Below are 230,686 nucleotides of genomic sequence, written 5' to 3'. Positions count from 1 at the left end.
ATTATATTTTCAATAGCAAACTAAAATCATAAATTTTTACGTTTATTTTGTAATAAAATATTAGGAACTTTTAGTTCTTAATATTTTATATATATATTCATAATGAAAGTCAAATTGCTCTAACTAACAATTTTGCTGTTGATGGGTTTGTAGCCAATGGAACATTGTGAACATCACATAAGCGCATAAGCATTGAAATATCTGGTTCGTGAGGGTGTTTTTCATGGGGATCTCTAAAAAAAAGTACCATTTGGCATATTCCTTCTGCTACCCTACCTGCAATTTGCGCATCGCCTCCATAAGGACCTGATAAAAATTTCCTGACATTAAAACCAGATTTTTCAGCTATTGCACCTGTTGTTCCCGTAGCTATTAAATCAACTTTTTTATTAAGTAAAATGCTTCTATTTTCATCTAAAAATTTTAACATCTCTTCTTTTTTACCATTATGTGCTATTATTGCAATTTCCATGTAATATAAAAAATCCCGCATTAAAACGGGAAAATTAATGTTTTAGTTTATAAACTTGCCGAATATAACAACAAATCGACTATTTTAGTTGCGTAACCGAATTCATTGTCATACCAAGAAATTACTTTAAAAAAATTATCATTTAGCTCTAAAGAAGCGTCTGCATCAATTACTGATGTCCTAGGTTCAGAGACGAAATCCTGAGAAACGACTTCGTCAGTCGTGTATCCTATTATTCCTTTATAATCTCCAATAGAAGCTCTTTTAAAAGCAGCTAATATTTCTTTTAAAGATGTTTTCTTTTCTGTTCTAAAAGTTAAGTCAATTAAAGACACATCTGGAACAGGTACTCTAACAGCCATACCTGTTAATTTTCCTTTTAACTCAGGTATAACTTTCGTAACAGCTTTTGCTGCTCCTGTACTTGTTGGTATAATATTATTTACTACTGTACGACCTCTTCTCCATTTTTTATTCGGTCCATCAACTACATTCTGAGTAGATGTAGCCGCATGAACAGTGGTCATAAGCCCTTCCTTGAAACCAAATTCATCATTAATTATTTTGGTTACAGGTGCCAAACAGTTTGTAGTACAAGATGCGTTTGAAAAAACTATTTCATCGGCTGTCAATTTTTGATGATTGACACCCATTACATACATATTCGCATCCTTGGATGGTGCTGAAATAATAACTTTTTTAGCTCCTGCTTTAATGTGAAGTGCTGCCTTGTCTTTATCAGTAAAAAAGCCTGTAGATTCGATCACATAATCAACATTAACTTCATTCCACCTTAAATTTTCAGGTTTTTTTTCAGCAGTAACTCGAATTTCTTGTCCGTTTACAACTAAATTTCCTTCTTTCACGCTTATTGTGCCAGGAAATCGACCGTGTACTGAATCATACTTCAACAAGTAAGCTAAATAATCTACATCAAGTAAATCATTTATTGCTACAATTTGGATATTTTCTCTCATCACAGCAGAACGAAAAGCAATTCTTCCGATTCTACCAAAACCATTGATCCCTACTTTTATCATGTCCCTTTTTAATTTATCATATTAAAACTTTCAAATAATCCGGTAAACAAGATTTAAAAATTATTAAACCTTACCTACTAAGGAGTACAAATATAAGCCATATTAGTACAAAAAAACTGGTTACAATAGAATTCCTAAAAGTTTTGAACAGATTTATAATATTCGTTTATAATGAAGAAGAAAATTCTATTTTTTCTACATTTGATAATGATGCCGAGTACTCTGCTAAGTCTACTAGTTTAGTTGCATACCCCACTTCGTTATCATACCATGAAACAACCTTAATAAAATTCTCAGATAGTGCAATTCCTGCATTGGCATCAAAAATGGAAGTGCGGGTATCACCAACGAAGTCTTGAGAAACAACGAGTTCCTCTGTGTAACCTAAAACTCCATTCATTTCTCCTTGTGAAGCTTCTTTCATCGCTAGTTTTATATCCTCGTAAGACGCTTTATTTTTTAATCTAACAGTTAAGTCTACTACTGAAACATCCATAGTAGGAACTCTAAAAGCCATTCCTGTAAGTTTTCCGTCCAATTCAGGTATTACTTTACCTACTGCTTTTGCAGCCCCTGTGGAAGATGGTATTATGTTATGTAAGGAAGCTCTTCCTCCTCTCCAATCCTTTAAGGAAGGCCCATCGACAGTTTTTTGTGTTGCTGTAGTCGCATGCACTGTAGTCATTAACCCTTCTTCAATACCAAATTTATCGTTGAGGACTTTTGCTATTGGTGATAAGCAATTTGTGGTACAGGATGCATTAGAAAAAATAACATCACTATCTTTTAACTTATGATTATTCACCCCCATTACGAACATTGGTGCATCTGGTGATGGAGCAGAAATAATTACTTTTTTAGCTCCACCAGTGATATGTAATTGTGCCTTTTCAATAGTTTTAAAAAAACCTGTACATTCTAAAACGTATTCCACACCTACATCATTCCATTTCAATTTTTCTGGATTACGTTCTGCTGTGACTCTAATTTCTTTTCCATTAACAAAAAGTTTATTATCAACAACCTCAACAACTCCATCAAATTCACCATGTACTGAGTCATATTTTAACATATAAGCTAAATAATTTACATCGTCTAGTAAATCATTAATAGCTATTATTTGAACATTTGAACGCTTTATGGCAGATCTAAAAGCCAATCTACCTATTCTTCCAAATCCATTTATTCCTATTTTTATCATAATATATCTTTTTTATGTGGTCATTATGTCTGAAACTCTCAAAAGTTCCATATTAATTTCCTGTATACCTTTAATTGCTTTTTCTAAACTTGTTGATACCACCTGATTGTCTTTCAACCCAACCATTATATTTGTTTTACCATCAATGAGTAATTCAACAGCTTTAACACCTAAACGACTTGCTAATACCCTATCAAAACAAGACGGTGAACCTCCACGTTGCATATGCCCTAAAACCGAAACTCGCACCTCGTACTCTGGGAGGTTTTCTTCTACATAATCTGCTAATTCAAAAACAGTTTTACCTGACTTGTCTCCCTCCGCTACAACAACAATACTTGAGGATTTACCTGAGCTTTTACTCTTTTTAAGTGATTCCAACATTCGATCTAATCCTAAATTTTCTTCTGGAATTAAAATTTCTTCCGCTCCTGCTCCAACCCCAGCATTTAAAGCAATAAATCCTGCATCTCTTCCCATTACCTCTACAATAAACAACCTATTATGTGAAGAGGCCGTGTCTCGAATTTTATCTATTGCTTCCATTGCTGTATTTAAAGCTGTATCATAACCTAACGTATGAGAAGTACCATAAATATCATTATCAATTGTACCTGGAATACCAACAACAGGAAATTTAAATTCTTTATTAAAAACAACTCCTCCTGTAAAAGTACCATCTCCTCCAATTACAACCAAAGCATTAATATCATGTTTTATTAAGTTCTTATAGGCTTTTTGTCTTCCTTTTTTGGTCATAAATTCTTTTGATCGAGCAGACTTTAATATCGTTCCTCCTTTGTGTATTATATGATTTACACTTCTAGCTGTCATATTAATGAAATCTCCCTCAATCATCCCTTGATAGCCTCGATATATGCCAATACATTCTATTTTATAATAAGCACACGTTCTTACCACAGACCTTATTGCGGCATTCATACCAGGAGAATCACCTCCCGATGTCATTACTGCTATTCTTTTTAATTTTTCTCTCATAATTTGTTTATCAAAATTAACTGTTTTTTCGTTTCGTCTTATTTAAAAAAACGAAATCGTTTTCGATTATCCCCCTCATTGAGACCTATAAAACAGCCATATAAATCTTAGTTCAATAAAATTAATTAAATTCACTTTTTATCAAAATCTAGTATAGATTATGCATCATAATAACAGTTTTGAGTGTTAATTAAATATTCTCGTAACATTTCAAATACAAATAAAATATCCTTTATCTTATGTATAGCAAAGGTATTTTCTTACGATTTTATACAATTAAGTAACTCCTTACAATAAAACGCTAAAAACCAACATTACATCCATTTTATTAGGGGTTATTTATTGATTTCTTGTAATTCAATTAATAAAATTTGACACCTATTGTGACACCTATATATAATTAATATATTTTGTTACCTAATTTGCTTTTTTTATTTCTCCCAAAATCTGTCAAAAGAATTGGTTTTCATTATATCAATTTTAAACTCAGATTTGTCGTTTTTAGTTATAATCACACTATCAAAACCTAATTTGTCTAGTTTTTCAATTGTTGCTAATTCTCCCTCTTTTAATTGTAAAATCTTTCTTAAAAGCCAATCAGATAATGCTTTATTTGGATTTGTCATTAATGCTTTAGAGTTTTCTTGACAAACTTTTGCTTCAAATATTTCTCCTGTAGGAATTTGCAAACTAAAATTAGTATCTCTTTCTGGGAAAAAATTAGGATAATATTTATGAATATTTATCGGAATTGGAATATATATTTCGCCAAAATCTCTTTTTCTACCTCCTGCATTCCATTGATTTAATCCGCTTTTTTCATAAACAAATCTCTCTTTTTGTTTAATTCCATAAAGAGGTAAAACTATATAGTTATTTCCTTTTATCAATTTATCTGTTGCTGATTTAAAATCGTTACTTGAAAACAAATCAAGAAGTAAACTATAGGGGTCATCGATTATGTCGACTGGTAAACGAAAAACATTTTGAGGTATTATAAACTTTCTAAATAAAGTATTTTTTGAGTAATTAAAAGAATAAAAATTATACCCATCTTCAAATTGTAAACTTGCTTTATTACTTTTTACGGAATGTATATTTGTAATATCAATTTGATTATAATCGGTTTCAAAAAGTAATAATTCTTTTTTTCGTCTTGCAACAATATGATAAAGAGAAGAATCAATGTTATAAACTCTATTTGCTAAATTAATCCGTTCATTTCTATATTCTCCCAATTTTAAAGCAAGTTCTTTGCCTTTATAATTTTTTAAATCTCGTGAAAGACTATTAAATTCTGCAACTTTTTCAGTACTGCTGTCATTTTTTGAAATAAACGTCTTTAAACCAATTCCAATAGAATTATAATCTGCATCAAATGCAGTATCTGAACGAGATAGATTATTGGCTTGAAAACTTCTACAAAATATGTTTTCAGCAACTCTATAATTAATCAATGGAATTGCACTATCACTAAAAAGTCCTGATAATTTAGAAACCGCTGAAAGTAAATTTAAATAGTCACCATTGCTTTCAATGTCAATTTCTGCGAATGATTTCATAAAACTGACATTATCTCATTCGCAATTCGTTCTATTAAAGTTGTAGTTACAGAATTTCCTGCCTGCATATATAGTTTGCTGTTCGCAAGGTTTGGTAAAATATAATTTTTTGGGTAACCTTGAAAAGAAAAACATTCTCTTGGTGTTAACTTTCTAATTCCATAATTGTCTTTTATTAAAGGAACATTATGTCCGCCAGTTCCCATATTTGCAGTTAGAGTAGGACAAACGTTACTTTTATTTTCTCTAACATAAACTCTTCTCCACTGATAAACAGTGTCTTTTGAAGTCATTGTTTTTTCTAATTCAGGATAGTATTTGTGATTTTTAGGATAGTAATATTTTTCTTCTTGCTTTCCTTTTTCTAAAATATCGTGAATGTTTTTAGTTAATTCTATTTTTTTAGGAAACTTAAAATTAGAATGATTTTTAACTTGATTTGGATCAAAAGCAACAATAAAAATTCGTTCTCTATTTTGAGGTATATTTGCGTGAGTCATAGAATTTAAAACAGAGCTATAAGTTTTATACTTTAATTTTTCTTCTAAAACTTCAATAATTGTTTTAAATGTATTTCCTTTATCGTGTGAAACTAAGTTTTTTACATTTTCAAGGAAAACAACTTTTGGTTTGTGTTTCTCTATAATTTTTTCTACATCAAAAAATAAAGTTCCTCTTGTGTCCGCAAAACCTTTTCTTTTTCCGGCAATTGAAAATGCTTGACAAGGAAAGCCCGCGCATAAAATATCAAACTCGTTAGGAATATAATTTTTTGTACTTTCTTTTGTTATATCTCCAAACGGAATTTCTCCATAATTTTCTCTGTAAGTTATTTTAGCAGCTTTTTCCCATTCGCTTGTATAAACACATTTTCCACCAGTGTTTTGTAGAGCCATTCTAAAACCGCCAATCCCTGCAAATAGGTCAATAAACTTAAAAGAATAATTTTCGGGTGTAGGAAATGGAACATTTTCTACCTCAAAAAGTAATTGTTGTAAAACTTCTTCTTCTGCAATTGAATAATTTTCACCTTGTTTGTATTTTACGAAATTTTTCAGAATTTTTAGAGCATCATCTTTGTAATGTTTAGAAATTCCATTGTGAACATTGCGCAAATAATGAGTTATAACAGCTTTATCTTCTGGCTCAACAAATTTTATTTGATAGTTTTTACCATCAAATTCTTCAATACTCACACTATTTTTTGTTTTTATCAAAGGTCAAGTTATTTATATTTACAAAAATATCATTTTATTTCTAAATCAGTTTGTGGATAGAATTTTTACTGCTTTGTAGGTAACTAACGGATATACACAATTGTGTATATTCACAACCAATATAACATTGATTTAAACCACTTAAAAAAAACCTTAAAACCAACAACTTAAATAAATTAAGGACACTTTTTATCCGAATACAATTGTTTGCAAATTACTATACGTTTATTTCACTTAGCACAATTATGTCAAAAAACTTTTTCCGTTTTTAAGGTGTCGGAAAATCTTCTGTTTATAATTCGTTTGTTAAATCTTGAACATAAAAAAACACCTAAATAAAGGTGCTTTTCGGTACGTTTGTTTTTAAACCTTTCTCAAAACTTTAAGCTGTCTGTTTCGCATAATCAGGTAAACACTCAAACCAACAGCCACTCCAGGAGCAAAACCTAAAAGGATACATAGCCATCCACGTTTTATAGAGTGGACTTTTGCTTCGTACCAAATCCAAAGCGCCAAAATAGCCCAACAGACTAATAGGTCAGCCGAATAAACGGAAGAGTATGGATTCACAAAACCAGATGTTAGAGCAAAAATCATATCTGGATTTGAAATTTGTGCTGGAACAAAAAGCCATAAAAACAATCCCGTATAGAACACGGAAAAAATAGCTAATAAACTATAAAAGATTTTATTGTACATAATTTAATTTTTTAATAAATAATTTGAAATATTTTCTTCTCATCTTTTACCTTAAAACATACAGTAGGAGTAAAGGTAAAGATTTAGAAGACCTTTTCGCTACAAACTCATTTTTCTGGAGTTTTCGATTTAGGAGTCGATTTTAAAACACATATTATGTTTATAAATAAGTATAAAATATTTCAGCTTTATTTCAATTTAGAGTAGTTATTTTTAGTTTCAAAAATCAACTATTCATTGCTTTCAGCGCTGTTATTTCGGTTTGGTTTTATATGGCGCACAACGATTTTGTGCAAAGCTTGTTGCCTACAAGTTAGTGATTATTTTTTGGTTGAGTCACAAGCCAAATTTTCAAACACTTCTTAACTCCATGTTAAATAACTCAATAACAACAACTTAAACACATTACTTCTACTCATTTTTATTTTATAATTAATTTTTTAAAACCTTTTGTAATATAGACTCTTGTTTCCCCTAAAGAGTCCGAATAAACTAAATAAGCATCTATTTCTTTTAATTCGGAAAGAAGTTTTTTTGATTTTTCAATTCCCATAGCCATAAATGCAGTTGCATAACCATCTGCCTCTGCACAAGTGTTAGCAATTACATATGAACTCAAAACATTCCCTTGTTCCGCATTTCCATTTAATGGGTTAATTGTATGAACATATTTTTTATTTGTAATAGGGTCAACTCTATTTTTTCTGAAATTTCCAGAGCCAGCTATTGATTTGTTAATCAATTCTATTCTTGCTCTTGATTTTCTATTATCCACTTTGGAATCGATTCTTTCAATACCAATAGTCCAATTCATATCATAAGCCAAATTTTTGCCGATAGTTTTTATTTCTCCACCAACTTCTATTCTAAAATTGTCAATCGAATTACTTTGAATATATTCTGCCATTTTATCTATAGCGTAACCTTTTGCAATCGAATTAAAGTCAAGATAGATATTCTTTTTCTCTTTAATGACTTGGCCAGTTTTTAAAAGTTCTACTTTATCGAACCCAACATAATTCATCATAGAATCCAGTTTAAATTTAGAAATAGACTTTATCGGTTTTGTATCTCCAAATCCATAAGCATTTCTTAAAACTCCAACAGTTGGGTCAAAATAACCTTTGGATTTTAGGTGTATTTCTTTTGAAAGCATAAAAACATCCTGAAAAAGGATGTCCGTCTTTATAGCTGTATTTCCTTTGTTTATTTTGGATATATCACTTTCAGGCAGGTAAGTGCTTAAAGATTTATTAATTGCAATAACAACAGAATCAATTCCCTTTTTAATGTTATTGTCTGTGTTAAAATTATAATACTCAATTTTGTATGTAGTTCCAAAAGCAAGTCCGTTCAGCGTTATTAATTTTTCCTTTTTATTTGCACATCCCAATAGCAAAAGAGTCAACAAGAATAAGCTTAAATGTTTCATTTTTTTTGTGTTTAAATGTGTTTATCAAATATCTGGTAACGTTTTAGCTAAGCTGAATTTTAATGCAGTTTAGGTGGTGTTGTAAGCAGTAGTTCTATTTCTATTTGTTATTCTTAATTTCCAATGATTTTTGTTTTATCCAATTAACAGAAATTTTTATTGGTTCTGTCTTATTAGTATTATGTCCTAATGATGGAAATAAAACATACTCAAATGGTTTGTTCACTAATTTTAAATCGTTGAGATGCTCAATACACATTTTTACAGGAATTTGAATATCTTTTTCTCCAAATACCCAAAGACCCGGAATTGATAATTTTCTTAAAACTTCTTTTGGATCAGTAGCCTCAAATTGAAATCTATCGGGGTCGTTTTTAATATGTTTACGTGCTTCTTTTTCTGTATGATTATCCCAAAAATCGGTTCTCCCATTTGTATAGAATTGAAATCTCAATTGTTCAAGAGTAGTTATTGTAGGGCTACTCATTAAAACCATAAATTCTACTAATGGATTTTCATTTGCTACAATGGGAATTATCCAACCTGCTTGACTCGCACCAATAAGTCCAATGGGTAAATCTTTTTCTTTACTATGAATTAAATTAACAGCGGAACTTGCATCTTTTGCTAATAGAATTATATTTTCAACACTAATATTATTCGTTCCTACCTCTGGTCCTGCATAAACTCCACCAGATTCTCCAACCCCACGTTTATCATAAGTAAATACTAAAATATCGTTCTTGGCTAAAAATTCGGCAAACTTTGTCATTCGAGGTACTTGGTCAGAACCGTGAACAATGACGACTGCTGAATGTGGATGATTAGGAGTATAAATTGTACCCGCCAATTTAACCCCTTCACTTTCAAAAGTTACATTTTCTGTTTTTATAGAATCAATCGATTGAATTTTTTCTTGAGTAGATGTTATTTTTTTTTGTTTGACTGATTTATTGCAACTGTTCATAGTTACAATTAGGATTAATAATAAGAGTCGATTTGTTAATTTCATTATATAATTTTCTTCATAATCCTGTCGTATTGCCTACAACGTTTTGTGTATGGTTAGTTGCGTCTTTAAATGTACATTTTTTTCAGCTAAACACTAACTTTATAAAAAATCACTTACCTTTAGTTTGACAAGGAGTCGCAATTAACTATATACTTTATTACCATACGTTATTTTTTAATTTCATATAATACACACTCTTCTAATTTCGTGAATTCAGAAAGTAGAGGATGATTAAAATTTTTAATCTTTTTCATTCCTATTTTTTTCATAACTTTTTCCGACTTGTCATTTACCTTAGGACAGATTGATTTAATGTTTTTCAGTCCTAATTCATCAAATGCATATTCAAGACATTTCTTTGCGCCTTCTGTAGCAAAACCTTTTCCCCACTCTGCTTCAGCTAATCTCCAACCAATATCTACGCAAGGGGTGAAATCAGATTCAAATGTCTGTTTGGCAATTCCAATAAAGCCTATAAATTCATTATTTTCAAGTTTGTCAACCGCAAAATAACAGAATCCATTTTCAGAAAATTGACTTTTCATTCGGTCAATGAATTCATCAGTCTGTTTTTGTGTTGGAATAGTTGGGAAATGCTCCATTACTTTTGGGGCAGAGTTAATTAGTCCCATTTTAAATTTATCTTGCTCTGTCCAATTTCTAAATCCTAATCTTTCAGATTTAAATGTGTAATTCTCCATTTAGTTTTTTAATGTGTGATGACGGTTTAAATAAGCTGCGTTTTAATGCAGTTTGGGTGGTGTTATAAACAGGTTCATTCTTGAATTTCATACTCTATAAAATCAGTAGATATGAGAGTATTATCTACATTATATCTCTGAACTTTTATTGGATAGCCATCTTCATTATATTCGTAAATATATTTATTCGTTTCTTCAGCTCTTTTATTTTTAATTACATTATTAATATTCACGGAATTATTATTTATTAATAAATACAATTTAAAATCGTCATCAAAATTTAGAAATGGATGTTTCATTACATCAAACGAAAGATTATTCAATTCCCAATTAATCTCGTAGTTATTTGAATTACCAGAAAGAGATTTCCATTTAGTTATATTTCCCAATAAATTATATTCAAATTCATACTTTTCACATAGATCTGAAGAAATATTACATTCTTCTATTTTTTTTACTCTATTATATTGATCGTAGGTATAAGAAGTATTTTTAAAATGAGAATTATTCTCGTAAGACTTTATATTTGTAAGTTTATTATTCTCATACTCAAAAATACTAAAATAACTATTATCATAGCTACTTATTATTTTATCTACTCTTGCATTTGAATATATTATTTTAAAGTAACTAGAGTTATTTTTAAAAAATTCAATTGGTCTAAAATTTAAATCAAACCTGTACTCAAACACCTGAATATCACCCCCTATTTCTGTTGTATTTTTTTTTACATAGTATTTTTTTTCTGTAGAAGGCTCAATCGAATCTTCAATCGATGAACATCCTAGTATTAAGAATAAAAATGTGCTTATTAAAAAATGCTTTTTCATATTATTAATTTTGCTTTCAAATTGTTTGTAACGTTTTGGGTATGGTTTGTTGCGATTTTTTACCAAATGTAAATAAAAATTATCTGTTTTTGGTTTCAACGAATACTATCTAAAATCTCCTCCTCCAAATCACATTTTAATATTTTTGATTTCCTCTTTATTACCTTTCCATACTTTTTCAACTTTGAATTTATAAATGTATCCGTCATTTACTTCTTTAAACTCCAATACTGTACCTTTAAATATTTCAGAAGAATTTTCTATTTCTATTTTCAGTGAATTAGATACACATTTACAGGCATATAAAGTTTGTTAGCTTACAAGAATTAAAACTGATAATATTATTCGTTTCACTTTCTATTTTTATTGAAGTAGAACTAGCGGATATACACAATTATATATTTCAGTTGCAAATATAAACGTTTACAAATATTTAAATCTAACAATAAAAATTTTCAATTTTTGATCACCAGTTTCACTAAAATCTAGGCATAAAAAAACATCCTAAAAGGTGCTTTTCGACACGTGTGTTTTTGGCGTTTTGTATAAGAATAGTATAGGCTAAAACGTACTTACTTGTTGGATTTAGAACTTAACTCTTATTTTTTTATACTTTGTTAGATACAGTTAACGTTTCACAAAGGAAACTCCATATTTATTTGCTATGGAATCAATTTTATTTTTTGTCAGTTTATTCTCTTTTGATTCTTTTGAGATTTCATTAAAAAAATTTTCAAATCCACCCGGAGTAATAGTATTCATAGTAATACCTACAACGCTATCCATATTTACAAAAGTATGGGGTATGCCTCTCGGCAATTTAATAAAATCACCTTCCTTTGCTTCAATTTTTTCACTACCACAATTAAACACGTAATTACCTTTCAAAATATAAAAAAGTTCGTCTTCATTTTTATGAACATGGAGAGGGGGGCCTTGATTAGGCGGTGTTTCGGAAATAATAACTGAGTACTCATCATTTGTTTGACTACTTAAAATTTTTCCAACAATCTTTACTCCCAAAACATTCCATTCTTCACCTTGCTCAGATTTTACATGTATTAGGTTGTTAGAATTTTCATTATTTCTTGGGAGGGATTTTTTATTATTCATTTTGCAACTATAACTAAATATACTCAAGAGTATAAGTATTGAAATTTTTTGAATACGAAGTGTAATATGCATAATTCTGACTAATATTTTTATATCATTTTAAAGACCAACTGTTAATATCTTTGATTTTTAGTCTTAATTTTTTGTTACAGCTACTTAAAAATTAGCTTGAAGAAATTATTTCCTTTTCCGAAAAACAGGAATTGTATCAAACTAGCATTTATATACAACTGTTATATTTCTTTTTAAAAAGACGAATCTATTAATAAACAAATAAAAACTCAAATCAAAAAAGGATTTATTTGTAGAGTTTATGAGCTTTGTAATGATATTTTCATGTAACATAAATATTTACAAACATTTACATCTAGCAATAAAAATTTTAGATTTTTGATCGCCAGTTTTACAAAATTTAGGCATAAAAAACACCGTAAAAGGTACTTTTTAGCGCGTGTGCTTTAAAAATTTCGCACAAAATTGTTTTAAGTCAGTTTTGGTGTTGTTGTGAACAGTGCTTTTCTAATATTACTTATTAAATTCAATTATTTCATTGTTTATAGACCTCCAAAGGAATTCCATTTGGATCTCTAAAATAAAAAGCATAATAAGAGCCTGTATATTCTGGATATTTTCTTGGTTCACGAGATATAGTTACATTCAGCTTTTTAATAAGTTCATAAACTTTATCGACTTCATTATCAGTTTTTAACTCAAAGGCCAAGTGGTCGAGCCCCACATCTCGAACAAATGGTTCACTCGCTTTATGATTATCAAATCTTATCCAAAGATTATGCTGGGCTTGTTTGTATGATTTCATTTTACCAAAATCACCTTGGTCAATATGATCAATTTTAAATCCCAATTCCATCATGAGTTTGTCATAGAACAATTCAGAATCATTAAAATCTTTTACGTTTAATATTATATGTCCTATTATCGCTTTCAAAATTCAGTATTTGTACTTATTTATTCACATTACGTAAAACGATAACGGTTTGTATAAACCACATTCAATGGGTTTTATGCGCTGTTATAAGTCATTACGCTTAGTTTTTATTCTTTAATAATTTCTGAACTAAAATTTCTAAATCCTTAATCCTAAAATTTTGCTTTTTCAATTGTTCAATCTCCTTTTTCTGAGAGTTACTCTCTTTTTGTTAATCAATGGTATACAAAATCAACTCCTCAATTTTTGGAGTAATTTAGCGTACATAATTAATTGAAGAAATATTTATAAATTTACTTTTTTTGATAACTTGCCTAATGAATTTGAAAATATCGAAAAAACAAAAATTAACACCTCTGATACCCCCCCAAAAAAACACCTGTATAAACCAAACACTTAACAACAAATATTTACTATTATGTAGAGAAAGAATATTGAAGAAATAGCTTGGTACTATGTTGATTTATTTTATAACCTTTTTAAACTGTAAAATTATTTCCTGTATCTTTTTATGGTAAAATTCACTTGGAAAAAGATCTTTTAATATGAAATGGTATTCATAATCTAAACTTAAAGCATTTTTTAAATGAGTTAAACTATAATCTTCCTTTCCTAAAACCATAAATAATCCACATAATCTATATTCTATCTCTGCAAACTCTTTATATACCTTTTTTGCCTTTACCATTACAGTGAGAGCTTCATCATATTCACCAAGAAACAACAATACATCTGATAGCGCAACATAAATCTCAATCGCATTATCCTCCAATTCAATACATTTATAAAAAGCTTTTACTGCTTCTTCAAAAAAGTTAAGTTTTAAATTGATGTCTCCATATTTTCTCCAAAACAACGAATTATATTCATCAATACTTATTGCTTTATTGATGTAATAAAGTGACTTAGGATAATTTTTATTTGTGTAGTAAGCCGCAGCAAGTGCCATCCACCCTCTATCCAAAAGAGGATCTTCATGAACAGACTTTTTGTAAAAATGTATTGCAGTAGATAAATTATCAAGTTTTTGATAACATTCTCCTATTCTAATATAGGCATAAGCAGTAGGATCATCAAGCTCCAATGTAATTAAATAATTATCAATTGCCTCTTGATATCTTTTAAGTTTTTCAAGTGTTTTAGCCTTTTCTAAGTAACCTCCTATAAATGCATCATCTATAATAACAGCAAAATCAAAAGATTGCAGTGCTTCATCAAACATCCCAATTTCAAAATACTGACGACCTATTTGATGCCATGCTACTTCACTAAAAGGGTTCTTTTCAAGATATCTATTTAGATATCTAATTGCTCCATTGTTGTTCTGTTGCATATCATAGCAATACACAATATTATAAAGAGACGAATAATCTTCTATATCTGCATCTATACATTTTTTGAAATTTGAAAGCGCATTTTCATAATCATCTAAGTATAAATATTCCATACCTATCATTGACCATATATCCTCCGGGTCTTTTACAAACTCAAGAGATGTTTTCAAAATTGATATCGCTTCTTTATGCTTTCGGTTCTTAGATAAAATTGTTGCTCTTTGAATAAAAACCTCATCATTATAAGGCTCTACTGCTTCAACATCTGCTAGTAATTTAGTTGCGAGTGAAAGCTTTTCATCAAATATCAACAATTCGATATGCATTAATTTCAACTGTATTGACGTCGGATGCTGTTCTAACCCCAATTTAACAGCTTTTTTTGCTAACGAATGCTTTCCTACATTTAAATAATGTTCTATAATTTCTTCGAACTCTGTGGCATCAAAAAAATAAATATCGTTTGTCTTTAGCATTGATTCAAATTTCGATACTGGCATATTCTTTTCCTTTGATAAACATCTAAAATTACAACAACATAGCTAGCTTCCTACCTTTCTTCACATTTATTGTTAACAAAGTAATTAACAATTTTAATAACCTGCTCTCTTACTTACACATAGAATTATTTTTTTTAAGCCCTGATTCAATTAAATGCCTCAGAAAAAAATATCATTGGTTTTTTAATGATTTCTGGTTCCTTATCAAAATGAAAGGATAAAATCAATTTATGCTCCTTTGCAAATATTCGCATATCGCTTTAATTGAAACTTAAATGTTATTTTTATTACTTATCCAATAAAAACTTAAGTTACACACCTTAATATAAGGAATTTTATTTACATAAACAAGTATAACTTACTCATATAGAAATTATTTAATTTAGTGTAGTTAAGTTATTTTTTTAATAACATTCATTTTTTTTAATATTATTTTTCTTTCTATTAACTTGTTTTAAAGTTTTATGTATTCACTCCTTTTTTTGGTTAAAATATATTAGAAAAAGTCTGTTTTTTAAAGAAGAAGCTTCATAGATGAAATTTGAATGATTCAATTATTTTTCTATATTTGAGAGAATTAATATTCAAATGAATAAATATAATATCTAAACAAAAAATCATGAGTAAGTTTGACGAAAAAGTAGAATTGTACAAAAAGTTTATGGATAATAAAAGTATCTCTGTCAATTCTGATTTATTGAACGCAGTAACTAAAGGTCTAGGACCATCTATTTATAAAAAAGATGCTGAAACGGTATCCGGATCAGATAAAAAAGAGCTTGAAACAGTAAAGAAAAACTTTTTAATTAAGAAGTTGGGACTATCAGATGGGCCACAGTTAGATGAAGCCATCGCTGAGGTTATTGAAAAAATTGGAAAATCTGAAAGAAATAAGTATAGAGCCGTAGTTTATTACATGTTAGCTGAAAAATTTGATAAGCAATCAATTTATGGTTTTTAAAACATTTTAGTAAATAAAAATTAAATCCTGTATTAAAAATTAATACAGGATTTTTTTATTTTAGCCATCAACAAACAACCATATTTTTATGTCTCAATTTATTAGTGTTTTTGACATGCTAAAAATCGGAGTGGGACCCTCCAGCTCTCATACTCTAGGACCATGGAGAGCTGCTCAACAATGGATAAGCAAGTTAAAATTAAGTAACCAAATTAAAAGTGTTAAAAGCATTAAAGTTGACCTTTACGGATCTTTATCTTTAACTGGAAAAGGACATGCCACCGACATAGCAGTTGTTTTAGGTTTATGTGGTACTGATCCTGAATACATACCTATTGTAGACATTAAACGTATTATTGCCGATATAAGAAATACTAATAAGCTTAATTTTAACAATGAAAATATTATAAACTTTTCTTTTGATCAAATAATATTCAATAAAGAGTTCCTTCCTTTTCATTCAAATGGAATAACATTTACAGCAATCTCTAAAATTAATACCATCGTTTCAAACGAAACCTTTTATTCTATTGGAGGGGGCTTTGTTATTCAAGAAAGCACGGATATTTCAGAATGCAACTTAATTAATAAAAAGAACTTTCCTTTTCCAATAAATAGAGCAAGTGAATTAGAAAGCTATTGCTACAATAATAAAAAAAACATATCCGAAATAGTTTTAGCGAATGAATTAGTTTTAAAACCTGAAAAAGAAATTGATGCAGAACTAAAAAAAATTTGGAATACCATGCTAGAATGTATGTATATTGGCTGTCATACTGAAGGCACACTTCCTGGAGGACTGAATGTCAAACGTCGCGCCTTTGAAACGCACAAAAAACTCATTAAATCATCTATATATAGTAATCAAGAAGAGTGGATAAAGGCTATTAGAGGTACCGAAGTAAAATTTAGAGAAATTTTAAAGTGGGTAAGTTGCTTTGCCTTAGCTGTTAATGAAGTTAATGCATCTTTAGGACGTGTAGTCACAGCCCCAACTAATGGGAGTGCTGGTGTTATTCCTTCAGTGTTGATGTACTACCTTGTAATTGAAAATCACAATGCAAGTTTTGAGGAAATTAAAAAGTTTTTGCTAGTCGCTGGAGAAATTGGAAGTATATTTAAAAAAAATGCCACAATCTCTGCTGCAATGGGAGGATGTCAAGCTGAAATTGGTGTTTCATCAGCAATGGCAGCTGGTGCTTTAACAGAATTATTAGGTGGTACTCCTTCGCAATGTTTGGTAGCTGCTGAAATAGCAATGGAACATCACTTAGGATTAACGTGTGATCCTATAGGCGGACTTGTCCAAGTTCCATGCATTGAACGAAATGCTATGGGAGCTATTAAAGCAATAAATGCTGCTGAATTAGCACTTGAAACAGACCCAAAATCATCTTTAGTTCCATTAGATAAGGTTATTGACACTATGTGGGAAACAGCAAAAGACATGAATAGAAATTATAAGGAAACCTCTGAAGGGGGGCTAGCAGTAACCGTAGGGTTAGCAGATTGTTAGATATCCGTTTAAAAACCATTAATAGCCACTATTTTTTATAGATTGCGCATGGGATAAGTTTATCCCATGCGTATTAATTTTATTCACTTTGCTTCTGAACAGCTAAATTATAAATAACCAACCCAAAGCCTATTTTATTTATGGCATCACCAACATTATATATAACATCCATACTTAAACCGTTTAATCCATCGTACCAACCTGGCGTACCCGCCATATAACCAAGTGGATAAATTGCCCAACCTACCAAAACGAACCAACATAAAGCTTTATGAGCGGTCAAAATAGAATCTCCAGCAGTTAATGCTAACTTTTTAGCATTTCCAAACCAAATATCATAAGCTATTGCAAAATAAGCTATTCCAGAAATTAATCCCCATATCTGAGCATTATCTCTGTTAACGGCTTCTCCAATATATCCAGTAACAAGCATCACGATTGATAAAGAAATCATTCGCCACATCAATGATTTTTTAGCCCCTGCTGCCTTAAGTATTAAATAAAATTCGACACACATTAAAGGAACAGTTAAAATCCAATCAACGTATCTAAAAAATGTTGGAGACTCTCCATACGTACTCCAATAATCTCTCATATACCAGTAATGAACTGCTGCTATAAAAGTAATTAATCCCGAAACTAAAATAGAAGTTCTCCATTTTTTATCAAAAGTATTCATTGAAAAGAAGAAAAATACAGAAGCTGCCATCATTGCCATGCATCCGACAAAAAATGTAAAACCGACATAATCGTTTGTTGCCATTTTACCAATGGCTAAAAAGTTTGGTATAGTATTCATAAATAATATTTTTGTTTAACAATAAATAAATAACTCTAAACTAATTTAACAAAAAATTATTAATTTCACTAATAAAAAAAGAAGCAAAAATGACACAAAACCAACACTTTAAAATCTTTGTTAGTTTATTTTTATTTTGGTTTATGACACTAGTTCCAGAACAAATAATCAATTTTTTTTGTTACTTTTTTATACTTACCTTAGGGATAATTCATGGCAGTAATGATCTACAAATAATAGACTCATTTGAAAAAGAAAGTGATTTAAAAAAAAATGGAATAAAAAGCTACGTTAGTATTATAATTATAGCAATTCTTTTTTTTATTTTTTTAAAAAAAATTACATTTTATGTATTTATTTTTTTGAGCTCTTATCATTTTGGTGAGCAACATTTCAACCACAAAAATTTCGAAGGAAAATACATAAAAAACATGCTTCAAATACTACATGGAATATTTTTGTTTTCAATTTTATTTTTAAATCAAAAAAATGAAGTAACTACAATATCAGAATCTCTTTTCTCAATTATAGTTAGTTCTAATTTTATAACAGTTCTCTCAATACTTTCAGGTCTTTGCTATGCGATGATACTAATTTATAATTGGTTTCTTTATAACGATTATAAAACTTTATTGGAAGAAATACTCAATTTCACTTTTTTTTATATTTTGTTTAAAGCTACCTCTCTTATTGTTAGTTTTAGTATTTATTTTATAATTTGGCATAGCATCCCTTCTATTTTTGATCAAATAGAATTTTTGTATAAAAAAAAATCAAAATCATTAGTAATACTCTACCTCAAAAAATCTTCTTTGTTATGGCTAATTAGCCTCTTTCTTGTAACACTTTCTTTTATCTATTTAAAAGAAAGCATTTTATTCAATAGCTTTATTTTTGCGATTCTTTTTATTATATCAATACCTCATATTTTCATAATAAATATAATGAACTCCTACTTCAAAAATAGAAGTAGGAAATCGTAGATTCTCATAAGCTAGTTATAATTACATTTTTAATTAAATGATTATTTATTTAAATACAAGGTTTTAAAATTATGGATATTAACATCGTAACAGGTATGAGCCATTTTTTAGATTTTCAATTACCTATTAAAGCAAATTTATTTAAAAGAGCTTATGATCTTTATATTTAAACACCTCTACTTTTATTCAAGAAAACAAAAACGCAAAATAAAGTTAATATTTATTGATTTAAATTGATGAATAACGCTTTATCTTGTAAAAATTAGTTCATCATTTGTTGACATTGGCTCGGAAAACGCATATCCCTCGACATTAAACCCCTTAAGTTCTTCCAAAGTTTCGATATTATTATCAATTATATATCTTACCATTAAGCCACGTGCTTTTTTTGCATAGGTCATAATCACCTTATAATCACCATTTTTAAAATCTTTAAAAATAGGAGTAATCATAGGTACTTTTAATGCTTTTTTGGGTACTGCTTTAAAATATTCTAAACTTGCTAGGTTTAACAATAAATCACCTTTTTCCATTTCATTATTTAGTGACTCTGCAAGTAAGTCTCCCCAAAACTTATATAAATTATCGGTATTATCAACTTTAATTTTGGTACCCATTTCTAGTCTGTATGGCTGAATGAGATCTAAAGGTCTTAATATCCCATATAATCCTGATAATATTCTTACTTTTTTGTTCAGCATAGAAACTCCTTCATCTGTTAATGAATTAACATCTATTGATCTAAAAACCTCTCCAGTAAAAGAATAAACAGCTTGTTTTGCATTATCAACAGTAAACTCTGGATTCCATCTTTGATTCCTTTCATAATTCAATGCTCCCAAATTATCAGATATTTTCATTAATTCCGATAACTGACTTTTCGAATATGTTTTTAACTTTTTATTTAATTTTTTAGAATATTCAAGAAAGCGAGGTTGTGAAAAAACTTCTGTTTGCGCCTTTGTATCAAAGTCAAGCGATTTTGTTGGTGAGATTATAATTTTCATATTTGATATTTATCTGTAAAATTATGTTAATCTTTAGCTTAAGATCCATCAAAAAAAGATTAAAACTAAAATAATAACAAGTAAAAATAATTTTAATATTCTATATAAATTTTAAGAAAAGCAAATTATATTTTATAGTATTATTTAATAAAGCTATTTAGGCCATGTCATTAAGTACTCATAAAATGAAGACCATCATAAGCCAAATGAACATTATCTGGCAACTCTTTTTGTATCTCGTCATGAAACCCTAATAACTCACTAATATGAGTAAGAAAAGCTTGTTTAGGTTTTAATTCTTGAATAAAATTTAGTGCTTCTTCCAAATTAAAATGAGTATCATGTAATTCTTTCCTTAATCCTGTGACAACTAAAGAGTCTAATTGGCTTAATTTTTTCTTCTCTTCATCTGTAATGTACTTTATATCTGTCAGGTATGCAAAGTTATTAAACCTAAAACCTAAAATAGGTAATTTCCCATGCATTACTTCTACTGGTAACACCTTAACTCCGTGGAGGTGAAAAAAGTCATTTTTTGAAATAATAATAGGTTTAACCTTAGCTGCGCTTGGATACCTGTTTTTTACTGCAAAAATATAATCATAACGTTTTTCTAACGCTTTAAACACCCTTTCCGTTAGATATATTGGAACTTCACCACCCCTAAAACTAAAAGGCCTTACATCTTCAAATCCAGCAACATGATCAGAATGTTCGTGTGTAAATAAAACTCCATCAATTGACATAACATTCTCCCGAATCATTTGCTGTCTAAAATCAGGACCACTATCCACTACGTAGATATATTCATCCCATGAAATCATGATAGACGATCTTAACCTTTTATCTTTTGGATTATTCGAATGAGCCACCGGGTGCTGGCTACCAATCATAGGAACTCCTGTAGATGTTCCTGTACCGAGAAAAGTAATTTTTAACTGTTTTGTAATACTCATTTGTTTTAACAAAAATACAATAAAAATTGACTGATAGCACCTATTTTCAGTACATTTGTTCCGCGTAACAAAAAAAAACATAATGGCAATTACGTTAAAAGGAGATCAGAAAATCAACTCAGTACCAACAGTTAAGGCAAAAGCTTTAAAAATAAATTTGAATCAACACATTTACGGTACTTTTGCTGAAATAGGTGCTGGTCAAGAAACTGTTAGAAACTTCTTTAGAGCTGGTGGTGCCTCTGGTACTATTGCAAAAGCCATGAGTGCTTACGATAAAGATTTTTCAGATGCTATTTATGGCATAGAAAACGACGGAAGATATGTTACCGAAGAAAGGTTGAAAAAAATGCTTAAACACGAGATGATTCTTATTGAGGATCGTTTAGACCGTCAAAAGCACCCAGACAAACTCTTTTTTAGTTACGCAAATACAGTAGCAACGATAAATTTCTCAAAAAAATTCAAAGGTCATGGTTGGGTAGGAATCAGATTTCAGTTAGACCCTTTAGAAGATTACAATGAAATTATTCTTCACTTACGGTTTAAAGAAACGGATGCTAGGTTACAACAAGAGACCTTAGGTATCTTGGGGGTAAACCTAATCTATGGTGCCTTTTATTTAAATGACAATCCAAAGGAATTATTAAAATCTTTTTACGATAATATTGATAAAGATCGTTTAGAAATAGATATGATTAATTTTTCTGGACCTCGTTTCATGTATGTCGATAATCGTCTAATGAGCTTACAGCTAGTTAAAAATGGAATGACAAATGCGGTTATGTTTGGACCTGATGGAAATAATTTACTTCCTGCTCAAGTATTATATAAACGAAATATTCTTGCTTTAAGAGGTAGCTTCAGACCCGTTACAAAGGTAAACATGGATATGTTTGAGAAATCAAAGGAACTATTTCTTAATGAGAAAAAAGTAGACCCAGAAAAAACTCAAATAATTTTTGAAATTACCTTGAGTAATTTAAAAGCTGAAGGAGGAGAAATTAATGAACGTGACTTTCTTGACAGAGCAGAATTACTATGTTCCTTAGGACAAAACGTTATGATAACAGATTATCAAGAATACTTTAAGCTTGTTGAATATTTCAGTGAGTTTACTCGTGAACGCATGGCATTAGCTATAGGTGTTAATAACCTAATACAAATATTTGATGAAAAATACTATAGAGGGTTAAGCGGTGGAATTCTTGAAGCTTTTGGGAAATTATTTTATAGAGATCTGAAAATTTATTTATACCCTTATAAGGTGCAAGACACAGGTGAATACCTTACTAGTGAAAACTTAAAAGTGCATCCAAGAATTAAAGAACTTTATAAATTCTTTAAGATAAATGGTCGTCTTGTAGATTTAAAGAATTTTGACCCTGAAGTATTACATATTTTCTCAAGAACAGTATTATCTAAGATTCAAAATAACGAAGAAGGTTGGGAAGAAATGTTACCTGAGGGGGTTGCTGAAACAATAAAGGAAAAACGTTTGTTTGGATGCTCTAAAAAAAGAGTGCGTTAACTTTTGTTTGTACAAATTAAACCTTTTTAATAAATTATAGTCTAAAAACTAAATTAATATTAGTTGATAGACGAGAAACTTTTAATCAAACAACTACAAGACCGATCTTTAAAAGAAATTGCTTTTAAAACCTGTGTTGATGAATACAAGCGATGTCTTTATTGGCATATACGAAAAATAGTCTATTTACACGAGGATGCAAATGATGTTGTTCAAAACACTTTCATAAAGGTGTACAAAAATATTGACTCTTTTAAAGGGAATAGTAAACTTTACTCATGGCTATATCGTATCGCCACGAATGAAGCTATTAGCTTTATAAATAAAAAAGCAAAGGAGCAAAATCTTGATATTACTGATTATCAACAACAAATTACATCTAATTTAAGTAGTGATTATTGGTTTGATGGAGATGAGATTCAGCTCATTTTACAAAAAGCTATAGCTACACTTCCTCAACAACAACAACTAGTTTTTAACATGAAGTATTTTGACGAAATGAAATATAACGACATTTCTGAAATACTTAGTGTCAGTGTTGGTAGTTTAAAAGCTTCCTACCATCATGCAGTAAAAAAAATAGAACGATACATTAAAAGCATAAATTAAACCTTTTGGTAAACAAATAGTCTTATAGGTATGAGTAACGGTTTAAGAAACAGTATCGATTTCCTTAACAAGAGCACTAAAAAGAAAAGTGGCTTTGTTGTTCCAAAAAATTATTTAAATAATTTTAATGTAAAAATATTAAATCAAGAAGACGTTAGTTTACCCAAACAAACACCTTTTAAAACACCTGACTCATATTTTGAATCCTTAGAAGAAACGCTGTTTAAAAAAATCAAAGACGATCAGAATTCTGAGAAAAAAGTTATTCCTTTATACAAAAAATTAGTTCAACTTTTATCCACAACTGCAGCTGCTGCTTTATTGATTATAGCTGGATACATGCATATAAAAACTAAAAGTTCTATAGATTTTGGTACCATATCAACTTTAGAAATTGAAAATTGGTATGAGGATGGTTATATTGACACTTCTGAGAATGAATTAATTGTTGCATTTGACGAAACTGATATTAATTTTGAAAATGAAGCTTTTAATTCTATCATACTCGATTATGAAGATATAGAAGGTTATTTAGACAACATAGAAGAAAGTACCATAATAAATGAAATTTAATAAAATGAAAAATCACATACTACTTTTCACCTTAATTTTTTTGAGCTCACTCTTAAGCGCCCAGGATCATAATAAGCAAAGACGTCATGAAAAAATTCGTGCATATAAAGTTGCTCATATAACTGATAAGCTCAATTTCTCCTCTAAAGAAGCCGAAAAATTCTGGCCCATATATAATGATTATAATAATCAGATAATGGAGCTTCACAAAGAAGAACGTTTTAAAATAAAAAAACAAATAGATAAACTTGGCGGCATTAATAAATTAAATGAGAATCAAGCTAAAAAAATTCTTGAGCACATAAAGTCTATTGAAAAAAGAAGAAATGAACTTAAATTCTCGTTCTTCAACAAAATATCTACATTCCTATCCTATCGAAAAATACTTAAATTGAAAGTTACTGAACATGAATTCAATAGAAAGCTTTTGAGAAAGTTAAGGCAATCAAAAAAAGAATAATTAAAAAAATTATTCTTTTTTTATGAAATGTAAACTTCTAATAATTCTGATTTTTGAGTTGATCTAATATTAAATTCCTTAACATTTGCTGGTAATAATAATGTTTCCCCATATTCTAATACTTCATTGTATTCTTCATTAGAAAAAGTAACTTTTCCTTTTGTACACATATATATTTTAAAACTATCTACCTTATTTTTATTGTCTAACTCACCATTAATACATAAAATATTTGTTGTAAAATACGGACAAGATATAATTTCAGAAGACTCATTAACTTTTTTTTGGTAATCGATGTGATATTTATCTTCTGCTAAGTAATCAATAGCTTCGAGTGCCTCCTCTGTATGTAATCTCCTATAATTCCCCTTAGCATCTTGACGATCCCAATCATAAACTCTGTAAGTTATATCAGAAGTTTGTTGAATTTCTGCCAGCATGACCCCTGCTCCAATGGCATGAATTCTTCCTGCTGGAATAAAATAAGCATCTCCTTTTGCCACCTCATCTACATTTAAAATATCAAGCAAAGAATTATTTTTTAAATTTTTTAAATACTCTTTTTTATTTGAATCTTTTTTAAACCCAACAATTAAATTGGCTTTATCATCTGCTTGAATTACATACCACATTTCTGTTTTTCCAAAAGAATTATGTCGCTCTTTTGCCAAATTGTCATCAGGATGTAATTGAATACTAAGTACTTCTTTAGCATCAATAAATTTTATCAACAAAGGAAACTTTTTTCCAAATTTTTCATAAACACTTTCTCCTAATAAATCACCTTTATACTTTTCTATTAACTCTTTCAGAGAGCACCCCTTTAATAGTCCATTTATTACAACTGAAACATCTCCCTCAATATCAGAAATTTCCCAACTTTCGCCAATATTATCAATCTCTGATTTTTTATTTAGTTGAGAAATTAATTTTCGTCCTCCCCAAATTTTTTCTTTTAGAATAGGACTGAATTTTATAAAACTTTGTTTAATTGGCATGTATAATAATGTATTTCTAACTATTCTCCCTCATAAGTCACAAAATTTCTTGGGGTTTCGTATAATGTTATTTTCAATTTAAATTTTTCTTCTATACGTTTTCGAAGCTTATCATAAATAACAACGGCCATGTATTCAGTTGAAACTGGTAAAGTCTTAAACTCTTCAACTTCGATGTTTATATTCTTATGATCAAAAGTGTCTTCAATTTCAGTTTTTATTAAACTTTTTAGTTTCCCTAAATCGTATACATAACCTGTTTCGGGATCAATTTCACCTGTTAATGAAACTATTAGCTCATAATTATGACCATGATAATATTGATTATTACATTTACCAAAAACTTCCAAGTTGCGCTCATCAGACCAGTTTGGGTTATGCAAACGGTGGGCGGCGTTAAAGTGTGCTTTTCTATGAACTGTTACTCTCGGCATGCTCTCTAAATATGTTTTGAAATTTTTTCATATGACTCCTTAAATATAATTTTAAACCATTCAGTATAAAGTTCAGGTTCATTCCCTATATCTTTCTTAACATCCTTTAAAGACATCCATTTAAACGCTTCTACTTCTTCTTTATTTATTTTTGGGTCTTCTTCATACTTTCCGACCATAACATGATCTAATTCATGTTCTGTTAACCCATTATCGAAAGGAGCTTTGTATATAAAACTAAAAACTTCTTCTAAATCGCAAGAAAAACCCATTTCTTCCTGAAGCCGCCTCTTTCCAGCTTCTAAATTAGTTTCTCCTGCTTTTTGATGAGAACAACAAGTATTTGTCCAAAGCAATGGGGAATGATATTTCTTCTTTGCTCTTTGTTGCAACATTAATTCTCCTCTATTATTGAATATAAAAACTGAAAAAGCTCTGTGCAACAAAGCCTTTTGATGAGCTTCTATTTTCTCCATAGAACCTATGGGGTTATCTTGTTCATCAACTAAAATTACCTGTTCCTTCATTATTTACAATATTCCTAAATAAACATACAAAAATAGAATTTATCGCTATTTTCAACAAATCATGCTCTATTTTTTTGAAATAATAATGATCATTATCACACTTATTAATTACAAAACGGTATTGTCAAAACTCTTTTAAAAGACTAACTTTGCTCCCTTAAATTTTATAGATGAGTTTTTTAGAAGAAATACAAAAAAGACGGACATTTGGTATTATATCCCACCCGGATGCTGGTAAAACCACCTTAACAGAGAAATTACTTCTTTTTGGTGGAGCTATTCAAGAGGCTGGTGCTGTAAAAAACAATAAAATAAAAAAAGGCGCAACCTCAGATTTCATGGAAATTGAACGCCAAAGAGGAATATCCGTTGCAACCTCTGTATTAGCTTTCTTATACAAAGACAAAAAAATTAATATCCTAGATACACCTGGACACAAGGATTTTGCTGAAGATACTTTTAGAACCTTAACTGCTGTAGATAGTGTTATTGTTGTAATTGATGTTGCAAAAGGTGTTGAAGCACAAACTGAAAAACTAGTAGAAGTTTGTCGAATGCGTAAAATTCCTATGATTGTTTTTATCAACAAATTAGATCGTGAAGGGAAAGATGCCTTTGACTTACTGGATGAAGTAGAGCAAAAACTTGGATTAAAAGTTACTCCTTTAAGTTTCCCTATTGGAATGGGGTATGATTTTAAGGGTATCTATAATATTTGGGATAAAAAATTAAATATATTTTCTGGAGATAACAAACAAAACATTTCGGAAGGTGTTGAATTTGACAATATAAATTCTCCAGAATTAGAAAAAATTATTGGTAAAAAAGCAGCTGATACTTTACGTGAGGAATTAGAGTTAGTATATGAAGTATACCCTCCATTTAAAATGGAAGACTATATTACGGGTGATCAACAACCTGTTTTCTTTGGCTCTGCATTGAATAACTTCGGAGTAAAAGAATTACTAGATTGCTTTATTGATATTGCTCCTAATCCTCAGCCTAAACAATCTGATTCTCGTTTGGTTGATTCGAAAGAAGAAAAATTGAGTGGGTTTGTTTTTAAAATTCATGCAAATATGGATCCTAAGCATAGAGATCGTTTAGCTTTTGTAAAAATTGTATCCGGAACATTTAAAAGAAATACCCCTTACTTGCATGTTAGATTAGGTAAAAAAGTAAAGTTCTCAAGTCCCAATGCATTCTTTGCAGAAAAAAAAGAAATAGTCGATGAATCTTTTCCTGGAGATATTGTTGGACTCCATGATACTGGAAACTTTAAAATTGGAGATACTTTAACCGAGGGCGAAAAGATGAGCTTTAAAGGAATTCCAAGCTTTTCCCCAGAACATTTTCGTTATGTAAACAACGCAGACCCACTAAAAGCCAAACAATTATACAAAGGCTTAGATCAATTAATGGATGAAGGAGTGGCTCAGCTTTTTACATTAGAAATGAATGGTAGAAAAATCATCGGAACCGTTGGTGCCCTACAATATGAAGTTATTCAATATAGGTTAGAACATGAATATGGGGCAAAATGCACCTATGAAAACATATCCGTTCACAAAGCTTGCTGGGTTCAAGCTGAAGATGAAAAAAACGAAGAATTTAAAGAATTTAAAAGGGTTAAACAACGCTATTTGGCAAAAGATAAACAAGGACAATTAGTATTCTTAGCCGATTCAGCGTTTACAATTCAAATGACTCAAAGTAAATATCCAACTGTAAAGCTTCACTTTACTAGTGAATTCAAGTAATCAAAACCAATTTTGAAAACTTACAGCTGTAAAATAATCATGAAAAAATATTTAAATTCACACCTAATAGGGATTGTCGGAGTAATTTTATGCGTTCAGACTTCATTAAATGCTCAAAATGATCTAAACAATCTTTCAGGAAAAGAATTGCATAATAAAGTTCGTTTAAACTTTATCCCTGTTACCATGCCTAATGACAAGTTTCTTAACTTGAAACCTACTATGGGAATGATGGGATTACAATACAATATTCCATTAAACGATTGGTTGTACACAGGTGCTGGAATGTATGCTGCCGTAACTGGTGATCAAGGTGGGTTATTTACTTTAGGAATAGAACTTGGTGTAAACAAGCAACTCTATAAAAACCTATATTTTGATGCTAATTTCCACTTTGGAGGTGGTGGTGGGTATCGTTATTTAGTAAATGACGGTGGCTTTATTAATCCGAACATTGGATTACAGTACAAGAAAAAAGGGTATTCTTTCGGAATTCAATATAGTCATGTAAATTTCTATTCTGGAGAAATTAAAAGTAATTCAGTTTCATTCTTCCTTGAAATACCTAGTATTTTGAGATTTTCTGATTACGATACCGCTCATAAAGAATTCATCAATAAAAATTTACAAAACGATAGTTTTTGGAAACGCCCTACTGTACAAAATGTGCAACAACTACGCTTTGATTTCTTCAATCCGATTGGCAATTCAAGAAAAGACAATGGAAGTCCACTTACAGAAACGTTATATGTTTTAGGCTTTGAATATCAGAAATATTTAAACGAAAACACTTTTATATTTGCGCATACTGATGCTATCTATAAAGGATTAAGAGCTGGTTTCATGGATTTATTTTTCGGAGCAGGATATCACCCCTACAAATCTAATTCTGTAAACCTGTTTACTAAACTAAGCGTAGGAGCCGCAGGAGGACGCGTTGCTCCTGAGGGTGGTTTAATGATTTATCCCTCAGCGGGAATCGACTTAAGACTTTCAAATCATATTGCTTTAAGTGGTCATGCTGGATACTATAGAGCGATTTCTGGGGACCTAGAAGCTTATACATATGGATTTGGTATTAAATACCTAGGTAAAAACGGAGGTACTGAAAATACCGATAATAATTCAATATTTAAAACAAAAGGAATTGTTTTCAGTATAGAAAATCAATCATGCTTAGATGTTGCCAAGACAGATGATAGAGATGAAATCTTAAGTGTGGACTTGCAACTTTTAGGACTTCAAATCAATTATGATCTAACGAAGAACTTATATATACTTGGTGAAGCTGGTTTTGCTTACAACGGTAGATCAGGAGGCTATGCTCATGGGATGGTAGGGCTTGGAACTAGAACAAATAACTTTTTAAAAAATAAAATAAATTTATTTGCTGAAGTTTCAGGTGGTGCCGCTGGTGGTGCAGGAGTAGATACAGGAGAAGGAATTGTTATTAGAGCCACCGCTGGAATTAATTATAATTTAAGCAGTAACATATCGTTAACTACATCAGCGGGCAAGTTTTATGCTCCGTTTGGTAACGTTAACTCAACAAGTATAAACATAGGAATAAACTTTAATTTTGCTAGTTTATTCTCTTTAAATTAAATAATAAATAAAAAACCGAACAAATGAATAACGGAATTTATGCAAAATTTTCTACTCCTAAAGGAGAAATTTTAGTTAACTTAGAATATGAGAAAACTCCAGGTACAGTAGGTAATTTCGTCGCTTTGGCAGAAGGAAACTTAGAGAATTCAGCAAAACCTCAAGGAACTCCGTATTACAATGGGTTAAAATTCCATAGAGTAATTCCTGATTTTATGATTCAAGGAGGATGTCCTTTAGGAACAGGAACTGGGAATCCTGGATATAAATTCGATGATGAAATTCATCCTGAATTAAAACATGATACTCCTGGGAAATTGTCAATGGCTAATGCGGGACCAGGAACCAACGGTTCTCAATTCTTTATTACCCATGTTGCAACTCCTTGGTTGGATGGAAAGCACACAGTTTTTGGAAATGTTATTGAAGGGCAAGATGTTGTTGATGCTGTTGCACAAGATGATGAAATGCAATTAGAAATAATTCGTATTGGTGAAAATGCGGAAAAATGGAATGCTGTAGAAGCATTTAGAACTTTTGAAGGAGCTCGTGAAAAAAGAGAAGCTGAAGAAAAAGAACGTGAAAGAAAGTTAATGGATGAGGTAGCTTCAGGCTATAAAGAAACCGAAAGCGGTTTACGTTATCAAATACTCCAAAACGCAGAAGGCAAAAAACCTTCAAATGGAGAAATGGTTTCGGTACATTACAAAGGACAATTATTAGATGGAACGGTGTTTGATTCTTCATACAAAAGAAAACAACCAATAGAATTTGCAATTGGAACAGGCCAGGTTATACCTGGTTGGGATGAAGGCATTAAATTGTTAAGTGTTGGAGAAAAAGCTAGACTTGTAATACCTTCAAAACTAGCGTATGGTGCAAATGGTGCGGGAGGAGTTATTCCTCCAAATGCAACATTAATTTTCGATGTTGAATTAGTTAAAGTAAAATAATCATAAAAAGCCCTTAAGTAGGGCTTTTTTTAAATGCTACTTTTCATAAAACTAATTGTTATTTTATAAAACTTTCTCAAATAAAAACCTATTAAAAAAAATCGAAACCCAACCAAACTAATTGTTTAACAAATCAAAAAGCTGAAATAATCAAATTAAAGAGGTAAGGAAGTAAAAGATAATTTTAAAAAGATTTTCTTTAATTAAAAGGTTAATTATTATAAGGCTAAAATCCTTTTTAATGTTTATAGAGAATATAGTGTAATTTCAGGTTTTAAAAAGTTTGAGCTAACAAAAAAAACACATAAACACTTAAAAATCAGCAATAAAATTATGTAAACTGTAACTTTTTACATATTTTTGCGTCTAAATAGATAGAAGAAGTAAATTATATTATTCTTTTTAAAGTAAACGAAGAACGTTATTTTATAAAAAATATTACACATTTTTTTGTTTTTAAGTATAGTTTTATTACGTTTACATAATGAATTTAAGTATTAACCCCTAAATTAAGCAAGATTATGATGAGATTCCCCTTGTTAATTTTAGCTATATTGTTGTCGACAATAACAATAGCTCAAGAGCACTGTGATAGCCCTGATGAGGATATCGCTGATCCGAACAGTATAACAAAATGTGCTGTTGAAGAGGTTAAAGATGCCGAAGGTAATGCCAGCAAACAAGTTTCGATTGAAGTTTCTACAAGAAGACGAGTTGTAAGAAAAAACAAAGCTGCCGCAGTTGCTTTAGGTGTAGATAGTGGTACACGTCAAATTGCCAACGTTAAGAAAACTACATTATTAGTAGGTAAATTGGAATTGGAAGACTCTGGTGTAAAACTAGAAAAAATTCCTTTTAATTTAGTGGAAGAAATACCTCTATTCAAAAAATGTGAAAACGAACCATTGATTAAACAATCTAAGTGTTTTGAACAACAAATGGCTAAACACATACTTTCAAACTTTAATTACCCACAAGAAGCACTTAGTAAAGGTATAGAAGGTAGAGTTTTAACACATTTCACTATTAACCAGCTAGGTTATGTTGAAGATATTAGATTAAGAGGTCCTAAAGGCGGAGATTTATTAGAAGGTGAAGCCAAAAGATTGATAGAAAAACTCCCTAAGTTTATTCCTGGTAAACATAATGGAAAATTAGTAAAGGTAAAATATGGAATACCTATAACGTTTAGAACACCCGGTAGCGCTAACAAAAGTGCTAGAAAGGCTAAACCTGTGGTGGCTAAAAAACGTAAAGTAAAGAAAGTAAAACCAACCGTTGTTGAAGAAGAAATTACGGACTTTGTACAATTTAATAAAGCTCATTCTATTCCTCAATTCAAAGCTTGTGCAAAAGCTTCTGACTTTGACAAACTAAACTGTTTTAATGAAAGAATGATTAGTCATATTCAAAGAAACTTTCATTATCCTGCCGCAGCTGCGAGGGAAAATATCGAAGGTAAAGTTTGGGTTACTTTCATCATAAGTTCTGAAGGTAAAGTAAGAAATATAAAAATGAGAGGTCCTAAGAATGGCGAATTATTAGAAGAAGAAGCTAGAAGAATGGTTTCAAAATTACCAGATTTTATTCCAGGTAAACATGAAGGTAAATTTACCAATGTCAAATATACAATACCTATTAATTTTAGATTAAACTAAATAAGTAATAAAATAAATTTTAAAAGGAGTAGATATTAGTCTACTCCTTTTTTTATGACTTTAATTTATTAAACATATAATGTTATATTTGTTTAAAAACATAGAACATGCGAATAATTGCAATGATTCCTGCAAGATACAATGCAACTAGATTTCCTGGAAAATTAATGAAAGATTTAGGCGGTGAACCAGTAATTGTAAGAACTTATAAAAGCGCCTTAGCCTCAAAGCTATTTGATAATGTATATATCGTCACAGACTCTGAAATAATAAAAGACACAATAAATGCTGTTGGTGGCAAAGTTATAATGAGTAAAAAAGATCATAATTGCGGATCCGATAGAATTGCAGAAGCTGTTAAAGAATTAGATATTGATATTGTTGTCAATGTTCAAGGTGACGAACCTTTTATCGATAAAAACTCTTTGAAAATGCTCCTAGAAGCATTTACAGATGATAGAAATAAACAAATAGACCTAGCCTCTTTAAAGGTACAAATTACTGAGAGAAAACAAATTGAAAACCCAAATAATGTAAAAGTTATTACCGATAATAATGATTTTGCACTATACTTTTCAAGGAGTGTTATTCCTTATTTAAGAGACAATGATGCAAAGGTAAGTTACTATAAACATAAGGGAGTATACGCTTTTAGAAAAGATGCTTTGATTGAATTTTACAAAACTCCTGTAACTCCTTTAGAATTATCAGAAAAAATTGAATGTTTGCGTTATTTAGAAATAGGCAAAAAAATTAAAATGATTGAAACTACGCATGAAAGTATAGGTATTGATACCCCAGAAGATCTAGATAAAGCCATAGAATTTTTTAATAATACCAATGAATAAAAATAATATTAAAGTTATTGCATTTGATGCAGATGACACTCTGTGGGTAAATGAAACATATTTTAGAGAAGCTGAAAATAATTTTGCTTCTTTATTATCAGCTTACGAAACCAAAAACAAGATTAAGCAAGAATTAATGAAAAAAGAAATTGCTAACTTGCCATTATACGGTTACGGTATAAAAGGATTTGTTCTATCTATGGTTGAATGCGCTATGGAGTTATCTAATAATCGACTTAATGGTAAAAGCATCAATGAAATTCTTCAAATAGGAAAAAAAATGCTTGAAAAACCTGTAGTTCTTCTTAATGATGTTGAATTAGTACTTAACAATCTTAACAAAAAATATAAGTTAATTGTTGCTACAAAGGGAGATCTTCTTGATCAAGAAAAAAAACTTGAAAAATCAGGTCTTTTAAAATACTTCCATCACATTGAAGTTATGAGTGAAAAAAAAGAAAATGATTATATAAAATTACTTAAACATATTGATATTCAACCTGAAAATTTTTTAATGATTGGAAACTCTCTTAAATCAGACATTCTTCCAATACTAAATATTGGAGGATCTGCTATTCATATTCCTTTTCATATAACTTGGGAATATGAACAAGTTAATTCGGATAATTTGAATGAAAATTACATAACATTGGACACAATAAAAGATTTACTTAAATTGCTCTAGTCACAAATTATAATAAATTCGCTTATTATATATCTATTAATAATAAAACCTGTAAATTTGCCGTAAAATATAATTATGGCAAGTATTAAAAACTTAAAAAAAGATATCAATTATACTTTAGGAGCAATTGCAACCATTTGTGACGAGTGGCAAAAATTAAACGCTACTAGTGATATGTCTTTATCCAACGCTATACTTGATGATGCATATAATACATATGACGATCTATTAAACAGAATAAATCAAAAGCGTGATATCACAAATGTAAAGAATCACTTTAAAGAAATCAGTCAAGAGCTTGAGAGCAAAGCAATAGCTTTACTTGAAAGAGCTAACAGCTTATAAATTAAGAAATCTGGTAAATACCAGATTTTTTTGCTCTATTTTAACATATTACTTCTTATTTTTTTGTAATTTAGATTACATTAAATTAACTAAATCCCCTGAATATGGCTAGAGCTATGTACGAGTACACAAAAACTATACTTAAAAAAGTTAGTTTTAACTCTGAGTTGTTTCGTAAAGAACTTAAAAAAGCTTTGACTAGGCTTTTACCACACGAGATAACAGAGTTAAAAATTTGGCTTAAAGAATATACCGCTAACAAACCGGATCTTTTACCAAATGTACTCCTTGTTAAGAAATAATAATTCTGTTATAAATAAAAAACTTCTAAATTTTAGAAGTTTTTTATTTTATTAATTAGCTTATCATTTTTAAATAAATAATATTTATCACAAAATCGTTATCAGTCATAAGGTTAATCAAATAAAAAAAGCTACACCCCCCCTTTCTCACACCCATTATAACCCATAAATTTAACATAACTTTATATTTTAACCTTTGTAGAAAACATCTTGTTGACAGAAATAAATTATCTAATATTTAAAAAAATCTTGGAGACCTAAAATTTAGCAAGTCTAAGAGTTCATATCTAAGCATTACCTCATGTGTACCTGAATTTGCAATATTATAATTTGATGTTGTTAAATCGTAAGCATATCCTAAAAGAAACGATTCGGTAATCTGAAATGCGAAAAGAGTACTTATTGAATCTCCCCACCTCCAAGCAATACCGGCTCTATACTTATTATCTAGTAAAAAATTAGCAGAAACATCCAAAGATAAAGGAGTTCCGGAAACAAGTTTTAATAAAGCTGATGGTTTGAATTTAACACTTTCATTTAAATCAAATACATAGCCTGATATTAAAAAAAAGTGGATTTTTTCAACAGCTGTAATTGCTTCTCTTTCTAATACTGCATCATAATGCTCTGATTTCAATATATTTGGAACAGAAAGCCCTATATACCAACTCTCATTATAATAATACAACCCGGTACCTACAGTTGGTAAGAACTTACCACTAATATTATTTTCAAATAAACTTTCATCGTCAATAACACTCCCCAAGCTCCAATCAATATTTAAAATCCTTCCTCCTAGTCTTAAACCTAACGATAGTTTTCCTAAATCGCTTGTTTTTATTACATATGATAAATTAAAATCAAAATATATCTCATTTGAGGGACCTATTTTATCATTCATCAAATTACCCCCCACACCAAGCCCTGAGGAACCAAGAGGAGAATCATAGCTAAGATTTTGAGTATTTGGCCCTCCTTTAAACCCTACCAACTGTTTACGTGCTAATGCAGTAATTACAGGCTGACCTCGCGAACCAGCATATGCAGGGTTAATACTCATTGTATTAAACATATATTGCGTAAAATGAGGGTCTTGTTGTCCAAAAGTTTTCTTTGAAAAAAATGTACAAAAAATACAAATTAACGTTAAAAGTAGTTTCATTTTTAGTTTCTTTAGTCTGATTGTATAGTTTTATTTTAATATATTGTAAACACGCGTCACCATTATATTAAAAGATCTAAAATATAAAATATGACATGACAAAAACTCTAATATTTGTTATAAATAACAGACTATAAATTTAATTTTATCAACATCCTTTAAATTTTGACTTTAAATAATTAGTATCAAAGTTTAAAAGCATTAATTTTGAGTATTATTTTATTATAAGAAACGTTTTCTTAAGGTTATTCATAAAGGTCAAAGTCATAGATAAATTATTATTCTTTTGGAATAAAAGAAGTTTAAAAACTAATCAATAATAACTTTATCTTATACAACAAGAAATTAAAATAACTTCAACTAATACTTATCGAGATTTTAACATTCTCAAAAAGGGTATTAAAAAATATTGCTTTAGTTTGATACTAATGAATTATTTAAATTTCTTCAATAAATTTATAGTAAAATCTAACTCTTTAAAAGTGTTTAATTTACTGAAAGAAAAACGCACGGATGACCTATTCTGATCTTTTGGTTTTAATAGTAATTCACTTAATACATGAGACCCTATGTTACTACCGCTTTGACAAGCACTCCCTCCAGACACTGAAACACCGCTTAAGTCTAATGAGAATAATAGCATGTCGTGGCTAAAAGGCAATCTAACATTTAAAATAGTATCACTACTTTTATTTAAATTCTCTGATTCTCCATTAAATTCTACTCCTTCAAACTCTTTCTTAAGCTTATTAATAAAATATTCTTTTAATCTTTTTATATAAGCCATATCATTATCTAAGTTTATATAAGATAAACTTAACGCCTTTTCCATACCCAAAATCGAATGTAAATTCTCGGTACTAGACCTAACTCCTCTTTCCTGGTTCCCTCCATGTAACATCGGTTTTAAATCAATACCTTTTTTAACAAATGTAAAACCTACACCTTTGGGGCCATGAAATTTGTGTGCACTCGCTACCATAAAATCAAGTGAAACCTCTTGTAAGTCTAACTTATAATGCCCTATAGCTTGTACTGTATCTGAATGAAATAAAACTCCATTCGCTTTACAAATAGTAGCTACCTCTTTAATTGGCAATAAATTTCCAACTTCATTATTCACCCACATTAAACTGACTAATATTTTACCTTCTAAATTTGAAAGTATATTTGATAGGTTATTAAGATTGATATTACCTTTAAAATCAATATCTAAATAAATTACTTTTATATTATATGTTTCTTTAAGAAAGTCGATTACATGGAGAACAGCGTGATGCTCTATTTTAGTTGTTACAATGGTATCTACCCCTAGGTTGATTACGGCATTTTTTAAAATCATATTATCAGCCTCTGTACCTCCACTAGTAAAAATAATTTCACTGCTTGAAACGTTAAAATAACTAGAAATATTTTTTCTGGCCTCCTCTAAAGCTGCTTTAGCTTTTCTACCAAACCCATGTGTAGATGATGGATTTCCAAAGTTCTCTAACATTGATTTGCTCATTACATCTACAACCTCAGGTAAAATAGGAGTGGTAGCTGCATTATCTAAATATATCTTATCCATAAAACAAAAGTACTAATTTGGATTTTGATATATATAAACTTCAGTTGCTCCCAATCCATATTTTTGATATGATGCATCATAATACTCTACCGGATAACAATCAAGTAGAAAATATAACTCTGACTTCAAAATACCTTCACCAATACCATGTATAAAAACAATTTTATTAATCCTTTTTTTAATACAATATTCTATTTTTTCTCGAGCTATTTTAATTTGATAATCTAATATATCAATCTTTTTTATCTCTTTATTAGAATGAATTAATTTCTCAATATGTAAATCAATTTCCAAAACAACCTCATTCTTTGACTTAACAAAAAGTTTTCTTTTTTTCCTATTTTGACGATCTTTCTCTTTCCAACTCAAACCGCTTAAATTGAATTTACTGTCTAAATCCGTTGTCTTATCATCTATTTTTATTAAATCGCTCTTATAATATCGATATTTCAAACCATCTGAATCTTTGATACAAACCTCTTCTTCAACTATATCAATCACTACTCCCTCTATTTTATCATCAATTACAGCTACTTTGTTTCCAATTTCAAAACACATAATTAACTATTATTTAATTAACTAAAATAAATTAGCATTTACATTTGTAAATAATATTATGTGCAAAAGAACACTAAATAAATGACTAGCTCAAAAAACATCAATACAAAAGTTTTATTTGAAAACGCGAAAAACAATTTATTTCTATCAAAAAAAAGAGAAAGTTTATTGATTGAAATAGCAGATACCATTGCTGAAGCATATTTGGATAGGCAAAAAATAAATATAAATTTTATTTGTACTCATAATTCAAGAAGAAGTCAACTTGCACAAGTATGGGCTTTTTTTGCTATTAATTACTTTCAACTTCCTAATATTTTTTCTTTGTCTGGTGGAACTGAAGTTACTAAATTTCATCGAAATGCAGTAAAAGTTTTACAATACGCTGGGTTTGAATTTGACCTAGACAATTTTTCTCATCAAAATCCTAAATATCTAGTATCATTTAAAGGGTGTAAAACTCCTTTGAGAGCTTTTTCAAAAATATTTGAAGATCCTATTAATGAATTCCCATACATAGCGATAACCACATGTAATAATGCTCATGAAAGCTGTCCTTTTATTCCAGATGCAATTCATAGGCTTCATTTACCTTATTCTGATCCTAAAATTTTTGACAATACCCATAAAACTCGTGAAGAGTATCTAGAAACAAGTAATCTTATTGCAGGTGAAATATACTTTATTTTCGAAGAAATAAATCGTCAGATACTTAAAATATAAGCTATACTTGTGTATTTTTATCGTACGGTATACTCTTTAAGATATAATTAATAACATTAATTCTTGCAATTGTTTTTCTATTAGCTCTGATAACTTTCCATGGAGAGATCTCTGTATTCGTTTTCGAAAACATAGTACGTTTATATTCTGTGTATTCATCCCAAAGCTCTTGAGCACGTTCGTCAACGGGAGTCATTTTCCACTGCTTTAGCGGATCATTTTTGATCTCATTAAATCGCTTTGCTTGCTCCTTTTTATTAATAGACATATATATCTTTACTAGTCGAATACCCGATTCGAGTATCATTCTCTCAAAATCATTGACCTGATTCATAAAAATATTGTATTCTTCGATTGTACAAAAGTTATTAACAGGCTCAACAACAGCTCTGTTATACCAACTCCTATCAAAAAAGACCATTTCTCCTGCCTTTGGGAACTGTTCTACATATCTTTGAAAATACCATTGCGTTCTTTCATCCTCATTAGGTTTTGGTAAAGCTACAATTCTCATATGTCTAGGATTAATTCGTTCAGTTATTCTTCTTATGGCACCTCCTTTTCCTGCAGCATCTCTTCCTTCGAATAGAACAATTACTCTTTCCTCATTTTGAATTGCCCATGTTTGTAATCGAATTAATTCTACCTGGAGTTTTTTTAACTTTCGCTCATAATTCACATAACGAATCGCTCTTTCAAGGTTATATGGCTCTTTTGATAAAATAGCTTTTAAGCCTCTCACGGAATTTAATTTATTAACATCTTTCTTGCTTAGATTTTCCATAAATTTAGTCTAAATGGTTTACAGAACGATAATAACGTGTTACTATATTAGGGTCTGGATTCAAGATTGTTTGTGCTTTTTTTTTCCCTTCATAATCAAACTGAGATAAAACATGTCGCATTGACTCAACTCTTGCCTTTTTCTTATCATTTGTTTTAACTACAATCCAAGGGCTATAGGCTGTATGAGTTTTACTAAACATCTCATCTTTATAGAAGGTATACTTATCCCATAGCTCTTGTCCTTTTTTATCTACTGGACTAAACTTCCAGCGCTTCAATGGGTTATTATTTCTTGCATTAAATCTTCTTAATTGTTCTGATTTTGATATAGAAAGCCAAAACTTTATAATAACCACACCATCCTCGTACAACATATGTTCAAATTCGGGAACTTGAACTAAAAACTTCTTATACTGTCCATCATCACAAAATCCCATTACGGGTTCTACTACAGCTCTGTTATACCAGCTTCTATCAAAGAATACAATTTCTCCTGGATTTGGAAGTTCTTTTATATATCGTTGAAAATACCATTGTCCCTTTTCAACTTCAGTTGGTTTATTGAGTGCTACCAAGCGCATTGCTCTCGGATTTAAATGTTCAGTAAATCTTCTTATGCTTCCTCCTTTACCTGCAGCATCTCTTCCTTCAAAAATTACTGCCACTCTTTTATTATTTTTAGCTATCCACTGCTGTAATTTAACTAACTCTATTTGAAGTAATTTTAATTCATTCTCATAATTAATTTTTGTTTTAACTTTCTCGATAGAGATTCCCTTCTTCTTAATCAATTCTAACAGCTCAGTATTAGAACCAATATTTTGAAAATCAAAACTGGTTAGCTTAATTTTTTCTTTCATAAAAGATGATAAATATTTTTGATTTTTTAACACATGATAGGCTAAAATAAAATGATATTTGCAGTATGAAAAATTTTAAAGCATTTTTATTTATTATTATTCCTTTTTATTGTTATTCACAAAAGCAATATAGTAAAGAATTCAGCTTTATCAATGATAATGATCTTTACATTTCTTATTACCAAGATAGATATTATACAAATGGGATATTTCTAACATATCGATTTATCGATACAAATAATAAATCTAAAGCTGTAAAAAAAATATACAACATCCAACTCGGTCATAAAATGTACACACCGTTTAAAGCGGTTGTTCAATCCCCAGAACTCCATGACAGGCCTTTTGCTGGATATTTATATGGTGGATTTGGTATCGACCAATTTTATGAAGACGATTCATTTATAAAAAATTCTATTGAGATTGGTGCAATTGGTCCAATTTCGATAGCAAAAGAACTACAAAATTTTATACACGATATTTATGGTTTTAAAAGAGCTGTCGGATGGCAATATCAAATAAAAGATGCTTTCGCTTTCAATTTTAAAACAACTTTTGGTACCAAACTGTTTGAAACAAACTCAAAATATTTTGATCTAAACTGGCTTAGTGAAGCCAGTTTAGGAACTGTTTTAGGTAATGTTAACACAGGATTGTTAGGTAGGTTTAGTCTAATACAACTTCAAGAAGTAACAAACTCTATCGCCTTCGGCAGTAACTTAAATGCATCAGGAAGTAACTCTTTTAATGAAAAAGAATTTTTTTTATTCATTAAACCAAAAATTGAATATATATTTTACGATGCTACTATTCAAGGTAGCTTCTTAAACAACGATAGTCCTATAACTTATCCTGTAATGCCTTTTGTTTTTACAAATCAAATAGGAATTTGCTTCACCTCTGGTAAGTTTCATTTTGGATATACTGTAAACTACCACTCAAAAAAACTAAAAAGCACTCAAGTTCCGAGAGGAAACTTTTTTGGTACTATTCAAATTAATTATCAATTTAAATAGTTCATAAAAATAAATTTTAAAAATCATCAAATTAAAATATATTTGTAATTCGAATCATTAGAAAAATAATTCATGAAATTTATCGTATCTAGCTCTCAATTATTAAAACAACTACAAGTTTTAGGAGGGGTTATAAATAGCAACAATACATTACCGATTCTAGACAATTTCTTACTCGAGCTATCAGAAAATCAACTCAAAATATCATCTTCTGATCTTGAAACTACAATGAGTTCCGTAATTATAGTAGAAAGTACAGACTCAGGTTCTATAGCTATTAACGCAAAATTACTTTTAGATACCTTAAAAACGTTTCCTGATCAGCCTTTAACATTTAAGACCGAAGGAGAAAACACCATAGAGATTATTTCTGAACAAGGAAAATATGATATGGCTTATTTTAATGGAGATGAATTTCCTAAGGCTGTTGAACTTCCTTCGCCTAGCAGTAGTGAAATTCCATCTCGTATTTTGGCAGCTGCCATAAACAAAACTATTTTCGCAACAGGAAATGATGATTTAAGACCTGTTATGAGTGGTGTTTTTTTTCAGTTTAATTCAAAAGAATTAACCTTTGTAGCTACTGATGCTCACAAGCTAGTTAAATACACTAGAACAGATATTACTGCCGACAAGTCAGCAGAATTTATAATGCCCAAAAAGCCTCTTAACCTTTTAAAGGGAATACTAGGATCGACAGAAGAAAATGTTTTAATTGAATATAACGATACAAATGCTAAATTTTCATTTGAAAACATTATTCTAATATGCCGTTTAATTGATGGCAAATACCCCAATTATGAAGCGGTAATACCAAAAGAAAACCCGAATAAGTTAACTGTTGACAGAGCTACATTTTTGAATTCTGTTCGCCGTGTTTCTATTTTCTCTAGTAAAACTACGCATCAAATTCGTTTGAAAATGGCAGGTACAGAATTAAATATTTCTGCAGAAGACTTAGATTACGCAAATAAAGCTGATGAAAGATTAATATGCGATTATCAGGGAGATGATATGCAAATTGGATTTAACTCGCGATTTCTAAGTGAGATGTTAAATAACCTGAACTCAAATGATGTTTTAATAGAAATGAGTTTACCGAATAGAGCAGGAATTTTGACACCTATTGATGGGACAGAAGAAGGAGAATTAATTACAATGTTAGTTATGCCAGTAATGTTGAACACCTAAATAACCACAAAATATTAATAAATAATAAAAAGTATAATTACAGCAGAATTAATTATACTTTTTTTATTTAAAAATAAATATTTATTGTTTTAAGAACAGTTCTCGAGCTATTTATTTTAATAAAAGATAAAAAAAGTAAAAAATATTTTTAATAATTTTTGGGAAATATTTTAAACGAAAAATAAATTAACATCTCTTTAATTATTGTTAAAACATTTCCCTTTTAAAAACCATAAATAATTGTAAATTTACGTTTTTCAAATTAGAGGAATTTACAATGGGTAAAATTATTGCAATAGCAAATCAAAAAGGTGGAGTTGGTAAAACAACAACTACCGTAAATTTAGCAGCTGCTTTAGGCGTTTTAGAGAAGAAGGTACTATTAATAGACGCTGACCCTCAAGCAAACGCAACTTCAGGACTAGGTATAGACGTTGAGTCTGTTGAAGCCGGTACCTATCAAGTTTTAGAACATACAGTTGATCCTAAAGACATCATTGTTACTACCGATTCTCCTAATGTTGATATAATTCCCGCACACATAGATTTAGTTGCTATTGAGATTGAATTAGTAGATAAAGCACAGCGTGAATTTATGCTTAAAACTGCCTTAGAAAGTGTTAAAGAAATATACGACTATATCCTAATTGATTGCGCTCCTTCACTTGGTTTAATTACATTAAACTCGTTAGTGGCAGCTCAATCGGTAATTATTCCTATACAGTGCGAATATTTTGCACTTGAAGGTCTCGGTAAATTACTCAACACAATCAAAAGTGTTCAAAAAATACACAATCAAAATTTAGCTATTGAAGGTCTGCTATTAACCATGTATGATCCTCGCTTGCGATTATCTAATCAGGTCGTTGAAGAGGTCAGAAAACATTTTAGTTCTATGGTTTTTGAAACAGTAGTTCATCGAAATATTCGCTTAAGTGAAGCCCCTAGTTACGGTGAGAGCATTATTTCTTATGATGCAACCAGTAAAGGTGCTGTAAATTACTTAAATTTGGCAAATGAAATTTTAAATAAAAAAGTTTAAAAACAAATAATGGCAAAAGCAACTAAAAAACAAGCTCTAGGTAGAGGTTTATCCGCTTTACTAAAAGAAACAGCTGAAGTTAATTCGGCTTCTGATAAAAATGCTGATAAATTAGTGGGAAACATCATTGAAATAGACATTAATTCAATAGAGGTTAACCCTTTCCAACCCAGAACTTATTTTGATGAAGAAGCTTTAAGGGAGCTAGCTAGTTCAATAAAAGAATTAGGTGTAATTCAGCCAATTACAGTACGTAAACTTACCAGTGATAAATTTCAATTAGTCTCTGGAGAGCGTCGTTATAGAGCTTCTAAACTAATAGGAAATGCAAGAATTCCTGCTTATATAAGATTAGCTAATGATCAAGAAATGCTAGAAATGGCATTAGTTGAAAATATTCAACGAAAAAATCTTGATCCAATCGAAGTTGCTCTATCTTATCAACGTCTTATAGATGAAATTAAATTAACGCAAGAAGAACTTAGTACTCGCGTTGGAAAAAAACGCTCAACTGTAACAAATTACCTTCGTCTTTTAAAATTAGACCCGATCATTCAAACAGGAATGAGAGATGGTTTTATTTCTATGGGCCATGGCAGAGCTTTAATAAATATTGATAGTAACTCAGATCAACTGAATATTTATGAAAAAATTGTTCGAGATAAATTGTCTGTTAGACAGACTGAAGAGTTAGTAAAAAACTTAAAAGAAGGAAAAATAGCTAAAACCTCTAAGAAAAAAGCTCTACCCAAATATATTACTGACGGTGTTAAAGAAATGACAAACTATTTTGGCAACAAAATTGATGTTACTGTCAACGATAAAGGGAAAGGAAAAATAGCTATCAACTTTAATTCAGAGGAAGATTTTAATCGAATAAAAAAATTATTACAATAATTGTTCATAAAAAAACTCATATTCATTTTTGTTTACTTATGTTTCGTTACATTCTCTTTTGCTCAGAAAGATTCGTTAAACATTAAAGTAAAAAAAACACTTGTAGTAGAAGATTTATATAATCCATTGTCTCCTTCTAAAGCAGCTTTTTATTCAGCTATCTTCCCTGGAGGAGGGCAGATATATAATAAAAAATACTGGAAAGCACCCATTGTATGGGGAGCTATAGGCTCTAGTGTTTATTATTACGTTATTAATAGTAATGATTACGATAGATTTAGAACTGCCTTTAAATTAAGATCACAAGGGTTAAAAGATGAATTTACAGATGAAAACGGTAATCAACTAATTTCAACTTCAGGACTAGAAAATGCTCAAAGAGTTCTTAGAAGAAATAGAGATTTATCGTTATTAACGGGGATACTTCTGTATGTATTACAAATAGTTGAAGCTAGTGTTAATGCTCATTTGCTTCAATTTGAAACAAATGACAATCTAACAATAAAACCATCTCTAAAGATAAATTCGATTTTACAAGAAACTCCGCAGGTTGGTTTAACTTTTAAATATTCTTTCTAAAAAATGAAAATAGCCTTATTAGGATACGGTAGAATGGGTAAAGAGATTGAAAAAATAGCTTTACAAAGAAAACATGAAATTGTTATAAAATATTCTGGAAAAGAAAAATATGATATAACATCTGCAGATATTGCAATAGACTTCAGCCTTCCAGATGTTGCCTATGATAATATTTTAAACTGCCTTGATCATAATATCCCAGTAGTATCCGGAACAACAGGCTGGTTAGCAAAATATGATCAAGTAATCCAAAAATGTAATGATAAAAAGGGCGCTTTCATCTATGCCTCGAATTTTAGCTTAGGAGTTAACTTATTCTTCGAATTAAGCAAGCAATTAGCGCGAATAATGAATAATTTGGAACAATATAGTACATCAATCGAAGAAATTCATCATACAAGTAAATTAGATGCTCCTAGTGGAACGGCTATAACTTTAGCTGAAAACATTATTGGAAGTTCATCAATGAATTCTTGGACTCTAGAAGGTGATAATGATAATAATAATATTCCTATTACGGCTATTAGAACACCTAATGTTCCAGGTACACACACCGTTTCTTATAATTCAATTGTAGATTCAATTGACATAAAACACACAGCTCATAACCGAGAAGGTTTTGCACTTGGAGCTGTAATTGCTGCTGAATGGCTACTTGGTAAAACTGGGGTTTTTAATATGAGAGATGTATTAAGTCTAACTTAAAAGGTAATTTTCGCAACAAAACACCCGTATTAATAATAAATAGAGTTTAAAATATAAAATTATGACATTTACTGAATGGTTTATCTTTTTTTTAATAATTCAAGTTATTCATTTTATTGGTACCTGGAAGCTCTATGTAAGAGCTGGAAGAAAATCATGGGAAGCTTCGATTCCTATTTATAACGCTATTATTTTAATGGGTATCATTAACCGACCAAAATGGTGGGTAATTTTATTATTTATTCCAATTATAAATCTTTTAATGTTCCCTATAATTTGGATAGAGACTTGTAGAAGTTTTGGATATAATAAGAGCAAAGACACAACACTTTCCATACTAACCTTAGGTTTTTATATTTATTATATCAATTATTTCACAAATGATCCTTATAAAGAAAATAGAAGTACCAAAGCTCCTACTCCTTTTGATGAATGGTTGGGCTCTATTTCTTTTGCTATCATTGCTGCTACAATAGTACATACTTATTTTATGCAACCTTATACAATTCCCACGTCTTCTTTAGAAAAAACACTTCTAGTCGGGGATTATCTATTTGTTAGTAAGTTTCACTACGGAGCACGCCCCCCAATGACCGCTTTATCTTTTCCTATGGTACACGATACAATTCCTGGAATAGGTATTAAATCATTCGTATCAGAAGATGATTCTAAGAAACAAAACAACTGGAAAAATAAATTATCATTACCCTATCTAAGGCTTCCTGGCATTCAGAAAATAAAAAGAAATGATATTGTAGTCTTTAATTGGCCTGCAGATACAACAAAAACAATGTGGGGAGATGTTTCTGGAAAGCAAACTTATAAACCTATCGACAAGAGAACTAACTATGTTAAAAGATGTGTGGGTATTCCTGGAGATAGTTTAGAAGTTAGAAATGGGTATGTTTATATAAATAACAAAAGAACCATTCTACCAGATAGAGCAAAACCGCAATGGTATTTTGAAGTGAATACTGGTGGAAAAGAATTTAGTCGTAATGATATTGTAAAATATAAGTTACAAAAAGAATCACGCATATTAGGAAACGGTCTTTATCTATTAAATTTGACTGATGAAGAGGCAGCCTCCTTAGAGAAAAATAAAATTGTTAAAAGTATAAAAAAACATATAGAACCCAAGGGGCAATATCAAAAATCGGTGTTCCCACATAACCCAAAATACCCTTGGTCCTCTGATAATTTTGGACCAATTTACATTCCTAAAAAAGGGGTAACAGTTTCTTTAAATGAAAACACCATTCCCTTTTATGAACAAATTATTAGAAGGTATGAAAATAATAATTTAACAATATTTGAAAATGACATATATATAAATGGCAAAAAAGCCTCTTCTTACACTTTTAAACAAGATTACTTTTGGATGATGGGTGATAACCGCCATAATTCATTAGATGCTAGAAACTGGGGATATGTTCCTTTCGATCATGTAGTTGGAAAACCTGTTATGATTTGGTTTAGCTTTGATAGTGATCTTAATAAAATTAGATGGGAACGATTATTTACAACAGTAGGCGGTAATGGAAAGCCTGTTTCTTATCTATGGCTTGTTGTTGCTCTAGTATTGTTATATGCTTTATATAGTTTTAGAAAAAGAAAAAAGAAAAGAGTTTAATGTCTTTATTTATCCCAGCATATTTTGCTCCTATTTCTCAATATGCAGCAATTTATAAATCAAAAAATATTGTATTTGAAGTAAATGATAATTTTCAAAAACAAACCTACAGAAACCGATGTTATATATATGGTTCAAACGGTAAGTTATCTTTAAACGTTCCTGTAAAACATAATTTAAATAAAGATAGAAAAAAAACAAAGGATACCCTAGTAGAAAGAAATTTTCCCTGGCAAAAACAACATTTAAAATCGCTTCAAACGGCTTATCGTTCTTCTCCTTTTTTTGAGTTTTTTGAAGATGATCTACATAAAATCTTTAATAAAAATTATAAATATTTGCACGATCTTTTGTTTGATACACATTTTTTTATAATGGACTCATTGGGACTGGATCCTGTATTTATTAAAACTAGTGAATACGTGCTAACATCAGAAGACGATTTTCGTACTCTAGCGATTGCTAAAAAAGGAACATCTATTAACATGGATACTTATGTTCAAATGTTTGATGACAAACATGGGTTTATTCCTAATCTTTCCATATTAGACCTTTTATTTATGGAAGGAAGAAATTCTCTTAGCTTTTTAAATAAAATTTCAGTAAATTTATAAAAATTTAACTATCCCTTAAAAAATAACGAATCTATTTCGTTAAACAACCCTTGTATCAATATAGCTAAATAATGCCACATCATTTAGAACCCTTTGCTAGACACTTTATGCCTGAAATTTCTGGCCATTCTCTTAAAATATTAGGCTCAATTATTAAAAGGGAATCCTTTCCAAAAGGTAAAGCCATAATTAAACAAGGGCAGGTTCCTACTAATTTTTATATATTAGTTGATGGTGTTGCTAGAAGTTTTGTTAATCTTAAAAATAAAGAACATACAAGAACTATTTATACAGGAATAACAACATTTGGTCCGCTTTCATCATTAAGTGTTAAGTCGAGTTCAAATGCTACCTATGAATGCTTAACAAACTGTGAATTTTTCATAGGTGACTTTAATGAACTAATTAAAATAATTAAAAATCATCACGAAATTTCTCTTTTATATTCAAAAGTTTTAGAAAAAGTTTTTATTCGTACAGAACAACGATTAGATGAACTTGCTTTGCTAAACGCTACAGAACGCTATTTAAAACTTAAAAAAGATGTACCTGATATTGATAATCTTATACCACAATACCATATAGCTTCTTTTTTAAATATTACTCCTGTACAGCTCAGTCGTATTAGGAAAAAAATATACTCTATTTAAAATATAAACATATGTTAATCTTTTTGTTTGATATTAAACATATATTTGCACCATAAAATATTATATCTGATTTGTTATCAGATATTTGGTTTCCCCTTACAGAAAAAAGGTTTGTTATTACAAACCTTTTCTCTTTTCTAATTCTTTCTAAAAAGAATTCCTCCTTATATTTATTTTAAAACTTTATTTATATGAATCTCTTTTGTAAATCATTAAGCTGATCAGATATTTTCAATCTTAAAACTATAAAAGTATATAATATAATAATTAAGATGCTTTTGCCAATTATATTCAGTACTGGTGCTATATTAAAATTATAAACATAAAATTCAGCAAGATTAAAATTTATATTTTTAAATAAAATATAAAAACAAATTATCACTAAAAAAGCAGTAAGTGTTTTCATTGTAAAAGGAAACATTTTTAATTTAGCATTAACAAACCATAACTTTAAAAAACCAAAAAAAGAAACCACTAAAAATGTTGCTAATGCCAAACCATTGGTTCCAAAGTTCAAATCATAATAAAAATAATTATTCAAATAAAATACTGTAAAGGCCATGCCAAAACTAACAGGTAATGCAATTTTATAAAATTTTGAATTATTAATTATGGCAGTATTATTTCCTAAAGACATATTCAATAATTTTGCAAGTGAAATCATTAATACTACTAACTCACCCCCTGCGTACCCTTTTTCTGGCATTACTTTAAATAAATCTGTTACATTAGTATTTACTAACACAAAAAACAATCCTCCAATCACCAATAAGTTAATAGAGCTTTTTTTATACAAAGACAATAACTCTTTTCCATTGTTATCATTTATTGATTTTGAAGTAAGGGGTTGAATTATTTGAGTCATTGCACGACTTGGCGCCTCAATAAAACTACCAATGAAAACTGCTACGCTATAATACGCTGCCTTTGCAAATCCTTCTTTTCCTGGAATCATAACTTTGTCTATATCAAGAACTATAGCACTTGCACTACCTGCCAACAAAATATATGCTGAATACTTTAATACTTCTATATAATTATGAGGTAAGCTTAGTGTAATCTTAGGTCTATATAACTTAAATGCATATAACATCATCAGTATTACACGAAATATATAAGCATAAGATAAGTATACAATAAAATTCTCTTTGCTAAGTAGATCAAAATAAACTGCAAATAGCAGAACCATTACTGCTACTCTATTGTATAATTCTTTTAATAAATTTCCAAAAACAGACTGTAGTTGCACTTTTGCCCAAGAGTAAAACATTTCAAAATAAGCACAACTTACTGCAACTATATAAATATAAATTGTATAATTTTCAATAATGCGATTGTCTTTAATTGTAGCGCTTAAAATACCATGGTGAAAAATATCCCAAAAATACCCAATTAATAAAGCTATAATTAACGGCAAAAACATAATAGAGCTTAAAAACTTATCCTTTTCGTCTTTGGTGCTATAACTTGTAAAATATTTAATGATCGTATTATGCATACCTAAAACAATCAGAGGCATAATTAAATTTGAAGAAGATAGAACAAAAGTTACCAATCCATAATAATCCTCTTTTAAAAAACGAGCATAAAGAAAGATCGTATTAATACCTCCAATTAAAAAACCCAGATATATAATGACTGTGTTTTTTAGCGATTGTTTGAAAATAATTCCCAATGTAAAATGCGTTTTTTAGTTTTTGATAGTTTTGTGGATAAAAGTTACTAGTTTTTCCGTCAACTTCTTTCTGTGAAATTGAGATATATCCTCTGTTAACATATCAATGCCTTCATTTTTGTAACATTTATAAAGCTTTAATATATAACTCCTAAGTTTTCTCTTATTTGCATGATAAGAAAAGACTTCACCTGATTTAGTTTCTCTGATTATATCCGCCAAGTCTCCTTCAGTTGGCGCTATGCCTAATATCGGTCTTCTTGCTTGTAAATACTCAAATGTTTTTCCTGGGATCATCTCTTTCGCACTAGGATAATCATTTACTACTATAAGTAAGACCTGCGATTTTCTTTGAAATCTTTTAGCATCGTTATGAGGAACATAACCAATTTTCTCAATATTTTTTATGTTACTTTCTTTTAAACTCTTACTTACCGTATCATCAATTTTACCAATGAATCGTAGAACAAAATCATCCCTAAAATTACTGTCGTTCTCTGAAATTTCAGATAGAACTTCCCATAATACTTTAGGATTTCTTTCTGAGCTCATCATTCCAATATAAGTTAATGTAAATTTCGAGTCTATAACTGTATCCTCCTTAACGAAATCATTATCTTCATCATAGCCATTAGTGATAACATCAATTAAACTAGCCTTATCTTTGTATTTTTGTTTCGCATGATTACTAACCATAAGGACACTATCCGCATCTCTAACAACCAAATTTTCAAGATAATGATGCTTTTTAATTGCCTTTTGGCTTAACGGTAATAAATGAAAATAATCTACACTGGTCCAAGGGTCACGAAAATCGGCTATCCACTTAATAGCTAATCTCTTTTTTAAATGCCATCCTATAAGATGCACGCTATAAGGTGGTCCAGTTGTTATTAGAGCATCCACTTTATTTTCTTCTAAATACCTTTCTAATTTCCTTACTGATGGTTTTACCCAAAACATTCGTGCATCAGGTATAAAAAAATTTGCTCTGATATAAAGTAATAATTTTTCAAATAAACTTGGATTAGGGTTCAAGAACCCCATACTGTTTTGTACGTTTGATTTTTTGAACTTTGAAAGAATTGCATTTGGCTCTGTAATACGACATTTTATAATTTCAGTACCTTCAGGAATATCTTTTTCAAGTGTTACATCTGTTAAAGGGTAAACAGGATTCTTCGCTGTAAATACAACAGGTTCTACGCCATAGTATCTTAAATATTTCACAAACTTTAACCAACGTTGTACACCTGGACCACCAGCAGGAGGCCAATAATAAGTTACAATTAGTACTTTCAATATAATTTATAATAATAAGTTAACATTACTTTAAAGTTTTTAAACGCATGCTTCAAATTTAATTTCATCAAATTTCTATTCAATATCTGTCTATTTAGGGCTCTTTAGGTTATAGATTTCATTCTTTTTTTAATTATAAACCCTCCTAGAGGAATTAGAAACATAAAAACATATGATACTAAACTAATCACTCTTCCTTCAGTTATAACTTTAGGCTCAAATTTAAATTCTACTACATGGTTACCTTTTGGAATCGACATTCCCCTTAATACGTAATTTACCCTGCTATGAGGAACTAATTTTCCATCCAAATAGGCATTCCATCCTTTTTGGTAATAAATTTCTGAAAAAACAGCAAATTGAATTGATTTCGCAGATGTTTTGTACCTCAAACTTGCTGCATTATGATCAACTAACTTGATAAAGTCAGTCGAATCTCTTTCAAATTTCACTAATTTATCTATGCTAAGTCTTTCGAAATCCTTTTTTCTGATAATCGCTCCCTCTTTTGTTTTTAAACTATCTAATCCTAAAATTTCATTATTCGCAGATTCTACAACTTTCAATTCTTTAATAAACCACTGACTACCATTAGCTTCTGTATTTTTCTGAACTTTACCTTCCCCTAACACAAAATATTTGGTATTTAGCATATTTAACACTTCTAAGTTATTCTTTGCGATTTGATACTCAAATAGCTCTTGATAACGCTTCATTTTTGCTGCATGATATCCACCAATTGAATTATGAAAATATGATGTTCTTGCTTCGTTCAATACATTCCCTGAAAAGTTTGCCACACGATAATACCCTTTATCCTTTAAAATTTCTTTATCTACATTGTTAGCTACAAAAGGTTTATCAACATTTCTTGCATTAGTAAAATCTTCTTTATTAACATAATTTAAGTCGATTAAAACCAAATCTAAAACAATCAGACAGGTAATAATAATTATAGTTACATTATATTTTATTTTTTTATTGATAAATGCCCATAAAACTCCCCCCGTAAACAAAATTAGTATAAATGACCTAAAACTATCACCTCTCAACATAGATTTTCTATCTGTGATTAAAGCATCCACCAATTCAGGAAGTTGTTGTTGGTATTGAGCATCTCTTAAACCCTGAAAATCAAATAAATTAAAACCTAAAACAGCAAAAAACAATGTAATACTACCGGTAAGATATAATGCTTTTTTTAGAGCCTCTTTTTTGTTTTCTTTTGATACTTCATCTGAGAAAAACTGTTTTAATGCCAAAACACCTAATAAAGGGACACAAAGTTCTGCTATCACTTGAATTGACGATACAGCCCGAAACTTGTCATATAAAGGAAAATAATCAATAAATAGGTCTGTTATAAATGAAAAATTCTTTCCCCAACTCATAATTATTGAAAATACAGTAGCACTTACTAACCAATATTTCACTTTTCCTTGAAGTAGAAAAACACCTAGGAAAAACAAAAAGAAAACTACTGCTCCAATATAGGCAGGAGCTTCAACAATTGGTTGTTTTCCCCAATAAGTTAATACTTCGCTCGAGAACTGTTTTGCTACTTGATCACCCGCTCTTAGTTTTACTGTTTCATAAAATGCAGATTTTTCGTCAAGCCTTTCTACTGTCCCACCACCCATAAATCTTGGTATTAAAAGATTTAGAGTTTCCGATATTCCATAACTGTACTCTGTAATATAAGCTTTATCTAGCCCTGAAGATTTCTCCCTAGGGCTTCCGTCTGGATTTATTGTTAACTCAGATTTACTTCTCGTACTTTGGTTTGCATATTCTTTTGTAGATAATAAGCGCGTAGCGTTTACACTTAGTCCTAAAAAACATGCTGTAAAAACGATTACAATATGTTTAAAAAACAGTTTTAATTCATTATTCTTATATGCATCAACAAACTCGAATATGAGAAACATTAACAAGCAGAAGCCAAGATAATACGTCATCTGAGGGTGATTAGAAACAACCTCTAAAGCCATGGCTACTGAAGTTAAAATAAACCCAAAAAGATACCTTCTTTGATACACATATATAAAACCAGCAAGAACCATTGGCATATACCCTATGGCGTGTGCTTTTGCATTATGTCCAGCTCCGAAAATAATTATTAGATAGGTTGAAAAACCAAAGGATAAACTTCCCAACACTGCTAGTTTCCAATCTACTTTTAAAGCTGTTAATAAAATGAAGAAGCTCAAAAAATATAAGAATAAATAATCTGCAGGTCTTGGCAAAAAGCGTATTACTTTGTCAATATATTTTATAAAATCATTAGGAAACTGAGCTCCTACTTGATAGGTAGGCATACCACTGAATGCATTCCTTAACCAATAGGAATCTTTGCCATGATCTACCCTATAATTTGTAGATTCACGAGCCATTCCTTTATACTGCATAATATCGCCTTGTTTTATTTTTTTTCCACTTAAAACAGGATTAAAATAAAGCAAAGAGGCAATTACAAATATAATACCGACAGAAACGTACGGTAAAAACTTTTTTTTGTCCATGATTTAATCTATCTCTTCAAAATCAATATATTCACCAATATTCTTATCATTTCTATTGGGTTTTGTATCTTTCTTATCAATTACCGTTTTACCTTCCTCCACTATCGTTTCTTCTTTGTAACCGTATTGGCTTTGAGCTTTTTTGTGGACTTTATCTACAGCCTTTTTTAGTAAATAAGGTCCCAATAATTTTATAATAAACTTTACTAAATAGTATATAAAGAGAATTGTGAGAAATGTTCTTATGAAATTTATAAGACCTGCTTGATGTATCGTCATCTTAAAAGAATATTCAAAAAATTATCCAAAAATAACAATTTGATAGAAAAGGCAACGTTAAATACATTACAAATCTTGTAACTATATAGTATTTCATATTTTTATGGTATTTTTGTGCTACTCATAAATTGATTTTATAACATGATTAACAGGCTTTTTATTCTTTTTACGTTTTTCACGTCAGTGTTTGTTCAAGCTCAGTACACTACAGTTATAAATTCAAATAGACCTGGTATTTCTGAAAGTCCATATAGTGTTGGATCTGGTGTATATCAGTTGGAATCTTCGTTATTCTATAGAAACATGCCTCTTATTGAAACTTTTAGCAATCCAGAATCTTTTGGTTTAAATTTGCTTTTCAGAACTAGTTTCTTTCTTGAGCAATTAGAATTTAACTTAAACACCTCACTATCTCATGATAAAATAGGTTTTAAAAATCTTTTTAGCTCCTCTTACAATACAACCGGTTTAAGTAACTTTACACTAGGAGCAAAATACATGATTTATGCCCCCACTTATTCGGATAAATCTAAAGAAATAAGAAGCTGGCGAGCGAGACATTCTTTCGATTGGAAAAGATGGATTCCACATATTGGTATTTTTGCAGGAATTAATTTCGATAATTTTCTAACAGACTATTACAAAAAAGGAGGCTTTTCTACAAGAGTTGGTCTTCTCTTACAAAACGAATTTTCAAATAAACTTAACGTTATTTCTAATGTATTCTTAGATAAAATTGGCACCGATTATTCTGAGTACTCATTTATTGTAACCAGTACATATAACATTAACGACTACTGGTCAAGCTTTATTGAATTACAAGGAGTTTTTGAACAATATCAAAAGAAAAGTAGTATTGGTGGTGGAGCAGCTTATTTATTAAACCCTAATCTGCAACTTAACGCATCAGTTAGAGGTAATCTGGAAGGAAACCTTTTTGGTATAACCTCTACTCTAGGTGTTTCTTATAGATTAGATAAACATGAAGATGCATTTGTAGAACTCGATGACACTGGAAATAAAATAGAAGAGGACAAACCAATAAAGTATGATGAGAATAGAAACTTTTTTGGTAGATTAATTAGTAAAATAAAGAAGCTTTTTACAAAAAACAAAAATAATCAAAAAGTAGACTTAGATATCTCTCCAAATAGCAAAGACGAGAATGGTGAAGATAAAAAATTAGAAAAACCAAGAAGAGAAAGACAAAAATCATTAGTTGATGTTATCACGAAAGAAGATGAGAAACAGAAGAAAAAAACAGCTAAAGAAATAAAAAAGGCAGCAAAAAAAGCTAAGAAGGAAAAAGAAAAGATGGCGAGAAAAGCACAAAAAGAAAAAGAAAAAGCAGAAAAAGAAATAAAAAAAGCACAAGAAAAGGAAGCTAAAGAAGCACAAAAAGAAAAAGAAAAAGCAGAAAAAGAAATAAAAAGAGCACAAGAAAAGGAAGCTAAAGAAGCACAAAAAGAAAAGGAGAAAATTGAAAAAGAAGCTAGAAAAGCGAAAGAAAAAGAAGCTAAAGAGGCTGAAAAGGAAGCAAAAAGGAAAGAAAAAGAAAAAGAAAAGTTAGAGAAAGAAATAAAAGAATTAGAGGAAGAAATAAAAGAAGAGGAAGAAAAAAAAGAGAAAGAAAAAAAAGAGAATGATAATTAAAAGAAAAATCATTAATTGTAAATGATATCTATTAAAGAAGTAAAAGATAAAAAGGGAATGAAACAGTTTGTTATGTTCCCTTTCTCGCTATATAAAAATAATACTTATTGGGTACCTCCGATCATTAATGACGAGTTAGCTAATTTCAATGCAAATAGTAATCCAATATTTGAACATGCAAATGCTAATTTCTTTCTTGCATACAAGAACAATGAAGTAGTAGGGCGAATTATAGCTATAGTTAACACATATGAAGTAAAAAAACAGAACATTAAAAAAATGCGTTTTGGATGGTTTGACTTTATTGATGATCTTGACGTAAGTAAAGCTTTATTAGATAAAGTAAAAGCAATTGGTAAAAACAATAACTTAAATTTTGTGGAAGGCCCTGTTGGATTTAATAATTTAGATAAAACAGGAGTTCTTGTTGATGGATTTGACCATATAGGAACAATGATTACCTGGTATAACCATCCCTATTATAAAGATCATTTAGAAAAATTAGGATTTAAAAAAGAAAAAGAATATGTCGAAAGTAAGTTTCCTTTTAAAAATGTTAATCTCGAAAAATACACTAAAGCTGGTAATTTAATTCAAAAAAGATATGATTTAAAAGAAGTTAACTTTAAATCAACGAAAGATATTATTCCTTATGTAGATGAAATGTTTGATTTATTTAGTCAAACGTATTCGAAACTATCAACCTACGTTCCTATATCACAAGAACAGATAGAATATTTTAAAAAGAAATATATTTCTTTTATAAACCCTGAATATATTAAATTTGTAATGGATAGGGATGAAAATATGGTTGCTTTCGCAATTGTTATGCCTTCGTTTTCGAAATCTTTACAAAAAAATAAAGGTAAATTATTTCCTTTTGGTTTGTTACGATTACTAAATGCACGAAAAAAATCAAAAGATGTTATTTTTTATTTAATAGGAGTACATCCTGATTATCAAAATAAAGGAGTTACCGCTGTGATCTTCCGAGAATTCGCTAAAACATTTAGAAATAAAGGAATTGAGAATTGTATAAGAACACCAGAGTTAGAAGATAACATAGCTATTCATAAAATCTGGAAAGACTTTTCTCCCACTATCCACAAAAGAAGAAGAACATACAGAATTGATCTATAATGCAACTATTCTATAACTCAGAAATTTCAAGCGAAGAAAAAAAGTTTACTTTTAGTAAAGAAGAAAGTAAACATATTATAAAAGTCTTAAGAAAAAAAGAAGGAGATACTTTACATATAACAAACGGAAATGATTATCTGTTTAATGTACAAATAATAGTTCCAAATGATAAAAAATGTGTTGTTGAAATTAAAGATTTTCAGAAAACATTAAATAACAGAAATTATCACTTGCATGTAGCCATTGCACCTACAAAAAATATAGATCGTTTTGAATGGTTTCTTGAAAAAGCTACAGAAATAGGTATAGATGAAATAACACCATTACTATGTAAGAACTCTGAAAGAAAACACCTAAAAATAGATAGATTAAATAAAATTTTACAATCTGCACTAAAACAATCTCTTCAATATAAATTACCAAAATTAAACGGCTTAACTGACTTTAAAGACTTTATTAACAATAAGTTTACCGGAGAAGGCTTTATTGCTCATTGTGAAAATGATGATAAAAAATACTATTTAAAAAATATAGTAAAGCTTCGTTCAAGATATACAATTCTAATTGGTCCTGAAGGGGATTTTTCTTTAGATGAAATTGAAAATTCTAAAAAAAATGGCTTTATTCCTATCAATTTAGGAAAAACTAGATTACGAACGGAAACAGCAGGCATAACTTGCTGTCAAAATATTAATTTTTTACATCAATAATTCTTTTTTGTATCTTTAGACCAAAGATTAACCTATTTTTTTGAGTACGTCGGACTTTTTCAATATTTTTCTTTTGGTTAGCTCCTTACACGGATTTGCTTTTAGCCTTATTCTATTCAACTCTAAAAATGACAGTGGAAAGAGTATGTTATATTTGAATCTTTTAATACTTTCCATTTCTTTGAATAATTTTCAATCTTGGGCTTTAGCAAACAAACTTTTCCAGCACAAATTTGTACTTGACTATATTCAAATTCCTTGGCATTTTTTAGCCATGCCTTTTTTATATATGTTTTTAATTAACTACATTAATTTAAAATCAAAAACATATAATCTTTTAAAAATTATACTTCCTGTATTCTTTTTTGCTATTGTAGCACAAATATCATTTGTACTATTCTATTGTGATAAGGATAGTCAAAAAAATCTAGATTTTATTTATGAAAGATATACATCAATTGAGGAGATAATTAGTTTTATTATTTCAATTAGTCTATTTCTTTATTCATATTATCTATTTTATAAAAAAGAAAATATTCTGGAAAAAACTTTATCTTATGATAACTTTAAATGGATCGATACATTTTTTAAATTATCATCTATAGGTTATACACTTTGGATAATTGCATTGATCGTAAAAGTTTGCTTGAATTTTAAAGGGTTTATTTTTTCCTATTACCCCTTAAGAATTTATACAACTGTTTTAATATATTGGTTAGGCTATCAAGGGTTAAAACAGGCTCGAATTCGAAAAGAACGTAAGCAAATAAGAAATAAAATTATAAACAACCAAAAGAACAGTAAAAGACTAAAAAAAAATAATAAAAAAGACAACGAAAAAAATATTTTATCATCACATAGTAATATCTCAGTTACGGAAGAGCAGTATAAAAAATATCAAAAGTATTTTTTAAAAATAGATCTATTGATTAAGTCTGAAAAAAAATTTTTACTTCCTCGTTATACCCTCCAAAATCTTGCTTCAGAAACTGAATTTAGCCAAAGCACGCTCTCACTTATAATTAATAATATTTCAAAAAAGACATTTATTGAATATTTAAACGAAATGCGTGTTGAACAAGCTAAAGAATTGTTAACGGATGAACATTATGAAAATTACACCATAACTGCAATAGGTTTGGAGTCTGGATTCAATTCAAAATCTACATTTTATACCGTTTTCAAAAAACATACAGGCTTGACGCCTTTCTCTTTTAGAGAAAAATCCTTGAAATCAACTTTAAGTTAATTAAAAGTTAGTTCGAAATCATCCAAAACAGGTGTTTCTGAACTGCCATATCATCAAGTTTATATAAGTTTGTATACATGTGAGCTTTGAAACAAAATAGCTTTAATATAAAATACATTTAACTAAAATTTACATCAAATAATATTATTAAGTGACCATCGCTTAATCATGAAAAAGAAAGAAATCCATGTAAAAACATCAGCAATATTTTGTTGATGTTTTTTTTATTCAAACTAACCTAAAACAAGTCCAAAATCACTTATTCTGGATGAATTCGAACTCCTATTTTTTCTTTATAGTTTAACTTTGGAGTGAAATCGTTATTTAATGATATTGATTTCTTAAGGGGAAAAATCACCAACCTTTTAGGTTGGTGTTTTTATTTGAAGTTTACTATATTGTAACCAAATTTAATACTTGTGAAAAATTTTTGTACCCTTTTACTTCTGATCTGCGTATGCCAAATGCAATCTCAAGAAGTCGCTATTTTAAAATATCAAGGCGGTGGTGATTGGTATGCAAACCCGACAGCGTTACCCAATCTTATAAGCTTTGTTAATACTTCTACGAAATGCGCTATTTCAAAAGAGCCCCAAGTAGTCACTCTAAGAGATAATGCAATTTATACATATCCTATAGTTTTTATGACAGGACATGGAAACGTTTATTTCGACGACCAAGATGTACAAAAACTAAGAGATTATTTAATTTCAGGTGGGTTTCTGCATATTTCCGATAATTATGGCCTTGATAATTATATTAGAAAAGAACTTAAAAAAGTTTTCCCTTCCGATAATTTTACTGAGATTCCCAGCACTCATCCTATTTATAACCAGACCTATAAATTTCCTAAAGGACTTCCTAAAATACATGAGCATGATAATAATACCCCAAAAGGACTTGGAATTTTCCATAAAGGAAGACTTGTAGTGTTTTATGATTACGAATGTGATTTGAGTGATGGTTGGGAGGATCAATCAATTCATAATGATCCGAAAAATATAAGGTTAAAGGCACTCAAGATGGGGTCTAATATCATTGAATATGCTTTTACAAATTAATAGAATTTGCTATTAGGATAAGTTAGTTATTTTAATGTTTTATAGCTTTGTCTCTTTTCTACAATAGAATATTTCTTGTGATTTTCTAACCGATTTTAACGAAAAAACAACTTATATGGATATAGACTTCTTTATAATAGCATTTTGAAGGTCTGCTTGAATTTTTGTTCTCATATTGCTTTTAACAAGTCTGCGATTTCTTGCAGTTGGGTATACTCGATTTGACAAAAATACATATAGAATACCACTCTGAGGATCAGCCCAAGCATAAGTTCCCGTAAAGCCACTATGACCAAAACTTTCTTCAGACACACAACCACAAGTTGGTTTTTCTTCTAATTTTATTTGAGGCTTATCAAAACCTAAACCTCGGCGCACCTTTTTTTCTGCATAATATCTTTTATTAAATTTATCGATGGTCTCTTCTTTAAAATACCTAACTCCTCCATATTCTCCTTTTTGCAAATACATTTGCATAATTTTTGCGACATCATTTGCATTTGAAAATAATCCTGCATGTCCTCCTACTCCTCCTAACATTGCCGCCCCCATATCATGAACGAAACCATGCAATAACTGCTTACGAAAATAATGATCTATCTCGGTCGGAACGATTTCGGACTCCTTAAACTTTTTCAAAGGCAAATATGATGTCCTATAAGCTCCTAATGAATTGTAAAGCAGTTCATCTACAATAATATCAAGTGGCTTATTATATTTTTTTTCAATAATTTCTCTTATCATATAATACCCCAAATCACTATACTTATAGCCTAAATTACTTCTTTGATCTGACTCTTTTATTTTTTTACTTATAGAGTCCTTATAGCTATTTACTAGATACAAATTATCGGCAACCTTTATACTAAACTCTTCAGACCACCTATCTCTGTAAAACTTTTTTAAATTCTCTCCTGTTTTCTCGTGCTGCGTTTCTAAATAAAACGGTATCCAAGACTTTAAACGACCATAATGTGATAGTATTTCTTTTAAAATAAGTGTATCTTTATTTGAATTACGGTACTCAGGTAACAAATCTCCTATACTAGAAAAAAGACTTAATCTTTTTTCCTCTTCTGCCTTCATTACAGCAGGTAACGAGGCTAAGATTTTGGTTAATGATGCTAAATCATAAATATCGGAATTTTTCACCTTTTTTTTCTTCATAGATGTGTGGTATCCAAATGACTTATAATAAAACACTTTACCATTTCTAGCCGCTAAAATTTGGCCCCCAGGTGTCATTTTTTTTTTTAAAAGCGTATCAATTCTTTGATCTATTTTCTTTAATTTTTCCGAAGAAACTCCTGCTTCTTCAGGAATTGTATACTGTAATCTATTTAGTCTAGATTTTTCAATCCCAGTACCCACTTTGTAAGAATTAATGCTAACAGGAAGCCTTCCTTTAAGTTCGAAAGCTCCAAATAAAGCCTGTGCTGTCAATTCTTGTGCTATTTTACTGTTCTGGTACGCTAAAACAATAGTTTCTATATCTTCTTCAGCAATACTTAAAAGGCTATATGGGCTTGCAAAATTACATAAAATCACATTACATTCACTTGCTATTGCACGGAGCCATTTCATATCTTTTTCAGAATACTTATAACTCTTCCATGGGTTTTTATTAGACTTATGAAAGCCTACAATTACTGTATTAAATCCTTTTAACTTTTTAAGAAGTGTTTTCAAATACTTACTTGATACGTTTTCAACTTTGGTATAATTCTTTAACATAGATAAAAAATCATCACCTTTATCATCTCCCAAAGACACGTAAGCTATTTTCTTTTTTTCTAAATGTTTAAAAGGAATATTGTTGACTACATCTTTAATCACAGTAATTGAATTTCTTACTAATTTTCTGTGAAGCATCTGATCTTCTACACTATTGATGTCTTTATGAAGGTTCTCAAGTTTTGAAGGACTATACTTATTCAACCCAACCAGGTATTTTGCTTTTAAAATTTTTCTTACTGACTCATCTATCCTTTCTTCTGTTATCTTTCCATTTTTTATTGATGCTTTTAATAATTTCAATGTACCCTTGATATCAGATGGTATTAGCAATATATCATTTCCTGCTTCAATTGCAGCTATATTAATTTCAGCAGAGGTATTATAATTAGCTGCCCCTTTCATATTTAATCCATCGGTTATAATCAACCCTTGATAACCTAGTTCATTTTTCAACATATCTGTTACGACTACTTTTGATAATGAAGATGGTAAATTAACATCCTTCTCAATTTGTGGTAAACTTAAATGCGCTACCATTATGCTAGCTACACCACTATTGATAACTTTTTTATATGGATATAATTCAACTGAATCAAGTCGATCTTTAGAAAAATCAACTATTGGTAGTTCAATATGTGAATCTGATGCTGTGTCTCCATGACCAGGAAAGTGTTTTGCACTTCCAAGTACACCAACTCCTTGCATACCCTCTATAAATTGAACTGCTTTTTTTGCAACATTTTCTTTGTTTTCTCCAAAAGATCTATTTCCTATAATTGGATTATCTGGATTTGTATTAATATCTACTACAGGTGCAAAATTTATATGAACACCTATTCTTTTACAATGTTCACCTATCCTTTTACCTGTTTCTTTAATTAATTCGTCATCTTGAATAGCTCCTAAAGTCATATTCCAAGGAAAACGAAATGCTTTTTTAAGACGCATATCAAGCCCCCATTCACCATCAAAACCGATTAACAAAGGTATTTTCGCTCTCTCTTGGTAAAAGTTAGTTAAAATAGTTTGCTTACGAGGAGTTCCTTGCATAAATATTAAATTTCCAATATGATATTCAGTAATCATTTTTTCAATATGAGCTTTGTGCTTATCATCTCTATTAGAATAAGCCTGAATCATAAACATTTGACCTAGCTTCTCATCAATTGTCATGGATTTCATTATGCTATCTACCCATTTATCTTGAAGCGTAAAATTGTTAGACTTTAAAGGATCATTCCCTTGACCAACAACAAACATAGATAGCATTATAGCTAACAATAAAAATATTTTTACTTTCATGGATTTATCTTTTTCTGTTAAAAATCAATGATCATACCAAAAACCTTTTGTGCCAACTTTCATTAACAGCTACTTCCCATTGATTTTCAAAATCATTTTTTGTGTTAACCATATTATTAAATACAGTTGTTTTTCCCGTTATTTTTTGTTTTTTGATGTAATCTTGAAATTCAGATAACTTAACAACGTTTATATGCCCTCCATCTTTAAATGAAATATTCATCTTATCCATTAAATCTACTTGTAGTTCAGATTCTAATTCCTTAATAAATCTTACAGAAGCATCTATCGAACAACCAGAGACATTATTAAAACTTTCGTCAACACACAAAATTAAAAAGTAACCATACTTAACTATATATGAACCTTTTAAATCATCTCCATGTCTAGTCCAATTGTTTATAAACATCTCTGCTTTTTTACTGATATGCATTACCTCTTCAGCTGTAAGCTCTCTATCAGACTGGTAAACCCAAACTCTCGAGTCATTGGGTAACTCATTATAATTTACATACATTGTTTTTAATTTAACACCTAAAAAATTATTACCTTACATTAAACTTTGCTTGCAAAGCTTTTAATTTTTCTTCATCTGACATCACTTTTCTTGGTTTTGTCATTCTCTCTTTTATTTGTCTTAAAACCTTTTTAGTATACAAAGGAAACTCTGCATTTTGAATCCATGAGTTATAACCTGGATTTTCTTTTAGTACTTCTTCTACTGTCCTTCCTTTATACTTTCCAAATGAAAAAATTTCTTGCCCTCCATCATCAAAAAGAATAAACCCAGCAAAATCAGCTCTCTCTCTATGAGATGAAAACTCACTTAAAGCTTCAACTGAGTTTTCAATATCTGAATATTTCTCAAGCTGTGCTTTTAAAATCTCATAAGTTGCTAAAGTATCCGCCTCAGCAGAATGTGCATCATCTAAATCTTTACCACAATAAAATTTATAACCCGCGCTCAATGTTCTTTGTTCCTTTTTGTGGAATATTACTTGAACATCTACTGCTTTTCTATTTTCCATATCAAAATCTATTCCTGCCCTCAAAAGCTCTTCTGCCAATAAAGGAATATCAAATCTATTAGAATTAAAACCAGCTAAATCAGCTCCTGCAATCATTTCGTTAACTTTTAATGCTAACTCTTTAAAAGTTGGCTCTGACACAACTTTTTCATTTGTAATCCCATGAACAGCTGTAGCCTCCTCTGATATTTGTATTTCCGGATTTACAAGCCACGTTTTACTTTCTTTATTACCATTAGGAAATACTTTTAGAATAGAAATTTCGACTATTCTATCTGTTGCTATATTAATTCCTGTTGTTTCTAAGTCGAAAAATACGATTGGTTTTTTTAAGTTTAATTCCATTATTTAATCTCATGAGATCTTTATTCTTAATCCCTTTTCTTTTATTTGTTATTTAATTGTTTTTTAAAAAATTCTAATTTATCAATAATATCTTTAGGTAATCTAGGCTCTTGAAAATTACACTTTTCCATTTCAGTGCATAAAATTTTTGCCACTAAATATCTCGCAGTCGGTTTATCATCAGCTGGAATAATAAACCAAGGAGCATAAAATGTAGATGTTTTTTTAATAGTATCTTCGTAATATTCTTGATATTTATCCCATAATTTTCTCTCTTCTAAATCTCCTTCAGAAAATTTCCAATTTTTTTCAGGGGTATTCAGCCTCCTTAACAATCTACTTTTTTGTTCCTCTTTAGAAAGGTGTAGAAAAAATTTTAGAATTGTAGTACCACTTTTTTTTACATGATTTTCAAATTGATTTATTCTGTCTATTCTTTCATTATAAAAATCATCATTAATATCATCAATATTTTTAATTGATGGAATATTTTCTGATAAAATATATTCAGGGTGAACTCTTGTTACCAAAACATTTTCGTAATGAGTTCTATTAAAAACCCCTATTTTTCCTCTTTCAGGGAGTGCGATATAATGCCTCCACAAAAAATCATGTTTTAATTCTTTCTCTGTTGGAACTTTAAAGCTATGAACAATAACTCCCCTTGCATTAACATCTTTAAATACTTCGCGAATTAAACTATCTTTACCCGCTGTATCCATTCCTTGTATGCAAATTAAAAAACTTCTTTTACCCTCTGCATACATCGTATCCTGGAGTTTGCTAATTTTTTTTCTTAGTACTTTTAATCCCTTCTTTGCGTCTATTATTAGCTCTTTGGTTGAAATTTTATTCAAAGAAGATGTATCAGAAGCTCTATAATTATTTACGTCCATGACCTGTTTTAATGATAGGATAAAAATACTAAAATTAAAGTGTTTTATCGTTTATTTACAGTTGCTATTTAAACAGTATTTTAAAAACTATTTTGACAAATTTCTAATTATTCAGTACTTTTATATTACAAACATCAAATACAGGAATAAAACAAATATTAAAATAAAAATAGTATTCGAAAAGTCAAAGAATTTGTCAATTTCTATTCACATATAAAAAACCCGCTTTCAGTTGCTTAAATTTAAAATTATGAAATCTTTTGGAGCCTATAAAACAGCCCCCCTCCTATAAAATATAAAAAAACATCAACAAAATCTGATGTATACCTGTTTGAAATCTTAGGTAAATAGTATTCAAAAAAAATAGAGTACCCAAAGCAAACATATAATATATATATTGTGGGGATTATAAAAACATAGTCACGCCTTAACCTTCTTATTAAAAATAAACAAACTAAAAGAACTATAGGGACTATCAACAAATCATTTAAATAAAACTGAATAATTGTTGGTAAAGGAATTTCTAATTTTTGTAAACAGTAAACTAATAGCCCACTGATACAAGAGAACAAAAAGTACCCAAAAATATACGTTTCTCTTTTCAAAATTTAATTTTATCCTGCTGCAACCATAGCTATGAACCAAGCCAAAAAAGCCCCTACTGCACTAATAATTAAGAAAACAGAATGTAGAATCCACCCAGCAATTTGATATATAAAAAATGGATGTCGAATTAACCGAATTGCTAATCCTGGATTTTCAAGCTCTATTTTAGCTAATTCTATTTGTTGTTTTTTAAAACTCTCTTCTTTAAGTTTTTTTTCTTTTTTAAAAGATATCAGGGCACCACAATTTTTACAATTCTCTGAATTTGCAGAAAAAAAACCACAATACTTACACTTTATTAGTGAATTAATTTTAGACATTTTGCTTATCAAAAGAATACTTATTTTTTCTTTTAAAAGGCCTTATGATAAGCCTAGTTTCCCGATCGAACCGTATATAATTATATACCCAATTCATAAACACAATTACTTTATTACGAAACCCTATTAATGAAAATAAATGTACAAACATCCATACAAACCAAGCAAAAACCCCTTGAAACTTTAATTTTGGCAGATCTACTACTGCTTTATTTCTTCCAATAGTAGCCATTGAGCCTTTATCAATGTAAACAAATGATTTTTGCAACTCACCTCTTAAATCCGATATAATATTATTAGCCAGCAATTTACCCTGTTGAATAGCAGGTTGTGCCATCATAGGGTGCCCTTTTTTAAACTTATCATTTTTCATGCATGCCACATCTCCAACTGCATAAATATTTTCATGCCCCAACACTTTACTAAACTCATCTACGCCAATTCTATTTGATTTAACATCGATAGAATCAACTGAAATACCCTCTATGCATGCTCCCTTTACACCTGCGGCCCAGATAACTGTCTCGGCTCGAAAATTATCCTCTCCATTAGTAATCACCGTACCGCCATCATAATCTAAAACTCTTAAATCTTTCCATACATCTACCCCTAATTTTTTTAAAAAATCTTCTGCTTTTTTAGAAGCTTTCTTACTCATTCCTGCAAGTAAATTATTACCACTTTGAATAAGATTAATTTTCATTTGTCTTATGTCTAAATCAGGATAATCCTTTGGTAAAATACCTTTTTTCATTTCAGCCAATGCACCTGCCAATTCAACTCCAGTTGGACCTCCTCCTACAATAACAAAATTCATAAGAGCTCTTCGTTTTTCTAAGTCAGATTCAAGTAACGCTTCTTCAAAATTTTCTAAAATTAAACTCCTTATGTTCAGCGCTTGTGGAACTGATTTCATTTCCATTGAATACTTTTCAATATTTTGGATACCGAAAAAATTAGTTTTTGACCCTGTTGCCATTACTAGAATATCATAATTTAGAGATCCTATAGTGGTTTCAACATTGCATGTTTCTGGATCAACCTTTAGAACTTCAGCTAATCTGAAGTAAAAGTTTTCTACATCATTAAACCTTTTTCTCAGTGGAAACGCTATACTATCGGGTTCCAACCCACCCGTAGCTACTTGATACAATAAAGGCTGAAAAGTGTGGTAATTGTGTTTATCAATAAGTACAACTTGTAGTTCTTGATTTTCTAATCCTCTAGCAACAGCCAATCCAGCAAAACCGCCTCCAATAATAAGAACTCTTGGATAACTGGTTTGGGGTATATTCATAAATTATTTATTTATTAACAAAGTTAATAAAAACAATGATTCTATTGATATTAATAAAATAATTTAAATCACAATACCAAAAAATACATAACACACTGTATTACAACAAATAATCTTTCGTGACAAAATTTAAAACTTTCAAGCATCAAAACTTTACCTTCATGACATAATCGAGTTAATACGCCTTTTTTTTATTGAAATTTGAAGATATCATAAACGATTAAAAACCAATAAACATGGAAACACTTATCTCATACGCTACGCACGAGCCCGTGGTAGCTGCGTTGCAAGAGATTTTATCTGAAGATCCAAAAATGTCATTAGCACTTGAATCTTCATTAAATATTGCTGATAGAACAGCAAAGAAAAAACTTAATAAAGAATTATACAAAGCCATAGATCATGTTTTCCAAGGAAACGGATGGCCTACTACTGTTACTCACTATTTAGATTATCTTGATCTTTATGTACGTTTAATACCTAACGAAAATATCGATCCAGAATATCCCAATGCCTGGAAAAGCACTAATCAAAAAAATGGATACAATCAAAAGGTATATGATCTTTTGTGTCAATTTCATTGGCTTATAGATCAAAAAATACCTGGTACAAATTTATCGATGTCTAGTTTTGAAAAATTTGCTAATTGGTTAGTAGATTTTTCTAAAACTTGGGGAAGCTTTCTTGATACAGAAGAGTCATTAACAAAAGAAAGTTTATTGTCGTTTAAGCACGATCCAATGTATAACTTTCCTCTATACGCTAATGATGAAAAAAACTGGAAAACATTCAACCAATTTTTCTACAGAGAGTTTAATGACGTAGATCCTGAAACTGGAATAAGTCCTTTAAGACCTATCGCTGAACCTATGAACAATAAAACAATTGTGTCTCCAGCTGATTGTACTTACAAGCAACACTATCCAATTGATGGTCAAGGAAATGTTCTTGACAAAGAAGGAATCAATACTCGTATTTCATTAAAGGGTACTCACAAGATTGGAACAATCAATGAACTTTTAAAAGACAGTGAATTCGCTTCTGAATTTTATAATGGTACTTTTGTTCATTATTTTTTAAGTCCTTTCGATTACCACAGATTCCATACTCCTGTAAGCGGAAAGATACTTGAAATTAAACCAATTGAAGGAAAAACCTACTTAGGTGTTGAATTGATGGAAGACGGTCAATGGGATGCTCCTGATAATGCTAAAGATGGCTATGAATTTAATCAATCGAGAGGTTTAGTAATTATGGATGCTGGACCTGAAGTTGGTTTAGTTGCTATTTTACCTATTGGAATGAGTCATGTGTCAGGTGTTGATATGTACACTGACTTACAAGATAAAAATGTTGTAAAAGGACAAGAATTTGGTAAATTTAAATTTGGAGGATCAGATGTTATTATGTTATTCCAAAAACAACCAAAAGACTTATACTTATTTAAAAACGATCCTGAGCAAAACCCTATTCATTTTCAGTACGGTCAAACTGCTGTTTACTGCAAATAAAAAGACCCCCATAAATATGTCTTAAAGCATGTAGGCCTGGTACTATTTTAGTATCTGGCCTACTTTATTTTAATTAAAATCAAATTATTACAAACCCGTTGCGCATTTTGAAAAAGCCACACAAATAATTAAATATCAGTAATTTGAAATTTAAATACTTTAGTTTACATGGTCAACTTTCAAGTAAATTACGATAAAATACTTAGGGTTTTAAAAGAATTAGACTCTAACATGAATTATTTATATCAAATTCGCAAACCTAAACTTAGAATAAAGAAATAATAGCTATTGATTTAACTTCATAATATGTAAGTATGATAGTGAATGTCAACTTTTCAGAATACTTCCATGTAATTTATTAACAAAAATAGAGCATAGCATCTATAATAAACGAAAACGTAAATTGTTTTATTTCAAGAAATCACTTCGTAAATCTATGGTTCTTAAACTGAGTCAATCTGCATAATGTTATATTGTTGATAGCATACCTTTAGAGGTATGTAAGCTATCGAAAAGTTCTAGAAGTAAGATTTGTAAAGAGCAAGACTATAGGTTGCCTGAGAAAGACTATTGCGCTAGTCAAGCGAAGATACAAACTTCACGTCTATTCTGTACAAAGCCTTATAGAAAATACGGATATTAGTCCAGCTTCGGCACATAATATCAATTATTTAAAAAATATTAAATATCAATTCAAAGATTGTACCTTGTTAGAAGTTAGAGGATATTTATCTGCCGACTATCAACTAAATTTATTTGAAAATTATAATATCAGAATACAAACTCCTGTGAGAATTAACCAATATAACTATAAAAGCAACATTATATATTTAAAAAATCTAAAAACGAATAGAAACATTGTTTTCCAACTTTATGATCAATTTATGATTAGAAAAAATTATACTTAATCTTTTGAAGTATTTAAAAATAGAATATTATCTAGAATTACAGTAATGACAGTAATTCAATTCGTTAACAGGCTTGAACATGAATAGGTTTTAATTCAATAGAAATATTAATAAACTGAAAATTAACACCACCTTAATGCACAGCGGGTTAGTATAAACACTCTTAAATAGTAAAAGTTCTTTTTTAAAAAGTAACGTATTCTATGAAATCCCATCAAAGTCATTTTAGATTAAGATATAAAATGCTCCAAACAAAAACAACGTAACCCAAATTAGTAACATTATACTCTTACAATATATTTTACGAATAAACCATAACTGAGATTCTAGAGTCTAGAATAACCATAAAAAGGCGGTCAATGGTTAAAAAAGTATACTTTTTTGAATTAATATTAACTCATTGAATAATAAATTACCTGTCTTTAAACAAAAAACCCTCATAATTATATGAGGATTTTTTAATTAATCAGGATTATTGTTTTGATTAATTTATCTTATTTTTATAGCACTATATCTAATACTTGTATTACTTACAGGAACAAACGTAAAGACTAAATTCACAAAATTATCCAATTTTGCAGGTTGATCTACATACAACCCGCTAGGATCAAAAACAACATCTAACAATGGTTGTATAAAAGGTAAAATACCCGGAGCATTTGAGCCCGTTTGAGTCAATATCATTTTTTTATCCACAATTTGCTTTGTAAAGCCAACTTGAATAACTCCAATGTCAGTTTCAACTTCAAAAATTCCACTGTCCGAAATTAAATTAATAAAATTAATTTGTCTTATTTCAAAAGGATTAGCACTATTCAACCCTTGTAAAAGATTAATAAATGCCGGTGAAGAATAATCTGGACTAAAGTTAGGACTATTGTATGCTGGTTGATGAAACCACAATACTGAGGGTAATTCCAGATAACCATCAGGTAAAATAGCAGGTGCATTAACGTATTTAAGTGTTATTTTCACTCCATTTGACTCCGCTATAAACTCATCAGTAACTGCATCATATACAAAATCAGATAAAACACCACCACCGTACTCAATTGCAGGTTTAATACTAAATCCATTTTGAGTAGGACTTAAACCAAAATCAAATTTTTCTTCACCACCATTTTCGGTTATGTGCACTGCTTGTACATATCTTCTATTTTCATTAAAATTAAATGAAAATATTTTTGTTTCTCCTTCAGACTCCAGTATCATATCCCTGTATATTGATTTGAGTGGATTTTGTATGATATTATCAGCTAACATGTCTCTATTTGCCGTCAATACAGTAGTCCAATCTATCCCTGAATCAACTTTCTCAAAAATCAACTCTTTAAAATTCTTCACATCTCTAAATACTAACTTATCTTCTTCAATACTATATATTGAAAATTCAAAAGCACCCAAATAACCTTGACCACGCAATCCAGCATCCGGAAAATTGGTAGCATCAGATAATTCATGAATTCTTCCTTTAGTCGAAAAACTTAATTGCACTGTTGCCCCTTCTGAAATATTATATTGGCTAATTGTAGATGTTAAGTCACTTGTAAAATCAGAGGCCATCTCAACCATTTTCTCATCCGTAAACTTAAAGAAAAAAGTAAACCCTCCTAATACTTCCTCATCAGTAAAATATCTAGCTATCCATCCATTTTCCGAAGACATCAGTATATTTCTTAATTCTTCAGTTTTTTTTGTTTTTCTAACAGTGGCAGATTGATCAAAAAGAGCCCCGCTATCATCATCTTGACATGCGTTAAACAATAGCAGTGTCAATGCGATAAAAATAATTTTCTGTATATATAACTTCATAATTTTCATTTTTTTTAAGGAACAATCACTTTGTCTACATTAGCGGCTACTACTGCTTGTAATTCGTATAAATCTATATTAAACTCTTTTTTGTAATAATCTACCACAAAAGCCTCCTTAATCCTTAAATTTTGCTTTGCTTCATCACTTGTTATACCCTCAATAATAGCATCATAACTTGACTTATCATTAGAAAGCATAATATTTACCATCTCAGCAAAGTCTTCAAAAGGATTTGATCTTGCATAGGCAGTAATATACCCCAACTCTCTTGATCCCGGAATTGTTTCATTATACCATTGTGCTGTATAATTACCTGGTGTTATTTGAGAATACGTAGGCTCGTCAAAAGGAATTGTTTGATTTAAAATATGTACATATTCATGCTGAATGGTTGATAAAAATTGCATAATACTTCCAAGATTATTGGAATCTCTATCAGAGTAATCAATCGTATCAACATTAAAAAAAACAATTTTTTTACCCCCTTCCGCGAACCCTAGAGTAATGGTCCCTGAAGGATTTAAATTGAACCCACCAACTAAAACAATACTTCTAGGAGCAATAATTTTCACAAAATCTTCTCCTCCTACTTGACTATAAGAATCAAGCCATATCGTTTTAACAGCCTCCATTGCTTGCTTTACACGTTCAACTTTAGGTGGAAATAGAAACCTATTAAAGTCAACTTCATCATCATCCCATTCATATTGAACATCAATATTATAAGGAACAACAAAATTATCCCTCAACCACACATCCAACTCTGTTAATACTGGAGTTGAAGTATCTAAATCACTAATAGTAACCTTTTCTTCTGTATTACAAGAAACACTTAAAGTTACAACAAATATTAATAAAATTATTTTTTTCATACTACTACTTTTTTAACGAGGATTATCTTCTAAACCTGCATTTATGGCGGTAACAGGTACTTTTAACACTTTTCTTAGATCCATTTTATCGAGAACTAGAGGTGCTCCAAATTGTGTTATTTTATGCTCTACTTGTAAATTAAACCTTCTGACATCAAACCATCTTAAGCCTTCATGAACAAACTCTCTTCTTCTTAACTCTGCTATAAACTTCACGAAAGAAGTTTGCTTAGCATTCATTGTATAAAATGGCGTATATTCATTAGGCACAACGGGATACTGGCTTTCAACCATAATTTCTGTTAATACGTCAGTAGCAGGATCATGATTCATTGTCTTTTTTGAAAGATAAACATTCAGATCATTTAAAGCACTGCCGTAATCTTCTTTCATAACATATGCCTCTGCCCTATTTAATAAAACCTCATCTCTATCAAATAAAACCACACCAACAAATGGCAAACCGATATTTGCAGTAGGATTGGTTACTCTAAAATATTCCTCATACTTAGGAAGTCTAAAAAACTGATCAGTTCCATAAACAGCATAAGCCCAAGGCTTTACAAAAGGATTACCATTAATAAATAATTCTTCCAATTTACTTACTGACAATCCATAACTTGTACGTGTAAAACGTCTTGCCCAAACACTTAAAGTTGAAGCCATTAACAAATTAGACTCCTCGTCTTTACTTGCATACAATAGACTGTTCTGATCATACGTTAGCGGACGATAAGCGACCATATCTCTTAATTGCACTTGTGGATTTGATACTGCATCAGAAGCATACTTTATAACCTTATCCCAATCTCCTTTGTATAAGAAGAATCTAGCTGCAAAAGCAGCACCTGCTTCTTTTGTAAAATGAAACTTAGGTGAATCATATCTATTTTCGACTTTATTTAACCCTTCAAGCAAATCTGACTCAATATAGTCATAAGTTTCCTGTAAAGTACCTCGTTTGTATTCTTTGATAAATTCTTCTTCTGATTCTAACACATAAGGAATACCTAAATCTGCAGAAGCTGTGTTTGGATCATAAGGTTTTGACCAAAAATTAGCAATCATAAAATGATTGTAAGCTCTTGCTAGTAATGCCTCTCCTTTTTGCGCATCCAAATCAAACTTTCCTTGTAATTCTGTAATAGCATCCAACGCAGCGTTGGCCTGAGCAATTGCTTCATAAGAACGATTCCAAAAATAATTTGGAGAATCTAAATCTGTCGTAAAATCAGTAAGTTCATCCCAATTATACAAATCTGTTTCAAAACGATTGTCATCATTGAGTGCTGTTTTTCTATCTGAATTATCCGACATAATTTCAGCCATTCTTTGATAATTACCCTCAGAATAAGCACCTGTAATTAATTGAGAGATTTTATCAGGACTATCAATTGTTGTTCTATTATCTGGAAGCTCAGATAAATACTCGTCACAGCCTAATGACATAAAGATCAAGGCAAGTAACATTAATTTTATATGTGTATTATAATTTAATTTCATGATATTAATTGTTAATTATAATCCTAGGTTAATTGAAAAGGTGTATTGTCTCCTTATAGGTAATGCCACACCACCTGTTTGATAAAATTCAGGATCTTGACCATTTAAAGCGTCATCTGAGTATATTAAAAACAAGTTAGTCCCCTGAAACCTAAGCCTTAAATAATCCAACCCTAAGTTATCCGTTAATTCTTTATTAAAAGAATATCCTAATGCAATATTTTTCATTCTAATAAAAGAACCGTCTGCCACTCGTGCTGTAGAGTAATTGTAAGCATTGTAAGCACGTTCTAAATTTGTATTATTACGAATATCCCTTAGAGAAGCTATTGTCGGAATATTGGTCACATTTTCATCTCCTGGTAACACCCATCTGTTTTGAAAATCTTTAGAGAAAACATCTAAGTCATCATATTCATCTTCAAATAATGGATTTAACCTTATTTTATTACCGCCAGCGCCAGAAATCAAAACACTTAAATCCCAATTCTTATACTTGAAGTTATTGGTAAAACCACCTTGAACATTTGGAACTACTGATCCCTCATAGTGCAATAAATCGGCCAGCCCTTCTGTTTCCTGAAAATAAATATCGTTAACTGGGTCTTTACCTTCACCTAAATCAAATGTTGGATACCCTCGTTCGTTAAGACCATCAAATTTGAAGGAAAACAAAGATTGAATTGGATATCCTTCTAAATTTCCACCTGTTTGATCGATTAAATCTAATGCAATAGGTTGATTTTTCAATTCCGTAATTTCTTGGTTTATGTAAGAAACATTAAAGTTCGTTGTCCAACTAAAATCATCGGTACGAATATTTTTAGTGTTTAAGTTAAGTTCATACCCAGTTACATCAACGGTAGCATTGTTTCCTTGTTTTATAAATTCACCTCCAATACCAGAACTTCTTACAAAATCGATGTTATCAAAAATATCTCTTTTAAAAAAATCAGCACTTAATTGAATGGAATTATCAAACATGCCCAAATCAACCCCTAGATTCAATTCATATTGTTTTTCCCATGTCAAATTATTATTAGCTAGATCCTCTATATTTAAAAAATTCTCCCTATCAGAAACATTTAATCGATCAGTAATTTGACTTCGATATATAGCTAGAGAATTCGTTGCATTCCCTGGGGTGGCTGTTAAACCATAAGACGCTCGAACACCTAAATTATTAATAGAACGTGAATTAATCACAAAATCTTCTTCCGTAGCATTCCATTTAGCACTAACAGAGCCAGTAGGTAACCAACGAGAACTTGAACTTCTCCCTTGTCTATTTGACCCATCATACCTTCCTGTTAAAGTAAAAATATATTTGTCTTTAAAAGAATAAGTTGCTTTTCCGAAAAAAGCGACAGTTCGCTCTCTTTCTTCCTCTACCTCAAAGTAGTTTTCCCCATCGGCAATAAGTTTTTCGAGTAAACGTGCATCTGTAAACGGCGTATATCCATTATTATACTGTAAACCATACCCAGTAAAATTATCTTTTACCCTATCCACATACCTCATTTCTTGTCCCATAAATAAATCTAACCCATGGTTTTCATTGAAAAGATTACTATATGACAATGTATTACGCAAATAATACGAAGTCATATAATTATTTGTTTTGATAAATAAACCTCCTCTTGGAAAAACAGGTATAGGATCAGATAATGGATTATCTGGATCTCTGTAAAGAAAAATGTTAGCATCTCTTACAATGGTAGTCTCATTGGCATTATAAGCCCCTACTACATTTGAATTTCTTCTAACCTGGTGTTCTGTAGCACTATTTACGTATCTAGCAGCAGAATTAAATGTATAAGTCCAATTATCATTAACCTTATAATTAGCATCTAACTGAAAACGTATATCATTAACATTTAAGTCAATAAAATTATTATCAAGCTCTTCTAAAATATTGAACGGTGCCCAATTATTTCTGTAATACTCCAAATTATTGGCATTATCTCTAGGTCGTATGGTTCTTGAGGTATTTAAAGCATATGAGAACGGATTTATATCAAAATCACGTCCAACAGTTCCATTAACAACATCGCTCTCTCTACTAAAAGTCCCTGGGGCCTTTTGATCTCTAATAGAAGCAACTGTTGCTACCGTAACATTAAATTTATCTGAGAAAAAATAAGTATTCCTTAAATTAGAAGTCAATCTTTTTACTTCTTCCGAAATTGACCACCCTGGGTCCGAAAAAAAGCTCAATGAGGCGTAAGTAGCATTTTTTTCACTTCCGCCTGTAACACTAATTGAATGGTTTTGAGTCATCGACCTCCTAAATAAAGTTTTAAACCAATTCGTATTAGCCAATTCATACTGTTGTAAAAAACGACTCCTTGCTTCAGGAGTGTTTGGTAACAAAAACTGTCCTGTTGAGGGGTTATACGTATTAATCTGCTGTTGCATAATGGAATAAACTCCTCCAAACCTTGCCTGAGCTACGGCAGACGGATTTAAAAAACCTTTACTCTCTAGTTCTTTTAAAATACTCATGTTTTCTTTGGAGTCAAGGATATCAAAATTACTATAAGAAGGAATATCCCTCAGCGCCTGCTCCAGATTATAAGTAACTTTTAAAGGTGCTTCTTTCTTACCTGCTTTAGTAGTTATAACAACAACCCCATTTCTAGCACGTGCTCCATACAATGCAGTAGCTGAAGCGTCTTTTAAAATTTGGACGTCTTTAATATCATTTGCATTGATCCCTGCAATTGAAGAACTCAATAATGTTTGTGAATCACCATTAGTAATAGCTTCTAAACCAGTTGAATCTATTATATCCTCTTGAACGATTCCATCAATAACGTATAATGGCGAATTATTTCCAAAAACAGAAGATGCCCCTCTAATGGTTATGTTCGGTGCTGCACCAAAAGTTCCAGAAATATTTTGAATGTTAACACCTGCTGTTCGTCCTTCCAACATTCTAGTGACATCTACAACACCATCAATTTTTAAATCTGCTCCCTTTACGATACTTGATGCTCCTGTAAACTTCTTACGTTTTATCGTCTCATAACCCGTTGTCACAACAACCTCGTTTAACTGTTCAGAAGAATCTTCCAACTTAACGTTGATAACATTTGAATCAGCCACCTTAATTTCTTTGGTTTCTTTACCCAAAAACATAAACATCAAAGTAGCTCCCTTATTAACCTTGATAGAATACTTACCGTCGAAATCTGTTTCAGTTCCCTTTACTGTACCTTTAATTATTACAGATACTCCTGTCGCAGGACCAAAATCGTCTGTGACGATTCCGGAAACTACCATTTCCTGTGCAAAACTAATTTGCGTTATCACCAGCAGGATGCAGGTGATAATTAATTGTAATTTTTTTTTCATTCATTAATTGTAATTAAGTTTTATTTTCCCAAAACTATGTTAAATTAATACAAATAACAAAAAAATAACAATAAAACATTAAATCATACATATTTTTAAAGCCAAAAAAAACAATAAAAACTATTATTTTAGCATAAAAATTAACCAATTGATTAACAGAGCTATCTGTTTTTTTTTAAAAAAAACCTCTCTATAAATAGGCAAAATCATAAAATATAATTTCAACAATTAACTTCAAAAAAAATTGATAAAACAAGCTGAAGAAACAATAAAAAAGCTATCTATAATTTTACATCTCGTGAAAAAACTATTTTTTACTGGAATTTAGTTTAGCTAGCTCTTTTTCTAAAAAGATCAACTTCTCTTCAAAAGTATCTTTAAGCTTAGGAAGGTTCATTAAAAAAACATGCTTAACCAACCATAATTCTTTTATATTTTGGATAAGAATATTTTTAGCACTTATATTTTTGTGAGCCGCTTCTAAAATCAATAAATCATCTTTTTTTTCGGCATACCTGAGTACAAGTTCATCTTCAACAATCGCTACTACTAAATCAGTTTTTTTGATAAGATGGACAAGGTCGATTGGGTATTTTTCTGCAATGACAATATCGCCAGGGTAAATTCCAGTCTCCCCTGAAGTCATCTCTAGATTATGCACTGTAAAAGCCCTCAAATCTGAATTAGACTCGACAGGCAAACAAATTACAGGTAAATCTTTAACAAACTTTGGCTTATCACAATATTTTAGATAGTCTGTTTGATTTTTACCAGTGACAATAGGTATATTCAATATACTTTCTTTTTCTAACTTTTCAATTTCAAGAGTTAAATCCTCTTTGAATTGTAATAATTGATTTACTGTCAATTCGGACCTTAGCAAATCATCAATTAAAATACTAAAATAATTAGCAACTTTAATAACTGTATCAATTTTAGGCTCACTTCTTCCCTCCTCGTAAGCACCTAAAGTAGCTCTCTTCAAACCAAATAACTCTGCAAAAGCGTGCTGATTCAATCCCTTAACTTTCCTTATTTTTTTAATATTTTTTCCAAAAAAAGACATAAAATGCTAATATAATTTGCAATTTTAAAAATAAAATGTATCTTTACACTAATAATATTAGCTAATATATGAAAAACTAAAAAAAATAGCAACTTAACAATTTTAAAAGCATGAGTATTATAACACTCTACATTTTCAGCGTATTATTAAGAACTTTTTTGTAATATTACATCGCTAAAAGAAACTATAAACAAACTAATTCAATTGCTAGATGGACAACCATTTTACAAAAACAAAAAACTTTTTACAAAAGTTAAATTTCAATATCTATAAAGAAGATATTGAGAACGGAATTTTAGTTATTAACAAAGAAAACTCTGGAATTAAAAACCTAATTATTGGCATAGCATATCCAATAATAATTATTGAACAATTTATTTTTAAAGTAAATGAACCTAACGAAGATATTTTCAAAAATTTACTTATAAAAAACAGAGATATTGTTCATGGTGCTTTTGTTCTTGATGATACAGGTGAACGAGTAATATTTAGAGATACATTACAACTAGAGAACTTAGATCTAAATGAACTTGAAGGAAGTTTGAATTCTTTAAGCCTATTATTAAGCGAGTACTCCGAACAAATTATTACATTTTCAAAATATTAAAAAATAGATAATGAATATATTCAAAAGACTATTTAGAATAGGACAAGCAGAAGCACATTCAGCGATCAACAAGATGGAAGATCCTATCAAAATGACAGAACAAGGAATCCGAGACCTAAAAGATGATTTAGAAAAAAGCATTGAATCTTTAGCACAAATTAAAGCCTTAGCAATACGTTCAAGAAACGAACTCGAAAATTACAAACTAAAAGCTGAAGATTATCAACAAAAAGCAATGTTAATTCTTCAAAAAGCCAAAAAAGGTGAAATAGAAGCTAGTGAAGCTGATAGACTGGCAAAACAAGCTCTTGTAAAAAAAGAGGAAAACATTCAAGAAGTAAATAGAACGAAATTAGAATCTGATAAGCTAGATGCTTCAGTTACAAAACTCGAAAAAAGTGTACAAGAGATTAAAAATAACATACAAAAATGGGAAAATGAACTCAAAACTCTTAAAGCACGCGTAAAAGTTTCGAAAGCTACTAAAAATTTAAACCAACAAATGGCTGAATTAGATAGTAGTAGTACTGTATCAATGCTTGAACAAATGAAAGACAAAGTCGCTCAAGAAGAAGCGTTAGCAGATGCTTATGGCGACTTAGCGAATTCAACAAAAACGATTGACGACGAATTGAATGATGCCGTAGTTGAGACAAATAATAACGCCGAAGACGATTTAGCTAAGCTGAAAAAGCAATTAGGGCTTAACGATAAAAACGAAGGGTAAATTTGAACTCACTAACCGATATACTGTTTTCTAATGTCAATATAACTCTAACAATTCTAGTTATAATCCTTATTGTTTATTGGCTTGTAACAATGATATCTGGTATTGACTTCGATCTTGATGTAGATATTGACGTCGATGTTGACATAGACACTGACGTCGATATCGATACAGGAATTGAGGGTGTTAATATTGATTTCCACGACATTTCAAATACAGAAATCAATAAAGAAGATATTATTCAGAAGAAGAGAAAACCTTTAAAATGGTGGCAAGTTCTTTTGATATACTTCAACTTTGTTGGATTACCTTTCATGTTCACATTTACCTCTTGGATTTTTATCTGGTGGATAATGACGATACTAAGTACAACAATTACCTATAGCATAAATAGTAATCTTGGCTTTATTCTGATGCTTGGCGGAATTATCCCTTCATTAATATTAACAAAAATTTTTACTACTCCTTTTAAAAACTTTTTTAAGAATTTAAATCAAAACGGAGACCACCCCATTGACTTCATTGGCCTTACTGGAATCTCATTATCAACTTTAAGAGAAAATAAACTAGGAACAGCAGAGGTTAAAACTGAAAATAAGAACCTTACCATAAATATAAAATCTCTTAATAACGAAATTATTAATTATCAAGACACAATTCTTATAATTAAACAAAGCGATGATAAAACATTTTATTACGCTCAGAAATACGACAACTAATTATCAAATTAACTAATACAATTACTATGGATATTATTTATCAAATTCTTGGTATAGGAATAGGCTTGCTACTATTTCTATTAATTATATACTTCGCCATTGTTGCGATGTTCTACAAAAAAGTACCACAAGGGAAAGCTCTTGTTAGAACTGGATTTAAGGGAGCCAGAATTGCAACGGATAAAGGACTTTACGTTGTACCTGTTTTCCACAGAGTAGAAACAATGGATATTTCTGTAAAAAAAATTGAAATAGAAAGATTAGGATCTGATGGCTTAGTATGTAAAGATAACGTTAGAGCCGATATTAAAGTTGCTTTTTTTATAAGAATCAATGAGGATGTTAAGGATATCAAAAAGGTAGCTGAAACGATTGGTTGTGAAAGAGCATCTCATATTGAAACTTTAAAAGATCTATTTGAAGCAAAGTTGTCTGAAGCACTTAAAACTGTAGGAAAAAAATTCCAATTCATTGAATTATATGAAGCTCGAAGAGAATTTAGAGATGAAATTAAAGATATTATCTCAGTTGACTTAAATGGATATGTCCTTGATGACTGTGCCATCGATTATTTAGAGCAAACTCCAGTAAAATTCTTAAAACCAGATAACATTTTAGATGCTGAAGGTATTAAAAAAATTACCGAGTTAACTGCCGATCAAAACATTAAAGCGAACTTAATTAAGCGTGACGAAGAAAAAGTTATTCGTAAGCAGGATGTTGAAGCTCGCGAAGCTATTTTAGAATTAGACAAACAATTAGCAGAAAAAGAGGAACAACAAAAAAGAGAAATAGCGAACATCAAAGCTCGTGAAGAAGCTGAAATATTAAAAGTTGCAGAAGAAGAACGTTTAAAATCAGAGTCGGCAAGAATTTCTACCGAAGAAAAAGTTCAAGTTGCTGAAGAAAATATGCAACGTCAAATTATTGTTGCAGAAAAAAACAAACAACGTACGGAAGCTGTTGAAGCGGAACGTGTTGAAAAAGATAGAGCGCTAGAAGCTACCGAACGTGAAAGAATTGTAACACTTGCTCAAATTGAAAAGGAAAAAGTAGTTGAAATTGAAAACAAGAATATCCAAGATGTTATTCGCGATCGTGTAATGCTGGAAAAAGGTGTTGTTGAGGAAAAAGAGAATATGAAAGACATTGAGGCTTTTAAAACAGCGGATCGTGACAAGCAAGTTAAAATAACCATTGCTGAAGCTCAAGCTCAAGAAGCATTAATTAAAACTGTGAAGCAAGCAGAAGCTCAAAAAGAAGCTGCCAAACAGAAGGCAGAAGAAATTAATATCGAAGCACAAGCTCAAAAAGAAGCAAGTGAAAAAGAAGCAGAAGCTAGAAAAACATTAGCGGAAGCACAAGCGAAAGAAGAAGCTACTGTAGGGTTATCTGAAGCGCAAGTAATGCATGCCAAAGCTGATGCTTATGAAAGGGAAGGATTTGTTGAGGCTACCATTATTGAAAAGAAAGCAAAAGCCGAAGCTGAGGGTATTTTAGCAAAAGCAACAGCATTGAAAGAGGAAGGTATTGCAGAGGCCGAAGTTATCAAAGAAAAAGCACTTGCAAAAGCTACTGGTGATAAAGAAATAGCATTGGCAGAGGCTGCCGGTATTGAGGAAAAAGCCGAAGCAATGAAGAAACTTGATGGTGTTGGTAAAGAGCACGAAGAGTTTAAACTGCGTTTAGAAAAAGAATTAAAAGTAGATTTAGCGCATATTAATATTCAAAAAGATATTGCTGACGCTCAAGCGCAAGTTATTGGTGACGCATTAAAAGCTGCAAATATTGATATTGTTGGAGGTGAAACGATGTTCTTCGAGCAAATCATTGGACAAATTACGAAAGCAAAGGGTGTTGATAGACTTGTTCAACACAGTTCAAATATTCAGGATGTAAAAGATGCTATTTTAGGTAGTGACGATGTAAAAGGAAACTTACTTGAAAAAGTAAAAGACTTTGCTACTAAATACGGCATCTCTTCTGAAGACATAAAGAACTTAAGCATTGCTAATTTATTAGTAGACTTAAAATCTAAAGCTTCTACTGCTGATGAGGAAAATTTATTTAGTAACCTCTTCAATTTAGCTAAAGGCTTAGGTTTATCTGATAAGAAATTATAATAATATAAAGCATAAACAAAAGAAGTTGTAACGACTTCTTTTGTTTTATTTTGACACTCCCCTACTTTAATTTTCTACCACTAATAGTGTTCAATTTGAAAATGGACGTAAGAAACCTAGGAAATACAGCTATTGATGAAATAATAGAATCGCTTCTGCTGGCTTTTGACAATTACTTTGTTAAAATGTCTACAGAAAGAGACTACTATATTAACAGATGGAAAGTTACAAAAGTAGATTTCAATTTATCCTATGGGATGTTTCATAACGAAAAGCTAGTAGGTTTTATTATACATGCCATTGATACCAGAAATGGGAAATTAACAGCATTTAATACTGGCACAGGAGTAATACCTAAATACAGAGGAAAAAGTATCATACGGACGATATACGATCATGCTCTTTCTGATTTAAAAAAATATGGTATAAAAGAAACAACACTTGAGGTTATTACCAAGAATAAAATTGCTATTCAACTATATAAAAAAATCGGATTTAACATTTGCAAAGAATACCATTGCTATCAAGGGGATATTCAAAACAACACATCAGAACATGCTATTCTTTTGAAAGAAATTTCTTTAGATACAATTGAATGGAACGCCTTACCAAATCAGGATACCTATTCATGGGACAATCAGAAAGAATCTATAAAAAATAGTAACTATAACTATTTTGAAGTTATCGTAGATGGAAAAGTTGAATCGTATTTTATCATTAATAAAGACCTCAACTATATCGCCCAGTTTGATGTGTTTAATACTAAAAATGGTAACTGGGACAGACTATTTTCTGGAATTAAACAAGTTTCAGAAAAAATAAAGATCAATAATGTTGATAAAACATTGAATGAAAAAAACTCCATTTTGAACAAAGTAAAATTAACCAATACTGTTGATCAGTTTGAGATGGAATTAAAAATATAACAACTACCTATGACGAGCGCCTTTGAAATTAAAGAAGATAGTAGTTGTAACCAATAATTAATTAAAGAATAAGATAAAAAACTTCGAAAAACAGAAGTTTTAACACCTATAATCACCTATGGAAAACCAACATACCGAACAACAACTAGATGGTGGAACGTATGAAATCATTCAAAGTAGATTACAAAAACAAAAGCAACATCTACAAGAACGACTTCATAACTTAAATGATGCCAGAAAACATGTATTTGGCACCATAGAAACTAAACTAATTGCAAATAACAGAATCAATACAGAAAATAACTGTATTGCTAGAGATATTATTTCATTAGGGAATATATCTATTTTCGGTTATAACGTTCATTTTGGATTGAGAACAGATATCAAACTATCAGATGTTTTTAGCATCTATGAGTTTAAAGACCGACAATTCCATGTACAATCATTAGAGTTATTAAATGATCCTCTTTTCCTTGATGACTTTACCAATTTATATAAATATTACCGAAATACTATTTTCTCAAAATTCGCTGTTATTGGAAACTATTTGTATATGATTTTCCAATTAAGTGAAAATAAAAGTGATATTAAAGCTTTCAAATGGTTAATCAATGATAATTCACTACGATATATTGATAACCGTAGTGAGCATGAATACAAATTCCCAACTCAGCACGAATTTAAGTGGCAAGAAGTAACTCGTGATATGCATCGTTACGGTACTCATTCACATGTATCAATTCTCGATAAAATATTTGTTGAAACTATTGGAGGTGATTTAACCATCAAAGTTGAAAACAATACAAATGATGGAAAAGGAATACTTTCAGAGCCTGTTGAACATATCGATCAAACCTTAGATGATGGTCAGTTTCGCTTTGGCGATTTAGGAAATTTAATAGCCCTTGAAATTAAGCCATTTCAAGAACCTCCAAGACACTTTGTATACAACCATAAACTTCAGGAAGTTCAGAAGATAGATAGCATTAAGGATACTGCTGTTCAGCTTCCCGATGATCAAGGAATTATTTTTCCAAATGGATATTATCTTCAAACTGGAGAGCACAAGATATTCGAGAGTGATATTAAAGAGGTTAAATTCCAAGAAAAGATTATTTCACCAAATGGTGAAGACTTTTTATACGTTTTTTATGCAACCATAAGAGGGTTATATATCCTTATGTCATATAATATCATTGAGCAAAGTGTTAAAACACCTATAATTTGTAATGGTTTTACCATTTTAGAAAATGGAGAACTCTGTTATTTTAAAACAGAAAATGAGCAAACTAAACATCATGTTGTTCAAATATGGCAAACCCCCTATTTAAAAGGCGATTATATGCCTTCACAACATGAAGATAGCTTACTATATAAAATTGGTAATAAAGACATTGTACGTGCCATGGCTGAATGTCACGAATTGATTACTTTATTAAACAAAGAAGATAACTATACTGGTCTATATTCTGATATTGCCAAAACTTCTAAAGACATTAACGACACCTATTATTGGTTACACGAAAAAGAAACTTTTGAGCTTAACAAACCAGTTTCCGAGATCAATAAGTCGGCCAATGCTGCCATCGAAGAATTCGAGAAAGTTGTCCAGTTAAAAAAACAAGCGGAAAAAGAAACCAACGAGATCAACAAAAAATCTGATAAACTGTTTGGTAAAATTAAAAGCACCTCGTTTAAATCTATTGACGATTTCGTTGTGCTCTTAAGTCAATTACGCTCATTGCGTGGTGAAGTGATAAGTCTTCATGACATTCGCTATATCAATATAAATCTGCTTAAGGAACTAGAAGAACAAGTTACAGAACAAAACAACGTAATCTCGAAACGATGTGTTCAATTTCTTCTTGATGACAAAGCACTTCAACCATACCATGTGCGGGTTATTGAAAAGCAAGAAGCTTTACCAACCATTAAAAAAGTGGTAGGAGCAAAAGCCTTAGAAAAAGAGGTCAATCAAATTACTACTGATTTAGAAATGCTTATCGATATTGTATCGAACCTAGAAATCGAAGATACTTCTCAATCTACAAAAATCATTGACAATATTTCTTTAATATTTGCCACACTTAATCAGTTAAAATCAGGTATAAAAAACAGCATTAAAAGCTTAGGAAGTAAAGAAGCGATAGCTGACTTTAATGCCCAACTTAAATTAATTGATCAAAGTATTATCAATTATATTGATATTGCGAATACTCCTGAAAAATGTGATGAATTTTTAACGAAAATCACGATTCAGCTAGAAGAATTAGAAGGCAAATTTGCTGATTACGATGAATTCACCACTCAGATTATTGAAAAGCGTGAAGAAGTTCACACCGCATTTGACAATCGTAAGAATAGCCTTATTGAAAAGCGGAATAAAAAAACGATCGCATTACAAACTGCTGCTGAACGTATTTTAAAAGGAATTACCAAGAAAGCCACTTCTTTTGATTCTATTGAAGATATCAATGGTTATTTCGCCGCCGATCTCATAATCAACAAGGTGCGTGATATTGTAAAACAATTAAAAGAACTTGATGATATTGGAAAAGCAGAAACTGTTGAGACAAAATTAAAAGTTGCTAAAGAAGACACCTTGCGTAAGCTCAAAGATAAAAAGGAGTTATATGAAGACGGTGAAAACATCATTAAATTAGGTAGCCATAAATTTGGAGTAAATAAACAAGTTTTAGATTTAACCATTGTTTATAAAAACGAACAATTGTGTTATCACTTAACTGGTACAGATTTTTACGAAGAAATAACGAATGATATATTACTTACCTCTAAAAAATACTGGAATCAAGAATTAGTGTCAGAAAATGATACTATTTACAGATCAGCATACTTAGCCTACAAATTATTTAAAAATTTTAGCGAATCAGCACTCATTAACCTTACTAAAGAAGAAGTTTTACAACTTGTTCAAAAGGAAAGTAGTAATTTGTATGCTGAAGGTTATGTAAAAGGAGTTCACGATATAGATGCATCCAAGATATTGTATACACTGATGCACAAACACCATGAACTTGGACTACTTACTTTTACACCAGATGTTAGAGCTTTTGCTCGCTATTTTTGGAAACATCTTTCCGAAGCTGATCAAAATTCATACAATACGAACATCAAAGCTTCAGGAGAAGTATTAAAAGTATTTCCGAAAAGTGTAACACATAATTATATCATTGATGACCTGACAAGCTCTTTAAATTCATTTGCTGAAAAATCTCAATTATTCGCTACAGAATATTCTGAAAGAATCGCTTTGTATTTGTTTAAGGAACTTCAAAGTGATACTATTTTTCACACGAGTAATATTGCTTTGAATCTTAAGGAAAACTTCCTTAAGACATTAGACAAGCAAAACGCATTACATAAATTTAAAACGGGGATTCAAAAGCAAGAAAGCCATATCGAAAGTATTCAATTAGCAATACAATGGGTAAGTTCTTTCGTTTTAGAAACAGGAATTGAAACGGATGAATATATCCATGAAACCGTGGCGTTACTATTATTTGAAGACCTCTCAGCGGCAGACACCATTAACGTACATCCGGTTACCATCATTGAAGATTTAAAAGGAAATCACGCTACTATTAATGAAGGAAAATGGGAGTTCAATTATCATCAATTCATAAAAGACCTTGAACACTTTACTCAAGTAGAGGTTCCTAACTTTATTCAATACAAAGAAGCGAAACACCAAGTAACAGAAGACCTGAAAGAAGAGTTGAAACTGGAAGAGTTTAAACCAAGAGTATTGTCTTCATTTGTAAGAAACAAACTGATTGATCAGGTATACTTCCCTTTAATTGGAGACAACTTATCAAAACAACTTGGTACCGTTGGAGACAACAAGCGTACTGATAGGATGGGAATGCTTTTACTAATTTCTCCTCCAGGATATGGTAAAACAACCTTAATGGAATATATTTCTAATAGATTAGGGTTGGTATTTATGAAAATCAATGGACCTGCTATTGGACATGAAGTTACTTCGGTGGATCCAATGGCTGCTAGTAACTCCGCTTCAAGAGAAGAACTTAAAAAATTGAATTTAGCTTTTGAAATGGGAGATAATGTGATGTTATACCTTGATGATATTCAACATTGTAACCCTGAGTTTTTGCAAAAGTTCATTTCACTTTCTGATGGAACCAGAAAAATAGAAGGTGTCTATAATAACAAGCCTAAAACTTACGACTTACGTGGAAAGAAATTCTGTGTAATCATGGCCGGAAATCCATATACCGAAAGTGGTGATAAATTTCAAATTCCAGACATGTTAGCCAACAGAGCTGATATTTATAATTTGGGAGATATTATTGGCGATACAGCACAGCTATTCAAACTTAGTTTAATAGAAAACTCTTTAACTTCTAATCCTGTATTACATCAATTAAGTAGTAAATATTTTGAAGATGTGTATACTTTAATTGATAAGGTTGAAAACAATACCAAAGATGTTAATCTAAAAGGAAACCATACCAATCAAGAAGTGCAAGATTATACAGCTATTCTTGAAAAAGTAATTACGATTCGTGATACCATTTTAAAGGTGAATCAGGCATATATTCAATCCGCAGCAATGGAAGACGATTATAGAACAGAACCTTCTTTTAAACTCCAAGGTTCTTATCGTGACATGAATAAGCTTGTTGCTAAAATTGTTCCTATTATGAATCAAGAAGAATTACAGCGATTATTATTATCGCATTACGAAAGTGAATCTCAAACACTAACTTCTTCAGCAGAAGCAAACCTTTTAAAATATAAAGAATTGATTGATAATTTATCCGAAGAAGAAATAGAACGTTGGTCTATTATAAAGGATATTTTCGCCAAAAACAATAAACTTAAAGGTTTAGGTAATAATAACGAGATGGCACAAATATTAAATCAAATGATGGCTTTTACTGAGAGTTTAGAGGGTATCAAATCAGTTTTAGAAAAGGGACTAAAGAAATAATATGTTAAATTATTAAAAAAATTTATTTTACATTTAAACTATTAAAAACATGGGATTTTTTGATCTATTTAAAAATAACAAGGATAAAGAAGAAACACATTACGATCCTACCAATATAAAAATAACGGATCTTGAAAAGGGGTATTTACTTGATTACGATTTAAAAACCTGGAGCATTATAAAAATGTCCGAATACGATTGGGGAAATAATTATTTTACACGTGAGTTTACTATTGAATCTCAGCGAGAAAAACTATTTTTGCATATCGAAGAAGATGATGATCTTACAATTACTATGTCAAAAGAATTAAAATATCGAAAGCTAGCCCCGGAGGTCATTACTCATATTGAAAACCACGGAAAGCCTCCAAAACAGATTACACACGAAAATGTAATCTACTATTTATCGGAAGAATCTCCAGGTTATTACAGAAATGTAGAAGCTTCTGATTGGGAAGAACTTATTTCCTTCAGCTATTTAGATGAAGATGAAGAAAAATGTTTAACAATAGAACAATGGGACGATAATGATTTTGAGGTTAGTTATGGAAAAAAAATCAAAAACTTTGAAATTAGCAACATTCTTCCTTACTCAAAATAAAAGAAATTAACGATGCTTTTTTATAAATACTTAATATTATTAATCGCCACCAGTATTGTTACATATTCATGTAGTACAGAGCAAAAACCAAAGTTTATCAAATCTCCTCTAGACCATATCATTACTCAATATATTGATAAGAGTAATTATAGTGTTATTTTATCTGATATGGACTATAAGGAAGATATGGATAAATATTTTCATAAATACCGTATTCTAATTGAGGAATCCCAACCCACATTAACTCGAGAACAATTAAACGACACCATTTCTAGTCCAACAGATATAAAAATCATCAATACTGACTGGCAAGAAGTATCACCAATCATTTTTGAAGAATATCAAAACGATTTAGGTATGACAGTTTTGAGTAAAAAAAACGGTCAGTTAGATAAAAACTCATCCCCAGCAGGAGTCAATAACTATGTTGGAAATTCCAAATATGGAGAATGGAAAACAGATAGTAACGGAGGCTCTTTTTGGGCTTTTTATGGTCGTTATCGACTTTTTTCTGATTTATTCTTTGGCCCTTCCTATGGTTATGGATACAGATATGGCTATCCAAGAACTGATTGGAATGATTACAATCGTAACTATCGAAATAAGAAACCATACTACGGTAAAACAAATGAATATGGAACAAGATCTAATAGCAATAGAAACACCTCTTGGGCTAATAAACCGCAATCTTTCAAAAGTAAAGTTCAATCAAAAGTTTCTAGAAGTTCTTCCGAATTAAAATCAAGAGGATACACCTCAAGAAAGAGCTATAGTAAAACTAGCAGAAGTCAATCGAGATATAGAAGTTCTTCTTTTCGATCGCGAAGCGGTGGTTTCGGTAAATAACAACTAAATAAAAAAACAAATGGAAAATTTGAATGAATATATTGATCTTACTGGTTTTGGTCATTCGCTAGGTTATATGCTAGTCTCGTTAACTATTTTTTATATTGGTAAGATCGTGTTTAAATTGTCAAATGCCAAAACAGACATTACAGCGGAGCTAGTTCATAAAGACAACTTCGCTTTTATCCTTTCTTATGTTGGTTATTTCGTAGCATTAGTTATTGTTGTTGGCGGTACAATTTTAGGTGAAAGTTTAGGCTTTTATACTGATCTTGCTCATATAGGTCTTTACGGTATATTAGGAATTGTATTGTTACAAATTTCTACTCGAATAAGCAATCGACTTATTTTACCCAACTTTGATATTAAAAAAGAAATTCTTTTAGATAAAAACAACGGAACAGGTGTTATTGAAGCAAGTATCTATGTTTCAAACGCTCTGTTACTTCATGGTGCTCTTATCGGAGAATCAACAAGTTTACAAGAAGGGATTATCACCTTTATTACTTATTGGTTTATTGGGAATATTATGCTAATTGCAGCTTCAAAAATTTATACAGTATGGATTCGTTTTGATGTTCACAAAGAAATTGAAGCTGATAATGTAGCCGTTGGTGTTAGTTTTAGTGGGGCCATTTTAGCCATTGGAATTGTTATTATGAATGCTTTAATCGATCCTTTTATTGATTGGACAACTACTATAATTGATGTACTTTTACAAACCGTTTTAGGCATCATTTTACTGCCTATTATGCGATTTATCACAGATAAAGTTCTAATCCCTGAACGCAACTTAACCGATGAAATTATAAATCAGGAAAAGCCAAACATAGGGGCTGGTTTAATTGAAGCATTTGCCTATGTTGGGTCAGCTATTTTAATTACATGGAGTATATAAAACGTAATTCATTTATTCTCAAACTAGCGATATTCGCTACTGGTTTTGCCGGAATTGTAGCCGAATATGTTTTATCTACACTAGCTACTTATTTCATAGGAAACTCTGTTTTTCAATGGACAATGATTGTTTCATTGATGCTTTTCTGTATGGGATTAGGAAGTCGTCTTAGTAAGCTTTTTAAAACTAACCTGATTCGAAACTTTTTACTTTTAGAACTCTCGTTATCTCTTATTGTGGCATTTTCTTCGGTCCTCGTATATACCTTAGCGGCTGTTTCTTCTTATTACGACATTGTTATTTATTTTTTGAGCATGCTCGTTGGCTTGTTAATTGGGTTAGAAATTCCATTAGTAGTTCGAATCAACGAGGAGTACGAAGATTTAAAAACAAATATCTCCTCGATTCTTGAAAAAGATTATTACGGAAGTTTGCTAGGAGGTGTATTTTTTGCTTTTATAGGCCTTCCTATTCTTGGACTTACTTATACTCCATTTCTCCTAGGACTTATTAACTTTTTTGTTGCTTGCATGGTATTTTACCGATTCAAAGGTAAAATGGTTAAAAACCAATTAAAAACTATGTTAACGATGATGACCGTTGTATGTATCATATTAGTAGCAGGAATAAGTTTTACTGATTCAATCATTACATGGGGAGAACAAAAAAAATACAAAGACAAGGTTATCTATGCCAATCAGAGTAAATACCAAAAAATTGTACTCACGGAATGGAAAAATGAGCATTGGCTTTATTTAAATGGAAATTTACAATTCTGCTCTATCGATGAAAAAATGTACCATGAACCATTGGTTCATCCTATTATGCAAACGCATCCACATCCACAAAAAGTTTTGATACTCGGAGGTGGTGACGGATGTGCTGTTAGAGAAATATTGAAATATCCTTCAGTTGATAAAATTGATATGGTTGATTTGGATCCTAACATGACAGATCTAGGTAAGAATCATTCAGTCCTAATCAATATTAATGAAGGTTCGATGAGTAGTGATAAGTTGACGATCTATAACAAAGATGCGTATGTTCATTTAGAGCAGGACAATCAATCTTTCTATGATATCATCATTATCGATTTACCTGACCCAAGAAGCGTGGAACTGGGAAGACTGTATTCACACGAATTTTATTCGTTATGCTATCGTAAATTAAGACCAAATGGACTTATCGTTACGCAGTCTGGGAGTCCATATTATGCAAGCAAAGCTTTTCAATGTATTAACCTAACATTGCAATCAGCAGGCTTCATCACTGTTCCTATGCACAATCAAATTTTATCCATGGGAGAATGGGGATGGATCATTGGAACAAAAGATAAAACGATATCTCAAGAAAAGTTTAAAGAAAAACTACATAGTTTAAATTTTTCGTCAATAAAAACAAAATGGATACACAAAGAAGCTATGCTTTTATTAACATCATTTGGAAAGAATGATTTTTTCAATGCCAATGTCAATGAAGTAGAAATTAATAAAATTCAGAGCCCTGTATTGTATCAATATTACCTCGATGGCAACTGGGATTTATACTAAAAAAAGCGAATGAATACTGAATATAAAAAAATAGAAGCTAAAATATTTAATCTTCAAGAATGGATTATCCCTACGAATCCTGAATATTTAAAAGAAAAATTCGAAGCTTTGCTTATTCAATGCAATTTCACTATCCTTAATTTTAGTGAACATTATTTCGATAAGGAAGGCTACACCTGTTTTTGGTTGTTAGGAGAAAGTCATTTAGCTATTCATACGTTCCCTGAAAGTAACAAGACTTATTTAGAGCTAAGTAGTTGCAATGAAGAAAAACGAAATCAATTCCAAAAATTAATGGCAAATGAAAAGTAAGCATAAATTCATACCACTAATTATAATCGTAAGTATTTATAATTTATTGGTATATGGTTTATATTATTTTGAATCGAACTTCGAAAATACGAATATTCGAAATTTGGCAGACTCCTACTGGTACTCATTAGTTACCCTAACAACCGTTGGGTATGGAGATTTTTATCCGATAACATTTTGGGGAAGATTGATAGGAATTTTATTTGTTATAGGAAGTCTTGGGTTCTTAGGGTACCTAATTACGGAATTAAGTGTAAAAATATCAGAATATTTAAAAAAAAGAGAAATGGGATTTTTTGGAACTAAAATGAAAAATCACTGTATAATTATTGGCTGGAATTCTTTTTCAAAACGCGTAGCTGAACAAATCGTTAAAGCGAATGAACCCTTGGCCATTGTGATTGATAGAGAAACTGATTTAAAAGAAATCAGACAACTCTATACAGATAATCAATGCTTTGTTCTACAAACAAATCTGAAAGACTATGAGGCTATCGAAAAAGTAAACATAATAGATTCAAGAAGAGTATACATCAGCTTTGAAAGTGACACAGATACTTTAGTCTACACCATCAGTTTAAAAAAGCGATTCGAAAACATTAATTGTGTTGTTGCGATTGAAAATGTAGAACTTAAGTCTTCTTTCAACTATCTGGGAGTGCAATTTATAATTCCTAAAAAAGAAATTGTTTCAAAATTCATTGCTAGCTATATTTTTGAACCTAATGTAGCTTTGCTAACGGAAGATTTAATTTCAACTTCAGCAGAAAAAAGCAATTTAGATATTTGTGAAACTCAATTATCAGAAAGCAGTGAACATGTAAACACAAACTTTATTGATACATTTATTAAACTTAAAAAAGATTTAGGTATCACTTTAGTCGCTATCAGCAGAAATGGTGAACTCATAAAAAATCCAGAAAATAATTTCAAACTAATTAAAGGCGATATTTTAGTTTATATTGCAAATGGGGAAAACAAACAATATTTAACTTAGTCTATGAAAAAACAATTAAATGATATTGTAATTTATATTCCATTACTCAAGAAAAAAATTGAAAAAATAGCTATCAAACATGATATTAATGGGGAAATTTTGATTCTTGAAATGCTTAGATTTCTTAATCTTATTCACCTAACAAATGAAAAATTATCACCATCATTAATAGTTGATCTCGCATGGCATGAATTCATATTATTCACTAGGCATTATCACGAGTTTTGTAAAACGCATTTTGGACGATTTATTCACCATATACCAAGTGAAGGCAGTGATCATACCATTTACGAAAAAACAATAGAACTTTATATAAAACATTATGGTAAGCCTTCAGAAATCATCTGGGGATCGCATGCCACTAACATATGGGCTGCAAGTGATTGCGGCGCCTGTCATAACTAAAAATCAACTATGTATTTAGAAGGAATTCTTACAATCGACCCATCTCAGTTAACTGAAATAAAAAAAGTAAAGCCCTCCAAAGCTTTCAAAAAGTTTTTCCATCATTTAACTCTCGGTACAATCTCTGACAAACAAGAAAGAGAAACTTTTACAGCTGTAGCCATACTTCAGCAATTTAACGCGACTTTCCGAGGATTGAATATTACTAATATCATTAAAATTGCTCATGATGATATTGATTTTTATCATGATAGAGATGGAAAGAAAGATGATTTAAAGGAAGCTTTAGACACGTATGAAATTGAGATAAATGAAGCAATGTCAATCCATTTTCAGCAACTAAAACTAGTTTTAGAGCATGAAGACAATGATTTCAAATACCTCATCGAGGTTGAAATAAACAGAGATCATGAAGTTGGAGTTTATCCAATAGTTATTAAAGTATCTGGGTTATTTAAAGAGTTTTCACATGGAAACCTCAAAAATAAGATAAACAACGCGGTAAGCAGTCAGAAAGTGTTTGACGAATTTAGAGATACCAAAGTAAAAGCCTTCGATTACTTTTTGAATAGAATTAAACTTAAGCTAAAAAAAGAAATTGAAACCGATGATATTAAATCTTTCATAAAAAATAAACTCATATTACCGAAACGTAAAATTCAAGATAAAAAAGAGATCCCTCATAACACACAAAGAGGTGGCGTTTATGGTGGTTATCATGGCTTTGACGACTACTTATTCTACAGTTTAATTTGGTCTGATATTATGCATGATAGTTCACCTATTCTCATCAAAGAATCTTATTATGAAAACGAGGACGGAGAAGATTTAGGGTACGCTAATGAATTGAATGCTCAAGATAATATTTTTGATCCCGAAACCGACCTAGAGACAGTTTCATCAACCTTTGAAAATGACCCGATGGTAATTAATGAACCTGAAGCAGATAGTTCTAGTAGTTGGTTTGATTTTGATTCATGGGGAAGTGACTCCGATTCTAGTTTTTTTGATTCAAGCTGTAGTTCTTGTTCAAGTTGTTCTTCTTGTGGTGGTGACTAGTATTTTTAGAACCTAAAATTATTGTAGTATAACATTCTTTTTTGCTTGCCATTCCAGAACAAAAACTGCAAACAATATTATGATTCTATTTTAGAATTCACATATAGCTCTCGCTAACTTTTACAATATTTAAAAAAACTCATAAAGTTTAAACTTTATGAGTTTTTCTGCCGAAAATTATTTTATCTACTAAAGTTATTTTATGATAAATCGTTTATTTGATTTAGAAAAATCATTTTTAAGACTTAACACATATATTCCCGGTTTTAAGTCAATATTTATTGTTTTGCCTTTCAACTTTCCTGTGTCAAAAATTTGACCTATTAAATTAGCTATTTCGTAATCAATTTCATTGAGACCTTTACTACCTCCTATTAAATTTAATGGCGATCCTTTAGTAATAATACTTGGTGCTATTTGTAAAGAACTAAATACTTCCTCATCTTGATTTCCTAATACATCCACTCTTGACACAAATGAATCTATATTAACTAAAGAATTACCACAAGAGCCCTCATAAACCTTAACATTTGTAAACGTTGAATTATTTCCTGAGCTCGCATCATTATCATTTATAAAAACAAGTCTATCCATTACACCTGAATAAGAACTTCCTATGGGAATAACATATTTTTTCGTTCCTCCTGCATAATTGTCATAATTTGTAATACCGTAATTTTGAGTACCATGCACTTTAAAATATCTAAAATCAGATAGTGAATTATCATTTTCAAAACCAATACCATGTATTTCTCCTTCAGCTGTACTACTGAACTCAAATTCTACAACTGTATTTGCTGTAACTGTGTAATTCATTGGGATGTACTTCCATGTATTATTAGTCAACGTTAGTGATTCTCCTGAGGTAGATACTGAATAATTACCGTCATTATCTTGATTTGAAAATGAATTTATTGAAAAATCATTAAAGTTCAAGGCTGGACAATCGTCTCCTGAACCTCCCCCATTATCATCGTTATTAATAGAAATAGCATCAATAGCAATATCACTTTGCCAACCATTAGATCCAGAACCTGTTAAAACATTAAACCTTAATTGAACACTTAATTGTCCTGAATAAGAACTTAAGTCTACATTTGCTGTCAACCATGAGTTACCTTGATCACCCGATTTATTAAATACTGAAGTCCAAGCACCTGTATTATTAGTCCTAGCTTCAACTATTAAAGTATTAATTGCACTACCGTACATATGATATTTAAAACTAAGATTTGGAGAAGATAAATTACTTAAATTTAAACATGGTGAATTTAATATTGCTCGTTTATTTGGAAAACCTGTACCGTTCCCTGAAGCCTCAACATAGATATACGTTGAACCATCAGTTGCACCAGTAGGACCCGTTGATTCTGAGGGGGTTCCTCCTGAGTTCCTTGTGAAATTTATATCATCTCCCGAAGAAGCATTTTTCCATAAACCTAAATCACTTTCAAAGCTCTCATTAAAGGGATAAGAAGTTACTTCTCCATCTTGACAACCTCCATTTGACCCACCATCATCATTAGAAACACTAACAGCATCAATAGCAATATCACTTTGCCAACCATCATCTCCTATGCCCGTAAGTATATTAAATCTTAATTGTACACTTGATCTGCCCGCGTATGATTTTAAATCTATATTAGCCTCTTTCCATGAATTACCTTGACTACCTGATTTACTAAATATAGAATTCCAATCACCTGAATTATCCAATCTAACTTCAACAGTTAATTTATTAATTGTACTACCATACATATGGTATTGAAAATTAAGCTTTGGAGATGTTAACGCAGTTAAATCTATACAAGGTGAGTTTAGTATAGCTCGTTTATTTGGAAAACCTGTACCGTTCCCTGAAGCTTCAACATAAATATAATTCGAACCATCTGCTGCTCCTGCTGGTCCTGTATCATCTGAAGGAGTGCCTCCAGAATTTCTAATAAAATCTATATCATCACCTTTCGAAGCATTTTTCCACATACCTAAGCCACTCTCAAAACTCTCAGTAAATGGAAATGAAGCTACATCTCCATCACAAGTAGTTGGAGTTGGCGTTCCGCCACAAGGATTTTCAAAAGAAACCGTTTGATCATTGTTAGTATTTGAACCACCATTTCTGTTTTCATCTGCGTCTTTTCCTACGCCTCTCTCTGCAAAAGCTTTCCATATTAAACAGCTATATTTACCATTGTACAAATCTTTATCAGCTTGAAGAATCCCATCACGTCCCGACACAAAACCAGGATTACTAGCTGTATTTTTTAAGCCTTCTATTACCAAAGCCATAGCAATATTATTTCCTCCCTTTCCATTGTAAAAATCAGTATCAAATCCTTCTTGATCAATTAACAGCCAAGTCATGTCCCATAAAATAGTTGCAAAAGCATAGCCTACTCCGTGAGGTACTCTCAGGCCCCCTATATCGGCATAATCCGTATCATTTATTGATCTATCTGTTGAATACACTGTTGGTCGAATCCCTAAGCCATCTAAAGATTGCCCAAGCACGTAAGTCCCCACTCCTCTTTTATCTGCTCCAGTATCTCCTGGCTTCATTGTTAGCATTAATCCAAACCAGTCTGACCAACCTTCACCCATTTGCTCAGACCCACCTAAAGCATTTGAAAATCGTCCTCCAACCAAGCGGGTTGAAATTCCATGCCCGTATTCATGAGCTATTATCAAATTGTCAAAAGAACCATCTCTACCAGGGTTCGTTCTATTCCACAAAAACATTTGCATTCGAGGGTTTGATCCATCACCTGGTGTAGCAAAATTTGCGTTATTTGTTCCTCTACCATCTTGAGAATCTGCATTAACAGAATCACCTCCTGTACCTCCTTTTCCATAATTATTCTCCTGAAAGTTTCCAGAAGCTTCATCAAAACCATACTGATACCATACATCATGCATTATATTATTCCAATAGAATAAATTTGTTGTAGATGCATCTTGATAATTACTTGGCGACTGATTTAAATTAACGGGAAAATTAAAATTCAAAGAATTTCCTCCGCCGGGCGAAGCTCCTGTCCCATTATTTCCATTAGTATCTTCTTGAGCCCAAACATTATTTCCTCTCGTAATATTGTATTCAGCTCCAGATACACCATTCGTATCATGCCACCCGAACGGAGAAGCTACAGAATTTGATGGATCAGAAACAACTGTTCTACCTCCGTCATCTGGATTCATAAGAGGCATTGCATAAACGTTGTAAGAAGTTGATGCTACCATACTAGTTCCTTTCTTGTAAGGTATCCTTTCTTCATTGATTTGCTTTTCAATTATTTTTTTTGGATGTGTATGATACTGATGTGCACGATCATTTTCTTCTCCAAAACTACATGATATTACCCAGTTATCTTCTATTAAAATTTTTCCTGAGGTTGCATCAACAAAAGTATTCCACCAATTATCACCACCTTTTTCGTAAAGGTTAACATTCCAACATAAATGAAGTTTATTTTTATGAAAAACATAAACTTTTTTAACTAAAATAGGCTCATTATCCTCTGTAATACCAGTGTTATTATAGACAGAAACTTCATCCTCATTTCTGTTTCTTTTCATGGTTTTAACCAATCGATTACCTGGTTTCAATTGATGACTTTTAATAACTTCGTCAATAGCCTCATTCTCTGAAATAATAACAGATTTACTTTGTAATATTTTTTCTGGAATATTTGATATAAACTGATTATTTGTAAAATTTACTTTTCCATTAAAAACAGACATATTATAAGTTCCATTAACAATTGGAATCCCCCTATAATATTGCGTTAAATAATAATGTGTAAGTCCTTTTTTTAAAGAGGAAGCTGAACTAGATACTTTCCATTCAGAAAAATCATTAGCTACTTTTTTACTTTTCTTTTTTAAATTGTTAAAGTGTTTTTGAATTACATCTAGATCACTAGACTTTTTTGTTTGCGAATGGTTTGTTAGCCCAGTCATAAGTAGAAGGGCAAACAGACAATATTTTTTCATAATATTGATTTAGAAGGGTTTAAAAATTACTTAAATGTATGAAAAAACATTTCAAAAAATCACCTAACTTTAAAATAAAATTAAAATTTTAACAAAAAAATTAACTTTTAAGCTTAATTTTTGTTTTTTTAAAAAATTTAAATGCTTAAAATTATATATTTTTCAGTCTAAGGATCAATCTCTTTTATCAATTAACTATTCTCGAAAAACACTGTCTATAAATAAAACAGGCATCATAATATGATGCCTATTTACTACTATATTTTTTATACTATCTATTGCTCATTAAATATGGATTTTACTTTTTCAAAAATAGCATCATCACCATCAAAGTTTAAATTCGTTTTTCGAAAAAGAGAAATAATCTTGGAAGGATTCATTTCTTCTCCAAGTATTCGAGCAACGCCAACACCTAGATCTTTTCCATAACCAAAGGCTATAATTTCTCCTATCCTATTTGCTTCTCCCAAATAATATATATTTATATTATTTCCACTCTTCTTATAACTTATAAGCTTCTTATAATCTGAATCATCAAATATACTTTTTAGTTCTGTTTTCTCTTTTTCGTAAGAAATTTCATTTGATTTTTTTATCGGTAAAGCAGTTAAACTGATTTTTTTTACACTCTCATATATCTTTTTATCTTCTTCGTTTAGAATATCTTCTGTCAATTCAAAAACACCAACAGGTATATCCACATTCAAAAAACCATTTTTATCCTGACTTTCAACAAGATAACTTTGTAATGTTTTTTTGTTATTACATGAGAATAATATTAGTGTTAAGCAAAAGAGTGGTACTAATTTATATAAATTCATTATTTAATTATTCTTAAATTATTTTATTTTAATCTCTCCTTTCTCAGAATACTTGTTTGCTATCTTAGAAAGCTTATTAACATTTATTTCACCTATCAAAGAAATTATAGAAATTTTAATCTGCCCTTTACTGTTAGTTTCTTTTTGAAACATTAAAACCTCATTTACAAGATCTTTATTTGCGGTAGATTTAACATATATTCTAATTCTAGAATCTTTATCTTTTACTCTCATTAACTGAATTAAACTTGAATTTTTCACAGCATCGTTAACCATAGCCTCCATCTTTACGACCGCATTAGTATTTTCGGAAGAAAATACTTTTAACTCATTTAACCCCTTTAATACATTAAAAAATTCTAGGCTTTCAGATTTTGCTTCGGGAAATTTTGATATCAGTTCAAATGCGTCTTTAGTCATAACAAATGAAGAAACCGCATCTAAATCTTCCAACTCATCAAATGATTGACTGAAGACTAAATTAGATGCTAGTGTGACAACTAGTAAAAACAATATTTTTTTCATGACTTTCTTAATTTTAATATCTATTTGGTTTTATTTTTAAATCTTTTTATTCTTGGCTTATTGTTCTGGACGCCTCATTTACAACCCTTTCATAGGTCGCAATATATCCAATTGCTTCTTGACTTTTACTTAAACTATTTGACACTGTATATAGTGCCTCATTTCCTTTATTAAGGTTTAAAGAAACCATTTGAAGAGCTTCTTTTATTTGCATAAATTGCTTTTTTTGCTCATTTTTTTGATAAATATTATACCCTAAATAAAAACCGAATAACAAAGCTACAGATACTGCTACAGATAGCCATTCAAAATTTTTCTTTATTTTAATTTCAGGCTTCAGCCATATGGGCTTTTTTAAAGTTTCTTGCCTATCTTCTTTGATGTAGTTAAAAAGTATACTAAATTCCTCTAAATGCGCTGCTACTTTTTCTGAAGTAAAATATTTATATAATACTTGTTCTTCTTCCAAGCTAGTATCTGCATTTAAATATTTTTCTACTAATTTTTCTATATTAGCTAACTCCATAATTATATCTTTTTATGAGTTCTTGTCTTATTTTCTTTCTAGCTCTTGAAAGAGCCACTCGAACTGCAGTTGATTTCATTTCCATTATCTTACATATTTCATCTAGTTCATATTGTTCAATATCTCTTAATTGAATAATTGCTTTTTGCTGTTCAGGTAATTTTTCAATTAAAAGTCTTACTTGAGCTACGGCATCGTTATTTTCTATCTTTTTATCTAACGTAATTCCTTTCTCTTTGTAATTAGTATGAACCAAGGATAAATTACTTGCTTGTTTTGATTTCAATCTATCAAAACAATAATTTTTGGTCATTGTTATTGCAAATGCCTCAACACTCTTATACCTCTTTAACTTCTCTTTATTCTTCCATAATTTTAGATAAAGTTCCTGTGTCGCATCTTCAGCTTCTGCTGTAGAAACTAGAAGTCTTTTTGCTAATCGAAAAATTCTATCTTTAAAAGGCAAAACAGCTTTTAAAAAGTCTGATTGTTTCATTGTGGTTGATTTAGATGAACTACTTTAATTTTAAGTGTTCACAGTGTTATGACGATTAAGCGCAAAGTTTGTTACGTGATTTCGCAAAAAAATAATATTATTCACTAAATTGCGTTGTTTTAGTTTTAAGATGTTTCGGATGAAAGTTTACAAATTATTCCTTGTTTTTATTGTTTTATCGAGTGTTTTTTCTTGTAGTAGAGATGAAGCGCCTAATGATGTAGAAATTAACAATTTTGTTTGGAAAGGGCTTAATGCCTATTATTTATGGCAAGAAAATATTCCAGACCTATCAGATACCCGCTTTACTTCAGATCAACAATTATACAACTACCTATCTGGATTTGATTCGCCTAAAACTCTTTTCGAAAACCTTCTTTATCAAAAAAACATAGTCGATAAATGGTCTTGGATTGTAGACAATTATATCACTCTAGAAGAAGCTCTTCAAGGCACCTCTTTGACTACAGGTATGGAATTTGAAATTATTGAATATAAAGATCAATCAACAAATATGTTTGGTTCCGTTAGGTATGTTAATCCGGGAACAGATGCTATGATAAAAGGAATAAAAAGAGGAATGGTTTTCAATGAAGTTAACGGTGTAAAATTAACAAAAAGTAATTATAGAGAGCTCTTATTTTCTAACACTCCTTCCATAACAATCACTTTAGCAGATTACAACTCTGGTAACCCGATAGCTACAACCAACACCATAAGCCTTACTAAAGATAAGTACACTGAAAATCCTGTTCATATATCAAAAACTCTTGACGTAGGTGGCCAAAAAATTGGTTATTTAATGTATAATGCCTTTGTAAGCTCTTTCGACGATCAGTTGAACCAATCATTTTCTAATTTTAAATCTGAAGGAATTACTGATCTTATCATAGACCTTAGATATAATTATGGCGGTTTTGTAAAATCTGCAGCAAGACTCGGTAGTATGATTACTGGGCAGTTTACTAATGAAATATTTGCAAAGCAACTTTGGAATAATAAATACATGAGCGTTGTTAATCCTGATTTCTTAATTGATAGGTTTCCAAGTACTCTAGGAAATAATACTGCTATTAATAGCCTTAATTTGTCAAGAATTTACTTTATTACAACCGCAAGTACTGTCTCTGCTTCAGAACTTATTATAAATAGTCTTGATCCTTACATTGACGTAAAAACAATCGGTACTAAAACACGAGGAAAATATGTCGCTTCAATAACTCTTTATGATTCACCTACATTTTCTTCGAAAAACAACATCAATCCGAATCATAATTGGGCTATGCAACCAATTGTGTCGGAAACTGTTAATAAAGACGACAAAAATCAAAAAGAAGGAATCATCCCTTTTATTGAAATAGAAGAAGATTTTGGAAATTTAGGAAATTTAGGTGAAATAGACGAACCATTACTTCAACGAACCATCCAGTTAATAACCACTGGAAGTAGAAGTAATCGTAGAGAGAAAATAGCAAGAAAAAGTCTTTCTAATAGACTTAGAATTATTAATAGTTCAAAATCACGACTACCTACATACAACAATATGTACATAGGTGAGCCTAAATAATGTCAGTAATTAATCATTGAATAGATAGGAGATGATCTCATTTATATATTAATTATTATTTAAAATAAAGTCATTTGATTACTCTCTTTTTTAAGATCTGGTATTTTTAACGAGAACCCAAGATTTTCATTTATTTTTTTAGTGAAATGACTTGCAAGTGATACAGATTCCTTCTCTAAATTTTGATGTATAAAAAAATGAATATTTTGTAATCCAAGTTCTTTCCATTTTTTTAACCTCAAGACCCAATTATCCAACCTATCGTAATCAGAAAAATGATTAGAACCAACATATCTTATAAATGCTTCATTTGATGTCAAATTCATATGTAACATATCTCTTCTTCCAGCAGTATCAACAATAATATTGGTGATATTATTGTCACGAAGTAAAGTTGTATATTCATTAGAGAAATTTTTATCAGAAAACCAATTTGGATGCCTAACTTCAATAGCTAGTTTAATTTCTTTAGGCCAACTATTTACAAAATTTTCCACTCTCTTAAAGTTATCAGGTCCAAAGTTTTCATTTAATTGTAAAAAAATAGTTCCTAATTTCTCCCCAAGATGTTGAACTTGAAATAAAAAATCATTTACGCTATCCTGAACTCCTTCCAGTCTCTTCCAATGACTTATTTCTTGTGTTAATTTAGGAAAAAATTTAAAATCTTTAGGGGTTTTATACTTCCACCTAAGAAACTGATCAGCAGAGTACGACTTGTAGAATGTTGCATTTAATTCAATTGAATTAAATTGACTAGAGTAATATTGAAGTTCATCTTGAATTCCCTGAGGATAAAAACCTTTCAAATCTGATTTATTCCATTTAGCACAACCAATATAAACGTTTTGCTGTTTCATTTTATATTTTTTGCTATTAAGTACAATAGTTGTATTCGGATGTGTATCTGGCAGCGAAAAATCTATAACTTCAGGACGTTCGACTTTTCCAAATTTCATATTTCATCTTGTTATATGTTAGAATATAAATCAATCATCTATCAATTCTGTTTTGAAATCATTCATTTTATTTTCATTTTTCTTTTTAGCATAGTCAAAACCTTGCTCCCACCATTTTGACATTAATTTTTTATCAAAAACTAATGAATTTGTCGTTAAGACAGTCGGAGTATAATATAAATTTAATTTAACATCTTTATTTCTAGCTAATAGTTTACCAATTGTAACATTATGTTTTTCAACATGTCCTAGCATAAAGTCAAAAACATCTAGCATTAAAGAAAAAGGGTTTTTCGCAGGTAACCTATTTATTTGCGTCATTTCTGTCTCTAAAATAATAGCATCTATTTCCTTTGCTCCTCTTAAAATAGCCTCTCGTATTGGTACTAAACAACCAAAACCGCCATCTGCATATTGACAACTATTTTTTTCCAATAAACTCATAAAAGGAACGTAATTACATGAACCCCAAATCCAATCACAATAATCTTCATAACTCCAATCTAAGATAGATTTATATTCAATCTTATTAGCTGTTAAATTTGAAACGGTAACTACCACCTCTTTATTCTTATGCCGTATCTCATCAAACATACCTTTTGTAATGTTTTTCTTTATTAATTTTTTTAAGTTTTTACTTTCTCCAAAAGTTTTTCTTCCTTTGATAAAATTCCATAAAGTATTACTGTGTCTTATTGAGATAACTTTTTCTCCCTTTACATGTTTAATCTTAAATGGGCTATTACTAAAAACAGTATGTTGATTAACATTTGTATATAATTCTTTAAGTTCTCTTACTTGTCCTAAAGATAGATGAGAAACCATCAAGCTTCCAGTAGATGTTCCTAAAAATAAATCGTATTCCTTTTTCTTCTTATTTATAAGAAACTCTGCTACACCTCCAGCAAACGCTCCTTTACTCCCACCTCCAGAAATAACCAATGCTTTTTTCATATATTACTATTTTTTAATTATTTAAACACAAGTAATATTTTACTTGATTTAAATTTTAACAAAAATCAAATGACTTTTACCTATATTTAGGTTTGTAAAAATATCAAAAAATGCTCCGTCTTCTTAGTCTTTTTTTCAATATCCTTTTTTTATTTTCCTGTAAAGGAAGTAAAAAACCTATATCAATTAGTATTATAGATTTTAAAGTAAGTAAGGGTGATATAAGAGCTATTCATGGTACAAGTACTGACACTCTTTACTATGCTGATTCCAAAGGAAATATTGGTTATACTTACAATAAAGGAAAATCATGGTCAAAGACATCTATTAAAAATAATGATCGTCTAATTCCTAATTTTAGAAGTATTGCTGTTAATAAAGATACTGTTTTCTCTCTCTCAATAGGTACCCCTGCGTTGTTATACAAAACTTATAAAAACTCTACTAAACTCATCTACTCTGAAAGTCACCCAAAAGTATTCTATGATTCAATGCAATTTTTAAAAGATGGTAAAGTAGCAATAGCTGTTGGCGATCCAACTGATGTATTCCCATCCATACTTATCTCTCATGATTATGGAAACACATGGAAAAAAATTAAAAGCAATTACTTACCAAAGTTTGAAGAAGGAGAAGCCTTTTTTGCCGCAAGCAATACGAATATCAAAATTTTTGAAAAAAAAATATGGTTAGTTAGTGGTGGTTCAAAAGCCAGAGTACTGCAATCTGAAGATGTTGGTCTAACATGGACCATTCATGATACTCCGATTATACAAGGAAAAAACACTCAAGGTATCTACTCTGTTGACTTTTATGATGAACTAAATGGAATTATTTTTGGTGGAGACTTTACAAAACCTAAAAGTAACAATGCTAATAAAGCCATAACAAAAGACGGAGGTAAAACGTGGAAATTGATATCCGATAATGCAGGGCCAGGTTATAAGAGTTGTGTAAAATATATCCCTAATTCAAAAGGAAAGAAAATAATTGCTGTTGGTAAAACAGGAATCTCTTACTCTAAAGATGGTGGCAAAAATTGGATAGAATTAAGTGACGAATCATTTTTTGTTATTCAATTTATAAACGAATCATTTGCCTGGTTAGGAGGGCAAGGAAGAATTGGAATTTTAAATTTAAAACAACCATAAACCCAATAAAATAATTTACTGAATATTTCAGTTTTAAAAATCAACAATAAATAATGAAAAAACTTTTAATTCTATTACTCTTCTTTGGCCTAGTTAAGGCAAGATCACAGGAGTACTTCCCAATTAACTCGGGTGTTAAAACTTATAAAGACAAATCAATTGCATTTAAAAATGCTAGAATTTTTATAACTCCTAAGAAAATTATAAATAATGGAACTTTATTAATAAAAGAAGGAAAAGTTGTTAATGTAGGTAAAAATATTGCCATACCAAAAGGAACACATGTTATTGATCTTAAAAACAAATCAATTTACCCTTCCTTTATTGATGTTTACTCTGAATTTGGAATAAAAAAACCAAAACAATCTTTTAACTTCAGAGAAAATCCTCAATACGATGCTAAAAGAAAAGGTTATTACTGGAATGATCATATTCGACCAGATATTAATGCCTTTGACGAATTTGTGTTTGATAAAGAAGAAGCTTCTAAGTTACTAAAACAAGGTTTTGGTGTTGTTAATACCCACGTAGATGATGGCATAATGCAAGGTAGTGGGGTATTAGTTACTTTAAACACAAAAAGTACTAAGGCACATCGAATACTTTCTAAGCGGTCAGGAAATTATTTATCTTTTTCAAAAAGTAAATCAAAACAAGTGTACCCAACCTCTAAAATGGGAGCAATGGCACTCTTAAGGCAAGCCTATTTAGACGCTCAATGGTATGAAAAGGGACATGTTCAAACCACTGATTTAGCTCTTGAAGCATTAAATAATAATAGAAATCTAACACATATTTTTAAAGCAGGAGACTATTTAAACGCCATTAGGGCAGATAAAATAGGTGATGAATTCGAAATTCAATATGTTATACTTGGCGGTGGTGATGAATACGAAAGAATTAAAGAAATTAAAAAAAGTAACGCAACTTTTATTATACCGCTTAATTTTAGAAAACCGTACGATGTAACAGATATAGAACTAGCTAAAAAAATTTCATTAAGAGACCTGCGTAAATGGAATCAAGAACCCTCTAACCCTGGAGTTTTACAAAAAAACAATATTCAATTTGCCACAACTCTTTATAAACTTAAATCATTAGACGACTTTTATTTAAATCTAAGAAAAGCCATTAACTTTGGACTTGACAAAACTGTCGCTCTTGAGTCGTTAACAACAATTCCTTCTCAAATATTAAAAAACCCATATATTGGAAATCTTAATATTGGAAGTTATGCTAATTTCATTATTTGCTCTGGAGATCTTTTCGATAAAAAAACAACGCTATATGAAAACTGGATCCAAGGAACTAAGCACATAATTAATCCAATGAACAGTATTGAAATTATTGGAGAGTACACATTAACCATTGATGATAAAGAATACAAAATGCATATTTCTCAAAAAAAGGGAAAATACCAAGCCTCCATTAAAAGAGAAAATCAAAAAATCAAGGCTAATTTTTCCTTTAAAAATAATTGGATACAGCTAACAATTAACGATAAAAATAGTTTCTCAAGAATTACAGCCAAGGTCTCAAATACTTCTAGTAAATTAGAAGGTAGTGGCATTGATCATAACGGAAATCAAATTAATTGGCAGGCTATAAAGCAAAAGAAAGAGAAAACAAAAAAATCTACAGAAAATAAAAAAGCACCAGAAGTATTCGCTTCGAGTTATCCAAACGTGGGTTTTGGTAATTATACGATTCCAAAGCAAGAAACCATTTTGATAAAAAATACAACAATTTGGACGTCTGAAAACAATAAAGTTCTTAAAAATTCAGATTTATTGATCTCTGATGGAAAAATCTCAAAACTTGGGAAAAATCTTTCTTCAACAAAAGCTAAAATTATTGACGGTACTAACAAATATTTGACAGCAGGAATTATAGATGAGCATTCTCATATTGCTGCCTCTGCCATCAATGAAGCAGGACATAATTCTTCTGCTGAAGTCACAATAGAGGATGTTATTAATCCAGATGACATCAATATTTATAGAAATATTGCTGGAGGGGTTACTTCAATCCAGATTTTACATGGTTCCGCCAATCCAATTGGAGGACGCTCCGCAATTATCAAACTAAAATGGGGAGAGAGTGCTGATAAATTACTTTACAAGAACAGTCCTAAGTTTATCAAATTTGCACTAGGTGAAAACGTTAAACAATCAAACTGGGGAGATCATAATACATCGCGTTTTCCACAAACAAGAATGGGAGTCGAACAAGTTTATATTGATTATTTCCAGCGAGCAAAAGAGTATGATAATGTTAAAAAAAGCGGTAAACCCTACAGAAAAGATATTGAATTAGAAGCTCTAGCTGAAGTTTTAAATAAGCAACGTTTTATTTCATGTCATTCATATGTACAATCAGAAATAAATATGTTAATGAAAGTAGCTGAAAAATTCAATTTTAATATCAATACATTCACACACATTCTAGAGGGCTATAAGGTTGCTGATAAAATGAAAGAGCACGGCGTTGGCGGTTCTACTTTTTCTGATTGGTGGGCCTATAAATATGAAGTAAATGATGCAATTCCATACAATGCTGCCATTATGCACAATCAAGGGATTACCGTAGCTATTAATTCAGATGATCCGGAAATGTCAAGACGCCTAAATCAAGAGGCTGCTAAAACTATTAAATACGGTAATTTATCTGAACAGGAGGCTTGGAATATGATTACAATCAACCCAGCCAAATTACTTCATTTGGATAAAAAAACAGGAAGTATAAAAGTTGGAAAGGATGCCGATGTAGTTCTATGGAGTGACAACCCTTTATCTATTTTTGCTAAAGTTGAAAAAACAATAATTGATGGAGCTATTTTTTTTGACATTCAAAAAGACAGACTCAAACGTGAAGAACTTAAGGAAGAGCGCACGAAATTAATTAACCTAATGCTTAAAGAAAAGATAAAAGGATCGCCGACACAAAACCCAAGTAAAAAAATTAAAAAACTGTTTCATTGTGATACAGAATAAGAATTTATTATTTCTACAAATGAAAAATATTATTTTATATAAGTTACTATACTTCTTATCTATTGGATTTATAGTTGGACAACAAACTCCTGCGCCAAAACAAAAAATAGACTTTTCTATTGAGGGAGCTACTGCGCACATTGGTAACGGAACTGTAATTGAAAATTCGTTAATTATGTTTTCTAATGGTAAAATTTCATTTATTGGAAATGCCAATGCGAGAATTGCCAGAGTTGGCACTGTTATTAACGCTAAAGGAAAGCACGTTTACCCTGGTTTTATTGCGGCTAATACAACACTCGGCTTAGCTGAAATAGATGCGGTTAGAGCTACCAGAGATGATGATGAAATTGGTGGAATGCTCCCACATATTCGAAGTATTATAGCTTATAATACCGAAAGTAGAATTATAGAGTCTATAAGACCTAATGGTATTCTAATGGCGCAGATTACTCCAAGAGGTGGTACTATTTCTGGCACATCTTCAGTGGTTCAACTAGATGCTTGGAATTGGGAAGATGCAATTATAAAATTAGACGATGCAATACATGTAAATTGGCCAAAAAATTTTAAAAAAGGAAAATGGTGGTTAGGTGAATCCTCAGAGCTAAAACCTGATGAAAAATACGTTAACAACTGTAAAAACATAGAACAGTTTTTTACTGACGCTAAAAATTATTTAGCAAAAAAAGAGAAAAAAATAAGTCTACCCTACGAATCTGTTAAGGATCTTTTTAAGGGGAATAAAAAAGTTTTTATTCATGTAAATGGACATAGAAGAATTGTAGATGCATTAAGCACTTTCGATGAATTAAGTATCAAAAACATAGTAATTGTTGGTGGTTATGAAGCAGAAAAAGTAGCTGATTTGTTAAAATCAAAAAATATTTCCGTTGTTTTAGAACGATCTCATCGATTACCATCAAATGAAGACGATGATATTGATATTTCTTACCGCACAGCAAAAATTCTCTCTGATGTAGGTATTTTAATCGGTTTAGGCATGAATGGAGAAATGGAACGAATGAGTACAAGAAATCTACCTTTTTATGCAGGCACCTACGCAGCTTATGGTTTAGGAACAGAAAAAGCTATCCAAATGATTACTGAAAATAATGCAAAAATTCTCGGAATTGATGATTTTACTGGTACTTTAGAAGTTGGTAAAGACGCTACACTCTTTATTTCAAAAGGTAATGCATTGGATATGAGAGGTAATATTTTAACAAATGCTTTTATTCAAGGGCGAAAGATTAGTTTAGAAACTCATCAAACTAAACTGTGGAAACGATATGAGAAAAAATATAAAAATTAAGATATTCTAAAAGAATATAAATAAAAAAACTCATTGCGTATGCAATGAGTTTTTTTATTTATTTAAGAGAAAACTATTTTACCTCCTCAAAATCAACATCCTCTACATTATCTCCTTGAGATTGTCCGCTAGCGTCAGCTTCCGATTGCTGAGCTCCTGAACCAGCATCCCCAGCTTGTTGTTGAGCCGCATACATTTCTTCTGAAGCAGCTTTCCATGCCTCATTTATTTTCTCCATTGCTGAATCAATTTGAGCTAAATCTTTAGACTCATGAGCTTTTTTTAGTTCTTCCAAAGCAGCTTCTATTGGTTGCTTTTTATCTGCTGATAATTTTTCACCAAAATCTTTTAGTTGTTTCTCTGTTTGAAAAATCATAGAGTCTGCTCCATTAACTTTATCTGCAGTCTCTTTTGCTTTAGCATCAGCTTCCGCATTAGCTTCTGCATCCGCTTTCATTTTTTGAATTTCTTCATCAGTTAAGCCAGAAGAAGCCTCAATACGAATGTTTTGTGACTTTCCTGTAGCTTTATCTGCTGCTGAAACATTTATAATTCCATTAGCATCGATATCAAACGTTACCTCAATTTGAGGAACCCCTCTTGGAGCTGGAGGAATGTCAGTCAATTGAAAACGTCCAATTGTTTTGTTATCTGCTGCCATAGATCTCTCACCCTGTAATACGTGTATATCAACAGACGGTTGATTATCTACTGCCGTAGAAAACACCTGAGACTTTTTAGTAGGAATTGTTGTATTTGCTTCGATTAATTTTGTAAATACATTTCCCATAGTTTCAATACCTAATGATAAAGGTGTAACATCCAATAATAATACATCTTTAACATCACCAGTTAAAACTCCTCCTTGAATTGCAGCTCCTAAAGACACAACTTCATCTGGATTTACTCCTTTACTTGGAGCTTTTCCAAAGAATTTTTCAACTGCCTCTTGAATTGCAGGAATACGAGTAGAGCCCCCAACTAAAATAATTTCATCAATTTCTGAGGTTGATAAATCAGCATTTTTTAATGCAGTTCTACATGGCTCAATTGTTCTTTTTACTAAATCATCAATTAATTGCTCGAATTTAGCTCTACTTAATGAACGAACTAAATGTTTTGGTCCTGATGCGGTAGCCGTAATATAAGGTAAATTAATTTCAGTAGAAGTAGTACTTGATAACTCAATCTTTGCTTTTTCAGCAGCTTCTTTTAAACGTTGTAAAGCCATTGGATCTTTACGTAAATCCATATTCTCTTCAGCTTTGAACTCTTCTGCTAACCAATTAATAATTTTTTCATCAACATCATCTCCTCCTAAATGAGTATCACCATCAGTAGCTAACACTTCAAAAACGCCATCTCCTAACTCTAGAACAGAAACATCATGAGTACCACCTCCAAAATCAAAAACTACTATTTTTTTATCTTCATTTGATTTATCTAAACCGTATGCTAAAGCAGCTGCTGTTGGTTCATTTATAATACGACGAACTTTTAATCCTGCAATTTCTCCTGCCTCTTTTGTCGCCTGACGCTGTGCATCATTAAAATAAGCTGGAACAGTAATCACTGCCTCTGCTACATCTTGCCCTAGATAATCTTCAGCTGTCTTTTTCATTTTTTGTAACACCATAGCTGAAACTTCTTGTGGTGTGTACAATCTATCATCAATTTTTACACGTGGAGTATCGTTGTCTCCTTTTACAACTTCATAAGGTACTCTGTCAGCTTCTTTTTGAGATTCAGAATATTTATTCCCCATGAAACGTTTAATAGAGTAAACTGTTTTAGTTGGGTTTGTTACTGCCTGACGCTTTGCTGGATCACCTACTTTACGTTCACCGCCTTCTACAAAAGCTACAACAGATGGAGTTGTTCTTTTTCCTTCTGAATTAGGAATCACTACAGGTTCATTTCCTTCCATTACAGACACACATGAATTAGTAGTACCTAAATCTATACCTATAATTTTACTCATAATCTTTATTTACAGTTTAAATTTTTAATTCAATTTTACGATTAAGTATTAGTCAAAGTGCATGCCATAGAGTTTTAAACTACCTTTTGGCAGGCACATACGCACTTAATACAAAAATTAGTGTCATATTGACACTATAACTGTAAATCAATGTAACTCTGATAAACTAATTTAATATTTGCATACGTATTTAATAATGCCTTTTCTATTTCTTTTTTAGATTTATAACAAACTTCGGTTATCCCCTCTTCCAATTGAGGTTTTAATAGTTGATTGGAACTAGAGTGCATTAAATACCAATGAGTCTCTTTTAACCTTTTATTTTCTTTATAAACGAATAAATGATAGGTAACTAATAATAATTTCTTAAGGGAAATATTCCCTATACCGCATTCCTCTTCAACTTCTCTAATGGCTCCTTCTTGAATCTTCTCCCCTTTTTCAACTCTTCCTTTCGGTAGATCCCACTTTCCTTCTCTAAAAATAAAAAGTACTTCTTCTCTTTCATTAATCACTAAACCTCCACCTGCAACTACGGGTTTATAAACTTTTTTTATTTTATTAAAATCTCTTTCTTTGTTTGTAGAGAATAAATAAACACCTTTAAAAATAGCTGATTTTAATTTTTCAACCACTTCTTCAAAAATAATGTTATTAAAAAAAAGTAATGGATAATCTTTTTCATTATTTGTTGAAGTTGTTAAAATTATTGGTTTATCATTAATAAAAACTTTATACATTTGTGATATGGATTTTAACAAAGATACAGCAAAAGAAACAGCTGAACTTCTTCTAAAGATAAAAGCTATAAAACTAAGTCCGAAAACTCCTTTCACATGGGCCTCTGGATGGAAATCACCAATATATTGTGACAATAGAATAACACTATCATATCCTCCTGTCAGAAACTTTTTAAAAGAAAAAATAGCCAAATTAGTCGAGAACAAATACGGTAAACCAGATGTAATTGCAGGGGTAGCAACCGGAGCCATTGCAATCGGTATTTTAGTTGCTCAAGAATTAGGAATTCCTTTTATTTATGTACGCCCAAAACCTAAAAAACATGGTCGTAAAAATCAAATAGAAGGCTATTTTGAAAAAGGTCAAAATATTGTAGTGATTGAGGATCTAATAAGTACAGGGCAAAGTAGTCTTGAAGCTGTACAAGCGCTAAAAGAGGCTGAAACTAATGTTAAAGGTATGGTAGCTATATTTTCATATGGCTTTGAGGTTGCCTCAGATAATTTCAAAAAACATAATATTGAATTAAGTACTCTAAGCAATTTTAATTTTTTAATAGCACAAGCTTTAGATAATAATTATATTTCTAATGAAGAGCTAAAAACTCTTGAGCAATGGAGACTTAATCCTAAAGAATGGAAGCAAAACTAAACCCTTAAATAAAAATAAATAATGGATATAATAGGAAATACGGTAACTACAAATAAATCTCCAGAAGAATTATTCAAATTTTTAACGAAACTTGAAAATTATGAGCAGTTAATGCCTGAAAGCACTCAAAAATTCGAAGTTGATGGTGATAGTTTTATTTTTGGGCTAAAAGGAATGCCTGAGATAAGATTGGTTATGAAAGAAAAAACGGAGTTTTCTAATGTAACTCTTGGTGCAGCTAGTAGTAAACTACCTTTTACACTAACGTCTGAAATAAGTAAATTATCTGAAAACCAAAGTAACATTATCTTAAAATTTAATGGTGATTTTAATCCCATGATGGCCATGATGGTAAAAAAACCATTGACAAAATTTATAGAAACGTTAACTAAAAATATTTCTGCACTTTAAAGCAAATAAATTTAGGAAAATGAGACTTCTTTGACGCCATACTCTTGAACTGTTTCATTATCTAACTCTATTTTGAGTTTACCTTCTGGTGACACGCCAATAATTTTACCCATAAACAAAACATTCTGATTCGTTCGAAACATATTTGGAATGTTTTTTTTGTACAACACATTTAAATACCTATTTTCCAGCACCCTAAGATTTTTGTTTTCTAAATCCTTTAGATTTTTTTCTAGTTTTTTGAGTACTTTATCTAACATACTATTTAATTCAATCTCTTTTCCAATAACATCTTTAACAGAGATTGCGTTTAACTTATTCTCAGAAGTAAATTTTTGATTTACATTTAGTCCGATTCCTATTACTGAAGAGGATATAATTTCTCCTTTTAAACTGTTTTCAATTAAAATACCAGATATTTTTCTTTTTCCTGCCATTATGTCGTTTGGCCATTTTATTGAAATTTTGGGTATCTTCATTTCATAAAGGGCTTCATAGACACTTAACGACACACTGAAATTCAAGAATTTCTGATGCTTAATTGGTAAATCATTTATACGAACAAATACACTAAAAGTAAGGTTTTTACCGTTCTCAGAAATCCATTTTGTATGAATCTGACCTCTTCCTGAAGTTTGATTTTTTGCCCATAAAACTGTAAAATTTTCAATTAATGAATCTTCTGCCATTTTCTTCAAAAAAGTGTTTGTAGAATCGATGGCATCAAGTTTGATTATTTTCATTATAGTATTCAAAGTAAAACTAGTACCAATATTACACAATTTACTCGCAAAAAAATAATAACTTTGCTAAAACTTTATTTTTGTTAATGATAAAAAAACAACCCAGTACAGACGATCTATTAGCTGTCATTATAAAAGGAATTGATGATGTCAAGGGGCAAAATATACAGCTCCTAGACTTAAGAGAGATTGACAACACAGTGTGTGATTATTTTGTTATTTGTTCAGGAAACTCAAATACTCAAGTAGATGCAATTTCTGGATCAATACAAAAAGCAGTAGGAAAAGAATTAAAAGACAAACCTTGGCATGTTGAAGGACAAGGTAACTCAGAGTGGGTTTTGATGGATTATGTAAATGTTGTGGTACATATTTTTCAAAAACATGTGCGTGAAATCTATGATATAGAAAGTCTTTGGGGCGATGCAAAAATAACCCAAATTAATCCCGCTTAATTTATAACCGATTGAAACAAATTTTATGAGCGACAATAAAAAAAACACACCTAAATTTAGTTTTAATTCCTTTTGGATTTATATTCCCATTGCAATTTTATTCATAGGTCTTACATTTTTCAATTCTGGAAACATGGGATCTAGTGATATTTCAAAAAACGAATTTTCTGAAATATTAAATGAAAACGACATCGAAAGGATACTGGTAGTAAACAAATCCTTTGCGGAAATATATATAAAAGATGAAGCTGTAAAAAAAGAGCGTCATAAAAAAATAATGAGTAATCCTTTTCACAGAAAGGGAGCACCTCTTTATACTTATAATTTTGGAGATCTTCAGAATTTTGAAAAAAACCTTCAAGAATCAAGAATAAAAAATAATCTAACTTTTGATATAAAAAATGGTGAAAGAACAAGCTTTATTGATGGTATTGTAAGTTTTCTTCCTTTTATTTTACTTATTGTTATTTGGTTATTTTTTATGAGACGAATGTCAGGAGCAAACGGAGGAGGTGCTGGAGGACAAATCTTTAACATAGGAAAATCACGAGCTACATTATTTGATAAAGATACAAAAGTAAAAACAACATTTAAAAATGTAGCTGGTTTGGAAGGAGCTAAAGAAGAAGTTCAAGAAATCGTTGATTTTTTAAAGAGTCCAGAAAAATACACTAAACTTGGAGGAAAAATTCCAAAAGGAGCTTTATTAGTTGGTCCTCCTGGAACAGGAAAAACATTACTTGCCAAAGCTGTAGCAGGAGAAGCAGGAGTTCCATTTTTCTCACTTTCAGGATCGGATTTTGTTGAAATGTTTGTAGGTGTTGGAGCCTCACGTGTTCGGGATTTATTTAAACAAGCTCAACAAAAATCTCCTTCAATAATATTTATTGATGAAATTGATGCCATAGGTAGAGCGAGAGGAAAGAATAGTATGACTGGAGGAAATGATGAAAGAGAAAACACCTTAAACCAATTATTAACTGAAATGGATGGTTTTGGTACAGACACTAATGTAATTGTATTAGCTGCAACAAACCGTGCTGATATACTCGATAAAGCCTTAATGAGAGCTGGTCGTTTTGACAGACAAATATATGTAGACCTTCCTGATCTAAGTGAGCGTAAAGAAATTTTTGAAGTACATGTAAAACCCTTGAAACTAGAACCAAGTGTTGATGTTGAATTTTTAGCACAACAAACGCCTGGTTTTTCGGGAGCTGATATTGCTAATCTTTGTAATGAAGCTGCACTTATAGCTGCAAGAAAAAGTAAAGACCTTATTGAACACCAAGATTTTTTAGATGCTGTTGATCGGATAGTGGGAGGATTAGAAAAGAAAAATAAGGTAATTACTCCTAAAGAAAAAAAGGTTATTGCTTTTCATGAAGCTGGTCACGCGACAGTAAGCTGGATGTTAGAACATGCTGCTCCATTAGTTAAAGTAACTATAGTTCCTAGGGGACAATCTTTAGGAGCCGCATGGTATCTACCCGAAGAAAGAAAAATTGTTCAAACAGAGCAAATGCTTGATGAAATGTGCGCTACCATGGGGGGTAGAGCTGCTGAAAAACTTATTTTTGATAAAATATCAACAGGTGCGTTAAGCGATCTTGAAAAAGTAACAAAACAAGCTAGAGCGATGGTCACGGTATATGGTCTAAATGATAAAGTCGGAAACATTACGTATTATGATTCTTCTGGAAATGATTCTTTTGTAAAACCATATAGCGATTCAACTGCAAAAATTATTGATGATGAAATATCACAAATAATAGAAGGACAGTATATTAGAGCTATTAAAATCTTAAAAGAAAATAAAGATAAGCTTACATTACTAGCAGAAAGGCTGCTAGAAAAGGAAGTTATTTTCAAAAATGATCTAGAAAAAATATTTGGAAAAAGACCTTTTGAAAAAGATGAAATAAAAAACGAAACTCAAAATAAAATTACAGAAGAATAAGCTTTTTATTTTAATGAATTTTTTCAAGAAATTATTTAAATCAAACAAATCATCTAAAGAAGAAATCAATAACGAATTTGTTAACCTCTCTTTAGATGATTTGTTTGTGCATAACTTTATCAATAAAGGAGGAAAGTTTCTATATTCTACAAGTATTGATGAAATTATTACCAACTTAGAAAACATAATTAAAGAAAACAGCTGGAATCAAATTACATGCACTGATTTCGATTTAGTAAAATTAATTCCTGAGAATTTAGTAAATATAAAAAGTGAACCATATAAATTTACTCCCTTTTTCACACCATGTGAACATTTAATAGCAAATAAAGGAGATATTCTATTCTCTTCCAACCAATTAAGGAGTAAAAAAATCAACGAACTACCAGAGTGTTTTATTGTTTATGCAACAACAAGTCAGTTAGTAAAAAATACAAGTGAAGGCTTAACAGGTATTAAAACGCATTTTAAAGGAAATATCCCCACCAATATAAGCTCTGTAACCAATTACAAAATACAAAAGAATAATGATGATTTTTTAAGCTATGGCAGCAGTAATTCTAAAAATCTTTATTTACTTCTTTTCGAAGATCTATAAAAAATGAAAAACATAGTAAAAAGAAGTATTTCTGCACTTATTTATGCTACTCTATTTATTTGTGCTACCATATATTCGATCGAGTCATATACAATTTTAGTAACACTTATTTCTGCCATATGCCTATGGGAGTTCAATAAAATTATTCGTTTAAAAAGTATAATTCCTTTTCTTATTTTACCTCTTTCTGTTTTTTATCAAAAAACACTATTATCAAATAAAACAATTCTTATACTACTAGTCATCACAATAGTAAGTTCAATACGACTTATCGTCAGCTTATATTCTAAAAAAAATAAAATCATCAATAAACAGTTTGACAAATTTGATCTTTCGATTACTTATGTTATTCTTCCTTTTCTTTTTCTAACTCAATTACCAGTTATTAATGGTATTTATGATAAATATCTTACAGTTTATATTCTTTTATTAATTTGGTCTAATGATAGTTTTGCCTTCTTTTTTGGTAAAAATTTTGGTAAAAACAAATTATTTGAAAGTGTATCTCCAAAGAAAACAATTGAAGGTTTTATAGGAGGTGCTTTATCTTCTCTTATTTTAGGTGGAATAATTGGTTTCTATTCATCGTTATTCTCTATTTTTGATTGGATCTTTATTTCTTTAATCATTTCAATTTTTGGTACATTGGGTGATTTAGTAGAATCTAAGTTTAAAAGATTGGCCAATATAAAAGATAGTGGCACTATTATGCCTGGACACGGGGGCTTGCTTGACAGACTTGACAGTCTGTTTTTTTTAAGTCCTTTTGTATATTTGTATATTCATTTTATAATTTAGTCAGTAACTTTTTTCTTTTATGCAAGAAAATAATCTTGATTCTGAGTTTAATAAGGCCTTCAAAAAAGCATCAAACATAGAAAGCAAACTTCCTCCTGATGTAATGCTTCGGCTGTATGCATACTATAAGCAAGCTGTAAAAGGAGATCAATTTTCAACTTATAATGATAAAGGACTAAGAAATGCTTTCAAATTCAATGCATGGATTCAACTTAAAGGAATGAGTCCCAAACAAGCTAAAAAAGAATATATCAAACTTGTTAATTCAATAATAGATGAAATCGATTAACAATAGTTTGTATTTAATCTATTGTACTTATCTTTATATTTTAATTTAGACTCTAAATCAATTATTATGAAAAACTTAGCATTGTGCTTATCAACATGTCTATTTTTTATGCAGTTAATTTCTTGTAAAAAAGAAACAAATAAGACAGAACAGAATAAACCTATTGTTGAAAAAAAACAAGCTCCTTTTTCGTTGCAAAATGCACAAAATACAATAAGTTGGACTGCTTATAAAACTACTGAAAAAATTCCTGTTAAAGGACAGTTTAAAAAAGTAAAAATTACTTCTGGTGGTGAAGGTAAAAATATAAAAGAAGCTATTAATAACGCTAGCTTTTCAGTTCCGGTGAGCAGTATTTTTACAAGCGATACTAGTAGAGACTACAAAATAAAAAAATTCTTTTTTGGCGTTATGGACAAAACCCAATTATTATCTGGAAAATTATTTTTAGAGAATGATTCAATTGGCTATACCGAAATTACGATGAATGGTGTAACAAAAAAGTTACCTTTCATTTATAATCTGAATAATAAAATATTTAGCTTAAAAGCTGCGATGAAAATTAGCCAATGGAAAGCTGAAAAAGCTCTTGATTCTCTTAATGCAGTTTGTAAAGACTTACATAAAGGTGCAGATGGCGTATCAAAAACATGGGATGATGTTGATATTGAAATTACTACAGTATTTAAATAATAAAACATCGCTAATTTAAAAATAAAGCCTTAGATATTTATATATACTAAGGTTTCTTTTTTTTAATAACTCCACACACACTGAGTAGTATTACTGATATCATTTTTTATAAATTAGAATCGATTATTTATTTTATCAATCAAACTTCTTTTAAGACTTTCATTATCTCCAAATAGCCATCTTAAGACATTTCCTTCCCACATATCGTCTCTTTCATCTTCCGATATAATTTCTCTATTAATTGCTAAATCTAATATCTTCCCAGGGTAAGAAGATTGTTTATGACTTTCCATTTCTCCCAAAGGATAAGGATCATCTAGTCCAATTAATACTTGCTTAGAACCTTGATTTTTTATCAATAAATCTAAAGAACCTGTATCATGCACTAGTGTATCAAAGAAAATATTTTTATGACCAACCGCTTTTCTTGGGTGTTCTTTACCTTCAAATAAATCAGGCCTACCATCAAAGCCCTGAATTCTTCTACCTAGATTCATTTGCGCTAATTGCCCACCGTGAGCAAAACAAATTCTCATATTAGGATATTTATCATAATAACCATTTAATGTTAAGAAGTGATAAGCATCAGCACATTGAGCTAACATCCATATCAAATGAAATCTCCATGAAGTATTTTCAAGTTTAATAAACTTTTCACCATCATATGGATGAATTTCTACGGCTAAATTGTATTCATTAGCCAATTCAAAAATAGGTTCATTTTCTTCATCAAAAATACATCGCCATGTCCCTATAGTATCCATGTAATGTGTAGGCAAACACAACAAACTCATGTCTAGCTCCTTTACACATCTTTCAATTTCCCAACAAGCTCCTCTTACAAAACCTGGATGAACAACAAAACCACATGTAAACTTAGAGGGGTGATCTTGTTGTACCCTTGCATTAAAATCATTTTGAAACCGAAGCGCCTGTTTCATTTCCTCTAGACGTAAACCATTTCCATATAATTGAGAAAGATTGAGAACTACGGCATGATCTATATCAAAATGTTCCATCCAAGCTAGCTTCTCATTAAGAAAAAAACTAGAATCAGTTACTGGGCGTTTCCAGTTTTTTTGTAACATGAACTTTTTATCTTTATCTACCCAAAAAATCCCTTTATCTTTCATAAATTGCGGTATCTCTTCAGGGTATGGTAACAAATGGGAATGCCCATTAATACGAAGTCTTTTTTTCAAATTTCTAATTTTTATTTTTTTATCGGTGCTTCCATTTTCGTACCACAAATTGAACAAGTGCATTTATTTATATCGGAATAATACCTGTCAAAAATTTTAGGCATATCAGTTTCAATATTATCTAAAGCAAATTCTTCTCTATACAATTTGTTACCACAGTTTTCACAGTACCATTCAAGGGCATCCTTTACATTTTCAGGTCGTGGATACTCTATTACCAAGCCAACTGTATTTGCTTTTCGTTGCGGTGAATGTGGTATTTTACTTGGTAATAAATATATATCACCTTCTTTTATATCAACATTGATCATTTCCCCCTCATCGTTAATAATTTTCAAAACCATATCTCCCTCTATTTGATAAAAAAACTCAGGTGTTTCGTTATAATGGTAATCTTTTCTTCCATTAGGTCCGCCAACTACCATGACAATGTATTCTCCGTCTTTCCATATTTGTTTATTACCAACGGGAGGTTTTAATAAATCACGATTTTCATCAATCCATCTTTTAAAATTTAACGGCTTTACTAGCTTACTCATACTATTTAAATTTAGAAAAGTTTATATTCATTAAAAAGTTTAAATAATGATTTTTATTTACTCTTTTTTTAGTGCTATTTTTACTGTAAATCTAATACCGTTCCTATATCTCAGCCTTACAACCGTTTTGAAAAAAATTCCAGTTGTTTTTTGTTTTTAATTTACAATAAAAATTCATCTTATTGAGTCTACAAAATATGTTTATTTACAATTATATTTACAGGCTTTTTGTCCTCCCTCCATCTACAGGAATATTTATCCCATTAATAAAACTAGCCTTTTCACTAGCTAAAAAAGCAATTGCATTAGCTACTTCAGAAGGTTCTGCAAATCTTTTTGCTGGTGAAGCATTTTTCATATGTGCACTTATTTCCTCTGGAGTTTTTCCTGTTTTATTTGCCTTATTAACAATAATTTCGTTTAATCTTTTCGTATTCGTTGCTCCTGGAAGCACGTTATTAACTGTAATTTTATACTGACCAAGTTCATTGGCCATTGTTTTAGACCAATTGGCTACAGCTCCCCTTATAGTGTTAGAAACACCCAAACCATCTAAAGGTTGTTTAACCGAGGTAGAAATTATATTAATAATTCTTCCATATTCTTGATCTTTCATGAAAGGAACTGTAGCCTGTGTTAAAATATGGTTACATTTCAAGTGTTGTGCAAAAGCTATGTCAAACTCTTCTAACTTAGCATCAAATACAGGTCCGCCAGCAGGACCTCCTGTGTTATTAACTAAAATATGAAAGTTCAAGCTTGTCTGCTTCAATTTATTTTTAAGCATATTAGGGTCGGAAAAATCTGCTACCAAATACCCGTGTTTTTGACTTTGGTTTGGTAATTCTTTTAAAACCTTTTTTAGCTTTAACTCATCCCTAGCTAATAAAGTTACATTAACCCCTTCTTCAGCTAATAATATTGCTGCTGCCTTTCCAATTCCTTGCGTGCTTCCACATATTAAAGCATTTTTATTTCGTAACTTTAAATTCATTGTTTTTAATATTTTATACAGATATTTTTTAACTCTGTGAAAAAGCGAAGTGCTTCAAACCCTCCCTCTCTTCCGATTCCACTAGCTTTCATACCTCCAAAAGGAGTTCTGAGGTCTCTAAGCAACCAAGTATTTACCCATAAAACTCCTACTTCTAAACACTTACTAACTCGCATTGTTCTATTTAAATTATTGGTCCATAAAGTAGCTGATAGACCATACTTTACACCATTTGCCATTTCTATGACCTCTTTCTCTTTTTTAAAAGGCATCAATGTTACTATTGGTCCAAAAATTTCTTCCTGATTTAATCTACATTGATTGTCCTTCACTTCAATAACTGTTGGTTGTAAATAGTAACCTTTCTCACATCCTTCGATATTTACCTTTTCTCCTCCATAAAGAATTTTACCTCCATAATCTTCACTAGCATCAATATAAGACTTTACTTTCTCTAAGTGCTTTTTCGAAACTAAAGCACCTATATCTGTACTCTCATCAAATGGATTTCCTACTTTTAATTTACCTACTTCCGCTATAAAATCCTTTTTAAATTTCTCATAAATACCCTCTTCTACAAAAATTCTACTTCCGCATAAGCAAATTTGTCCTTGATTTGCAAAGGAAGAACGAACTGTAGTTATTAACATGTCTTCATAATTACAATCTGAAAATATAATATTAGGATTCTTTCCTCCAAGTTCGAGTGATAATTTTTTAAACATTGGGGATGCTATTTTTGCAATATGTGAACCAGTAATAGTTCCTCCCGTAAACGATATGGCTTTAATTTCAGGATGTTTTACTATAGCTTCTCCTGCAGAACTTCCTTTACCATGAACTATGTTTAGAACACCTTTTGGTAAACCTGCTTGATTACATATTTCACCAAGCAAAAAAGCACTCAACGGTGTAATTTCACTTGGCTTTGCAACGACACAGTTTCCTGCCGCAATTGCTGGAGCTATTTTCCATGTAAATAAATAAAGTGGTAAATTCCATGGTGATATACACCCCACTATTCCTAAAGGTTCTCTAACTGTAAAATTAAAAGCATCATAGCCAACACTTTCATGTGAGTCTGAAGAAAATTGTGTAATAGCATTTGCAAAAAACTGAAAATTAGACGATGCTCTCGGAATATCTATTTTTTTTGCTAGAGCTAATGGTTTCCCATTATCTTTTGCCTCAGCAGTAGCTAGTTCTTGTTGTTTTTCTTGAATAAGTCTTGCAATTTTAGCTAAAATTTCACTCCGCTTATTCAATGTACTATTTGACCATATAGGAAAAGCTTTTTTTGCTGCATCAACTGCCATTTGAATGTCTTTAACAGATGAATTAGGAATTTTCCCATAAACTTCACCATTCGAAGGATTCAAATTATCAATCCATTCATCATTCGTTGGATTCACAAATTCCCCCCCAATGTAATTCTTAATAATTTGTTTCATGCTTTGTTTATTACTTAGGCATATATGCAACCACCTTCATTTCTATTAACAAATGAGGATGTGGTAATTGATGAACTGCAACTGTTGTTCTTGTTGGACCATCATAATCAAAATATTGTGAATAGATTTCGTTATAACCTCCAAAATCGTTCATATTCGTAAGGAAAGAACTTACATCAATAATATGTTCTAAACTAGCTCCTACTTCTACTAAAATATCTTTAATATTCTCAATTACTGCACGTGTTTGTTTCCTTATGTCCAGATTTGTCGTTCCAAACTCATCTACCTCAACCCCTTCAAAAGTATTATCTGGTCTTCTCGAGCTCGTTCCAGAAACATAAATAAAATCACCTACTCTTTTTACATGAGGAAATTTACCTCGGGGGATGGCCTTTCCTTTTATTACTTTGCTATTCATTTTTTTCTTTATTTATCACTTATTACAACTATTTACTTCTTTCAAACTCTATATATATTAAAATTCTAAAAAAACTTGATTTAGGAGAGTCCCGCTACCTCATCTTCCTTCAATATTTCTTGTGTTTCAACCTGAACTCTTTTTAGAAGTAGTAATAATTCTTCTTTACAGGAATTATCTTTTATTCTCAATTGATTATTAGCTATTAAATTGAGCAAAGCTTTATCCTGAGCATTACCTTTGGTTCGAGCTTCATTGTATCCAATCCCCTCATTAAAAGTTACCATTGAATATTTTGAATAATATTCTTTCGGAAAATTTTTCTCAAGTTCCATTTCTAAAGCACGCTTTTCTTTAAACAATGGATTTGCCACATGATCACGCATTTCATAATAGTTCTCAATTGCTAAATTGCCAATAGCATCGGTGTCGATCTTTCTTCGTTCTTGATAAACTTTAAATACAACCTCCCAATCTCCCTCATATTCATTTAATACGCTATCAAGCACACAAACATCTTCAAAAGAAGCATTCATTCCTTGACCATAAAAAGGAACTATAGCATGGGCTGCATCTCCTATTATTAATGTTTTTCCTTTATAACACCACGGAGAACATTTAATGGTTCCTAGTGGACCGGTCGGATTATTGGCAAACTCTGAGGCTACATCTGGAATTAATTCCAGTGCATCTGGAAATTGCTCTTTAAAAAATTTTTTTATGCTATCTTCTGAGGATAAATTTTTAAAATTATATTCATCTTTTTCGTAACTCAAAAATAACGTAACTGTAAAACTACCGTCTAAATTAGGCAATGCGATCAACATATAACCTCCTCTAGGCCAAATATGTAAATAATCTTTACTAATTTGGTGCTTCCCTTCAGTGTTCGCTGGGATCTCCAACTCCTTATATCCATGTGCTAAATAATCTTGACTAAAACTGAACAAGAATTTCTTGTCTAAATAATAATTTTTTCGCAGAACAGATCCTGCTCCATCTGCTCCAAAGATCACATCAGCCTCTATTTCAAACTCCTCTTTTGTCTTATAATTTTTAAACAGAGCTTTGGTATTATCTATATCAACGGATAAACATTTCGAATTAAAATAAACTACTACATTTTCATGAGCTTCTGCTTCATTAAGTAAAATTCCATTTAAATCCCCTCTAGAAATAGAATTAATATACTCTCCTTCTCTTCCTGAGTAATTCGAAATAAATGTTCTTCCTTCCTTATCATGCATTAATCTACCATACATAGGTATACAAATATTTTTTACCTTTTCATCAATACCTGTCAAGCGTAATGCTTTAATCCCTCTATTAGAGAGCGCTAAATTGATTGAACGACCTGATGAAACATCTTCTTTTCTAAGGTCGGATCTACTTTCAAAAACTGTTACCTTGTAACCTCTCTGCGCCAACCTAAGCGCCAGTAGACTCCCGCATAGCCCTGCTCCAATAATTAATACTCTATCTTTTTTTATCATTTTTTATTCTTTTATAATTTTAAAATCATAAATTACTATTAAATAAAAATTAGAAGTCAAAGTAATTTTCTTAAAATTTCTACCATTCTAAAAACATCTTCAAAACTGTTATACATTGGAACTGGTGCACAACGAATAACATCTGGTTCGCGCCAATCGGTAATTATATTTTCATTTATTAATTTTTCGTGTAATTTCTTATCTGCATTTTTTACTTGAATAGAAAGTTGACACCCTCGTTCTTTTGGATTTTTAGGAGTAATCACCTTAATTCTATCTGTTTTAATTTCATTTATTAAAAACTCAAAGTAACCTGTTAATCTTTCTGACTTAGACCGTAGAGCATCCATTCCTATTTCGTCAAACATATCTATAGAAGCTCGTATAGCAGCCATTGATAATATTGGAGGATTACTTAATTGCCAGCCTTCAGCACCAGGCATAACATCAAAAGGTTGGCGCATATTAAAACGAGTATCTTTGTTATGATTCCACCATCCAGCGAAGCGAGGTAAATTTTTATTATATGCATGTCTTTCATGGACAAATAGCCCTGCTAAACTTCCAGGACCAGAATTTAAATACTTATAAGTGCACCAAGCTGCAAAGTCAATTCCACTTTCATGAAGTTTTGGTAAAACATTTCCCACTCCATGAGCCAAATCAATCCCTATAATACAATTACGACGATGACCTATCTCTGCTATTCGTTTTAAATCTAAATATTGCCCGGTATAATAATTTACTCCTCCAACTAATATTAAAGCTATTTCTTCCCCCTCATTTTCAATAATTTCTTCAAGATCTTCAATCTTTAATAACTCTTCTCCTTCTCTAGGGTTCCACTCAACAAGGCCATCTTCTATATTGTAACCATGAAAATTCAATTGTGACTCTACAGCATACCTATCAGACGGAAAGGCATCTGATTCAATTACTATTTTGTACTTCTCTTTCGTTGGTCTGTAAAAAGAAACCATCAGTAAATGCAGATTAGTAGTTAACGTATTCATAACAACTACTTCTTTAGGCTTTGCTCCAACAATCTTCGCCATACCCTCGGTAAGGAATTCATGATATGGTAACCAAGGAGTTTTCCCTTCAAAATGCCCTTCTACACCAAACTTAGCCCAATCATCAAGCTCTTGTTGAATGTATTTTTGTGTTCTCTTAGGTTGCAACCCTAAAGAGTTTCCTGTAAAATAAAGCCATTCATTACCGTGCTTATCTTTTGGAATATGAAATTCTTTTCTAAGATAAGAAAGTGGGTCGTTCTTATCTTGTTGTAGAGCATATTCTAGCGTGTTTTGATGCATGCTTATCTATTTTAAAATTAGATAGATTATTTAAATAAAATTTAATTTTTATTAAAATTCGTTTCACTATTTAAAACGGTGTTTTATAAAATTAACTATTTTTTTATATATTAGCAAGTAAAAAGAAAGAATTAACCTTGGAATCAACTGATAATGACAAAAAATTAAATCTATCTATTATCAAAGCTTTTGAATTATTAAATGCTTTCACAGTAGAAAAAAATACATGGGGAGTTAGAGAACTTGCGCAAAAAACAGGGTACAACAAAAGTACGGTTTATAGAATATTAAATACCTTGTCAGTACTTAATGTTATTCATCAAAACTCAAATGACAAATATAGCTTAGGCAGTAAATTATTTGAACTAGGTAATAGGGTTTCTATTTATAAATCAATCCGCAAACTCTCCAATGATTCGATTAAAAAAACCGCGCTTGAAATTCAAGAAACAGTTCTATTAAGCATCATAAAAGACAATCAAGTTTTTCATATCAATAAAGCAGATAGTTTACATGGTTTAAAAATGAACACATCAATTGGGGCATACCAACCTATTTATGCAACAGCGTCAGGCAAACTTTTATTTTCTTTTTTAGACGAGGATGAAAAAGAAAATATCATAAACAATACTGATTTAAAAAAATATACTAAAAACACAATAACATCTAGAAATGAACTATTAAAAGAGCTGGAGAAGATTAAAAATCAAGGTTTTGCTTTAGACATTGAAGAACTAGAACCAGGGCTTATTTGTATTGCCATCCCTGTTAAAAATAAAAATGGAAACATTATTGCTTCTCTAAGTGCCTCAGGACCTTTAAGTAGGTTTAGAATGAAAAACATTACCAAATACATTGGTATTCTAAATAAGGAAATAAAAAATATAGAGAAAGCTTTTTATGATTTTGAAAACCTTTCTTAAAACTTCACCTTTTGAACATAAATTTATTGAGCTATAAACACACTTTCTTCGATTTTAAGTTATAGATTTAAGTAAGACAACTTCTTTTCTTTATGTTAATATAAATATTTACTTTCTAAGTAAAGAAAAATGGCCTTCATATTTATAACTATTATCTAGCTTATCTGTTAGACTCATAAAAAACCAATAATCGTCACTTGGCATTCTTTTTCCTTTTAATTTTCCGTCCCACCCTAATCCAAAAACAGAGTCATTATACATAACGTTTCCTAGCCTATCAACTACTGTTATTTCTCCTCTTTTATATAAAGCTTGATCTAAACCTTTAACTACCCAAATATCATTCTCTCCATCATTATTTGGAGTAAAAAACCTAGGCAGTCTTAATATATTAAAATCAATTTCAGCATTAGGCTGACAACCATTAACGTCTCTAATAATCAACTTATATTTCCCTGAATCTAAATTTTCAAACTCTGAATTCAGTTGAAATGGACGTTGCACTCCCTCCTCACTTTTGATACTAAATTCATAATTTCCAACTCCTATATTTTCTCTTTTTACAATAACTTTATATTCATTTAATGTACTTGTTAAGTCATCATAAATAAGAATATCGTTTTTATTAACAGTTGGACTTCCTGACAAACCCACTACTACATATTTAACACGATTACAACCTGTTAAAGCATTAGTTACAGTCAATTCATACTCACCTGCGTCAGAAATCATTAATTGTTTATTAACACCTAGTACAGATGACATACCTTTATGCCTCCATTTATAAGTGTAATTTAGACTGTCATTCACTATATCAGATTTTAATGTCACAAAAGAATTTTGACATAAAAAAGCTGGCGCGGTAATTGTAAAATCAGGTAATGGATTTACAGTTAATGTCACATGATGCCCTAACCCTAAACAATCATTATTTATTTTACTATCAACTCTAACATAAATCTTTTGTTGGTATGGAGAATTTACATTTCGATAACTTGAAATATTCTTAATTACATTAACCTCTGATAAAGCATCTGATTGATTCTCATAATAACTTATAATTACTTGTTGATTTATATTCTCAAACATACGTTTTATTTCTCCATCAACAGAACTAAAATCAAATAACGACACCCCATTTAAATTATCATTTTCAATATCATCACAGCTCTCAAACTCTCTCAAGAAATTATCTGGTATATTAGTTGTTGATACCCTAAGTATGATCTCCTTAATTTTAAAGCATCCTTTTTCATTTTCTATACGACTCCAAATATTAGTAGTTGACGGTATGCTATTTTTATAAGCCATCGTGTTAATAATTTGACTCACATTATTCTGTGCATTTACTAGACTTTCATAAAATGTTATACTCTCATTCTCATGGTTTGTGGAAATTTTACTTTTTGCCTCCTCTAAATTGAAAAAAGTTATGGCATCAATATCATCATCACATTGAACTAGTTCAACAGTGTTTGACAACTTTGGAGTAGGCACCGTCACTAATTTAACTTTTGAGATGTTACTACAAAAGCTATTAGTTTTATTTACAACACGCACATAAATTTCTTGCTCATTTTGAGTAGCATTAGTATAGCTATTACTTAGAGACCTCTCATTATTTCTGGCGTCTACCTCAGTAAGGTGATAAGAAAAATTATAATCACTAGGGCTACCAGAAACCAAAACGGTGGCATTTATATCACTCAAACTAAAATTAACAAAACCATCATTATCTTGGTCACAGACTTCCAAACTTGTTTCCTGAATATTTGCTCCGTTTAGAACTTTAAGGTTGAAATTAGATATGGTGTAACAACCTGTTATACTATTTTCTAATCTTACATAAATTTTTTGGTCATTTGAGGAATTAACAAAGCTACTTGGATTTGAAATTGGATTAGCTCCTGTATTAGCATCTGTATTATTAGCATAATAATTAATCGTTACATTACCCTGATTACCAATCACAAAATTATTTTTTGTCAAATCAAATACTGCTATCAAGTCATCAAAAGGAGCCTTATTATCACACTCTTCGAGGTCTATTGTCGATCCAGAAGGAATCTCTACCTGTGGAGCGTCGTTAAACTCAGCTGTTCCAGTCCAATCAATTGTAAAGTTACTGCTTCCAATCGGCCTATCAATAACGATAAAATATCGTTCTCCAGCTTTAACATCAATTGAAGACACAAAACTATCTCCATTAGCACCTGGTCCCTCTGAACTATCATTAGCTGCAAGAGACATCCCTGTGTGATTATTAGATAATCTTGCTGCCGCAGGGTTTGTTGTTGAGCACCGTATGGCCTGACCTAAATTTGTACAACTAGCATTAGGACCAAAAACAAAAAAATCAAAATCTTCATTTATATCCGTTGATTTTGGTTTAAGTGTAAAAGCTAATTTACCCCCATTTTTAATAGTTACATCAAACCACAAACTATTATGCTCTTGACTGGCACAAGAATTTGTTCCAAGTAACTCTTGTATTCCTGGTCCAGAAACTTCAATATTATTAAAACCTTCATTTCCGCAAACTATTAAGGGCATACTACAATCATTCTGACCCCACAAAGCTCTAGTTGTAATTATAAAAATAAACAGTAAATAGCTATTTTTCATATTTTCTTTTGAACTGATTAGTATAAAACTCTAAATCTAATCGTTCCTTCAACTTTTTTAAGATCACTTATAACTTCTTGATTATACTTTTTATTAACATCTGTAATAACATAACCAACTTTTTCATCAGTTGACAAATACTGTCCAATAATATTTAATTCAAATTTAGCTAGGACTTTATTTATTTTAGCCATCACCCCTGGAACATTTTTATGAATATGCAAAAACCTATGCGCATCTTTATGCTTTGGCAGTCTAATATTTGGAAAATTTACGGCATCAACTGTGTTTCCGGAGTTAATATATGCCATAATTTTACTAGGTACAAAATCTGCAATGTCTCTTTGGGCTTCTTCTGTACTTCCTCCAACATGAGGAGTTAAAATGACGTTATCTAAACCTTTTAATTTTGTATAAAAATTACCATTTTTTCTTGGCTCTTCAGGATATACATCAACAGCTGCTCCGGCTAGCTTCCCTGATTCAAGAGCCTCTACTAAAGCCTCTATATCAACCACAAAGCCTCTTGACAAATTAACTAAGTGAGCCCCATTTTTCATCTGAGCTATTTCTTCCCTACCTATAAAATTTTTATTATTAGAATTATCGTCAATATGAAGGGTAACAACATCCGAGATGTTCAATAATTCTTTAAGTGAATTTATTTTAGTAGCATTTCCCAGAGCCAATTTATCTTCTACATCATAATAATAAACATCCATACCGAGTGCTTCTGCCAAAACTGATAATTGCTTACCTATATTTCCATAACCGACAATTCCTATTTTTTTTCCTCTAACTTCTTTTGAACCCTGTGCTGTTTTATTCCATTGTCCATTATGTATCTCTGTACTTCTTTGAAACACACTTCTCATAAGCATAATAATCTCGCCAATAGCTAATTCAACCACTGAACGTGTGTTACTGTAAGGAGCATTAAAAACAGTGATCCCTTTTTCTTTACATGATTCAAGATCAATTTGCTTTGTTCCAATACAAAATGCAGAAACAACCATTAATTTTTCTGCTGCCTCAATGACTTTCTTGGTCACTTGGGTCTTTGATCGAATACCTAAAACATGTACCTCTTTAATTCTTTCAATCAATTCATTTTCGGATAAACTTTTTGATTCAGTTTCTACTGAAAATCCATCTTCTATTAGTCTTTTTTTTGCATCCTCATGAATATTCTCAAGCAGAAGTATTTTAATTCTATTTTTCGGATATGATATATTTCTTGGCAAATCGTTTATAAATAAAAATTCGTCTAAATTTGGAGTAACATGGTCTGCTTTTGCAATCGTTTTGTTTCTTAAAACATTTTCTGTATATGCAAAAAACTTATCAGCCACTCCTGCTTCTTTGGTTACATAATCGCTATAACCATCTCCAATTACTTGTATTTCTCCTTTAAGGTTTAAATCTTTCAAGCATTTTATTTTTCCATTATGCTTTGACAAAACATTATCTCTATCAAAACCTACAATGGTTCCATCATCTCCAAACTCAAAAGTATTTGCATATACTCTTTCTCCTGGTATGTTATACTCCTTAACAATAGGTTCTATAAACTCCTTAAAACCAGCTGAAATAACATAGATATTATCAGAATAGCTTTCAAAAAATTCTTTATTCCTCTCAATAGATTTTGACACTTTCTTTCTTAACTCCTTTATTAAAAGCTCTAAATCTGACTTTTTTGCGTTTAATAACTTAATTCTTCGCTCTAATGATTCAGTAAATGAAATTTCTCCATCAACGCCAAGATTAGTCAAATTTACAATCCCTTCAATTATTTCGTCTTTTTTAGGGTTATTCGCTAAGGTAATCTCTGCTAAAACATCTAAAGCCTCGACCCTAGTTAAAGTGCTGTCAAAATCAAATATATAATTTCGTTTCGTAGCGTTCAATGTATTCATCTTTTAGTATATATTGTGTTGTGATGTGCAAATTACAAAGGTTCTGACAAAAAAGTATCACAAAACGATAACATTTTTAAAATCGCTTTTTTTTACTTAAAAAAATTTATTATTTTGTTTTCTAACCTTTTAAACTGTAAGTATTATAAACCAAATTATAGGAATTGCTTCAACTATGAAAGAGCTATAAAAAAACGATTGTTTTTCTGAAGCTCTCATTAAAAGAACAAGAGTAGTTATAAAAACAACAAAAAAACATTTCAAAAATTTTGGATCATTTGAAATAATTAACTCTAACACTAAACACAATATAAGAACTAGCAAACCAACTCTTTTTGTAGCTCTCAATCCAATTTTTTGCGGTAAGGTACGTAATGAAGCGGCATCGTAATTCATGTCTCTAATATCAAAGGGGAGTACAAATACAAAAATCAATAAAAATCTTTGGGCAGTCATCAATATTAAAGTGCCTTTATTTTCAATATTTATTCCATAATCATATATAGGTAAAACAACGGTTAAACTACTCCATACTAGTGCTACAATGAGTATTTTTAGATAAGAAATACTTCGAAGATTTTTACGAAACCCCTCTATGAAAGGAACAGCATATAAAACAGTTATAATACCTAAAGGAATGATAAAAAGAATTGTTTTTAAATTTAGCTGCAACAAATAATAACAAAAAAAGAGAAGACAACAGAAAGAGAAAAACTGAATTTGTTTTAAGTTTTTAATAGAGCCGCTGTAATGCAACTTGGAAACTTCAAAATACTTGATGAAGTTATATGCTATAATGGTACCAAAAAAAAGAAAATTACTCAATTCTTCCTTTTGAGTAAAACCCCAATATACATAAGTGATATTCAGTAAACAATACACAGATAATGCTACATGTATACTAGAATTAATGTAAAACCTTAAGGCTATTTTTAAATAATTCATACAGCAAAAATAAAGCTTCAAATAACAACTAAGATAATAGTTTACAAATAATCAATTTACAATTAAAAAGATAGAGAAGAAATCACGAATTTTCGTTATTTTTGAAACACCAAAAACAGACAGCACAAATGAACACAAATTCATTTCAATTAAGACATATTGGTCCTAATGAAAAGGATCAAGAAAAAATGTTAAAAGTTATAGGTATTGCCTCTCTAGAAACTCTTATTGACGAGACAATTCCTGATGATATTCGTTTAAATACTGACCTCAACTTAGCACCTGCTTTAAGTGAATACGAATATCTAAATCATATTAACGAACTCGCTCAAAAAAACAAAGTCTTTAAAAGTTACATTGGCCTTGGGTATCATGAAGCTATCTTGCCTAGTGTAATTCAAAGAAATATACTAGAAAACCCTAGTTGGTATACTGCTTACACACCATACCAAGCTGAAATTGCTCAAGGAAGACTTGAAGCCTTACTAAACTTTCAAACATTAGTTTGTGATCTTACTGGTATGGAATTAGCTAACGCCTCTTTATTAGACGAAAGTACAGCAGCAGCTGAGGCTATGACACTTCTTTTCGATGTAAGAGAAAGAAGTAAAAAGAAATCGGGAGCGAATAAATTTTTTGTGTCAAATGAAATTTTACCTCAAACACTATCTGTTTTAAAAACGAGAGCTGTTCCTATTGGTATTGAATTAGTTATTGGTAATCATGAGGAGTTTGATTTTTCCAACGATTTCTTTGGAGCACTTATTCAATACCCTGGAAAATATGGTCAAATTTTTGATTATTCGGATTTTATTAATTCCGCAAACTCAAACAATATAAAAGTTGCTGTTGCTGCGGACATACTATCGCTAGTAAAATTAGAAGCTCCAGGAAAATTGGGTGCTGATGTTGTAGTTGGAACTACGCAACGCTTTGGAATCCCGCTAGGTTATGGAGGTCCACATGCAGCCTATTTTGCCACAAAAGAGGCCTATAAAAGAAGTATTCCTGGTAGGATTATAGGCGTCACTAAAGATAAAAATGGTAACCGTGCCTTGAGAATGGCTCTTCAAACTCGCGAACAACATATTAAAAGGGAAAAAGCAACTTCTAATATTTGTACAGCACAGGTATTACTTGCCGTTATGGCTGGGATGTATGCTGTGTATCATGGTAAAGAGGGACTTCAATACATTGCTGAAAGGGTACATAATGCCACAACCACTTTAGCCTCTGCGCTAGACAGACTTGGATTTAAACAAAAGAACACATCATATTTTGATACACTACTTATTGAAGTTGAAACTAAACAACTAAAAGAAGTTGCCGAAAAAAAAGGAATCAATTTTAATTATATTGATGACAATAACATTTCTATTTCAATCAATGAAACGGTTGGATTGAAAGAAATAAATGACATTATTGATTGTTTCGAACAAGCTTTCAATATTAAAGACATCGATGTTAAGGAATTCATTTCTAACGATGTTATACCAAAAGAAATTCAAAGAAAAACAACCTTCTTAACGAATGAAGTTTTTAATAAGTATCATTCAGAAACCGAAATGATGCGATATATTAAAAAACTTGAGCGCAAAGATTTGGCTTTAAATCATTCTATGATCTCATTAGGTTCTTGTACCATGAAATTGAACGCTGCCTCTGAAATGCTTCCGCTTAGCAATCCAAATTGGGGTAATATCCACCCATTTGTTCCTATTGAGCAGGCTAAAGGTTACCAAGAAGTTTTAAAAACTTTAGAAACCCAATTAAATAGCATCACTGGTTTTGCTGGAACTTCTTTGCAACCTAACTCAGGTGCTCAAGGAGAATTTACTGGACTGATGGTTATTAGAGCTTATCATCAGGCAAATGGAAATGGAAACAGAAATATCTGTTTAATTCCTTCATCTGCTCATGGAACTAATCCAGCTTCAGCAGTTATGGCAGGAATGAAAGTTATTGTTACGAAAACAGACGAAAATGGCAATATTGATATTGATGATTTACGTTTAAAGGCAGAACAGCACAAAGACAATTTAGCTGCTCTAATGGTAACTTATCCATCTACACATGGAGTATATGAAAAGTCCATCAGAGAGATTACACAAATAATTCACACAAATGGTGGACAAGTCTACATGGATGGAGCCAATATGAATGCGCAAGTTGGACTCACTAATCCAGCAACCATTGGCGCCGACGTTTGCCATTTAAATTTACATAAAACTTTTGCTATTCCTCATGGCGGTGGTGGTCCTGGTGTAGGGCCTATTTGCGTAGCTCCACAACTAGTACCTTTTTTACCTACAAATCCTGTAGTTAATACCGGAGGAGAGAAGCCAATCTCTGCAATTTCAGCAGCTCCATGGGGATCTGCTTTAGCTTGCTTAATCTCATATGGATATATAAAAATGTTAGGAGGTGAAGGATTAACCAATTCTACAAAATATGCCATCTTAAACGCTAATTACATGAAAGAACGCTTACATGGGCATTTTGACACACTTTACACGGGTGAAATGGGTAGGGCAGCACACGAAATGATTCTTGACTGTAGAGCTTTTAAACAAAACGGAATTGAAGTAGTTGACATCGCTAAAAGATTAATGGACTATGGATTTCATGCTCCAACAGTTTCATTTCCTGTAGCTGGAACGATTATGGTTGAACCTACCGAAAGTGAAAGTCTTGAAGAATTAGATCGCTTCTGTGATGCCTTAATATCTATAAGAAAAGAAATCGATAGCTCAACATCAAGCGATACAAACAACTTATTAAAAAATGCTCCTCATACACAAGAGATGCTAACTTCAGATGAATGGGACTTACCCTATTCAAGAAAAGAAGCTGCATTTCCATTGGACTACATCAGCGAAAATAAATTTTGGCCTTCAGTCAGACGTGTAGATGATGCTTATGGCGATCGAAATTTAATATGTTCATGCAACCCTATTGAGGATTACATCGAAGCTTAAATAATAAATAAGCCTTAAATTAAATAAAAAAAGAGTAACAATATTGTTACTCTTTTTTTATTTAATGCATTTCCCATTCAACCTTAAAAACAGACCACTAAACGAGGGAACACTATCGGTAAAAGAAAATACTTCAAACAGAATTTCTCTTAACCTACCTTCGTCGTGATTTAACCATAACCCCAAAACTATTAACTCAAAAATCGATTTAGAATAAAAAAATGAAAAATTAAAGCTTACTGCTAAAAAACCAATCTTAATTTATACTTTAATGAGAAATTGTACTCTGTTGCTACTTATGTTAGTAGTAATCTCTAGTTGCTCAGATGAGTTGGCATCCCTTTCAGGATCTATATCTTCTGATCAAAACCAAATTTTAGAAACAGTCAATGTTTCGACAGCCATAAAGTCCCCTATTCAATCAAGAGACTATTCCTTTTATAGTCAAGGAAAAACGGGAATTTTTGAAAATCCAAAAAACACGAAACAATTTAGCGGTTTTGTTTCCTTAAAATATACTGATAATAATTCAGCTACCTATAAAAACACAGACATAGAAGTTACTTGGAAAAGCAGTATTGATGGAATTCTTTTTAGAGGCTCACCAGATGTTGATTTTGAAAGTAACATCTCAAAAAAGTTGAGTGTAGGAGTTCATACTATTTACTTTGAAGCCTTTTTAAAAGATAAAAAAATCATATCAAAAGATTCTATAACACTTTCTAACACTATTCAGTTAATAGCAAAAAATACGAGCCGATCAGTAAAATTAAATTGGACAAAATATGAGGGTAATGACTTTATTTCATATCAGATTTTCAGCGAAAAATTTGAACCAATAGCAGAAATAAATGATATAAACACCTTAAAATTAGAGTATAAAAATTTCGAATCTTTCATTGATGAAAAAAATTATCAAATTATCGTTAAAACAAAAAAACTCACAAAGCATATCGTCGGTAGTAATATTGAAAGAGCACATCCTGGAGAATTCATAGTATTTCCATATTATATTAGAAAAATTATTAAAGACCCAAATAGACCGCAATTATATGCACTAATCGGACACCCAAATTACGAATCTGACAATTATGGACTTGTTATAATTAATCAAACAAAAGACACTTTTCATATTTCTTCTCACATATTAAAGCAATCATTTTTTACTGATCTTGAAGTCTCTAAAAATAGTAGCACCCTGTTTTTATCTGAAAATAAAAAAATAATAAAACTTAACTTAGACAATCTTCAACCCTCTACTTTAATGACTTCTAATGATAATTGGAATATCAATAAAATAAGGCTTGGCTCTGGTGGAAAATTACTTTATTATAGTAATTCAAATAGCAGACCAGGATCAAAATTCACAATATTAGACAACAATACAGGCTCGCTTATAATGGAGTCAATTGTAAGTCCATTAACATTTTCAGACATCATTTACAATTCAAAAAGTAATACGATTTACGCAGGAAAAAACAATTCTTACAATAGCCAATTATACCCTTATTCTTACAATAACAATTTAATTAAACTAATTGAACAACCTTTGAGCAAGTCAATAAAACCTGATGAATCTCCTGAGCTTTTCTTTTCAACTGATAATCAAAATATTTTTTGGAAGAATTATCAGTTAAATGGCGATCTTAACATATTAAGAACTTTTGATACCCCTGTTAGAGCTTGCAGTCCTTCAAACAGGTTCTTAGCAAACTATGATAAAGTTTTTGATTACCATGGTTTGTTCACCCATTTCGAATTTCCAAGTTTTCTTAAAGCTGACCCTGACCTTAAAACACTTTTGATTTTTCCCGATGATAATAATGTGATTTATTGTAACGTTAAACAGTCGAATTGGAAAAATAGCGAAGATAAATATTACAAAGCTCAATCATTTATATTTAATTTTAGAATAGGCAAATCAAATATTTAAAACAAAAATATTTCTCGAAACATTTTTATTGAGTGAATTATGCGTACCTTATAAATAACTGATATTGTTCCAGAAGTTTCATTCTCATGAGAAGGCTTTTATTTATAACTACATGTTTATTAATATTTGGAAATGCGTTTAGTCAAATTGGAAGACAAAAGACAACCATTTATAAAGGAGATATTTATTTTTATGGTGGCATAGCAATTTCATCTGAAAACAGAAATTTAAGTAGCATAAATAGATATCCCGAAAGCAAAATATTTGGGTACAATATAGCTACAAAATTAGGCTATTTTATACATGATAATTTATCTATTGGTATTGGAATGCGTATAACCCATAATAATAGTGAAAATTTTAATGGTAATAATACCACCTATAGCAGTGAATACAATTCGGAAAGCTTATTTTTATTCGTCAAAAAACTTTTAACTGTAAATAATAGGTTTTTACTCTCTGTTCAAACCGAATTAATCGATACCAATGTTTCTCAAAAAACAAAAAACAATAATGAACAACAAAATAACTCAAATACTTCATACATTAAGTCTAATATTTTTGAAATAGGATTAAGACCTGGGATTTCTTTATTTATATCCGAAAATATTGCTTTTGAAGCTAGTTTTGGTTTTTTAAGTTTTTATTCTGTTGCTACAGTTTCAAGTGATCTAAACAAAGAAACATTATCAAGCAACATAAACTTTAACTTTAATTCTGAAAACTTAATCTTTGGTTTAGCTATTTTTCTATGAAAAAAACTCTCATATAACCCATAAAAAATTATTTTAAACATTCATATACCGCAAACTTTTCATTCTGATTTAAAATTTGAACTTTAGAAAAAATTTTAATTAAGTGTGTTTTATAATTTAAGTGTTTATTTGCCACAACGACAAACCTTCCTCCATTCTTTAAACAGGAAAAAACCATTTTAAATAATGAGAGGCTAACTTCTATGTTATTTTCATGTTCAAAATGAAAAGGTGGATTGGAAATAATAATATCAAAATTACTTCCCTTTAGACTTTCAATAGTATCTGCATAAATAAAATTGGATTTTATATTTACTGCATTGATCTTTGAAGATGCTATAGCCAGCGAAAAATCATCTACAAATGTAATAATGGTATCTGGATTTTGATCAGCAATAACGCACCCGATAACACCATTCCCACATGCCAAATCAAGAACATTTATTTCATTTTTTCTAAGCGATAAGTGCTTTAATAAAAACTGTGTCCCTAAGTCAATTCCACTAGATGAAAAAACACCGTAATATTGAAAAAACTGCTTTTCTTTAAATAAAATCGAATTCATCATTTTTTTTGAAAGAATTTCCTTCTTAGGAGATTTGAGAATCATCAAGCGTGCTTTTTTCCATGCTTTGGTTTGCTCTACTATATTAAAATACAAGCTAGCAATAGTTACCATCTTTTTTGTAAAATATTTTGTCATAAAACAGCATATCACCTCCGTATTTTCATTTGCATCTTTACATATATTATGTAAAAACAACTCAAAAAGCTCTAAAGACTTAGGAATCTTAATCAATGCAAGATCAATATCTATATATTTATCCAAAGGGTTCACAAAATTCGGATCAAAATTAAGAGAATTTAAATCCATATTTTTAAGTATTGCCTTTTGCTGGCTTGCATAAGTAACAACAGTTTTAATATCGCGCTGTTTTAAAACGCAGTTCCATACTCCAAAGCGATCATTAAATGTATAAACTTTTTGAGAAGGATAATCCTTTATATATTCAAGTAACATTAACTCCGCATTACTCCAAGCTCGTAAACTAGCGTCGTTTGTTTTCGGATAACGTTCTAAAATAACTTCCTCTTGATAAATTTCTAAAACCAATGATTTTTTTAATTAATATTGAATTAAAGTTTTGTTTTTAATTGTAATATATATCTTCGTAATTTATGATTTCCTTCCCTTCAACTCTCTTAAAAATATTTTTGGATTCTATACTAGAGATAGAATCTTTACCCATTGCGGCAACCATCTCTTTAACAGCTACAATTGTTTTTTCATGATAATTTTTAACTCTTTGATTTTTATCATATACAACAAGAGCTTCAACCAAGTCTTCGTCTTGTGTAGCTACACCAACAGGGCACGTATCCAAATTACACTCACGAGCCTGAATACATCCTAAACTTAACATAAAACTCCTAGCCATTCCTATAACATCAGCTCCAAGTGCCAAATATTTAACCACATCAAAAGCATCAACAGCCTTCCCACTTGCAATAATTTTAACTTGATCTCTTAAATTATACTTTATCAATGTTTTATGTATAAAAACAAGACCATCAATTAATGGCGTTCCTATATAATTTGTAAACTCTAAAGGAGCAGAACCTGTACCGCCTTCCCCTCCATCAACTGCAATAAAATCAGGATAATTATTAAAATCGGAAAACTGTTTAATCATTGTTTCTATTTCTTCTGTATCACCAACACAAAGTTTAATCCCAACAGGCTTTCCATTACTAAGATCACGTACCTTTTGTATGAAACATATCATTTCTTCAAAATTCGAGAAAGAAGAATGAATCGGAGGTGAATCTACCCTTGTAAAAGGTTCAACCGATCTAATTTCCGCTATTTCTTCTGTATTTTTTTTTGCTGGTAAAATACCTCCATGCCCAGGCTTTGCCCCCTGTGAGAATTTTATTTCAATCATCTTCACTTCGGGTCTGACTGCATTATTTTTAAAAATTTCTTCATCAAAAACTCTAATACCTCCCTCTGTTTTACCCGCACCAAAATACCCTGTTCCTATTTGAAATATTAAGTCTCCTCCTTGTAGATGGTATGGAGAGATCCCTCCTTCTCCTGTATTATGTGCAAATCCTCCCATTTTTGCTCCTTGATTTAACGCCATAATAGCATTTTTACTTAAGGATCCAAATGACATTGCCGAAATATTAATTATAGATGCATTGTATTTATGAATGCATTTATCCGACCCTATCAAAACACGTTCTCCTTTTATATTTTTATAGTTGTCAGGAAACAATGAATGCTTAATAAATTCATATCCTTTTCCGTAAACATTGTGTTGAGTTCCAAATGGCACTGTCTCTATTTCTTTTTTTGACCTTTGATATACAATACTTCTTTTCTCTCGGTTGATTGGCGTTCCATTTAAATCATCTTCTATAAAGTATTGTTGAATTTTTTCTCTTTCTTCTTCAAAAACCCAGCGAAGTCTAGCTATAATCGGAAATGATCTCATTAACGAATGTTTTTTTTGAATAAAGGCATCAAAAAGTGCTAAAAGTGTTAAGCAGGTTGAGATAATTAATAATATAAAACTTCCCGTTTCTGGTTTAAAAAAAGTCAATACTGCACTCAAAGCATTAATTATAAGCACAATAGCTAAAATGGTATCTCTCATAATAACAGGTTACAAAATCTAAAAATACTAAGTTCTATTACACAAAAAAAGCCCTGATTAACTCAGAGCTTTGATTTTGTGTAAAATCCAAATTACTTTTTGAATTTAGCATATTTGTTTTTGAACTTATCAATACGACCAGCTGTATCTACTAATTTAGATTTACCAGTATAAAATGGATGAGAAGTTCTTGAAATTTCTAATTTGATTAAAGGGTATTCTACGCCTTCAACTTCCAAAGTTTCTTTTGTATTAGCAGTAGATTTTGTAATGAATACATCTCCGTTTGACATATCTTTAAATGCAACGAGCCTATAATTTTCTGGATGTATACCTTTTTTCATTTTTTTGTAACTTTAAATTTTTTATTGAACTTACTAAAAGGTGGTAAATCTTTTAGTTTATTCAAAAGACCAAAAACCTGCAATGGCTATTTTGAGTTTGCAAATTTAATTCTTTTTTTTAATATCCAAACAATAAATTGTTTTAATTTGTAGTGCAAAATTAAATTTGAAAATAAATCATCAAACTATCATGAACATCAGTAATCACCTTATTTTTATTTGCTTAGTTCTAGGACTATGTGTGTCTTGCAGTGATAATAATTATAAATTCAAACTAAATACTACCCAAAAAACTACACTGGGAGAAAAGGCAAACATAAAGTTTGAACAATTAACAGGTAACAAAATTGATTCTGTTCAAATTTATGTTAATCGCAATCGTGTAAATACAAACGAAAGTTCAATTACTATAAATACCATAGACTTTGGTGTTGGAAAACATTTGGTTACTGCTATCGCTTTTTATCCCAATAAAACTAAAAAACTCAATAATTCTATTGAAATTTTCGCTCCAAAATCTCCAAAATTATATTCTTTTAAAATAAAAAATACATTTCCACATGATTCAAAAGCCTATACACAAGGGCTAGAATATCATAATGGATTTCTTTACGAAACAACAGGAAGAAGAGGAAAATCTAGCTTAAGAAAAGTAGAAATTAAAACAGGTAAAGTTTTACAAAAAAAGGATCTAGAAAAGAAATATTTCGGTGAAGGAATGACCATTTATGATGATAAAATATACTGGCTTACTTGGCAAGCTCGTAAAGGTTTTATTTATAATCTAGAAACTTTTGAAAGGCTAGGAAGTTTTAGCTATGACAAAAGTAATGAAGGTTGGGGATTAACGCATAACAAGACAGAATTAATAAAATCAGATGGCACCAACAAAATATGGTTCTTAGACCCTAAAGATCAAAAAGAAAAGAGAAGCATACAAGTATACACAAATAAAAAAGCTATTAAACGACTTAATGAATTAGAGTTAATCAATGGCAAAATATATGCAAATTACTGGCAAAAACCACTAATCGCTGAAATAAACTCAAACGATGGAACGGTAGAAGGTATTATTAACCTAACTGACTTAGTTAAAACTGTAAAGAAAACGCAAAACATAGTTGATGAAGATGAAGTTTTGAATGGAATAGCTTTCGATAAAGAAAATGACAGGCTCTTTGTAACAGGAAAGCACTGGAACAAGTTATTTGAAATAGAAATAGTTAAACAATAATTCACGATATAATAGGTTATTAAAAATGGCTATAATTTTCTTCTAGTATTTTCATGAGATCAGGTATATTATTTTTTGGGGTTATTTTAATTTTATTTTCTATCGGTTCTTGTAGAAAAGATTTTGAAGTTAAACCAAACCAAGGAAAACTCGAATTTTCAAAGGACACTGTTTTTTTAGATACCATTTTCAGTAATATTGGTTCTTCAACTTACAACCTAAAAGTATACAACAGAAGTAACAATGATCTAACCATTCCGAAAATAAAACTCAAAAATGGAGTTAGCTCTAACTATCGTCTGAATGTAGACGGTATACCGGGTAAGGAATTCGATAACATAGATATATTAGCCAAAGATAGTATATACATATTTATAGAAACAACAATTGATCACGCTTCTCTATCAGATCCTCTTTATACAGACAAACTGTTATTTGATAATGGTGATAAGGAACAAATAGTTGACTTAGTAACATTGGTTAAAGATGCCCATTTTATTTATCCAGATAAAAATGGCTTGCAAATAGAAACCTTAGTTATCAATGGAGAAAAAACTGATATCCAAGGACGATTTCTAAAAGATTCAGAGCTTATTTTCACTGCAGAAAAACCCTATATAATATATGGTTATGCGGCCATTCCTTCAGGTAAAACATTAACCATTGAAGAAGGCACTAATATTCATTTTCATGAAAACTCAGGACTTGTAGTTGATCGTAATGCACAAGTAAAAGCTAATGGTTCGATAGATAAAAAAATCATTTTTCAAGGAGATCGTTTAGAGCATCGGTTTGATGATGTTCCAAGCCAATGGGGTACTATCTGGATAAGATCTGGTAGTATAAATAATCAATTTAGTAACGTACTAATAAAAAATGCGGTTGTTGGAACCTTAGTCGAAGGCTTTTCTCCTACACCATCGCTTACTATTCAAAATTGTGAAATCTATGATTCAGGAGCCTATGGGCTTTTTGCTAGAAATTCAAACATTATCGCCAATAATTTGGTAATAGGAGATGCTGGACAGTCTTCTCTTGCCTGTACACATGGAGGCAAGTATAATTTTACACATGCGACTTTTGCCAATAATTGGTCACAAGGATTACGAGAATTGCCTGCCGTGATTATAAACAATCATTTTACTTATACAAATGACGACGGTGTAGAAGTAACTGAAATAAGAGATTTGATGGAAGCAAACTTTACCAACTCGATTATTGATGGAAATAGTAATATTGAACTTGTACTAGACAAATTACAAACAAGTCTTTTTAATTATAATTTTAAAAATTGCTTAATTCAGTTCAACGATATCAACGATAATTATGACGATATTGAAGAACTAAACTTCAACAATAATGTTCATTACCAAAATAATATATTAAATGGCAACCCTGCATTCAAAAATATTAATAAAAATAAATTTTCTATTTTAAAAGATAGTGATGCTATTAATAAAGGAACTAGATCTAGTATATCTGAAGATATTGTGGGAAATTCAAGAAATACACGCATTGATATAGGAGCTTTTCAGTTTGTAGAAGAATAACTTCAAACATAAAATACATTTTCTTCTTTAGGTTAATGCTCCGAAAAAGCCTTAAAACTTTTCTACAAACAAGAATGTATCAGATCACTACACGTATGTGTATAATCTCTCTATAATTTATATTAAGAACATTCTCAAGAGAGATTTGTTGATAGAAATACTTAAAAAAATTATTTAAAAATAATTGTTTAAGTATAAAAAACTGTTTAAACAATTTGCTCAATAATTTTCGATCAACTCAATTTATAAAAAACATTTATGTTAATTTTTATTAACATCTACAAACAGTAATAATAGTGCATACTTTAACGTTTTATTTGCTTTTTTTGAACTTTCAAGTTCTTTTTCCTGTTAAAAAATTGTTTCTTTAAGATTTATTTAAGAATTTAGCCAATAATTAATTCAAATAGTTATATAAATGAGAACAAAATTTAACGGAATTTTAACGCTGTTTCTAGCGTTGGCTGTGCAGATATCGTTTGCACAAGACCGTACTATCACGGGTACAGTTTCTGATGAATCCGGACCTTTACCAGGGGTTTCAGTTCTAAAAAAAGGAACATCAACGGGAACTGAAACTGATTTTGACGGAAATTATTCTATCAAAGCGAAAACAGGAGATGTCCTTATTTTTAGTTTCGTAGGGATGAAAAATATTGAAAAAACAGTCGCCAATTCAAACCAGGTTAATGTTTTGATGGAAAATGACAATTTATTAGATGAAATCGTTGTTGTTGGATATGGTGAACAAACAGAGAAGAAAATTATTCAAAATGTATCTATTGTAAAAGAGAAAGATATAGAGGATCTTCAAGTGACCTCTGCTGATCAATTACTTCAAGGACAAGCCTCTGGAGTGCAGTTGGTAAACTCTTCGGGCGTTTTAGGTGCTGCCTCTGTAATTAGAGTAAGGGGTATCAGCACTATTAGTGCTGGAAGTCAGCCACTAATTGTTATTGATGGAATGCCAATAACGGATACAGATAATACAAGTGATAATGGTGGGAATACTGGTGCAAATCCTTTGTCGTATATTGACCCAAATGACATCGGTACTTTTACCGTTTTAAAAGATGCGGCAGCAACTAGTATTTATGGGTCTAGAGGTGCAAATGGTGTAATTTTAATTACTACAAAAAAAGGAAGAAAAAACACAGATGCTAAAATAACTGTAGACGTAAGTACTCAAATAACTGAAGCAACTGACACGCCCAATATACTTTCCGCTGACCAATGGAGAACATTCAGAACTGACGTTCACAACATACAAGAAGGAACAAATCTTAATCCAGAAGATTTAGGTCATGGTGCACTCGGTGACCCTGGAACAGACTGGCTAAACGGTGTTCAAAAAATTGGTTATACCCAAAGATACTCTTTAAGCGCAAGAGGAGGAAGTGAAAAAAATTCATATTTTTTCGGACTAAATTATCAAGATGCAGAAGGTTTTATTATTGGAAACGACCAAGAAAGAATTGGCGCAAGAGTTAATTTAGACATGGACGCTAAGAGCTGGTTAAAATTGGGGGTAAACATGGGGGTTACTCATACAACTCTGAACAGAATAGCTGTTGAAAATTCAATTAACGCACCTTTTACAACAGGTTTTTTACAGAACCCGACAAAGTTGGCATATGATAATGAAGGAAATTTCTTGCAATCAGGCACTTTCATTCCGAATATTTTTGCGCGTGTTGATTTAAATGAAAACGTTTTGAAAACCTTTAGAATAATCGGAAACACCTTCGCTGAGGTTAAATTATTTCCTAATCTAAAATATAGATCTGAATTTGGAATAGATGTCTTAAGACTGGAAGAATTTGGAAGACAAGCGGAATTCAATGCTCCCGGAGCAGACGGTAAACCAGGAGGAAGTGCCCAACAACTTTTAGTTAATGAAGATAGATGGTTGACAAATCAAACGTTAAATTATAGTACAGTTTTCGCTAATGACCATAATTTAAACATTACTGCAGGTTTAACTTATGAAGAGACATTGCGTACCAGATCTAATATTTCTGGTACAGAATTTATATCTGATGACATTAGAAACCTAGGTGCAGCTAATCAAGAAAATGTAAGTTTTGTAAGGGGTGAAGGTGACCGTGATGCGAATAGATTATATGGTTTATTCTCAAGACTTTCTTATGATTATAAAGGCAAGTATTTAGTAGAAGGATCTTTCAGGCGTGATGGTTCTTCTAGATTTGGAAGAAATAATAGATTTGGTAACTTTTGGTCTGTCTCAGGAGGTTGGGTTATTTCACAAGAAGAATTCATGAACAATAGTTTCTTTAATTACTTATCGTTAAGAGGTAGTTATGGTATTGTGGGTAATGATAGAATTGGTTATCTACCTGCCTTAGGCTTATTTTCAGGTGGATCAGAAGGAAATTATAATAGTCAATCTGGTATTATTCCAAGTCAACCAGAGAATCCTGATCTAAAGTGGGAAGAAAGCGCTACTTTTGATATTGGAATCAAATCTAGATTTTTAAATAATAAAATATCGTTAAATGCTAATTACTTTATCAAGAAAACAAATGATCTTTTATTGAGTGTCCCATTACCTCCTCAAACAGGGTATAATACTGTAACAGCTAATGTGGGGGCGATGGAAAATTCGGGATTCGAATTTGATTTATCATCAACCAATATTTCAACCGATAATTTTGAATGGAAAACTAGTCTTAATATATCATTTATAGACAATAAAATAACTGAACTATTTGATCAAGCAGCCACAGATAATGAAGGCAGAAAAATACTCGACAATGGTAATCAAAGAGCTATTGTAGGAGAATCTCTAAACAACTTCTTCTTAATTAGATATTCGGGAATTAACCCAGAAACAGGTGATGCTGAATGGCTAGATATAGACGGCAATAAAACGACAACCCCTAATTCAAATGATCGTGTTGTAGTAGGTAATCCTCTACCTGATTTTTCTGGAGGTATCACAAATACATTTAGATATAATAATTTTGATCTTTCATTTTTAATGAACTATTCTTACGGTAATAAAATAATGATTAACGGTCTGCGATTTATTGATGGTTTTAATGCTATTGGCGGAATTGGTAATGTTAGAGAACAAAATTTAAATTTTTGGAGGAATCCTGGTGATGATGCTTTTTTACCAAGCCCTTCAAGCTCTACTGCTGATAGTTATGCCCAAACATCTACATTACAACTAAAAGATGGATCCTATTTAAGACTAAAAAACATAACACTTGGCTACAATATATCCAATGATATTTTAGGAACCTCGAAATTCTTTACAAGTGCAAGGTTATATGCAACTGCAACGAACTTATTTACTATCAAATCTAGTGAATTAAAAGGTATTGACCCTGAAGTAACTGATGATATCGACCCAAGATTTCAAGGTGAGTCTTTTTTTACTGCGCCACAAGCCAAATCGTATTCAATTGGATTAACATTGACTTTTTAAAAAATCAAATATGAAGAAAATAATAAAATTATATAAAGTTTCTTTCATTGCACTATTACTATCAATAAGTGCGTGTAATGATAATTTAGATTTAAAACCAGAAGATAGTATCGAACAAAGTGTTGTTCTTACAAGTCCAAACCTAATAAAAGGTGCAGTGACAGGAATATACAGTAAGCTACAAGATTCGGATATTTATGGACAACCACAAATGGTTGCTGAATTTATGGCTGACAATGTAGACTTTGTTGGAAGTTTCCCTTCTTTAAGAGATATAAGAGATTACCAAACACTTGCTACCAATAGATCAATAGATGGGTATTGGATAGATACATTTGAAAACATAGCAGCAACTAATTTTATTATAACAAATTTCCCTGCTATTTCTAGTAATTTAATCACGGAAGCTGAAAAGAGATCCTATATTGCACAAGCAAAATTTATAAGAGCTCTTTCAAATTTTGAATTAGTTAATTTATTTGCGCAACCTTATCAATTTTCTAGTGGTACAAATCTTGGTATACCCCTAGTTTTTGAATTCTTCAAAGGTGATATAAGTCCATTTCAAAAGGAGAGGTCAACTTTGAATGAAGTTCATAATCAGATTGAGAGTGACTTGAACGATGCTATAGCTAATTTACCTAATGGAAGTAATGGTTCAGCTTCTAAAGGAGCTGCTCAGGCTCTCTTAGCTAGATTATATCTTTATAGAGAACAATGGAGTAATGCCGCTAATTTAGCTAACGAAGTAATACAATCTGGTCAGTACAGTTTGTCTAGTAATTATGACTTTTACAATGATAAAAGTGAAAATCCAGAACACATATTTACTGTTATAAATTCGAGCGCTGATCCTATTGTAGGAAGTGGCTCTACAGCTTTTTATAACGCAGCTCCTTTAGGAAGAGGTGATGCCCCATTTTCTCAAAACCTTATAGATGCATTCAATGATGAGGCTGGAGATTTGAGGTTTTCTGACCTCTCTGTTGCTGCAGCGGATGCTGGGGGTAATAACACATTTTTCACTACAAAATATTCTGATGGTACAAATGCGGCATCTTTATCTCCCGTTTTAAGAATAACAGAAATGTATTTAATCAGAGCTGAAGCAAACCTAAATGCTGGATCAAGTATTGGTGACACACCTCTAAATGATATTAATCGTTTAAGATCACGAGCTGGTTTACCTGCTTTAGCTTCTGTAAATATTGATCAGATTCTTACAGAACGAAGAAAAGAACTTTGTTTCGAAGGACATAGACGTATGGATTTATTAAGAAATAATAGAAACTTGAGACCCGATAATGGGGTAGAATCAGCTCCAGGTGCTGATAAAGTTATACTACCAATACCTGATGATGAAATGAATTTGAACCCGAATATTACTCAAAGCCCAGGTAGTTTCTAAAAAATATACAGATTTTTAAAAACCTTTAGATAATATCTAAAGGTTTTTCTTTTTTAATATACCTTTGCTACTATGCAAGAAAACACAATTATTTTTGGACTTAGAGCCATAATAGAAGCCATTGAAAGTGGTTCTTCTTTAAACAAAATTTATTTACAAAAAGGCTTAAGAGGTGATCTTTATTACCAGCTAGAAAAACTAGTTAAGAAAAATAAAATTTCTACTAGCATTGTTCCAACAGAAAAATTGGATCGCTTATCAAAACATAACAATCATCAAGGTGCTGTTGCTAAGATTTCTCCAGTAGACTTTAGTGACCTTGACACTCTAATTAATGATACTTTAAAAAATAATAGTACGCCTTTGTTCCTTCTTTTAGATCAAGTATCTGATGTACGCAATTTTGGAGCAATTATAAGAACGGCTGAATGTACAGGAGTTAATGGTATTATTATAGCTAAAGGAGGTAGTGCTCCAGTTAATGCTGAAACCATCAAAACTTCTGCAGGAGCTGCATTTAAAGTACCTATTTGCAAAGTTGATCATATAAAAGATGCTGTTTTTCATTTAAAATCTGCCGATATAAAACTTGTTGCAGCTACCGAAAAAACTGATGAAATTCTTTATGATGTCAACTTAAATCAACCAATTGCTATTATAATGGGATCTGAACATAAAGGAGTAAGCAATGCTGTTTTAAAGCTATCTGACTACAAGGTAAAACTACCACTATTAGGAGACATTGAGTCTCTAAACGTATCAGTTGCTTGTGGTGCTATTTTATATGAAACCATAAGACAGCGTTCTTTATAAAACAGAAAGTTTGAATGTATATTGATTTTCTCTAAAGAAATACGACACCTTCTTTATCTTTTTGATGTAGTCCTTAAAACGCAAAATTTAAATATATATTATTAACGAACACATTAAAAAATCACTGTTTGAAAAATAAGTTGTCATTTTGTTTTGAATAAAAAGATTTCTTGTCATAAATTAACATAATTTTTATATTTCATTGTATTAAAATTGTTTAATTAACATATTTTTAGGAATTTAGTGGCTAATTAATTCAAACATCACTTTAATGAAAACAATGTGTAATAAATTTTTAACACTGTTCCTTGTGTTAATTGTGCAAACTATCTTTGCTCAAGTTAGAACAATAACAGGAACAGTTTCTGATGAATCAGGCCCTCTACCGGGTGTCTCAATACTTATCAAAGGCTCTACCAAAGGTACCGAGACAGATTTTGATGGAAACTATTCAATCAAAGCTAAATCTGGAGATATTCTAACATTTAGTTTCGTTGGAACCAAACAAGTTTCAAAAACAGTTGGAACTAAAAATCGGATAGATGTTTTATTAGAAAACGATAACCTACTTAGTGAAGTGGTAGTTGTGGCTTATGGTACACAATCTAAAAATTCACTTACTGGATCTGTAAGTGTCATCAACCAAGAACAAGTTGAAAACGCAACCTTTTCTAACCCTGTAAAAAGCTTAGAGGGTATGGTTTCAGGATTGAGAGTTATTCAAGCTGATGGTAATCCAGGAGCAGATCCAATAATAAGAATAAGAGGATTCAATTCTATTTCTGCTGATAGCTCTCCTCTTATTGTTTTAGATGGGATTCCATATTCGGGCAGTCTTAGTAGCATAAATCCTAAGGATATTGAATCTACAACCGTATTAAAAGATGCTTCTTCAACATCTTTATACGGTAATAAAGCTGCTAACGGGGTTTTAATGATTACTACTAAAAAAGGAAAAAAAAATCAATTAAATATTAGTATCGATAGTAGAATTGGATTTACTCAAAGGGGAGCTAAAGAGTATAATATTATTACATCACCTGGAAAATTTTATGAAACTTACCACAGTGTTTTAGCTAACTCTGAGTTTTACAAGCAAAATAATGACGGAACTCCCATAACTTTAGAGGAAGCTAATCAATACGCCTCTGACAACCTCATCACTAAATTAGGAAATTACAATCTTTATAACGTTGATGACGATCAACTAGTAAACCCCTTAACAGGGAAATTGAACAGTGCTGCTGTTTTACAAGTAAACGATAAGTGGGAAGATGCTTTATTTAGAGATGCTGCCACATTTCACTCAAATAACATTAGTTTATCAGGAGGTTCTAACGATGTTACTTACTACCTATCTTTGGGAACTGAAACTAATAACGGTTATTCAGTAAGAAGTAATTTCAAAAGACATTCTGCTCGCTTAAAAGCTACGTCTGCAAAAATATTTGATGCTGTCACACTTAGTGGAGATGTTGCCTATGCAAGATCGTCTAGTCAAGCAATTCCATCTACGCTTGATGCAAATGGTGTACCAACTACATTCTTCTCTAATACTTTTCAATGGACACGAAGAATTGCTCCCATATATCCCGTTTTCCAATACGATAAAGATTGGAATCCTATTTTTGATCCTAATACGCCTAGTGGTTTAGCATACGATTTTGGAACTCCTCAAATATTTTCTGACGGATCAAGTAGAGGTTCAAGACAATATGCTGTTGGAGAACATCCCTTGGCCGTAATTGAAAATACTATTGAAACAAATAAGAGAGATAATTTTAATGGTGGAATGAGTGCTCAAATTGATCTACCTTTTGATATTAAATTTAAATATGTCATGAACTACTTATCAGAAGGGAATCAAGGCACTGATTTTACAAAGCCTGGTGCTGGAGCATTCGCTAAGGCTCAAAATGGACTTTTGACAAATAATAGAAATAGTCGTACGACCTTTACTAATCAGCAATTATTAACTTGGGTAAAAAAATTGGGAGATCATAACTTTGATATCCTACTGGGACATGAGACTTATGAAGAAAAATTTACTACTTTAGCGCTATCAAAAAGAAATATAATTGGTGATTTCAGTCCAATTTTAGATAATACATCAGTGTATTCTTCTGCAAGTAATTATAATACAAAATATTTAACAGAAGGTTATTTTTCAAGATTTATTTACGGATTAAATAATACTTACTATCTAAATCTAACAGGACGTTATGATGCTTCTTCAGTATTCCATCCAGATGAACGATGGGGATTCTTTTGGTCAGCAGGAGCTTCGTGGGTTATGAGTAATGAACATTTTTTAAGAGATTCTAAAACTATTAACTTCTCTAAACTATCTCTAAATTATGGTACTACAGGAAATGATAGATTATTTTATCCAAATACTTCTACAAGAAATCTTGTCGCATATGAAAATCAATACAGTATCGATGAAAGTAATGGAGCCTTAACACAACAATTATATACCATTGGAAGTAAAGATATAACATGGGAAGAATCGGCAAGTTTTGACGTAACATATGAAATAGGTTTATTCAACAAATTAAATTTGTCTTTAGGGTATTTCAGAAAACAGACCGATAATCTTCTATTCAATGTTCCCATACCTTTATCTACTGGACAACCCTCAAAGCCTCAAAATGCAGGAACCATGATCAATAGTGGTCTAGAGGCTGAATTGTCATGGAATATAATCGATAAAGAGCATTTTAAACTTAATTTTAATGCTAATGCTTCTACTCTAAACAATGAAATTACAAAACTACCAAACGGAACAGCAATTCAAGTCGGAAATTTTAGAAGAGAAGAAGGAAAGAGCCTTTTTGAATACTATATGGTAGAATTTGCAGGAGTAAATCCTGACAACGGTAATGCTCAATATTATACAGTAGACCAAACATCTGGAGAAAGAATTGTTACTGAAGATTATGCTAACGCTGCTGAATTTGGAAGAACCTATCTAAATAAGGAAGCCATTCCAGACTTTACAGGCGGGTTTGGTACTAACATTCAATTGGGTGATGTTTCTCTGGGAATGCAATTTGCATATCAATTTGGAGGTTATGGTTATGATAGAGAATACATCTCATTACTATCTTCTACCTCTAATATTACTAATATCGTTGATTATGATAAAACATGGACATTAAATAACCCTAAAGCAGAATTGCCTAGAGTTGATCCTCTTAGAATAGATCAATACCAGGTATCTAGCCTTTATCTTGTTGATCTTAGCTATTTGAGTTTAAGTAATATTAATTTATCTTATACTCTTGATAAGAAGTATTTAAAAAAACTACACATCGATAACGTTAGACTTTATGGGACTATTAATAATGCTTTTTTACTTTATAGTGCTAGACAAGGATATGACCCGCGTTTAAACTCAACTGGACGTTCATCTGCAGAATACGGTGCTAACAGAACCGTTGCTTTAGGTGTTAATATCAACTTAAAATAAACTAATTATGAAAAAATTTAAAATACTTTATATTAATACTTTCCTAAAAATATTATCAATATTTTTAATAACCTCTTTTTTTACCTCCTGTGCTGATTTTGATCAAGACTTTTCAGATGAACGATACCTTACAGACTCTCATTATCAGGATATTGCAGCAACCGGAGGCACACAAGGTATTAAGGCTATCGATTCAGGAATTTTATCATACTTAAGAGACGGAGAGGATGGTACAATCGAATTCGGTTTAAAGGCTGTAGATTTAGGAATGGATATGAGAAGCAACGATATTGACATGAGTGTAAGTACCCATTTCGGATTATTCAATAACTATGATAATGTTATTTTAACTAATCGTAATAATGAATTTATGTGGGAATTCTTTTACAAAATAATCAACAATGCTAATTTCGTAATTAACTCGATAGGTAATAATCCTACTGAAGAGCAAATAATTTTTAGATCTAAGTCACATACTTACCGAGCCATTGCATATTTTTATTTATTAAGAATATATCAACACACCAAAGCTTCTGATGCTACCGAAGCGATTCCTATCGACTTTGGTAACTTTGTAGGACAACCAAAATCTACGGTATTAGAAGTTAAATCTCAAATACTGGATGACCTAACAATAGCTTATGATGGTTTAAAAAACTATACTAGAGCGTCAAAAGAGGAAATTGACGGAAATGTTGTTGCTGCCTATTTAGCTAGGTATCATCTGACTTATGAAAATTGGGCTGAAGCAGAGCTCTATGCCAATATTGCCATGCAAGCAGGAAGTATTAGCAACGATGTAATGCATGGATTTGATGAACTTAATTTATCAGAAGCTATATGGGGAGCTATTGTAACAAATCAAACTTCCGAAATATATGCATCATTTTTTTCACATGCAAGTCAAATAAATGATGGATATAGTGGTTGGAATCACTTTAAAACAGTGAATTCAAATCTTTATGACATGATACCAGATTCAGATAAGAGAAAAGCCTGGTTTGCAGATAAACAATATAGTGACGGTGTTGTCATTGTACCTGGTACTTGGTCTCATTACAACATTACTCCTAAATATACTAGCTTGAAATTTATTGCTCACCCTGGACCTGGTCAGTTCATAGGTGATTATATTTATCTAAGAAATACAGAATTTTACTTAACAAAAGCTGAAGCCCAAGCAAAGCAGGGAAAAAATACTGAAGCACAGCAAACTTTATTTGAGTTAAACTCAGTTAGAGATCCAAATTATACTATTTCTACAAAAACAGGACAAGATTTAATTGATGAAATTTTGTTGTATCGTAGAATTGAACTTTGGGGAGATGGGCTTGCTTCTTTTGATATGGCTAGAAATGGGGTAGGATTAAACAGAAAAGATGGTAGAACCAATCTAGTAATGCCTGGTGCAGATCTTGTAATTCCTGCTATGGATCCTAAAATGATTTTTCAAATTCCTCAAAAAGAAATCGACGCTAACCCTAATTTCTAATTCGAAAGGAATAATACTTTAAAAAAACCAGGAAAATATTTCCTGGTTTTTTTAAATATTTTAGAGATTATAATTATATTTTAAAAAATAACAGATTCAGCAATGCTGTTTTAAAGTTATCCGACTACAAGGTAAAACAGCCATTATTAGGAGAAATTGAGACACTAAACGTATCTGTTGCTTGTGGCGCTATTTTATATGAAACCCTAAGACAACGATCACTATAAAAAAAGAAGATTTAGATATCTTCTGAATCTTCTTTATAAATATATTTATAAGTTATTGTCTGGACACTATTGATCTCTTCTTCATTCTCATCCAATTCAACTGGTGGTATATAATTTCCATTTTCATCAAACATATCATCAAACCCATTCTTAGAAAACACAAATTTCTCTTTAACAACTCCTTTTTTTCTATAAATAAAAGCAAAAATCACCCCAACTATAAAACCTGACAAATGTCCTTCCCATGAAATCCCTTCTTTTATCGGAAATACATACCAAATCATACTTCCATATAAAAATATCACTACTAAGGATACAGCGACAAGTCTAAAATGTCGTTTGATAATACCACTAAAAAATATGAAGCTAAACAGCAAATAAACAATCCCACTGGCTCCAATATGATTAGATTCTCTACCTATTAGCCAAGTTAAAAAACCTGTTAAAAGACCTCCATAAATAAAAATTTTAACAGCCACTTCTTTATAAAAATACAAAGTTAAACTTGCCAATACAAAAAGAGGAACAGAATTATTGAATAGATGACTAACCCCGCTATGAATAAAAGGAGAAAACAATACTCCCCTGAGACCTTTAAATGATCTAGGATACACGCCATACTTATTGAAATTAAATCCAAATTTGATTTCAAACCAGTAAATGGTCCAAATTATTAAAACAAATACTATAGGAACTATAATTATTTTTTCTAAAGACTTTAATTCATTTTTCTCACTCATAATCATTTATTATCAAAAACACAACCAATTAATTTATTCTGAAAATTTGTCAGATCATTAAGAATAAAATTAGTCAAAATAATTAGTAACTTTGAATTAACTCATACACTTTAAAATGAATCAACCCCTAGCTGAAAGAATACGACCAAAATCTTTACAAGATTATATAAGTCAACAGCATTTAGTTGGCCCCAATGGTATTTTAACGAATCACATTAAACAAGGTATTATTCCTTCCTTAATTTTATGGGGTCCTCCAGGAATTGGTAAAACAACATTGGCAAATATTATTGCTAAAGAGTCTGAACGTCCATTTTTTACACTCAGCGCTATTAGTTCAGGTGTAAAAGATGTAAGAGAAGTTATTGAAAAAGCTAAAAAAAGCAATGGTTTATTTACACAAAAAAACCCGATACTTTTTATTGATGAAATTCACCGTTTTAGTAAATCGCAACAAGACTCACTTCTCGGAGCTGTTGAAAGAGGCTGGATTACATTAATCGGTGCAACAACCGAAAACCCAAGCTTTGAAGTCATTCCCGCCCTATTATCTAGATGCCAAGTTTATATTCTGAACTCATTTGACAAAAATGACCTAATTATGTTATTGAATAGAGCACTAGAAAAAGATGAAATCATATCAAAGAAAACAATTGTACTAAAAGAAACGGAAGCTTTGTTGAGAGTATCAGGAGGGGATGCCAGAAAACTATTAAATACCTTTGATTTACTCGTTGGTGCAGAGGATGAGATTACCATAACAAATGAACTTGTTTTAAAGAAGATTCAAAAATCACCAGCAAGATATGATAAAACAGGGGAGCAACATTATGATATTATTTCTGCCTTTATAAAATCAATAAGGGGAAGTGATCCAAACGCAGCTGTATATTGGTTAGCTAGAATGCTTGAGGGAGGAGAAGACGTCAAATTTATTGCTAGAAGACTATTAATTCTCGCTTCTGAAGATATCGGTAATGCAAACCCAACGGCTTTGATATTAGCTAATAATACATTTCAAGCTGTATCAGTAATAGGAAACCCTGAATCTAGAATTATACTGAGTCAATGTACCGTATATTTAGCTAATTCGGCAAAAAGTAATTCTTCATACACAGCTATTAATGATGCTCAACAATTGGTTAAAGCATCTGGCGACCTATCTGTTCCATTACACTTGAGAAATGCTCCAACTAAATTAATGAGTGATTTAAACTACGGTAAAGATTACTTATATGCCCACAACCATCCTGAAAACTTTATAGAACAAGAATTTATGCCAGAAGAAATAAAAAACACGAAGTTGTATGAGCCAAGTAATAATGCACGTGAGACTCAGTTTAGAAATACTTTAAAAAAACGTTGGAAAGACAAATATGATTATTAGGGATTTCACTAAATAAATTTATTTTTAGAATTTTATATTAAATTGCTTTATTATTTTTTGATCCCCTTCATAATATTCTATTTTCCAATAGTCTTTTTCTCTATAAACAATTCCTGTTTTATTCTTCAGTATAAAGACATTATTTTTTTCTGTTTTCAATATCACAAAAACCTTTTTAGGTTGATCATCAATTAACTGATAACCTTTACTTAGCGGCTGTGCATAGAGCAACGGAAAAGAATTATTATTCACACTATATTTTTCTGCAGTATTCTTTGGAATATTACTGAATGATTTTTCTGTATTATTTTCTAACTCTTTATTTTCTGAAACTGAATACTTATATCCTAAACTCTTTAATGACAAAAAGGCTTTCCTTATCGATTCATGATATGCTTTTTTGTACTCTTTTATCTTACTTTTACCTGTAACAGAAGTAAATACAACCTTATTATAACAATCTCTTAGCTCAACGAAACTTTTAGTCGTAAACATACTCGAGGCGTCTTTTACAACTCCTGTCAAAGCAAGACATCTATTTTTATTTAAGTCTCCAGGTAATTTATCACTATCTAAATAAGCTTTAAAACCATATTTTTCGAATAAAAACTTGGTAAGAGAGCTGGTTTGATATTGATCCTTTTTTTTCAGAAATTCAAATTTACTTGGAACAATGACATATTTATAATTATTAATTTTGCTTTGACCGACTATGCTCAAGGTCATAATACAGAAAACAGTTAAAAAAAGTATCTTTTTTTTCATTTATTCTATTAGTTTTATGAGGTATCCTACTAATTAAAAACTAAGTTTACTCCAAATTGCATTGAAGCTGTATTTGTATTAGCTAAATTCTGCCATCCAAATATATTTCCAAATATACTATAAATATTAACTTTACCTAGTTTAGCAGAAATACCCGCACTAATATTAGTGTACGAAAAATCGTCAACAGTATACGTTATCTTTCCCTTTAAAGAACTCAAAAGTCTTATTTCATAAAAACCTGTAAACGCAAATTTTGGTCCTGTGGGTCTAAAAACAGAAAATAATTGAACCCCTACTCCATTATCAAAGTAATCATAGTAACTTGTATCCACACAACTCTCTTCCTTTCTTCTTTTACCCCAAGAATGTTTTACCGAAGAGTTGAATTTAATTGGTCTTATCACAGAATAAACCTCTCTATGCTCCTCTGATGGTAGTTTAGATTTAAAATCATTCTTAATATCTTCCCAATAATTACTTGTACTTCCATCATATTGAAATTCTATTCCTGAAATAGAATAAGTACCGTTAATCCGCACATTTCTATTATCTTCAGAATATTCAATAAAACCAATATCAAGAAGGCTTGCCGTTATTTCTGTATTCATATTTACATTATAAGAGAAACCTATATCTATACCCACTCCTAAGTTACCGCCAAAAAAGGAACGCCCTAATAATACATTAGGTTTAATAGTTTGATTATTTTTATCATATATACCTGAACTATACGCTGCAATATTGATATCATTTAAAAAATGTCTGTAAATATTATCTTCACCTAACCTTGTTGTAAAAGTTCCTGTATTATTAGATGTCGTTAAGTTTGCTATTCCTGAATAAACCTTAAAACGAGTTCCTAGATTTAGTTTTTCGTTGATTTTTTTCGAAACACCAAAATGTAAAACACCAAAAGCTTCGGCTTTAAAATTTCCTTGTGAAAAAGAAAATTGTTTGTTTACATAAACCCCATTCCCCTCATTTAACAAAGTAAGAACATCTTTTGGTACATTTCCAAAAATATCTATTTCTGTGTAAAAACCAGCAGATATAAAATACTGATGATCTAATCTGTAGCCAATATTTATTATTTCAGTTTGAGAATTAATCTGTAAATAATCATTACTAGTTATTCTATCTAAAGTGTTTCTCAATTTAATATTTATGTCTTCCCCATCAGCACTAAAAAGATCTGCTACTGTCAATTCTGACATTCCTGCTTCTAAAGAAATTCCAGACAGCAACGGAATACCTATTGAATACCTGTAATCAACTTCACCGCCCGGATTTAATAACAATGTTTGAGGGATATGATCAAATCCATAGAGTACTTGCCGATTTTGGCTGTATATTGAATTAAAAATAACTAGCATAAATAATGCTATTGAAGCGCTTAACTTTTTCATGAATTTATTTCGAAATAAAGAGTTCCTGCTGATTTAAAAATTAAATTTTTATTTTTATTAATGTCGATTATTGAACCGTCAGCGCTTGGCAACAACTCTATAACCACTTCTATTTTGGTAGCCCCTAAAATAGGATCACCCGCTGTTAAAGATATCTCTTCCTTAACCTTGTATTTTTGAACATTTTCGTTAATTATAATATCGGGAACTCTATAAACCTCTTCATTCATTTCGTTTCGAAATCTGAAACTTAATTTAAATACTCTATTAAACGGATTTGTTAATTCGAAATTAAGATCTATTTTTTTTATTTGATCAGCTACGGAGTTTGTAAATAATTCTAATTTTGTAACATCGGATATTTGATTAATTTCAACACCTGAAGGAGTTACAAGCGAGGTCTGGGGTAATTTAGAATAGATAAGAGATACATTATAAACAGGCGTTAATACTATTTTATCTGCTTGATTAAAATCTAAATCTTCAACACAAGAAAAAAAAATAAAAAAACAGAGCGCATATTTCATAACTTTTGATCGCATACTTTACAATTTTAAACTTTCTTTTTCAAAACAAAAAAAACACAAACAACTACCTATCAATTTGTTAAAATTTTTCATTTGTTTAAAGTTACTAATTTTTTACAAATATTTTTTTAATTCTTTCAACGTTTTTATATTTAAGAAATCACTTGAATTGTTATTGTCTTCTTTGGTCAAATGGATTGCTTTCATTCCTATTTGAATTGCTCCATGCACATCAGCTTCCAAGCTATCTCCAATCATAACTGATTCTGCTGGACTAGCAAATGCTCTTTCCATAGCATGTTCGAAAACCTTAGGGTTGGGTTTTTTTACTCCCACACACTCCGATGTCACAATGATTTCAAAATATCGCAACAAATTTGACTTTTCAAGTTTCTTTTTCTGTACCTCTTCAAATCCATTTGTTATGATATGGAGTTTATATTTTAATTTAAGATATTCTAAAACTTCAATGGTTCCTTCAAGAAGGTTATTATAGTTTGGTAAATAATCAATATAATCTCGTGCTATAAGATTTATTAAATTATCTGAAATTTTATAGGCTAACGTATCAAATGTTTCTCTTAATCTTTTGTAACGTAATTCTTCTTTACTAATTTTATTATCTCTGTATAACCTCCAATATCTCATATTTATTGGCGAATAAATTTTAAAAAACTCCGAAAAATTGATGGCAATATTTTGTTCCTTAAAAATCTGTTTAAATGTAAGCTCTGAGTTGGTTTCGAAATCCCATAGGGTGTGGTCTAAATCAAAAAAAAGGTGTTTCGTATTCATCATAGGTCGAATTTAAATATTTTATCATCTAAAAAGCTATTTTATTTTAAATTTATTTAAAACTTTGATAAATAAAAAAAAACATATCTTATTCATTTGCAGCTGGTATCCATCAAGAGTATTACCGAATAACGGAGACTTTATCATGCGGCATGCAGAAGCTGTCGCTCGATATAATAGGGTCTCTATTTTACATATAATCACAGATAATCTTTCTGAAAAAAAAATTGAAATTAATTACCAGAATATTAATAATGTTAACACCTATATTGCTTATGTAAAAAGAATTAAAAACCTAATTTTTAAAGGAGTCCTTTTTTTAAAAGCTTTTAGGACTATTTTGAAGCAAATAGGAGACTTTGATATTGTTCATGTTAACCGAATTTATCCTCTAGGGATTTTTGCTGTTTATCTCAAAACAGTAAAGAAAAAACCATATATAATTTCTGAGCATTGGACAGGCTATCACACTCCTTTAAATAGTAAGATAGGTTTTGGTGAATATTTAATTTCAAAACTTATAGTTCAAAAATCTAGCTATGTATGCCCTGTTTCTAATAACCTAAGAGATGCAATGATTTCATTTGGTTTATTTGGTAATTATAAACCAATTCCTAATGTTGTTGACTGTGAAGTTTTTAAACCACACAAACAAAAAAATGAAATATTCACCATTATTCATGTATCTAACATGAAAGATACACAAAAAAATATTTCGGGGATTTTAAATGCTGTGAAAGAATTTTCTTTGGTTACTGATAACTTTAAACTTTTATTAATTGGTGAAGGATCTGAGAAATATAAAAAAAAAGTAAACCAGCTTAAAATACATAACAAAGTACAATTTTTCGAACATATTTCTCATAAAGATGTAGCCTCAAAAATGAGTAAGGCACATGTATTTCTCTTATTTAGTAACTATGAAAATTTACCTTGTGTAATTTTAGAAAGCTTCTCTTGTGGAACTCCTGTAATTAGTACCAATGTCGGTGGAATACCCGAGTATTTCCCTAAGAATTTTGGTTTTTTAATTGATAAAAACAATAAACTGGCTCTAAAAAACGCTTTAATAGAAATTTATAAAACTAGCTTTATCAATACTAATGAAATGCACAACTATGCACTAAAACACTTTGGCAAAAAAAATATAGCCTTTAAGTTTCAATCACTTTATGAAAAGTTAATAAATGAGTGATCTCAAGGATTATATTTATGATTTTCTAGGCAGATCTGGAGCTTATGTCCTGCTTGCAACAGTTATTTCAAGAGTCCTTTCATTTACAACATCTTTGGTCACCATAAAATTGATTCCAAATAAAGAGCTTGGCGAAGTGTTATATGCGTGGAATATCATTTTATTTCTTTTTCCATTTATCGGTTTAGGCCTTCATCAAAGCTATATCAGATACGGGGCATTATTAAAAAGCATATCAAATAAAAATATTCTATTTGACTATGTCATTAAAAAAGGTATTATTATTTGTTTCTGGCTGACTATTTTAGTGAATCTTTTAGGCATTGCTTTTCCTTTTAATTTTAAATATACTGGAACGTATATATGTTTCATGTCTTTATTATTTATTCCAAATTTCTTAATTGAAATGGTGAAAGCTAAGTTTCGTTTAAACTTCGAGAATAAATCATACGCCATTATTGACATTAAACTTAATATATTACTTGTATTACTCGTTAGTTTATTTAGTTATTTTTTTAAAGAGATTGGGTATATTATTGCATTAATTTCTGCCCCCACAATAGTCTTGCTATTTCATATTGATTCTTTTCTTAATATTCGTCTTAGAAATCGACCTCCCTATCCATTAATCGATCACAATTTTTGGAAATTTGGTATATTCACTAGCCTTTCAAATGTAGTAACCACTTTCTTGTTTTCTATTGATATTTTAAGCATTGGATATTTTATGGAATTATCAGAGAAAATTACAGCCTTAAAATACATTACTCTTATTCCTTATAGTCTATTTTTTTTACCTCGGGTATTTATGGCAACAGACTTTGTTAGTGTCACAGAAAATATTGAAAACAAAAAATATGTATGTAATTACATAAGAAATTACATACAACTCTTTTCAATAATTAGCATTGTTTTTCTTGGTATTGTTGCTTACTTTGGCTCTTATATATTAGCTTTTTTTGATACTTCTTTCATCATTTACAGGGAGACTCTTTTCATCATATCTTTTGGCGCAGCGGGTGTTTTGATATTAAGAGGGCTTTTTGGCAATCTGCTTTCCTCTATAGGGAAAGCTACAAGCAATTACCTAATATTAATGACTGCTATTTTTATCAACATCGTATCCAACTATTTATTAATACCAAAGTTAGGTATAAAGGGAGCGGCTATTACATCAGCTATACTTTTATGGCTTACAGGTTTGGCTTCCTGTTTTGCTTTTTTTTATCATTATAAAAAATACACTAACGCTTAAATAGCTTAACAAAAAAGGGTAAATTATTGTATTTTATAAAAACATACTTTTCATCAATACCTCCAAAACTCTTATAGTACCTAGCTATTTTTTTCATAGAAGACCCCCCAAAATCAAAAACTTCGAAATGCTTTTGATACTTATATATCGCACGGTCATTCATAAAAGTATTAGCTCCATTTTTTCTATTATTAAAGTCAGATGCACAAACTAACTCAGTAACCCTATTTTTCTGTTTTAAAAAAAAAGCTCCGGAAACTAGATGATTGTCTTTATCATAAATCGTTAATAACTCCCCTACCCTTTTTTCTAAACAATTATTTATTAATTCTTGTAAATTTTTATAATCACTCTCTTTTACTTTACGAATTCGTTTTCCTATATTTTTTTTAAATAACTCAATAAAACCACCTGGAGTATCTTCCCATCTTTCTGTTAGATCTAATTTTATTGCTCGTTGCAATTCTCTTTTTCTATTTCTATTATAAGTAGCCCTTATTTCTCCATACTCTTTATTGAGTGATATAATTTGGGTCGTTTTTTCTATTTGAAATTTCTTAAACATACTGAATGAATTTTTAGTATTCATGCGCAGCTCTACAAATTTAAAATCCCCAAGTAGTTCAATCAAAAATTCATTTTCATCCTCGTAATTCTTAGAATAAATACCTAAATATATCATCCAAAAAGGAGGGTAAACATATTTAATAAATACTTTTTTCCTCCAGGGAACTGGCATTACCGCATCATAATCGTTAAGAATATACGCTCCCCATTGATCGCAAATAGTGTTTAAATACCATGAAAATCCAAAAACATTAAATTGAATAGATTGTTGAATACAATCATCGTATTTTTTCAAATCTAAATCTTCTCTTTCTAAATAATTTATCATTCGCTTTTTACAATTTTCAACATAGAATCATACAACCTACTCCACCCTCTCCATCTTTGATAATTACTTAAACTTTCATTATGAAATAGAGTAATAAAATAACCGTTTACTTTTTTTACTTCCTTTTTTAAATCACTTATTTTTCCTAATGCTCTTTTCGGAGTAAGTTTCATATAATCATTAAGTGTAGTATCCATTACGGCAAATGGAAAAATTTTTAAGGGCGTTTGAATTTCAAAATCTATATCATAAAAATAAAAAGGAGTGCAGGTACTTGCTCTAAAACCTGCCTTACTAGCATACCCCATTGAATAGTCTTCTAACACCTCTAAATCAATCAATTTTCGATATGTATCAGGTAATGAAAAACGCAAGTAATGCTGTCGTGATCTAATTACTGGCATGTTTGTTATTGACTCTAGCCTATTCTTCTCTTTTTTTAACATCTCAAAATTCTTCATCGTATAATAAGAAGGATGTAGCCCAACCCTTGCATAGTCTACCATATCTTTTATAAGCAACTTAAATTTAGGTTTTGCAGCAGAAACATTTGTATCATAAGAAGTATAATTACCTATCAAAAAGAAAAAAATAGTTCTAACATCATGTTTTTTCTTACTGTCAATTATTTTTTGAAAAGTATCAAAAGGATCCTTTTTTAGATTAAAAATAACTGCCAATCGATCCCAAATATTAAAAACTTCTAATTGATAAATATCCTTTAAAAATCCTCCCATTGTTCTTGCAAAACTTTTATATTTATATGCATAAGCATTATCTACATCTATCGTTGATATATACTGAAATACTCTTTCTTTATAGGTATATACTGGATACCTTGCTTTAAGCTCTTTCAAGAATTGATATGCCCAAATATCAACAACAGGTTTTTCTAAAAAATTATTTTTAAACGCAATACTTTCAGAAGCTTTAAACCTTTCATAATTATCTTTAATGTGAGGTAAATATTCTTCATATCTCGATATCAAATAAAAACTAGCTGAAAAAATATCAAACGGTATGTCTGATTTGTCTCCTTGGTAAAAAAAACAAGGAACCCCATCCCATTTCCCAATTGATAACTCAACATCTTTTATCCCTTGCTGAAAAAGTAACTCATGGCTCTTTACAAAAAACTCTTTTCCTAACGGAACTTTTGAATATGAAAATTTCGGTCCGCTATGTGCTACAAATTCTTCGACTTTAGTGGTAAAGCCGATTGGGATTTGAAGAATTCTTGTTAATATATGCTTAAAAACATATCTAATTCTTGGAGTTAATTTATGCGTGTATACTATAAGCATCTTTGTTCAATCATTTAAACAAACTTACAAAATTCCTTCATCTGCGAAACTAAAATATGTTTTTTCACTTACAATAAGATGGTCTAGTAGTCTAATATCTAGTATTTCAGCAGCATTTTTTATTTTTTGCGTCAAATTAATATCTGCGTTGCTTGGTTTCAGTTTTCCTGACGGATGATTATGACACAGAATTATTGCAACTGCACTGAACTCTATCGCTTTTTTAAATATAATACGAACATCTACTAATGTTGCGGTTAGTCCACCTTTGCTTACTTGTTTTTTAGCAATTACTTTATTAGCATTATTGAGGTACAAAACCCAAAATTCTTCATGATGGATATCACTCAATATAGGCTTCATTATAGTCATAGCTTCTGAAGAACTTGTTATTTTTTTTAAACTTGTTTTCCCTTCAAACTGCCTACGTTTTCCTAGTTCTAAAGCTGCCATAATCGTAATAGCTTTAGCTTCACCTATTCCTCTAAACTCCATAAGCTTTTCTATTGTACTATTGGATAACTTTACCAAGCTTGTATTGACAAATTTCAAAATTCTTTTTGACAATTGTACTGCACTCTCTTCTTTATTTCCTGAGCTTATAAGTATGGCCAAGAGTTCTGCATCAGATAATGATTCTTTTCCTTTTAACAACATTTTTTCACGTGGTCTATCGTCTATAGCCCAAGCTTTAATAGATAACTTTTCCATTTTTTGTATTAATTTTTGTTTTAAATATAAACCATTTTTTGCACAGACAAACATAGCAGCGTATCTTTGCATGATATCTTTTTTTTATTTTGATATGAAAATAATCATAGCCGGAGCCGGAGACGTAGGCTTTCATTTGGCTAAACTATTGTCCTACGAATCTCAGGATACATACATCATAGATTATGATGGGGACAAATTAAATTATATAAATAATCACCTAGATGTTATTGCAAAAAAAGGAGATGCCACTTCCATTAAGCTTCTAAAAGAAATTGGAATTGATAGTGCAGATTTACTTTTGGCAGTTACAGAGAGTCAAAACACCAATTTTACGATTTCTGTTATTGGTAAATCACTAGGTGCTAAAAAAACCATTGCTAGAATAAGTAATCCTGAATTTTTAAGTAATAAAACTGTTGATTTTAAAAAGTTTGGTGTTGATTTCATGATTTCTCCTGAAGATCTTGCTGCCAAAGAAATTAAACAGTTATTAAATCAATCTTCTTTTAACGATACAGTAGCCTTTGAAAACGGTGTCTTCAACGTAATGGGAACTATGCTCGGTTACAAATCTCCGATACTAGACCTAACTGTAAAAGAGGCTAAAGATAAATTTTGTTTGGTTGACTTTATAACTATTGCTATTAAAAGAGAAGGCGTTAGTCAAACAATTATCCCTAGAGGAGATACTACTTACAAATTAAATGATCAAGTTTATTTTTCTGTTCCAAATTACAGTATTGATAAACTCTATGGAATTATCGGAAAAGAACACATTGATATAAAAAATGTTATGATTCTCGGGGGTAGTAGGGTTGGAAGAAAAACAGCAAGAAAGCTTTGTAAGGATGATTTCAAGGTGAAGCTTGTAGAAAAAAATAAAGATAAAGCCTTTGCGTTAGCTGAAGAACTTCGTAACACTTTAGTTATTTATGGTGATGGTAGGGACTTAGAACTTTTAGAAGAGGAAAATATTAGAGAAATGGATGCTTTTGTAGCGGTTACAGGGGATTCTGAAACGAATATAATGTCTTGTTTAGTTGCTAAATCAAAAGGCGTAAAAAAAACGGTAGCGCTTGTTGAAAATATGGATTATATAAATATATCTCAAACAATAGGTATTGACACATTAATTAACAAAAAATTGATCGCCGCAAGTAATATTTTTCGTCACATTCGTAAAGGAGAGATTTTAGCCTTAGCAAACCTTCACAATGTTGACGCTGAAGTGTTTGAGTTTGAAGTTCAACCCAATGCTAAAGTAACAAAGAAAATCATCAAAGAATTAAGATTCCCAAGAGAAGCTATTATTGGAGGTGTTATAAGAGACGGTAAAGCTCTGATGTCTTTTGGTGATTTCCAATTACAAAGTGGAGATAAGGCTATTGTCTTCTGTTTACCAGAATCAATAACAATTGTGGAAGATTTATTTAACTAGATGGAAAATCTAAATATTAAAATCATTTATCGATTTCTAGGTATTACTGCTATTTTAAACGGTTTGTTTATGTGGATGGCAGTACCTTTTAGCTTATATTTCAAAGAAGATCAAGCTTTCGGTATTTTAAATGCTGGAATTATCACCATAACCATCGGTTCCCTTTTGTTTTTTTTTAATAAACCGAATTCTAAAAATATTCAAGCTAAAGAAGGCTACCTTATTGTTACTTTAGGTTGGCTAATGCTAACTTCCACAGGTATGCTTCCGTACCTACTTACAGGGGCAATTTCTTCTATTACAGACGCATTTTTTGAGACGATTTCTGGTTATTCAACTACTGGATCATCCATATTAACAGATATTGAATCCATGCCAAAAGGAATACTCTTTTGGCGAAGCGCAACTCATTGGATTGGAGGAATGGGAATTATTGTTTTGACAATTGCTATTTTGCCATTGTTAGGAATTGGAGGTATGCAGCTTTTTATGGCTGAGGCCCCTGGTCCTTCAGCAGATAAACTGCATCCAAGAATAACGGATACGGCAAAGCGATTATGGCTTATCTATGTTTTGTTAACAACTGCAGAATTTTTATTGCTAAAAGTTGCTGGTATGACCTGGTTTGATGCAATAAACCATTCAATGGCAACCGTAAGTACGGGGGGCTTTTCTACTAAAAATGCAAGCATAGCCCATTGGAATAACACACCTATAATTCAATACATTATCATTTTTTTTATGTTCATAGCAGGTACAAATTTTGTATTAACTTATTATGCACTTAAAGGAGAAATTAATAAAGTTCTGAGAAACGAAGAATTTAAATATTATTTATTCAGTATTTTAGGTATTTCATTAATCGTTGTTTTTGCAATTATTTTCTTTAATGATCCTAATCTAATAACCACTATAGAGCATCCAATGCCTTTTGGTCCAATTGAAAGTGCTATAAGACATTCATTATTTTCCATTATCTCAGTGGTAACTACTACAGGCTTTGTTTCTGCTGATTTTACAATGTGGAATTTTTTTGTTACAGGAATATTTTTTGCCTTATTTTTTGTTGGTGGTTCTGCTGGATCAACTTCTGGAGGAATTAAAATTGTTCGTCATATTGTAATGCTAAAGAATAGTTTTTTAGAATTTAAAAAGTCTTTACATCCAAATGCCATAATACCCGTGCGATATGATGGAAAAGCGGTAAATCAATCCATTGTATTTAATATCCTTTCTTTTTTTATTTTATACATGCTAATTTTTATAGTAGGAGCAGTTATTTTAGCATTCCTAGGATTAGATTTAAAATCAGCACTTGGAGCATGTGCTTCTTCTTTAGGAAATATCGGACCTGCGATAGGCAGTGTAAGCCCTGTGGACAACTTTTCTCATTTGTCTATAGGAGCTAAATGGTTTTGCTCTTTTTTAATGCTTATTGGTCGTTTAGAATTGTTTACTGTTCTTATCTTACTTACACCTTTTTTCTGGCAAAAAAATTAATTATCCAACCAATTAACTTACTTGTATTTATAAATTAATAAAATTCAAAAACATCAAAGTTTTCAAATTAAACAAACATTTTAGTAGTATTTATTAAATACTTCAATAACCTTTTTTGGCGGAAATATAAACACTTACTAATAATAGAATATTCAGTTAAAACGGTAAAGCTTTTATTTTAAGATAACTTTAAACATAAAATGAATTAGCGAAAAGAGAAGCTCAAGATTAATAAATAATCTCAACACTTCTCTTTGATCCCCCTTAAAATATATTTTTTATTGCAAATTTCCTGGCGGATATTTCAACATTATTTCATTTACAAACTCTTTAATTCTAACCTCTCTTTCCTTACTATTTCTCATAATTAAAGCACCTGTACCAACACCTTGCCAAACAAGCTCTTTATTTTTCGCATCTAATAAATCTATAAATAAAGTACCTTCTGTATGTTGAGATACAATTAAAGGATTTGGTGTATAATACCATGGATACCAAAATCCGTTAAACCTATTATCATTTATATTAATTCGTTCTCTTGATTTTGTAAATAAACTAATCAATAAATCAGGAGATGATGATTTAGACATTCCTTTGGCTACTAAATTAGCCTCCACAGCTCTCAAAATCCGTTTTTTATCCAGATCATTAATTGGTGCTTTATCAATACCTTTTTTATAAAAAGCAAATGTTTTATATTTCGTAAAATCAATACTTGTATCGTAATCGGTTGATACTCGTACCGAACTGCATGCTGAAGTAAGCAGGATAGTAAAAAATAATAATAGTAACTTTGATAGTCTCATTTTGATATATTTAAAAGCTTCTTTACACTGCTTACTAGCTTACCTTAAGCACCTAAAAGAAACCAGTTGATTCCCGTTGATCCAATTTGATTATATTTACGTGATATACTTCGTAGTATTTCTATAAAATAACTATCAATTTTAGTGCCAAACAAAATAAATATTAAATTATTTAAACCTTTTCTTTAAAAAGTAAGAATAACATATGAAATCAAATTATAGCTATATAATAATGACTACCTTTGTGTTGTGATAGTTATTTCAAAATACATTATTCCAAAAGGCTTCGCAGGGCTTGCAGTATATCCTTTTATTTTTCTAAAGAAAACTTCACTTAAAAGTGATATTTTCCTAATTAATCATGAAGAAATACACTTAAAACAGCAAAGAGAAACATTCATTTTACTCTTCTTTTTTTTCTATATAATGGAATGGATTATAAAATTGCTGATATATCAAAATACAGCACTTGCCTATAAAAATATAAGTTTTGAAAAAGAAGCCTACTTAAATGAAGGAAATATTAATTACTTAAATAATAGAAAGCCCTGGGCCTTTCTTAATTATATATAGTTTTTAAAATACCTTAATCTTTTTTTTGTTTTCCGTAAATTGCATTCTAAATATTCAACTAAAATTACGGATGGAACAAATAACTCCCTATAAACCTAAATATAAAGTAAGGATTGTTACAGCAGCTTCTTTATTCGATGGTCATGATGCCGCTATTAATATTATGAGAAGAATTATTCAATCAACAGGGGTTGAAGTTATTCATTTAGGACATGATAGAAGTGTTGAAGAAGTTGTTAATTGCGCAATTCAAGAAGACGCAAACGCCATTGCTTTAACTTCTTACCAAGGCGGTCATAATGAGTATTTTAAATACATGTATGATTTACTTAAAGAAAAAGGAGCTAGTCATATAAAAATCTTCGGTGGCGGCGGTGGTGTAATACTTCCAGAGGAAATTGAAGAGTTAATGAATTATGGAATTACTAGAATTTACTCTCCTGATGATGGTCGCGAACTAGGTTTACAAGGTATGATTAATGATCTTGTTAAAAAATCTGACTTCCCGATTGGAAAAACTCTTAATGGAGAGGTAAAACATCTATCTGATAAAAAAATAGGGAGTATTGCTAGAATTATCTCTTCAGCGGAAAACTTTCCTGAAGTGGCAAAAGACACTCTTGCAACCATTCATAAAAAAAACAAAACGTCAAAAACCCCTGTTCTTGGAATTACAGGCACAGGTGGTGCTGGAAAATCAAGTCTTGTTGACGAATTGGTAAGACGTTTTTTGGTGGACTTTCCTGATAAAACTGTTGGATTAATTTCTGTTGACCCCTCAAAACGTAAAACTGGAGGGGCTTTATTAGGTGATCGTATTCGTATGAATGCCATTAATAATCCCCGCGTTTACATGAGGTCGCTGGCCACGCGTCAATCTAATTTGGCACTATCTAAATATGTAAATGAGGCTGTTGAAGTATTAAAAGCAGCTGAATTTGATTTAATTATTTTAGAAACTTCTGGAATTGGTCAATCTGATACAGAAATAATAGAGCACTCTGATGCCTCTTTATATGTAATGACTCCTGAATTTGGAGCAGCTACACAACTTGAAAAAATCGACATGCTAGATTTTGCTGACTTAGTAGCCATCAATAAGTTTGATAAACGTGGTGCTTTAGATGCTTTACGGGATGTAAAAAAACAATACATGCGTAATAATGATCTTTGGAATGTGCCTATGGATGAAATGCCTGTATTTGGAACAATTGCCTCACAATTCAACGATCCAGGAATGAATTCATTATACAAAGCTATTATGGATAAAATTGTTGATAGGACTGGAGCTGACTTAAAATCTACTTTTGAGATTACGAAAGAGATGTCTGAAAAAATCTTTGTAATCCCTCCAGCTAGAACAAGATATCTATCTGAAATTGCAGAGAATAATAGAGCTTACGATAAAAAAGTTGATGATCAGGAGAAAGTAGCTCAAAAGCTTTACGGAATTTATCAGACAATACTTTCGGTTGCTGAAATAGATAAATCTACAGTTTCTTTTTTAGATAAATCAGGAATTAACGAAGAAGAAATTTTAACATTTAGTAAAAATGAAGACAACAAACAATTCTTAATACTATTAATCAAAGAGTTTGATCGTGTTAAAATGAATTTAGACCCGTACAATTGGGAACTCATTTTAAACTGGAATTCTAAAGTTAAAAAGTATAAAGACCCTATTTATACTTTTAAAGTAAGAGATAAAGAGATTAATATTGAAACACATACCAAATCACTTTCACATTCTGACATTCCTAAAGTAGCTTTACCTAAATACACTGCTTGGGGTGATTTACTTCGTTGGAACTTACAAGAAAATGTTCCAGGAGAATTCCCTTATGCTTCTGGATTGTATCCTTTCAAAAGAACCGGTGAAGATCCAACTAGAATGTTCGCTGGAGAAGGAGGACCAGAGCGAACCAATAGACGTTTTCATTATGTAAGCTTAGGAATGCCAGCTAAACGTCTGTCCACGGCCTTCGACTCCGTTACATTGTATGGTAATGACCCTGGACACAGACCTGATATTTATGGTAAAATTGGAAATGCAGGCGTTTCTATTTGTTGCTTAGATGATGCAAAGAAATTATATTCTGGCTTTGATTTAAGTCATGCCATGACTTCTGTTTCAATGACTATTAATGGTCCTGCTCCTATGCTATTGGGCTTTTTTATGAATGCAGCGATTGATCAAAATTGCGAAAAATATATCAAAGAATATGGGCTAGAAGCAGATGTCGAAACTAAACTGCAAGAACTATACGATCATAAAAAAATTGAAAGGCCCCAGTATAATGGTAAGCTTCCTGAGGGAAATAACGGCTTAGGCTTGCTTCTTTTAGGAATTACAGGCGACCAAGTTTTACCTTCAGACATCTATAATGAAATTAAAGCAACCACACTAACACAAGTTCGCGGAACAGTACAAGCTGATATTTTAAAAGAAGATCAAGCTCAAAACACGTGTATATTTTCCACGGAATTTGCGCTTCGTTTAATGGGTGATGTGCAAGAATATTTCATAGATAAAAATGTTAGAAATTTTTATTCAGTTTCAATTTCTGGTTATCATATTGCTGAAGCAGGTGCAAATCCAATTACCCAATTAGCTTTGACTTTAGCTAATGGATTTACCTACGTGGAATACTATTTATCAAGAGGAATGGACATCAACAAATTTGGTCCTAACTTATCTTTTTTCTTTTCAAATGGTATTGATCCTGAATATGCTGTAATTGGTAGGGTTGCACGAAAAATTTGGGCTAAGGCCTTAAAGTATAAATATGGTGCAAATGCAAGAGCCCAAATGTTAAAGTATCATATTCAAACTTCGGGGAGATCTTTACATGCACAAGAAATTGATTTTAATGATATTAGGACTACGTTACAAGCACTATATGCTATTTATGATAATTGTAACTCTTTACATACCAATGCCTATGATGAGGCCATCACCACACCTACAGAAGAATCTGTTCGTCGTGCAATGGCCATTCAGTTAATTATTAACAAAGAACTTGGATTAGCTAAAAATGAAAATCCAATTCAAGGTTCTTTTATTATTGAAGAGTTAACAGACTTAGTTGAGGAAGCGGTGCTTAAAGAATTTGATAGGATTACAGAGAGAGGTGGTGTACTAGGTGCTATGGAAACAATGTATCAACGTTCTAAAATTCAAGAGGAAAGTCTGTATTATGAAACATTAAAACATACAGGAGAATTTCCAATTATTGGGGTGAATACCTTTTTGAGTTCTAAAGGATCTCCGACAGTAACACCTCAGGAAGTTATTAGAGCTACAGAAGAAGAGAAACAACTACAGATAAAGACTAAGGAAAATTTAAACAAAGCGAATGAAGAAAAGGTTTTAACTCAATTAAAGTCTATTCAAGAAGCTGCTATTCAAAATGAAAATATCTTTGAAAAATTGATGGACGCTTCAAAAGTGTGTTCATTGGGACAAATAACCGCTGCCTTATTCGAAGTAGGAGGTCAATACAGAAGAAATATGTAAAAAATAAGAAGTGTACTTTAATAATAAAGTACACTTCTTACTACTTTTTAAGTATCTAATTACTTTGTAAAAGACATCACAGTTTGGAAAATAAAAAACAATAAAGACGAAGTATCATAAAAATAAAAGCAATAAAAACGAAAATATTACACATCTGACAATAAAAGTGACCATTCATATTCAATAAAGCAAAACCACTTCACCAGCTCCTATTTTATTTTAATTTACCCAGTAAATACAGTACTTTAGAGTGATTATTACTGTTGTATTTAACCATAAATACTTCAAATGAATCATCAGCTATATTATTTAGGTACTCTCTTTTGCTCAAAGCAAAATTGAAATAAATGATATACAAAAAACACCATTTGATGTTTAAAATGACCATATGAGAATAAAAACCTTATGTTGTGGTAATTTTAAAATGTGAATGGTACAAACAATCAAACTTAACCAATACTACTAAAAAATGATAGTAACCCTAAAACAAACAAAAGACAAAGGTAAAGGTGTATTTGCTTCAAGAAAAATTGAAATAGGAGAAACCGTTATTATAGGAGAAATAGAACAAGAACTCAGCGAAAACCACTCTCATGCTTCACAAATTGATAGTAATCGTTTTGTATTGCACAATAAGACTATTCGAATGGTAAACCACTCTTGTAATCCTAATTGCGGTATTGAGGTAAATGAAACTGGAGCGCATAACTTTGTTGCTATTCGACAAATAAATCAGGATGAAGAAATTACATTTGATTATGCCATGCGGAACTATACTGTAGATTTTTTTCCGTATACCTGTCAATGCAATGCTATAAATTGTAGAGGAACCATTACAGGATGGAAAGACCTTTCAGCGTCTTTAAAACTAAAGTATAAGAAATATACAGCTCCTTACTTATTGGAAATGGATCTAGTTCCTCAATAAATTTAATAACACCAAAGTAGCCTATTGAATAGACTACTTTGGTGTTATTTCGTTTAATATTTGAATTTATTCTAAGAATAAAGATTCTTTGCTAAAAAAAGAAAATTTTATGATAGTAATTTCAATCTATAAATAATATTAATATATCCTTTTTTTTAGCTGTTCGTTAATTTTTACAGCAGTATGAAAAGCATTCACTATTTTGGTTACAACGTGTTCTGGGTAGGTCAAAATAAAAAAGTGATCTCCTGGAATAAATTCAGTTTTTTGCGGAAATAGTGTCTCTTTTTTCCATGCCTCAATGGCTTCCATTGAAATTTTATCTATCGTATCCCCTACCTCATCCGCTCCTATGTTAATAAAAATAGGCATCGGAAGAGGTGTATGCATCGGTATAAATTGATAGTTTTCTAAAGCCTTAAAATCTGCTTTTAAAATTGGATAAAATAGCTCTAATAATTCTTCATGTTCTAAAATTTCTTTTGGTAATCCTCCCATATTTTTTACCCTAACCCAAAATTTATTTTTGGGTAATATTGATCTTCTATCCATCTCGTGAACTCCTGGAGCTCCCCTACCCGTAAAAAATAAACATTGTGGTAATTTATACTTTAATTTAACTAGTAACTTTGTAAGCTCATATCCAAGCACTGTTCCCATACTATGACCATAAATCATGTATTCATCCTCTGACACGTAAAGCTTTATTTGCTCAAATAAATCACTTACCATTAGGTTTATATCTTCTAAAATTGGTTGATCGAATCGCCCTCCCCTACCGGGTAATTCAAGCGTGATCCAAGCCACAGAATTTGGTAAAAATTTTTCTAATTTTTTAAAACTATACTTGTTACCGCCTGCAAAAGGCAGCGCTATTATTTTCATCATTTATCTTTTTATTTGGTTAGATCTGTTCTAACGAACTTACTACTATTAACACTATATAAGCAAACTTTTTTACTATTTATTATACTTATAAAACTAGTACAATCAAACACAACACTTTGTTTTAAGAAGACCTTATCATTTAAGATTAATTTTCCGTTGAGTTAAATTTGACGAAACATATAAAAAAGATTTTAAATTATCTTGAAAAATTCTTTATCATAAATAGAAAACCTTTAAACGATATTAAACGTTTACATTCATTTACAAACGTTTACAAACGACTATAAATGAATGTAAACGGATAATTAAGTTTATCTTTCTCATATTTAACCCATAAAATCCTTAAAATTAAACCATCAAAAAACTCAAATAGCTTTAGAATATCAACAAGCGATAGCAGACTTAATGGATCTTTTAATAAGAAAAAACTACAGTATAAACACTCAAAAATCATACAATCATATGTTTTCGCTTTTTCTTAAGAATGTGTATCCAATCCCAATTCACAAAATAACAGATATCATTATTAAGAAATACCATAGAACGTTAATTACTAAACACCAAAAATCTATATCATTTCAAAATCAAAGCATTAATACAATAAAATTTTACTTTGAAAAAGTACTCAAAAAACCAATTTTATCAATTGATTTAGAACGACCTAGAAAAGAGAAAAAATTACCAAGTGTTCTGACTCCTGTTCAAGTTCATAACCTTATCAAAGCTACAAGCAATGTAAAACATAAAACTATTCTGAGTCTTATTTATAGCGCTGGATTACTTATATCTGAATGTATTAACTTACGAATAAAAGATATTGATTCATCAGCAATGCGGATATGGATTAGAGGAGGAAAAGGAAAAAAAGATCGAATTACCCTATTATCTCCAAAAGTATTAGAGGAACTAAGGAACTACTATGTTATATACAAACCTAAAGAATGGCTCTTTGAAGGTCCAAATAACCAAAAATACAGCAGCAGTAGTATTCGTTCAATTTTTCATAAAGCAAAGAAAAAAGCAGCGATCAATATTCCTGCAACTGTTCATACCCTAAGACACTCATTTGCTACCCATCTATTAGAAAACGGAACCAACTTAAGATATATACAAAAGCTATTGGGGCATAATTCAAGCAGAACGACTGAAATTTACACTCACGTAGCTAATGATATGTTAACCAATATAAAAAGTCCTATCGATTACTTTCAGTAATTAATCTATATTTGTAATGGAAATATACACAATTGTGTATATTCGCTAGTTACCTGCAATTATGAAAAAACACCTGTAACTAATCAAAAACGACTGTTCACTCATTTAAGGTTTTTGAATAATTAAACAAAAAGTAAATTTGGACACAAATAGAAACGAATGAAAAAAATTGGTTTAATAATATCAATTCTACTTCTGAATCTCAACTCGGGATTTTCTCAAACCGAATCTGAAATTGACTCTTTGCTAATTGGAATTGCGGAAACGGAAAACTCAAAAGAAATAATAAAAACCGTTCAAGCCGAAAAAATAAAAGCATTTGGAGAAAATTCTTTGATAATTCTTGCGGAGTATTTTACTGATACAACCTTGACAAAAATTAAATCGGAATGCCATAATAGGAATTTGACAAAAGGAGAAATTGCAATCATAATGGCTGATAGAATTGAGCCTATGCCATATTTTACTGTTACTCAAATTCAAAATTGCACGCTGACTTTTTGCGAAAATAATCCAAATAGAATTGAATATTATTTTAGTACAAACAATTATCTAAATAACAATGTATTTAAAGAAAGATACGTGGAATGGTTATTTAGTGAGGATAGATTAAAAAGCGTAAAAGGAAAAGACAGAAAAAAGAGAAAGAAAATATTAATTGAATGGAAAAATAACAGCAGGTAACACCGTGTATAATTCACTGCTAGTACTCGCCTACTTACGAAAGTCCTCGCGGACTTTCTATCTGTGATTTATTTGCTAACTTTAGTGCTTAAACCACGCAACGAAATCATACACTAGACCGTTGTAATTAATGCAGAACAACTCAGAAAAAAAATTAAAACCCAAATAAAATGACAAAGAAATATTATTATATAGTACTGTTTTTTATAATTACTTTTTCTATATCGTGTAGTAGTGATGACTCACCAGAAGAAATTCCAGTTACCGTTAATACTCAAAATATGAATTTTAGCATTGATGAAAATCCAAATGAAAATCAATCTATTGGTACTGTAATTGGCTCAACAAATCAAGGGAGTGTTCAATTCTCCATAAATGAGCAAAATCCAGCAAATTCTTTTACTATAAATTCAAGTACAGGCGAATTATTTGTTGATAATGTTTCAGTTTACGATTACGAGATAATAACAGAAATTACTGGAAAAATTAAGGTCTTTAATGGGGATATATCATCCGAAAGTATTGTATCAATTTCAATAAGTGATGTTGTAGAAGATGTATTTAACGGAAATGTTTTATTAAAAAATCAAGAGGATGTTGATGCTTTTGCACTCAATGAATATAGGGTTATTAATGGGAAAATTGACATATTTCAAGGAGATGATCCTGGAACACCAATTACCGATTTGTCTAATTTAAATACTTTAGAAGAAATTCATGGTGATTTGAGTATAACAGCAAATGGTGAATTAACAACTCTAAATGGTTTAAATAATATTACAACTGCAGAAACCTGTGCTATTTTCAACAATCCAAATCTAAAAAATATAAGTGCTTTGCAAAACATTTCAACTCTTAAATCTATATCAGTGAAGTTTAATCCCAAAATAACTTCACTTAATTGTTTTTCAAATATTACTATTCTAGAAGGTTTTTGTGAAATAACAGAAAACAATTCTTTGACAAGTTTAAATGGACTAAATAACATCACTTCAATAACCGGAAATTTATCTATCAACCAAAATCAAAATTTAAATAATATTTTCGATTTAAATTCTATAACAACAATTAATGGGGCATTAATTTTACAAAGTAATCCCAACCTCATAAATTTAAATGGTTTAAACAATCTTCAAACCCTTTCTAAAAACCTTACTATAATAAATAATACTAATCTTTTCGACATAAATGGCCTTCAAAACTTATCGTCATTTAATGGTAGAATAGTAATTAATTTGAATACAAATCTTCAAAATTTGAATGGTTTAGTTAATTTAACATCTATAGAGTTCTTGCAAATATTACGATGTCAATCATTAGAAAATTTAAATGCTCTAACTAATCTAACCTCAATTACCGATGGATTATTCATTCAAAAAAATAATTCCTTGAATGATTTTTGTGGTCTCACACCATTAGTTAATAACGGTTTTTCAGGAAGTTATAGCGTTGAAAATAATTTATTTAACCCATCAGTAGATGATATAACAAACGGAAATTGTAGCAACTAAGAAAACACTAATTACAACAATCTGTATAGTTAATGGCTACAAAGTGTTTATCTTAAAGTTAAGTTTCTTTCATGTAGTATATTGCTTAACGAAAACTGTAGTATCATAAAAACGCCACTAACCATACAGTAAACGTTATAAGCCATAAAAGAAAACAACTTAAAAACAATTATAAATTTAAATTATTATGAAAACAACAATGAAAATTGCTGTCATTGCTATGATGGGGATGAGTTTCGGAATTAGTGCACAAGAGAATTTTTCAAGTATTAACCTATCAGGTAATAACCCTATATCTTCTGTTAATGGATTTTATAATAAAATTCAATTTACAGATAGGTCTCACGGAGCTTTAGTTTTTAACCCTGGAAAGAGTAATGAACTTATGTTTGGACTTCACTCTAATGGAAACTTTTATTGGGGTACAGGACAATCAGCAAGTAGACCAAATTTTTATTCAATGTATCTAAATGGTAATAATGGAGAATTAACTACAAATTCAATAAAAATTAAAGGTTCGAATTCAATCTCCTCAGTAAATGGTTTTTTAAACAAGATGGAATTTATTGGTGGTAGTCATGGAGCTCTGGTTTTTAACCCTGGAAAGAGTAATGAACTTATGTTTGGACTTCACTCTAACGGAAACTTTTATTGGGGTACAGGACAATCAGCAAGTAGACCAAATTATTATTCAATGTATCTAAATGGTAATAATGGAGAATTAACTACAAATTCAATAAAAATTAAAGGTTCGAATTCAATCTCCTCAGTAAATGGTTTTTTAAACAAGATAGAATTTATTGGTGGTAGTCATGGAGCTCTAGTTTTTAACCCTGGAAAGAGTAACGAGCTTATGTTTGGACTTCACTCTAACGGAAATTTTTATTGGGGTACAGGACAATCAGCAAGTAAACCAAATTTTTATCCAATGTATTTAAATAGTACTACTGGTAATTTAGGCATAAGAGGTAAACTAACAGCTAGTGAAGTTAAAATAAAGTTAGGAGGATGGGCAGATTTTGTCTTTTACGAAGGTTATAAACTACCAACTTTAAAAGAAGTAGAACGACATATTAAAGAAAAAGGACATTTAAAAAATATTCCGAGTGCTAAAGAGGTAGAAAAAAACGGAATTTTTCTTGGAGAAATGGATGCTAAATTGCTGCAAAAAATAGAGGAATTGACTTTGTATACAATTGAGCAGGAAAAAAAATTGAAATCTCAAAAGGATAAATTTGACAAACAGCAAAAGGAAATCGAAAATCAAAGGGGTAAGATTGAAAGATTAGAGTCTTTGGTTGAAAAATTATTAAAAGATAAAAACTAAGCGTAACAGCTTATAACAGCGTATAAACCCCATTAAAACGGGGTTTATACAAAACGTTAGGCAAAACCAAAAATGAACTCCGAAACAGAATATAATTTTTTTGACTTTTTAAAAAGTGAGGAACTACCTTCTCTATTTGAAGTATTGGGACATTTAGCCCAAGGAATAACTCCCGTATTAGTTTTAGATAGTTGTATTTGTCTTGATATTATTAACTATATAGACGGAAAAAAAACGAACGATAATACAACTAAAAAAATAATAGGTTTATTTGAATATGCAGATAATTCTAAAATTGATATTCTAGGCTCATTTGGAGTTCTAGAGCTATCTCATAATCGAAATAACTATTCTATTGATGTTAGTAAATTTAGTGATTTTGGTAATAAAATTGAATTCGCTATGCATTTACCTATTCAAAAATTAAAAACTCGTGATTTTTCTAGTTTTAGAAAAAAAGAAATAATCTCTAAAGAAGATATATTTCCACTAACACCTATGCTTAACAATACATATTGTAGCTTGTTAAAAATTAGAGAATTAAGAAATAATAATCCAAAAAAAACAAATGCAACTAATAACTTTCTTGATTTCATAAGATGGTTAGAAACTGACTTAGATATAATTTTAAGTACTGAGATAGAGTTAGCTAAACTAATTTTTGCTGGCGAAAATGACTTTTTACAAATGATTGGTTTAAAAAATGATAAAACCCTTGCTAAAAGACAATTATGGGGAACAGCTTGGGATATTATGCATTATCGAATAAATACTCAGTATTCATCAACTATTCCTCTTAACGGAATTCAAAACAAGCCCTATTTTGTAACTAATGACAAGAATTTAATTAAACTATCTAAAAGGTTGACAAATAAAGCTGTGGTAAAAAGCGGAAATGAAATTCACGGAGCGTTTGTCTATTCTGAATTTGAATTCCCTTGTTACGAAAAAGACTGGGATATGATAAGTTTAAAAATGAACGAATTAAATATTAGGAGGAGACAGAAAGTTCTAGATGAACCTAAGCCGAAAAAAGATATCTTAAAACTGATAAAGGAATTAGAAATAAAAAATGGCATTGCCTAACACTATATATAGCAAATAGGGCGATTAGTGTTTAAACGAAAGGTCATTGCTTATTTACAAAGTCGCCAAATCTTTTGATTTGGTATTAAAAATAGAAACAAAATAAAAAAGATTTGGCTTGTGGCTAAACCGAAAACAACCACTTATTTTCTGCCCTACTTGCCATATATTTAACGTTATAAGCCATAAAAGAAAACAACTTAAAAAAAATTATAAATTTAAATTATTATGAAAACAAAAATTAAAATTACTATCATTGCTATTATATTAATGAACATTAGTGTTGAAGCTCAGGAAAAAATAACTACGGAGAATGGAGCTAAGTCAGACTTTATATATAAGGATGGTAAAATAAGTCTTGGCAATAATGACCCAATTGGAAAGCTAGATATTTCATCAACTTCAACTATTGGGGGATATTGGAATCCTGCGAATAGTACAATTAAAGTAGGATCCAGTTCATCATCTTTAATTCTTGACCCAAATGAAATTTATGGAAGTTCTACATTATATTTTGGAGCTAAGTCGGGTGGAAGTATTGCTATTTTTAGAAGTGTCGACGAAAATGGTAATAATGATAAGTTTTTTATAAATAGAAATGGTTTTATTGGTATTGGAAAAAACCCGTTTACGAACTTACAAGTGCATAGTAATGGAATTGATTCAAGGATTGCTCTAACAAATAATCACTCAGGAAGTAACGCCTCTGATGGATTTGTTATTATAAATGAGAATGATAGTGAGGTTCATTTATTGAACAGAGAAAATACTTCTATTAAATTTTCTACTAATGGGAATGAAAGATTGAGAATTTCAGATGAAGGAGATATCGGCATTGGTGTAACCCAACCTAAAATGAAATTGGAACTAGGTGGTTTAAGCAATTATGATGGTATTAAATTAGGTAATTATTTTAAAATAAGGACATCTTCATTGAGTTCTAACCATTTTGTTTTGGAAAATATTGCTCCAACTGGTAACCTTTATATTCGAAGTAAGGTAAATGGTACTTTAGGAGATTTAATATTGAATGATGCAGGAGGAAATGTAGCAATAGGAACAACTAACACAAAAGGCTTCAAATTAGGTGTTAATGGGAAAATAGCAGCAACAGAAGTTAAAGTTGCAACTTATTCAAATTGGGCAGATTTCGTGTTTAAAGAAGACTATCACTTACCAACTTTACTTGATGTTGAAAATCATATAAAAGAAAAAGGACATTTAAAAGATATTCCAAGTGCTAAAGAGGTAGAACAAAATGGGTTCTTTTTAGGCGAAATGGATGCTAAATTATTACAAAAAATTGAGGAATTAACTTTATATACCATTGAGCAGGAGAAAAAATTAGTCATTCAGCAAAAAGAAATTGAAGAGTTGAAAGAGCAAAATTCTAGAATTAAAGATTTAGAAATTTTAGTTCAGAAATTATTAAAAAATAAAAAATAAGCGTAACGGCTTATAACAGCGTATAAACCCCATTAAAACGGGGTTTATACAAAACGTTACAAATAATTTGAATTAAATTTAATACTATGAAAAAGCTGAATTTATTGATTGGATTTTTAATTGGGCTTATTATTTTATCTTGCTCGAGAGAGGACGAATCTGGAAATCAAGACCCAATTATTGGAAATTGGAATCTTAAATCCGAAAAAAAACTCGATTTAGATGAAGTCCTAATATCGGAAGAATCACTTTCTGAATGTAAAGAAAGAAATGTTATGACATTTTCTTCTAATCAGGATTATACTTTCTCAAAATTTAATGAAGACCCAAACGGAGAGTGTTACGACTCAGTTGAGTCAATATCCAATGGAATTTGGTCCTATAGTTCAACAAACGGTTATCAAATATTTGGTATGGTAATTTTTGAAAATAGCGTTGTTGATTTAAGTCAAAAATATGACGAAATTATTTTATCAAATAATAATAAGCTTTTGACTGTCCGAAAAGAAACTAGAGGTTTTGATGCAGCAGGTAATTTATTATTTGGGTCAATATTAATTCAAGAATATTCAAAAGATTAAAAACGATTTGTAACATTGTATAAAAATAATAGCGGTTTAATAACTAAAATAGAAGTAAGTAAATATAAAAAAGGTCTGTGATAAGCCGAAAAGCTAGTCTGTTTAAAAATCCGCTACTATTCTTATACTAGACCGTTGGGTACAATTATGACAAACAGCATTTTTTATAACAAAGGGTTTGAGTTAAACGGAATATCTGTACCTGAATTTGAATTAAAAAGCGGAAAACTAGTCCGACTTTACATTCCTAGTGTGAGAATTATTGGATTTGACCTGACCATTGAATTAATAAAGCGTTTTCAAAAAAAGAACAACAATTTACCTTGGGCGAAAAATTACTCTCAAAATTCGATTTTGGAAAAATTATTTCCTCTTACGGTTGAGAAGTATTTGATTAAGAAAAATAAGATTGACAAGCGAAGCGCAATAAGAATTGCAGACGAAATCGGAATTAAATTGAATGATAAATTTGAAAAAATAGGATTTATTAATCGAAAAGCATTGATAATAAAAGCTCTATTCGAAAAAAACAATTCTATTCTTATCGATTATTATGGTGTTGATGCAATTGGAATAAAAAAATTGGAACGAATTGTAAACGTAGAAATTGAAAAAGGGAAAACTGGAATCGCGTTTGACCTATTGGAATATGTTGAGGAAAAAGAACCTTTTGTAAATATTGAACGAATAAAAATAACTCTACCCAACACTATGTAAAAATACATTAAAACGCATTTTACACAAAACGTTGTGTTTTATTTGAAAAATATGATTAGAAGTTTTATCCTATGACTGAATTTAACCCAGATGATTTTCCTAAAAACTTAACAACACAGGATGTTGAGAAATTGGCTATGTTACAAGTTAATAATCCAATATCGGACTTGTGGAAAGCAATTGCAAAAAAATTAACTTCAGAACAAAAAGTAAGGATTAATAAAAAAATTGAAAGCCTAAGTTATTCTAAAACTGAAAAGTTAACTTCATTCGGAAAAAAATCAATGGACGATAAAACATGGAATAAATTAATTGCAGAAAAAGAAAAGTATAAATTTCATGGAAATATGGGAGAACCAGCTACTCCTGAGGAATTTAAATCTAAATATGGGGAATGGCCTCCTGGATTTGATAAAAACGGAAATATAAATGACAACAAAAAATAACGAAAACACAACACCACCTAAACTGCATTAAAACGCAGCTTAGCCAAAACGTTAGACATTATTAGCTGTAACAAATTAATCACTTAATCGTCCTACCTTTAAATTAAAAACAAATTCTATGGCAACTTTAAAAATAAATAATCTTACAAAGACTTATCCTAATGGAGTAAAAGCACTTAACAATGTTTCAATCGAAATTGAAAACGGAATGTTTGGTCTTTTAGGACCAAATGGTGCAGGGAAATCTTCATTGATGCGAACACTCGCTACTTTGCAAGAAGCGGATGGAGGAACAGCTATGTTAGATGACATTGATATTTTTAATAATCCTAAAGAATTAAGAAGAAATCTAGGATACTTGCCTCAAGAATTTGGTGTATATCCAAGAATCACTGCTGAACAATTGCTAGATCACATGTGTATTCTGAAAGGAATTACAAATTCTAGTGAACGTAAAGAATTAGTAAAATACTTATTGGATAAAGTTAATTTATTCGATAAGCGTAATAAAAGTGTAAAAGGATTCTCTGGAGGAATGAAGCAACGAGTAGGAATTGCTCAAGCGCTTATTGGTAATCCGAAATTAATAATTGTTGACGAACCTACTGCTGGTTTGGATCCGGGAGAAAGAAATCGTTTTTACAATCTATTAGCAGAAATAGGGAAAGAAGTAATTATTATTCTTTCCACTCATATTGTAGATGATGTAAGAGAGTTATGTACAAAAATGGCAGTGATGAATGCTGGTCGAATTGTGTATCAAGGAAACCCACAAAATGCAATTGACGAATTAGATGGAAAAGTTTATCAACGAATTGTAGCACGCGAAGAATTAGAAAGTTTTGCAAATAAGTATTCAATTATTTCTAACAAAATGGTAGGTGGTCTGCCATTGATTCATGTGTTTAGCGAAACCAATCTTGACAATGGATTTGAATTAGTGAAGCCAAATTTGGAAGATGTATTCTTCTCAAAAATCAACACATCTAATGTTTTAGTTTAATATCAAATTGATTTATCATGTTTAAGAATTTCTTTCTTTCAGAATTAAAATATTCTCTCAAACAACCCATGGTTTACATCTTTTTGGGATTAATGGCTCTATTTACTTTTGGAGCAACCGCAAGCGATAATATTGTTATTGGTGGTGCTGTTGGGAACGTATACAAAAACGCTCCTCATATCATTACTATCTACACAACAATCATGACAATTTTTGGTCTACTAATAGCTACTGCATTTTACAACAATGCAGCTCTTCGAGATCACAAAAATCATTTTAATGAAATATTATTTAGTACACCTTTAAGTAAATCAGGTTATTTCTTCGGAAGGTTTTTCGGTGCTTTAGTATTATCCACTATCCCTATGTTAGGTGTTTTTTTGGGTGTTTTATTAGGTTCAACACTTGCGCCTGCTTTCGGATGGGTTGATGCAGATCGTTTTGGAAGTTTCTATTTAGAAACATTTGTAAACAATTACTTTATCTTCATTTTACCAAATATGTTCTTTGCTGGAACAATCATTTTTGCAATGGCAAATAAATGGAAAAGCACTGTTATTTCATTTGTTGGTTCGCTTATCATTATTATTGGATACATCATTTCTGGTACTTTAATCTCTGATATAGATAACGAAACTATTGGTGCATTAACTGATACTTTTGGAATTAGAGCATATTCTTTATATGCTAAATACTACACTCCTATAGAGAAAAACACATTAAGCCCAAGTTTTTCAGGGTTATTAATTTTAAATAGATTGATTTGGATTGTTACTGGGGTTGTTGTTCTACTGATTTCATATTTCAGCTTCTCATTTCAAGAGAAAAATAAAAAAATTAAAATTCAAAAAGAAAATAAAAAAGTATCCAATCAAATATTCACACTTCCTAAACTGAACCCTATTTACACAGGTAAAACAGAATGGACCCAGTTCAAAAGTTTCTTTTTGATTAATTTTTTGAGTATTGTAAAAAGTGTCACTTTCAAGATTCTGTTTCCTTTTAGTGCAATAATCTTAATAGCAAACTTAATCGGGGGATTTGAATATTATGGATTACAAGCTTATCCACTTACATACAAGCTAATTGATACAATTACTAATGCCTCTGGAATTTTTGTAATTATCATTTTGGTATTCTTCAGTGGAGAATTAATTTGGAGAGATAGAGAAAGTAAAATTAATGAAGTAATTGATGCTACTCCACACACATCATTAATATCATTATCAGCCAAAGCACTTTCATTAGTCAGTATTACCGTTGTTCTGCATGCATTTTTTATCATTTGTGGAGTTATTTATCAATTATTGAATGGATTTACCCGAATTGAATTGGATGTATATATACTTGATTTTGTATTTACAAGTTTAATAACTTATATCGTTTGGAGCGGAGTAATGATTATGATTCAAGTTTTACTAAATAACAAATACATAGGCTATTTCGCTTCTATCATGGTGGTATTTGTTTGGGAAATCATGCTTTCAATATTTGATGTTCAATCAAATATGCTTACAATTGGTGGAAGACCAGGATTAATATATTCTGACATGAATTCATTTGGCCCATCACTTACTGGAGTAATATGGTTCAACTTCTATTGGGTTTTATTTTCATTTATTTGCTTGTTAATTGCTGGTGCACTATGGAATAGGGGTGCTATTAGTTCTATAAAAGAAAGAATACAAATAGCTAAAAAACAAGTCCCAAAAAGCTATAGATTAATTATTGTAGGAACAATTTCTTGTTGGATTGCTGTAGCTGGTTTTATATTTTATAACACACAAGTTTTAAACGAATACAAGACCGCTGATGAACTTGAACAACTTTTCGCTAATTATGAAAAGACTTACAAAAAATTTGATAAAGTTACGCTTCCTAAAATTCATGATGTAAAATATACTATTGATTTGTTTCCTTACAAAAGAGATGTATTTGTAAATACTAAAATGACTTTAGTAAACGAATCAGAAAAAGTAATTGATTCTATTCACTACAATATTGATTCACGATGGGAACCAGAAATTTTAATTCCTAACGCGGAACTCATTTTAGATGATAAAGAATTTGACTATAGAATTTACAAATTATCAAAGCCAATGAATCCGGGTGATAGAATTAATATCGAAATAAACACTAAATATATTTCGAAAGGTTTTGAAAATGAAATTGGAAATACAGGAATTATAAAGAATGGAACATTCTTAAACAACTTTCAAATTTTACCTGCTTTAGGATATCAAGCTGGCAATGAACTAGGTGATAAAAACACGCGTAAAAAATATGATTTAAAACCAAAAGATAGAATGCCAGAACTAGAATCTAACTGTTCTGAACATTGTATGAAAAACTATCTAACAAATGGAACTTCCGATTTTATAAATGTAGAAACTATTATTTCTACAGCTGGAGATCAAATTGCTATTGCTCCTGGTACAAAATTAAAAGAATGGCAAGAAGATGGGAGAAACTACTATCATTACAAAGTAGACCATCCATCTCAAAACTTCTACTCATTTATGTCTGCCAAATACGAAGTGAAAACTCGAAAATGGCAAGGAGTGGACATTGAAGTTTATTACGATTCTAAACATCCTCAAAATGTTGAAATGATGTTAGATGCTGTAGAAAGATCTTTAGCTTATTACACTAAAAACTTTGGTCCGTACATGCATAAACAATGTAGAATCATAGAATTCCCACGTTATTCTAGTTTTGCTCAAGCATTTCCTGGTACAATGCCATATTCTGAAGCTATTGGGTTTGTTATTAATTTAGAAGATGAAGAGGGAAACAATGTTGTTGATGCTGTAATTGCACATGAAATGGCACATCAATGGTGGGCTCACCAAGTAGTTGGAGCAGAAATGCAAGGTGCAACAATGTTTAGTGAAAGCTTTGCTGAATACTCTTCTTTAATGACAATGAAGAGTATTTCTAAAACTCCAATGAAAATGCGTGAATTCTTAAAATATAATCATAATAGATATTTAAGAGGACGAAGTAGTGAATATGACAAAGAACTACCTCTTTACAAAGTTGAAAACCAAACACACATTCATTATGGAAAAGGAAGTGTGATTTTATATGCTTTACAAGATTACATTGGTGAGGACGAGGTAAATACGGCTATGAAAAACTTCTTAGAACAATTCAAATACAGAAAGCCTCCCTATCCTACTTCCTTGGACTTCATGAAACATTTAGAACCACAAGTTCCTGATTCTTTGAAATATTTGATAAATGATTGGTTTAAAGAAATCACTTTATATGATAACCGAATGAAAGAAGCTTCATATAAAAAATTAGATAATGGAAAATATCAAATTACGATGAGCATTGAGTCTAAAAAATTATTAGCAGATACAATCGGAAACGAAACTCCTATGAAATTAAATGATTGGATTGATGTGGGAGCTTTTGCCGATTCTGATGAGAAAAATTTAATTTTTCAAAAACGAGTAAAAGTGAACAAGCCTGAAATGAAATTCACTTTTATCATTGATTCTCTTCCTGCTAAATTAGCCATAGACCCTAAACATTTGCTAATTGATAGAGTTTATAGTGATAATATAAAGACTGTAAAAGAAACAATGCCTAACAAAGAATAAACACCATTAAAACAGGTGTTTATTCAGACGTTGGCAATAATTTAAGGTAAATATGAAAAAGGTATTATTACTATTAATCATTGCAATTTCAACAAATGTTTTTTCCCAAAGTAATAAGTTCTCTGATTTTCTTATTACAAAGAACAAAGATACAATCTTTGGTAATTTTAATTTTGCAGAATCAAAATTTTATGATTTTGACAAAAAGTCATATGTAATTGATTCAACAATAGTAAAATTGTATTATCAAGGATTAACTTATGAAAATTTAACTGTTTCTCCTACAAGTTTTAATTCTGTTGAAAATGATAGTTTAACGAGATTGAACGGTGAAGACTATTTTCCTTTTCTTATTCCAGTTTCAATTGATAAAACTCATCTTTTTTTCAATAAAATTGATAAGATATCTAGACAAGATTACGCTTTAAGTATAAATGGAGATACAATTAAAGGAGTTATTCGATCTCGTAATGATGTTGCTAAATTTAAATTTGTAAATAAAAAACTAAAAATAAAACCAAAATTTATTCATTTTTTTAGAAAAGACGGATTTGAATATTTTTATAAAAAGAAAAGAAAAATAACTCCTTTTGATAAAGGAAAAGCTTATCTTAAATTGATTTATAATGGAAATGTAAAATTATATGAATACAAAAGAATTATTAATCAACATAAATTATTTGGCGCCGTTGAAAAAGATTATTATTTAGAAATTAGCGATAATATATATTTAATTCCTAGATATAGATTTACCAAATTTCTTCTTAATAAATTCCCTGATAAAAAAGAAGTTATAGCTGGATTGAGCAGGTTAAATCTAGGGGTTAATAATATTTTTCAGACAATACGTTTTATCGATAATGAGCAATAGTAACTATTGCCAACAAAAGCTAAACGCATTAAAACGACAGTTTAGCTGAGATACGTTACCTGCAAGCTGAAAACCAACTTTACAAAAAGAGATTATGAAAATAAATATATAAATAATGGATAAAGTAAATTTATTAGTTGCAGTAATTACAATGTTCATTTCATTCATTCTGTCATTATTTTTGTTTACCGTCAAAACAGAGCATAAATTAAGTAATCGTCTTTTTGCTTTTTTTCTAATTTTAACTGCAATTGATGTTAGCGGAAGTTTATTCTCCTTATTATATGAAAATCCTTCAAATATTGGAATGTTTAGAAACTTATTTACCTTTTTACAACTTCCAACTTTTTATTTATATGTCCTATCTGTTTGCTATTCTGATTTTAACATGAAAACCAAACATTTAACCCATATAATTCCTTTTTTAATAGCAAACTTAATTTTATTACCTCGATTTTATTCAGTTAATCTCGATTCAAAAATTAGTTTTCTTGAAAAAAGTAGTAGTATGATAGAAATACAGTTTAATCATATATTCATTCATATTCAAATTGTATTTTATCTAATTCTTGCCATTACAACATTAAGAAAAATAAAAAAAGTATATCTCGAAAATTATGCAGGAGCAAGTATGGAATCTCTTAATTGGCTATTTCAATTTACATTGGCAATTTCAATTTTCTATTCTTTAGCTATTCTAAAAAATATTTTTAAATTTTCCACATATACAGAAGTTGCAGAATTGTTAAAAATTGGACTTTTTCTATTTGAATTGGTTATTATAAACTGGTATTTATTTAAAGCACTTAACAATCCTAATCTTTTTAGAACTATTGATTCAAAACTAAAACTCGTTAGAAAAATTATTTCAGAAGAAAAACAGAATGGGCAATTACATGAAAACAAATACAATAAGGATTTATTAAAATTAAAAAAATACATGGTTGAAGAAAAACCATTTCTTAAACATTCTTTGACAATTAAAGACATTTCTAATGCCATCGAAATTCCAACTAGAGAACTTTCTCTTCTTATTAATCATAAATTAAATCAGCATTTTTATGACTTTGTAAACAGCTATCGCATTAAGGAAGCTATGGAAATTTTAAAAGATAATTCAAAAAGTGAGTTGACAATTTTAGAAATTCTATATGAAGTAGGTTTCAATTCAAAATCTTCTTTTAATACAGCTTTTAAAAAACACACTAAAACTACACCTACAGCATATCGTAAAAAATTTTAAATCAATAATTTGCGATTATTCGTACTTGAACTTTAAAATACTCATACTTATTTTTTAAAGTAAATGCGTATGACTATTTTTATTCGGTCGCACAAGGATATTTACTTCGACATATTTGTATCGAAAATAATTTTTAACCCAAAACTCGATGCAATGAAAAATTCATTTAAAATTTTAACAGTACTTATTTTAATAACTAACTTTTCTTTTGGACAAAAAATTTCTCGAAAGATTGATTCATTAATAAAAAATTACTATCTAAACAATCCAGAGGTTGGAGTTAGTATTGGTTTTATAAACAATAATGAAGAATACTATACAGCCTATGGCAGATTGAATAAAGGTAGTAAAATAGCTATCAATAAAAATTCTATATTTGAAATTGCATCTATAACTAAAATTTTAACTTCAAATTTAATTGCGCAAGCAGTAATTGAAAATAAAATTAAAATAGATAATTATATAGATGACTATCTTCCAAAGGAATATGTATTAGCTAAAAACCTAAAATATAAAATCAAAATAATTGATTTAGCTTCACATCAATCAGGATTACCCGATTTAGATTTTAGAAAGTTAATAGAGTTAAATCCACAACAACCCGTGAGTAACGTTACTGAAAACACACTATCATCCCTTGTCAATAATTGTGATGAATTAATCGATTATGGTAAATACAGATACTCCACAGTTGGCTTTACATTACTTGGACAAATATTAGAAGAAGTTTATAATAAAAGTTATGATGAAATATTAAGAGAAAAAATAATAGACCCCTTACAAATGACAAATACCTTAACTAAAGATTTTGATATAAAAAACAGAACTAATGGTTACAATCCTATTCGTGGAATTCAGGAATTTATTAAATGGAATATAACAGCACCTGCTGGGATAGTAAAATCAAATGCTTCAGATATGATTACATTTTTAAAAGCTGTATTAAATAAAGAAAACCCAATATCAAAAGCTGCAATTTTAACTGAGCAAATATTTTATGAAGATGGAAATAGAAAAATGGGATTAGGTTTAAATATAATAACTGATGATAATAACACATTATTTTTAAAATCAGGCGACTCTATGGGGCAATCTTCCATTATTTGCTACAATAGAATTAAAAATTGGGGCATTATAATCTTCATAGATCAAAGGAACTCAAAAATGAGTCAGAAATTATTGAATGATATTTATGAAAAAATATTGAACTAATTTATTAAGAACTGAATAGAAAAGCCTACAGGTAACACCATGTAAAATTAATTGCTGAGTTTAGGTTACTTTAGGAAGTATTCTATAAAAACAGAATACAATAATTTTTAAATACATTTGAATAAAAAAATCGCAACTAATCATACACAAAACGTTATGTGCAATAAAAAATAAAAATAATGCTAAAACTTCCTAATACACATATTCTATTTCTATTAATAATTTTAGTGTCTTGTAATACAAATAAAAAAAACATAAAACAGTCGACTGAAAAACTAGAAAATCTAACAACAGAAGTACTTGATCTTATGAAAGAAAACAAACTATCAGGAATGAGTATTGCTGTAATTGATAACTACGAGATCATATGGAGTAAAGAGTATGGTTACAAAGAAAACGGATTAAAAAATGAAATTAATAAAAATACAGCCTATTCGACCGCTTCTATTACTAAAGCAATAACCGCAACAACTTGTTTGATTTTAGATGAAGCTAAAAAAATAGACATTGACCGCCCAATTAGATATTATTTAAAGAGATGGTCACTGCCAAAGTCTAAATATTTAGAAAAAACGGATTTAACAATTAGACACTTATTATCTCATACAGGTGGCACTTCGCATAGCGGATATGCCGATTTTTATGAAAATGATGCAATCCCTTCTTTGACGCAAATCCTAAATGGAGAGGGCCTTCCCAATTACGATAAAGGAATTGAAATACTTTTTGAGCCTGGAACAGACGTTTATTATAGTGGTGGTGGATATGTGATTATACAGATGGCTTTGGAAGATACTTTAAACAAACCTTTCAAAGATATTGTGAAAGAAACCATTTTTCAACCCTTAAAAATGAACCATACAACATTGATCCAGCCAAATGAGAGAGGTTTTTCGAAAAATGTAGCCAAAGTCCATAACATAGAACAACAAATCATTCGGACGGGATTACCTATTTGCCCTCAACTCGCACCATCTGGTACTTGGAGTACAGCAAAAGATTTAGCTTTATTTGCAATAGAAACACAAAAGGCATTAGGCGGACAAAAGACCAAAGTAATTAGTTCCGAAGTTGCAAAAGAATTAAGCACAATAGTTACCTATAAGTATGCAGGTGGTGGTGCATTAGGCTGGCAGCGTTCCTATGGATTTGGTAACTTAGACTGGTTGACAATAATGGGTCAAAATACAGGTGTAGGTGGTGAGATAAATATTTCAATGAAAGACGGTAAAGGAATCGTAATGTTGGCTAATGGAGAAACAAAAAACAGATTGCCAGTATTTGTTTTCTTGCGTTCAAAAGTAATAAATCAACTGAATTGGAGAGAAGATATTAAATTATCTATTATTCCCTTAGATGATACTTTCGAAAAAAATGTAGTAGGGAGTTATTTGGATTTTATGTACGGAAACTTTGAGGAAACAGTTTCCATTGAAAATGAAAATGGGGAACTCTATATTACGTCTCAAATTCTCAAGTTATTAACAGGAAAACCAAAAAATAAAATGTATCACTTAGGAGAATATGTTTTTAAAATTGAAAATTATCCTAATTTAATCACTTTTGAGAAATCAAATAATGAAATAAAAACTATAAAAATTCATCGTTTGAAAAATGAAAGAGAAGATAAGAAATGGAGAATTCCAATTGAGACTTTAAAAACAGTAAAAGTTAAATTAGTTGAAGCTTTCTCGACTTCAGATTTTACAGAAGCAAAGCAAACCTATAAAAAGATAAAAAATGATGAAACTGAATATGATTTCTCGAATAGCTTGTTAGAATTAGGTGTAATGTTTTACAAGAGAAATGATATTGAAAAAGCTATTGAAATTCTTGAATTTAATCATAATGAAAATCCAGAAAGTACAGATGCCATTTGGGTTTTAGCACAAGTAAATGAACGCATAGGAAATAAGAAAGAAACCTTAAAGTATTATCAACTACTTCTGCCAAAGTTACAAGACAAAAAAGATAAAAATGAAATTAAGATCAAAATTGAATCTTTGAAATAGAATCAAGATTTATTGATAAAAAAATTAAAATACATAACAAAGTGTAAAATAATAAGGTTTTATTGCCTAAAAAAAAGTTCAGTACTTTTTACAAAGTCCGCAAAATTTATAATTTTGCTAAGATTAACCGAATAATAAGCATTCCAAAACCCCTTACTATTCTTACAATTAACGTTGTAGCTAATTAAAATAATCTCTAAAATGGAACTCATACAACGTCCTATATTATTAGAATCTGAAAAGCTTGAGATTTTTGATTTATGGAACAACGAATATCCTGAAAGGTTGTCTTTTAATTCTATTAAAGAATTTGAGGTATACCTCAATGATCTGAATGAACAGAGGCATCTACTTTTAATTAATTCAGAACGTAAAGTTAAAGGTTGGTACTTTGACTTTAAGCGAGATAACGAAAAATGGTTTGCAATTATTTTGGACTCAAAGCTTCATGGAAAAGGATTTGGAACTAAACTACTTGAACTCGCTAAACAGCAAGAAAATGAATTAAATGGTTGGGTAATTGACCATAATAAAGACAAAAAGAAAAATGGTGAGTTATACAATTCACCTTTGAACTTTTATCTAAAAAATGGATTTAGAAAATTGACAGCAAATAGATTAGAATTAGAAAAAATTTCTGCTGTAAAAATAAGATGGGTGAATGAAACTAACTACAACATCACCTAAACTGCATTAAAACGTAACTTAGCCAAAACGTTAGCAGTAATATAAAAAAACATTATTCTAATAATTAAACATTTAAAAAAACTATTCTTTGGACTTTTATTTATTTCAACTTCGTTTTGTTCTTCACACAGCAGAAAAGAGCAATCGACACAATTATAATTAAAAAACTAATTCTTCAAACATTCAACGAAAAAGATGTAATTGGAGCTTCTATAATTATCGTGAAAAATGAAAAAGTATATTTCGAAAAAGGATTTAATTTGATTAAAAAGTCTGGTTCTAAAATGACACCAAAAACGGCATTTGGAATAGCATCGATGACAAAATATTTTACTGGTTTTACTATAATGTAGCTTTCAGAAAAAGGGCCAATTGATTTAGATGAAAAAGTAACCCTTTACTTACCAAGTTTCAAAACTTACAACGCAAATTATTCTAACCAAATAAAAATTAGAAATTTATTTTATCATTCAAGCGGGTTTTTCACAACTTGATGAAAACAAGTCTTGGAATTTAAAAGATATGAGCGAAAACGCTTTGGATAGGGTATTAGACTATGAAAATGTAAAGCTAAAAAAATAAACCAAACGAAAATCAACTATATTCTAATGCTAACTATCACATTTTAGTATTAATTATAGAAAAAGTATCAAAACAATCATTTGAAAAATATATCAAAGCTAATATTTTAGAACCACTGGAAATGAATAATACCTTTTTTTGGTTATCCAAATTCAACAAATGATACTATTGAAAATCCAAATAGATTAAGTTACAAGGTTAGATGTTTAAGGTGCAAACACTATAACAAATGCAGATGAAAAAGAAATAAATAGGTTTGAAAAATTTGATATTGTTTTAAATAATGCTGGTTACGCTTTAATGGGTACATTTAAATTTACAACAAAAGAAAACGTAGCAAGACAGCTTGATGTTACAAGAACAATATTACCTCATTTCAGGAAGAATATAAATGGAATATTCACTAACACATCTTCTATAGGATGTAAAACAACATTCCCTTTGTTGCAATCTTTTACGCTACAAAACACACTATTGAAGGTTTTTATGAATCATTACATTATGAATCAGAGCCTATTGGTGTAAAAGTAAAAATTATAGAGCCAAGAGGAATTAATACCGATTTTAGTGGTCGTGGACTGGATTTTCGTCACAATGAAAACTTAAGTGAATACTATGAATTTGTATTCAAAGTAATGAATATATTTAATGAAAGAATAGAAGAAGATTCAATTGGTACTCCAGAACAAGTAATTTATGTAATTTTTAAAACTGTAACGGACAATACCGACACACTAAGATATGGAGCTGGGGAAAATGCTGAACAATTCTTTTAATAGTAAGAAAAATGCTAAGCGATTCAGAGTTTATTGACTTGATAAAATCTAATTTTAATATTCAGAATTAAAATAAAGCGCATATGTTTATAAAACAATAGAATACTTAATCTTTTTTAAAAATAGAAAAGCATTGTAAAATAAAAATTACAACTAAATATATCGATTTTTAGATTGGATATTCTTCAAAAAAGATAAATTTATTTAATACAAATCAGAGATATTTTAAAGGTTTTAAATACGATAGTTTACTATCAGATTAACTTATAACACAATGATTTTTCAAAAAAATTAAACAATTTTTAGAATCTAATGAAACTCAGCAAATAAGTATCCTTTTATGAGTAGTAAAAGATAACGAAGTTTGAACAATTGATTTTCATCGGAATAAAGAAAGAATAGTTCAAAAAAGTACTTTATTAAACCTATTTCGTTCTACGATCCAATTCGCTTCATATAGTTTTTCAAAAAACCATATAATTTTATTCTCAAATAAAATCACATGAATATTTTATTTCAATTGTTACCCCATAATAACAATACAATAAATTAATTATCAAATCAATTAAAAAGGATATTTATGTAATTGACTCGTCCAAAACGACAGTTTAAAAGAATTACCAATTTATTTAGTCTTTTCTATAAGTACCTTTAAAGACAAATAACATATTCGTTAATAACAAAAAAAATATTATGTCAGTTGAAAACGCAACAAAAAATTTTGAAGAAAACAAAGCAAAGTATGAAAGTGAATACTCAGATGATAACTTTTGGAATAAAATAAAAGATGTTTTTCAAAGAGCTGGAATTAAAGTTATTTATCAAAGTTTAAAACTTTACTATGCTTACAAAAGAGAAGAAACTCCAATAATGGCAAAAACTACTATCATTGGAGCACTTGGCTATTTTATAGCTCCAATCGATGTTATTCTTGATGTAACACCTGTGGTTGGTTATTCTGATGATTTAGCTGTATTAGCAACAGCATTAGTTGTTGTTGCAGTTCATATTGATGCTAACGTAAAAAAGAATGCGGAAAACAAACTTAGCGAGTGGTTTGGTGACTACGATAAAAAAGAGCTACAATAAGGTATTTAAAGGTTCTAAAATTTAAATTTTAGAACCTTTAAATTATAAGCTTTTAGTTACTAGCAACTTAAATTTTATTATTAATAAACAGTCAAATTCACTTTCTACAAAACTACTCGCTCATATTAATTAATCAAGTGTTTTAAAATTTTATAAGTCTTTAAACCTGTAAACAAACTACTTATATATGTTTTCTATTCTACCTCAACTCAAAGAAACACCTCCTTTCATTTATTTTTTGACTACCTTTAAAAGTATATAACAGTTTCAATTATTTGTTATTTTCTTCCCAGATTCTTTAATTAATTCATCAATATACCATCCAATGAAATCTAAAAGGACTTCGTTCAAGTGTGTGCCAAAAAGAATACTCATACCTTCATTGTCTCTCTCAACCAAATTGAAGTTAAAAATATTGTAGCTATTTAGTTTATTAAACGTTAAAATTATAATCAAAAAAAAAGGAAGTTTTATATAAATCTAAAACCTATGAAGGAATATGGACTTATGGAAATCCGTTAATAGGTTTATTTATTACAAAATCAAAAAAATAATATAAGAATCGTTTTATTCCAAAAACAAAAAGATGAACTAACTGATGAAATATGTTGGGATAAATACTACTACTTACCTTTTTAAAAATATCTACGGATACTTTTAAGACCGTTTTTTTCGATAAACACAACTCCCAAAAATCACATAATATTGAAAAAAGTAAAAAGGACTAGATAAACAGTAATTAATACACAATTAAATAAATTCTTCTGTTTAATTTCAAAAAAAAATATAATAATTATGAATAAATCAATCAATTTCAAGAATTACTTCGCTTTAATTTTAGCAATAGCTATGCTATTTACAACTTGTAGAGATGATAATACTGACCCCTGCACAACCAATACTTCAATGGAAAAAAGCACAGGATTCGTAACAAAAATTAAAGAAAATCATTTTAGTATATATTCAGAGATAATTATTGATGCTTCTCCTGAAGCGGTATGGAGTGTTTTAACAGACTGGAATCACATGCCCAACTGGAGCTCCTCTTTACAAGGTATTTCAGGAGATATCACTAATGGAGGAAAAATACAAGCTACTTTTTTAAATGAAAATGAAACAATTGATTTTCCTCATGTATTAATTTTAGTAGAGGGAGAGCGATTTGGATGGTCTGATCAAACATCGCCTCCTTTTGATGGATTTATTGATAATCATCAATACATAGTAGAAAAAATATCTGATTGCCAAACAAGATTTATTCAGTCTGATGAATATAATGGTGAAGGAAATGACATATTTACTGCAGAGAGCGCTGCTAATTTTAGTTTACCCTTATTTATAACTTTTAATACTGAACTAAAACAAGAAGTTGAGAGCATTGAATAAAGAAAGATAAACTACGAAAAATTTAAATACATTATTTTTCGTAGTTTATTTTTCATATATAATTTTAATAAAAAATTAAACTTTATGATAATTTCAATATTCTATAATATCTTGGTAGGATAGGTTTGTAATAAAAAAACAAATAAAGTAATATTTGAGAAAAGAAAAACATTAATATGACCGAACAGAAGACTTTAATTTTAATTTAAAAATATACAAATTATAAAAACTAGTATTTGATTTATTTTTTCGAAATTGAAGCTATCCAATACGTAAAGTAATTACATTATTATATAAATCGACTAAAAATGATAATCAATTTAAAAGTACTGAATGTTAATGTGATCCTATCTTCTTTTATACCTTCGTTTTAAAAAACCTCGTCTTTTACGTAAAATAAATTTTATTCCTAAACCTGCTGCTGTAAGGCTTACCGTTGTACCTCCTAATAAAAGTAGTATCATAACAATATCCCATAGTGGACGATTATTGATAAGAAAATGAAAATCCAAGCTATGTAATCCGTGATACAACCAACGCTCAAGTTTGTTCTTAATATCACTTCTCAACAACATTTTTCCATTTGCTGGATCAACATAATATACAATATCATTTTTAGTAGACACCTTATATACAGGTAATTTTTTATTATTGTGTCTGTCATAATAATAATTATCATAGTCTTTAATTTGTTCTATATTATATACGAAATCAACGGTATCTAAATAATTAACTTGTTCTGACAAATCAGCTTCCGAAAGTCTATATGATAAATTACTAAGACAAATAGAACTTGTTAAATTCGTCTGAAATTGAATGGAGAATAACTTCCCTGAAAAAGAAGAAAAATGAGCTTCTTTTACCGATTTAGACATAATAGAGTGCTTAAAATTAGTCCATTCTTCATCGGTTATGTTCTTCAAATAATCAGACCTCCCGTGCCATAATTTTGATCCCTTTGCTGATAATATAGCACCTTGAGACCAATTGAATGGAGACATACTCATAAACCCACTAAAAATCCAAGTACAAATAAATAACCCAAAAACTAAACCTGTGTAATAATGTACATTATACCATTTATTTTTATAACGTTTAAACCTTGCCTTAGGTTTCTTTCTATACCGTGCAACCCCAGTGATAATGCCACTTAATGACATAATGAAGCCAAGTAAAGATAACCAAATACAAAGTTGGCTCCATAATGTTTTACACGAACGAATTTCTTTGAGATATAGCCAATGAGGAATAGGTCCCAACCATGCCCATAAACGATCAGTATATGAAGTTTGGCTTAATACTTCTCCTGTTTGTGAAGAAATATGAACAAAAGTATTTAGATGATCCTTAAATTTTACTTTGTACACAGGAAGATGTTTCAAATATCTAGGACGAGGAATCCACTGATCAACCTTATTAAGAACTGTTGCTATAGCATTTGAATTGATTCCTGTAAAGTTTCTGGCAATTTTTATTGCCAAAGGTTTGTTTATTTTTATGCCTTTTTTGTTATGAGCAAAACGTGAAACCAATTTGCCTTCATTCGTAACTAAATGATAAACCGTTTTTCCTAAAATAGTATTCACTCTCAGAGAGTTGTTACTTTCTTGTTGATACTCTTCAAAAACTATAGAAGGATGAACTAAAGAACTCTCTTCTAAACTTACAACCTGATTATGTTCTATTCTTTTTTTTTGAGAAAGAAAAGGAAAACTTTTATACATCATTACAAAGCCAGACAAAAACCAGATTAAAAACATTATGAAAAAAAATGTTCCTAAATAATGATGTAACTTATATATATCCTTCAATTTCATTAGAATTGATAGCCTAATGACAATTTAAAATTACGCCCCATTCCTGGGAAAAATTGATTTCCATAAATAGCATCAGTAAAATATAATTGATTCGTTATGTTATTAAGATTGAATGCAATTCTGATGCCTACTTTCGTTTTATAAAATATCGTAGCATCCCAGTTATAATAGGAAGGTAACTCAAAACTATTAGCTGAGTCTGTATAATTAGATCCCGTATAATTAACTCCTGAACCACACCCTAATCCTTTCAAACTTTTATTCTGAAAACCATAGCTAATCCAAAGGTTTGCTATGTGTTCCGGTGAGAATCTAAGCTTATTACCTGCTCTAGTTACTTGTAAAGCTATTTTATCAAATGCTCTTACTTTAGCATCAACATATGCGTACCCTCCTTTTATATTTAGTCCTTGAGTAGCTATATATTGTAAATCTACTTCGATACCTCTTGAGTCTGCTTCTCCAATTTGATCAAACTCATCCATTGCATTCCGCTCTACAATATTGTTTTTAACCAAATAAAACCCAGAGATTGAAGCTGAAATTAAAGTAGGCTTTTCCCATTTAATACCTAACTCTGCCTGAAATCCCTTTTCAGGATCAAAAATCGCTCCGTTTGGCGCAATAGTTCTTGAAGGTTTAAAATAATTAGAATAAGAGGTAAATAAACTAATATATTTGATAGGTTGATAGACTGCTCCTAACCGGTAAGTTAAAACTGTAGAAGGAATACTCGTTTGTTCGCCTGATTTTAAAATAGTTCTATCAGGGTTTAGCTGATCTACGTAATATGTTCCAGAAAATATATCGTATCTTAAACCTACTAGTGCCTTTAATTGATCTGAAAATTTCATCCAATTTTGAAAATAGACAGCATTCACTAATTCCTCTCTTACGTTAACCTTTTTATCTATTGGTTCAATATTACCTTGATTAAGAATTGGATTTTGAATAGCAATCGAAGTAAAAGTACCTGAACCGATTACATCTCCACGAAAAGACTTACGTTTAAGAAGACTAAAACTGTATCCAAACAACGATTTATGCTTAATAGTACCAGTACTAAAATTGTAATTTAAATCAAGCTGATTTTGAAGCGTAAAAGTTTTATGATTAAAATAAAAAGGGAATGACCTAGTAAGAGTATCTCGGGTTTTATTAAGCTCCAAAAATTCTGTTGAAAGATAATCTATATTGTCATCAGACAAAGAAAAATGATTACTAAAGCTTAGCTTTTCATTTACATGATGGGTATATTTTAATTGTGTATCAATTCTTTTGTGTTTTAAATAATCTTGAGGGTCATTATAACGCGTTTCTGGATTCATCCCCTCTATAAGAGAACCATCATCATCTACTGGAATACCAGTATCCGTATCATATTGATCATTGTTAGCTTGCAGATAAATCTCTATTCTATCATTTTTTGTAAGCTGGTAATCAAACATCAAAGAGCCATTGTTTGTTACTACACCGAAAGCTCTCCATCCACTACTTCTTGTAATGCCAAAATCAGTACGATAATGGAGGTTTTTAGAAATAGGACCACCAATTCCTAAAGACATTTTATAAGTATCAAATGAACCATATGTAACATTGAAATTTCCTGTTTGAAAATAGGTCGGTTTTTTACGAATAATATTAATGACTCCTCCCAAAGCTGAGTGTCCTAACAATACACTAGCAGGCCCTTTTAAGACCTCGATACGTTCAACATTTGCTAAATTAGTTGATGGGGCACTCGTAGAAAGATTGTGACGCTCGTCTCTAACACCATCAACAAGTAATACAAAGTTGTTAAATCCTCTAATTCGGAAAGTTTGAAACCCTCCATATCTATTAATAGGACGCACTCCTGTAGCACTTTTTAAAGCATCCCCCAAATCTGTTGGATTACGTTCTTCCATTATTCCAGCAGAAATAGCATTGGTTATTAAAGGAAGATCAATGTCCTTCACGGAAAGTTTATTAATCGTTGAAATCTTTTTTCTATGAGCAGTTATAGCTACTTCATTTAGTCTGGTTTCATTGGGTTGTAGATAAATTAATTTTGGAATATCCTTAAGTATGAAAATTCTCTTCATATAATTTATATGTGTAATTATAATTGTGTCTTTGGGACTCCCAATAATCTGGAAACCTCCATGAGTATTAGATGTAGTACCTCTATTTATAGTTTTATTTAAAATACTTGCATTAGTGATCGTATTGTTTGTTTTAGCGTCTACAAGTGAAATTTCTTTGCTTTTTTGGGCGCAAATAAAAAAATGACTAATCAATAATAAAGTGAAAATGATCCTGAACTTCATAACTTTTAGAGAAAATGATTATATAATTATATCCAGTTGAATAATTTGTTACACATACACTTTAATACTCATTTTGAAGGCATACAAACCTATTTTGCTTTCTACTCCGATTATGAATCTGTAAAAATAACTGAGTTGCAAATATGCAAAAAATATATTAATGCAACATAGTTGCATTAATATATTTTTTTAAAAGCTACTTTTAAAAAAATAAAAATCTTGATTTTCAATATTTAATGAGTATTAATAAAATCGAATCAGAAAGAACAAGATCTCATCATTCCTCCTATTTGGATTTAAAATATGGAAAGAATATCTTACAATCTATGGATATATTACCGCCCAATACAAAAACTCTTCGGTATTATTTTTTTTCATGGAGCCTATTGGAAAACTTTGGATAAAAAGTTATTATTTTGTAACAGAATCCTTTTTTAAGGACAACATAACAACTTATGCTCTTAATTATCGACTTATCCAAGCTGTAACGATGAAAACTATTTTAGATGATATCATAATGACCACCCGATGAATACACGAAAATGCATCTAAATATAACGGTAGTTCAAAAAAACATATACTATGTGGATATTCGGCAGGAGGTCATCTTACCTTTATAACCTACTTAATGAATAAAAGCTTAAGCTCAAATATTCTTTCTATTTTAGTCTAAGCGGGATATTTAATTTAACACCAATAAAAAATAGCTATCTAAATAAAATGCAAGAATTAAAAGACAGTGAAGTACAAGTACATGGTTTTAGTATTTCAAATAAAGATCTCTCCGTTATAAAATATCCAGTACTGTTAGGTTTAAGTTCTAATAAAAATTTTTTTTTATTGGTGAATCTCAAGAATTATACCTCAACAACAAACCATCGGTCCCAATAATGCATTATAAAAATAATAAATTGAATAACAATTAAATATATTTCAAATTAGAACAAAGAAACAACCCATTGACACAATTTATTATTAATAATAATGATTCAAAAGCAAAAAAAAGGTTTTATGAAAATCTAATAAATATTTTATAATATCTAGCTAAAAAAAAGAATGGCGATAACGCTTCAAATGTTAATAAAAGATAAATATGGTTAAAAAAAAATTTTAGATCTAATGAAAAAATACTCTAATAATAAAAGCTATAATTTGAAATGTTGGTTCGAAATTGAAGCCAGTTACTCCTCAAAACATCGTTATTATCACAATCTTAAACACATCGAAAAAATGTTATTTGAATTAGATAAAGTTAAATCTAAAATAGTAGATCTTGACAGCTTATTATTTTCAATTTATTATCATGACATTATATACGAGCCAACTCAAAGTGATAATGAATTACAAAGTGTATTGACCTTTGAAAAGAGAATCTAATACATCTTTTATTAATTTGAATAATGTAAAATTCAAATTGAAGCTACAAAAGAACATAATTTTTCAAACAACTATGATACAAATATTTTATTAGATTTGGACTTAATAATTTAGGGCAAAGTCAAAAAGAATATTTGAAATATACTAGAAATATTAGGAAAGAATATAAAATATATCCCGATTTTATATATCGTAAAGGAAGGAAAAAAGTATTGAGTAAGATTCTAGAAAAAGATTCAATTTACAAGACCGATTTTTTCAAAAAGAGATATGAATATCAAGCTAGAAAAAATTTAACTTCAGAACTTATCAAACTAAATTAAAAAAGGTAAAAAAATTACTAAAATGATTAATTCAATTCTAAAAATTCAGTCAAATTCTATCTTATAATTACAACAAGAAAACTAATTAATCAACTTAAAAATACTAGCTTTTTTTTTGTAAAATTGTAAGCCCTATTCTAATTTGCTCATAAGGTATTTTTTCTCCTAAAAACTCAAAATAAGGTTTTAAAGCAACTTCACCTTTCAAAACTTTTTTGGCATTAACAATTTCTTTTAAAACATCTGGTGTTATAAACTTATTCAGGTTAATGTCTTTCCCTTCAAGATATAGTTTAGATAAATGAGAAAAAATAGTGGTTGACTTTAAATTCCTTTTCATAGCTATTTCTTCAACGGTTAAGCCTTCCGTATATAATTTATAAGTTTCTAAAGTAGTATCCTTTCTCTTCTTTTTCTTTTCATTTAAAAAATTTTTAATTTCTTCCATGAATTCTCCTCCATAAACCTCAAGCTTTCGTTCTCCCACTCCACTTATAGATAAAAATTCGTTATCTGTTATTGGCCTAACTTTTTCTATTTCTCTTAAAGTAGCGTCACTAAAAACTAAATAGGCTGCTATATCCTCTTCTTTAGATATTTGATAACGAAGCTGCCTTAATCTTTCAAATAACGTATTATCTGAACGTTCTTTTTTAATTCTTTTAACAACATTTTCTTCCTTTTTAATTACAACAGGACTCGTTAGTTTTATTTTTTCTCCTTCAAAAAGTACTTTCTTTGAAAATTCGGTAAGGTGTAACGCATTATTCAAATGAAATGCTATTTGACAATATCCTTGGTTCATTAATTGAATTAAATAATGCTGCCAATCTCTCCATGAAATCTCTTTACCAACTCCATATGTTTTTAATAATTGGTAGTTCTTATCAATAACGGTAGCGTTTTGCGCTCCCCTTAACACATCAATAACAATTCCCATAGCTTCTTTACCTTTTAATCTATAAATGGCAGATAATGCTTTTTGTGCAATTAATGTACCATCAAAAAACTTTGGAGGATTCTTACATACATCGCAATTATTACAATTTTCTTCTACAAGTTCTCCAAAATAATTTAACAAAATTTTTCGTCGACAGTCAGTAGCTTCTGCAAACTGTTTCATTCGTTCTAGTTTGGCCTCTTGTACCTCTTTATTTCCAGTATTTTCTATAAATTTCCTTAATTGAATAACGTCGGCATAACTATGAAAAAGTAAAGCCTCTGAAGGTAGTCCATCTCTTCCTGATCTTCCAATTTCTTGGTAATACCCCTCTATATTTTTTGGCATATTGTAATGAATAACCCACCTTACATTAGACTTATCTATTCCCATTCCAAACGCTATTGTAGCACAAACAACTTCTACATCATCTTTTATAAAAGCTTCTTGTGCTTCGGCTCTTTTTTCAAAAGAGAGCCCCGCATGGTAGGCAATGGCAACAATATTACTGCTTTTAAGCTTTTCTGTTAGTTGTTCAGTAGTTTTTCTACTTAAACAATAAATAATTCCACATTGATTTGATCTGTCCTTTATAAAATTAATAATTTGTTTTACCCTATCATTTGCTGATCTAACTTCTAAAGTTATGTTCTCTCTGTTAAAAGAGCTAATAAATCGTGTTGCATGAGGAATTGCTAATTGATTTAAAATATCTTCTTGTGTTGCTCGATCTGCTGTAGCTGTTAATGCTACTATAGGAATGTCTGGTAAACTTTTTTTCAAAAACCCCAACTGCTTGTATGAAGGCCGAAAATCATGCCCCCAAGAAGAAATACAATGCGCTTCATCAATCGCAATACAGCTTACATACGTTTGATTAAGTATATTTTGTAGCAGCGGTAAACTTTCTGGGGCTACATATAAAAGTTTAATAACACCTTTTGCAATCCCGTCAAAAACCTGTTCATGTTCTTGCGGTAATTGACTACTATTAAAATATGCTGAAGAAATACCATTTGCTCTTAAACTATCTACTTGATCCTTCATCAAAGCAATTAAAGGAGATATTACAATCGTTATTCCTTTAAAAAACAACGCTGGTAATTGATAACAAATGGACTTACCTCCTCCTGTAGGCATAATAACCAAAGTATCTCTTTTCGCAAGAATATTTTCAATAATTTTTTGCTGTTTTAATCTAAAACTGTCGTACCCGAAGTTAGCTTTAAGCTTTAATAATAATTCTTTTTCTTTAATCTCTGACATAGCGCAAAAATAGTTTAAAAAAACAGTATCGTAAATCAATTATTGATATTGATACTAAAAATTCTAAAGTTTATTTCTTGTAAGAAATAACAAAAAATATTTTTTATGCAAATTAATCTTAACTTCCTATAATGAGTCCTGAAAATCAATTTTATTCGTAATGAAAGTAGTAGTTGCTCCATAAACGATAAGTTGATTTAAAAAAGACTGAAGTTCATCTAAATCTTTAACTATAACTTTTAGGTGCACATTATATTCTCCCATAATGTTTAAAGCTTCTTGTACTTCTGAATAGTTTTGAACCTCTTTAAACAACAAAGATAATTTTCCCTCATGGGCTTTCACAAGTACCACGGCCTGCAAACCATACCCTAGCAATTTGTGATTCAACCTTATAGTATACTTTTCAATTATTCCTAAATCTTCTATTTTTTGAATTCGCTCCCTGACAGCAGAAGACGATAACTTAACTTCCCTTCCTATTTCTGCATAGGACATTCTTGCATGTTGTTCTAAAATTGAAATAATTTTTAAATCAATATTATCAACCATCGATTTTATTTTTTTTGATAAAGATAAACTTTATTTCAAAGGTAAAAGAAGCTTTAAAACTTAAAATCCATTTCACAAATACCACAATGCTTACGAATTTTGTGCTTTATTAAAATCTTATTATTTATATGCTAAACAGTACCACTAAATCTATTTCTAAAAACATAAAGCTACCCACGATAAATGATGTGCAAAATGCAAGTAATATATTAGCGCCTATAATACAACAAACGCCCTTACTTTATTCTCCACTTTTCGACAAAAAATATGGAATTAAGTTATACTTAAAATGCGATAATTTAACTCCGATTGGAGCTTTTAAAATACGAGGTGCTTTTTATGCATTACATTCTTTATCTCAAAAACAAAAAACAAAAGGTGTTGTTGCTTTTTCTACAGGAAATCATGCTCAAGCATTGGCTTACTCTGGTAATTTACTCAAAATACCCGTTACCATAATTATGCCTAAATCTGCTCCTAAAATAAAAATTGAAAACACAAAAAATTTTGGTGCAAATGTTATATTATTTGACCCTAAAAACGAAAATCGAGAAGAAATTGCGAAAAAATATGTACTAGAAAAAAAACTAACTTTAATACACCCTTATGATGATTTTCATGTGATTGCAGGACAAGGAATATCAGGATTAGAGTGCGCAATGCAATTAAGAGATAAAAAAATTAACCCAGATCAGTTTTATATTCCTGCTTCAGGAGGAGGACTTTTAAGTGGTTTTTCATTAAGTACTGATCTATTTTTCAAAAATGCTGACTTAATAGGAGTTGAATCAAGCGCCAATCGTTGCTGGGCTGCGTCTTTAGATAAAGGAACAAGAGTAAAAACAGCAGTAAATGAGCAATCAATTTGTGATGCTATCATGCCTCCAAATCCAATACCTGGCATACTTCCTTGGGAAATTTTAAAAAATAAAATAGCTCACATAGCCTGTGTAAATGATAATGATGCCTTAATGGGAATCGCTTGTGCTATGAAATACTTTGGAATTGTTTTAGAGCCTAGTGCCGCTTGTAGTCTTGGAATTATCTGTAAAACACATAAAAAACTAACAGGTAAAACCGTAATTGCTGTGGCAAGTGGACGAAATGTAGACTCAAAAATACTGAATCAATCATTAACTTTTTATAATCAAGTATAATAATGAGAAATACACCATCAATTATACCCTTTGAATGGATTAATAATAATATTACTTTGAGTATTGACTTGTTACCTATAATGGAAGAAGCTTTTAGTCTTCTAAATAAAAATGAAGTAGTCATTCCTTCAATTCAACAAATCCCTATGCAAGAAATAAACTCTCAAGTATGCGTTAAATCTGCTTATTATCCAAAGTATCCATATTACGTAGTTAAAATTGCAGGAAATTTCCCAAATAATCGGCAAATAAATGAAAAAACATCTCAAGGTTGTATGTGTTTGTTTTCCTCTAAAACTGGCAAATTAGATACAATTATAGATGATAGTGGAGTTTTAACGCAGTTAAGAACCGCTGCCTCTGGGGCGCTTGCAGCATATTATTTTGCTCCTAAAAAAGTTACTAAAGTGGCTGTAATCGGTGCTGGTCTTCAAGCAAATATGCAATTAGAAGCCCTACAATTAGTGTGTGATTACTCTAGCGTTGCTATTTATAGTAGAACTTTTAAACGCTCTGTAGAATTAGCCACATCTTTTGAAAATAAGCTTCAAATTAAAAGCAAAGCCTATAATTCTGCGGCAAAAGCAGTTGAAAATGCTGACATTATAATTACCGCAACCAGTGCCACAAAACCTATTTTAAACGCTGCTATGATAAATAAAAATAAACCAACATTAATCATAGCTATGGGAGCAGATGCTCCTACCAAAAATGAGCTATCTACTGATTTATTTTCAATTGCTGATCGATTTATATGTGATTTAAAATCACAATCTTTAGAGCTTGGTGAGTTAAGATCTGTTTTAAAGGACAGCTCTGTAAATCTATCAAAAGTTGAAGAATTTAGTGACGCTTGCATTCAAAAAAAAATTAGAAAAAAAACCGATAATCTAATAATATGCGACCTTACTGGGGTAGGAATTCTTGATCTGTCCATTGCAATGTATACAAAGAAAGTTTATCATAATAGTGCGTCTTCGTAGTACTGCTTTTTTATTCATCATAAAATTAGGGTGAATTGATTAAACTAAAAAAGGAGCATTTAAGCATTAATGCTCCTTTCTCATAAAAGAACATCAAACTAAAGCATTTTCCCCTTTAATTTTCTTTATAAAATTAGGTACTCCACTAATTCCAAATTTATCTAATTCTTTAATAAATGCTGACCCAATAATAGCTCCGTTAGCATACTCACAGGCCGAAGTAAAGCTTTTATTATCTGAAATACCAAATCCAATAATCAAATGACTTTTTAAATTCATATTCTTTATTCGCTTAAAATAAGATAATTGATCATCAGACATTTCACCCTTTGCTCCTGTAATAGAGGCAGAGGCAACGACATAAATAAATGTATCAGTTAATTGATCAATTTTTCGAATACGCTCCTCTGATGTATGAGGTGTTATTAAAAACACATTACTTAAACCATATTTATCAAAAAGTGATTGGTAATGATTTTCATATTCAATCATTGGTAAATCTGGTAAAATTAAAGTATCAATACCACAAGCTTTTACACGTTTACAAAAAGCTTCCTCGCCATACTTTATAATTTGATTTACATACCCCATCAACACCAATGGCGTCTTATTAGTCTCATTAATTCTTTCTAATTGATCAAAGACAACATCTAAATTCATTCCATTTTTCAAAGCTACGGAACTACTATGTTGAATTGTTGGACCATCAGCTATAGGATCAGAATAAGGTAAACCTACTTCAATAAAATCAACTCCTGCACTATTAAGCTCATGAATTATTTTATCAGAATCATTTAGATTTGGAAAACCAGCTGTAAAAAAGATGGATAATAAATTGTGTGTTTTTTGATTAAATAACTTCTGTAGTGTATTCATTATTATTTCTTCTTTATTTATCTAAGTGTTGTATATATGTCTCTAAATCTTTATCACCTCTTCCTGATAAATTTATCACTATTGTATTGTATTTAGACAAATCCATTTTTGGCAATACAGCAAGTGCGTGTGCTGTTTCCAAAGCAGGAATAATTCCTTCTATTTTTGTCAATTCATATGCTGCTTGCAGAGCTTCTTTATCCGTAGCATTCATAAATTTGGCCCTTTTACTTTCATGTAAAAACGCATGCAACGGTCCAACACCTGGATAATCCAAACCTGCCGAAATTGAATAAGGTTCAACTATTTGTCCATAGTCATCTTGCATTAAAATAGTTTTACTTCCATGAATAACTCCTACTTCACCTAATTGCGACGTAGCAGCACTTTCTCCTGAATTAACACCTAATCCAGCAGCTTCCACTGCAATTAATTCAACTTTATCATTATTCAAATAGTGATAAAAAGCACCTGCCGCATTACTTCCGCCTCCAACACAGGCTATAATGGCGTCAGGGTTTTCATTACCTGTTTGATCCTTTAATTGTATTTTTATTTCTTCTGAAATTATTGCCTGTAGTCTAGCTACCATATCAGGATAAGGATGCGGCCCAACAACAGAACCTATCAAATAATAAGTCTCCGGATGCTGTATCCAATATCTAATTGCTTCATTTGTGGCATCTTTAAGAGTTTTACTTCCACTAGTAGCTGGAATAATTCTTGCTCCTAACATCTTCATCCTAGCAACATTAGGTGCTTGACGTTTAATATCCGTTTCTCCCATAAAAACAACACATTCTAATCCCATAAGAGCACAAACAGTAGCTGTCGCTACTCCATGCTGACCAGCTCCAGTTTCTGCTATGATTTTTGTTTTTCCTAAGTATTTTGCTATCAGGATTTGACCTATAGTATTATTAACTTTATGAGCTCCTGTGTGATTTAAATCCTCTCTTTTAAGATAAACAGTCGTATTGTATTTTTCTGAAAGACGTTTTGCATGATATAACGGACTTGGCCTACCTACATAATGCTTTAATAAATCTTTATATGCTTCTTGAAACTCTGATGAATTGATAATTTGAATATAATTATCTTTTAATTCTTTTACATTTGGGTATAAGAGTTCTGGAATAAAAGCCCCACCAAACTGCCCATAATATCCATTATTATCAGGTTGAAATTTCATAATTCTTTTTTTATTTGTTTTATAAACTCTTTTAACTTTTTAATTGATTTTTCTCCTGGTTGAATTTCAAATCTACTATTTACATCTAGAGCAACGCATTGTTTGGCCTGTGGCAATTTTATAAACGCTTTTATCGCATCTAATTCCTCTAATCCTATTCCTCCACTTAAAAAATATGGAGTCTTAGAATTATAATTAGCTAATACCTTCCAATCAAAAGAGACACCATTGCCCCCTTTCTCTTTACCCTTTGTGTCAAATAAGAAATAATTTACTTTACCTTCATAGGGCTCTAGCATTGTAAAATCAAATGTATCTTTAACACTAAAAACCTTTATAATTTCTGTATTAGGTAAATACTTTCTTATTTCTTCTATATAATCAGTAGATTCTTCTCCATGAAACTGTAATAAAGATAATTTATATTCTTCTGCTAGTGATACTACGATTTCTATATATTCATTTACGAAAACGCCTACCCGCTTAATTCTTTTATCTATGTCTGGAATAATTCCTTCAAAATTTCTTTTTGATTTTTCATAAAAAATAAAGCCTAAATAATCTGGTTTCAATATGGCAACCTGCTTTATATTTTCTACATACTTCATTCCACAAACTTTCAGCTTCATAGGTATATTATTCATTTATTTATCTAATTTGACTTATAAATTCGTGACAGGCAAGTCCTGGATTATCTGTTTTCATAAAATTTTCTCCGATTAGAAAACCTTGAAACCCGTATTCTTTAAGTCCTGTTATAATTCGTGGGTCAGATATCCCACTTTCAGAAACTTTTACCGCACTATCTGGAATCTGATTAGCCAAGTCGATAGAATGCTCGAGATCGACTTCAAACGTTTTCAAATTTCGATTATTAATTCCTATAATTTTACCATCTAAGTCTGAAATTTTATCTAAATCTTCTTGTGTATGTACTTCATACAAAACTTCTAATCCTAAATCAGAAGCTAATTGACCATAATCCTTTATTTCTTTTTTAGATAAGCATGTTGCTATAAGTAATATTGCATCTGCTCCAATCGCCTTTGCTTCAACAATTTGAAAACCGTCAACTACAAAATCTTTACGTAATATTGGTGTTTGTTGATTGATCGTCCTTGCTTCCATTAGGTCTGTCATAGATCCTCCAAAAAATGAAGTATCCGTTAAAATTGATTGTGCTGCAACTCCTGCATCCAGATAACCTTTAGTAACCTCTAGAACAGAAACATCATTATTTATAATTCCTTTGGATGGTGATTGTCTTTTAAATTCCGCTATAATTCCTGTAGAAAATTTGGTTATTAATCCCTCTTTTAAGGAAAATTGTGCTTTTTTAAAATTAGGGCTTTCTACTAGTTTTTTTACTGGTACTTCTGCTTTAATTTTAGCTACTTCTTTTTTTTTAAAAGCTACTATTTTGTCAAGTATTGTCATTTTTTAATTGTTAACTTTCAATCTATGCCTACTATCTAATACTTTAATCTTATCGAAATAAAACGTAATTTAAAACCTTAAATAATAGTACTTCTATCAATTCATTATTAATTTTTCTAAACATTTTTTTGCTTTTAAGCCAAATAACGAGTCTTTTGCTTCCTCAAATGCATCCTCAAATGTTTTTTGTTTATTCATAATTTTTAAAGCATATGCAGCATTTGTAAGAACAACATTATTTTGTGCCTTTGTTCCTTCACCATTTAAAATAGCTTTAAAAATTTTAACGGCATCTTTAACCGAATTACCTCCGTGTATGTCAGACTGTTTCAATCTAAACATGTTTAAATCCGAAGGTTTAATAAGCTGTTCCCCATCTTTTGAGAATAATTTAAACTCTCCTGTTAAAGAAATTTCATCATAACCATCTAAAGAATGTACAATGGCATAATTTGATTTCTCCTCTTGTAAAATATAATTATACAACCTTGCAACCTCTAAATCAAAGGTACCTAAAAACTGATTTTGAGGACTACTAGGGTTTACCAAAGGTCCTAATATGTTAAAGAAAGTTTTTAATTTTAAACTTTTTCGAACAGGGCCAACAGCTTTCATTGCTGGATGAAATTTTGGAGCATGAAGAAAACAAATATTTGCTCTTTCCAAATGAGACTTTAGTATTTGCTCATCATTTGTAAACTCATAACCAAAACTTTCTAGCATATCCGAAGAACCTGATTTTGATGAAACTGAGTAATTTCCATGCTTTGCTACTTTCTGACCAGTTCCAGCGACGACAAAAGATGTTAATGTCGAAATATTAAAAGTATCTTTACCATCGCCCCCTGTTCCTACAATATCTATCGTATTATAAGCTGAAAAATCAACTTTTACGGCTAAATCTAATAATGCATTTCTAAAGCCAGCTAACTCATCTACAGTAATTGGACGCATCATATAAACAGTCAAAAATGATGCTAAATGAGCTTCATTATACTTTTCTTGAGAAATATCTAATAATAGGTTCTTGGCCTCTAACTTTGAAAGCTTTTTATTCTCAAATAATTTTTCAAGGGTTTCTTTCATTATTTAAACTCTTTAAATTAAGCTACAATTTTATTTCTAACACTGGTTATAAAATTACTTACCAACTTTTCTCCCACCTCTGTTAGAATACTCTCTGGGTGAAATTGTACCGCACTTATTTGATATTCTTTATGGCGAATTGCCATGATACCACCTTCTTCATCAATAGCCGTAATTTCCAAAACATTTGGTAAATCCTCTTTTGAAGCAATCCACGAATGATACCTTGCTGCTAGAAATGTTTCTGGAATATCTTGAAAAATAGAAGCCTCTTTTTGCACAACTCTCATTTCTGTTGCTACACCATGAAAAACCTCATTCATATTAAGAATACTTCCTCCAAAAACCTCTGTTATAGCCTGTAAACCTAAACACACTCCAAAAATGGGTATCTTTCCTGCATATCTTGCTATTACCTCTTTTAATATTCCTGCTTCGCTTGGTATTCCTGGTCCTGGCGATAGTATAATTAAATCATAAACTCCGATTTCGTCAATACCGATTTCGTCATTACGATACACATCTGGATATATATCAGTAATTTTTTCAACCATATGAACTAGGTTGTATGTAAACGAATCGTAATTATCTAAAATTAATATTTTCATTGATTTATTTTCTATTTAGTTCTTTTATCTATTAAACTTTTTCCGCTAAAATCAACGCTTTTTTCAAAGCTGCTAATTTATTATTGACTTCTTGTAACTCGCCTTCTTCACTTGAATGAATTACAATCCCTGCGCCAGCTTGATAATATAATACGTTCTTTTTGCTCACGAAAGATCGAATAGCGATAGCTAGATTAACAGCTCCATCTAAACCTATAATGCCAACTGCCCCTCCATAAAATCCTCGAGACTGATTTTCATATGTATCAATTAATTTCATTGCTTTGTATTTGGGAGCTCCACTAAGTGTCCCTGCAGGAAATGTATCTCCTACTATTTTTATTGGATTACCTTTTATCTTACCCTGAACGGTAGATACTAAATGAATAACATGACTAAAATACTGAACTTCTTTAAAAACCTCTACCTCTACATTGTCTGCATGTTTACTTAAATCATTTCGAGCCAAATCTACTAACATAACATGCTCTGCTGTTTCTTTCTTATCTTCAGACAGCTTTTTCCCTAATTTTATATCTTCCACCATATTACCAGTTCTCCTAAAAGTTCCTGCAATAGGATTAATCACCGCTTTTCCTTCGTTTATTTTTATTTGTGCTTCTGGAGAAGATCCCATTAACTTAAAACTTCCATAATCAAAATAAAAAAGATATGGTGAGGGATTTATTGATCGTAATGCTCGATATACATTGAAGTCATCTCCTTTAAATTTTTGCTGAAATTGCCTTGATAAAACCAATTGAAAGACATCTCCTCTTTTGCAGTGTTCTTTTGCTTTTTTAACATACTCTTTAAATTCCTCGTTTGAACAATTTGAACTTTCTTCTCCTTCAATTTCAAATTTTTGCGTGTTGTAAAATTGTGCTTCAACGATAGTCTCTATTTCTTTAATACTAGATTCTTCTCCCTCCTCTATATTTTCGATTAAGGTAAGCTCATCATTAAAATGATTGATAGCAATGATAAATCTGTAGAAATTATATTGCATCATTGGTATTGAAGAAGGAGCTTGTTTAACATTTAATTTTATCGTTTCAAAATATTGAACACTATCATATGTTGTGTAGCCGTATAGTCCATTAAATGACTTTAATTCTGAAGCGCAATCAAGATCGATTGAATTTGTAAATTCATTAAAAAGGAAATTAAAATTACTTTGAATATTGTTTGAACTTATTTCTACTCCTTTCTTAAAAACAGTAAAATTATCTTTTTCTGCTTTCATTCCAAAAATAGGATCAATACAAATAAATGAAAAGCTTTCCTCTTTACTATGATAATCAGAACTTTCTAGTAATAGTGTATTCGCATAACGGTCCCTTAACCTTAAATATAATCCAACCGGTGTTACCGTATCTGAAAGTTTTTTTTTCGAGACTGTTCTTAATTTTATTTTTTCCATCTTTATTTATTGTAGCATAAAAAAAGGCTTATCGTGAGATAAGCCTTTTTTTATATTTATTATATAGAGGATGCGCTCACTTAATTTGAGTTAAGAGAGTTCCACCACCATATGTTGTTTTGTATCATCATTGAATTACAAATTTATAATAGATTTTTTATTTTACAAATTTTATCTGACTTTTATTTTTTAATTGTTTCTTATGAATCAAATTGGTACCATCGATAAAAACATAAAATAATACATCCTGTCAGGATAACACCTAGGTAAGATGCAACTTTAAATTTACTTTTAAAAATCAAAATAATTTAAGTGCTCCCTATATTTATCAGTTCTCATATTTACTCCTCCACATGTAATGGTTAATGTATTGTTAATTGCGACTTCATATACTGTTTAGATTTTATATAAAATATTACTGCTCCAGAAGCAGACTCTACCATCACATATAAAATTCTTCAAAAAAAATTTTACACGCTAAAAAAGTATCTCTAGCTGTTGTTATAAAAGTTTCTATCTCATATTCCTGAGCTCTTTCAAGAGCCATAAAAGCAATTTTCTTTGCACCAAAGCTGTTTATCTCTTGTAGTAATTTATTTCAATTCAACTAATCTCCCTTAAAAGAAGCTACTCCTTCTGTTTAAGCAACAACCACTTTAACTTTATTTCAATTATTTCTTTGCATCCCCTCAAGAAGAATACCCTAAAAACACAATCTTCTAAAGCAACCACAACTTTATTTGGCCCTTTCATACTTTAACGCATTCATCTATTATTAAAGAATGCCCTTTCCAAAACAAAGGATTGTCAAAAGATGAAATATATGGTATATTTAATTTTTCTGGTATTTTTAATACATATTTATGCGTTTCAACTCAATTTACTCTAAAAAATTCAATATCTACTTCAAACAACTGTATTTTTGAAATAATACAGGTAGAAGTTATTTTAAGAATATAAAGAGACACTTTAATTTCTACTATATTTGCTGAATATGCAACAAAACAATTAGCATTCCCTCCGAATGTTGCCATTACTTCATTCAAGACTTTATCCTTTAGATCCCCTTTAAAAACTCCATATTCCTTATGCTATATGATCCGTAAAACTGGTAGCATTCCTTTTTATAATATGCATTAGGGTCAAAAATTTCACTAAACTGAAAAGACTTATATAAAAGAGTCTTTACATTATAGTTATACTGATTCAAAAATTTTAAAAACTCATTATTAAACTTTTAACTTGCCTCATTTTAAGGAAGTACATAGTATTTTTTTCGTCAAATCTTTAATAGAATCATATTTGAGATGGACTGAAAAAACAAGCTACTAGTTCTATGGTGAGGTTGTACCCATTTAAGAGAAAACTGATTATTAAAACTTAACAAAGTACTTATATCTGATTCTATAAGCTATTTAGAATGTTTTTCTTTTTTCTTATAAAATAGTCTCTTAATGAAAAGTTTACATATTACATTGAGTTTATAAAAAAAGACAACTATAGTTAATAATTTAAACAAAAAAAGTATTAAAAGTTTTAATATATAATCAAAAAACGAAAAACAATTTAAATAATTAAACTATTAATGTTTATTTGTACTATCAATTTAAATAACTAGGTAAATATAAAATTTATAATTATGTGTGGAATCGTGTGTGCTTTCGATCTAAAGGATAAATCAGAGGTTTTGAGACCTCAAATACTAGAAATGGCTAAAAAAATTAGACATAGAGGTCCGGACTGGAGCGGAATATATAGTGATAATAAAAGTATTTTAGCTCATGAGCGCTTAGCTATCGTAGACCCAACATCTGGTCAACAACCTTTATTCAGTAAAGATAGGAGATTTGTTTTAGCTGCAAACGGTGAAATATATAATCATAAAGAAATAAGAAAACAGCTTAAAAACGAGCATGATTTTTTAACGAAATCAGACTGTGAAGTAATTATAGCTTTATATAAAGAAAAGGGAGAACACTTTTTAGACGATTTAAATGGAATTTTTGGCTTTGCTGTTTACGATACTGCAACCGATGAATATTTAATAGCTAGAGATCATATGGGGGTTATTCCTCTTTATATGGGCTGGGATAAAAAAGGTACTTTTTATGTGGCCTCTGAATTAAAAGCATTAGAAGGCTACTGTAATAAAATTGAGGTATTTCCTCCTGGACACTATTATACAAGAGAAGGTGGTTTACAAAAATGGTATTCAAGAGACTGGATGGAATTTGAGGCTGTAAAGAATAACCAAACTCATATTGATGAGTTACGTGATGCTCTAGAAGCTGCAGTTCATAGGCAACTAATGAGTGATGTACCATATGGTGTTTTATTATCAGGCGGATTAGATTCTTCGATAACCTCTGCAATAGCAAAAAAATATGCAGGAAAAAGAATAGAGTCAGGTGACAAAGATGAAGCTTGGTACCCTCAACTACACTCTTTCTCTATAGGTTTAGAAGGTTCACCCGATTTAGCAGCTGCTAAAAAGGTCTCTGAACATATTGGAACAATACATCATGAAATTACTTTCACTATCCAAGAAGGTTTAGACGCTATCAGAGATGTAATTTATCATTTAGAAACTTACGATATTACAACTATACGAGCTTCTACACCAATGTACTTAATGGCAAGAGTAATTAAATCTATGGGAATCAAAATGGTATTGTCAGGAGAAGGTGCAGATGAAATTTTTGGCGGCTACTTGTACTTTCATAAAGCACCTAATGCTCAAGAATTTCATGATGAAAATGTTCGTAAATTAGATAAACTATATCAGTATGATTGTCTAAGAGCCAATAAAAGTTTAATGGCTTGGGGTATTGAAGGAAGAGTACCATTCTTAGATAAAGAATTTATGGATGTAGCTATGAGAATCAATCCTGAAGATAAAATGATTAATGGTGAACGAATGGAAAAATGGGTTTTAAGAAAAGCTTTTGAAAGCTATTTACCTGAAAGTGTTGCTTGGAGACAAAAGGAACAGTTTTCTGACGGTGTTGGATACAGTTGGATTGACACATTGAAAGAGGTTGTTGAAAAAGCTGTAACCGATGAGATGATGAGAAGTGCTGAACACCGTTTTCCTATTCAGACACCAAGAGCAAAAGAAGAATATTATTACCGCTCTATTTTTGAAGAGCATTACCCTAGCAATACCGCTTCATTGACTGTTCCTTCTGTGCCGTCAATTGCCTGCAGTACACCTACTGCCTTAGCGTGGGATGCTAGTTTCAAAAACGTAAATGAACCTAGTGGACGTGCGATTTCCACTGTTCATGAAGATTCTTATTAAATTCTTGAAATTTTATAGGTTTTTAAATTGTAAAAGACTGCTTATTAGGCAGTCTTTTTTATGGAAACTCTTTGAAAAATTATCAAGAAAATTAAGCACATGTCTTTTCATCTTTCAATAGACGTATTAAAACCTCTATCTTTTTCACCAAAGTTTTATAAAATAAATCTTGATCTATTTCTGTATAAGTATCCAGAGATCTAGAATTTTCAGTTTGTTTGTCAAAATATTTTAAAGCTCTATCGCAGATTTCTTCGTCCTTTGTTTTAAAATAAGAAAGCATTCCACTTGGCACAAAAAGGGCTCTTTCATACTCATTACAAATCAACACGTTATTATTTACTAATAGTAGTTCATTTTGGTAAAGCCTATAGTTATTATTTGATAATACCGCTTTACTTACAATTTCCTTCAATACTATTTTTAAAGAATCACACAATATAATTGCTTCTTTTACAGCTATCTTTCCTTTCTTAAAAAAAATATAGACCTGTTTTAATAAACTATTAATTGTGGTTATATCCCATATTTCCGATACAGACACTTGATTATACAAGCCTATTAAATCGTTTATTACCTGAACAGTAGAGAGTTTTGGATAGAACTTATGGAAGGGGGTACTATCCTTATCTTTGCTAAATGAATTGAGCCAAAGATAAATTTTAAACCGACATAGTTCTTTTGATTTTAATAAATGAAAAACAGGAATGTCTTTAGCGGAATAAAATACTTTAGCTGTTTTTTTATTAAGTATTTTTTTTAATGACTTGTAAGAACCTTTAAGATATTCTTCCAATTGATTTTCGTTATGTATTTGGGGGGTTCTTTGTATAGAAATAAAACCATGATTAGCCTGACCAAATAGCGAATCTAACGACAAACCAAAATAATTAGCCAATAAAACACTTTCATCTAAAGAAATTTTACTTTTCAAACTAGCCCTTCTATGTGCTGCATCATAACTTATATCCAGAGCCTTTGAAATTTCTTCTATGATTGACTTTGATGCGTTTTTTTTTCTGATTTGACTTAGTAAAAGGTCTTGAAACATAAAATGATAAATTTTGAATTAAAACCAAAAAAACAAAGCCTTTGAAGCTTTTACTTCAAAGGCTTTATTTTATAAGTGTTACTTAGTTATTAATTTGGAGAAACATAAAAAGGACTTAAAGCTACTGTTGCATTTTTTCTTGCCCCACAATAATCTCGATATTCTTTATATTTTTCAATGGTATAAAAAGAGTCAACATAATCGTCATTATTAGTATACCAGTCATTTGGCATAGCTTGAATAATTGCTCCAGCTACTTGTCCTAAAACTCCAATCCATGGTTGGGTTGATACAGTACCTACTATTTGAAAGACTCCATTGACAATAGTAGTTACTAAGTTTTTATAATTTATATTATCGTCTTTTTCAAATAACTGAATATTCGCTGCTTGATATTTGTAATCATCCCAAAAAAGTAATATTTGATTTGGATAATAATCTGTTTCATCATAATCCAAATAATACATAGGAATCACTTTTATTTCAGGCTTATTTCCACCATCTTTTATACCTGATGTTATCGCGTATATTTCAGCTGCTCCTGAAATCCATGGCTCTTCATCGTTATTTAATCTGATTTTATCAAGTTTCGTTGTTTCTAATGCATTTTTTCCTGAAAACATCTTGTTCAACTCTGCATCACTCTTATTAAACCTCTGATTTTGAACACCTTCTTCCCTCAGATATTTATTCATATGGTAAACTTCTTTTTTTAGAGCTTCATAGCCATTTGTTTCAATAACAATTACAGGCCTATCTGGTGCTTTTTTTGCATCTAAAATAACCTCTTCTTTATCAAGTGTATAAGCAACCAAATGCTCCCAATTTTTCTCATCTCCTTCTGGTGAAAAAGAAAATAAAACGTTGGATAAGTTTTTTCTTTTTTGAGGATTATGTAACCAAACTTCTAAAATCTCAATCTTTTCTGGGGCTTTTTTAGAAGAAGCTTTCTTCTCTAAACTGGTTGATTGTTTAAGAAGCTTCTGATATGCTTTTTCATCATTAACATAAGACGCTGATTTTTTAAGTATTTTAGATAGCAAAACACTTGGTTTTTGATTATTAAGTGCATTTAAAGTTTCATTTTTAAACGCATCATTTTTCATCAACGTAATAAGGTTAAAAGCAATTTCTTTTTTATTAATACTAATTGAATTTTGTTGCTCATCTTGTGTAACGATTTCTGAAGATTCATTGTTGCAACTAACAAAGATCATAGAAGTCAAAAGACCTCTAAATAAAAATTGAAGGGTTTTCATTTAATTCTAATTTAGGTTATTATATTCAAGAAGAAAATTATAAAACAAAGAAATAACAACCAAAAAAAAAGTTGTTTTTTTAAACAAAAACTAACAAAAAAATAGATATGAAAAAAAAATAACAACATTAAGCCATAAAAATTATTTTTTTTACAAAAAAAAGAGGTCAACTGTTTTTTTTTAAGATTTATTATTTTTTAAAAACAAGGTCTTTTTAGCTACTATTCCACTACTTCTTTTTTTTTTAAAATAAAAAACACTGTTAAATAGCTTATTTAATCATTTTAAGTGGTTTTAAAGGACTTTTTTGAAAAACAACATATTTTGTATTTTGACAAAATAAAGCCTCTTAAAAACTTTATTTTAAGAATCAAAAAATGTAAATTTGTATGTTAAATTGATTATCATTTTGATAATCTTTTTTGGGGGATTTCACATAATTTACTTTTCGTAGGAATAAAACTCTTATTCCATTAAGTTATTGTCATCCCAAAAAGTATAAGAAAAAAATAGAAATAAAAACTCAATAGTATGAGCGAAGAAAAAAAGCACAATTATTCTGCCGATAGTATTCAGGCGCTTGAAGGAATGGAGCATGTACGAATGCGTCCTTCGATGTATATTGGAGATGTTGGAGTTCGTGGTCTACACCATTTAGTATATGAAGTTGTTGACAACTCTATCGATGAAGCACTTGCAGGTCATTGTGACGAGATTTCTGTTGATATAAATGAAGATAATTCAATTACGGTCAGAGACAATGGAAGAGGAATCCCTGTGGGGCTTCATAAAAAAGAAGGAGTATCTGCTCTTGAAGTAGTTATGACCAAAATTGGAGCTGGAGGTAAATTTGATAAAGATTCTTATAAAGTATCTGGTGGGTTACACGGTGTCGGTGTATCCTGTGTAAATGCCTTGTCTGATCACTTAAAGGCAACCGTACATAGGGATGGTAAAATATGGGAACAAGAATACGAAAGAGGTAAAACATTATACCCAGTTAAGACCGTTGGTGGTACTGACAAAACAGGTACTGAAGTAACTTTCTTACCAGACAAAAGTATCTTTCAACAAACTACCGAGTATAATTATGACACCTTAGCCGCTCGTATGAGAGAGCTCGCATACCTTAATAAAGGTATTACTGTTGTTTTAACAGATAAAAGAGAGAAGGACGATGAAGGGAATTATCTTTCCGAAACTTTTTATAGCACAGAAGGACTATCAGAATTTGTCAAGTTTCTAGACAGTACTAGAGAACAATTGACTTCTGATGTTATTGCAATGGAAGGAGAAAAAAATGGAATTCCGGTAGAAGTTGCCATGGTTTATAATACATCGTATTCAGAAAACCTTCATTCTTATGTAAACAATATAAATACGCATGAAGGAGGAACGCATCTTTCTGGTTTTCGTCGTGGTCTAACACATACCTTGAAAAAATACGCTGATGAGTCCGGATTGTTAAAAAATGTAAAATTTGAAATTTCAGGTGATGATTTTCGTGAAGGGTTAACAGCAATTGTATCTGTAAAAGTTGCAGAGCCTCAATTTGAGGGTCAGACAAAAACGAAATTAGGTAACCGTGAAGTGACCTCAGCCGTTTCTCAAGCAGTTGCTGAAATGTTGAATGACTTTCTGGAGGAAAACCCTAACGATGCCAAAACCATTGTACAAAAAGTAATTTTAGCAGCCCAGGCTAGACACGCTGCTAAAAAAGCACGTGAAATGGTTCAGCGAAAAACAGTGATGAGTATTGGCGGACTTCCTGGTAAATTATCAGATTGTTCTGAAACAGATCCTGCAACTTGTGAGATATTTTTAGTAGAGGGAGACTCGGCAGGTGGTACTGCTAAACAAGGTAGAGATAGAAATTTTCAAGCCATATTACCTTTAAGAGGTAAAATTTTAAATGTGGAAAAAGCAATGCAACACAAAGTTTTTGAAAATGAAGAAATCAAAAATATGTTTACCGCATTAGGAATTACCATCGGTACTGAAGAAGATCCCAGAGCTTTAAATTTATCCAAGCTTCGTTATCATAAAGTCGTAATTATGTGTGACGCCGATGTTGATGGCTCTCACATTGCTACTTTAATTTTAACATTCTTTTTCCGTTATATGAGAGAAATGGTTGAACAAGGCTATATTTATATTGCGACGCCACCATTATATCTTGTAAAAAAAGGGCAGAAGAAAGAATATGCCTGGGATGATAACCAGCGTGATCTAATTGTTCAAAAGCTAGGTGGAGGTGCTAATATTCAAAGATATAAAGGACTAGGAGAAATGAATGCAGAGCAATTATGGGATACAACTATGAACCCCGAATTCAGAACGCTACGTCAGGTAACCATTGACAATTTAACTGAAGCTGATCGAGTTTTCTCCATGTTAATGGGTGATGACGTTCCTCCTCGAAGAGATTTTATTGAAAAAAATGCTAAATATGCGAATATTGATGCTTAAATAATATTAAAAACCTCAACAAAAATTGAGGTTTTTTTTATATAAGTTTTTTATCTCGTGATATAAATTTTAACTTAAAGATAATTTACTAACCCCTACACCACAATCTTACTTAAAATGAAAACCTTTAAAAAAATCAGTCTTTTCCTATTAATTATTTTCTATTCTACTTCATATTCACAAGAATTAGAGACAATTCTGCTTGCCAAAGATGATGCCCAGAAATTAACAAAAGCTTATTTAAACCCATCTTTTAAAGGGCTTATTTTCGCTATGAACAATGGCTGGTACCACACCGCAAAAGTTCATAAAAAATTTGGATTTGATATTTCTATCGGTGCTAATTTTGCTACTATTCCTAACGAAGAAGAACTATTTTCTATTGCTGAACTTGAGTTATCTAACAATACAATAACAACTAATGGAGCTACTTCATCTCCAACAGTAGCTGGTAGCAATTCAATAAGTCCGGCACAATTTCAATATTCTACACAAATAGAAGGACAAAATGTTTCTGCTAATTTTACAATGCCAACAGGAATAAAAGAAGACCTTCCTGCAAACACTATTCCTGCTCCAGCTATTCAAGTCGGTTTTGGGTTGCCATTTAAACTTGATTTAATTATTCGGTATGTTCCAAAAGTTGGTTCTGAGGATGTAAAAACTGATATATTTGGACTGGGTATTAAAAAAGAAATTACAGAATTATTGGGTCCTTTAGATAAAACTCCTTTACATATTTCGATATTGGCAGCCTATTCAAACATGGGGGTTAACTATGAAATTGGAAATGTGAATAATGATGTTTCTACTCAAAATGCTTCTGCGAATTTTAGCTTAAATACATACACAATTCAAGCTATTGCATCATTAAACTTCCCTGTATTAAACGTTTTTGGAGGCATCGGTTATAATGGAGGTAGTATTCGACTCAATATGCTTGGAAATTACACATTAAACTATAACACTTCGATTAACGGAGCACCGGATGTTGAGGAATCAATTACTGATCCTTTCTCAATAAAAACAAGCTCTGGGAGCATAAATGCAACCATTGGCACAAGGGTAAGTCTCGGTTTTTTTAAATTATACGGAAGTTATTCTCTACAAGAATACAATACCATAAATGCTGGTATTGCCTTTAGTTTTAGATAAAATAAATCGAAATATTTTAACATCTTCAAGCGCTAACTAAAGCTGAGTTTAAATTTTATATAAATCAATACCATAAAAAAACAAAAAATTAATTTTAAATTAAAACAAGCCTGGGTATAACAACCGATAAATTAAAGACTATTGTAACGCAACAGAAATAAAGACAATGGAAGTTTAATAGCAATATAACGTCAACAAATTTACTTAATAATTTACCCCTTTGTTAAAAAGTTTAAAATTTTCGAATACGACTAATTTTTGTTAAAACCACCTAAATTTAGGTGGTCTTTTATTTTTTATCCCTTAGCAAATCGCTATTTTTGTGCATCTTATTAATAAATTATCTTAACTAAATAATAAAAAAATGAAAGTAACAGTTGTAGGAGCAGGTGCTGTAGGTGCAAGTTGCGCCGAGTATATTGCTATTAAAAATTTTGCTTCAGAAGTTGTTTTAGTGGACATTAAAGAAGGTTTTGCTGAAGGTAAAGCCATGGATTTAATGCAAACTGCTTCTTTAAATGGGTTTGATACCAAAATTACTGGAACTACTGGAGATTATAGTAAAACGGCTGACTCTGATATTTGTGTTATCACTTCTGGTATTGCTCGTAAACCAGGGATGTCTCGCGACGAGTTATTAGGTATCAATGCTGGTATCGTAAAATCTGTTTCTGCAAGCTTAATAGAACACTCTCCAAATACTATGATTATTGTTGTTTCCAATCCTATGGATACAATGACGTATCTGGTACATAAAACAACAGGATTACCTAAAAATAGAATTATAGGTATGGGAGGCGCTTTAGATTCTGCTCGATTCAAATACAGATTAGCAGAAGCATTAGAAGCTCCTATTTCTGATGTTGACGGAATGGTTATTGGTGGCCACTCGGACAAAGGAATGGTTCCTTTAACACGCTTAGCTACTAGAAACTCAGTTCCTGTTTCTGAATTCTTATCTGAAGAAAGATTAACTCAAGTTAAAGAAGATACTAAGGTAGGAGGCGCTACTTTAACTAAATTATTAGGGACTTCTGCATGGTACGCTCCTGGAGCTGCCGTTTCTGGTTTAGTTCAAGCGATCGCATGCGATCAAAAAAAGATTTTTCCTTGCTCTACCTTGTTAGAAGGAGAGTATGGTCTTTCAGACTTATGTATAGGAGTGCCTGTTGTATTAGGTAAAAATGGTATCGAAAAGATTGTGGAAATCAACTTGAGTGATGCTGAGAAAAAACATTTAAGTGACTCTGCTGCTGCAGTAAAGAAAAATAATGAAGCTTTAACTTTTTAAAAGAAAGCTTTTTTCATCTATTTACTAAAAAAGACCTAATAATAAATTTATTAAGGTCTTTTTTAGTAAAAACTATTTGAAAGGTGTAAGTTAATATTTAAACAAACGTCTTATTAATCAAAGGAACATCGATAATGTTTCTTTTTCATAGTTTTTCATAGCAATTTTCCCACTTCTTTTTAGAAGTGGGTTTTGTTTTTTATCTTTCGTCATAAATGATCTTCATTGAAAAAAATAATAGTTTCCGTTACCAATGATGTCGCTAATGACCAAAGAGTGTCAAAAGTATGCGATACACTCTATAATTTAAAATATGATGTAAGCTTAGTTGGAAGAAAATTATCGAATAGTAAAAATCTAAAAAGGCACTACCCAATCAAACGCTTTAAATTACTATTCAATAAAGGAGTTTTATTTTATATCGAATTTAATATTCGTTTATTCTTTTATTTACTTTTTTCAAAAAGTGACATTCTTCTTGCTAATGATCTAGATACTTTACTTCCAAATTTTATAGTTAGTAGAATAAAAAATAAAGAGCTTGTATACGATAGCCACGAATTATTTCCTGAAATTCCAGAACTTTTACAACGCCCTTTTAAAAAAAAAATATGGAAAACCCTTGAAAGAATTTTACTCCCGTATTTAAAAAATTGTTATACCGTTAGCGACAGCATTGCGCATTATTATAAGGAAGAATACAATACTCATTTTAATGTTGTTCGAAATATTCCTATTCTATCCAAGACTAAAACAAGGAACTTTACTAAAGTTCCTTTTAAAATAACTAAAAAAAAAATAGTGTTATACCAAGGAGCTGTTAACGTCGGTAGAGGCATAGAACTTATGATTGAAGCAATTGACATCCTTACAGATTGCTACTTTTTAATCATAGGTCATGGCGATATCTTTGAAGAAATTAATAAATTAGTTAGTCAGAAAAACTTGAACAATAAAGTTTATTTTTTAGGAAAAATAGCACCACAAGAATTAAAAGACATCACTCCTTTAGCACATGTAGGCATAAGTATTGAAGAGGACTTAGGACTTAGTTATCGATATTCTTTACCAAATAAAATATTCGATTATATACATGCGCAAATCCCTGTCATAACTTCAAATCTTCCTGAAATGAAAAAAATAGTACATCAATATAAAATAGGTGAAGTTCTAGAAGAGAGAACACCAGAGAGACTTGCTGAGAAAATTGAGTATATCCTAAATAAAAATTATTCAGCAAATTTGAAAAATGCAAAAAAAGAACTTACTTGGGGTAACGAAGAAATTATTATAAAACGAATATTTAACTCTTTTGAATAATATTATTATCATAGTGGCCTTTGACATTCCTTACCCTCCAAATTATGGAGGCGTCATTGATATTTACTACAAAATCAAAAAGCTTAATGAAATTGGTTGTCAAATTATTTTGCATACCTATAAATACGGAAGCAGAAAAGAAAATAAAAAACTCAATGATTTATGCACAGAAGTTTATTACTATGATAGAAAAAGAAGCCTCAAACACTTTTTTTCGTTAACTCCTTTTATTATCGTATCAAGAACTTCTAAAAAACTTACTAAAAGATTACAAAATAATCATTACCCAATTATTTTTGAAGGACTTCATACCACTTCTCCACTTGTTTATAATGAAGCATTGTGTAAAAGAGCATTTGTGAGAACGCATAATATTGAACATCAATTTTATTTTGGCTTGTGTAAAAGTGAACAAAATATATTCAAAAAGATATTTTTCTGGACAGAAGGCCTGAAGCTAAAAAAATATGAGAAAATACTAGATAAAGTCGAAGGAATATTTACCATATCAAAAGCAGATCAAAAATATTTTTCAACCAAATATGGATATAAAACTAAATATATCCCTGTCTTTCACCCTACCACAACACCTTCTATTGCTATTTCCTCAAATACTAAAAAATTTCTTCTTTATCATGGAGATCTTCGTGTACCAGATAATATTAGAGCATCAATCTATTTGATAAATATTTTTAAAAACTCACCCTACAGACTCGTGATAGCAAGTAGTTTTGAAAAAAAACGTATTTTAAAACAAATAGCGAAGCATAAAAACATTTCTTTTAAAAACATCACTGATAAAAATAATTTATCTGAACTACTAGCGAAGGCGCAAATAAACATTCTTATTACGTTTCAAAAAACTGGAATAAAACTAAAATTGATGAATTGCTTATTCAAGGGCAAACACATTATCGCTAATACTAAAATGATTGATGATACTGGGCTTGAAGACTTATGCCATTTGGCAAACTCAAAACAGGCAATACTAGAACAGACAAAAAATCTTCTTTACAAAGAGTTTATTCAAAATGACAGAAAAAAAAGAAAACGTAAACTCAAAGAATTTTGCCCAGTAAATGCTGCGGCTAGTATCCAGTCAATTATCTTTAAGTTGTAGCATGTTGTTGCACGACTTCAAAAAGCTCT

At 30.5% G+C, this 230,686-nt stretch carries 195 protein-coding genes and 3 pseudogenes (2 of these 198 cut by a window edge); 109 read left to right on the top strand and 89 right to left on the bottom strand.

From position 1 onward, the window contains the following. Position 1, top strand: partial view of a Rid family detoxifying hydrolase gene (locus tag AC2GW8_RS14350; protein ID WP_440880562.1) — a 1-nt sliver only. It extends 380 nt beyond the left edge of the window; a 1-nt sliver of its 381-nt coding sequence is all that appears in the window; its start codon lies beyond the left edge, outside the window; its stop codon straddles the left edge of the window (only 1 of its three bases is visible, at position 1). 108 nt (positions 2 to 109) lie between these two features. Here AC2GW8_RS14350 and AC2GW8_RS14345 read toward each other — a convergent pair whose 3' ends face one another. The 14 genes from AC2GW8_RS14345 to AC2GW8_RS14280 form a co-directional block, all read right to left on the bottom strand. Beyond that, positions 110 to 472: a methylglyoxal synthase gene (locus AC2GW8_RS14345; protein WP_440882223.1), complete on the bottom strand. Its 363-nt coding sequence runs from the start codon at positions 470 to 472 to the stop codon at positions 110 to 112. Positions 473 to 519: 47 nt separating this feature from the next. Next, positions 520 to 1,512: a type I glyceraldehyde-3-phosphate dehydrogenase gene (gap, locus tag AC2GW8_RS14340; protein ID WP_440880561.1), complete on the bottom strand. Its 993-nt coding sequence runs from the start codon at positions 1,510 to 1,512 to the stop codon at positions 520 to 522. Between the two features lie 166 nt (positions 1,513 to 1,678). Next, positions 1,679 to 2,713 carry a type I glyceraldehyde-3-phosphate dehydrogenase gene (gene gap, locus AC2GW8_RS14335; RefSeq protein ID WP_440880560.1) on the bottom strand — a complete coding sequence of 345 codons (1,035 nt, stop codon included), beginning with the start codon at positions 2,711 to 2,713 and terminating at the stop codon, positions 1,679 to 1,681. 12 nt (positions 2,714 to 2,725) lie between these two features. After that, on the bottom strand, positions 2,726 to 3,712 hold the full coding sequence (gene pfkA, locus AC2GW8_RS14330) for a 6-phosphofructokinase (protein WP_440880559.1): 987 nt from the start codon (positions 3,710 to 3,712) through the stop codon (positions 2,726 to 2,728). A gap of 431 nt (positions 3,713 to 4,143) precedes the next feature. Further along, positions 4,144 to 5,274, bottom strand: a complete 1,131-nt coding sequence (locus AC2GW8_RS14325; RefSeq protein WP_440880558.1) for a phospholipase D-like domain-containing protein — start codon at positions 5,272 to 5,274, stop codon at positions 4,144 to 4,146. Beyond that, entirely contained in the window at positions 5,271 to 6,491 is a 1,221-nt protein-coding gene (locus AC2GW8_RS14320; protein ID WP_440880557.1) for a DNA cytosine methyltransferase, read from the bottom strand. Before AC2GW8_RS14320 ends, AC2GW8_RS14325 begins: the two co-directional genes overlap by 4 nt. 363 nt (positions 6,492 to 6,854) lie before the next feature. After that, entirely contained in the window at positions 6,855 to 7,190 is a 336-nt protein-coding gene (locus AC2GW8_RS14315; RefSeq protein ID WP_440880556.1) for a DUF2834 domain-containing protein, read from the bottom strand. Between the two features lie 421 nt (positions 7,191 to 7,611). Next, positions 7,612 to 8,622, bottom strand: a complete 1,011-nt coding sequence (locus AC2GW8_RS14310) for an FAD:protein FMN transferase (RefSeq protein ID WP_440880555.1) — start codon at positions 8,620 to 8,622, stop codon at positions 7,612 to 7,614. A gap of 100 nt (positions 8,623 to 8,722) precedes the next feature. Then, positions 8,723 to 9,589 (bottom strand): alpha/beta hydrolase family protein, encoded by an 867-nt coding sequence (locus AC2GW8_RS14305; RefSeq protein WP_440880554.1) that lies wholly within the window; start codon positions 9,587 to 9,589, stop codon positions 8,723 to 8,725. 212 nt (positions 9,590 to 9,801) lie between these two features. After that, complete coding sequence (locus AC2GW8_RS14300) at positions 9,802 to 10,335, bottom strand: GNAT family N-acetyltransferase (protein WP_440880553.1); 534 nt, start codon at positions 10,333 to 10,335, stop codon at positions 9,802 to 9,804. 74 nt (positions 10,336 to 10,409) lie between these two features. Further along, positions 10,410 to 11,165: a hypothetical protein gene (locus AC2GW8_RS14295; RefSeq protein WP_440880552.1), complete on the bottom strand. Its 756-nt coding sequence runs from the start codon at positions 11,163 to 11,165 to the stop codon at positions 10,410 to 10,412. 627 nt (positions 11,166 to 11,792) lie between these two features. Next, positions 11,793 to 12,278, bottom strand: a complete 486-nt coding sequence (locus AC2GW8_RS14290; protein ID WP_440880551.1) for a cupin domain-containing protein — start codon at positions 12,276 to 12,278, stop codon at positions 11,793 to 11,795. Between the two features lie 547 nt (positions 12,279 to 12,825). Then, positions 12,826 to 13,224: a VOC family protein gene (locus AC2GW8_RS14285; RefSeq protein WP_440880550.1), complete on the bottom strand. Its 399-nt coding sequence runs from the start codon at positions 13,222 to 13,224 to the stop codon at positions 12,826 to 12,828. Positions 13,225 to 13,687: 463 nt separating this feature from the next. Next, positions 13,688 to 15,058: a tetratricopeptide repeat protein gene (locus AC2GW8_RS14280; protein ID WP_440880549.1), complete on the bottom strand. Its 1,371-nt coding sequence runs from the start codon at positions 15,056 to 15,058 to the stop codon at positions 13,688 to 13,690. A 619-nt stretch (positions 15,059 to 15,677) separates the two neighbouring features. Here AC2GW8_RS14280 and AC2GW8_RS14275 point away from each other — a divergent pair. Together AC2GW8_RS14275 and AC2GW8_RS14270 are read left to right on the top strand one after the other, a co-directional pair. Further along, positions 15,678 to 16,019: a DUF2853 family protein gene (locus AC2GW8_RS14275; protein WP_440880548.1), complete on the top strand. Its 342-nt coding sequence runs from the start codon at positions 15,678 to 15,680 to the stop codon at positions 16,017 to 16,019. 88 nt (positions 16,020 to 16,107) lie between these two features. After that, positions 16,108 to 17,535 carry an L-serine ammonia-lyase gene (locus tag AC2GW8_RS14270; protein WP_440880547.1) on the top strand — a complete coding sequence of 476 codons (1,428 nt, stop codon included), beginning with the start codon at positions 16,108 to 16,110 and terminating at the stop codon, positions 17,533 to 17,535. A 79-nt stretch (positions 17,536 to 17,614) separates the two neighbouring features. On the opposite strand, the gene AC2GW8_RS14265 is transcribed toward AC2GW8_RS14270, so the two are convergent. Next, on the bottom strand, positions 17,615 to 18,334 hold the full coding sequence (locus AC2GW8_RS14265) for a bacteriorhodopsin-like (protein WP_440880546.1): 720 nt from the start codon (positions 18,332 to 18,334) through the stop codon (positions 17,615 to 17,617). A gap of 89 nt (positions 18,335 to 18,423) precedes the next feature. Here AC2GW8_RS14265 and AC2GW8_RS14260 point away from each other — a divergent pair, with 89 nt between their 5' ends. Continuing rightward, positions 18,424 to 19,317, top strand: a complete 894-nt coding sequence (locus AC2GW8_RS14260; RefSeq protein ID WP_440880545.1) for a Brp/Blh family beta-carotene 15,15'-dioxygenase — start codon at positions 18,424 to 18,426, stop codon at positions 19,315 to 19,317. A 248-nt stretch (positions 19,318 to 19,565) separates the two neighbouring features. Here the strand turns inward: AC2GW8_RS14260 and yaaA are convergent, their stop codons facing one another. Both yaaA and AC2GW8_RS14250 read right to left on the bottom strand, forming a co-directional pair. Beyond that, entirely contained in the window at positions 19,566 to 20,324 is a 759-nt protein-coding gene (yaaA, locus tag AC2GW8_RS14255; protein WP_440880544.1) for a peroxide stress protein YaaA, read from the bottom strand. 170 nt (positions 20,325 to 20,494) lie between these two features. Beyond that, positions 20,495 to 21,280 carry an MBL fold metallo-hydrolase gene (locus tag AC2GW8_RS14250; protein WP_440880543.1) on the bottom strand — a complete coding sequence of 262 codons (786 nt, stop codon included), beginning with the start codon at positions 21,278 to 21,280 and terminating at the stop codon, positions 20,495 to 20,497. Between the two features lie 82 nt (positions 21,281 to 21,362). Between AC2GW8_RS14250 and AC2GW8_RS14245 the strand changes: the two genes are divergently transcribed. From AC2GW8_RS14245 to AC2GW8_RS14230, 4 genes are all read left to right on the top strand, one after another. Next, the gene (locus AC2GW8_RS14245; protein ID WP_440880542.1) at positions 21,363 to 22,811 is read left to right on the top strand and encodes a TonB-dependent receptor; all 1,449 of its coding nucleotides are present in this window, start codon (positions 21,363 to 21,365) and stop codon (positions 22,809 to 22,811) included. 63 nt (positions 22,812 to 22,874) lie between these two features. Then, positions 22,875 to 23,420: an RNA polymerase sigma factor gene (locus AC2GW8_RS14240; protein WP_440880541.1), complete on the top strand. Its 546-nt coding sequence runs from the start codon at positions 22,875 to 22,877 to the stop codon at positions 23,418 to 23,420. A gap of 30 nt (positions 23,421 to 23,450) precedes the next feature. After that, positions 23,451 to 23,993, top strand: coding sequence for a hypothetical protein (locus AC2GW8_RS14235; protein ID WP_440880540.1), 543 nt, complete (start codon positions 23,451 to 23,453; stop codon positions 23,991 to 23,993). A gap of 4 nt (positions 23,994 to 23,997) precedes the next feature. Further along, on the top strand, positions 23,998 to 24,453 hold the full coding sequence (locus tag AC2GW8_RS14230) for a hypothetical protein (protein WP_440880539.1): 456 nt from the start codon (positions 23,998 to 24,000) through the stop codon (positions 24,451 to 24,453). 20 nt (positions 24,454 to 24,473) lie between these two features. On the opposite strand, the gene AC2GW8_RS14225 is transcribed toward AC2GW8_RS14230, so the two are convergent. From AC2GW8_RS14225 to idi, 3 genes are read right to left on the bottom strand one after another with little or no spacing between them, the layout of a single operon-like run. Continuing rightward, entirely contained in the window at positions 24,474 to 25,451 is a 978-nt protein-coding gene (locus tag AC2GW8_RS14225; RefSeq protein WP_440880538.1) for a type I phosphomannose isomerase catalytic subunit, read from the bottom strand. A 20-nt stretch (positions 25,452 to 25,471) separates the two neighbouring features. After that, positions 25,472 to 25,885 (bottom strand): 6-pyruvoyl trahydropterin synthase family protein, encoded by a 414-nt coding sequence (locus tag AC2GW8_RS14220; RefSeq protein ID WP_440880537.1) that lies wholly within the window; start codon positions 25,883 to 25,885, stop codon positions 25,472 to 25,474. A 5-nt stretch (positions 25,886 to 25,890) separates the two neighbouring features. Continuing rightward, positions 25,891 to 26,412 carry an isopentenyl-diphosphate Delta-isomerase gene (gene idi / locus AC2GW8_RS14215; RefSeq protein ID WP_440880536.1) on the bottom strand — a complete coding sequence of 174 codons (522 nt, stop codon included), beginning with the start codon at positions 26,410 to 26,412 and terminating at the stop codon, positions 25,891 to 25,893. Positions 26,413 to 26,582: 170 nt separating this feature from the next. On the opposite strand from idi, the gene AC2GW8_RS14210 reads away from it, so the two are divergent. From AC2GW8_RS14210 to AC2GW8_RS14175, 8 genes are all read left to right on the top strand, one after another. Beyond that, complete coding sequence (locus tag AC2GW8_RS14210; RefSeq protein ID WP_440880535.1) at positions 26,583 to 28,172, top strand: peptide chain release factor 3; 1,590 nt, start codon at positions 26,583 to 26,585, stop codon at positions 28,170 to 28,172. Positions 28,173 to 28,211: 39 nt separating this feature from the next. After that, positions 28,212 to 29,777 (top strand): hypothetical protein, encoded by a 1,566-nt coding sequence (locus AC2GW8_RS14205; RefSeq protein WP_440880534.1) that lies wholly within the window; start codon positions 28,212 to 28,214, stop codon positions 29,775 to 29,777. A gap of 23 nt (positions 29,778 to 29,800) precedes the next feature. Further along, positions 29,801 to 30,730 (top strand): peptidylprolyl isomerase, encoded by a 930-nt coding sequence (locus AC2GW8_RS14200; RefSeq protein WP_440880533.1) that lies wholly within the window; start codon positions 29,801 to 29,803, stop codon positions 30,728 to 30,730. Between the two features lie 521 nt (positions 30,731 to 31,251). Beyond that, positions 31,252 to 32,388: an energy transducer TonB gene (locus AC2GW8_RS14195; protein WP_440880532.1), complete on the top strand. Its 1,137-nt coding sequence runs from the start codon at positions 31,252 to 31,254 to the stop codon at positions 32,386 to 32,388. A gap of 107 nt (positions 32,389 to 32,495) precedes the next feature. Further along, on the top strand, positions 32,496 to 33,236 hold the full coding sequence (gene kdsB, locus AC2GW8_RS14190; protein ID WP_440880531.1) for a 3-deoxy-manno-octulosonate cytidylyltransferase: 741 nt from the start codon (positions 32,496 to 32,498) through the stop codon (positions 33,234 to 33,236). Continuing rightward, entirely contained in the window at positions 33,229 to 33,921 is a 693-nt protein-coding gene (locus tag AC2GW8_RS14185) for an HAD family hydrolase (RefSeq protein WP_440880530.1), read from the top strand. Before kdsB ends, AC2GW8_RS14185 begins: the two co-directional genes overlap by 8 nt. 75 nt (positions 33,922 to 33,996) lie before the next feature. After that, entirely contained in the window at positions 33,997 to 34,266 is a 270-nt protein-coding gene (locus AC2GW8_RS14180; protein WP_440880529.1) for a hypothetical protein, read from the top strand. 104 nt (positions 34,267 to 34,370) lie between these two features. Next, positions 34,371 to 34,568, top strand: a complete 198-nt coding sequence (locus AC2GW8_RS14175) for a hypothetical protein (RefSeq protein WP_440880528.1) — start codon at positions 34,371 to 34,373, stop codon at positions 34,566 to 34,568. 238 nt (positions 34,569 to 34,806) lie between these two features. Here the strand turns inward: AC2GW8_RS14175 and AC2GW8_RS14170 are convergent, their stop codons facing one another. The 3 genes from AC2GW8_RS14170 to AC2GW8_RS14160 all read right to left on the bottom strand — a co-directional run bounded on the left by AC2GW8_RS14170 (position 34,807) and on the right by AC2GW8_RS14160 (position 37,858). Then, positions 34,807 to 35,730: a PorP/SprF family type IX secretion system membrane protein gene (locus AC2GW8_RS14170; RefSeq protein WP_440880527.1), complete on the bottom strand. Its 924-nt coding sequence runs from the start codon at positions 35,728 to 35,730 to the stop codon at positions 34,807 to 34,809. 433 nt (positions 35,731 to 36,163) lie between these two features. Then, entirely contained in the window at positions 36,164 to 37,300 is a 1,137-nt protein-coding gene (locus tag AC2GW8_RS14165; RefSeq protein ID WP_440880526.1) for a cysteine desulfurase family protein, read from the bottom strand. 12 nt (positions 37,301 to 37,312) lie between these two features. Beyond that, positions 37,313 to 37,858 (bottom strand): Smr/MutS family protein, encoded by a 546-nt coding sequence (locus tag AC2GW8_RS14160; RefSeq protein ID WP_440880525.1) that lies wholly within the window; start codon positions 37,856 to 37,858, stop codon positions 37,313 to 37,315. An 81-nt stretch (positions 37,859 to 37,939) separates the two neighbouring features. On the opposite strand from AC2GW8_RS14160, the gene AC2GW8_RS14155 reads away from it, so the two are divergent. After that, a complete protein-coding gene (locus AC2GW8_RS14155; protein ID WP_440880524.1) occupies positions 37,940 to 38,581 on the top strand; it encodes a low molecular weight phosphatase family protein in 642 nt (213 codons plus the stop codon). A gap of 1 nt (position 38,582) precedes the next feature. On the opposite strand, the gene ppk2 (AC2GW8_RS14150) is transcribed toward AC2GW8_RS14155, so the two are convergent. Further along, positions 38,583 to 39,365 carry a polyphosphate kinase 2 gene (gene ppk2 / locus AC2GW8_RS14150; protein WP_440880523.1) on the bottom strand — a complete coding sequence of 261 codons (783 nt, stop codon included), beginning with the start codon at positions 39,363 to 39,365 and terminating at the stop codon, positions 38,583 to 38,585. A gap of 4 nt (positions 39,366 to 39,369) precedes the next feature. Further along, a complete protein-coding gene (gene ppk2 / locus AC2GW8_RS14145; protein WP_440880522.1) occupies positions 39,370 to 40,227 on the bottom strand; it encodes a polyphosphate kinase 2 in 858 nt (285 codons plus the stop codon). A 65-nt stretch (positions 40,228 to 40,292) separates the two neighbouring features. Between ppk2 (AC2GW8_RS14145) and AC2GW8_RS14140 the strand changes: the two genes are divergently transcribed. From AC2GW8_RS14140 to AC2GW8_RS14100, 9 genes are all read left to right on the top strand, one after another. Next, positions 40,293 to 41,243, top strand: a complete 951-nt coding sequence (locus AC2GW8_RS14140) for a lipid A deacylase LpxR family protein (protein ID WP_440880521.1) — start codon at positions 40,293 to 40,295, stop codon at positions 41,241 to 41,243. 72 nt (positions 41,244 to 41,315) lie between these two features. Then, positions 41,316 to 42,434, top strand: coding sequence for a DNA polymerase III subunit beta (gene dnaN, locus AC2GW8_RS14135; protein ID WP_440880520.1), 1,119 nt, complete (start codon positions 41,316 to 41,318; stop codon positions 42,432 to 42,434). A gap of 277 nt (positions 42,435 to 42,711) precedes the next feature. Continuing rightward, the gene (locus AC2GW8_RS14130; RefSeq protein WP_440880519.1) at positions 42,712 to 43,476 is read left to right on the top strand and encodes a ParA family protein; all 765 of its coding nucleotides are present in this window, start codon (positions 42,712 to 42,714) and stop codon (positions 43,474 to 43,476) included. A gap of 9 nt (positions 43,477 to 43,485) precedes the next feature. Then, positions 43,486 to 44,373: a ParB/RepB/Spo0J family partition protein gene (locus AC2GW8_RS14125; protein WP_440880518.1), complete on the top strand. Its 888-nt coding sequence runs from the start codon at positions 43,486 to 43,488 to the stop codon at positions 44,371 to 44,373. Beyond that, positions 44,374 to 44,952, top strand: coding sequence for a DUF5683 domain-containing protein (locus tag AC2GW8_RS14120; RefSeq protein ID WP_440880517.1), 579 nt, complete (start codon positions 44,374 to 44,376; stop codon positions 44,950 to 44,952). Between the two features lie 3 nt (positions 44,953 to 44,955). After that, positions 44,956 to 45,657, top strand: a complete 702-nt coding sequence (dapB, locus tag AC2GW8_RS14115) for a 4-hydroxy-tetrahydrodipicolinate reductase (protein WP_440880516.1) — start codon at positions 44,956 to 44,958, stop codon at positions 45,655 to 45,657. 61 nt (positions 45,658 to 45,718) lie between these two features. After that, the gene (gene lepB, locus AC2GW8_RS14110; RefSeq protein ID WP_440880515.1) at positions 45,719 to 47,290 is read left to right on the top strand and encodes a signal peptidase I; all 1,572 of its coding nucleotides are present in this window, start codon (positions 45,719 to 45,721) and stop codon (positions 47,288 to 47,290) included. Then, a complete protein-coding gene (locus AC2GW8_RS14105) occupies positions 47,290 to 47,904 on the top strand; it encodes a WbqC family protein (protein WP_440880514.1) in 615 nt (204 codons plus the stop codon). The genes lepB and AC2GW8_RS14105 overlap by 1 nt, the downstream gene beginning before the upstream one ends. Before the next feature lie 71 nt (positions 47,905 to 47,975). Beyond that, on the top strand, positions 47,976 to 48,554 hold the full coding sequence (locus tag AC2GW8_RS14100) for a Crp/Fnr family transcriptional regulator (protein WP_440880513.1): 579 nt from the start codon (positions 47,976 to 47,978) through the stop codon (positions 48,552 to 48,554). 187 nt (positions 48,555 to 48,741) lie between these two features. Here the strand turns inward: AC2GW8_RS14100 and AC2GW8_RS14095 are convergent, their stop codons facing one another. The 4 genes from AC2GW8_RS14095 to AC2GW8_RS14080 all read right to left on the bottom strand — a co-directional run bounded on the left by AC2GW8_RS14095 (position 48,742) and on the right by AC2GW8_RS14080 (position 54,332). Next, positions 48,742 to 50,229: a lipopolysaccharide biosynthesis protein gene (locus AC2GW8_RS14095; protein ID WP_440880512.1), complete on the bottom strand. Its 1,488-nt coding sequence runs from the start codon at positions 50,227 to 50,229 to the stop codon at positions 48,742 to 48,744. Positions 50,230 to 50,244: 15 nt separating this feature from the next. Then, positions 50,245 to 51,531 carry a glycosyltransferase family protein gene (locus AC2GW8_RS14090; RefSeq protein ID WP_440880511.1) on the bottom strand — a complete coding sequence of 429 codons (1,287 nt, stop codon included), beginning with the start codon at positions 51,529 to 51,531 and terminating at the stop codon, positions 50,245 to 50,247. Between the two features lie 104 nt (positions 51,532 to 51,635). Beyond that, a complete protein-coding gene (locus tag AC2GW8_RS14085) occupies positions 51,636 to 54,053 on the bottom strand; it encodes a YfhO family protein (protein ID WP_440880510.1) in 2,418 nt (805 codons plus the stop codon). 3 nt (positions 54,054 to 54,056) lie between these two features. Beyond that, positions 54,057 to 54,332 carry a DUF4834 domain-containing protein gene (locus tag AC2GW8_RS14080; protein WP_440880509.1) on the bottom strand — a complete coding sequence of 92 codons (276 nt, stop codon included), beginning with the start codon at positions 54,330 to 54,332 and terminating at the stop codon, positions 54,057 to 54,059. Between the two features lie 141 nt (positions 54,333 to 54,473). Here AC2GW8_RS14080 and AC2GW8_RS14075 point away from each other — a divergent pair, with 141 nt between their 5' ends. From AC2GW8_RS14075 to AC2GW8_RS14055, 5 genes are all read left to right on the top strand, one after another. Next, positions 54,474 to 55,985: a transporter gene (locus tag AC2GW8_RS14075; RefSeq protein ID WP_440880508.1), complete on the top strand. Its 1,512-nt coding sequence runs from the start codon at positions 54,474 to 54,476 to the stop codon at positions 55,983 to 55,985. Positions 55,986 to 56,006: 21 nt separating this feature from the next. Beyond that, entirely contained in the window at positions 56,007 to 57,125 is a 1,119-nt protein-coding gene (locus AC2GW8_RS14070) for a GTP cyclohydrolase (protein WP_440880507.1), read from the top strand. Further along, positions 57,125 to 57,835: a 16S rRNA (uracil(1498)-N(3))-methyltransferase gene (locus AC2GW8_RS14065; RefSeq protein WP_440880506.1), complete on the top strand. Its 711-nt coding sequence runs from the start codon at positions 57,125 to 57,127 to the stop codon at positions 57,833 to 57,835. Before AC2GW8_RS14070 ends, AC2GW8_RS14065 begins: the two co-directional genes overlap by 1 nt. Positions 57,836 to 57,875: 40 nt before the next feature. Then, positions 57,876 to 59,084, top strand: coding sequence for a helix-turn-helix domain-containing protein (locus AC2GW8_RS14060; RefSeq protein ID WP_440880505.1), 1,209 nt, complete (start codon positions 57,876 to 57,878; stop codon positions 59,082 to 59,084). A gap of 464 nt (positions 59,085 to 59,548) precedes the next feature. Next, on the top strand, positions 59,549 to 60,145 hold the full coding sequence (locus tag AC2GW8_RS14055) for a DUF4159 domain-containing protein (protein WP_440880504.1): 597 nt from the start codon (positions 59,549 to 59,551) through the stop codon (positions 60,143 to 60,145). A gap of 111 nt (positions 60,146 to 60,256) precedes the next feature. On the opposite strand, the gene AC2GW8_RS14050 is transcribed toward AC2GW8_RS14055, so the two are convergent. The 6 genes from AC2GW8_RS14050 to AC2GW8_RS14025 all read right to left on the bottom strand — a co-directional run bounded on the left by AC2GW8_RS14050 (position 60,257) and on the right by AC2GW8_RS14025 (position 67,676). Further along, positions 60,257 to 63,184 (bottom strand): serine hydrolase domain-containing protein, encoded by a 2,928-nt coding sequence (locus AC2GW8_RS14050; protein ID WP_440880503.1) that lies wholly within the window; start codon positions 63,182 to 63,184, stop codon positions 60,257 to 60,259. A 31-nt stretch (positions 63,185 to 63,215) separates the two neighbouring features. Continuing rightward, on the bottom strand, positions 63,216 to 63,701 hold the full coding sequence (locus tag AC2GW8_RS14045) for an ABC transporter ATPase (RefSeq protein WP_440880502.1): 486 nt from the start codon (positions 63,699 to 63,701) through the stop codon (positions 63,216 to 63,218). 28 nt (positions 63,702 to 63,729) lie between these two features. Beyond that, entirely contained in the window at positions 63,730 to 64,557 is an 828-nt protein-coding gene (locus AC2GW8_RS14040; protein ID WP_440880501.1) for an exonuclease domain-containing protein, read from the bottom strand. A gap of 41 nt (positions 64,558 to 64,598) precedes the next feature. Beyond that, a complete protein-coding gene (locus AC2GW8_RS14035; RefSeq protein WP_440880500.1) occupies positions 64,599 to 65,453 on the bottom strand; it encodes a PPK2 family polyphosphate kinase in 855 nt (284 codons plus the stop codon). Between the two features lie 614 nt (positions 65,454 to 66,067). Then, positions 66,068 to 66,379, bottom strand: coding sequence for a hypothetical protein (locus tag AC2GW8_RS14030; RefSeq protein WP_440880499.1), 312 nt, complete (start codon positions 66,377 to 66,379; stop codon positions 66,068 to 66,070). Next, positions 66,372 to 67,676: an NAD(P)/FAD-dependent oxidoreductase gene (locus AC2GW8_RS14025; protein WP_440880498.1), complete on the bottom strand. Its 1,305-nt coding sequence runs from the start codon at positions 67,674 to 67,676 to the stop codon at positions 66,372 to 66,374. Before AC2GW8_RS14025 ends, AC2GW8_RS14030 begins: the two co-directional genes overlap by 8 nt. Positions 67,677 to 67,912: 236 nt before the next feature. Between AC2GW8_RS14025 and AC2GW8_RS14020 the strand changes: the two genes are divergently transcribed. Together AC2GW8_RS14020 and AC2GW8_RS14015 are read left to right on the top strand one after the other, a co-directional pair. After that, entirely contained in the window at positions 67,913 to 69,187 is a 1,275-nt protein-coding gene (locus tag AC2GW8_RS14020; protein ID WP_440880497.1) for a phosphatidylserine decarboxylase, read from the top strand. 168 nt (positions 69,188 to 69,355) lie between these two features. Next, a pseudogene (locus AC2GW8_RS14015) lies at positions 69,356 to 70,189 on the top strand (transposase family protein). 395 nt (positions 70,190 to 70,584) lie between these two features. Here the strand turns inward: AC2GW8_RS14015 and AC2GW8_RS14010 are convergent. The 5 genes from AC2GW8_RS14010 to AC2GW8_RS13990 form a co-directional block, all read right to left on the bottom strand. Then, positions 70,585 to 71,907, bottom strand: coding sequence for a DUF4302 domain-containing protein (locus AC2GW8_RS14010; protein ID WP_440880496.1), 1,323 nt, complete (start codon positions 71,905 to 71,907; stop codon positions 70,585 to 70,587). Positions 71,908 to 71,921: 14 nt separating this feature from the next. Next, positions 71,922 to 72,782, bottom strand: a complete 861-nt coding sequence (locus AC2GW8_RS14005; protein WP_440880495.1) for a substrate import-associated zinc metallohydrolase lipoprotein — start codon at positions 72,780 to 72,782, stop codon at positions 71,922 to 71,924. 12 nt (positions 72,783 to 72,794) lie between these two features. Further along, positions 72,795 to 74,285, bottom strand: coding sequence for a RagB/SusD family nutrient uptake outer membrane protein (locus AC2GW8_RS14000; RefSeq protein WP_440880494.1), 1,491 nt, complete (start codon positions 74,283 to 74,285; stop codon positions 72,795 to 72,797). A gap of 15 nt (positions 74,286 to 74,300) precedes the next feature. Beyond that, positions 74,301 to 77,642: a SusC/RagA family TonB-linked outer membrane protein gene (locus AC2GW8_RS13995; protein ID WP_440880493.1), complete on the bottom strand. Its 3,342-nt coding sequence runs from the start codon at positions 77,640 to 77,642 to the stop codon at positions 74,301 to 74,303. Positions 77,643 to 77,949: 307 nt separating this feature from the next. Then, positions 77,950 to 78,708 (bottom strand): helix-turn-helix domain-containing protein, encoded by a 759-nt coding sequence (locus AC2GW8_RS13990; RefSeq protein ID WP_440880492.1) that lies wholly within the window; start codon positions 78,706 to 78,708, stop codon positions 77,950 to 77,952. Positions 78,709 to 78,919: 211 nt separating this feature from the next. Between AC2GW8_RS13990 and AC2GW8_RS13985 the strand changes: the two genes are divergently transcribed. The 14 genes from AC2GW8_RS13985 to AC2GW8_RS13920 all read left to right on the top strand — a co-directional run bounded on the left by AC2GW8_RS13985 (position 78,920) and on the right by AC2GW8_RS13920 (position 95,453). After that, entirely contained in the window at positions 78,920 to 79,315 is a 396-nt protein-coding gene (locus AC2GW8_RS13985) for a type III secretion system chaperone family protein (RefSeq protein WP_440880491.1), read from the top strand. Between the two features lie 10 nt (positions 79,316 to 79,325). Next, complete coding sequence (locus tag AC2GW8_RS13980; RefSeq protein ID WP_440880490.1) at positions 79,326 to 80,042, top strand: PspA/IM30 family protein; 717 nt, start codon at positions 79,326 to 79,328, stop codon at positions 80,040 to 80,042. 92 nt (positions 80,043 to 80,134) lie between these two features. Continuing rightward, entirely contained in the window at positions 80,135 to 80,761 is a 627-nt protein-coding gene (locus AC2GW8_RS13975) for a hypothetical protein (protein ID WP_440880489.1), read from the top strand. A 26-nt stretch (positions 80,762 to 80,787) separates the two neighbouring features. Then, the gene (locus AC2GW8_RS13970) at positions 80,788 to 82,884 is read left to right on the top strand and encodes a flotillin family protein (protein WP_440880488.1); all 2,097 of its coding nucleotides are present in this window, start codon (positions 80,788 to 80,790) and stop codon (positions 82,882 to 82,884) included. 101 nt (positions 82,885 to 82,985) lie between these two features. Then, on the top strand, positions 82,986 to 83,810 hold the full coding sequence (locus tag AC2GW8_RS13965; RefSeq protein ID WP_440880487.1) for a GNAT family N-acetyltransferase: 825 nt from the start codon (positions 82,986 to 82,988) through the stop codon (positions 83,808 to 83,810). Positions 83,811 to 83,928: 118 nt separating this feature from the next. After that, positions 83,929 to 88,785: a DNA repair ATPase gene (locus tag AC2GW8_RS13960; protein ID WP_440880486.1), complete on the top strand. Its 4,857-nt coding sequence runs from the start codon at positions 83,929 to 83,931 to the stop codon at positions 88,783 to 88,785. A gap of 49 nt (positions 88,786 to 88,834) precedes the next feature. Next, positions 88,835 to 89,386, top strand: a complete 552-nt coding sequence (locus AC2GW8_RS13955) for a DUF4178 domain-containing protein (RefSeq protein ID WP_440880485.1) — start codon at positions 88,835 to 88,837, stop codon at positions 89,384 to 89,386. Positions 89,387 to 89,398: 12 nt separating this feature from the next. Next, entirely contained in the window at positions 89,399 to 90,232 is an 834-nt protein-coding gene (locus AC2GW8_RS13950) for a hypothetical protein (RefSeq protein ID WP_440880484.1), read from the top strand. Positions 90,233 to 90,251: 19 nt separating this feature from the next. Beyond that, the gene (locus AC2GW8_RS13945; protein WP_440880483.1) at positions 90,252 to 91,130 is read left to right on the top strand and encodes a DUF350 domain-containing protein; all 879 of its coding nucleotides are present in this window, start codon (positions 90,252 to 90,254) and stop codon (positions 91,128 to 91,130) included. Next, a complete protein-coding gene (locus AC2GW8_RS13940) occupies positions 91,118 to 92,680 on the top strand; it encodes a polyamine aminopropyltransferase (protein ID WP_440880482.1) in 1,563 nt (520 codons plus the stop codon). The genes AC2GW8_RS13945 and AC2GW8_RS13940 overlap by 13 nt, the downstream gene beginning before the upstream one ends. Positions 92,681 to 92,689: 9 nt before the next feature. Beyond that, a complete protein-coding gene (locus AC2GW8_RS13935) occupies positions 92,690 to 92,992 on the top strand; it encodes an S-adenosylmethionine decarboxylase family protein (RefSeq protein ID WP_440880481.1) in 303 nt (100 codons plus the stop codon). Continuing rightward, on the top strand, positions 92,982 to 93,989 hold the full coding sequence (locus AC2GW8_RS13930; RefSeq protein ID WP_440880480.1) for a potassium channel family protein: 1,008 nt from the start codon (positions 92,982 to 92,984) through the stop codon (positions 93,987 to 93,989). Before AC2GW8_RS13935 ends, AC2GW8_RS13930 begins: the two co-directional genes overlap by 11 nt. Positions 93,990 to 93,992: 3 nt before the next feature. Then, entirely contained in the window at positions 93,993 to 94,394 is a 402-nt protein-coding gene (locus AC2GW8_RS13925) for a glycine-rich domain-containing protein (protein WP_489749569.1), read from the top strand. 9 nt (positions 94,395 to 94,403) lie between these two features. Continuing rightward, on the top strand, positions 94,404 to 95,453 hold the full coding sequence (locus tag AC2GW8_RS13920) for a hypothetical protein (protein ID WP_440880478.1): 1,050 nt from the start codon (positions 94,404 to 94,406) through the stop codon (positions 95,451 to 95,453). Between the two features lie 195 nt (positions 95,454 to 95,648). Here the strand turns inward: AC2GW8_RS13920 and AC2GW8_RS13915 are convergent, their stop codons facing one another. The 5 genes from AC2GW8_RS13915 to AC2GW8_RS13895 all read right to left on the bottom strand — a co-directional run bounded on the left by AC2GW8_RS13915 (position 95,649) and on the right by AC2GW8_RS13895 (position 101,814). Then, positions 95,649 to 99,446, bottom strand: coding sequence for a M36 family metallopeptidase (locus AC2GW8_RS13915; protein WP_440880477.1), 3,798 nt, complete (start codon positions 99,444 to 99,446; stop codon positions 95,649 to 95,651). 275 nt (positions 99,447 to 99,721) lie between these two features. Beyond that, a complete protein-coding gene (locus AC2GW8_RS13910; protein WP_440880476.1) occupies positions 99,722 to 100,267 on the bottom strand; it encodes a GFO_1091 family lipoprotein in 546 nt (181 codons plus the stop codon). A gap of 18 nt (positions 100,268 to 100,285) precedes the next feature. Beyond that, complete coding sequence (locus tag AC2GW8_RS13905) at positions 100,286 to 100,792, bottom strand: DUF4252 domain-containing protein (RefSeq protein ID WP_440880475.1); 507 nt, start codon at positions 100,790 to 100,792, stop codon at positions 100,286 to 100,288. Positions 100,793 to 100,838: 46 nt separating this feature from the next. Continuing rightward, positions 100,839 to 101,318, bottom strand: coding sequence for a PG0215 family putative anti-sigma factor (locus AC2GW8_RS13900; RefSeq protein WP_440880474.1), 480 nt, complete (start codon positions 101,316 to 101,318; stop codon positions 100,839 to 100,841). Next, on the bottom strand, positions 101,305 to 101,814 hold the full coding sequence (locus AC2GW8_RS13895; RefSeq protein ID WP_440880473.1) for a GFO_1088 family ECF-type sigma factor: 510 nt from the start codon (positions 101,812 to 101,814) through the stop codon (positions 101,305 to 101,307). The genes AC2GW8_RS13900 and AC2GW8_RS13895 overlap by 14 nt, the downstream gene beginning before the upstream one ends. A gap of 139 nt (positions 101,815 to 101,953) precedes the next feature. Here AC2GW8_RS13895 and AC2GW8_RS13890 point away from each other — a divergent pair, with 139 nt between their 5' ends. Then, the gene (locus tag AC2GW8_RS13890; protein ID WP_440880472.1) at positions 101,954 to 103,381 is read left to right on the top strand and encodes a GFO_1087 family putative carboxy terminal peptidase; all 1,428 of its coding nucleotides are present in this window, start codon (positions 101,954 to 101,956) and stop codon (positions 103,379 to 103,381) included. A 59-nt stretch (positions 103,382 to 103,440) separates the two neighbouring features. On the opposite strand, the gene AC2GW8_RS13885 is transcribed toward AC2GW8_RS13890, so the two are convergent. Both AC2GW8_RS13885 and AC2GW8_RS13880 read right to left on the bottom strand, forming a co-directional pair. Further along, on the bottom strand, positions 103,441 to 104,340 hold the full coding sequence (locus tag AC2GW8_RS13885; RefSeq protein WP_440880471.1) for a DUF72 domain-containing protein: 900 nt from the start codon (positions 104,338 to 104,340) through the stop codon (positions 103,441 to 103,443). Positions 104,341 to 104,370: 30 nt separating this feature from the next. Then, on the bottom strand, positions 104,371 to 105,294 hold the full coding sequence (locus AC2GW8_RS13880; protein WP_440880470.1) for a patatin-like phospholipase family protein: 924 nt from the start codon (positions 105,292 to 105,294) through the stop codon (positions 104,371 to 104,373). A gap of 110 nt (positions 105,295 to 105,404) precedes the next feature. Here AC2GW8_RS13880 and AC2GW8_RS13875 point away from each other — a divergent pair, with 110 nt between their 5' ends. The 3 genes from AC2GW8_RS13875 to AC2GW8_RS13865 are packed head-to-tail and all read left to right on the top strand — an operon-like array spanning position 105,405 to position 110,753. Further along, on the top strand, positions 105,405 to 106,445 hold the full coding sequence (locus AC2GW8_RS13875; protein WP_440880469.1) for a WD40/YVTN/BNR-like repeat-containing protein: 1,041 nt from the start codon (positions 105,405 to 105,407) through the stop codon (positions 106,443 to 106,445). Between the two features lie 53 nt (positions 106,446 to 106,498). Then, positions 106,499 to 109,438, top strand: a complete 2,940-nt coding sequence (locus AC2GW8_RS13870; RefSeq protein ID WP_440880468.1) for an amidohydrolase family protein — start codon at positions 106,499 to 106,501, stop codon at positions 109,436 to 109,438. Positions 109,439 to 109,457: 19 nt separating this feature from the next. Further along, on the top strand, positions 109,458 to 110,753 hold the full coding sequence (locus AC2GW8_RS13865) for an amidohydrolase family protein (RefSeq protein ID WP_440880467.1): 1,296 nt from the start codon (positions 109,458 to 109,460) through the stop codon (positions 110,751 to 110,753). Positions 110,754 to 110,826: 73 nt separating this feature from the next. Here AC2GW8_RS13865 and dnaK read toward each other — a convergent pair whose 3' ends face one another. Beyond that, the gene (dnaK, locus tag AC2GW8_RS13860) at positions 110,827 to 112,734 is read right to left on the bottom strand and encodes a molecular chaperone DnaK (protein ID WP_440880466.1); all 1,908 of its coding nucleotides are present in this window, start codon (positions 112,732 to 112,734) and stop codon (positions 110,827 to 110,829) included. Positions 112,735 to 112,868: 134 nt separating this feature from the next. Continuing rightward, the gene (locus AC2GW8_RS13855) at positions 112,869 to 113,474 is read right to left on the bottom strand and encodes an NUDIX hydrolase (RefSeq protein ID WP_440880465.1); all 606 of its coding nucleotides are present in this window, start codon (positions 113,472 to 113,474) and stop codon (positions 112,869 to 112,871) included. 7 nt (positions 113,475 to 113,481) lie between these two features. Between AC2GW8_RS13855 and pyrE the strand changes: the two genes are divergently transcribed. Further along, entirely contained in the window at positions 113,482 to 114,126 is a 645-nt protein-coding gene (gene pyrE / locus AC2GW8_RS13850; RefSeq protein ID WP_440880464.1) for an orotate phosphoribosyltransferase, read from the top strand. 21 nt (positions 114,127 to 114,147) lie between these two features. Beyond that, positions 114,148 to 114,537: an SRPBCC family protein gene (locus tag AC2GW8_RS13845; RefSeq protein ID WP_440880463.1), complete on the top strand. Its 390-nt coding sequence runs from the start codon at positions 114,148 to 114,150 to the stop codon at positions 114,535 to 114,537. Positions 114,538 to 114,548: 11 nt separating this feature from the next. On the opposite strand, the gene AC2GW8_RS13840 is transcribed toward AC2GW8_RS13845, so the two are convergent. Next, complete coding sequence (locus AC2GW8_RS13840) at positions 114,549 to 115,280, bottom strand: biotin--[acetyl-CoA-carboxylase] ligase (RefSeq protein WP_440880462.1); 732 nt, start codon at positions 115,278 to 115,280, stop codon at positions 114,549 to 114,551. 86 nt (positions 115,281 to 115,366) lie between these two features. Between AC2GW8_RS13840 and rsfS the strand changes: the two genes are divergently transcribed. The 6 genes from rsfS to AC2GW8_RS13810 all read left to right on the top strand — a co-directional run bounded on the left by rsfS (position 115,367) and on the right by AC2GW8_RS13810 (position 120,073). Next, positions 115,367 to 115,735, top strand: a complete 369-nt coding sequence (rsfS, locus tag AC2GW8_RS13835) for a ribosome silencing factor (protein WP_440880461.1) — start codon at positions 115,367 to 115,369, stop codon at positions 115,733 to 115,735. A gap of 25 nt (positions 115,736 to 115,760) precedes the next feature. Then, a complete protein-coding gene (gene ftsH / locus AC2GW8_RS13830) occupies positions 115,761 to 117,695 on the top strand; it encodes an ATP-dependent zinc metalloprotease FtsH (protein ID WP_440880460.1) in 1,935 nt (644 codons plus the stop codon). 13 nt (positions 117,696 to 117,708) lie between these two features. After that, positions 117,709 to 118,293, top strand: coding sequence for an LUD domain-containing protein (locus AC2GW8_RS13825; protein ID WP_440880459.1), 585 nt, complete (start codon positions 117,709 to 117,711; stop codon positions 118,291 to 118,293). Between the two features lie 3 nt (positions 118,294 to 118,296). Next, positions 118,297 to 119,091, top strand: a complete 795-nt coding sequence (locus AC2GW8_RS13820) for a phosphatidate cytidylyltransferase (protein ID WP_440880458.1) — start codon at positions 118,297 to 118,299, stop codon at positions 119,089 to 119,091. 19 nt (positions 119,092 to 119,110) lie between these two features. After that, entirely contained in the window at positions 119,111 to 119,380 is a 270-nt protein-coding gene (locus AC2GW8_RS13815; RefSeq protein ID WP_440880457.1) for an acyl-CoA-binding protein, read from the top strand. Between the two features lie 66 nt (positions 119,381 to 119,446). After that, entirely contained in the window at positions 119,447 to 120,073 is a 627-nt protein-coding gene (locus tag AC2GW8_RS13810) for a YceI family protein (protein ID WP_440880456.1), read from the top strand. Between the two features lie 113 nt (positions 120,074 to 120,186). Here the strand turns inward: AC2GW8_RS13810 and AC2GW8_RS13805 are convergent, their stop codons facing one another. The 7 genes from AC2GW8_RS13805 to kynU all read right to left on the bottom strand — a co-directional run bounded on the left by AC2GW8_RS13805 (position 120,187) and on the right by kynU (position 127,489). Further along, positions 120,187 to 121,275 carry an amidohydrolase family protein gene (locus tag AC2GW8_RS13805; RefSeq protein WP_440880455.1) on the bottom strand — a complete coding sequence of 363 codons (1,089 nt, stop codon included), beginning with the start codon at positions 121,273 to 121,275 and terminating at the stop codon, positions 120,187 to 120,189. A gap of 11 nt (positions 121,276 to 121,286) precedes the next feature. Continuing rightward, the gene (locus tag AC2GW8_RS13800; RefSeq protein WP_440880454.1) at positions 121,287 to 121,814 is read right to left on the bottom strand and encodes a 3-hydroxyanthranilate 3,4-dioxygenase; all 528 of its coding nucleotides are present in this window, start codon (positions 121,812 to 121,814) and stop codon (positions 121,287 to 121,289) included. Positions 121,815 to 122,031: 217 nt separating this feature from the next. After that, positions 122,032 to 122,808, bottom strand: coding sequence for an SDR family oxidoreductase (locus AC2GW8_RS13795; RefSeq protein ID WP_440880453.1), 777 nt, complete (start codon positions 122,806 to 122,808; stop codon positions 122,032 to 122,034). 5 nt (positions 122,809 to 122,813) lie between these two features. Further along, positions 122,814 to 124,259, bottom strand: a complete 1,446-nt coding sequence (locus AC2GW8_RS13790; protein WP_440880452.1) for an aldehyde dehydrogenase — start codon at positions 124,257 to 124,259, stop codon at positions 122,814 to 122,816. Between the two features lie 10 nt (positions 124,260 to 124,269). Continuing rightward, complete coding sequence (locus tag AC2GW8_RS13785) at positions 124,270 to 124,680, bottom strand: RidA family protein (RefSeq protein ID WP_440880451.1); 411 nt, start codon at positions 124,678 to 124,680, stop codon at positions 124,270 to 124,272. An 80-nt stretch (positions 124,681 to 124,760) separates the two neighbouring features. Next, entirely contained in the window at positions 124,761 to 126,173 is a 1,413-nt protein-coding gene (locus AC2GW8_RS13780; RefSeq protein ID WP_440880450.1) for an FAD-dependent oxidoreductase, read from the bottom strand. A gap of 56 nt (positions 126,174 to 126,229) precedes the next feature. After that, positions 126,230 to 127,489 carry a kynureninase gene (kynU, locus tag AC2GW8_RS13775; RefSeq protein WP_440880449.1) on the bottom strand — a complete coding sequence of 420 codons (1,260 nt, stop codon included), beginning with the start codon at positions 127,487 to 127,489 and terminating at the stop codon, positions 126,230 to 126,232. Positions 127,490 to 127,626: 137 nt separating this feature from the next. On the opposite strand from kynU, the gene AC2GW8_RS13770 reads away from it, so the two are divergent. Then, positions 127,627 to 128,412, top strand: a complete 786-nt coding sequence (locus AC2GW8_RS13770) for an IclR family transcriptional regulator (RefSeq protein ID WP_440880448.1) — start codon at positions 127,627 to 127,629, stop codon at positions 128,410 to 128,412. Positions 128,413 to 128,520: 108 nt separating this feature from the next. On the opposite strand, the gene AC2GW8_RS13765 is transcribed toward AC2GW8_RS13770, so the two are convergent. The 3 genes from AC2GW8_RS13765 to AC2GW8_RS13755 all read right to left on the bottom strand — a co-directional run bounded on the left by AC2GW8_RS13765 (position 128,521) and on the right by AC2GW8_RS13755 (position 133,901). Continuing rightward, positions 128,521 to 130,965 (bottom strand): FIDD domain-containing protein, encoded by a 2,445-nt coding sequence (locus tag AC2GW8_RS13765; RefSeq protein ID WP_440880447.1) that lies wholly within the window; start codon positions 130,963 to 130,965, stop codon positions 128,521 to 128,523. 89 nt (positions 130,966 to 131,054) lie between these two features. Beyond that, positions 131,055 to 132,947, bottom strand: coding sequence for a phosphoglycerate dehydrogenase (serA, locus tag AC2GW8_RS13760; protein WP_440882222.1), 1,893 nt, complete (start codon positions 132,945 to 132,947; stop codon positions 131,055 to 131,057). A gap of 138 nt (positions 132,948 to 133,085) precedes the next feature. Next, positions 133,086 to 133,901 (bottom strand): UbiA prenyltransferase family protein, encoded by an 816-nt coding sequence (locus tag AC2GW8_RS13755; protein WP_440880446.1) that lies wholly within the window; start codon positions 133,899 to 133,901, stop codon positions 133,086 to 133,088. Positions 133,902 to 134,029: 128 nt separating this feature from the next. On the opposite strand from AC2GW8_RS13755, the gene gcvP reads away from it, so the two are divergent. The 3 genes from gcvP (at position 134,030) to AC2GW8_RS13740 (ending at position 139,567) form a co-directional block, all read left to right on the top strand. Next, positions 134,030 to 136,879, top strand: coding sequence for an aminomethyl-transferring glycine dehydrogenase (gene gcvP, locus AC2GW8_RS13750; RefSeq protein ID WP_440880445.1), 2,850 nt, complete (start codon positions 134,030 to 134,032; stop codon positions 136,877 to 136,879). Positions 136,880 to 137,177: 298 nt separating this feature from the next. Continuing rightward, positions 137,178 to 138,812, top strand: coding sequence for a hypothetical protein (locus AC2GW8_RS13745; RefSeq protein WP_440880444.1), 1,635 nt, complete (start codon positions 137,178 to 137,180; stop codon positions 138,810 to 138,812). 86 nt (positions 138,813 to 138,898) lie between these two features. Then, complete coding sequence (locus tag AC2GW8_RS13740; protein ID WP_440880443.1) at positions 138,899 to 139,567, top strand: hypothetical protein; 669 nt, start codon at positions 138,899 to 138,901, stop codon at positions 139,565 to 139,567. Between the two features lie 28 nt (positions 139,568 to 139,595). On the opposite strand, the gene AC2GW8_RS13735 is transcribed toward AC2GW8_RS13740, so the two are convergent. The 3 genes from AC2GW8_RS13735 to AC2GW8_RS13725 all read right to left on the bottom strand — a co-directional run bounded on the left by AC2GW8_RS13735 (position 139,596) and on the right by AC2GW8_RS13725 (position 142,574). Beyond that, positions 139,596 to 140,681, bottom strand: a complete 1,086-nt coding sequence (locus AC2GW8_RS13735; RefSeq protein ID WP_440880442.1) for a class I SAM-dependent methyltransferase — start codon at positions 140,679 to 140,681, stop codon at positions 139,596 to 139,598. A gap of 37 nt (positions 140,682 to 140,718) precedes the next feature. Further along, positions 140,719 to 142,230: an FMN-binding glutamate synthase family protein gene (locus tag AC2GW8_RS13730; RefSeq protein WP_440880441.1), complete on the bottom strand. Its 1,512-nt coding sequence runs from the start codon at positions 142,228 to 142,230 to the stop codon at positions 140,719 to 140,721. Positions 142,231 to 142,322: 92 nt separating this feature from the next. After that, positions 142,323 to 142,574, bottom strand: coding sequence for a type B 50S ribosomal protein L31 (locus AC2GW8_RS13725; protein WP_440880440.1), 252 nt, complete (start codon positions 142,572 to 142,574; stop codon positions 142,323 to 142,325). Positions 142,575 to 142,764: 190 nt separating this feature from the next. Between AC2GW8_RS13725 and AC2GW8_RS13720 the strand changes: the two genes are divergently transcribed. The 8 genes and pseudogenes from AC2GW8_RS13720 to AC2GW8_RS13685 all read left to right on the top strand — a co-directional run. Further along, positions 142,765 to 143,808, top strand: a complete 1,044-nt coding sequence (locus tag AC2GW8_RS13720; protein ID WP_440880439.1) for a glutaminyl-peptide cyclotransferase — start codon at positions 142,765 to 142,767, stop codon at positions 143,806 to 143,808. A gap of 53 nt (positions 143,809 to 143,861) precedes the next feature. After that, on the top strand, positions 143,862 to 145,358 hold the full coding sequence (locus AC2GW8_RS13715; protein WP_440880438.1) for a right-handed parallel beta-helix repeat-containing protein: 1,497 nt from the start codon (positions 143,862 to 143,864) through the stop codon (positions 145,356 to 145,358). A 418-nt stretch (positions 145,359 to 145,776) separates the two neighbouring features. Next, on the top strand, positions 145,777 to 148,812 hold the full coding sequence (locus AC2GW8_RS13710; RefSeq protein ID WP_440880437.1) for a SusC/RagA family TonB-linked outer membrane protein: 3,036 nt from the start codon (positions 145,777 to 145,779) through the stop codon (positions 148,810 to 148,812). Positions 148,813 to 148,822: 10 nt separating this feature from the next. Continuing rightward, entirely contained in the window at positions 148,823 to 150,220 is a 1,398-nt protein-coding gene (locus tag AC2GW8_RS13705) for a RagB/SusD family nutrient uptake outer membrane protein (RefSeq protein ID WP_440880436.1), read from the top strand. A 72-nt stretch (positions 150,221 to 150,292) separates the two neighbouring features. Then, entirely contained in the window at positions 150,293 to 151,033 is a 741-nt protein-coding gene (gene rlmB, locus AC2GW8_RS13700) for a 23S rRNA (guanosine(2251)-2'-O)-methyltransferase RlmB (RefSeq protein WP_440880435.1), read from the top strand. Positions 151,034 to 151,352: 319 nt separating this feature from the next. Then, positions 151,353 to 154,505 (top strand): SusC/RagA family TonB-linked outer membrane protein, encoded by a 3,153-nt coding sequence (locus AC2GW8_RS13695; protein WP_440880434.1) that lies wholly within the window; start codon positions 151,353 to 151,355, stop codon positions 154,503 to 154,505. Positions 154,506 to 154,512: 7 nt separating this feature from the next. Continuing rightward, positions 154,513 to 155,997, top strand: a complete 1,485-nt coding sequence (locus tag AC2GW8_RS13690) for a RagB/SusD family nutrient uptake outer membrane protein (RefSeq protein ID WP_440880433.1) — start codon at positions 154,513 to 154,515, stop codon at positions 155,995 to 155,997. Between the two features lie 104 nt (positions 155,998 to 156,101). After that, positions 156,102 to 156,224 (top strand): annotated as a pseudogene (locus AC2GW8_RS13685) (23S rRNA (guanosine(2251)-2'-O)-methyltransferase RlmB); the annotation flags it as partial. An 11-nt stretch (positions 156,225 to 156,235) separates the two neighbouring features. On the opposite strand, the gene AC2GW8_RS13680 reads toward AC2GW8_RS13685, so the two are convergent. After that, on the bottom strand, positions 156,236 to 156,964 hold the full coding sequence (locus AC2GW8_RS13680) for a rhomboid family intramembrane serine protease (RefSeq protein WP_440880432.1): 729 nt from the start codon (positions 156,962 to 156,964) through the stop codon (positions 156,236 to 156,238). A gap of 115 nt (positions 156,965 to 157,079) precedes the next feature. On the opposite strand from AC2GW8_RS13680, the gene AC2GW8_RS13675 reads away from it, so the two are divergent. Next, positions 157,080 to 158,351: a replication-associated recombination protein A gene (locus AC2GW8_RS13675; RefSeq protein WP_440880431.1), complete on the top strand. Its 1,272-nt coding sequence runs from the start codon at positions 157,080 to 157,082 to the stop codon at positions 158,349 to 158,351. A 24-nt stretch (positions 158,352 to 158,375) separates the two neighbouring features. Here AC2GW8_RS13675 and AC2GW8_RS13670 read toward each other — a convergent pair whose 3' ends face one another. The 4 genes from AC2GW8_RS13670 to AC2GW8_RS13655 form a co-directional block, all read right to left on the bottom strand. Next, entirely contained in the window at positions 158,376 to 159,077 is a 702-nt protein-coding gene (locus tag AC2GW8_RS13670) for a hypothetical protein (protein ID WP_440880430.1), read from the bottom strand. 68 nt (positions 159,078 to 159,145) lie between these two features. Then, positions 159,146 to 160,525: a DUF5723 family protein gene (locus tag AC2GW8_RS13665; protein ID WP_440880429.1), complete on the bottom strand. Its 1,380-nt coding sequence runs from the start codon at positions 160,523 to 160,525 to the stop codon at positions 159,146 to 159,148. After that, positions 160,522 to 161,067 (bottom strand): hypothetical protein, encoded by a 546-nt coding sequence (locus AC2GW8_RS13660; protein WP_440880428.1) that lies wholly within the window; start codon positions 161,065 to 161,067, stop codon positions 160,522 to 160,524. Before AC2GW8_RS13660 ends, AC2GW8_RS13665 begins: the two co-directional genes overlap by 4 nt. Positions 161,068 to 161,166: 99 nt before the next feature. After that, entirely contained in the window at positions 161,167 to 161,847 is a 681-nt protein-coding gene (locus AC2GW8_RS13655) for a YjjG family noncanonical pyrimidine nucleotidase (protein WP_440880427.1), read from the bottom strand. A gap of 64 nt (positions 161,848 to 161,911) precedes the next feature. Between AC2GW8_RS13655 and AC2GW8_RS13650 the strand changes: the two genes are divergently transcribed. Continuing rightward, a complete protein-coding gene (locus AC2GW8_RS13650) occupies positions 161,912 to 163,042 on the top strand; it encodes a glycosyltransferase family 4 protein (protein WP_440880426.1) in 1,131 nt (376 codons plus the stop codon). Beyond that, complete coding sequence (locus AC2GW8_RS13645; protein WP_440880425.1) at positions 163,035 to 164,297, top strand: MATE family efflux transporter; 1,263 nt, start codon at positions 163,035 to 163,037, stop codon at positions 164,295 to 164,297. The genes AC2GW8_RS13650 and AC2GW8_RS13645 overlap by 8 nt, the downstream gene beginning before the upstream one ends. Here AC2GW8_RS13645 and AC2GW8_RS13640 read toward each other — a convergent pair. From AC2GW8_RS13640 to radC, 3 genes are read right to left on the bottom strand one after another with little or no spacing between them, the layout of a single operon-like run. Continuing rightward, the gene (locus AC2GW8_RS13640) at positions 164,287 to 165,192 is read right to left on the bottom strand and encodes a hypothetical protein (RefSeq protein WP_440880424.1); all 906 of its coding nucleotides are present in this window, start codon (positions 165,190 to 165,192) and stop codon (positions 164,287 to 164,289) included. The genes AC2GW8_RS13645 and AC2GW8_RS13640 overlap by 11 nt on opposite strands. Continuing rightward, positions 165,189 to 166,496: a polysaccharide deacetylase family protein gene (locus AC2GW8_RS13635; protein ID WP_440880423.1), complete on the bottom strand. Its 1,308-nt coding sequence runs from the start codon at positions 166,494 to 166,496 to the stop codon at positions 165,189 to 165,191. Before AC2GW8_RS13635 ends, AC2GW8_RS13640 begins: the two co-directional genes overlap by 4 nt. A 24-nt stretch (positions 166,497 to 166,520) precedes the next feature. Then, on the bottom strand, positions 166,521 to 167,207 hold the full coding sequence (gene radC, locus AC2GW8_RS13630; protein ID WP_440882221.1) for a RadC family protein: 687 nt from the start codon (positions 167,205 to 167,207) through the stop codon (positions 166,521 to 166,523). A gap of 94 nt (positions 167,208 to 167,301) precedes the next feature. On the opposite strand from radC, the gene trkA reads away from it, so the two are divergent. Together trkA and AC2GW8_RS13620 are read left to right on the top strand one after the other, a co-directional pair. Beyond that, on the top strand, positions 167,302 to 168,648 hold the full coding sequence (trkA, locus tag AC2GW8_RS13625; RefSeq protein ID WP_440880422.1) for a Trk system potassium transporter TrkA: 1,347 nt from the start codon (positions 167,302 to 167,304) through the stop codon (positions 168,646 to 168,648). Further along, positions 168,649 to 170,148 (top strand): TrkH family potassium uptake protein, encoded by a 1,500-nt coding sequence (locus tag AC2GW8_RS13620; protein ID WP_440880421.1) that lies wholly within the window; start codon positions 168,649 to 168,651, stop codon positions 170,146 to 170,148. It begins immediately after the preceding gene. Positions 170,149 to 170,426: 278 nt separating this feature from the next. Here AC2GW8_RS13620 and AC2GW8_RS13615 read toward each other — a convergent pair whose 3' ends face one another. Continuing rightward, complete coding sequence (locus AC2GW8_RS13615; RefSeq protein ID WP_440880420.1) at positions 170,427 to 170,954, bottom strand: DUF4136 domain-containing protein; 528 nt, start codon at positions 170,952 to 170,954, stop codon at positions 170,427 to 170,429. 643 nt (positions 170,955 to 171,597) lie between these two features. Between AC2GW8_RS13615 and AC2GW8_RS13610 the strand changes: the two genes are divergently transcribed. After that, a complete protein-coding gene (locus tag AC2GW8_RS13610; RefSeq protein WP_440880419.1) occupies positions 171,598 to 175,044 on the top strand; it encodes a methylmalonyl-CoA mutase family protein in 3,447 nt (1,148 codons plus the stop codon). 469 nt (positions 175,045 to 175,513) lie between these two features. Further along, positions 175,514 to 175,972 (top strand): SET domain-containing protein, encoded by a 459-nt coding sequence (locus AC2GW8_RS13605; protein ID WP_440880418.1) that lies wholly within the window; start codon positions 175,514 to 175,516, stop codon positions 175,970 to 175,972. A gap of 138 nt (positions 175,973 to 176,110) precedes the next feature. Here AC2GW8_RS13605 and AC2GW8_RS13600 read toward each other — a convergent pair whose 3' ends face one another. Next, positions 176,111 to 176,860: a thioesterase II family protein gene (locus AC2GW8_RS13600; protein ID WP_440880417.1), complete on the bottom strand. Its 750-nt coding sequence runs from the start codon at positions 176,858 to 176,860 to the stop codon at positions 176,111 to 176,113. A 333-nt stretch (positions 176,861 to 177,193) separates the two neighbouring features. On the opposite strand from AC2GW8_RS13600, the gene AC2GW8_RS13595 reads away from it, so the two are divergent. From AC2GW8_RS13595 to AC2GW8_RS13495, 21 genes and pseudogenes are all read left to right on the top strand, one after another. After that, positions 177,194 to 178,075 carry a tyrosine-type recombinase/integrase gene (locus AC2GW8_RS13595; RefSeq protein WP_440882220.1) on the top strand — a complete coding sequence of 294 codons (882 nt, stop codon included), beginning with the start codon at positions 177,194 to 177,196 and terminating at the stop codon, positions 178,073 to 178,075. Positions 178,076 to 178,234: 159 nt separating this feature from the next. Beyond that, complete coding sequence (locus tag AC2GW8_RS13590; protein WP_440880416.1) at positions 178,235 to 178,759, top strand: hypothetical protein; 525 nt, start codon at positions 178,235 to 178,237, stop codon at positions 178,757 to 178,759. Between the two features lie 170 nt (positions 178,760 to 178,929). Beyond that, a complete protein-coding gene (locus tag AC2GW8_RS13585) occupies positions 178,930 to 180,270 on the top strand; it encodes a hypothetical protein (protein WP_440880415.1) in 1,341 nt (446 codons plus the stop codon). Positions 180,271 to 180,457: 187 nt separating this feature from the next. Then, on the top strand, positions 180,458 to 181,597 hold the full coding sequence (locus AC2GW8_RS13580; protein WP_440880414.1) for a hypothetical protein: 1,140 nt from the start codon (positions 180,458 to 180,460) through the stop codon (positions 181,595 to 181,597). Positions 181,598 to 181,669: 72 nt separating this feature from the next. Further along, positions 181,670 to 182,683, top strand: coding sequence for a hypothetical protein (locus tag AC2GW8_RS13575; protein WP_440880413.1), 1,014 nt, complete (start codon positions 181,670 to 181,672; stop codon positions 182,681 to 182,683). A gap of 228 nt (positions 182,684 to 182,911) precedes the next feature. Then, positions 182,912 to 184,129 (top strand): hypothetical protein, encoded by a 1,218-nt coding sequence (locus tag AC2GW8_RS13570; protein WP_440880412.1) that lies wholly within the window; start codon positions 182,912 to 182,914, stop codon positions 184,127 to 184,129. A gap of 86 nt (positions 184,130 to 184,215) precedes the next feature. Beyond that, positions 184,216 to 184,710, top strand: coding sequence for a lipocalin family protein (locus tag AC2GW8_RS13565; protein ID WP_440880411.1), 495 nt, complete (start codon positions 184,216 to 184,218; stop codon positions 184,708 to 184,710). 147 nt (positions 184,711 to 184,857) lie between these two features. Continuing rightward, positions 184,858 to 185,427 carry a hypothetical protein gene (locus AC2GW8_RS13560; RefSeq protein ID WP_440880410.1) on the top strand — a complete coding sequence of 190 codons (570 nt, stop codon included), beginning with the start codon at positions 184,858 to 184,860 and terminating at the stop codon, positions 185,425 to 185,427. A 71-nt stretch (positions 185,428 to 185,498) separates the two neighbouring features. Then, a complete protein-coding gene (locus AC2GW8_RS13555) occupies positions 185,499 to 185,873 on the top strand; it encodes a hypothetical protein (RefSeq protein WP_435262660.1) in 375 nt (124 codons plus the stop codon). A 118-nt stretch (positions 185,874 to 185,991) separates the two neighbouring features. After that, entirely contained in the window at positions 185,992 to 186,876 is an 885-nt protein-coding gene (locus AC2GW8_RS13550; protein ID WP_440880409.1) for an ABC transporter ATP-binding protein, read from the top strand. Positions 186,877 to 186,893: 17 nt separating this feature from the next. Further along, positions 186,894 to 190,487 carry an ABC transporter permease/M1 family aminopeptidase gene (locus AC2GW8_RS13545; protein ID WP_440880408.1) on the top strand — a complete coding sequence of 1,198 codons (3,594 nt, stop codon included), beginning with the start codon at positions 186,894 to 186,896 and terminating at the stop codon, positions 190,485 to 190,487. Positions 190,488 to 190,539: 52 nt separating this feature from the next. After that, positions 190,540 to 191,358, top strand: a complete 819-nt coding sequence (locus AC2GW8_RS13540; RefSeq protein ID WP_440880407.1) for a hypothetical protein — start codon at positions 190,540 to 190,542, stop codon at positions 191,356 to 191,358. Positions 191,359 to 191,473: 115 nt separating this feature from the next. Continuing rightward, the gene (locus tag AC2GW8_RS13535) at positions 191,474 to 192,601 is read left to right on the top strand and encodes a helix-turn-helix domain-containing protein (RefSeq protein WP_440880406.1); all 1,128 of its coding nucleotides are present in this window, start codon (positions 191,474 to 191,476) and stop codon (positions 192,599 to 192,601) included. A gap of 153 nt (positions 192,602 to 192,754) precedes the next feature. Continuing rightward, positions 192,755 to 193,813 carry a serine hydrolase domain-containing protein gene (locus AC2GW8_RS13530; RefSeq protein ID WP_440880405.1) on the top strand — a complete coding sequence of 353 codons (1,059 nt, stop codon included), beginning with the start codon at positions 192,755 to 192,757 and terminating at the stop codon, positions 193,811 to 193,813. 179 nt (positions 193,814 to 193,992) lie between these two features. Then, entirely contained in the window at positions 193,993 to 195,825 is a 1,833-nt protein-coding gene (locus tag AC2GW8_RS13525) for a serine hydrolase domain-containing protein (protein WP_440880404.1), read from the top strand. A gap of 201 nt (positions 195,826 to 196,026) precedes the next feature. Next, positions 196,027 to 196,512, top strand: coding sequence for a GNAT family N-acetyltransferase (locus AC2GW8_RS13520; protein WP_440880403.1), 486 nt, complete (start codon positions 196,027 to 196,029; stop codon positions 196,510 to 196,512). Positions 196,513 to 196,628: 116 nt separating this feature from the next. Beyond that, positions 196,629 to 196,865: a serine hydrolase gene (locus AC2GW8_RS13515; RefSeq protein ID WP_440880402.1), complete on the top strand. Its 237-nt coding sequence runs from the start codon at positions 196,629 to 196,631 to the stop codon at positions 196,863 to 196,865. A 236-nt stretch (positions 196,866 to 197,101) separates the two neighbouring features. Beyond that, a pseudogene (locus AC2GW8_RS13510) lies at positions 197,102 to 197,257 on the top strand (serine hydrolase); the annotation flags it as partial. A 137-nt stretch (positions 197,258 to 197,394) separates the two neighbouring features. Next, the gene (locus AC2GW8_RS13505) at positions 197,395 to 197,619 is read left to right on the top strand and encodes a hypothetical protein (protein ID WP_440880401.1); all 225 of its coding nucleotides are present in this window, start codon (positions 197,395 to 197,397) and stop codon (positions 197,617 to 197,619) included. Between the two features lie 110 nt (positions 197,620 to 197,729). Beyond that, positions 197,730 to 197,870: a hypothetical protein gene (locus tag AC2GW8_RS13500; protein ID WP_440880400.1), complete on the top strand. Its 141-nt coding sequence runs from the start codon at positions 197,730 to 197,732 to the stop codon at positions 197,868 to 197,870. A gap of 693 nt (positions 197,871 to 198,563) precedes the next feature. After that, positions 198,564 to 198,959, top strand: a complete 396-nt coding sequence (locus AC2GW8_RS13495) for a YkvA family protein (RefSeq protein ID WP_440880399.1) — start codon at positions 198,564 to 198,566, stop codon at positions 198,957 to 198,959. Between the two features lie 267 nt (positions 198,960 to 199,226). On the opposite strand, the gene AC2GW8_RS13490 is transcribed toward AC2GW8_RS13495, so the two are convergent. After that, positions 199,227 to 199,415, bottom strand: a complete 189-nt coding sequence (locus AC2GW8_RS13490; RefSeq protein ID WP_440880398.1) for a hypothetical protein — start codon at positions 199,413 to 199,415, stop codon at positions 199,227 to 199,229. Between the two features lie 339 nt (positions 199,416 to 199,754). On the opposite strand from AC2GW8_RS13490, the gene AC2GW8_RS13485 reads away from it, so the two are divergent. After that, complete coding sequence (locus AC2GW8_RS13485) at positions 199,755 to 200,345, top strand: SRPBCC family protein (protein ID WP_440880397.1); 591 nt, start codon at positions 199,755 to 199,757, stop codon at positions 200,343 to 200,345. A gap of 347 nt (positions 200,346 to 200,692) precedes the next feature. Here the strand turns inward: AC2GW8_RS13485 and AC2GW8_RS13480 are convergent, their stop codons facing one another. Together AC2GW8_RS13480 and AC2GW8_RS13475 are read right to left on the bottom strand one after the other, a co-directional pair. Continuing rightward, positions 200,693 to 202,162: a PepSY domain-containing protein gene (locus AC2GW8_RS13480; protein ID WP_440880396.1), complete on the bottom strand. Its 1,470-nt coding sequence runs from the start codon at positions 202,160 to 202,162 to the stop codon at positions 200,693 to 200,695. Next, complete coding sequence (locus tag AC2GW8_RS13475; protein WP_440880395.1) at positions 202,162 to 204,471, bottom strand: TonB-dependent siderophore receptor; 2,310 nt, start codon at positions 204,469 to 204,471, stop codon at positions 202,162 to 202,164. Before AC2GW8_RS13475 ends, AC2GW8_RS13480 begins: the two co-directional genes overlap by 1 nt. A gap of 1,119 nt (positions 204,472 to 205,590) precedes the next feature. Here AC2GW8_RS13475 and AC2GW8_RS13470 point away from each other — a divergent pair. Then, positions 205,591 to 205,848, top strand: coding sequence for a hypothetical protein (locus AC2GW8_RS13470; RefSeq protein WP_440880394.1), 258 nt, complete (start codon positions 205,591 to 205,593; stop codon positions 205,846 to 205,848). Between the two features lie 426 nt (positions 205,849 to 206,274). Here the strand turns inward: AC2GW8_RS13470 and recQ are convergent, their stop codons facing one another. Then, positions 206,275 to 208,377: a DNA helicase RecQ gene (gene recQ, locus AC2GW8_RS13465; protein ID WP_440880393.1), complete on the bottom strand. Its 2,103-nt coding sequence runs from the start codon at positions 208,375 to 208,377 to the stop codon at positions 206,275 to 206,277. A gap of 126 nt (positions 208,378 to 208,503) precedes the next feature. Further along, positions 208,504 to 208,929, bottom strand: a complete 426-nt coding sequence (locus tag AC2GW8_RS13460; protein WP_440880392.1) for an Lrp/AsnC family transcriptional regulator — start codon at positions 208,927 to 208,929, stop codon at positions 208,504 to 208,506. 128 nt (positions 208,930 to 209,057) lie between these two features. Between AC2GW8_RS13460 and AC2GW8_RS13455 the strand changes: the two genes are divergently transcribed. Further along, complete coding sequence (locus AC2GW8_RS13455) at positions 209,058 to 210,086, top strand: threonine ammonia-lyase (RefSeq protein WP_440880391.1); 1,029 nt, start codon at positions 209,058 to 209,060, stop codon at positions 210,084 to 210,086. 2 nt (positions 210,087 to 210,088) lie between these two features. Continuing rightward, positions 210,089 to 211,069, top strand: coding sequence for a hypothetical protein (locus AC2GW8_RS13450; protein ID WP_440880390.1), 981 nt, complete (start codon positions 210,089 to 210,091; stop codon positions 211,067 to 211,069). A 93-nt stretch (positions 211,070 to 211,162) separates the two neighbouring features. Here the strand turns inward: AC2GW8_RS13450 and trpA are convergent, their stop codons facing one another. The 8 genes from trpA to AC2GW8_RS13410 form a co-directional block, all read right to left on the bottom strand. Beyond that, positions 211,163 to 211,945: a tryptophan synthase subunit alpha gene (gene trpA / locus AC2GW8_RS13445; protein ID WP_440880389.1), complete on the bottom strand. Its 783-nt coding sequence runs from the start codon at positions 211,943 to 211,945 to the stop codon at positions 211,163 to 211,165. Between the two features lie 13 nt (positions 211,946 to 211,958). Continuing rightward, positions 211,959 to 213,137 carry a tryptophan synthase subunit beta gene (gene trpB / locus AC2GW8_RS13440; protein WP_440880388.1) on the bottom strand — a complete coding sequence of 393 codons (1,179 nt, stop codon included), beginning with the start codon at positions 213,135 to 213,137 and terminating at the stop codon, positions 211,959 to 211,961. Beyond that, the gene (locus AC2GW8_RS13435) at positions 213,134 to 213,781 is read right to left on the bottom strand and encodes a phosphoribosylanthranilate isomerase (RefSeq protein WP_440880387.1); all 648 of its coding nucleotides are present in this window, start codon (positions 213,779 to 213,781) and stop codon (positions 213,134 to 213,136) included. Before AC2GW8_RS13435 ends, trpB begins: the two co-directional genes overlap by 4 nt. A gap of 4 nt (positions 213,782 to 213,785) precedes the next feature. After that, positions 213,786 to 214,574 carry an indole-3-glycerol phosphate synthase TrpC gene (trpC, locus tag AC2GW8_RS13430; RefSeq protein ID WP_440880386.1) on the bottom strand — a complete coding sequence of 263 codons (789 nt, stop codon included), beginning with the start codon at positions 214,572 to 214,574 and terminating at the stop codon, positions 213,786 to 213,788. A 96-nt stretch (positions 214,575 to 214,670) separates the two neighbouring features. Continuing rightward, positions 214,671 to 215,660, bottom strand: coding sequence for an anthranilate phosphoribosyltransferase (gene trpD / locus AC2GW8_RS13425; protein WP_440880385.1), 990 nt, complete (start codon positions 215,658 to 215,660; stop codon positions 214,671 to 214,673). Positions 215,661 to 215,677: 17 nt separating this feature from the next. Continuing rightward, on the bottom strand, positions 215,678 to 216,268 hold the full coding sequence (locus AC2GW8_RS13420; protein ID WP_440880384.1) for an anthranilate synthase component II: 591 nt from the start codon (positions 216,266 to 216,268) through the stop codon (positions 215,678 to 215,680). A gap of 31 nt (positions 216,269 to 216,299) precedes the next feature. Then, a complete protein-coding gene (locus AC2GW8_RS13415) occupies positions 216,300 to 217,691 on the bottom strand; it encodes an anthranilate synthase component I family protein (RefSeq protein ID WP_440880383.1) in 1,392 nt (463 codons plus the stop codon). Between the two features lie 875 nt (positions 217,692 to 218,566). Next, on the bottom strand, positions 218,567 to 218,737 hold the full coding sequence (locus AC2GW8_RS13410) for a hypothetical protein (protein ID WP_440880382.1): 171 nt from the start codon (positions 218,735 to 218,737) through the stop codon (positions 218,567 to 218,569). A gap of 593 nt (positions 218,738 to 219,330) precedes the next feature. Here AC2GW8_RS13410 and asnB point away from each other — a divergent pair. Continuing rightward, positions 219,331 to 220,992 (top strand): asparagine synthase B, encoded by a 1,662-nt coding sequence (gene asnB / locus AC2GW8_RS13405; protein ID WP_440880381.1) that lies wholly within the window; start codon positions 219,331 to 219,333, stop codon positions 220,990 to 220,992. A 91-nt stretch (positions 220,993 to 221,083) separates the two neighbouring features. On the opposite strand, the gene AC2GW8_RS13400 is transcribed toward asnB, so the two are convergent. Both AC2GW8_RS13400 and AC2GW8_RS13395 read right to left on the bottom strand, forming a co-directional pair. Further along, a complete protein-coding gene (locus tag AC2GW8_RS13400; protein ID WP_440880380.1) occupies positions 221,084 to 222,043 on the bottom strand; it encodes a hypothetical protein in 960 nt (319 codons plus the stop codon). Positions 222,044 to 222,132: 89 nt separating this feature from the next. Continuing rightward, a complete protein-coding gene (locus AC2GW8_RS13395) occupies positions 222,133 to 223,302 on the bottom strand; it encodes a DUF3103 family protein (protein WP_440880379.1) in 1,170 nt (389 codons plus the stop codon). A 531-nt stretch (positions 223,303 to 223,833) separates the two neighbouring features. Between AC2GW8_RS13395 and gyrB the strand changes: the two genes are divergently transcribed. From gyrB to AC2GW8_RS13370, 5 genes are all read left to right on the top strand, one after another. Beyond that, positions 223,834 to 225,771: a DNA topoisomerase (ATP-hydrolyzing) subunit B gene (gene gyrB, locus AC2GW8_RS13390; RefSeq protein ID WP_440880378.1), complete on the top strand. Its 1,938-nt coding sequence runs from the start codon at positions 223,834 to 223,836 to the stop codon at positions 225,769 to 225,771. Positions 225,772 to 225,888: 117 nt separating this feature from the next. Beyond that, complete coding sequence (locus AC2GW8_RS13385) at positions 225,889 to 226,926, top strand: DUF6588 family protein (protein ID WP_440880377.1); 1,038 nt, start codon at positions 225,889 to 225,891, stop codon at positions 226,924 to 226,926. A 364-nt stretch (positions 226,927 to 227,290) separates the two neighbouring features. Next, positions 227,291 to 228,217 carry a malate dehydrogenase gene (gene mdh, locus AC2GW8_RS13380; RefSeq protein WP_440880376.1) on the top strand — a complete coding sequence of 309 codons (927 nt, stop codon included), beginning with the start codon at positions 227,291 to 227,293 and terminating at the stop codon, positions 228,215 to 228,217. A 225-nt stretch (positions 228,218 to 228,442) separates the two neighbouring features. Next, positions 228,443 to 229,537, top strand: coding sequence for a glycosyltransferase (locus AC2GW8_RS13375; RefSeq protein ID WP_440880375.1), 1,095 nt, complete (start codon positions 228,443 to 228,445; stop codon positions 229,535 to 229,537). Further along, positions 229,530 to 230,657: a hypothetical protein gene (locus AC2GW8_RS13370; RefSeq protein ID WP_440880374.1), complete on the top strand. Its 1,128-nt coding sequence runs from the start codon at positions 229,530 to 229,532 to the stop codon at positions 230,655 to 230,657. The genes AC2GW8_RS13375 and AC2GW8_RS13370 overlap by 8 nt, the downstream gene beginning before the upstream one ends. Here AC2GW8_RS13370 and AC2GW8_RS13365 read toward each other — a convergent pair. Next, positions 230,647 to 230,686: the 3' portion of a cell division ATP-binding protein FtsE gene (locus AC2GW8_RS13365; protein WP_440880373.1), read on the bottom strand. The gene runs 650 nt beyond the window's last position; the window shows 40 of its 690 coding nt (coding positions 651-690); its start codon lies beyond the right edge, outside the window; it ends in the stop codon at positions 230,647 to 230,649. The genes AC2GW8_RS13370 and AC2GW8_RS13365 overlap by 11 nt on opposite strands.

This window comes from Tenacibaculum profundi (assembly GCF_057162725.1).
The sequence above is the reverse complement of the archived record's forward strand: the minus strand, read 5'-3'. Positions and strand labels throughout refer to the sequence as shown.

What these genes read in the sequence shown, in the direction of transcription:
- AC2GW8_RS13590 (WP_440880416.1), top strand. Translation starts at nt 178,235, where the DNA reads ATGAAAAAAATTGGTTTAATAATATCAATTCTACTTCTGAATCTCAAC.
- AC2GW8_RS13865 (WP_440880467.1), top strand. Translation starts at nt 109,458, where the DNA reads ATGAAAAATATTATTTTATATAAGTTACTATACTTCTTATCTATTGGA.
- AC2GW8_RS13985 (WP_440880491.1), top strand. Translation starts at nt 78,920, where the DNA reads ATGGACAACCATTTTACAAAAACAAAAAACTTTTTACAAAAGTTAAAT.
- AC2GW8_RS13930 (WP_440880480.1), top strand. Translation starts at nt 92,982, where the DNA reads ATGAAAAGTAAGCATAAATTCATACCACTAATTATAATCGTAAGTATT.
- AC2GW8_RS14035 (WP_440880500.1), bottom strand. Translation starts at nt 65,453, where the DNA reads ATGGACGTAAATAATTATAGAGCTTCTGATACATCTTCTTTGAATAAA.
- dapB (WP_440880516.1), top strand. Translation starts at nt 44,956, where the DNA reads ATGAAAATAGCCTTATTAGGATACGGTAGAATGGGTAAAGAGATTGAA.
- AC2GW8_RS13895 (WP_440880473.1), bottom strand. Translation starts at nt 101,814, where the DNA reads ATGAAACAATCAGACTTTTTAAAAGCTGTTTTGCCTTTTAAAGATAGA.
- AC2GW8_RS14210 (WP_440880535.1), top strand. Translation starts at nt 26,583, where the DNA reads ATGAGTTTTTTAGAAGAAATACAAAAAAGACGGACATTTGGTATTATA.
- AC2GW8_RS13900 (WP_440880474.1), bottom strand. Translation starts at nt 101,318, where the DNA reads ATGGAGTTAGCTAATATAGAAAAATTAGTAGAAAAATATTTAAATGCA.
- AC2GW8_RS13820 (WP_440880458.1), top strand. Translation starts at nt 118,297, where the DNA reads ATGAAAAACATAGTAAAAAGAAGTATTTCTGCACTTATTTATGCTACT.
- recQ (WP_440880393.1), bottom strand. Translation starts at nt 208,377, where the DNA reads ATGTCAGAGATTAAAGAAAAAGAATTATTATTAAAGCTTAAAGCTAAC.
- AC2GW8_RS13840 (WP_440880462.1), bottom strand. Translation starts at nt 115,280, where the DNA reads ATGAAAATAATCAAACTTGATGCCATCGATTCTACAAACACTTTTTTG.
- AC2GW8_RS14125 (WP_440880518.1), top strand. Translation starts at nt 43,486, where the DNA reads ATGGCAAAAGCAACTAAAAAACAAGCTCTAGGTAGAGGTTTATCCGCT.
- AC2GW8_RS13680 (WP_440880432.1), bottom strand. Translation starts at nt 156,964, where the DNA reads ATGAGTGAGAAAAATGAATTAAAGTCTTTAGAAAAAATAATTATAGTT.
- gcvP (WP_440880445.1), top strand. Translation starts at nt 134,030, where the DNA reads ATGAACACAAATTCATTTCAATTAAGACATATTGGTCCTAATGAAAAG.
- asnB (WP_440880381.1), top strand. Translation starts at nt 219,331, where the DNA reads ATGTGTGGAATCGTGTGTGCTTTCGATCTAAAGGATAAATCAGAGGTT.
- AC2GW8_RS14165 (WP_440880526.1), bottom strand. Translation starts at nt 37,300, where the DNA reads ATGGATAAGATATATTTAGATAATGCAGCTACCACTCCTATTTTACCT.
- pyrE (WP_440880464.1), top strand. Translation starts at nt 113,482, where the DNA reads ATGGATTTTAACAAAGATACAGCAAAAGAAACAGCTGAACTTCTTCTA.
- AC2GW8_RS14020 (WP_440880497.1), top strand. Translation starts at nt 67,913, where the DNA reads ATGGAAACACTTATCTCATACGCTACGCACGAGCCCGTGGTAGCTGCG.
- AC2GW8_RS13535 (WP_440880406.1), top strand. Translation starts at nt 191,474, where the DNA reads ATGGATAAAGTAAATTTATTAGTTGCAGTAATTACAATGTTCATTTCA.
- gap (WP_440880560.1), bottom strand. Translation starts at nt 2,713, where the DNA reads ATGATAAAAATAGGAATAAATGGATTTGGAAGAATAGGTAGATTGGCT.
- AC2GW8_RS14295 (WP_440880552.1), bottom strand. Translation starts at nt 11,165, where the DNA reads ATGAAAAAGCATTTTTTAATAAGCACATTTTTATTCTTAATACTAGGA.
- AC2GW8_RS14205 (WP_440880534.1), top strand. Translation starts at nt 28,212, where the DNA reads ATGAAAAAATATTTAAATTCACACCTAATAGGGATTGTCGGAGTAATT.
- AC2GW8_RS13980 (WP_440880490.1), top strand. Translation starts at nt 79,326, where the DNA reads ATGAATATATTCAAAAGACTATTTAGAATAGGACAAGCAGAAGCACAT.
- AC2GW8_RS13670 (WP_440880430.1), bottom strand. Translation starts at nt 159,077, where the DNA reads ATGACCTTGAGCATAGTCGGTCAAAGCAAAATTAATAATTATAAATAT.
- AC2GW8_RS13955 (WP_440880485.1), top strand. Translation starts at nt 88,835, where the DNA reads ATGGGATTTTTTGATCTATTTAAAAATAACAAGGATAAAGAAGAAACA.
- AC2GW8_RS14010 (WP_440880496.1), bottom strand. Translation starts at nt 71,907, where the DNA reads ATGAAGTTATATATACAGAAAATTATTTTTATCGCATTGACACTGCTA.
- AC2GW8_RS14315 (WP_440880556.1), bottom strand. Translation starts at nt 7,190, where the DNA reads ATGTACAATAAAATCTTTTATAGTTTATTAGCTATTTTTTCCGTGTTC.
- kdsB (WP_440880531.1), top strand. Translation starts at nt 32,496, where the DNA reads ATGCGAATAATTGCAATGATTCCTGCAAGATACAATGCAACTAGATTT.
- AC2GW8_RS14105 (WP_440880514.1), top strand. Translation starts at nt 47,290, where the DNA reads ATGTCTTTATTTATCCCAGCATATTTTGCTCCTATTTCTCAATATGCA.
- AC2GW8_RS14220 (WP_440880537.1), bottom strand. Translation starts at nt 25,885, where the DNA reads ATGCCGAGAGTAACAGTTCATAGAAAAGCACACTTTAACGCCGCCCAC.
- trpB (WP_440880388.1), bottom strand. Translation starts at nt 213,137, where the DNA reads ATGAAATTTCAACCTGATAATAATGGATATTATGGGCAGTTTGGTGGG.
- ppk2 (WP_440880523.1), bottom strand. Translation starts at nt 39,365, where the DNA reads ATGGAAAATCTAAGCAAGAAAGATGTTAATAAATTAAATTCCGTGAGA.
- AC2GW8_RS14300 (WP_440880553.1), bottom strand. Translation starts at nt 10,335, where the DNA reads ATGGAGAATTACACATTTAAATCTGAAAGATTAGGATTTAGAAATTGG.
- AC2GW8_RS14195 (WP_440880532.1), top strand. Translation starts at nt 31,252, where the DNA reads ATGATGAGATTCCCCTTGTTAATTTTAGCTATATTGTTGTCGACAATA.
- AC2GW8_RS14075 (WP_440880508.1), top strand. Translation starts at nt 54,474, where the DNA reads ATGATTAACAGGCTTTTTATTCTTTTTACGTTTTTCACGTCAGTGTTT.
- AC2GW8_RS13475 (WP_440880395.1), bottom strand. Translation starts at nt 204,471, where the DNA reads ATGAAGTTCAGGATCATTTTCACTTTATTATTGATTAGTCATTTTTTT.
- AC2GW8_RS13925 (WP_489749569.1), top strand. Translation starts at nt 93,993, where the DNA reads ATGAAAAAACAATTAAATGATATTGTAATTTATATTCCATTACTCAAG.
- rlmB (WP_440880435.1), top strand. Translation starts at nt 150,293, where the DNA reads ATGCAAGAAAACACAATTATTTTTGGACTTAGAGCCATAATAGAAGCC.
- AC2GW8_RS13795 (WP_440880453.1), bottom strand. Translation starts at nt 122,808, where the DNA reads ATGAATTTAAAGTTACGAAATAAAAATGCTTTAATATGTGGAAGCACG.
- AC2GW8_RS13480 (WP_440880396.1), bottom strand. Translation starts at nt 202,162, where the DNA reads ATGAAATTGAAGGATATATATAAGTTACATCATTATTTAGGAACATTT.
- AC2GW8_RS13495 (WP_440880399.1), top strand. Translation starts at nt 198,564, where the DNA reads ATGTCAGTTGAAAACGCAACAAAAAATTTTGAAGAAAACAAAGCAAAG.
- AC2GW8_RS13500 (WP_440880400.1), top strand. Translation starts at nt 197,730, where the DNA reads ATGAATATATTTAATGAAAGAATAGAAGAAGATTCAATTGGTACTCCA.
- AC2GW8_RS13920 (WP_440880478.1), top strand. Translation starts at nt 94,404, where the DNA reads ATGTATTTAGAAGGAATTCTTACAATCGACCCATCTCAGTTAACTGAA.
- AC2GW8_RS13890 (WP_440880472.1), top strand. Translation starts at nt 101,954, where the DNA reads ATGAAAGTTTACAAATTATTCCTTGTTTTTATTGTTTTATCGAGTGTT.
- AC2GW8_RS13485 (WP_440880397.1), top strand. Translation starts at nt 199,755, where the DNA reads ATGAATAAATCAATCAATTTCAAGAATTACTTCGCTTTAATTTTAGCA.
- dnaK (WP_440880466.1), bottom strand. Translation starts at nt 112,734, where the DNA reads ATGAGTAAAATTATAGGTATAGATTTAGGTACTACTAATTCATGTGTG.
- AC2GW8_RS13790 (WP_440880452.1), bottom strand. Translation starts at nt 124,259, where the DNA reads ATGAAACAAATTATTAAGAATTACATTGGGGGGGAATTTGTGAATCCA.
- AC2GW8_RS13675 (WP_440880431.1), top strand. Translation starts at nt 157,080, where the DNA reads ATGAATCAACCCCTAGCTGAAAGAATACGACCAAAATCTTTACAAGAT.
- AC2GW8_RS13855 (WP_440880465.1), bottom strand. Translation starts at nt 113,474, where the DNA reads ATGTATAAAGTTTTTATTAATGATAAACCAATAATTTTAACAACTTCA.
- AC2GW8_RS14265 (WP_440880546.1), bottom strand. Translation starts at nt 18,334, where the DNA reads ATGAATACTATACCAAACTTTTTAGCCATTGGTAAAATGGCAACAAAC.
- AC2GW8_RS14185 (WP_440880530.1), top strand. Translation starts at nt 33,229, where the DNA reads ATGAATAAAAATAATATTAAAGTTATTGCATTTGATGCAGATGACACT.
- AC2GW8_RS14290 (WP_440880551.1), bottom strand. Translation starts at nt 12,278, where the DNA reads ATGAATAATAAAAAATCCCTCCCAAGAAATAATGAAAATTCTAACAAC.
- AC2GW8_RS13720 (WP_440880439.1), top strand. Translation starts at nt 142,765, where the DNA reads ATGAACATCAGTAATCACCTTATTTTTATTTGCTTAGTTCTAGGACTA.
- AC2GW8_RS14080 (WP_440880509.1), bottom strand. Translation starts at nt 54,332, where the DNA reads ATGACGATACATCAAGCAGGTCTTATAAATTTCATAAGAACATTTCTC.
- AC2GW8_RS14180 (WP_440880529.1), top strand. Translation starts at nt 33,997, where the DNA reads ATGGCAAGTATTAAAAACTTAAAAAAAGATATCAATTATACTTTAGGA.
- AC2GW8_RS13885 (WP_440880471.1), bottom strand. Translation starts at nt 104,340, where the DNA reads ATGAAATTTGGAAAAGTCGAACGTCCTGAAGTTATAGATTTTTCGCTG.
- mdh (WP_440880376.1), top strand. Translation starts at nt 227,291, where the DNA reads ATGAAAGTAACAGTTGTAGGAGCAGGTGCTGTAGGTGCAAGTTGCGCC.
- AC2GW8_RS13550 (WP_440880409.1), top strand. Translation starts at nt 185,992, where the DNA reads ATGGCAACTTTAAAAATAAATAATCTTACAAAGACTTATCCTAATGGA.
- ftsH (WP_440880460.1), top strand. Translation starts at nt 115,761, where the DNA reads ATGAGCGACAATAAAAAAAACACACCTAAATTTAGTTTTAATTCCTTT.
- AC2GW8_RS13800 (WP_440880454.1), bottom strand. Translation starts at nt 121,814, where the DNA reads ATGAGTAAGCTAGTAAAGCCGTTAAATTTTAAAAGATGGATTGATGAA.
- AC2GW8_RS14005 (WP_440880495.1), bottom strand. Translation starts at nt 72,782, where the DNA reads ATGAAAAAAATAATTTTATTAATATTTGTTGTAACTTTAAGTGTTTCT.
- AC2GW8_RS14235 (WP_440880540.1), top strand. Translation starts at nt 23,451, where the DNA reads ATGAGTAACGGTTTAAGAAACAGTATCGATTTCCTTAACAAGAGCACT.
- AC2GW8_RS13520 (WP_440880403.1), top strand. Translation starts at nt 196,027, where the DNA reads ATGGAACTCATACAACGTCCTATATTATTAGAATCTGAAAAGCTTGAG.
- lepB (WP_440880515.1), top strand. Translation starts at nt 45,719, where the DNA reads ATGACATTTACTGAATGGTTTATCTTTTTTTTAATAATTCAAGTTATT.
- AC2GW8_RS14100 (WP_440880513.1), top strand. Translation starts at nt 47,976, where the DNA reads ATGCCACATCATTTAGAACCCTTTGCTAGACACTTTATGCCTGAAATT.
- AC2GW8_RS13715 (WP_440880438.1), top strand. Translation starts at nt 143,862, where the DNA reads ATGAGATCAGGTATATTATTTTTTGGGGTTATTTTAATTTTATTTTCT.
- AC2GW8_RS13385 (WP_440880377.1), top strand. Translation starts at nt 225,889, where the DNA reads ATGAAAACCTTTAAAAAAATCAGTCTTTTCCTATTAATTATTTTCTAT.
- AC2GW8_RS13960 (WP_440880486.1), top strand. Translation starts at nt 83,929, where the DNA reads ATGGAAAACCAACATACCGAACAACAACTAGATGGTGGAACGTATGAA.
- AC2GW8_RS13810 (WP_440880456.1), top strand. Translation starts at nt 119,447, where the DNA reads ATGAAAAACTTAGCATTGTGCTTATCAACATGTCTATTTTTTATGCAG.
- idi (WP_440880536.1), bottom strand. Translation starts at nt 26,412, where the DNA reads ATGAAGGAACAGGTAATTTTAGTTGATGAACAAGATAACCCCATAGGT.
- AC2GW8_RS13705 (WP_440880436.1), top strand. Translation starts at nt 148,823, where the DNA reads ATGAAGAAAATAATAAAATTATATAAAGTTTCTTTCATTGCACTATTA.
- trpC (WP_440880386.1), bottom strand. Translation starts at nt 214,574, where the DNA reads ATGACAATACTTGACAAAATAGTAGCTTTTAAAAAAAAAGAAGTAGCT.
- AC2GW8_RS13660 (WP_440880428.1), bottom strand. Translation starts at nt 161,067, where the DNA reads ATGCGATCAAAAGTTATGAAATATGCGCTCTGTTTTTTTATTTTTTTT.
- AC2GW8_RS13870 (WP_440880468.1), top strand. Translation starts at nt 106,499, where the DNA reads ATGAAAAAACTTTTAATTCTATTACTCTTCTTTGGCCTAGTTAAGGCA.
- AC2GW8_RS13575 (WP_440880413.1), top strand. Translation starts at nt 181,670, where the DNA reads ATGAACTCCGAAACAGAATATAATTTTTTTGACTTTTTAAAAAGTGAG.
- AC2GW8_RS13970 (WP_440880488.1), top strand. Translation starts at nt 80,788, where the DNA reads ATGGATATTATTTATCAAATTCTTGGTATAGGAATAGGCTTGCTACTA.
- AC2GW8_RS14250 (WP_440880543.1), bottom strand. Translation starts at nt 21,280, where the DNA reads ATGAGTATTACAAAACAGTTAAAAATTACTTTTCTCGGTACAGGAACA.
- AC2GW8_RS14310 (WP_440880555.1), bottom strand. Translation starts at nt 8,622, where the DNA reads ATGAAACATTTAAGCTTATTCTTGTTGACTCTTTTGCTATTGGGATGT.
- AC2GW8_RS14000 (WP_440880494.1), bottom strand. Translation starts at nt 74,285, where the DNA reads ATGAAATTAAATTATAATACACATATAAAATTAATGTTACTTGCCTTG.
- AC2GW8_RS13565 (WP_440880411.1), top strand. Translation starts at nt 184,216, where the DNA reads ATGAAAAAGCTGAATTTATTGATTGGATTTTTAATTGGGCTTATTATT.
- AC2GW8_RS13620 (WP_440880421.1), top strand. Translation starts at nt 168,649, where the DNA reads ATGGAAAATCTAAATATTAAAATCATTTATCGATTTCTAGGTATTACT.
- AC2GW8_RS13435 (WP_440880387.1), bottom strand. Translation starts at nt 213,781, where the DNA reads ATGAATAATATACCTATGAAGCTGAAAGTTTGTGGAATGAAGTATGTA.
- AC2GW8_RS14280 (WP_440880549.1), bottom strand. Translation starts at nt 15,058, where the DNA reads ATGCCAGTATCGAAATTTGAATCAATGCTAAAGACAAACGATATTTAT.
- AC2GW8_RS13825 (WP_440880459.1), top strand. Translation starts at nt 117,709, where the DNA reads ATGAATTTTTTCAAGAAATTATTTAAATCAAACAAATCATCTAAAGAA.
- AC2GW8_RS14025 (WP_440880498.1), bottom strand. Translation starts at nt 67,676, where the DNA reads ATGAATATACCCCAAACCAGTTATCCAAGAGTTCTTATTATTGGAGGC.
- AC2GW8_RS13755 (WP_440880446.1), bottom strand. Translation starts at nt 133,901, where the DNA reads ATGAATTATTTAAAAATAGCCTTAAGGTTTTACATTAATTCTAGTATA.
- AC2GW8_RS13525 (WP_440880404.1), top strand. Translation starts at nt 193,993, where the DNA reads ATGCTAAAACTTCCTAATACACATATTCTATTTCTATTAATAATTTTA.
- AC2GW8_RS14155 (WP_440880524.1), top strand. Translation starts at nt 37,940, where the DNA reads ATGACTAGCTCAAAAAACATCAATACAAAAGTTTTATTTGAAAACGCG.
- AC2GW8_RS13880 (WP_440880470.1), bottom strand. Translation starts at nt 105,294, where the DNA reads ATGAAAAAAGCATTGGTTATTTCTGGAGGTGGGAGTAAAGGAGCGTTT.
- AC2GW8_RS13560 (WP_440880410.1), top strand. Translation starts at nt 184,858, where the DNA reads ATGACAAACAGCATTTTTTATAACAAAGGGTTTGAGTTAAACGGAATA.
- AC2GW8_RS14260 (WP_440880545.1), top strand. Translation starts at nt 18,424, where the DNA reads ATGACACAAAACCAACACTTTAAAATCTTTGTTAGTTTATTTTTATTT.
- AC2GW8_RS13505 (WP_440880401.1), top strand. Translation starts at nt 197,395, where the DNA reads ATGGGTACATTTAAATTTACAACAAAAGAAAACGTAGCAAGACAGCTT.
- AC2GW8_RS14170 (WP_440880527.1), bottom strand. Translation starts at nt 35,730, where the DNA reads ATGAAACTACTTTTAACGTTAATTTGTATTTTTTGTACATTTTTTTCA.
- ppk2 (WP_440880522.1), bottom strand. Translation starts at nt 40,227, where the DNA reads ATGAAAGAAAAAATTAAGCTAACCAGTTTTGATTTTCAAAATATTGGT.
- AC2GW8_RS14230 (WP_440880539.1), top strand. Translation starts at nt 23,998, where the DNA reads ATGAAAAATCACATACTACTTTTCACCTTAATTTTTTTGAGCTCACTC.
- AC2GW8_RS13400 (WP_440880380.1), bottom strand. Translation starts at nt 222,043, where the DNA reads ATGTTTCAAGACCTTTTACTAAGTCAAATCAGAAAAAAAAACGCATCA.
- AC2GW8_RS13965 (WP_440880487.1), top strand. Translation starts at nt 82,986, where the DNA reads ATGGACGTAAGAAACCTAGGAAATACAGCTATTGATGAAATAATAGAA.
- AC2GW8_RS14175 (WP_440880528.1), top strand. Translation starts at nt 34,371, where the DNA reads ATGGCTAGAGCTATGTACGAGTACACAAAAACTATACTTAAAAAAGTT.
- AC2GW8_RS14140 (WP_440880521.1), top strand. Translation starts at nt 40,293, where the DNA reads ATGAAAAATTTTAAAGCATTTTTATTTATTATTATTCCTTTTTATTGT.
- AC2GW8_RS14130 (WP_440880519.1), top strand. Translation starts at nt 42,712, where the DNA reads ATGGGTAAAATTATTGCAATAGCAAATCAAAAAGGTGGAGTTGGTAAA.
- rsfS (WP_440880461.1), top strand. Translation starts at nt 115,367, where the DNA reads ATGATAAAAAAACAACCCAGTACAGACGATCTATTAGCTGTCATTATA.
- AC2GW8_RS13950 (WP_440880484.1), top strand. Translation starts at nt 89,399, where the DNA reads ATGCTTTTTTATAAATACTTAATATTATTAATCGCCACCAGTATTGTT.
- AC2GW8_RS13640 (WP_440880424.1), bottom strand. Translation starts at nt 165,192, where the DNA reads ATGATAAATTATTTAGAAAGAGAAGATTTAGATTTGAAAAAATACGAT.
- AC2GW8_RS13730 (WP_440880441.1), bottom strand. Translation starts at nt 142,230, where the DNA reads ATGAGAGATACCATTTTAGCTATTGTGCTTATAATTAATGCTTTGAGT.
- AC2GW8_RS14040 (WP_440880501.1), bottom strand. Translation starts at nt 64,557, where the DNA reads ATGGAATTAAACTTAAAAAAACCAATCGTATTTTTCGACTTAGAAACA.
- AC2GW8_RS13765 (WP_440880447.1), bottom strand. Translation starts at nt 130,965, where the DNA reads ATGCCCTTAATAGTTTGCGGAAATGAAGGTTTTAATAATATTGAAGTT.
- AC2GW8_RS13710 (WP_440880437.1), top strand. Translation starts at nt 145,777, where the DNA reads ATGAGAACAAAATTTAACGGAATTTTAACGCTGTTTCTAGCGTTGGCT.
- AC2GW8_RS13845 (WP_440880463.1), top strand. Translation starts at nt 114,148, where the DNA reads ATGGATATAATAGGAAATACGGTAACTACAAATAAATCTCCAGAAGAA.
- gyrB (WP_440880378.1), top strand. Translation starts at nt 223,834, where the DNA reads ATGAGCGAAGAAAAAAAGCACAATTATTCTGCCGATAGTATTCAGGCG.
- AC2GW8_RS13540 (WP_440880407.1), top strand. Translation starts at nt 190,540, where the DNA reads ATGAAAAAGGTATTATTACTATTAATCATTGCAATTTCAACAAATGTT.
- AC2GW8_RS13665 (WP_440880429.1), bottom strand. Translation starts at nt 160,525, where the DNA reads ATGAAAAAGTTAAGCGCTTCAATAGCATTATTTATGCTAGTTATTTTT.
- trkA (WP_440880422.1), top strand. Translation starts at nt 167,302, where the DNA reads ATGAAAATAATCATAGCCGGAGCCGGAGACGTAGGCTTTCATTTGGCT.
- AC2GW8_RS14245 (WP_440880542.1), top strand. Translation starts at nt 21,363, where the DNA reads ATGGCAATTACGTTAAAAGGAGATCAGAAAATCAACTCAGTACCAACA.
- AC2GW8_RS13905 (WP_440880475.1), bottom strand. Translation starts at nt 100,792, where the DNA reads ATGAAAAAAATATTGTTTTTACTAGTTGTCACACTAGCATCTAATTTA.
- AC2GW8_RS13610 (WP_440880419.1), top strand. Translation starts at nt 171,598, where the DNA reads ATGGAACAAATAACTCCCTATAAACCTAAATATAAAGTAAGGATTGTT.
- AC2GW8_RS14030 (WP_440880499.1), bottom strand. Translation starts at nt 66,379, where the DNA reads ATGTCTAAAATTAATTCACTAATAAAGTGTAAGTATTGTGGTTTTTTT.
- AC2GW8_RS13990 (WP_440880492.1), bottom strand. Translation starts at nt 78,708, where the DNA reads ATGTCTTTTTTTGGAAAAAATATTAAAAAAATAAGGAAAGTTAAGGGA.
- AC2GW8_RS13545 (WP_440880408.1), top strand. Translation starts at nt 186,894, where the DNA reads ATGTTTAAGAATTTCTTTCTTTCAGAATTAAAATATTCTCTCAAACAA.
- AC2GW8_RS13450 (WP_440880390.1), top strand. Translation starts at nt 210,089, where the DNA reads ATGAGAAATACACCATCAATTATACCCTTTGAATGGATTAATAATAAT.
- AC2GW8_RS13395 (WP_440880379.1), bottom strand. Translation starts at nt 223,302, where the DNA reads ATGAAAACCCTTCAATTTTTATTTAGAGGTCTTTTGACTTCTATGATC.
- AC2GW8_RS14275 (WP_440880548.1), top strand. Translation starts at nt 15,678, where the DNA reads ATGAGTAAGTTTGACGAAAAAGTAGAATTGTACAAAAAGTTTATGGAT.
- dnaN (WP_440880520.1), top strand. Translation starts at nt 41,316, where the DNA reads ATGAAATTTATCGTATCTAGCTCTCAATTATTAAAACAACTACAAGTT.
- AC2GW8_RS13995 (WP_440880493.1), bottom strand. Translation starts at nt 77,642, where the DNA reads ATGAAAAAAAAATTACAATTAATTATCACCTGCATCCTGCTGGTGATA.
- AC2GW8_RS14055 (WP_440880504.1), top strand. Translation starts at nt 59,549, where the DNA reads ATGCAATCTCAAGAAGTCGCTATTTTAAAATATCAAGGCGGTGGTGAT.
- AC2GW8_RS13455 (WP_440880391.1), top strand. Translation starts at nt 209,058, where the DNA reads ATGCTAAACAGTACCACTAAATCTATTTCTAAAAACATAAAGCTACCC.
- gap (WP_440880561.1), bottom strand. Translation starts at nt 1,512, where the DNA reads ATGATAAAAGTAGGGATCAATGGTTTTGGTAGAATCGGAAGAATTGCT.
- AC2GW8_RS14225 (WP_440880538.1), bottom strand. Translation starts at nt 25,451, where the DNA reads ATGCCAATTAAACAAAGTTTTATAAAATTCAGTCCTATTCTAAAAGAA.
- AC2GW8_RS14160 (WP_440880525.1), bottom strand. Translation starts at nt 37,858, where the DNA reads ATGTGTTTTGAAATTGGAAACAAAGTAGCTGTAATTGATGATAAAATA.
- AC2GW8_RS13815 (WP_440880457.1), top strand. Translation starts at nt 119,111, where the DNA reads ATGCAAGAAAATAATCTTGATTCTGAGTTTAATAAGGCCTTCAAAAAA.
- AC2GW8_RS13655 (WP_440880427.1), bottom strand. Translation starts at nt 161,847, where the DNA reads ATGAATACGAAACACCTTTTTTTTGATTTAGACCACACCCTATGGGAT.
- AC2GW8_RS13740 (WP_440880443.1), top strand. Translation starts at nt 138,899, where the DNA reads ATGAGAAGGCTTTTATTTATAACTACATGTTTATTAATATTTGGAAAT.
- radC (WP_440882221.1), bottom strand. Translation starts at nt 167,207, where the DNA reads ATGGAAAAGTTATCTATTAAAGCTTGGGCTATAGACGATAGACCACGT.
- AC2GW8_RS13615 (WP_440880420.1), bottom strand. Translation starts at nt 170,954, where the DNA reads ATGAGACTATCAAAGTTACTATTATTATTTTTTACTATCCTGCTTACT.
- kynU (WP_440880449.1), bottom strand. Translation starts at nt 127,489, where the DNA reads ATGCATCAAAACACGCTAGAATATGCTCTACAACAAGATAAGAACGAC.
- trpA (WP_440880389.1), bottom strand. Translation starts at nt 211,945, where the DNA reads ATGAATACACTACAGAAGTTATTTAATCAAAAAACACACAATTTATTA.
- yaaA (WP_440880544.1), bottom strand. Translation starts at nt 20,324, where the DNA reads ATGAAAATTATAATCTCACCAACAAAATCGCTTGACTTTGATACAAAG.
- AC2GW8_RS13780 (WP_440880450.1), bottom strand. Translation starts at nt 126,173, where the DNA reads ATGATAAAAAAAGATAGAGTATTAATTATTGGAGCAGGGCTATGCGGG.
- AC2GW8_RS14305 (WP_440880554.1), bottom strand. Translation starts at nt 9,589, where the DNA reads ATGAACAGTTGCAATAAATCAGTCAAACAAAAAAAAATAACATCTACT.
- AC2GW8_RS14070 (WP_440880507.1), top strand. Translation starts at nt 56,007, where the DNA reads ATGATATCTATTAAAGAAGTAAAAGATAAAAAGGGAATGAAACAGTTT.
- AC2GW8_RS14270 (WP_440880547.1), top strand. Translation starts at nt 16,108, where the DNA reads ATGTCTCAATTTATTAGTGTTTTTGACATGCTAAAAATCGGAGTGGGA.
- AC2GW8_RS14085 (WP_440880510.1), bottom strand. Translation starts at nt 54,053, where the DNA reads ATGGACAAAAAAAAGTTTTTACCGTACGTTTCTGTCGGTATTATATTT.
- AC2GW8_RS13945 (WP_440880483.1), top strand. Translation starts at nt 90,252, where the DNA reads ATGGAAAATTTGAATGAATATATTGATCTTACTGGTTTTGGTCATTCG.
- AC2GW8_RS13585 (WP_440880415.1), top strand. Translation starts at nt 178,930, where the DNA reads ATGACAAAGAAATATTATTATATAGTACTGTTTTTTATAATTACTTTT.
- AC2GW8_RS14325 (WP_440880558.1), bottom strand. Translation starts at nt 5,274, where the DNA reads ATGAAATCATTCGCAGAAATTGACATTGAAAGCAATGGTGACTATTTA.
- AC2GW8_RS13605 (WP_440880418.1), top strand. Translation starts at nt 175,514, where the DNA reads ATGATAGTAACCCTAAAACAAACAAAAGACAAAGGTAAAGGTGTATTT.
- AC2GW8_RS13725 (WP_440880440.1), bottom strand. Translation starts at nt 142,574, where the DNA reads ATGAAAAAAGGTATACATCCAGAAAATTATAGGCTCGTTGCATTTAAA.
- AC2GW8_RS13555 (WP_435262660.1), top strand. Translation starts at nt 185,499, where the DNA reads ATGACTGAATTTAACCCAGATGATTTTCCTAAAAACTTAACAACACAG.
- AC2GW8_RS13460 (WP_440880392.1), bottom strand. Translation starts at nt 208,929, where the DNA reads ATGGTTGATAATATTGATTTAAAAATTATTTCAATTTTAGAACAACAT.
- pfkA (WP_440880559.1), bottom strand. Translation starts at nt 3,712, where the DNA reads ATGAGAGAAAAATTAAAAAGAATAGCAGTAATGACATCGGGAGGTGAT.
- AC2GW8_RS13910 (WP_440880476.1), bottom strand. Translation starts at nt 100,267, where the DNA reads ATGAATTTATATAAATTAGTACCACTCTTTTGCTTAACACTAATATTA.
- AC2GW8_RS13420 (WP_440880384.1), bottom strand. Translation starts at nt 216,268, where the DNA reads ATGAAAATATTAATTTTAGATAATTACGATTCGTTTACATACAACCTA.
- AC2GW8_RS13580 (WP_440880414.1), top strand. Translation starts at nt 180,458, where the DNA reads ATGAAAACAACAATGAAAATTGCTGTCATTGCTATGATGGGGATGAGT.
- AC2GW8_RS13915 (WP_440880477.1), bottom strand. Translation starts at nt 99,446, where the DNA reads ATGAAAAAATATTGTCTGTTTGCCCTTCTACTTATGACTGGGCTAACA.
- AC2GW8_RS14345 (WP_440882223.1), bottom strand. Translation starts at nt 472, where the DNA reads ATGGAAATTGCAATAATAGCACATAATGGTAAAAAAGAAGAGATGTTA.
- AC2GW8_RS14200 (WP_440880533.1), top strand. Translation starts at nt 29,801, where the DNA reads ATGAATAACGGAATTTATGCAAAATTTTCTACTCCTAAAGGAGAAATT.
- AC2GW8_RS13975 (WP_440880489.1), top strand. Translation starts at nt 80,135, where the DNA reads ATGATATCTGGTATTGACTTCGATCTTGATGTAGATATTGACGTCGAT.
- AC2GW8_RS13570 (WP_440880412.1), top strand. Translation starts at nt 182,912, where the DNA reads ATGAAAACAAAAATTAAAATTACTATCATTGCTATTATATTAATGAAC.
- AC2GW8_RS14065 (WP_440880506.1), top strand. Translation starts at nt 57,125, where the DNA reads ATGCAACTATTCTATAACTCAGAAATTTCAAGCGAAGAAAAAAAGTTT.
- trpD (WP_440880385.1), bottom strand. Translation starts at nt 215,660, where the DNA reads ATGAAAGAAACCCTTGAAAAATTATTTGAGAATAAAAAGCTTTCAAAG.
- AC2GW8_RS13875 (WP_440880469.1), top strand. Translation starts at nt 105,405, where the DNA reads ATGCTCCGTCTTCTTAGTCTTTTTTTCAATATCCTTTTTTTATTTTCC.
- AC2GW8_RS13635 (WP_440880423.1), bottom strand. Translation starts at nt 166,496, where the DNA reads ATGCTTATAGTATACACGCATAAATTAACTCCAAGAATTAGATATGTT.
- AC2GW8_RS13415 (WP_440880383.1), bottom strand. Translation starts at nt 217,691, where the DNA reads ATGGAAAAAATAAAATTAAGAACAGTCTCGAAAAAAAAACTTTCAGAT.
- AC2GW8_RS13940 (WP_440880482.1), top strand. Translation starts at nt 91,118, where the DNA reads ATGGAGTATATAAAACGTAATTCATTTATTCTCAAACTAGCGATATTC.
- AC2GW8_RS13600 (WP_440880417.1), bottom strand. Translation starts at nt 176,860, where the DNA reads ATGATGAAAATAATAGCGCTGCCTTTTGCAGGCGGTAACAAGTATAGT.
- AC2GW8_RS13690 (WP_440880433.1), top strand. Translation starts at nt 154,513, where the DNA reads ATGAAAAAATTTAAAATACTTTATATTAATACTTTCCTAAAAATATTA.
- AC2GW8_RS13645 (WP_440880425.1), top strand. Translation starts at nt 163,035, where the DNA reads ATGAGTGATCTCAAGGATTATATTTATGATTTTCTAGGCAGATCTGGA.
- AC2GW8_RS13745 (WP_440880444.1), top strand. Translation starts at nt 137,178, where the DNA reads ATGTTAGTAGTAATCTCTAGTTGCTCAGATGAGTTGGCATCCCTTTCA.
- AC2GW8_RS13935 (WP_440880481.1), top strand. Translation starts at nt 92,690, where the DNA reads ATGAATACTGAATATAAAAAAATAGAAGCTAAAATATTTAATCTTCAA.
- AC2GW8_RS13470 (WP_440880394.1), top strand. Translation starts at nt 205,591, where the DNA reads ATGAAAAAATACTCTAATAATAAAAGCTATAATTTGAAATGTTGGTTC.
- AC2GW8_RS14050 (WP_440880503.1), bottom strand. Translation starts at nt 63,184, where the DNA reads ATGAAAGTAAAAATATTTTTATTGTTAGCTATAATGCTATCTATGTTT.
- AC2GW8_RS13785 (WP_440880451.1), bottom strand. Translation starts at nt 124,680, where the DNA reads ATGAATAGCAAAGTAATAAAAGGAAAGGCCATCCCCCGAGGTAAATTT.
- AC2GW8_RS13530 (WP_440880405.1), top strand. Translation starts at nt 192,755, where the DNA reads ATGAAAAATTCATTTAAAATTTTAACAGTACTTATTTTAATAACTAAC.
- AC2GW8_RS14045 (WP_440880502.1), bottom strand. Translation starts at nt 63,701, where the DNA reads ATGTATGTAAATTATAATGAGTTACCCAATGACTCGAGAGTTTGGGTT.